Annotated in this window: 222 protein-coding genes, 1 pseudogene and 2 riboswitches (1 of these 225 running past the window's edge); of the genes and pseudogenes, 129 read left to right on the forward strand and 94 right to left on the reverse strand. The window is 75.1% G+C overall.

Annotated elements, in window-relative coordinates; genetic code table 11:
* Positions 1-404 (reverse strand): MmcQ/YjbR family DNA-binding protein (locus tag PHY01_RS01275; protein ID WP_246085612.1); only part of this gene is annotated, 404 nt, incomplete at its 3' end.
* Positions 405-442: 38 nt separating this feature from the next.
* Between PHY01_RS01275 and PHY01_RS01280 the strand changes: the two genes are divergently transcribed.
* Entirely contained in the window at positions 443-1,456 is a 1,014-nt protein-coding gene (locus PHY01_RS01280; RefSeq protein ID WP_141276329.1) for a ferrochelatase, read from the forward strand.
* Positions 1,457-1,579: 123 nt separating this feature from the next.
* Here PHY01_RS01280 and PHY01_RS01285 read toward each other — a convergent pair whose 3' ends face one another.
* Together PHY01_RS01285 and PHY01_RS01290 are read right to left on the reverse strand one after the other, a co-directional pair.
* Positions 1,580-2,185: an SRPBCC family protein gene (locus PHY01_RS01285; RefSeq protein WP_141276330.1), complete on the reverse strand. Its 606-nt coding sequence runs from the start codon at positions 2,183-2,185 to the stop codon at positions 1,580-1,582.
* Positions 2,182-2,520, reverse strand: coding sequence for an ArsR/SmtB family transcription factor (locus PHY01_RS01290; RefSeq protein ID WP_141276566.1), 339 nt, complete (start codon positions 2,518-2,520; stop codon positions 2,182-2,184). The genes PHY01_RS01285 and PHY01_RS01290 overlap by 4 nt, the downstream gene beginning before the upstream one ends.
* A gap of 102 nt (positions 2,521-2,622) precedes the next feature.
* Between PHY01_RS01290 and PHY01_RS01295 the strand changes: the two genes are divergently transcribed.
* Complete coding sequence (locus tag PHY01_RS01295) at positions 2,623-4,575, forward strand: SpoIIE family protein phosphatase (protein WP_141276331.1); 1,953 nt, start codon at positions 2,623-2,625, stop codon at positions 4,573-4,575.
* On the opposite strand, the gene PHY01_RS01300 is transcribed toward PHY01_RS01295, so the two are convergent.
* Entirely contained in the window at positions 4,556-5,512 is a 957-nt protein-coding gene (locus tag PHY01_RS01300; protein WP_246085613.1) for an AraC family transcriptional regulator, read from the reverse strand. The two genes, PHY01_RS01295 and PHY01_RS01300, sit on opposite strands and share 20 nt — an antisense overlap.
* 134 nt (positions 5,513-5,646) lie before the next feature.
* Between PHY01_RS01300 and PHY01_RS01305 the strand changes: the two genes are divergently transcribed.
* Positions 5,647-6,093 carry an anthrone oxygenase family protein gene (locus PHY01_RS01305; protein ID WP_246085614.1) on the forward strand — a complete coding sequence of 149 codons (447 nt, stop codon included), beginning with the start codon at positions 5,647-5,649 and terminating at the stop codon, positions 6,091-6,093.
* 4 nt (positions 6,094-6,097) lie between these two features.
* On the opposite strand, the gene tsaA is transcribed toward PHY01_RS01305, so the two are convergent.
* Positions 6,098-6,508, reverse strand: coding sequence for a tRNA (N6-threonylcarbamoyladenosine(37)-N6)-methyltransferase TrmO (gene tsaA / locus PHY01_RS01310; protein WP_141276334.1), 411 nt, complete (start codon positions 6,506-6,508; stop codon positions 6,098-6,100).
* A gap of 9 nt (positions 6,509-6,517) precedes the next feature.
* Positions 6,518-7,642, reverse strand: a complete 1,125-nt coding sequence (locus PHY01_RS01315; RefSeq protein WP_246085615.1) for a tyrosine-type recombinase/integrase — start codon at positions 7,640-7,642, stop codon at positions 6,518-6,520.
* 110 nt (positions 7,643-7,752) lie between these two features.
* Here PHY01_RS01315 and PHY01_RS01320 point away from each other — a divergent pair, with 110 nt between their 5' ends.
* Entirely contained in the window at positions 7,753-8,805 is a 1,053-nt protein-coding gene (locus PHY01_RS01320; RefSeq protein WP_141276336.1) for a coiled-coil domain-containing protein, read from the forward strand.
* 7 nt (positions 8,806-8,812) lie between these two features.
* On the opposite strand, the gene PHY01_RS01325 is transcribed toward PHY01_RS01320, so the two are convergent.
* The 3 genes from PHY01_RS01325 to PHY01_RS01335 are packed head-to-tail and all read right to left on the reverse strand — an operon-like array spanning position 8,813 to position 11,140.
* Complete coding sequence (locus PHY01_RS01325) at positions 8,813-9,601, reverse strand: GyrI-like domain-containing protein (RefSeq protein ID WP_141276337.1); 789 nt, start codon at positions 9,599-9,601, stop codon at positions 8,813-8,815.
* Between the two features lie 6 nt (positions 9,602-9,607).
* Positions 9,608-10,300: a DUF899 domain-containing protein gene (locus PHY01_RS01330; RefSeq protein ID WP_141276338.1), complete on the reverse strand. Its 693-nt coding sequence runs from the start codon at positions 10,298-10,300 to the stop codon at positions 9,608-9,610.
* Between the two features lie 42 nt (positions 10,301-10,342).
* A complete protein-coding gene (locus tag PHY01_RS01335) occupies positions 10,343-11,140 on the reverse strand; it encodes an Rv1486c family protein (RefSeq protein WP_141276339.1) in 798 nt (265 codons plus the stop codon).
* A gap of 141 nt (positions 11,141-11,281) precedes the next feature.
* Between PHY01_RS01335 and PHY01_RS01340 the strand changes: the two genes are divergently transcribed.
* Genes PHY01_RS01340 through PHY01_RS01350 form a run of 3 tightly spaced genes read left to right on the forward strand, consistent with a single transcriptional unit; the run spans position 11,282 to position 13,933 of the window.
* Positions 11,282-12,106, forward strand: coding sequence for a DUF3097 family protein (locus PHY01_RS01340; protein WP_141276340.1), 825 nt, complete (start codon positions 11,282-11,284; stop codon positions 12,104-12,106).
* Positions 12,107-12,140: 34 nt separating this feature from the next.
* Complete coding sequence (locus PHY01_RS01345; RefSeq protein ID WP_141276341.1) at positions 12,141-12,581, forward strand: NfeD family protein; 441 nt, start codon at positions 12,141-12,143, stop codon at positions 12,579-12,581.
* A 41-nt stretch (positions 12,582-12,622) separates the two neighbouring features.
* On the forward strand, positions 12,623-13,933 hold the full coding sequence (locus tag PHY01_RS01350; protein ID WP_141276342.1) for an SPFH domain-containing protein: 1,311 nt from the start codon (positions 12,623-12,625) through the stop codon (positions 13,931-13,933).
* A 78-nt stretch (positions 13,934-14,011) separates the two neighbouring features.
* Here PHY01_RS01350 and PHY01_RS01355 read toward each other — a convergent pair whose 3' ends face one another.
* The 6 genes from PHY01_RS01355 to PHY01_RS01380 all read right to left on the reverse strand — a co-directional run bounded on the left by PHY01_RS01355 (position 14,012) and on the right by PHY01_RS01380 (position 18,539).
* On the reverse strand, positions 14,012-14,758 hold the full coding sequence (locus PHY01_RS01355; protein ID WP_246085616.1) for an energy-coupling factor ABC transporter ATP-binding protein: 747 nt from the start codon (positions 14,756-14,758) through the stop codon (positions 14,012-14,014).
* Positions 14,755-15,519: a cobalt ECF transporter T component CbiQ gene (gene cbiQ, locus PHY01_RS01360; RefSeq protein WP_141276343.1), complete on the reverse strand. Its 765-nt coding sequence runs from the start codon at positions 15,517-15,519 to the stop codon at positions 14,755-14,757. The genes PHY01_RS01355 and cbiQ overlap by 4 nt, the downstream gene beginning before the upstream one ends.
* On the reverse strand, positions 15,520-15,867 hold the full coding sequence (locus PHY01_RS01365) for a PDGLE domain-containing protein (protein WP_141276344.1): 348 nt from the start codon (positions 15,865-15,867) through the stop codon (positions 15,520-15,522).
* Positions 15,864-16,559, reverse strand: coding sequence for an energy-coupling factor ABC transporter permease (locus PHY01_RS01370; protein WP_141276570.1), 696 nt, complete (start codon positions 16,557-16,559; stop codon positions 15,864-15,866). Before PHY01_RS01370 ends, PHY01_RS01365 begins: the two co-directional genes overlap by 4 nt.
* Positions 16,560-16,664: 105 nt before the next feature.
* The gene (locus PHY01_RS01375) at positions 16,665-17,024 is read right to left on the reverse strand and encodes a VOC family protein (RefSeq protein WP_141276345.1); all 360 of its coding nucleotides are present in this window, start codon (positions 17,022-17,024) and stop codon (positions 16,665-16,667) included.
* A 42-nt stretch (positions 17,025-17,066) separates the two neighbouring features.
* Positions 17,067-18,539 (reverse strand): NAD-dependent succinate-semialdehyde dehydrogenase, encoded by a 1,473-nt coding sequence (locus PHY01_RS01380; RefSeq protein WP_141276346.1) that lies wholly within the window; start codon positions 18,537-18,539, stop codon positions 17,067-17,069.
* A 127-nt stretch (positions 18,540-18,666) separates the two neighbouring features.
* On the opposite strand from PHY01_RS01380, the gene PHY01_RS01385 reads away from it, so the two are divergent.
* Genes PHY01_RS01385 through PHY01_RS01400 form a run of 4 tightly spaced genes read left to right on the forward strand, consistent with a single transcriptional unit; the run spans position 18,667 to position 21,772 of the window.
* Positions 18,667-19,845 (forward strand): acyl-CoA dehydrogenase family protein, encoded by a 1,179-nt coding sequence (locus tag PHY01_RS01385; protein ID WP_141276347.1) that lies wholly within the window; start codon positions 18,667-18,669, stop codon positions 19,843-19,845.
* On the forward strand, positions 19,845-20,834 hold the full coding sequence (locus PHY01_RS01390; protein WP_141276348.1) for an acyl-CoA dehydrogenase family protein: 990 nt from the start codon (positions 19,845-19,847) through the stop codon (positions 20,832-20,834). The genes PHY01_RS01385 and PHY01_RS01390 overlap by 1 nt, the downstream gene beginning before the upstream one ends.
* A gap of 39 nt (positions 20,835-20,873) precedes the next feature.
* A complete protein-coding gene (locus tag PHY01_RS26935) occupies positions 20,874-21,197 on the forward strand; it encodes an antitoxin VbhA family protein (RefSeq protein WP_141276349.1) in 324 nt (107 codons plus the stop codon).
* Positions 21,194-21,772, forward strand: coding sequence for a Fic/DOC family protein (locus PHY01_RS01400; RefSeq protein ID WP_141276350.1), 579 nt, complete (start codon positions 21,194-21,196; stop codon positions 21,770-21,772). The genes PHY01_RS26935 and PHY01_RS01400 overlap by 4 nt, the downstream gene beginning before the upstream one ends.
* Before the next feature lie 15 nt (positions 21,773-21,787).
* Here the strand turns inward: PHY01_RS01400 and PHY01_RS01405 are convergent, their stop codons facing one another.
* Together PHY01_RS01405 and PHY01_RS01410 are read right to left on the reverse strand one after the other, a co-directional pair.
* Entirely contained in the window at positions 21,788-22,246 is a 459-nt protein-coding gene (locus PHY01_RS01405) for a pyridoxamine 5'-phosphate oxidase family protein (protein WP_141276351.1), read from the reverse strand.
* Positions 22,247-22,265: 19 nt separating this feature from the next.
* Entirely contained in the window at positions 22,266-23,423 is a 1,158-nt protein-coding gene (locus PHY01_RS01410; RefSeq protein WP_141276352.1) for a cobalamin-independent methionine synthase II family protein, read from the reverse strand.
* Between the two features lie 133 nt (positions 23,424-23,556).
* Here PHY01_RS01410 and PHY01_RS01415 point away from each other — a divergent pair, with 133 nt between their 5' ends.
* Entirely contained in the window at positions 23,557-24,471 is a 915-nt protein-coding gene (locus tag PHY01_RS01415; protein WP_141276572.1) for an SGNH/GDSL hydrolase family protein, read from the forward strand.
* On the opposite strand, the gene PHY01_RS01420 is transcribed toward PHY01_RS01415, so the two are convergent.
* Complete coding sequence (locus PHY01_RS01420; protein WP_170183594.1) at positions 24,462-25,148, reverse strand: helix-turn-helix transcriptional regulator; 687 nt, start codon at positions 25,146-25,148, stop codon at positions 24,462-24,464. The two genes, PHY01_RS01415 and PHY01_RS01420, sit on opposite strands and share 10 nt — an antisense overlap.
* A gap of 61 nt (positions 25,149-25,209) precedes the next feature.
* On the opposite strand from PHY01_RS01420, the gene PHY01_RS01425 reads away from it, so the two are divergent.
* Positions 25,210-25,629: a DUF6855 family protein gene (locus tag PHY01_RS01425; RefSeq protein WP_141276354.1), complete on the forward strand. Its 420-nt coding sequence runs from the start codon at positions 25,210-25,212 to the stop codon at positions 25,627-25,629.
* A gap of 6 nt (positions 25,630-25,635) precedes the next feature.
* On the opposite strand, the gene PHY01_RS01430 is transcribed toward PHY01_RS01425, so the two are convergent.
* Together PHY01_RS01430 and PHY01_RS01435 are read right to left on the reverse strand one after the other, a co-directional pair.
* Entirely contained in the window at positions 25,636-27,213 is a 1,578-nt protein-coding gene (locus PHY01_RS01430) for a bifunctional 3'-5' exonuclease/DNA polymerase (RefSeq protein ID WP_141276355.1), read from the reverse strand.
* Between the two features lie 10 nt (positions 27,214-27,223).
* Positions 27,224-28,753, reverse strand: coding sequence for an FAD-dependent oxidoreductase (locus PHY01_RS01435; protein WP_141276356.1), 1,530 nt, complete (start codon positions 28,751-28,753; stop codon positions 27,224-27,226).
* A gap of 71 nt (positions 28,754-28,824) precedes the next feature.
* On the opposite strand from PHY01_RS01435, the gene PHY01_RS01440 reads away from it, so the two are divergent.
* A complete protein-coding gene (locus tag PHY01_RS01440; RefSeq protein ID WP_141276357.1) occupies positions 28,825-29,664 on the forward strand; it encodes an LLM class F420-dependent oxidoreductase in 840 nt (279 codons plus the stop codon).
* Positions 29,665-29,700: 36 nt separating this feature from the next.
* Here the strand turns inward: PHY01_RS01440 and PHY01_RS01445 are convergent, their stop codons facing one another.
* The gene (locus PHY01_RS01445; protein ID WP_246085617.1) at positions 29,701-31,176 is read right to left on the reverse strand and encodes an MFS transporter; all 1,476 of its coding nucleotides are present in this window, start codon (positions 31,174-31,176) and stop codon (positions 29,701-29,703) included.
* 63 nt (positions 31,177-31,239) lie between these two features.
* Here PHY01_RS01445 and PHY01_RS01450 point away from each other — a divergent pair, with 63 nt between their 5' ends.
* From PHY01_RS01450 to PHY01_RS01465, 4 genes are all read left to right on the forward strand, one after another.
* Positions 31,240-31,965 (forward strand): enoyl-CoA hydratase, encoded by a 726-nt coding sequence (locus PHY01_RS01450; RefSeq protein ID WP_141276358.1) that lies wholly within the window; start codon positions 31,240-31,242, stop codon positions 31,963-31,965.
* A 75-nt stretch (positions 31,966-32,040) separates the two neighbouring features.
* Positions 32,041-32,736: a L,D-transpeptidase gene (locus tag PHY01_RS27310; RefSeq protein ID WP_246085618.1), complete on the forward strand. Its 696-nt coding sequence runs from the start codon at positions 32,041-32,043 to the stop codon at positions 32,734-32,736.
* 32 nt (positions 32,737-32,768) lie between these two features.
* On the forward strand, positions 32,769-33,110 hold the full coding sequence (locus PHY01_RS01460) for a BlaI/MecI/CopY family transcriptional regulator (protein ID WP_141276359.1): 342 nt from the start codon (positions 32,769-32,771) through the stop codon (positions 33,108-33,110).
* Between the two features lie 25 nt (positions 33,111-33,135).
* Positions 33,136-34,026: a M56 family metallopeptidase gene (locus tag PHY01_RS01465; protein WP_141276578.1), complete on the forward strand. Its 891-nt coding sequence runs from the start codon at positions 33,136-33,138 to the stop codon at positions 34,024-34,026.
* A 3-nt stretch (positions 34,027-34,029) separates the two neighbouring features.
* On the opposite strand, the gene PHY01_RS01470 is transcribed toward PHY01_RS01465, so the two are convergent.
* Both PHY01_RS01470 and PHY01_RS01475 read right to left on the reverse strand, forming a co-directional pair.
* Complete coding sequence (locus PHY01_RS01470) at positions 34,030-35,091, reverse strand: fatty acid desaturase family protein (protein ID WP_141276360.1); 1,062 nt, start codon at positions 35,089-35,091, stop codon at positions 34,030-34,032.
* 78 nt (positions 35,092-35,169) lie between these two features.
* Positions 35,170-36,492 carry an MFS transporter gene (locus tag PHY01_RS01475; RefSeq protein ID WP_141276361.1) on the reverse strand — a complete coding sequence of 441 codons (1,323 nt, stop codon included), beginning with the start codon at positions 36,490-36,492 and terminating at the stop codon, positions 35,170-35,172.
* A gap of 99 nt (positions 36,493-36,591) precedes the next feature.
* Here PHY01_RS01475 and PHY01_RS01480 point away from each other — a divergent pair, with 99 nt between their 5' ends.
* Positions 36,592-37,977: an ATP-binding protein gene (locus PHY01_RS01480; protein ID WP_141276362.1), complete on the forward strand. Its 1,386-nt coding sequence runs from the start codon at positions 36,592-36,594 to the stop codon at positions 37,975-37,977.
* Between the two features lie 27 nt (positions 37,978-38,004).
* Here the strand turns inward: PHY01_RS01480 and PHY01_RS01485 are convergent, their stop codons facing one another.
* The 3 genes from PHY01_RS01485 to PHY01_RS01495 all read right to left on the reverse strand — a co-directional run bounded on the left by PHY01_RS01485 (position 38,005) and on the right by PHY01_RS01495 (position 41,838).
* Entirely contained in the window at positions 38,005-38,673 is a 669-nt protein-coding gene (locus tag PHY01_RS01485) for a pentapeptide repeat-containing protein (RefSeq protein WP_141276363.1), read from the reverse strand.
* Between the two features lie 119 nt (positions 38,674-38,792).
* On the reverse strand, positions 38,793-40,574 hold the full coding sequence (locus PHY01_RS01490; RefSeq protein WP_170183595.1) for an ABC transporter ATP-binding protein: 1,782 nt from the start codon (positions 40,572-40,574) through the stop codon (positions 38,793-38,795).
* Between the two features lie 10 nt (positions 40,575-40,584).
* A complete protein-coding gene (locus PHY01_RS01495) occupies positions 40,585-41,838 on the reverse strand; it encodes an NUDIX hydrolase (RefSeq protein ID WP_141276365.1) in 1,254 nt (417 codons plus the stop codon).
* Positions 41,839-41,915: 77 nt separating this feature from the next.
* Between PHY01_RS01495 and PHY01_RS01500 the strand changes: the two genes are divergently transcribed.
* From PHY01_RS01500 to mshC, 7 genes are all read left to right on the forward strand, one after another.
* The gene (locus PHY01_RS01500; RefSeq protein WP_141276366.1) at positions 41,916-42,806 is read left to right on the forward strand and encodes an alpha/beta fold hydrolase; all 891 of its coding nucleotides are present in this window, start codon (positions 41,916-41,918) and stop codon (positions 42,804-42,806) included.
* A gap of 9 nt (positions 42,807-42,815) precedes the next feature.
* Positions 42,816-44,762, forward strand: coding sequence for a vWA domain-containing protein (locus PHY01_RS01505; RefSeq protein WP_141276367.1), 1,947 nt, complete (start codon positions 42,816-42,818; stop codon positions 44,760-44,762).
* 107 nt (positions 44,763-44,869) lie between these two features.
* Positions 44,870-45,511 (forward strand): HEAT repeat domain-containing protein, encoded by a 642-nt coding sequence (locus PHY01_RS01510; protein ID WP_141276368.1) that lies wholly within the window; start codon positions 44,870-44,872, stop codon positions 45,509-45,511.
* Positions 45,505-46,503: a MerR family transcriptional regulator gene (locus PHY01_RS01515; RefSeq protein ID WP_141276369.1), complete on the forward strand. Its 999-nt coding sequence runs from the start codon at positions 45,505-45,507 to the stop codon at positions 46,501-46,503. Before PHY01_RS01510 ends, PHY01_RS01515 begins: the two co-directional genes overlap by 7 nt.
* Before the next feature lie 60 nt (positions 46,504-46,563).
* The gene (locus PHY01_RS01520; protein WP_141276370.1) at positions 46,564-46,989 is read left to right on the forward strand and encodes an SRPBCC domain-containing protein; all 426 of its coding nucleotides are present in this window, start codon (positions 46,564-46,566) and stop codon (positions 46,987-46,989) included.
* Between the two features lie 3 nt (positions 46,990-46,992).
* Positions 46,993-47,664, forward strand: a complete 672-nt coding sequence (locus PHY01_RS01525) for a GNAT family N-acetyltransferase (RefSeq protein WP_246085619.1) — start codon at positions 46,993-46,995, stop codon at positions 47,662-47,664.
* A gap of 21 nt (positions 47,665-47,685) precedes the next feature.
* The gene (gene mshC / locus PHY01_RS01530; RefSeq protein WP_141276371.1) at positions 47,686-48,924 is read left to right on the forward strand and encodes a cysteine--1-D-myo-inosityl 2-amino-2-deoxy-alpha-D-glucopyranoside ligase; all 1,239 of its coding nucleotides are present in this window, start codon (positions 47,686-47,688) and stop codon (positions 48,922-48,924) included.
* Between the two features lie 11 nt (positions 48,925-48,935).
* Here the strand turns inward: mshC and PHY01_RS26125 are convergent, their stop codons facing one another.
* The gene (locus tag PHY01_RS26125) at positions 48,936-49,097 is read right to left on the reverse strand and encodes a hypothetical protein (protein WP_170183596.1); all 162 of its coding nucleotides are present in this window, start codon (positions 49,095-49,097) and stop codon (positions 48,936-48,938) included.
* Between the two features lie 35 nt (positions 49,098-49,132).
* Here PHY01_RS26125 and PHY01_RS01535 point away from each other — a divergent pair, with 35 nt between their 5' ends.
* Both PHY01_RS01535 and PHY01_RS01540 read left to right on the forward strand, forming a co-directional pair.
* Positions 49,133-49,492 carry a DUF2237 family protein gene (locus tag PHY01_RS01535; RefSeq protein ID WP_141276581.1) on the forward strand — a complete coding sequence of 120 codons (360 nt, stop codon included), beginning with the start codon at positions 49,133-49,135 and terminating at the stop codon, positions 49,490-49,492.
* Entirely contained in the window at positions 49,489-49,878 is a 390-nt protein-coding gene (locus PHY01_RS01540) for a pilus assembly protein CpaE (RefSeq protein ID WP_141276372.1), read from the forward strand. The genes PHY01_RS01535 and PHY01_RS01540 overlap by 4 nt, the downstream gene beginning before the upstream one ends.
* A gap of 31 nt (positions 49,879-49,909) precedes the next feature.
* Here the strand turns inward: PHY01_RS01540 and PHY01_RS01545 are convergent, their stop codons facing one another.
* Together PHY01_RS01545 and PHY01_RS01550 are read right to left on the reverse strand one after the other, a co-directional pair.
* The gene (locus tag PHY01_RS01545) at positions 49,910-50,608 is read right to left on the reverse strand and encodes a class II aldolase/adducin family protein (RefSeq protein WP_218029966.1); all 699 of its coding nucleotides are present in this window, start codon (positions 50,606-50,608) and stop codon (positions 49,910-49,912) included.
* Positions 50,605-51,162, reverse strand: a complete 558-nt coding sequence (locus PHY01_RS01550) for a MarR family winged helix-turn-helix transcriptional regulator (RefSeq protein WP_141276373.1) — start codon at positions 51,160-51,162, stop codon at positions 50,605-50,607. Before PHY01_RS01550 ends, PHY01_RS01545 begins: the two co-directional genes overlap by 4 nt.
* A 239-nt stretch (positions 51,163-51,401) precedes the next feature.
* Between PHY01_RS01550 and PHY01_RS01555 the strand changes: the two genes are divergently transcribed.
* From PHY01_RS01555 to PHY01_RS01605, 11 genes are all read left to right on the forward strand, one after another.
* Positions 51,402-52,469, forward strand: coding sequence for a class III extradiol ring-cleavage dioxygenase family protein (locus PHY01_RS01555; protein WP_141276374.1), 1,068 nt, complete (start codon positions 51,402-51,404; stop codon positions 52,467-52,469).
* A gap of 47 nt (positions 52,470-52,516) precedes the next feature.
* Positions 52,517-53,884, forward strand: a complete 1,368-nt coding sequence (locus PHY01_RS01560) for an aromatic ring-hydroxylating oxygenase subunit alpha (RefSeq protein ID WP_141276375.1) — start codon at positions 52,517-52,519, stop codon at positions 53,882-53,884.
* On the forward strand, positions 53,881-54,408 hold the full coding sequence (locus tag PHY01_RS01565) for an aromatic-ring-hydroxylating dioxygenase subunit beta (RefSeq protein WP_141276376.1): 528 nt from the start codon (positions 53,881-53,883) through the stop codon (positions 54,406-54,408). The genes PHY01_RS01560 and PHY01_RS01565 overlap by 4 nt, the downstream gene beginning before the upstream one ends.
* On the forward strand, positions 54,405-54,635 hold the full coding sequence (locus tag PHY01_RS01570) for a hypothetical protein (RefSeq protein ID WP_141276377.1): 231 nt from the start codon (positions 54,405-54,407) through the stop codon (positions 54,633-54,635). Before PHY01_RS01565 ends, PHY01_RS01570 begins: the two co-directional genes overlap by 4 nt.
* A 171-nt stretch (positions 54,636-54,806) precedes the next feature.
* Positions 54,807-55,850 carry an ABC transporter substrate-binding protein gene (locus tag PHY01_RS01575; RefSeq protein WP_170183597.1) on the forward strand — a complete coding sequence of 348 codons (1,044 nt, stop codon included), beginning with the start codon at positions 54,807-54,809 and terminating at the stop codon, positions 55,848-55,850.
* Between the two features lie 30 nt (positions 55,851-55,880).
* Positions 55,881-56,750 (forward strand): ABC transporter ATP-binding protein, encoded by an 870-nt coding sequence (locus PHY01_RS01580; protein WP_141276379.1) that lies wholly within the window; start codon positions 55,881-55,883, stop codon positions 56,748-56,750.
* Positions 56,747-57,583: an ABC transporter permease gene (locus tag PHY01_RS01585; protein WP_141276380.1), complete on the forward strand. Its 837-nt coding sequence runs from the start codon at positions 56,747-56,749 to the stop codon at positions 57,581-57,583. The genes PHY01_RS01580 and PHY01_RS01585 overlap by 4 nt, the downstream gene beginning before the upstream one ends.
* A complete protein-coding gene (locus PHY01_RS01590; protein WP_141276381.1) occupies positions 57,562-58,845 on the forward strand; it encodes an MFS transporter in 1,284 nt (427 codons plus the stop codon). The genes PHY01_RS01585 and PHY01_RS01590 overlap by 22 nt, the downstream gene beginning before the upstream one ends.
* A 58-nt stretch (positions 58,846-58,903) precedes the next feature.
* Positions 58,904-59,692 carry an SDR family NAD(P)-dependent oxidoreductase gene (locus tag PHY01_RS01595; RefSeq protein ID WP_218029967.1) on the forward strand — a complete coding sequence of 263 codons (789 nt, stop codon included), beginning with the start codon at positions 58,904-58,906 and terminating at the stop codon, positions 59,690-59,692.
* Positions 59,693-59,747: 55 nt separating this feature from the next.
* A complete protein-coding gene (locus tag PHY01_RS01600; RefSeq protein ID WP_141276383.1) occupies positions 59,748-59,942 on the forward strand; it encodes a ferredoxin in 195 nt (64 codons plus the stop codon).
* A gap of 1 nt (position 59,943) precedes the next feature.
* On the forward strand, positions 59,944-61,155 hold the full coding sequence (locus PHY01_RS01605; RefSeq protein ID WP_141276384.1) for an NAD(P)/FAD-dependent oxidoreductase: 1,212 nt from the start codon (positions 59,944-59,946) through the stop codon (positions 61,153-61,155).
* A 17-nt stretch (positions 61,156-61,172) separates the two neighbouring features.
* On the opposite strand, the gene PHY01_RS26810 is transcribed toward PHY01_RS01605, so the two are convergent.
* Positions 61,173-62,303 carry an MFS transporter gene (locus PHY01_RS26810; protein WP_141276585.1) on the reverse strand — a complete coding sequence of 377 codons (1,131 nt, stop codon included), beginning with the start codon at positions 62,301-62,303 and terminating at the stop codon, positions 61,173-61,175.
* Positions 62,300-63,175 carry a PAC2 family protein gene (locus tag PHY01_RS26815; protein ID WP_141276385.1) on the reverse strand — a complete coding sequence of 292 codons (876 nt, stop codon included), beginning with the start codon at positions 63,173-63,175 and terminating at the stop codon, positions 62,300-62,302. The genes PHY01_RS26810 and PHY01_RS26815 overlap by 4 nt, the downstream gene beginning before the upstream one ends.
* A 182-nt stretch (positions 63,176-63,357) precedes the next feature.
* On the opposite strand from PHY01_RS26815, the gene metH reads away from it, so the two are divergent.
* From metH to hisG, 4 genes are all read left to right on the forward strand, one after another.
* Positions 63,358-66,975 carry a methionine synthase gene (gene metH / locus PHY01_RS01620; RefSeq protein ID WP_141276386.1) on the forward strand — a complete coding sequence of 1,206 codons (3,618 nt, stop codon included), beginning with the start codon at positions 63,358-63,360 and terminating at the stop codon, positions 66,973-66,975.
* Positions 66,972-67,658, forward strand: a complete 687-nt coding sequence (locus PHY01_RS01625; RefSeq protein ID WP_246085621.1) for an HAD family hydrolase — start codon at positions 66,972-66,974, stop codon at positions 67,656-67,658. The genes metH and PHY01_RS01625 overlap by 4 nt, the downstream gene beginning before the upstream one ends.
* A 188-nt stretch (positions 67,659-67,846) precedes the next feature.
* Entirely contained in the window at positions 67,847-68,110 is a 264-nt protein-coding gene (locus PHY01_RS01630; RefSeq protein ID WP_141276387.1) for a phosphoribosyl-ATP diphosphatase, read from the forward strand.
* Positions 68,111-68,135: 25 nt separating this feature from the next.
* Positions 68,136-69,020, forward strand: a complete 885-nt coding sequence (gene hisG / locus PHY01_RS01635) for an ATP phosphoribosyltransferase (RefSeq protein WP_141276388.1) — start codon at positions 68,136-68,138, stop codon at positions 69,018-69,020.
* 7 nt (positions 69,021-69,027) lie between these two features.
* On the opposite strand, the gene PHY01_RS01640 is transcribed toward hisG, so the two are convergent.
* Positions 69,028-69,822 carry a thioesterase family protein gene (locus tag PHY01_RS01640; protein ID WP_141276389.1) on the reverse strand — a complete coding sequence of 265 codons (795 nt, stop codon included), beginning with the start codon at positions 69,820-69,822 and terminating at the stop codon, positions 69,028-69,030.
* A 17-nt stretch (positions 69,823-69,839) separates the two neighbouring features.
* Positions 69,840-70,772: a RecB family exonuclease gene (locus PHY01_RS01645; RefSeq protein ID WP_141276390.1), complete on the reverse strand. Its 933-nt coding sequence runs from the start codon at positions 70,770-70,772 to the stop codon at positions 69,840-69,842.
* On the opposite strand from PHY01_RS01645, the gene PHY01_RS01650 reads away from it, so the two are divergent.
* From PHY01_RS01650 to arc, 3 genes are all read left to right on the forward strand, one after another.
* Positions 70,762-71,289 carry a hypothetical protein gene (locus PHY01_RS01650; protein WP_141276391.1) on the forward strand — a complete coding sequence of 176 codons (528 nt, stop codon included), beginning with the start codon at positions 70,762-70,764 and terminating at the stop codon, positions 71,287-71,289. The two genes, PHY01_RS01645 and PHY01_RS01650, sit on opposite strands and share 11 nt — an antisense overlap.
* Positions 71,290-71,333: 44 nt before the next feature.
* Entirely contained in the window at positions 71,334-72,185 is an 852-nt protein-coding gene (locus tag PHY01_RS01655; RefSeq protein ID WP_141276588.1) for a tRNA (adenine-N1)-methyltransferase, read from the forward strand.
* Positions 72,186-72,404: 219 nt separating this feature from the next.
* Positions 72,405-74,165 carry a proteasome ATPase gene (gene arc / locus PHY01_RS01660; RefSeq protein ID WP_141276392.1) on the forward strand — a complete coding sequence of 587 codons (1,761 nt, stop codon included), beginning with the start codon at positions 72,405-72,407 and terminating at the stop codon, positions 74,163-74,165.
* Here arc and PHY01_RS01665 read toward each other — a convergent pair.
* Entirely contained in the window at positions 74,098-74,643 is a 546-nt protein-coding gene (locus tag PHY01_RS01665; RefSeq protein WP_141276393.1) for a protein-tyrosine phosphatase family protein, read from the reverse strand. The genes arc and PHY01_RS01665 overlap by 68 nt on opposite strands.
* On the opposite strand from PHY01_RS01665, the gene PHY01_RS01670 reads away from it, so the two are divergent.
* Positions 74,642-75,040 (forward strand): YchJ family protein, encoded by a 399-nt coding sequence (locus PHY01_RS01670; protein WP_141276394.1) that lies wholly within the window; start codon positions 74,642-74,644, stop codon positions 75,038-75,040. The genes PHY01_RS01665 and PHY01_RS01670 overlap by 2 nt on opposite strands.
* On the opposite strand, the gene PHY01_RS01675 is transcribed toward PHY01_RS01670, so the two are convergent.
* Positions 75,037-76,653 carry an SLC13 family permease gene (locus PHY01_RS01675; protein WP_141276395.1) on the reverse strand — a complete coding sequence of 539 codons (1,617 nt, stop codon included), beginning with the start codon at positions 76,651-76,653 and terminating at the stop codon, positions 75,037-75,039. The two genes, PHY01_RS01670 and PHY01_RS01675, sit on opposite strands and share 4 nt — an antisense overlap.
* Positions 76,654-76,797: 144 nt before the next feature.
* On the opposite strand from PHY01_RS01675, the gene PHY01_RS01680 reads away from it, so the two are divergent.
* Positions 76,798-77,199, forward strand: coding sequence for a VOC family protein (locus tag PHY01_RS01680; protein ID WP_174824073.1), 402 nt, complete (start codon positions 76,798-76,800; stop codon positions 77,197-77,199).
* On the opposite strand, the gene PHY01_RS01685 is transcribed toward PHY01_RS01680, so the two are convergent.
* The 4 genes from PHY01_RS01685 to PHY01_RS01700 all read right to left on the reverse strand — a co-directional run bounded on the left by PHY01_RS01685 (position 77,136) and on the right by PHY01_RS01700 (position 81,989).
* Complete coding sequence (locus PHY01_RS01685) at positions 77,136-77,861, reverse strand: helix-turn-helix domain-containing protein (protein WP_141276396.1); 726 nt, start codon at positions 77,859-77,861, stop codon at positions 77,136-77,138. The two genes, PHY01_RS01680 and PHY01_RS01685, sit on opposite strands and share 64 nt — an antisense overlap.
* 94 nt (positions 77,862-77,955) lie before the next feature.
* A complete protein-coding gene (locus PHY01_RS01690; RefSeq protein WP_141276397.1) occupies positions 77,956-78,432 on the reverse strand; it encodes a hypothetical protein in 477 nt (158 codons plus the stop codon).
* Between the two features lie 100 nt (positions 78,433-78,532).
* Positions 78,533-81,298 carry an ATP-binding protein gene (locus PHY01_RS01695; protein WP_141276398.1) on the reverse strand — a complete coding sequence of 922 codons (2,766 nt, stop codon included), beginning with the start codon at positions 81,296-81,298 and terminating at the stop codon, positions 78,533-78,535.
* Between the two features lie 127 nt (positions 81,299-81,425).
* Positions 81,426-81,989, reverse strand: coding sequence for a YceI family protein (locus PHY01_RS01700; protein WP_141276399.1), 564 nt, complete (start codon positions 81,987-81,989; stop codon positions 81,426-81,428).
* A gap of 90 nt (positions 81,990-82,079) precedes the next feature.
* Here PHY01_RS01700 and PHY01_RS01705 point away from each other — a divergent pair, with 90 nt between their 5' ends.
* A complete protein-coding gene (locus PHY01_RS01705; protein ID WP_141276400.1) occupies positions 82,080-82,577 on the forward strand; it encodes a MarR family winged helix-turn-helix transcriptional regulator in 498 nt (165 codons plus the stop codon).
* 42 nt (positions 82,578-82,619) lie between these two features.
* On the opposite strand, the gene PHY01_RS01710 is transcribed toward PHY01_RS01705, so the two are convergent.
* On the reverse strand, positions 82,620-83,687 hold the full coding sequence (locus tag PHY01_RS01710) for an NAD(P)-dependent alcohol dehydrogenase (protein ID WP_141276401.1): 1,068 nt from the start codon (positions 83,685-83,687) through the stop codon (positions 82,620-82,622).
* 172 nt (positions 83,688-83,859) lie between these two features.
* Here PHY01_RS01710 and dop point away from each other — a divergent pair, with 172 nt between their 5' ends.
* From dop to prcA, 4 genes are all read left to right on the forward strand, one after another.
* Positions 83,860-85,347, forward strand: a complete 1,488-nt coding sequence (gene dop / locus PHY01_RS01715; protein WP_141276592.1) for a depupylase/deamidase Dop — start codon at positions 83,860-83,862, stop codon at positions 85,345-85,347.
* A gap of 85 nt (positions 85,348-85,432) precedes the next feature.
* Entirely contained in the window at positions 85,433-85,630 is a 198-nt protein-coding gene (locus PHY01_RS01720) for a ubiquitin-like protein Pup (RefSeq protein WP_141276402.1), read from the forward strand.
* Between the two features lie 74 nt (positions 85,631-85,704).
* Complete coding sequence (prcB, locus tag PHY01_RS01725) at positions 85,705-86,559, forward strand: proteasome subunit beta (RefSeq protein ID WP_141276403.1); 855 nt, start codon at positions 85,705-85,707, stop codon at positions 86,557-86,559.
* Between the two features lie 4 nt (positions 86,560-86,563).
* Positions 86,564-87,373 (forward strand): proteasome subunit alpha, encoded by an 810-nt coding sequence (prcA, locus tag PHY01_RS01730; protein WP_141276404.1) that lies wholly within the window; start codon positions 86,564-86,566, stop codon positions 87,371-87,373.
* A gap of 10 nt (positions 87,374-87,383) precedes the next feature.
* On the opposite strand, the gene PHY01_RS01735 is transcribed toward prcA, so the two are convergent.
* The 3 genes from PHY01_RS01735 to PHY01_RS01745 all read right to left on the reverse strand — a co-directional run bounded on the left by PHY01_RS01735 (position 87,384) and on the right by PHY01_RS01745 (position 90,942).
* Positions 87,384-88,082, reverse strand: a complete 699-nt coding sequence (locus PHY01_RS01735) for an RraA family protein (RefSeq protein WP_141276405.1) — start codon at positions 88,080-88,082, stop codon at positions 87,384-87,386.
* Entirely contained in the window at positions 88,079-89,332 is a 1,254-nt protein-coding gene (locus PHY01_RS01740; RefSeq protein WP_246085624.1) for an alpha/beta fold hydrolase, read from the reverse strand. The genes PHY01_RS01735 and PHY01_RS01740 overlap by 4 nt, the downstream gene beginning before the upstream one ends.
* A 77-nt stretch (positions 89,333-89,409) precedes the next feature.
* Positions 89,410-90,942: a bifunctional phosphatase PAP2/diacylglycerol kinase family protein gene (locus PHY01_RS01745; protein ID WP_246085625.1), complete on the reverse strand. Its 1,533-nt coding sequence runs from the start codon at positions 90,940-90,942 to the stop codon at positions 89,410-89,412.
* A gap of 115 nt (positions 90,943-91,057) precedes the next feature.
* Between PHY01_RS01745 and pafA the strand changes: the two genes are divergently transcribed.
* Positions 91,058-92,419: a Pup--protein ligase gene (pafA, locus tag PHY01_RS01750; protein ID WP_141276406.1), complete on the forward strand. Its 1,362-nt coding sequence runs from the start codon at positions 91,058-91,060 to the stop codon at positions 92,417-92,419.
* Between the two features lie 54 nt (positions 92,420-92,473).
* Here pafA and PHY01_RS01755 read toward each other — a convergent pair whose 3' ends face one another.
* Complete coding sequence (locus PHY01_RS01755) at positions 92,474-92,728, reverse strand: hypothetical protein (RefSeq protein ID WP_141276407.1); 255 nt, start codon at positions 92,726-92,728, stop codon at positions 92,474-92,476.
* 149 nt (positions 92,729-92,877) lie between these two features.
* Between PHY01_RS01755 and PHY01_RS01760 the strand changes: the two genes are divergently transcribed.
* From PHY01_RS01760 to tatC, 5 genes are all read left to right on the forward strand, one after another.
* Positions 92,878-93,858, forward strand: a complete 981-nt coding sequence (locus PHY01_RS01760; RefSeq protein WP_141276408.1) for a helix-turn-helix transcriptional regulator — start codon at positions 92,878-92,880, stop codon at positions 93,856-93,858.
* A gap of 13 nt (positions 93,859-93,871) precedes the next feature.
* Positions 93,872-94,846, forward strand: coding sequence for a helix-turn-helix transcriptional regulator (locus PHY01_RS01765; protein WP_141276409.1), 975 nt, complete (start codon positions 93,872-93,874; stop codon positions 94,844-94,846).
* A 2-nt stretch (positions 94,847-94,848) separates the two neighbouring features.
* On the forward strand, positions 94,849-95,022 hold the full coding sequence (locus PHY01_RS26135) for a hypothetical protein (protein WP_170183598.1): 174 nt from the start codon (positions 94,849-94,851) through the stop codon (positions 95,020-95,022).
* Positions 95,023-95,098: 76 nt separating this feature from the next.
* The gene (gene tatA, locus PHY01_RS01770) at positions 95,099-95,398 is read left to right on the forward strand and encodes a Sec-independent protein translocase subunit TatA (RefSeq protein WP_141276410.1); all 300 of its coding nucleotides are present in this window, start codon (positions 95,099-95,101) and stop codon (positions 95,396-95,398) included.
* Between the two features lie 66 nt (positions 95,399-95,464).
* A complete protein-coding gene (gene tatC / locus PHY01_RS01775; protein WP_141276597.1) occupies positions 95,465-96,454 on the forward strand; it encodes a twin-arginine translocase subunit TatC in 990 nt (329 codons plus the stop codon).
* Here tatC and PHY01_RS01780 read toward each other — a convergent pair.
* Together PHY01_RS01780 and PHY01_RS01785 are read right to left on the reverse strand one after the other, a co-directional pair.
* Positions 96,447-97,403, reverse strand: a complete 957-nt coding sequence (locus PHY01_RS01780; RefSeq protein WP_141276411.1) for a carbon-nitrogen hydrolase family protein — start codon at positions 97,401-97,403, stop codon at positions 96,447-96,449. The genes tatC and PHY01_RS01780 overlap by 8 nt on opposite strands.
* Positions 97,400-98,254, reverse strand: a complete 855-nt coding sequence (locus tag PHY01_RS01785) for a class I SAM-dependent methyltransferase (protein WP_141276599.1) — start codon at positions 98,252-98,254, stop codon at positions 97,400-97,402. Before PHY01_RS01785 ends, PHY01_RS01780 begins: the two co-directional genes overlap by 4 nt.
* A gap of 135 nt (positions 98,255-98,389) precedes the next feature.
* Here PHY01_RS01785 and PHY01_RS01790 point away from each other — a divergent pair, with 135 nt between their 5' ends.
* A complete protein-coding gene (locus tag PHY01_RS01790) occupies positions 98,390-101,566 on the forward strand; it encodes an ATP-binding protein (RefSeq protein WP_141276412.1) in 3,177 nt (1,058 codons plus the stop codon).
* Positions 101,567-101,773: 207 nt separating this feature from the next.
* Here PHY01_RS01790 and PHY01_RS28145 read toward each other — a convergent pair.
* Positions 101,774-102,070 (reverse strand): annotated as a pseudogene (locus PHY01_RS28145) (pyridoxamine 5'-phosphate oxidase family protein); the annotation flags it as partial.
* A 35-nt stretch (positions 102,071-102,105) separates the two neighbouring features.
* On the opposite strand from PHY01_RS28145, the gene PHY01_RS01800 reads away from it, so the two are divergent.
* From PHY01_RS01800 to PHY01_RS01815, 4 genes are all read left to right on the forward strand, one after another.
* Positions 102,106-104,907: a DEAD/DEAH box helicase gene (locus tag PHY01_RS01800; protein WP_141276413.1), complete on the forward strand. Its 2,802-nt coding sequence runs from the start codon at positions 102,106-102,108 to the stop codon at positions 104,905-104,907.
* Positions 104,908-104,997: 90 nt separating this feature from the next.
* Positions 104,998-105,846, forward strand: a complete 849-nt coding sequence (locus PHY01_RS01805) for a DUF4333 domain-containing protein (protein ID WP_141276414.1) — start codon at positions 104,998-105,000, stop codon at positions 105,844-105,846.
* A complete protein-coding gene (locus PHY01_RS01810) occupies positions 105,846-107,048 on the forward strand; it encodes a GNAT family N-acetyltransferase (RefSeq protein WP_141276415.1) in 1,203 nt (400 codons plus the stop codon). The genes PHY01_RS01805 and PHY01_RS01810 overlap by 1 nt, the downstream gene beginning before the upstream one ends.
* Positions 107,049-107,131: 83 nt before the next feature.
* Complete coding sequence (locus PHY01_RS01815; RefSeq protein ID WP_141276416.1) at positions 107,132-107,473, forward strand: hypothetical protein; 342 nt, start codon at positions 107,132-107,134, stop codon at positions 107,471-107,473.
* 7 nt (positions 107,474-107,480) lie between these two features.
* Here the strand turns inward: PHY01_RS01815 and PHY01_RS01820 are convergent, their stop codons facing one another.
* Complete coding sequence (locus PHY01_RS01820; RefSeq protein WP_141276417.1) at positions 107,481-108,041, reverse strand: RNA polymerase sigma factor; 561 nt, start codon at positions 108,039-108,041, stop codon at positions 107,481-107,483.
* Between the two features lie 156 nt (positions 108,042-108,197).
* Here PHY01_RS01820 and PHY01_RS01825 point away from each other — a divergent pair, with 156 nt between their 5' ends.
* From PHY01_RS01825 to PHY01_RS01835, 3 genes are read left to right on the forward strand one after another with little or no spacing between them, the layout of a single operon-like run.
* Positions 108,198-108,611 (forward strand): hypothetical protein, encoded by a 414-nt coding sequence (locus PHY01_RS01825; protein WP_141276418.1) that lies wholly within the window; start codon positions 108,198-108,200, stop codon positions 108,609-108,611.
* Positions 108,608-110,545 carry a dynamin family protein gene (locus tag PHY01_RS01830; protein ID WP_141276419.1) on the forward strand — a complete coding sequence of 646 codons (1,938 nt, stop codon included), beginning with the start codon at positions 108,608-108,610 and terminating at the stop codon, positions 110,543-110,545. Before PHY01_RS01825 ends, PHY01_RS01830 begins: the two co-directional genes overlap by 4 nt.
* Positions 110,542-112,419 (forward strand): dynamin family protein, encoded by a 1,878-nt coding sequence (locus PHY01_RS01835; protein ID WP_141276420.1) that lies wholly within the window; start codon positions 110,542-110,544, stop codon positions 112,417-112,419. Before PHY01_RS01830 ends, PHY01_RS01835 begins: the two co-directional genes overlap by 4 nt.
* Here the strand turns inward: PHY01_RS01835 and kilB are convergent, their stop codons facing one another.
* Genes kilB through PHY01_RS01850 form a run of 3 tightly spaced genes read right to left on the reverse strand, consistent with a single transcriptional unit; the run spans position 112,420 to position 116,241 of the window.
* Positions 112,420-112,887, reverse strand: coding sequence for a plasmid transfer protein KilB (gene kilB, locus PHY01_RS01840; RefSeq protein ID WP_141276421.1), 468 nt, complete (start codon positions 112,885-112,887; stop codon positions 112,420-112,422).
* 44 nt (positions 112,888-112,931) lie between these two features.
* The gene (locus PHY01_RS01845; protein ID WP_141276422.1) at positions 112,932-115,229 is read right to left on the reverse strand and encodes an Hsp70 family protein; all 2,298 of its coding nucleotides are present in this window, start codon (positions 115,227-115,229) and stop codon (positions 112,932-112,934) included.
* 37 nt (positions 115,230-115,266) lie between these two features.
* Positions 115,267-116,241: a 5'-3' exonuclease gene (locus PHY01_RS01850; protein ID WP_246085628.1), complete on the reverse strand. Its 975-nt coding sequence runs from the start codon at positions 116,239-116,241 to the stop codon at positions 115,267-115,269.
* Between the two features lie 30 nt (positions 116,242-116,271).
* Here PHY01_RS01850 and PHY01_RS01855 point away from each other — a divergent pair, with 30 nt between their 5' ends.
* Positions 116,272-117,393, forward strand: coding sequence for a M24 family metallopeptidase (locus tag PHY01_RS01855; protein ID WP_141276423.1), 1,122 nt, complete (start codon positions 116,272-116,274; stop codon positions 117,391-117,393).
* 7 nt (positions 117,394-117,400) lie between these two features.
* Here the strand turns inward: PHY01_RS01855 and PHY01_RS01860 are convergent, their stop codons facing one another.
* Positions 117,401-118,441, reverse strand: coding sequence for a GDSL-type esterase/lipase family protein (locus tag PHY01_RS01860; RefSeq protein ID WP_246085629.1), 1,041 nt, complete (start codon positions 118,439-118,441; stop codon positions 117,401-117,403).
* A gap of 241 nt (positions 118,442-118,682) precedes the next feature.
* Here PHY01_RS01860 and PHY01_RS01865 point away from each other — a divergent pair, with 241 nt between their 5' ends.
* The 6 genes from PHY01_RS01865 to PHY01_RS01890 all read left to right on the forward strand — a co-directional run bounded on the left by PHY01_RS01865 (position 118,683) and on the right by PHY01_RS01890 (position 124,386).
* Positions 118,683-118,871 (forward strand): PspC domain-containing protein, encoded by a 189-nt coding sequence (locus PHY01_RS01865; protein ID WP_141276425.1) that lies wholly within the window; start codon positions 118,683-118,685, stop codon positions 118,869-118,871.
* Positions 118,868-120,307 carry an amidohydrolase gene (locus PHY01_RS01870; protein ID WP_141276426.1) on the forward strand — a complete coding sequence of 480 codons (1,440 nt, stop codon included), beginning with the start codon at positions 118,868-118,870 and terminating at the stop codon, positions 120,305-120,307. The genes PHY01_RS01865 and PHY01_RS01870 overlap by 4 nt, the downstream gene beginning before the upstream one ends.
* A 157-nt stretch (positions 120,308-120,464) precedes the next feature.
* Positions 120,465-121,277, forward strand: coding sequence for a PIG-L deacetylase family protein (locus tag PHY01_RS01875; RefSeq protein ID WP_141276427.1), 813 nt, complete (start codon positions 120,465-120,467; stop codon positions 121,275-121,277).
* Positions 121,278-121,356: 79 nt separating this feature from the next.
* Positions 121,357-122,001 carry a dihydrofolate reductase family protein gene (locus tag PHY01_RS01880; RefSeq protein ID WP_141276428.1) on the forward strand — a complete coding sequence of 215 codons (645 nt, stop codon included), beginning with the start codon at positions 121,357-121,359 and terminating at the stop codon, positions 121,999-122,001.
* A gap of 53 nt (positions 122,002-122,054) precedes the next feature.
* Positions 122,055-123,647: an apolipoprotein N-acyltransferase gene (gene lnt, locus PHY01_RS01885; protein WP_141276429.1), complete on the forward strand. Its 1,593-nt coding sequence runs from the start codon at positions 122,055-122,057 to the stop codon at positions 123,645-123,647.
* Positions 123,640-124,386, forward strand: a complete 747-nt coding sequence (locus tag PHY01_RS01890; RefSeq protein ID WP_141276430.1) for a polyprenol monophosphomannose synthase — start codon at positions 123,640-123,642, stop codon at positions 124,384-124,386. Before lnt ends, PHY01_RS01890 begins: the two co-directional genes overlap by 8 nt.
* Before the next feature lie 12 nt (positions 124,387-124,398).
* Here PHY01_RS01890 and PHY01_RS01895 read toward each other — a convergent pair whose 3' ends face one another.
* From PHY01_RS01895 to ligD, 5 genes are all read right to left on the reverse strand, one after another.
* The gene (locus PHY01_RS01895) at positions 124,399-125,685 is read right to left on the reverse strand and encodes a cytochrome P450 (protein WP_141276431.1); all 1,287 of its coding nucleotides are present in this window, start codon (positions 125,683-125,685) and stop codon (positions 124,399-124,401) included.
* Between the two features lie 102 nt (positions 125,686-125,787).
* Positions 125,788-126,132 carry an RNA polymerase-binding protein RbpA gene (locus tag PHY01_RS01900; RefSeq protein ID WP_141276432.1) on the reverse strand — a complete coding sequence of 115 codons (345 nt, stop codon included), beginning with the start codon at positions 126,130-126,132 and terminating at the stop codon, positions 125,788-125,790.
* Positions 126,133-126,394: 262 nt separating this feature from the next.
* Positions 126,395-127,687 carry an MFS transporter gene (locus PHY01_RS01905; protein WP_141276433.1) on the reverse strand — a complete coding sequence of 431 codons (1,293 nt, stop codon included), beginning with the start codon at positions 127,685-127,687 and terminating at the stop codon, positions 126,395-126,397.
* Between the two features lie 46 nt (positions 127,688-127,733).
* Positions 127,734-128,516 carry a glycerophosphodiester phosphodiesterase family protein gene (locus PHY01_RS01910; RefSeq protein WP_141276434.1) on the reverse strand — a complete coding sequence of 261 codons (783 nt, stop codon included), beginning with the start codon at positions 128,514-128,516 and terminating at the stop codon, positions 127,734-127,736.
* A gap of 2 nt (positions 128,517-128,518) precedes the next feature.
* Positions 128,519-130,405 carry a non-homologous end-joining DNA ligase gene (gene ligD, locus PHY01_RS28055; RefSeq protein WP_218029969.1) on the reverse strand — a complete coding sequence of 629 codons (1,887 nt, stop codon included), beginning with the start codon at positions 130,403-130,405 and terminating at the stop codon, positions 128,519-128,521.
* Between the two features lie 85 nt (positions 130,406-130,490).
* Here ligD and PHY01_RS01920 point away from each other — a divergent pair, with 85 nt between their 5' ends.
* Positions 130,491-130,688: a (2Fe-2S)-binding protein gene (locus PHY01_RS01920; protein ID WP_141276435.1), complete on the forward strand. Its 198-nt coding sequence runs from the start codon at positions 130,491-130,493 to the stop codon at positions 130,686-130,688.
* Positions 130,689-130,787: 99 nt separating this feature from the next.
* The gene (gene bfr, locus PHY01_RS01925; protein ID WP_141276436.1) at positions 130,788-131,273 is read left to right on the forward strand and encodes a bacterioferritin; all 486 of its coding nucleotides are present in this window, start codon (positions 130,788-130,790) and stop codon (positions 131,271-131,273) included.
* A 4-nt stretch (positions 131,274-131,277) separates the two neighbouring features.
* On the opposite strand, the gene PHY01_RS26865 is transcribed toward bfr, so the two are convergent.
* Positions 131,278-132,765 carry a serine/threonine-protein kinase gene (locus PHY01_RS26865; protein WP_218029970.1) on the reverse strand — a complete coding sequence of 496 codons (1,488 nt, stop codon included), beginning with the start codon at positions 132,763-132,765 and terminating at the stop codon, positions 131,278-131,280.
* A 127-nt stretch (positions 132,766-132,892) separates the two neighbouring features.
* Between PHY01_RS26865 and PHY01_RS01935 the strand changes: the two genes are divergently transcribed.
* Positions 132,893-133,099 carry a DUF3072 domain-containing protein gene (locus PHY01_RS01935; RefSeq protein ID WP_141276437.1) on the forward strand — a complete coding sequence of 69 codons (207 nt, stop codon included), beginning with the start codon at positions 132,893-132,895 and terminating at the stop codon, positions 133,097-133,099.
* A 76-nt stretch (positions 133,100-133,175) separates the two neighbouring features.
* Here PHY01_RS01935 and PHY01_RS01940 read toward each other — a convergent pair whose 3' ends face one another.
* Positions 133,176-133,499 (reverse strand): hypothetical protein, encoded by a 324-nt coding sequence (locus PHY01_RS01940; RefSeq protein ID WP_141276438.1) that lies wholly within the window; start codon positions 133,497-133,499, stop codon positions 133,176-133,178.
* 157 nt (positions 133,500-133,656) lie between these two features.
* Between PHY01_RS01940 and PHY01_RS01945 the strand changes: the two genes are divergently transcribed.
* Positions 133,657-134,190 (forward strand): CGNR zinc finger domain-containing protein, encoded by a 534-nt coding sequence (locus PHY01_RS01945; RefSeq protein WP_141276439.1) that lies wholly within the window; start codon positions 133,657-133,659, stop codon positions 134,188-134,190.
* Positions 134,191-134,206: 16 nt separating this feature from the next.
* On the opposite strand, the gene PHY01_RS01950 is transcribed toward PHY01_RS01945, so the two are convergent.
* Positions 134,207-135,193, reverse strand: coding sequence for an LLM class flavin-dependent oxidoreductase (locus tag PHY01_RS01950; protein ID WP_141276440.1), 987 nt, complete (start codon positions 135,191-135,193; stop codon positions 134,207-134,209).
* A gap of 49 nt (positions 135,194-135,242) precedes the next feature.
* Positions 135,243-136,151 carry an SMP-30/gluconolactonase/LRE family protein gene (locus PHY01_RS01955; protein WP_141276441.1) on the reverse strand — a complete coding sequence of 303 codons (909 nt, stop codon included), beginning with the start codon at positions 136,149-136,151 and terminating at the stop codon, positions 135,243-135,245.
* A gap of 168 nt (positions 136,152-136,319) precedes the next feature.
* Here PHY01_RS01955 and PHY01_RS01960 point away from each other — a divergent pair, with 168 nt between their 5' ends.
* A complete protein-coding gene (locus PHY01_RS01960) occupies positions 136,320-136,958 on the forward strand; it encodes a TetR/AcrR family transcriptional regulator (RefSeq protein ID WP_246085630.1) in 639 nt (212 codons plus the stop codon).
* Here the strand turns inward: PHY01_RS01960 and mgrA are convergent.
* Together mgrA and PHY01_RS01970 are read right to left on the reverse strand one after the other, a co-directional pair.
* Complete coding sequence (gene mgrA / locus PHY01_RS01965; RefSeq protein ID WP_141276443.1) at positions 136,927-137,955, reverse strand: L-glyceraldehyde 3-phosphate reductase; 1,029 nt, start codon at positions 137,953-137,955, stop codon at positions 136,927-136,929. The genes PHY01_RS01960 and mgrA overlap by 32 nt on opposite strands.
* Complete coding sequence (locus PHY01_RS01970; RefSeq protein WP_218029971.1) at positions 137,952-138,728, reverse strand: helix-turn-helix transcriptional regulator; 777 nt, start codon at positions 138,726-138,728, stop codon at positions 137,952-137,954. Before PHY01_RS01970 ends, mgrA begins: the two co-directional genes overlap by 4 nt.
* A 49-nt stretch (positions 138,729-138,777) precedes the next feature.
* Here PHY01_RS01970 and PHY01_RS01975 point away from each other — a divergent pair, with 49 nt between their 5' ends.
* The gene (locus PHY01_RS01975) at positions 138,778-139,185 is read left to right on the forward strand and encodes a DUF2000 domain-containing protein (RefSeq protein WP_246085631.1); all 408 of its coding nucleotides are present in this window, start codon (positions 138,778-138,780) and stop codon (positions 139,183-139,185) included.
* 1 nt (position 139,186) lies between these two features.
* Here the strand turns inward: PHY01_RS01975 and PHY01_RS01980 are convergent, their stop codons facing one another.
* Entirely contained in the window at positions 139,187-139,798 is a 612-nt protein-coding gene (locus tag PHY01_RS01980; protein WP_141276446.1) for a DUF4232 domain-containing protein, read from the reverse strand.
* A 113-nt stretch (positions 139,799-139,911) separates the two neighbouring features.
* On the opposite strand from PHY01_RS01980, the gene PHY01_RS01985 reads away from it, so the two are divergent.
* From PHY01_RS01985 to PHY01_RS02005, 5 genes are all read left to right on the forward strand, one after another.
* Complete coding sequence (locus tag PHY01_RS01985; RefSeq protein ID WP_141276447.1) at positions 139,912-140,490, forward strand: PadR family transcriptional regulator; 579 nt, start codon at positions 139,912-139,914, stop codon at positions 140,488-140,490.
* Between the two features lie 167 nt (positions 140,491-140,657).
* On the forward strand, positions 140,658-141,113 hold the full coding sequence (locus PHY01_RS01990) for a nitroreductase/quinone reductase family protein (protein WP_141276448.1): 456 nt from the start codon (positions 140,658-140,660) through the stop codon (positions 141,111-141,113).
* Positions 141,110-143,377, forward strand: coding sequence for an excinuclease ABC subunit UvrA (locus PHY01_RS01995; RefSeq protein WP_141276449.1), 2,268 nt, complete (start codon positions 141,110-141,112; stop codon positions 143,375-143,377). The genes PHY01_RS01990 and PHY01_RS01995 overlap by 4 nt, the downstream gene beginning before the upstream one ends.
* Positions 143,374-145,953, forward strand: coding sequence for an SCO1167/SCO6262 family helicase (locus tag PHY01_RS02000; protein WP_141276450.1), 2,580 nt, complete (start codon positions 143,374-143,376; stop codon positions 145,951-145,953). The genes PHY01_RS01995 and PHY01_RS02000 overlap by 4 nt, the downstream gene beginning before the upstream one ends.
* 13 nt (positions 145,954-145,966) lie before the next feature.
* Complete coding sequence (locus PHY01_RS02005; protein ID WP_170183599.1) at positions 145,967-146,734, forward strand: SWIM zinc finger family protein; 768 nt, start codon at positions 145,967-145,969, stop codon at positions 146,732-146,734.
* Between the two features lie 65 nt (positions 146,735-146,799).
* Here PHY01_RS02005 and PHY01_RS02010 read toward each other — a convergent pair whose 3' ends face one another.
* From PHY01_RS02010 to PHY01_RS02020, 3 genes are read right to left on the reverse strand one after another with little or no spacing between them, the layout of a single operon-like run.
* The gene (locus PHY01_RS02010; RefSeq protein WP_141276452.1) at positions 146,800-147,885 is read right to left on the reverse strand and encodes a heparan-alpha-glucosaminide N-acetyltransferase domain-containing protein; all 1,086 of its coding nucleotides are present in this window, start codon (positions 147,883-147,885) and stop codon (positions 146,800-146,802) included.
* Positions 147,882-149,708, reverse strand: a complete 1,827-nt coding sequence (locus PHY01_RS02015) for a serine/threonine-protein kinase (RefSeq protein ID WP_141276453.1) — start codon at positions 149,706-149,708, stop codon at positions 147,882-147,884. Before PHY01_RS02015 ends, PHY01_RS02010 begins: the two co-directional genes overlap by 4 nt.
* Before the next feature lie 47 nt (positions 149,709-149,755).
* Positions 149,756-150,934, reverse strand: a complete 1,179-nt coding sequence (locus PHY01_RS02020; RefSeq protein ID WP_141276454.1) for an alpha-hydroxy-acid oxidizing protein — start codon at positions 150,932-150,934, stop codon at positions 149,756-149,758.
* Positions 150,935-150,988: 54 nt separating this feature from the next.
* On the opposite strand from PHY01_RS02020, the gene PHY01_RS02025 reads away from it, so the two are divergent.
* The gene (locus tag PHY01_RS02025; RefSeq protein WP_141276455.1) at positions 150,989-151,786 is read left to right on the forward strand and encodes a DUF427 domain-containing protein; all 798 of its coding nucleotides are present in this window, start codon (positions 150,989-150,991) and stop codon (positions 151,784-151,786) included.
* A gap of 159 nt (positions 151,787-151,945) precedes the next feature.
* Here the strand turns inward: PHY01_RS02025 and PHY01_RS02030 are convergent, their stop codons facing one another.
* Positions 151,946-152,401: a MarR family winged helix-turn-helix transcriptional regulator gene (locus PHY01_RS02030; RefSeq protein WP_141276456.1), complete on the reverse strand. Its 456-nt coding sequence runs from the start codon at positions 152,399-152,401 to the stop codon at positions 151,946-151,948.
* Between the two features lie 17 nt (positions 152,402-152,418).
* Positions 152,419-153,375, reverse strand: a complete 957-nt coding sequence (gene coaA, locus PHY01_RS02035) for a type I pantothenate kinase (RefSeq protein WP_141276457.1) — start codon at positions 153,373-153,375, stop codon at positions 152,419-152,421.
* 109 nt (positions 153,376-153,484) lie between these two features.
* On the opposite strand from coaA, the gene PHY01_RS02040 reads away from it, so the two are divergent.
* The 4 genes from PHY01_RS02040 (at position 153,485) to PHY01_RS02055 (ending at position 157,969) form a co-directional block, all read left to right on the forward strand.
* Positions 153,485-154,591, forward strand: a complete 1,107-nt coding sequence (locus PHY01_RS02040; RefSeq protein WP_141276458.1) for a DNA glycosylase AlkZ-like family protein — start codon at positions 153,485-153,487, stop codon at positions 154,589-154,591.
* 147 nt (positions 154,592-154,738) lie between these two features.
* Complete coding sequence (locus PHY01_RS02045; RefSeq protein WP_141276459.1) at positions 154,739-156,055, forward strand: hemolysin family protein; 1,317 nt, start codon at positions 154,739-154,741, stop codon at positions 156,053-156,055.
* Positions 156,048-157,109 carry a hemolysin family protein gene (locus PHY01_RS02050; RefSeq protein WP_141276460.1) on the forward strand — a complete coding sequence of 354 codons (1,062 nt, stop codon included), beginning with the start codon at positions 156,048-156,050 and terminating at the stop codon, positions 157,107-157,109. The genes PHY01_RS02045 and PHY01_RS02050 overlap by 8 nt, the downstream gene beginning before the upstream one ends.
* Entirely contained in the window at positions 157,106-157,969 is an 864-nt protein-coding gene (locus PHY01_RS02055) for a 3-methyladenine DNA glycosylase (protein WP_141276461.1), read from the forward strand. Before PHY01_RS02050 ends, PHY01_RS02055 begins: the two co-directional genes overlap by 4 nt.
* Here PHY01_RS02055 and PHY01_RS02060 read toward each other — a convergent pair.
* Complete coding sequence (locus tag PHY01_RS02060; RefSeq protein ID WP_170183600.1) at positions 157,938-158,903, reverse strand: hypothetical protein; 966 nt, start codon at positions 158,901-158,903, stop codon at positions 157,938-157,940. The two genes, PHY01_RS02055 and PHY01_RS02060, sit on opposite strands and share 32 nt — an antisense overlap.
* Before the next feature lie 178 nt (positions 158,904-159,081).
* The gene (gcvP, locus tag PHY01_RS02070; protein WP_141276464.1) at positions 159,082-161,931 is read right to left on the reverse strand and encodes an aminomethyl-transferring glycine dehydrogenase; all 2,850 of its coding nucleotides are present in this window, start codon (positions 161,929-161,931) and stop codon (positions 159,082-159,084) included.
* Positions 161,932-161,974: 43 nt separating this feature from the next.
* Positions 161,975-162,078: riboswitch (glycine riboswitch) on the reverse strand.
* 2 nt (positions 162,079-162,080) lie between these two features.
* Positions 162,081-162,178, reverse strand: a riboswitch (glycine riboswitch).
* Between the two features lie 104 nt (positions 162,179-162,282).
* Here gcvP and PHY01_RS02075 point away from each other — a divergent pair.
* The gene (locus PHY01_RS02075; protein ID WP_141276465.1) at positions 162,283-162,573 is read left to right on the forward strand and encodes a YiaA/YiaB family inner membrane protein; all 291 of its coding nucleotides are present in this window, start codon (positions 162,283-162,285) and stop codon (positions 162,571-162,573) included.
* Positions 162,574-162,597: 24 nt separating this feature from the next.
* Here the strand turns inward: PHY01_RS02075 and PHY01_RS02080 are convergent, their stop codons facing one another.
* From PHY01_RS02080 to clsA, 5 genes are all read right to left on the reverse strand, one after another.
* Complete coding sequence (locus PHY01_RS02080) at positions 162,598-163,179, reverse strand: MerR family transcriptional regulator (RefSeq protein ID WP_141276466.1); 582 nt, start codon at positions 163,177-163,179, stop codon at positions 162,598-162,600.
* 126 nt (positions 163,180-163,305) lie between these two features.
* The gene (locus PHY01_RS02085; RefSeq protein WP_141276467.1) at positions 163,306-163,779 is read right to left on the reverse strand and encodes a bifunctional nuclease family protein; all 474 of its coding nucleotides are present in this window, start codon (positions 163,777-163,779) and stop codon (positions 163,306-163,308) included.
* A gap of 145 nt (positions 163,780-163,924) precedes the next feature.
* Positions 163,925-164,374, reverse strand: coding sequence for a glycogen accumulation regulator GarA (gene garA, locus PHY01_RS02090; RefSeq protein ID WP_141276468.1), 450 nt, complete (start codon positions 164,372-164,374; stop codon positions 163,925-163,927).
* 78 nt (positions 164,375-164,452) lie between these two features.
* The gene (gene gcvH, locus PHY01_RS02095) at positions 164,453-164,830 is read right to left on the reverse strand and encodes a glycine cleavage system protein GcvH (protein WP_141276469.1); all 378 of its coding nucleotides are present in this window, start codon (positions 164,828-164,830) and stop codon (positions 164,453-164,455) included.
* A complete protein-coding gene (clsA, locus tag PHY01_RS02100; protein ID WP_141276470.1) occupies positions 164,827-165,429 on the reverse strand; it encodes a cardiolipin synthase ClsA in 603 nt (200 codons plus the stop codon). The genes gcvH and clsA overlap by 4 nt, the downstream gene beginning before the upstream one ends.
* Before the next feature lie 57 nt (positions 165,430-165,486).
* Between clsA and PHY01_RS02105 the strand changes: the two genes are divergently transcribed.
* The 5 genes from PHY01_RS02105 to PHY01_RS02125 all read left to right on the forward strand — a co-directional run bounded on the left by PHY01_RS02105 (position 165,487) and on the right by PHY01_RS02125 (position 170,725).
* Positions 165,487-165,993, forward strand: a complete 507-nt coding sequence (locus PHY01_RS02105) for an OsmC family protein (RefSeq protein ID WP_141276471.1) — start codon at positions 165,487-165,489, stop codon at positions 165,991-165,993.
* Complete coding sequence (locus PHY01_RS02110) at positions 165,990-167,534, forward strand: acetolactate synthase large subunit (RefSeq protein WP_141276472.1); 1,545 nt, start codon at positions 165,990-165,992, stop codon at positions 167,532-167,534. The genes PHY01_RS02105 and PHY01_RS02110 overlap by 4 nt, the downstream gene beginning before the upstream one ends.
* Positions 167,535-167,797: 263 nt before the next feature.
* Positions 167,798-168,754: an MEDS domain-containing protein gene (locus PHY01_RS02115; protein WP_170183601.1), complete on the forward strand. Its 957-nt coding sequence runs from the start codon at positions 167,798-167,800 to the stop codon at positions 168,752-168,754.
* Complete coding sequence (locus PHY01_RS02120; RefSeq protein WP_141276474.1) at positions 168,751-169,698, forward strand: anti-sigma factor RsbA family regulatory protein; 948 nt, start codon at positions 168,751-168,753, stop codon at positions 169,696-169,698. Before PHY01_RS02115 ends, PHY01_RS02120 begins: the two co-directional genes overlap by 4 nt.
* A gap of 196 nt (positions 169,699-169,894) precedes the next feature.
* Complete coding sequence (locus PHY01_RS02125) at positions 169,895-170,725, forward strand: AfsR/SARP family transcriptional regulator (RefSeq protein ID WP_141276475.1); 831 nt, start codon at positions 169,895-169,897, stop codon at positions 170,723-170,725.
* 12 nt (positions 170,726-170,737) lie between these two features.
* On the opposite strand, the gene PHY01_RS02130 is transcribed toward PHY01_RS02125, so the two are convergent.
* Positions 170,738-171,181 carry an ATP-binding protein gene (locus PHY01_RS02130; protein ID WP_307723931.1) on the reverse strand — a complete coding sequence of 148 codons (444 nt, stop codon included), beginning with the start codon at positions 171,179-171,181 and terminating at the stop codon, positions 170,738-170,740.
* Between the two features lie 101 nt (positions 171,182-171,282).
* Here PHY01_RS02130 and PHY01_RS02135 point away from each other — a divergent pair, with 101 nt between their 5' ends.
* Complete coding sequence (locus tag PHY01_RS02135; protein WP_141276476.1) at positions 171,283-171,486, forward strand: hypothetical protein; 204 nt, start codon at positions 171,283-171,285, stop codon at positions 171,484-171,486.
* Positions 171,483-171,782 (forward strand): DUF4235 domain-containing protein, encoded by a 300-nt coding sequence (locus PHY01_RS02140; RefSeq protein WP_141276477.1) that lies wholly within the window; start codon positions 171,483-171,485, stop codon positions 171,780-171,782. Before PHY01_RS02135 ends, PHY01_RS02140 begins: the two co-directional genes overlap by 4 nt.
* A 116-nt stretch (positions 171,783-171,898) precedes the next feature.
* Here the strand turns inward: PHY01_RS02140 and PHY01_RS02145 are convergent, their stop codons facing one another.
* Positions 171,899-172,678, reverse strand: coding sequence for an enoyl-CoA hydratase/isomerase family protein (locus tag PHY01_RS02145; RefSeq protein WP_174824074.1), 780 nt, complete (start codon positions 172,676-172,678; stop codon positions 171,899-171,901).
* Positions 172,675-173,682: a glucose-6-phosphate dehydrogenase (coenzyme-F420) gene (gene fgd / locus PHY01_RS02150; RefSeq protein ID WP_141276478.1), complete on the reverse strand. Its 1,008-nt coding sequence runs from the start codon at positions 173,680-173,682 to the stop codon at positions 172,675-172,677. The genes PHY01_RS02145 and fgd overlap by 4 nt, the downstream gene beginning before the upstream one ends.
* A 160-nt stretch (positions 173,683-173,842) precedes the next feature.
* On the opposite strand from fgd, the gene PHY01_RS02155 reads away from it, so the two are divergent.
* Genes PHY01_RS02155 through PHY01_RS02165 form a run of 3 tightly spaced genes read left to right on the forward strand, consistent with a single transcriptional unit; the run spans position 173,843 to position 178,224 of the window.
* Positions 173,843-174,544, forward strand: coding sequence for a gamma carbonic anhydrase family protein (locus tag PHY01_RS02155; protein WP_141276479.1), 702 nt, complete (start codon positions 173,843-173,845; stop codon positions 174,542-174,544).
* 54 nt (positions 174,545-174,598) lie between these two features.
* Positions 174,599-176,398 (forward strand): ABC transporter ATP-binding protein, encoded by a 1,800-nt coding sequence (locus tag PHY01_RS02160; protein WP_141276480.1) that lies wholly within the window; start codon positions 174,599-174,601, stop codon positions 176,396-176,398.
* Positions 176,395-178,224, forward strand: a complete 1,830-nt coding sequence (locus PHY01_RS02165) for an ABC transporter ATP-binding protein (RefSeq protein ID WP_141276481.1) — start codon at positions 176,395-176,397, stop codon at positions 178,222-178,224. Before PHY01_RS02160 ends, PHY01_RS02165 begins: the two co-directional genes overlap by 4 nt.
* Positions 178,225-178,246: 22 nt before the next feature.
* Here PHY01_RS02165 and PHY01_RS02170 read toward each other — a convergent pair whose 3' ends face one another.
* On the reverse strand, positions 178,247-178,990 hold the full coding sequence (locus PHY01_RS02170; RefSeq protein WP_141276482.1) for a GntR family transcriptional regulator: 744 nt from the start codon (positions 178,988-178,990) through the stop codon (positions 178,247-178,249).
* 98 nt (positions 178,991-179,088) lie between these two features.
* Between PHY01_RS02170 and iolC the strand changes: the two genes are divergently transcribed.
* The 12 genes from iolC (at position 179,089) to PHY01_RS02230 (ending at position 192,145) form a co-directional block, all read left to right on the forward strand.
* Complete coding sequence (gene iolC / locus PHY01_RS02175) at positions 179,089-180,075, forward strand: 5-dehydro-2-deoxygluconokinase (protein ID WP_218029972.1); 987 nt, start codon at positions 179,089-179,091, stop codon at positions 180,073-180,075.
* Positions 180,068-180,943: a Cgl0159 family (beta/alpha)8-fold protein gene (locus PHY01_RS02180; protein WP_141276483.1), complete on the forward strand. Its 876-nt coding sequence runs from the start codon at positions 180,068-180,070 to the stop codon at positions 180,941-180,943. Before iolC ends, PHY01_RS02180 begins: the two co-directional genes overlap by 8 nt.
* Positions 180,940-181,800, forward strand: coding sequence for a 5-deoxy-glucuronate isomerase (gene iolB / locus PHY01_RS02185; protein ID WP_141276484.1), 861 nt, complete (start codon positions 180,940-180,942; stop codon positions 181,798-181,800). Before PHY01_RS02180 ends, iolB begins: the two co-directional genes overlap by 4 nt.
* Positions 181,797-183,647 (forward strand): 3D-(3,5/4)-trihydroxycyclohexane-1,2-dione acylhydrolase (decyclizing), encoded by a 1,851-nt coding sequence (gene iolD, locus PHY01_RS02190; RefSeq protein ID WP_141276485.1) that lies wholly within the window; start codon positions 181,797-181,799, stop codon positions 183,645-183,647. The genes iolB and iolD overlap by 4 nt, the downstream gene beginning before the upstream one ends.
* Positions 183,644-185,140 carry a CoA-acylating methylmalonate-semialdehyde dehydrogenase gene (locus tag PHY01_RS02195; RefSeq protein ID WP_141276486.1) on the forward strand — a complete coding sequence of 499 codons (1,497 nt, stop codon included), beginning with the start codon at positions 183,644-183,646 and terminating at the stop codon, positions 185,138-185,140. The genes iolD and PHY01_RS02195 overlap by 4 nt, the downstream gene beginning before the upstream one ends.
* Before the next feature lie 35 nt (positions 185,141-185,175).
* Positions 185,176-186,156, forward strand: a complete 981-nt coding sequence (locus PHY01_RS02200) for a sugar ABC transporter substrate-binding protein (protein WP_141276487.1) — start codon at positions 185,176-185,178, stop codon at positions 186,154-186,156.
* Positions 186,157-186,211: 55 nt separating this feature from the next.
* On the forward strand, positions 186,212-187,264 hold the full coding sequence (locus PHY01_RS02205) for an ABC transporter permease (RefSeq protein WP_141276488.1): 1,053 nt from the start codon (positions 186,212-186,214) through the stop codon (positions 187,262-187,264).
* Positions 187,261-188,145 carry an ATP-binding cassette domain-containing protein gene (locus PHY01_RS02210; RefSeq protein WP_141276489.1) on the forward strand — a complete coding sequence of 295 codons (885 nt, stop codon included), beginning with the start codon at positions 187,261-187,263 and terminating at the stop codon, positions 188,143-188,145. Before PHY01_RS02205 ends, PHY01_RS02210 begins: the two co-directional genes overlap by 4 nt.
* Positions 188,146-188,162: 17 nt before the next feature.
* A complete protein-coding gene (locus PHY01_RS02215; protein WP_141276490.1) occupies positions 188,163-189,179 on the forward strand; it encodes a Gfo/Idh/MocA family oxidoreductase in 1,017 nt (338 codons plus the stop codon).
* Entirely contained in the window at positions 189,176-190,171 is a 996-nt protein-coding gene (locus tag PHY01_RS02220; RefSeq protein WP_246085633.1) for a Gfo/Idh/MocA family protein, read from the forward strand. Before PHY01_RS02215 ends, PHY01_RS02220 begins: the two co-directional genes overlap by 4 nt.
* The gene (locus tag PHY01_RS02225; RefSeq protein WP_141276491.1) at positions 190,168-191,025 is read left to right on the forward strand and encodes a sugar phosphate isomerase/epimerase family protein; all 858 of its coding nucleotides are present in this window, start codon (positions 190,168-190,170) and stop codon (positions 191,023-191,025) included. Before PHY01_RS02220 ends, PHY01_RS02225 begins: the two co-directional genes overlap by 4 nt.
* 115 nt (positions 191,026-191,140) lie before the next feature.
* Positions 191,141-192,145 (forward strand): Gfo/Idh/MocA family protein, encoded by a 1,005-nt coding sequence (locus tag PHY01_RS02230; RefSeq protein WP_141276492.1) that lies wholly within the window; start codon positions 191,141-191,143, stop codon positions 192,143-192,145.
* Here PHY01_RS02230 and PHY01_RS02235 read toward each other — a convergent pair.
* Positions 192,100-192,546, reverse strand: a complete 447-nt coding sequence (locus PHY01_RS02235; RefSeq protein ID WP_141276493.1) for a VOC family protein — start codon at positions 192,544-192,546, stop codon at positions 192,100-192,102. The genes PHY01_RS02230 and PHY01_RS02235 overlap by 46 nt on opposite strands.
* A 62-nt stretch (positions 192,547-192,608) precedes the next feature.
* On the opposite strand from PHY01_RS02235, the gene PHY01_RS02240 reads away from it, so the two are divergent.
* Positions 192,609-193,550 (forward strand): helix-turn-helix transcriptional regulator, encoded by a 942-nt coding sequence (locus PHY01_RS02240; RefSeq protein WP_141276494.1) that lies wholly within the window; start codon positions 192,609-192,611, stop codon positions 193,548-193,550.
* Here PHY01_RS02240 and PHY01_RS02245 read toward each other — a convergent pair.
* On the reverse strand, positions 193,541-194,539 hold the full coding sequence (locus PHY01_RS02245) for a LacI family DNA-binding transcriptional regulator (RefSeq protein ID WP_246085634.1): 999 nt from the start codon (positions 194,537-194,539) through the stop codon (positions 193,541-193,543). The two genes, PHY01_RS02240 and PHY01_RS02245, sit on opposite strands and share 10 nt — an antisense overlap.
* Before the next feature lie 60 nt (positions 194,540-194,599).
* Here PHY01_RS02245 and PHY01_RS02250 point away from each other — a divergent pair, with 60 nt between their 5' ends.
* The 3 genes from PHY01_RS02250 to PHY01_RS02260 are packed head-to-tail and all read left to right on the forward strand — an operon-like array spanning position 194,600 to position 197,468.
* Complete coding sequence (locus tag PHY01_RS02250) at positions 194,600-195,700, forward strand: phytanoyl-CoA dioxygenase family protein (RefSeq protein WP_141276496.1); 1,101 nt, start codon at positions 194,600-194,602, stop codon at positions 195,698-195,700.
* A complete protein-coding gene (locus PHY01_RS02255) occupies positions 195,700-196,461 on the forward strand; it encodes an SDR family oxidoreductase (protein ID WP_141276497.1) in 762 nt (253 codons plus the stop codon). Before PHY01_RS02250 ends, PHY01_RS02255 begins: the two co-directional genes overlap by 1 nt.
* 17 nt (positions 196,462-196,478) lie before the next feature.
* Entirely contained in the window at positions 196,479-197,468 is a 990-nt protein-coding gene (locus PHY01_RS02260) for a Gfo/Idh/MocA family protein (RefSeq protein ID WP_141276498.1), read from the forward strand.
* Positions 197,469-197,471: 3 nt separating this feature from the next.
* On the opposite strand, the gene PHY01_RS02265 is transcribed toward PHY01_RS02260, so the two are convergent.
* Positions 197,472-198,650, reverse strand: coding sequence for an acyl-CoA dehydrogenase family protein (locus tag PHY01_RS02265; protein ID WP_141276499.1), 1,179 nt, complete (start codon positions 198,648-198,650; stop codon positions 197,472-197,474).
* Between the two features lie 85 nt (positions 198,651-198,735).
* Between PHY01_RS02265 and PHY01_RS02270 the strand changes: the two genes are divergently transcribed.
* The 3 genes from PHY01_RS02270 (at position 198,736) to PHY01_RS02280 (ending at position 202,874) form a co-directional block, all read left to right on the forward strand.
* Positions 198,736-199,857, forward strand: coding sequence for an epoxide hydrolase family protein (locus PHY01_RS02270; protein WP_141276500.1), 1,122 nt, complete (start codon positions 198,736-198,738; stop codon positions 199,855-199,857).
* Positions 199,858-199,933: 76 nt separating this feature from the next.
* Positions 199,934-201,757: a DNA helicase RecQ gene (gene recQ, locus PHY01_RS02275; RefSeq protein ID WP_141276501.1), complete on the forward strand. Its 1,824-nt coding sequence runs from the start codon at positions 199,934-199,936 to the stop codon at positions 201,755-201,757.
* 280 nt (positions 201,758-202,037) lie between these two features.
* Positions 202,038-202,874 (forward strand): N-acetylmuramoyl-L-alanine amidase, encoded by an 837-nt coding sequence (locus PHY01_RS02280; protein ID WP_141276502.1) that lies wholly within the window; start codon positions 202,038-202,040, stop codon positions 202,872-202,874.
* Here the strand turns inward: PHY01_RS02280 and PHY01_RS02285 are convergent.
* On the reverse strand, positions 202,858-205,260 hold the full coding sequence (locus PHY01_RS02285; RefSeq protein ID WP_502266614.1) for a HelD family protein: 2,403 nt from the start codon (positions 205,258-205,260) through the stop codon (positions 202,858-202,860). The two genes, PHY01_RS02280 and PHY01_RS02285, sit on opposite strands and share 17 nt — an antisense overlap.
* A 110-nt stretch (positions 205,261-205,370) precedes the next feature.
* Here PHY01_RS02285 and PHY01_RS02290 point away from each other — a divergent pair, with 110 nt between their 5' ends.
* Positions 205,371-206,147 carry an RNA polymerase sigma factor SigF gene (locus tag PHY01_RS02290; protein WP_246085635.1) on the forward strand — a complete coding sequence of 259 codons (777 nt, stop codon included), beginning with the start codon at positions 205,371-205,373 and terminating at the stop codon, positions 206,145-206,147.
* Here the strand turns inward: PHY01_RS02290 and PHY01_RS02295 are convergent.
* Together PHY01_RS02295 and PHY01_RS02300 are read right to left on the reverse strand one after the other, a co-directional pair.
* Positions 206,131-206,625, reverse strand: a complete 495-nt coding sequence (locus PHY01_RS02295; RefSeq protein WP_141276504.1) for a DUF6328 family protein — start codon at positions 206,623-206,625, stop codon at positions 206,131-206,133. The two genes, PHY01_RS02290 and PHY01_RS02295, sit on opposite strands and share 17 nt — an antisense overlap.
* 9 nt (positions 206,626-206,634) lie before the next feature.
* Entirely contained in the window at positions 206,635-207,180 is a 546-nt protein-coding gene (locus PHY01_RS02300; protein ID WP_141276505.1) for a type 1 glutamine amidotransferase domain-containing protein, read from the reverse strand.
* A gap of 71 nt (positions 207,181-207,251) precedes the next feature.
* Here PHY01_RS02300 and PHY01_RS02305 point away from each other — a divergent pair, with 71 nt between their 5' ends.
* Positions 207,252-207,461: a hypervirulence associated TUDOR domain-containing protein gene (locus PHY01_RS02305; RefSeq protein ID WP_141276506.1), complete on the forward strand. Its 210-nt coding sequence runs from the start codon at positions 207,252-207,254 to the stop codon at positions 207,459-207,461.
* Here PHY01_RS02305 and PHY01_RS26950 read toward each other — a convergent pair.
* The 4 genes from PHY01_RS26950 to PHY01_RS02325 form a co-directional block, all read right to left on the reverse strand.
* A complete protein-coding gene (locus PHY01_RS26950; RefSeq protein WP_218029974.1) occupies positions 207,458-207,811 on the reverse strand; it encodes a TraR/DksA family transcriptional regulator in 354 nt (117 codons plus the stop codon). The genes PHY01_RS02305 and PHY01_RS26950 overlap by 4 nt on opposite strands.
* Positions 207,812-207,880: 69 nt before the next feature.
* Complete coding sequence (locus tag PHY01_RS02315; protein WP_141276507.1) at positions 207,881-210,256, reverse strand: glycoside hydrolase family 65 protein; 2,376 nt, start codon at positions 210,254-210,256, stop codon at positions 207,881-207,883.
* Positions 210,253-210,951 (reverse strand): beta-phosphoglucomutase family hydrolase, encoded by a 699-nt coding sequence (locus PHY01_RS02320; protein WP_141276508.1) that lies wholly within the window; start codon positions 210,949-210,951, stop codon positions 210,253-210,255. Before PHY01_RS02320 ends, PHY01_RS02315 begins: the two co-directional genes overlap by 4 nt.
* Positions 210,952-211,024: 73 nt before the next feature.
* Positions 211,025-212,815, reverse strand: a complete 1,791-nt coding sequence (locus tag PHY01_RS02325) for an ATP dependent DNA ligase (RefSeq protein ID WP_141276509.1) — start codon at positions 212,813-212,815, stop codon at positions 211,025-211,027.
* A gap of 69 nt (positions 212,816-212,884) precedes the next feature.
* On the opposite strand from PHY01_RS02325, the gene PHY01_RS02330 reads away from it, so the two are divergent.
* Complete coding sequence (locus PHY01_RS02330) at positions 212,885-215,446, forward strand: DEAD/DEAH box helicase (RefSeq protein ID WP_141276510.1); 2,562 nt, start codon at positions 212,885-212,887, stop codon at positions 215,444-215,446.
* A 126-nt stretch (positions 215,447-215,572) separates the two neighbouring features.
* Positions 215,573-215,962 (forward strand): hypothetical protein, encoded by a 390-nt coding sequence (locus tag PHY01_RS02335; RefSeq protein WP_141276511.1) that lies wholly within the window; start codon positions 215,573-215,575, stop codon positions 215,960-215,962.
* Between the two features lie 31 nt (positions 215,963-215,993).
* Here the strand turns inward: PHY01_RS02335 and PHY01_RS02340 are convergent, their stop codons facing one another.
* Together PHY01_RS02340 and PHY01_RS02345 are read right to left on the reverse strand one after the other, a co-directional pair.
* Positions 215,994-217,196: an acyl-CoA dehydrogenase family protein gene (locus PHY01_RS02340; protein ID WP_246085636.1), complete on the reverse strand. Its 1,203-nt coding sequence runs from the start codon at positions 217,194-217,196 to the stop codon at positions 215,994-215,996.
* 43 nt (positions 217,197-217,239) lie between these two features.
* Positions 217,240-217,914 carry a DUF742 domain-containing protein gene (locus PHY01_RS02345; RefSeq protein WP_141276513.1) on the reverse strand — a complete coding sequence of 225 codons (675 nt, stop codon included), beginning with the start codon at positions 217,912-217,914 and terminating at the stop codon, positions 217,240-217,242.
* A gap of 191 nt (positions 217,915-218,105) precedes the next feature.
* Between PHY01_RS02345 and PHY01_RS02350 the strand changes: the two genes are divergently transcribed.
* Positions 218,106-218,879: an LLM class F420-dependent oxidoreductase gene (locus PHY01_RS02350; RefSeq protein ID WP_141276514.1), complete on the forward strand. Its 774-nt coding sequence runs from the start codon at positions 218,106-218,108 to the stop codon at positions 218,877-218,879.
* 61 nt (positions 218,880-218,940) lie between these two features.
* Here the strand turns inward: PHY01_RS02350 and PHY01_RS02355 are convergent, their stop codons facing one another.
* Positions 218,941-220,128, reverse strand: a complete 1,188-nt coding sequence (locus PHY01_RS02355; RefSeq protein WP_141276515.1) for a calcium-binding protein — start codon at positions 220,126-220,128, stop codon at positions 218,941-218,943.
* A 111-nt stretch (positions 220,129-220,239) separates the two neighbouring features.
* On the opposite strand from PHY01_RS02355, the gene PHY01_RS02360 reads away from it, so the two are divergent.
* The 4 genes from PHY01_RS02360 (at position 220,240) to PHY01_RS28340 (ending at position 223,096) form a co-directional block, all read left to right on the forward strand.
* The gene (locus PHY01_RS02360) at positions 220,240-220,746 is read left to right on the forward strand and encodes an NUDIX hydrolase (protein WP_141276516.1); all 507 of its coding nucleotides are present in this window, start codon (positions 220,240-220,242) and stop codon (positions 220,744-220,746) included.
* On the forward strand, positions 220,743-221,669 hold the full coding sequence (locus PHY01_RS26830) for a hypothetical protein (RefSeq protein WP_174824075.1): 927 nt from the start codon (positions 220,743-220,745) through the stop codon (positions 221,667-221,669). The genes PHY01_RS02360 and PHY01_RS26830 overlap by 4 nt, the downstream gene beginning before the upstream one ends.
* A 228-nt stretch (positions 221,670-221,897) precedes the next feature.
* Entirely contained in the window at positions 221,898-222,647 is a 750-nt protein-coding gene (locus PHY01_RS28335) for an alcohol dehydrogenase catalytic domain-containing protein (RefSeq protein WP_246085637.1), read from the forward strand.
* Positions 222,614-223,096 carry a hypothetical protein gene (locus PHY01_RS28340; protein ID WP_246085638.1) on the forward strand — a complete coding sequence of 161 codons (483 nt, stop codon included), beginning with the start codon at positions 222,614-222,616 and terminating at the stop codon, positions 223,094-223,096. Before PHY01_RS28335 ends, PHY01_RS28340 begins: the two co-directional genes overlap by 34 nt.
* Positions 223,097-223,184: 88 nt before the next feature.
* On the opposite strand, the gene PHY01_RS02375 is transcribed toward PHY01_RS28340, so the two are convergent.
* On the reverse strand, positions 223,185-223,481 hold the end of the coding sequence (locus PHY01_RS02375) for a 2Fe-2S iron-sulfur cluster-binding protein (RefSeq protein WP_141276517.1). The gene runs 957 nt beyond the window's last position; 297 of the gene's 1,254 nt are visible here — the last part of the coding sequence; the start codon falls outside the window, past its right edge — the gene reads right to left on this strand; it ends in the stop codon at positions 223,185-223,187.

Consider the following 223,481-nt stretch of genomic DNA (forward strand, 5'->3'; position numbering starts at 1 on the left):
AGCCCCCGGCTCTCCAGCCACTGGCCGGCGCGGCGCTTCGACGCCTGCGCCAGCCAGGCGTCCTGGACGATCTCGGCGAGCTCGGCCCGGTCGAGCTCGCCGATCCGGCTGCCGCGCAGCAGCACCGACGGGTGGCCGTCGAAGTGGGGCGTGGTGAAGAACGGGGTGCCCGGGTCCTGCACCAGTGCCTGCTTGTCGGCCTCGGAGGCGACCCAGAACACGATGACGTCGGTGTGGCGCTCGCCGGTGTCGGGATCGACCGCGTCCGGTCGGGGGGTGCGGAAGAACACGAACGACTTCCCGCCCACCTGGTAGACGCGGTTGCCCGCCCCGCCGACCTCGACGGTGACGTGCGGCATCGACGCGGCGAGGTCGTGGACGTCCTGCACGGTGGCGCGGGGCACGCGAGGCAGTGTGCCGGGCCGGATGTCAGGATTCCAGGATGGTCGACGCGTTGCTGGTCCTGTCCTTCGGCGGCCCCGAGGGCCCCGACGAGGTCCGCCCGTTCCTGGAGAACGTCACGCGTGGGCGCGGCGTACCGCCCGAGCGGCTCGACGCCGTCGAGGAGCACTACCAGCACTTCGGCGGCGTCTCGCCGATCAACGCCCGCAACCGGGAGCTGATCGCCGCGATCCGCGAGCGGATCGACCTGCCGGTCTACTTCGGCAACCGCAACTGGCACCCGATGGTCGAGGACACCGTCGCGGAGATGGCCCGTGACGGCGTGCGCCGGGCCCTGGTGTTCGCGACCAGCGCCTACGGCGGGTACTCGGCGTGCCGCCAGTACCACGAGGACATCGCGCGGGCCCGCAAGGCGGTCGGCGACGGGGCGCCGCAGCTGGTCAAGCTGCGCCAATTCTTCGACCACCCGCTGTTCGTCGCGGCCAACGCCGACGCCGTGCGTGCCGCGGGCCTGCCCGCGGGGGCCCGGCTGGTGTTCACCGCGCACTCGGTGCCCGAGTCGGCCGACGCGACGGCGGGCCCGCCGGAGGAGGGGGGCCACCGCTACTCCCGCCAGGTCACCGAGGCGGCCCGGCTCGTCGCCGCCGACCTGGGCGTCACCGACCACGACGTGGTGTGGCAGTCCCGGTCGGGCCCGCCGCAGGTCCCGTGGCTCGGGCCCGACGTCGTCGACCACATCGAGGCCCTGCACGCGGCGGGCGTCCCGGCCGTCACGATCGCCCCGGTCGGGTTCGTCTCCGACCACGTCGAGGTGATCTGGGACCTCGACACCGAGGCCCGCGAGCGCGCCGAGGAGCTGGGCATGGGCTTCGCCCGCGCGTCCACGGCCGGGCCGGACCCGCGGTTCGCCGACATGGTCGTCGAGCTCGTCGACGAGCACCGCCACGGCCGGGCCGCCCGCGGGCTCGGCGAGGTGCCGCGCGCCGGGTGCGGCGTGGACGGCGCACTGTGCGCCCCCGCGTGCTGCGAGCCCCCGCGCCGCCCGGCCCGCTGACGCCCCGCCCGCTGACGCCCCGCCCGCTGACGCACCGCCTCCCTGACGCCCCCGCGCGCACGTACTGGCCCCGCCGCGCACCTCCGAAGGTGCGCGGCGGGGCGGAACGTGCGCGGGGCGCCGTCAGGTCGCCGGTGCGTAGAAGGCGATGGAGCGGTCGGCGGCCTCCCGCTGGGCGCGCGCGTCGAGCCCGCTCGCCACGGCCGCGGCGTACCAGCCCTCGCCGGACTCCGTGATGAACCGCCTGCCCTCCTCCGACGCGCCGAACGCCGCCTCGTCGATCCGGGCGGCCGGGTCGTCGAGGTGCCGGGCCAGGCCGAGCAGGCCCAGGTCCCAGCCGATGCCGGTGGCGCCCGGGCCGTAGGTGTCCCAGAAGTCCTCCGGGACGTCGCCCGCATGCTCGAGCTCCAGCCGCGTGCGGTCGGCGTCGACGGCGGAGAGGGTCACCGTGATCCGGCTGACGCCCCCGGCGAACTCCCAGGTGGCGACGAAGCGGTGCGGCGCCTCGCAGTGCTCCACGGTGCCGGAGGCGTTGCCCTCCAGCTGGTAGCGGCCGCCGACGCGCAGGTCGCCGGTGACCGGCAGGAACCAGCGGGCGAGCCGCTCGGCGGTGGTGCAGGCGTCCCACAGGTCCTCGATGCCGGTCGGGTAGGTGCGGGCGATCGTCGCGACGCGGGTCCGCTCGCCGTCGACGGTGCGGGTGCCGACGCTGCGGGACACCTCGGTCATGGGTCGTTCCTCTCTCGGTTCCGGCGCCCGCGGGCCACCTCGGTGGCCAGGGCGTCCAGGTGGGGGGTCCAGAAGTGCCGGAAGCCGTCGAGCCAGGCGTCGACCTCGCGCAGCGGGGCGTCACGCACGGCGTACAGGCGGCGGGTGCCCTCGGGGCGGACGGTGGCGAACCCGTTGTCCCGCAGCACCTTCAGGTGCTGGGACACCGCGGGCTGGGAGATCCCGAACTCCTCCCGGATCGTGGCCGTGAGGGCGCCCGAGGTCTGCTCCCCGGCGGCCAGCAGCTCCAGGATGCGCCGGCGCACCGGGTCACCGAGGACGTCGAAGGCGTGCACGACGCCACTATAGTGGTGGGAACTTATATAAGCCACAGGTTGGCTCATGGCGCCGTGCGGCAGGTCGGTATCCTCCGCCCAACCGAGTCCAGGAGCAGGCCGATGCCGGAGCGCGCCGTCGAGGATGTCCCCGGGTCCCCGGCATCCCCGGATCCGCACGTTCTGGCCGGTGCGCTGGAGGAGCTGCCGCACGGCGTGCTGGTCCACACCGGACCGGAGCACCTCGTCGTCGGGGCCAACCGGGCGGCCCGCACGTTCCTGGGCGACCGGCCGGGCATCCTCGGGCGGCCGCTCGCCGAGGTCTTCCCCGAGATCGCCGGCCAGAACCTGATGGGCCGGTTCGACCGCGTCTACGCCACGGGCGAGCCGTTCACGGGGCGGGAGTGGCGGATCGAGGTGGCCGGGCACGTCGACGGCGACGACCGCTTCGTCGATCTCGACGCCGTCGCGCTGCACGACCCGCCGGGTGTGGTGTCCGGGGTGGCGGTGCAGTTCCGCGACGTCACCGCGACCGTGCGGCACCGCCGGTCGCTGGAGGCCGACACCGCCGAGCTGCGCGAACGCTACGAGGCGGCCCAGGACGTGGTGCTCACGCTGCAGCGCAGCCTGCTGCCCGACGGCCTCCCGGTGCTGCCAGGCATGCGGATCGCCGCGCACTACCTGGTGGCGGGCGCCGAGCAGGCCGCGGGCGGCGACTGGTTCGAGGCCGTGGCGCTCGACGGCACCGCGGCGATCATGGTCGGTGACGTCGTCGGGCACGGGTCCGCGGCCGCGGCGGTGATGGCCCAGCTGCGCGCGGTCCTGGTGGAGTTCCTGCTCGACGGCGACGATCTCGACACCGTGCTCGCCCGCCTCGACGCCTTCGCCGGACGGGTCCGGGGCGCGCGCGGGGCGACCGTCTGCATCGTCCTGGTCGCACCCGACGGCGCCGTGCGCTACGTGTGCGCCGGGCACCCTCCGCCGCTGGTCGTCTCCATCGACGGGGCCGCGCGCTACCTGTCCGCCCCCGGCGGCGGCCCGCTCGGCGTGGCCGGGCCGGCCGCGACGGTCGGCACGGCCACCCTCGCGGCGGGCGACCTCGTCCTGTGCTACTCCGACGGACTGGTGGAACGCCCCTCGCAGGACCTCACCGTCGGGCTGACCGAGCTGGCCGAGGTGGCGTCGGCGGCGATGCGCCGCGGCCCGGCCTCGACGATGTCGGCGGACGCCACCGACCGCGTCGCCGAGCTCACGGTGGAGCGGATGACCCGCCACGGCTACCACGACGACGTCACGGTGCTGGCGCTGCGCCTGACCGGGCGGGTCGTGCCGGACTTCGTCGTGGAGATCCCCGCGGAGGCCGAGCGGCTCTCTGTGCTGCGCCGCGACCTGGAGGGCTGGCTCACCGAGCTCGGCGTCGGCGACGCCGACGTCGCCTCGATCGAGATCGCCGTCGGCGAGGCCGCCACCAACAGCGTGGAGCACGCCTACCCCGACGGGGGCGGCACCGTCCGCGTCGAGGGGCAGCTCGACGGTCAGGGCCGCGTCTGCATGACCGTCAGCGACCGCGGCACCTGGCGGCCCGCGCCGCCCGATCCCGGCCACCGCGGCCGTGGCCTGATGATGATGCGCGACTGCATGGACACCGTCGAGATCGACGACGCCGCCGACGGCACCGTGCTGCTGCTGGACCGCAGGCTGCGCCGGGAGCCGGTCGTCAGCCCGGCGACGGTCGTGGAGACCAGCGCGACGCCCCGGCCGTCGACGATGAGCGTGACGCGCACGGTCTCGCCCGAGCCGCGGATCGCGCTCGGCGGCCCGATCGACCTGAGCACCTCGGAGGACCTGCGCCGCGAGCTGTGGTCGGCGAGCCGGGGCGGGGCGCTGCCGCTCGTCGTCGACCTGGGGGCGGTGACGCACCTGGGCAGCGCCGGCATCCAGGTGCTCTACGACTTCGTCGAGGACATGACCGCCGACGGGCGGTCGCTGCGGTTCGTCGTGCCGCCGGGGTCGCCCGCCCGGCACGCGATCGTGCTGAGCGACCTCGACCGGATCGTCACGGTCGGCGAGTCGTGAGCGCCCCGCGCCGCACCGCGCCCGGCGTGGCGCCCACGACGCGGGCGAACGCCCGGCCGAACGCGGCCTCCGACCGGTAGCCCAGCCCGCCGGCCACCTCGGCCACCCCGGCGCCCGCGCGCAGGCGGTCGAGCGCGAGATGCATCCGCCGCCGCGTGAGGTAGGCCAGCACCGGCTCGCCCACCAGCGCGGTGAACCGCGCGGCGAAGGCGGAGCGGGACATCGGGACCTGCGCGGCGAGCGAGGCGACGGTCCAGGCGCGTGCCGGGTCGCGGTGGATCAGGGCGATCGCGCGCCCGATCCGCGGGTCGGCCAGCGCGCCGAGCCATCCGGTGCGCGCCGCCGGGTCGGTGTCGAGCCAGGAACGCACGACCTGGATGACCAGGACGTCGGCCAGCCGCGTGAGGACCGCCTCGCCGCCGGGCCGCAGCTCCCGGGCCTCGGCCGCGACGAGCCGCAGCGTCGCCTCGATCCACTCCGTGCGCGGGGACGCGTCGACGTGCAGCAACGGCGGCAGCAGGTCGAGCAGGTCGCGCGCGCCGGGGGTGTCGACCCGCACGGCCCCGCAGATCAGCGTGGTCGCCTCCCCGCCGGAGCCGTGGTGCAGCACCGCGTACCGGTCGGTGGCCATGGTGTGCGGCAGGTCCATCACCGACGGGGCGATGGTGTCCGGCCCGCTGCGGAGCCGGTGGCCCTCGCCGTGCGGCAGGAGCACGACGTCCCCGGCCCGCAGCGGCACCGGCGCGGCGCCGACGGTCTCCAGCCGGCACCCGCCCGCGGTGACGACGTGGATCCACAGGTGGTCGGGGATCGGCGGGATCGTCAGCCCCCACGGCGCGGTGAGCTCGGAGCGGCAGTAGAAGGTGCCCGACAGGCGCAGGTGGTGCAGCGCCTCGCCCAGCGGATCGGGCGGGGCGTCCGCCCAGGGGGTCTGCACGGCGCCATTCTGCCCCGCCGTCCGGGTGGGCCGGACGATCGAGCACACCATGGCGACGAACCGGCATGGATCGTCCCGTCCCGACGGGTCATCGTGGACGCACGGCAACCGGAGGAGGATCCGAGATGGTCACGGTGACATGGGCGACCGGCGTGAGCCTGTTGCAGGTGGTGGCCGCGACCGGGTGCGGGCTCGTCGCCGGACTGCTGTTCGTCTTCTCGGCCGGGGTCCTGACGGCGCTGGGCCGGCTGCCCGCCGACGACGGGGCCGTGGCGATGCGGGCGGTCAACGCCGCGGTGCTCAACCCGCTGTTCCTCGGGGTGTTCGTCGGGACGGCCGTGGTGTGCGCGGTGCTGGTCGTCGCGGTGGCGGTGGGCGGCGGCCCGGTCACCGCCGCGGTGGCGGGCGTGCTGTATCTGGTCGGCGTCCTCGGGGTGACCGTCGCGGTCAACGTCCCGCTCAACGAGGCCCTCGCGGCCGGGCGCGTCGGGTGGGCGGACTACCGCCGGCGGTGGGGCCGGTGGAACCACGTGCGCACCACCGCGGCGACGGTCGCGCTCGTCCTGCTCGTGGCCGCGTAGCGGTTCAGCGCTCGCGATCGCGGTCGAGCACGGCCTTGACGTCGATGACCGGGGTGCCGTCGAGAGCCTCCAGGTCGGCGACGCCGATCCGGGGGCCGTCGATCGAGCGGATGCGGACGCGGTGCAGCCCCACCGGGTTGGGCCGGTCCGGGGAGCGGGTGGAGAACACGCCGGTCGGCGGGCGGGCGGGGTCGTCGCGCGGGCGGGTGGTCTGCACCGTGCGGTCGGCCCGGTCGAGCCAGGTCAGCACGATGGCGTCGGCGCCGACGACCAGGTCGCGGGCGGCCGCGGCCACGTCGTCGTGCAGGACGATCCAGGCGTCCGGCGCCCCTTCGTGACCCTGCTTCGGGGCGTCGGCGCGCTCGGTCAGCGGTGACTCGACCCGCCCGACCGGGCGCAGCTCGTAGCGGTCCACGGCGTGAGGCTAGTGCGCGGTGGCCGCCGCCACGATGTCGGCGGCGCTGCTGTCGCGGGTGCGCAGCCCGCGGTCGTAGTGCTGGGTGGTGGCGATGGAGGCGTGCCCGACGTCGGCCTGCACGTGCTGGATCGGGGCCCCGTTCTCCAGCGCGATGGTGACGTAGGCGTGGCGCAGGGCGTGCGGGTGGACGCGGTCGGCCACCCCGTCGAGCTCCGGGCCCGCGGCGACGGCGATGCGGCGCAGCAGGGCCGCGAGGTCGTGGCGGGAGCAGCGGCCCCCCGCGCGGGTGGCGATCATCGGGGAGGTGTCGCCGCGGGTACGCCCGCGCGGCGCCGGCAGCGCGGCGCCGGTGTCGCGGTCGCGCTCGGCCAGGTACTCCGCGAGTGCCGCCCGGACCGCGCCGGGGAGGTAGACCTCGCGGTGCAGCCCGCCCTTGCCGCGCACGCGCAGCACCTCGTCGCCGCCGGTGCGGTAGAGGTCGCCGCGGTCGAGCCCGACCAGCTCGGAGATGCGCAGCCCGAGCGTCAGCAGGGAGACGAACGCGACCGCGCGCCGCGTGTACAGGCCCGCGGCGCGCGGGTCGCGGGAGTGGTGCAGGCGCGCCGCGCTCACCAGCAGGGCCCGGACCTGCGCGGCGGTGAGCCGGACGGTCGGTGACGCGTCGCGCGCGCCGGTGGACAGGCCGAGCCGGGAACGGTTGACCGCGGCCGGATTGGCCGGGATCACGCCGGTCTCGGCGAGGTGCGCGCAGAACGCCGACACGGTGGACAGCATCCGCTGCCGGGTGCGGCGCTGCGCCCCGGCCGCGTCGAGGGCGTGCAGCCAGGTCGTGACGTCGGCGGTGGTCGCGTCGCGTGGGTCGAGCCCGCGGCGGGCGCACCAGCGGAACCAGGCCAGGTCGTGCAGCGGCCCGCGCGCGGCGGGGGGCGGGCGGCGGTGCCCCGCGCCGGCCCGCGACGGGGGAGCGGGGTCGACCCAGGCGACGGGCAGGCCCAGCGCGTAGGCGTAGGTGCGCCGGGTGCCCGGGTTGGCGTACTGGCTCAGCCAGTCGAGCAGCTGGGCGCGCAGGCCGTCCGGGTCGGCGACGCCCGGCCAGTCGGCCGGCTGCTCCGGGGAGGCGGGGAGAGCCATGACCGCACGGTACTCCCTGCGAAACATCCGTTTCGCTGGTGGCAAGTTGTCTTCTTTGAACTGTAAACCGGTTGCGCAGTTTCTAACAGCCGAACTGGTAGCCTCCGGCGGTGATCGACGACGCCGCACGCTGCGGCTACAGCCGGTGCCGCGCCGCCCTGCCCGCTCCGGGACCGCAGGGCGGGCGCCGCCGCGCGTTCTGCCGCGACACGCGCTGGGAGGCCGGCCGGACCTGCGCCCAGATGGCCCGCGCCGAGCGCGAGGCGCTCGGGGCGCTGGGACTCGACTCCGGCGGCACCGCGTTCGCCCTCGACGCCGACCGGTTGCGCGAGCACGTCGACGCCGTCCGCGGCCCGGTCGACGCCCTGGCGGCGTCGCTGGACGCCGTCCTGCGTCGCCTCGACGAGGTGCAGCGCGACGCCCTGGAGGCGGTCGCGGCCGCGAACGGCCAGGTCGCGGAGGCGGAGCGGATGCGGGTGGCGGCGGAGCAGGCGCGCGAGGAGGCGCTCCTGAAGGCGCGGCGCGCCGACGCCTCGGCCGAGCGGGCGGGCCGGGAACGGGCGGAGGCGGGCGAGCGGGCCGACGCGGCCGCCCGTCAGGCGCTGGAGGCCACCGAGGCGCTGGGGGCCGCCCGCCAGGCCGCGGAGCGCGCGGTCGCCGACCGGGCCGCGGCGGAGGAGGCCGCCGCGGCGGCCGGGGAGCGCCGGGACGCCGCGGAGGACGCGGCCCGCGAGGCCCGCGCACGGGCCGACCGGCTGGCGGGCGAGGTGGAGGTCGCCCGGGAGCACGCGCGGCAGTGGCGGGAGGCGGGGGAGGCCGACCGGGCCGCCCGTGACACCGCGCTGGAGGGGCAGCGCGTCGCCGAGGCCGCGGCGGCGGCGGCACGCGAGGAGCAGCGCCGCGCGGCCGACGAGACCGCCGCCGCGCAGGCCGGGCACCGGGACGCGCAGCGGCGGGTCACCGAGCTGGCGCAGGCGGCGGCCGGGGACCGCGCGGCCCGCGAACGGGCCGAGCGCGAGCTGCTCACCGCCGTCGAGCGGGCGGAGGGCGAACGGGCCCTGCGCGAGCGGGCCGACGCCGAGCTGGAGCGGCTGCGGATCGAGCTCGCCGAGGTCCGCACGCGGCACGCCGTCGAGGTGCGGGGCCTGCTGACCGGGGACTGACCGGCACTCAGGGCGGCGGCCCGGCCAGGCGGAACGCGAGCTCGGTCTCCCACCGGTGCGGGTCGGGCTGTTCCCGGGGATCGGTGAGGAAGTGCTCGGTGCGGGCGGTCCAGTGCTCGGCGTCGCCGGCACGGGTCATGTCCCAGCCGTGGCCGCCGCGCGCCGCCCAGGCCAGCAGTCCGGCGGTCACCTCGAGCAGGCCGTCGGGATGGCCGCGGTGCAGCACGACGGCGTACCGGCCGGCCGGCAGCGCCCCGGCGACGATCCCGTCGGCGGCCAGGTGCAGGTCGTCGGTGGGGACGCACGCCTGCACCTCCATCGACCCGTCGGCGTGGAGCACGAGGTAGCGCAGGAACGGGGCGCCGCGCAGCTGCCCGCCCCCGGCCAGCAGGTGACCGATGACCTCCGGGATGCGGTCGGCGACGACGCCCATGGTGGTCAGGGTGCAGGTACGGCGGATCCCCAGGTAGGGGCGCTCGGCGAGGTCGACGATGCGGGGTTCCACGGATCTCCTGTGGTGGTCGGGGCGCCGCGACACGGCGACGAGGACGGTGGGGTCGGGCCCCCGGTTGTGCAGGGCGAGCAGCGCGAGGTGGTCGAGGCAGACGATCGCGCCCTCCGGGAGGCTGCGCGTCGCGCCGTCGCGGCACTGGAGGTCGAGGCGGCCCCGCTGCACGACGACGAGCGCGTCGGCCCACTCGTCGCCGTCGTAGGGCCGCGAGCCGCCCGGGTCGACGACGACGGTGCGCCGCCGGAAGGCCCGCGGCAGCGGCCCGGCCAGGAAGGGCAGGTCCACCTGTGCTCAGGCGCCGGGCCCGTACAGCGCGGCGACGTCGGGCGAGTCGAGCCACCGGCTGTAGGTGGGCGACTGCGGCCAGCCCCCGGGCGAGTCCTGCCACTCCTCCTGGCGGCCGTAGGGCAGCAGGTCGATCAGCGCGAAGGTGTGGCTGAGCTGCTCGGTGCCGCGGCCGTCGGTGTGCCAGGTACGGAACACGCGGTCGCCGTCGCGCAGGAAGACGTTGACGGCGAACCCGCCGCCCGCCGGTGCGCCGACGTCGGCTCCGAACGGGCTGTTCGCGGTGGAGTACCACTCCATCGTGTTGCCGACCCGCCGCCGGTAGGCCAATGCCTCGTCGATCGGGCCCTGGGTGACGACGACGAACCGCGCGTCGTAGTTGCGCAGCACGTCGAGCCGGGTGAACTGGGAGGTGAAGCCGGTGCAGCCCCCGCACTGCCACTCCTGCCCCGGCGACCACATGTGGTGGTAGACGATCAGCTGCGACGCCCCGTCGAAGACGTCGGCCAGGCGGACCGGACCGTCCGCGCCGTCGAGGGTGTAGTCGGGCAGCTCGACCATCGGCAGGCGGCGGCGCTGCGCGGCGATCGCGTCGAGCTCGCGGGTCGCGGCCTTCTCCCGGGCGCGCAGGGCGTCGAGCTCGCGGCGCCAGGTGTCGGGGTCGACGACCGGGGGCAGGGCTGTGCTGTCGGTGCTCATGCCGGGGAGACGACCGCCGGCCCCCGAACTCATCGGTGCCGCTTACACCAGCGGGCTGGCCGCCAGCACCCGGACGGCCTCGGCGACCGCGGCGCGGCGGGCGACGCGCACGGCGGTCTCGATCGGCCGCAACGCCTCCCGGCGCGCCTCGGCGGCCGACGCCGACAGCGCGCCGCCGGGTTCGTCGACCTGGGCGGCGGCCAGGATGGCCTCGACCTCGTCGGCGTGCTGCAGCACGCGCAGCGCCTGCCCGGGCATGCCGGCGGGCCACATCGACTCCGGCCGGGCCCGCAGCGCGGCGGCGATCTCCTCGCGCACCCCGGGGCGGTGCCGGGCCACGCCGAGGGAGGTCAGTACCGAGGCCGACTGCCGCACCTGCTCGCGCAGGTCGCGCTCGGCCTGGCCCAGCGCCACGTACTCGGCGGGCGGGCCGATCTCGGGGACGGGGTAGACGGTCCAGCGCACGACGTTCTCGGCGACCGAGGTGGGCACCACGCCCAGCCCGGCGTCGACGAACAGCACACCCTCGCCCGCTGACGTCGCCTCCCGGCTGAACGCGCCCGGGCCGGGCAGGCCGCGGACGTCGCCGGGCACGGGGAGGACCAGCCGCGCCGGGCCGCGCGGGGAGGCGCGGCGCAGCGTGGCGAGCAGGAAGGCGAGCGAGGACACGGGGGAGCCGGGGGCCGGCAGTGCGGTGGCCTGCGCGGTCTCCGCGTCGGCGGCCTGCACGTCGTGGGCGAGCGCCCACGGCGCCAGCGCGTCGAGGACGTCGTCGGGCGCCGCGGCGCCGGCCAGCCAGGCCGACGCCCAGACGGTGAAGGTCGCGGATGCACGGGGCACGGGCGTCAGGTTAGCGAGCACCCCATGGGGTCGCACGCCTGCCGCACGGGTGAGCGCGTGCACGCACCGTCACCGCAGGTGACCGTGTGGGTGCGTGTCGCAGCGTCCGCGGGTCCCGCGGCGCCGGTAGAACTGGCGTCCATGACGCGAAGCCACGACTACCGCGGGGTGTTCGGATCCGACGGCTCCCGCACCGTGGTGCGCCGCGCCGTGCCGGACGTCCCGGCCGAGCCCGGGCTGGTCGTCGAGACCCCCGACACCGGGATGGGCGCCGGGTTCTGCGGCGCGGTGGTGTCGGTGAACGTCCGGGAGGTGACGCTGGAGGACCGGCACGGGCGGCGCCGGGTGTTCCCGCTGCAGCCCGCGGCGTTCCTCGTCGAGGGCGTGACGTCCACGCTCGTCGTGCCACGGCGGGCCCCGGCCGGGCCGGTGCGCTCGGCGTCGGGCTCGGTGGCGGTGACGAACCACCGCGCGCGCACCGCCCGCGCCGCCCGGATCTGGGTGGAGGGCATCCACGACGCCGCGCTCGTGGAGACGGTGTGGGGCCACGACCTGCGCGTCGAGGGGGTGGTCGTGGAGCCGATGCACGGCATGGACGACCTCGCCGCCGCCGTCGCCGACTTCGCGCCGGGGCCGCAGCGCCGGCTCGGGATCCTGGTCGACCACCTCGTCACCGGGTCGAAGGAGACCCGCGCCGCGCACGCCGTCGCCGGGCCGCACGTGCTCGTCACCGGGCACCCCTACGTCGACGTGTGGGAGGCGGTGAAGCCGTCGGTGGTGGGCATCCGGGCCTGGCCCCGGGTGCCGCGCGGCACCGACTGGAAGACCGGGGTGTGCGACGCGCTGCGGTGGGGCGAGCCCGCCGACGGGGCCCGGCGCGTGCTCGGCTCGGTGCGCAGTTTCCGGGACCTGGAGACCCCGCTGATCGGTGCCGTGGAGCAACTCATCGATTTCGTGACGACCTGATCACGCACCGCCGGTTTCTGGCAGGATCGACGGCATGACCCCGGCTGTGATCTGGCTCATCGTGGGCCTCGCGCTGATCGCGGCCGAGGTGCTGTCCGGGGAGTTCGTCCTGCTCATGCTCGGCGGCGGCGCGCTGGCCGCGGCGGGGGTCACGTTCCTGGTCGGCGGCCCGGTCGCGGGCGTGATCGCCTTCGTGGTCGTGGCGCCGCTGCTGGTGTTCGCGGTGCGACCCGCGCTGCGGCGCAGGCTGGAGCACCAGATCGAGGACTCCCGGATGCACCACCGGGCGCTGGAGGGCCGCGAGGCCCTCGCCGTCTCCCGGATCGACGCCGGCGGCGGCCGCGTCAAGATCGGTGGCGACCTGTGGTCGGCCCGGCCGGTGCACGAGGACGACGTGATCGAGGAGGGCCGGTCCGTGCTGGTCGTCCAGATCACCGGCGCCACCGCCGTGGTGGTCGCCCAGGACCAGGACTGACCAGCACTAGCCGCCCCTGACGGGGCGAGAAGAGGGCGGACATGGATCCCCTGTTGATCGTCGGGCTGCTTTTCCTGGCCCTCGTCGTGGTGTCGATCGTCAAGGCGGTGCAGATCATCCCGCAGGCCACGGCCGCGGTGATCGAGCGCCTGGGCCGGTTCAAGGGCACGGCCGACCCCGGCCTGGTGTTCCTGGTGCCGTTCATCGACAAGGTGCGCGAGCGCATCGACCTGCGCGAGCAGGTCGTGTCGTTCCCGCCGCAGCCGGTGATCACCCAGGACAACCTGACCGTCAACATCGACACGGTCGTCTACTACACCGTCACCGACCCCAAGGCCGCGGTCTACGAGATCTCCGACTACATCCTGGGCGTCGAGCAGATCACCACCACGACGCTGCGCAACGTCGTCGGCGGCATGAGCCTGGAGGGCACGCTCACCTCCCGCGACGAGATCAACACGGTGCTGCGCGGCGAGCTCGACGACGCCACCGGCCGGTGGGGGATACGGGTCGGCCGCGTCGAGATCAAGGCGATCGACCCGCCCGCGTCCATCCAGGAGTCGATGGAGCGGCAGATGAAGGCCGACCGCGAGAAGCGGGCGATGATCCTCACCGCGGAGGGGCAGCGGGAGTCGGCGATCCGCAGCGCGGAGGGCCAGAAGCAGAGCCAGATCCTCACCGCGGAGGGCGCGAAGCAGGCCGCGATCCTGGAGGCCGAGGCGGAGCGGCAGTCGTCGATCCTGCGGGCGCAGGGTGAGCGGGCCGCGCGCTACCTGGAGGCCCAGGGCGAGGCGGCGGCGATCGAGAAGGTGTTCGCCGCGATCAAGGCCGGGCGCCCCACCCCGGAGCTGTTGGCCTACAAGTACCTCGAGACGCTGCCGGAGATGGCGCAGGGCGAGGCCAACAAGGTGTGGATGGTGCCCACCGACTTCGGCAAGGCACTGGAGGGCTTCACCCGGATGCTCGGCGCGCCCGGCGAGGACGGCGTCTTCCGGTTCACCCCCTCGGAGGTGGAGGAGGCGGCCATCGCCAGCCGCCCCCAGGACGAGGACGAGTCGATGGCGCACTGGTTCGACACCTCCACCGACCCGGAGATCGCGAAGGTCGTGGCCGACGCGGAGGCGGAGGCCCGCAAGGAGGTGCCCGCGCTCGGCGCCTCTCCCGCCGCCGCGCCGCAGCCGGCCCGGGCCGAGGCCGCCGCGATCCCGCCGCACCTGCCCCCGCCCGCCCGCATCACCGCCAACGGCGACGCGGAGCGGGAGAGCTCGGTGCCCACCCCGCCCCGCGGCGTCCCGAGGGTGGAGAAGGACGCCCCGGCCAAGCCCGGCTACCCCTCGCCGCCCCCGCAGTGACGTCGTCCGCACCCTGGCCAGGCGAGCCCCCCGCAGCGATGACGTACCGTTCGCGCGGCGGGACGAGCGGACGGCCGCTCAGGCCAGGGTGAACCCGTAGGGCAGCTCCAGGCGGTGGCGGCGGAGCAGGTCGGGGTCGGCGAGCAGCTCCCGGGTGGGCCCGTCGGCCACGACCTCCCCGTCGTCGAGCACCACGCTGCGCGGGCACAGCTGCAGGGCGTAGGGCAGGTCGTGGGTGACCATCAGCATCGTCACGTCCAGGTCCAGCAGTACCTCGGCCAGCTCGCGGCGGGCCGTCGGGTCCAGGTTGGACGACGGCTCGTCGAGGACCAGGATCTCCGGCTCGCAGGCCAGCACCGTGGCCAGCGCGACGCGGCGGCGCTGGCCGCCGGACAGGTGCAGCGGCGAGCGGTCGGCGTGCTCGGCCATCCCGACGCGCTCCAGTGCGGTGCGGACGCGGGCGGCCAGCGCGTCGCCGGTGACCCCGAAGTTGGCCGGCCCGAAGGCGACGTCCTCGGCGACGGTGGGCATGAACAGCTGGTCGTCGGGATCCTGGAACACCAGGCCGACCCGGCGGCGGATCTCGCGCAGGTTGCGCTTCTCCACCGGGAGCCCGCCGACGGCGACGGAGCCCGCCCCGGCGGTGAGGATGCCGTTGAGGTGCAGCACGAGCGTGGTCTTGCCCGCGCCGTTGGGCCCCAGCAGGGCGACGCGCTCCCCGCGCCCGATCCGCAGGTCGACCCCGTGCAGGGCCTGGTGCCCGTCGGGGTAGGCGAAGGCCAGGCCGGACACGGCGAGCGAGGTCGTCACGGTGGGGACGGTCACGCCGTCACCAGCCCGGTGACCGCCAGCGCGGCCGCGAGGGCGACGGGGGACAGGCCGACCAGCCAGTCGCGGCGCCGCGTGACGGCGTCGGACAGGCGTGGCATCTCCCCGGCCCAGCCGCGCGAGAGCATCGCGAGGTGGACCCGCTCGCCGCGCTCGTAGGACCGGACGAACAGGGCGCCGACACCCCGCGCGGTGGCCCCGACCTGCCAGAGGAAGCGGGGGTCGTGACCGCGGGCGATGCGGGCCAGGCGCATGCGGCGGGCCTCCCCGGCGATGACGTCGACGTAGCGGAGCATGAGCGTGGCGATCGTGACGACCAGCGACGGCGCCCGCAACCTCTGCAGCCCCAGCAGCAGGTCGCGCAGCGGCGTGGTCGCGGCCAGGGTGAGCGAGGTCAGCACGCCCAGGGTGCCCTTGACCAGGATGTTCCAGGCGGCGAGCAGCCCGGGCTCGGACAGGCTCACCCCCAGCCACTCGACGCTCGGCGCGCCCCCGGTGAACGGCAGCAGTACCGCGAGGACGACGAACGGGGCCTCGATCAGCGACCGTCGCGCGATCCAGCCCAGCGGTATCCGGGCGCACACCCACACCCCCGCCAGCACCAGCAGGTACCCGCCGAAGACCGCGAACGCCTCCCGCGGGGTGATCACCACGCACACCACGCCGAGGAACGCCGCGACGATCTTCACCTCGGCCGGCAGCCGGTGCACCGCCGAGGTGCCCGCCAGGTAGAGCGGGTGGGAGTGACCGGCGCCCATCTACTGCGGGTCGCGCCGGCGCAGCACCCAGAACAGGCCGCCCGCCACCGCGAGGGTGACCAGCACGCCGACCACCCCGGCGATGCCGACGGTGCCCTCGCCGCCACCGACCGCGTAGTCGGCGAACGGGCTGTCGGCCAGTGCGTGGTCCTCGGCGCTGTTGGCGATGCACGAGCCCGAGAGCGGCTCGCCCTCGTCGTCGAGCTGGCACCCGGTGAGGGTGACCGTGTCGAGCCCGTCGGGGTCGCCGCTGGCGAAGTAGGACAACCCGCCGGCCACCAGCAGGGCGACGACGAGGAAGCCGAGGAAGAACGTGGTGGCGCGCCGGTCGCGGGTGGGGCTGGTCATGACGGGGCTCCTTCGGTGCGGCGGCCGCGGACCTCGACCGGCGGCCGGGACCCGCGCAGCAGGTACACGAGATCGGGACGGGTGGCGGCGACCGCACCGATCGTCGCCGCGGTGATGACGCCCTCACCGACACCGATCAGGGTGTGCAGGCCGACCATCAGGGCGAAGACGGTGCCCAGCCCCACCTCGCCCGCCCCGCCGACGGCGTACTGGAGCACGAAGCCCAGCGACGCGACGACGACGTTGAGCAACGCGGCGACGAACGCGGTGACCAGCAGGCCCGCCCGGCTGCGGCGGGCGAACCGGCGCAGGACCAGGGCCACCCCGTAGGCGGTGAACACCCCGAGGAAGGCCATGTTGACGATGCTGGTGCCCAGCGCGGTCAGGCCGCCGTCGGCGAACAGCAGGGCCTGCACGACCAGCACGATCGCGATGCAGATCGAGCCGACCCACGGTCCGACGAGGATCGCCACGATGGCGCCGCCGAGCAGGTGCCCGGACGCGCCGGGCAGGATCGGGAAGTTGATCATCTGGACGGCGAAGACGAACGCGGTGACGAGCCCCGCCATCGGGGCCGTCCGGTCGTCGAGATCGCTGCGGGCCCGGCTCGCCGCGATCGCGAGCCCGATCGCGGCGATCACCCCGAACACCAGTGCCGTCTGCGGGCTGACCAGCCCGTCGCTCATGTGCATGGCGAGAGCCACGTGGCGCCTCCTCGCGAACCGGGCACCCGGCCGGGTGACCGGTCCAGGCTAGGCGCGTACTACCCGCAGTCGCAAAAGCAGTGCGACTAACGGTCAGGTTCCGTACTCGACCCGGAACGACCCGATGAGGGTCACCACGTTGCCGTCCGGGTCGGAGATCGGCGCCAGGGTCACGCCCCGGTTCACCTCCTGGATGTCCCCGGGCTCCAGCCCGGCCGCCCGCAGGCCGTCGAGATGGGCCGGGAGGTCGTCGACGGCCAGGTTCAGCAGACCGCTCCCCGCCCGTCCGGGATCGACCCAGACCTGCACCCAGCCGCCCTCGGTCAGGTGCCACTCGGCCAGCGGCGGCATGGGGGTGTTGTCCGGCCCCCGGCCGAAGAGCCGTTCGTACCAGGCGCGGGACCGGTCGATGTCGGAGACGGGCAGGACGGACAGGACGTGCGCGATGCTCATGGGTGGACAGACCGCCCGGGCACGCGAAACTGATCGGTCCGGTCAGCCGCTGTGGGCGATCGCGACGTACTTGGTCTCCAGGAACTCCTCGATGCCGACGGAGCCGCCCTCCCGGCCCAGCCCGGATTGCTTGATCCCGCCGAACGGGGCGGCCGGGTTGGACACGAGCCCGGTGTTGAGCCCGATCATGCCCGCCTCCAGCCGCTCGCTCACGCGGAGCGCGCGCGTCACGTTCTCCGTGAACAGGTAGCTGACCAGCCCGAACTCGGTGTCGTTGGCCGCGGCGACGGCCTCGTCCTCGTCGTCGAACACGGTGATCGCGGCGACCGGGCCGAAGATCTCCTCGCGCGCGAGGCGGGCCGTCAGGGGCACGTCGGTGAGGACCGTGGGCGGGTAGAAGTGGCCGGGGCCGTCGGCGGGGTCGGCCCCGATCCGCACCGCGGCGCCCTTGTCGAGGGCGTCGCGCACCAGCGTGGTGACCTTCTCGCGGCCCTTGGCGTTCACCAGCGGGCCGACCTGCACGCCGTCCTCGGTGCCGCGGCCGACGACCAGCGCACCCATCCGCTGCGCGAGCCGCGAGGCGAAGTCCTCGGCGACGGAGCGGTGCACGAGGAACCGGTTGGCCGCGGTGCAGGCCTCGCCCATATTGCGCATCTTGGCCGCCATCGCCCCCTCGACGGCCTTGTCCAGGTCGGCGTCGTCGAACACGATCAGCGGGGCGTTGCCGCCGAGCTCCATCGACGTCCGCAGCACCTTGTCCGCCGCCTGCTCCAGCAGCTTCTTGCCCACGGGCGTGGACCCGGTGAACGACAGCTTGCGCGCACGCCCGTCGCGGATCAGCGGCTCCATCACCGCACCGGCCTGCGAGGTCGTGACGACGTTGAGCACGCCGTCGGGCAGGCCGGCCTCGACGAGGATCGCGGCGAGGGCGTGCATCGACAGCGGCGTCAGCTCCGAGGGCTTGATCACCATCGCGCAGCCGGCCGCGATCGCCGGGCCGATCTTGCGGGTGCCCATGGCCATCGGGAAGTTCCACGGGGTGATCAGCAGGCAGACCCCGACCGGCTGCTTCATGACCAGGAACCGGCTGGTGCCCGCCGGTGCGACGGCGTACCCGCCGTCGATCCGGACGGCCTCCTCGGCGAACCAGCGGAAGAACTCCGCGGCGTAGGTGATCTCGCCCTTCGACTCGGCCAGCGGCTTGCCCATCTCCAGGGTCATCAGCAGCGCCAGGTCGTCGATGCGCTCCATGAGCAGCTCGTAGGCGCGGCGCAGGATCTCCCCGCGCTCGCGCGGCGCCATCGCGGCGAAACCGGCCTGCGCGGCGCACGCCGCCGACAGCGCCTCCATCCCGTCCTCGGGCCCCGCGTCGGCGACCTCGACCAGCGTCTTCCCGGTGGCCGGGTCGTCGACGGCGAGGGTGGCGCCGGACGCGGCGGGGCGCCAGGACCCGCCGATGAACAGGCCGGTGGGGACGGCGTCGAGCACCCGGGCTTCGTCGGTCGGAGTCGTCATGGTCGCGATGCTGCCACCCGGGCCCCGGCGACGCAGCCCCCGTGCCCGGGCCCGTACACCGGCGGTGGGGCCCGCACACGGGGCCGGACCCGCGCGCGGCGTGTGCGAGCGCGGCGGATGGCGCAGGATGGCGCGTGTGACGTCCACTCTGCGCCGGCTGCCGGCACTCGTCCCGCCCCCCACCGAGCTGCCGCCCCGCGCCGCCGCGCTGCGGGCCGAGGTCCGGGCGTTCCTGGCGGAGGAGCGGGCCGCGGGGGCCTGGACGCCGCGCGCCGACGTCTGGCTGTCGGGCTGGGACGAGCGGTTCACCCGGGAGCTGGGGCGGCGCGGCTGGCTGGGCATGACGATCCCGGTCGAGTACGGCGGGCACGGCCTCGGCGCGCTGGACCGCTACGTCGTCACCGAGGAGCTGCTCGCCGCGGGCGCGCCGGTGGCCGCGCACTGGGTGGCCGACCGGCAGATCGGGCCCACCCTCATGCGGTTCGGCACCGAGGAGCAGCGGCAGCGCTACCTGCCGCGGATCGCGGCGGGGGAGTGCTACTTCGGCATCGGCATGAGCGAGCCCGACGCCGGCTCCGACCTGGCCGCCGTCCGCACGAGGGCGGTGCAGGTCGACGGCGGCTGGGAGCTGACCGGCACGAAGGTCTGGACCTCCGGGGCGCACCACGCGCACGCGTTCTTCGCCCTCGCCCGGTCGGCGCCGAAGGACGAGGGCAACCGGCACGCGGGGCTGTCGCAGTTCATCGTCGACCTCGACTCGCCCGGCGTGCAGATCCGCCCGATCCCGCTGCTCACCGGCGCGCACCACTTCAACGAGGTCGTGTTCGAGCGGGTGTTCGTCCCCGACGCGCAGGTGCTGGGCGAGCTGGGAGCCGGGTGGGCGCAGGTCACCGGCGAGCTGGCGTTCGAGCGCAGCGGGCCGGAGCGGTTCCTCTCGACGTTCCCGCTGCTCGTCGCGATGCTCGGCGAGCTGGCGGCGACGCCGGGCGTCGAACGCGAGGTGGGGCGGATCGTGGCACGGCTGTGGACGCTGCGGCGGATGTCGCTGGCCGTGGCCGGGTCCCTGGAGTCCGGGGAGGCGCCCGAGCTGGCCGCCGCCGTCGTCAAGGACCTGGGCACGCGGTTCGAGAACGAGATCGTCGACGCGGCCCGCACGCTGGTGGACCTGCCGCCCGACCCGGGCGCCGAGCCCGGGTTCGCGCGGTTGCTCGCCGACGCCGTGCTGCACGCCCCCGGCTTCACGCTGCGGGGCGGGACCAACGAGGTGCTGCGCGGCATCGTCGCGCGCGGGATGGGGTTGCGCTGATGTCCGAGGTCCGGGAGCTCGCGGAGTCGGTGTTCGAGAAGTCCGCCACCGCGGGCACAGAGCTGGACACCGCCCTGTGGGCGGCGTTGGAGGAGACCGGGCTCGCCCGGCTGACCCTGCCCGAGGGCGCGGGGGGCAGCGGGGCGGCGTACGCCGACGCGGCGGAGGTGCTGCAGGCCGCGGGGGAGCACGCCGCGCGCGTCCCGCTCGTGGAGACCGACCTGCTGGCCGGCTGGCTGCTGCACGCCCACGGCCTCGCCGTCCCCGGCGGCCCGTTGACGGCCGTGGCCGCGGACCTCGGGTCGGACGGGACGCTGGCCAGGGTCCCGTGGGCGCGGGGCGCGGCCGGGATCGTCGTGCTGACCCCGGCGGAGGTGCTGCTCCTGCCCGCCGACGGCCTGGAGGTCGACGGCGGCACCAACCTCGCCGAGGAGCCCCGCGACACCGTCCGCGTCACCGCGGACCCCTCGGCCCGGGCCGACGCCGTTCCCGGCACCGGGGCGGAGTTCCGGCTGCGTGCGGCGCTCGGGCGCGCCCAGCTCCTGGCCGGGGCGGCCCGCGGCGCGCTGGAGCGGACGGTGCGCTACGCGGGGGAGCGGGTCCAGTTCGGCCGCCCCATCGGGCGGTTCCAGGCGGTGCAGCAGCAGCTCGCGCTGGCCGCCTCGGAGGTGGCCGCGTCCGGTGCGGCGGCCGCGGCGGCGGCGGCCACCGTCGACCGCGACGGGTTCGGCGCGCCGTCGGCCGCGTTCGCGGTGGCCGCGGCGAAGGCGCGGGCGGGCGAGGCGGCGGGCGAGGTGGCCCGGATCGCCCACCAGGTGCACGGGGCGATCGGGTTCACCCGCGAGCACGACCTGCGGCTGCTCACGACCCGGCTGTGGGCGTGGCGCGACGAGGACGGCTCCGACGCGCACTGGCAGGCCGAGCTGGGCGCCACGGTCCTCGCGGCCGGGCCGGAGGCGTTGTGGCCGATGGTCACCGGCTCCCCCTGAGCGGTGGGAAATGCGTACGCATCCGGGTACGCTCCGGCCATGCTGCTGCCCCAGGTGCTGTCGTTCCGCGAGTTCCGCGCCGGGTTGGCGGCCACGCTGAAGCGCGTGCAGGAGCCCGACGCGGAGCCGGTCTTCGTGGGGGCGCACCGCAGGCCCGAGGCCGTCGTCATGTCGGTGGCGCACTACCGGTGCCTGCGCGAGGCGGCGGAGCGCCGTGAGGCCGTCGACGAGGCGCTGGCGTCGGTCCGGTTGGAGGGGCTGGAGCCGAGTCCGGAGGGGCTCCGGATGTTCGGCGCGGTGGCCGCCGGCACGATGACCACCGACGAGATGCGGGAACAGATCCTCGCGCGCTACCGCCGGTGAGCTGGGACCCCTACCTGGACCTGGCCTCCGGCGTCCTGCACAACCGGCTGGGGATCACCGATCGTGCCGAGCTGGCCCGCGCGGAGGCGGAGCTGACCGGTTCGCGGCTCGTCGACCTCGAGTGCACCGAGCTGCCCGGCCACTACGACCTCGCCCATCTGCAGGCCGTCCACCGCCACCTCTTCGGCGACGTCTACGACTGGGCCGGCGAGCTGCGCACCGTCGCGATCGGCAAGGGCGTGCCGTTCTGCCCACCCGACGAGCTGCGCGCCCGCGCCGACCTGCTGTTCGCCCAGCTCGCCCGCGACGGCCACCTCCGCGGCCTCGACCGCGACACCTTCGTCGACGCCCTGGCCCGGCTGCTCGCCGGGATCAACGCCCTGCACCCGTTCCGGGAGGGCAACGGCCGCACGCAGCGCGCCTTCCTCGGGCAGCTCGCCCGGGCCGCGGGTCACCGCCTGCGGTGGGCCGGGATGGACCCGGTGGAGAACATCGAGGCGTCCCGGGCCGCCCATCTCGACGGCGACCGCGGCCGCCTGCGCGTCCTCCTCCACCGCGTCGTCGCCGTGGCATGACCCTCGATCATGCCGTCAGGCGGAGCCGACCTTGCGGAAGTCCCAGCTGGTGATCTTCTCCGGGACCAGCTTGAGCCACCCGTGGCGGCCGTCGTGGTACATGGTGCCGCCGGTGTAGCGGTCGGCGAAGGCCTGCTCGGGACCCTCCAGCTCGGGTACCGGTTCGCCGGTGCGCGGCACCTCGCCGACCACCTCGACCCGGCCGCGCAGCTCGACACCGCGCAGCTCCGCGTAGTCCTCCCCGGCGTCGACGACGGCGGCGATCCGCGGGTCGGCGGCCAGGTCGGCCCACCGCTGGCTGCGCGACAGCGACGTCAGCCACATCGCCCCGCCGTGCCAGACGAACCACAGCGGGGTGGCGTGCGGGCCGTGGGTGCCGTTGGTGGCCACCCGCACCGTGCGCTGCTCGGCGAGGAAGGCGTCGACCTCCTCCGCCGTCATCGCGATCTTCCGGGACCGGCGCTGTTCCTTCATGCCCGGAGTATGCCGCCCGTCAGGGCCACAGCCGCTCCGACGCCAGGCGCGCCCCGGCCGACAGCGCCCGGAACTTCTCCCACACCACGCTCGGGTGCACCTCGGGGGAGAAGCTCGCGCGGGAGGAGAAGCCGCAGTCGGCCCCGGCGATGACGTTCTCCCGCCCGACGATGCCGGCGTACTGCTCGATCTGGTCGGCGATCAGCTCCGGGTGCTCGACGTAGTTGGTCGCGTGCCCGAGCAGGCCCGGGATCAGCACGACGCCGTCGTCGAGCGGGATGTCGCGCCAGATCTTCCACTCGTGCTGGTGGCGCGGGTTGGCCACCTCGAACGAGTAGGCGCCCGCCGGGATCCGCAGCATCAGCGGGGCGACCTCGCGCAGGTCGATGTCGTGCACCCGGGGGCCGTGGTTGAGGCCGTAGCAGGTGTGCAGGCGGATCCGGTCCCGCGGGATGCCGCGCAGGGCGTGGGACAGGATCTCCACGTGCTGCTCGGCGTCGCGGCGTCGCTGTTCCGGCGTGGTCTCCGGGTTCTCCGAGAGGTACTCGATCAGCCAGGGGTCGTCGACCTGCAGCAGGAACCCGGCGTCGACGATGGCCAGGTACTCCTCGCGCAGCGCCTCGGCCACCGCCTCCAGGTACTCCCCGTGGGTGGGGTAGTGCTCGTTGCGGCCGAACCCGCTCGGGCTCGTCGAGGGCAGGAACGCCTCGGTGACGTCGTGCCCCTCCAGCGCCGCGCGCAGGTTCGCGATGTCGGTCGCCACCTGCTCCTGGCCGACGTAGGTGACCGGCCCGGTGCACACCATCGTCGTCATCGGTGAGACCTGCTCGGTGTACTTGCCCAGGTAGCCGGCGTAGTACTCGGGGAACGCGTCGATCTCCACCTGCCACGACGGCGGCATCAGCTTCTCCCCGGAGTCGGCGGCGAAGCCGGAGAGCCGGTCCTTGACGTAGGTCAGGAAGCTGACCTTGCCCATCTCCCCGTCGGTGACGACGTCGATGCCGGCCTCGACCTGCCGGTCGACGACCTCGGCGACGGCCGCGGCGACCCGCCCGGTGTAGCCGTCGGCGTCGTAGGGGCGGCCGTGTTCCTTCTCCCGCATGACCTCCAGCAGGTCACGGGGCCGGGCGAGGCTGCCGACGTGCGTGGTGAGGATCCGGTCGCTGCTGCGTCGCATGGTCCACGGACGCTAGGAGCCCGGCCGCGTGCCGGACAGGGGCCCGTTCCGCTGCGGCGAACGCTGCTCCGGACGGGTGCCGTCCGGGACGCGGCAGTAACCCGGGCCGCCGGTGATCGTTCCACCGGACGTGATGCGTCTGAGCCCCGTCCGGGTCGCCAAGTCCCTCGTCCCGGCCACGGTCCTGGCGCTCGGGGTCCTGCTGGCGACGCCCGCGGGGGCCGCGCCCGCGGAGAGCCCGTTCGCGACGCAGCCGCTGTTCGACTCCTACGTGGCGCTCGGCGACTCCTACGCCGCGGGCCCGCTGATCCCGCTGCAGACCGGCGTGCCGGCCGGCTGCCTGCGCTCCAACCGCAACTACCCGTCGCTGGTGGCGCAGACCGGCCGGGTCCCAGACTTCCGCGACGTGAGCTGCAGCGGCGGCACCACCGAGGACCTGTTCGCCCCCCAGACCACGCAGCTGGGCACCAACCCCCCGCAGCTCGACGCGCTGGGCCCGGACACCGCGGGCGTCACGCTGAGCATCGGCGGCAACGACATCGGCTTCGCCACGATCATCAACGAGTGCGCCACCCGCTCGCCGCGCGCCCCGCTCGGCGCGGCCTGCCGCGACTTCTACACCGCCGGGGACGGCAGCGACGAGCTCGCCGCCCGGATCGACGACACCGCCCCGAAGATCGCCGCCGCCCTGGCCGAGATCGCCGCCCGGTCCCCGGAGGCCGAGGTGTACCTCGTCGGCTACCCGGCGATCCTGCCCGACGAGGGCCCGGGCTGCTTCCCCGTCGTCCCGTTCAGCCCGGGCGACGTCGCCTACCTGCGCGACACGGAGAAGGCGCTCAACGCGATGCTCGCCGAGCAGGCGGACGAGGCCGGGGTGACCTACGTCGACACCTACGACCGGTTCATCGGTCACGACGTCTGCACGCTGCCGGGCACGAAGTGGATCGAGGGGCTGGTCCCGACCTCCCCCGCGGCGCCGGTGCACCCCAACGCGCTCGGCATGCTGTCGATGGCCCAGGACGTGCTCGCCGCGGCCGATCAGGGCTGACGGGCCGCGCACCACCGGGACCATGCCGTCGCCAGGTCGAAGCCGGGCGGCGGGGTGAACCGGTGGCGGGTCAGGCGGATGCCGCGGACGTCGTCCACGCACAGGGCGTCGGGCACCCCGTCGGCGCCGGCGACGACCAGGTGCCACGAACCGGCCTTGAGCACCAGACCCAGCGGGTCGACGGTGCGGACCGGCCGTTGCGGGAGGGCGATCTCCACCCGCCGGTGACCGCGGACGGCGGCGGCCAGGCGGCGCAGCTCGCCGTGCGGGACGCGGTGCCCCTCCCAGGGGTCGGGGTCGTGCAGGAACCACGTCGAGAGCTGCCCGACCTGCGCCGCGGGTGCCGGCGGGAGCGCCGTCAGCAGCTTGTGCCGGGCGGAGCGGGCGGCCGCCCCGAGCCCGAGGCGGTGAGCCAGCCGCGGCTGCCCGATCAGGAACAGCGACATCGCCTCCTCGTCGGTCAGCCCGGTCAGCTGCACGCGGAAGCCGTCGAGCAGCGTGATGCCGCCGCCCGCCCCGCGGGTGGTGTACACCGGGATCCCCGCCTCGCTCAGCGCCTCGACGTCGCGCAGGACCGTGCGCTGCGACACCTCCAGCACGGCGGCGAGCTCCCCGGCGGTCATGTGGCCGCGGTGCTGCAGCACCGTGAGCATCTCCAGGACCCGGGCCGCCCGCACGGGCACGACGATAGGGCGAACCTGACAGAAGATGTCATGTCCGCTCTGCCAGGGTCCGCGCATGACACCTGACGACGTCGACGGCACCGGCACCCCGGCCGACCCGTGGAAGCTGACCACCCCGCCCGGCACCAGCGCGTTCGAGGCCTACCGCGATCCCGACGCGGACCCGCCCGCGCTCGTCGTGCAGGTCGGCCGCACCCAGCTCCGCTACCACCTGGCCTGCATCGAGGACCTGCACGCCATGCTCGCCGCGCACGGCGACTGGATGCCCCTGGGCAACGCCGACGAGCAGAAGCCCGCCGTCGAGGGCACCGTGGAGTCCTGGGGCCGGGCGCCGGACAACCCGGTCGGCGGCTGGTACGGGATCAAGAAGGGGCTGCGCGGCCGGTTCGGCAGCTACCTCCCCCCGGTGCTCGAGGCGCTCGGGTTGGCCGAGGTCGAGCACGGGGCCCGCAACAACCGGATGCGGGCGCTCTGATCGCGCTCAGCGCTCGTCGTAGCTGCCCACGACCCGCGCGGTGAGCGGGAAGCGGACGGGGGTGTCGCCGAAGAGCCGCCGCCGGGCGGTGTCGGCGGCCGCGGCGACCGCCTCGACGACGGCCGGGGCCAGCTCCCGCGGGCAGTGCAGCACGACCTCGTCGTGCTGGAAGAACACCAGTTCGGCCGGCCCGTGAAGGAGCAGCAGCCGCAGCTCGGCGAGCAGCACCAGCGCCCACTCGGCGGCCGTGGCCTGCACGACGAAGTTGCGGGTGAACCGGCCACGGGCCCGGGCCCGGGCGGGTTCCTCGTCGCCGGGGCGGGCCGGTGGGCAGGTACGCCCCAGGTGCGAGCGGACGAGCCGGCCCGCCTCTCCGTCGCGGGCGGCGTCGTCGACGTAGGCCATCGCCCGGGGGTATCGCCGCCGCAGCGCCACCAGCAGCTCGCCCGCCGCCCCCGCACCCGCGCCGTACATCGCGGAGAGCAGGGCCAGCTTCGCCGTGGCGCGGTCGTCGCCGAAGTCGCGGGCGGCCAGTGCGGCGTAGAGGTCGTCGGTGCCGGGGGCGAGCGCGTGCTCCCCGGAGAGCGCGGCCAGCACGCGGGGTTCGAGCTGCGCGGCGTCGGCGACGACGAGGCGCCACCCGGGGTCGGCCCGCACCGCACCGCGCACCGCCTTCGGGATCTGCAGCGCACCGCCGCCGCGGGTGGCCCAGCGGCCCGACACCACCCCGCCGACGACGTACTCCGGGTGGAACCGCCCGTCGACGACCCAGGTCCGCAGCCACGCCCAGCCGTGCGCGGCGTGCAGCCGGGCCAGCTCCTTGTAGGCCAGCAGCGGGGGGACGGCGGGGTGTGCCACCCGGCGCAGCTCCCACGCCCGGGTCGTGGTCAGCTCGTGGCCGGCGCGGGCGAACGCGCGGAGCAGGTCGGCGGGGGAGTCGGGGTTGACCGGCCGCCCGAACGCGGTGTCGATCTCGGCGGCCAGCGCGGCCAGGCGCGGCGGGCGGCCACCGAGCACCGGCCGCGGGCCCAGCAGGTCGGTGAGCAGGGCGTCGTGGTGGGCCGCGCTCCACGGCAGCCCGTGGGCCGTCATCTCCTCGGCGACCAGGGCGCCCGCCGACTCGGCGGCCGCCAGCAACCGCAGCCCGGGACCGGCCGGCGCGCGGAGCTGCGCGGCGTGCACCGCGACGAGGTCGGCCAGCTCGTCGCGGGCGGGACCGGTGTCGAACAGGCCGGGCGGCCCGTCGTCGACCGGCGCCGGGTCGGGGCCGGGCACCCGCCCGGCGAGCCGGGCCGCCGCGGCGGCGAGGCCGTGCGGCTCACCGGAGCGCCCGGCCGCGCCGACCAGCAGCCCCTCCACCAGCTCGACGTCGTGCGCCCGCCCCACGCGCACCCCCGCGCCGAGCAGCCTGCGGTAGGTGCGGGCGCGGGCGAACACCCAGCGCGGGGCGTGGTCGCGCTCGAGCGCGGCCGCCGCGGCCAGGTCCGGGAGCGCCTCGACGCCGGCCAGCGGCGCGCCGTCGTCGGCGAGCCGCCGGATCCGGACCGGCCCGTCGCGGGGGCCGGGGTCGAGGGCGATCCTCATCCCGGGATCCTCACCGCCGGGCGAGCAGCCCCCGCTGCGGGATCCCGCGGATCTCCTCGGGACCGGCGCCGACCTCGTCGAGGATGTCGTTGGCCGCGAGCACCCCGGTGACCGACGCCCGCTCCATCAGCCCCGTGAGGAACGGCGAGTCGACGTGGTCGCCCGCGATCCGGATGCCCCGCGCGTCGCCGGTGACGCAGGGCCGGGTGCCCGCGCCGCCGGGCGGCCAGGTGGGGGCGGTGGCCTCCATGCGCTGCTGCAGGTGCACGACCTGCGCCGCGACCGTCTCCGGCCACAGCGCGCCGAGCTCCGCCCGCATCCGTGCGGTGGCGGTGTCGGCGTCGGGGGCGTCGCAGGCGTAGGAGTGCAGCTCGACGACCGACCCGCCGGTGCGCGCCGCCCACTCCGCCGACGGCCGCTCCAGGCGGGAGTAGATCGTGACGGAGTCGAGCGTGGCCTCGCGGCTCACGGCGTTGAAGGTGGCGCGCTCGGGCCGGACGTCGCGGTCGAGCCACAGCCGGGTGACCGCGAACGGCGGTGCCACCGCGATCGCCGCGGCCCTGCGGGCCAGCTTGGGCGCGGCGACCGACATGTCGGGCGACCCCGCGACGATGGCGCGCAGCGCGCCCGGGTCGGTGGCCAGCACGAGGTGGCGGGTGCGTAGCGACGGGGCGGCGTCGACCTCGACCTGCCACAGGTGGCGGTCGACCGGCGCGATCGCGCTGACGCGGCTGTTCACGAGCACCTGCGCGCCGCGGGCCTGCAGGTACTCCGCGAACGGGGCCCAGATGCAGGTGAGGTGGTCGGTGTCGGGGGAGTCGAAGGCGATGCCCTCGGGGTTGCCGAGGAAGTAGTAGTGGAACATCGCGATCAGCTCGGCGGCCGAGAGCGCGCCCGGGTCGGCGAAGAACGACCGGGCGAACGCCTCGAACAGCATCGCCTGCGCGCGGTCGGACATGCCCAGCGAGGTGAGGAACTCCGCGGCCGGCATCCGGTCGAAGCGGGCGGTGGTGCGGTCGCGGTCGTAGGCGAGCAGCTGGGCGGCCAGGCCCTGGTTCGACCCCAGCAGGTCGCGCAGGCCGAGGCTGGGCGAGCGGGCGAACAGCGCCAGCAGGTTCAGCGGCGGCGAGCCGGGCAGCGACGTGAGGTCCTCGTCGGGCCACTCGCGGGAGATCACGGGGTAGCCGCCGACGGGCTGGAGGAACGACAGCTGCGGGTCGATCCGGCGCAGCACCGCGCGCCAGGTGTAGTAGTGCCGGAAGAAGGCGTGGAACCCGTGCTCGACGACCTGCTCCGTGCCGTCGGGCAGGGTGTGCGGCCAGGCCCCGAGCCGCCCGCCCAGCGTGGGCGCGGCCTCGACCAGCGTGACGGCCACACCGCGCTCGGCGAGCACCACCGCGGCGCTGATGCCGGCGATCCCCCCGCCCACCACGACGGCCTCGGTGCCCTCCGGTGCCTGGTGGGGGCGGCGCGGGTCGGCGGGCACGAGCACCCGGGGACGCATGCGCAGGGGAGCGGCGCGGGAGAGCAGTTCGTTCACACCACCGACCCTATGCGCGACCCCCGACACCCGCCCGGAATGCCGCGGCGGCCCCCGGGGTTGCGGTGATCATGACGGTCGAACTCGGCAGGTACGGGATCTGGCGGCACGCGGGCGGGCTCACCCCCGACCTGGCACGCGACATCGAGGCGCTGGGCTACGGCGCGGTGTGGATCGGCGGGTCCCCGCCGGCCGACCTCGAGCTGGCGGAGTCGCTGCTCGACGCCACCGAGCGCGTCGCCGTCGGGACCAGCATCGTCAACATCTGGTCCTCGCCCGCCGCCGAGGTGGCCGCGTCCTACCACCGCATCGAGGCGAAGCACCCCGGCCGCTTCCTGCTCGGCGTCGGGGTCGGCCACCCCGAGGCCACCAGCGACTACACCCGGCCCTACGCCTCCCTCGTCGCCTACCTCGACGCGCTCGACGCCGACGGGGTGCCCGTCGAGGGCCGGGCGATCGCCGCTCTGGGACCGCGGATGCTGCGGCTCGCCGCCGACCGGACGGCCGGGGCCCTGCCGTACCTGACCACGCCCCGGCACACCCGCGAGTCCCGCGACCTCCTCGGGGAGGGCGTGCTGCTCGCGCCCGAGCACAAGGTGGTGATCGACACCGACCCGGCGCGGGCCCGCGCGGTCGGTCGCCCGTTCGTCCACAAGCCCTACCTGGGCCTGCGCAACTACACCTCCAACCTGCTGCGTCTGGGCTGGACCGAGGCCGATCTCGCCGACGGCGGCAGCGACGCCCTCATCGACGCCCTGGTCGCCCACGGCGATGCCGCCACGGTCGCCGCGCGGCTGGCCGAACACCTCGACGCGGGGGCCGACCACGTGTGCGCCCAGGTCCTCACCGAGGGCTACGCCGACCCGCTGCCCCCGATGCGCGCGCTCGCGGAGGCCCTGGGCCTGGGGTGAGATCGGGGCCTGGGGTGACACCGGGCCTGGGGTGACCTAACGGGCGGGGTGCACCTGCGGGGCGGTCACGCCGCAGTGCGTGCACTCCTCGATCAGCACGCGCTCGCCCGGTCCGGCCGTCTCCGGCTCGCGCCGGATCAGCGCGTACGCCACCGCCGACGCCACGACGAGCAGGCCGGCGCCGATCATGACGGCCGTGCGGAAGCCCGCGGAGAACGCGGCGGGGTCGGTGTAGTCGGCCCCGCTGATCCCGGCCAGCCCCGGGACCACAGCGACGGCCAGCAGGCCCGCCGCGCGGGCCACCGCGTTGTTCACCCCCGACGCCGAGCCCGCGTAGCGGTCGGGCGCGGCGTCCAGGACGGTGGCGGTCAGCGGGGCGACGGTGAGCGCGAGCCCCGCGCCGAACACCAGCACCGCGGGCAGGACGTGCAGCACCCAGTCGGCGTCGGCGCCGATGCGCAGCATCAGCAGCAGCCCGACGGCGCTCACCAGCGGTCCGACGGTGAGCGGGATCCGCGGCCCGATCCGCCCGGCCAGCGCACCGGCCCGGGACGAGAACACCAGCATGACCGCGGTGACCGGCAGCAGCGCGCTGCCCGCGACCAGCGGGGAGAACCCGGAGACCGTCTGGAGCTGCAGCACCAGCAGCATGAACACGGCCCCGAGCGCGCCGTAGATCAGCAGCGTGACGGCGTTGGCCGCGCTGAAGATCCGGTTCGCGAACAGCGCGGGCGGCACCAGTGGATGGCGGGAGCGCCGTTCCACGACCACGAACGCGGCCAGGGCGAGCAGCCCCGCCACGAGCCCGGCGAGCAGCGCCGGTGTCGGGCCGGTCTCCCCGAGGCCGGTCAGCGCGTAGGTCAGCGCCCCCAGCCCGACCACGGCCAGCACCGTGCCGGGGACGTCGAGGCCGGGCGCGGAGTCCGGATCGCGCGTCTCCGGGACGTGCCGCAACGCCACCACCACGATCAGCGCGGCCAGCGGCAGGTTGATCAGGAACACCGCGCGCCAGGTCCACTCGACGAGCCAGCCGCCCAGGAACGGCCCGACCGCCCCCGCGATCCCGCCCAGCCCCGACCACGCCCCGATCGCCGCGGCCCGGTCCGGGCCGTGGAACGACGCCGAGATCAGCGCCAGGCTGCCCGGCGTCAGCAGTGCCCCGCCGACGCCCTGCAGCGCCCGCGCGGCGATCAGCGTCTCCACGTTCGGCGCCAGCCCGCACAGCAGCGACGCCAGCGCGAACCAGACGACCCCGACCAGGAACACCCGCCGTCGCCCGTAGCGGTCGCCCAGGGACCCGCCGAGCAGGATCAGCGAGGCCAGGGTGAGGGTGTAGGCGTTGACGGTCCACTGCAGCGCGGTGAACCCGGCGTCGAACTCGGTGCCGATCGACTGCAGGGCCACGTTGACGACCGTGCCGTCGATCATCACCAGCCCGGAGCCCAGGACCGTGGTGATCAGCACCCAGCGGCCCGCCGTGGTGCCCATCCGCAGCTCGCCGGTCTCCGTCACACCACCGAGCGTACGACCGCGGCGGCCGAGGGGTCGTGGACGCCGACCCGTACCCTCCGGTCCGTGATCAACGTGTCGACCACGGACGCCGTGGGACTGCTCGAACTCGACCGGCCCGACCGCCGCAACGCCCTCGACGTCGCGCAGTGCCGGCGGATCGTCGAGGCCGTCACCGGTCTGGTCGACGGCGGGGTGCGGGCGATCGTCGTCACCGGTTCGGGCAGCAGCTTCTGCTCGGGTGCCGACTTCGGCGAGGTCTACACCGACGGCTTCCGCGACGCCCTGCACGCGGCGCTGCGGTCCGTCGCCGGGGCCCCCGTGCCGGTGGTCGCGGCCGTCAACGGGCCGGCGATCGGGGCCGGCACCCAGCTGGCGATCGCCTGCGACCTGCGGGTCGCCGCCCCCGGCGCGGTGTTCGGCGTGCCGACGGCCCGGATCGGGCTGGCCGTCGACCCGTGGACGGTGCGGCGACTCGCGCAGCTCAGCGGCGGTGGCACCGCCCGCGCGATCCTGGTCGGCTGCGACCGGATCGGCGTCGATCTCGCGCACGCGCGCGGGCTCGTCGACCGGTTGGGCGAGCGGGCCGACGCGCTGGCCTGGGCCACGGAGCTCGCGACGCTGGCCCCGCTCACCCTGCGCTACAACGCCCTGGCGCTGGACCGCGACGATCTCGCCGACGACGACCCGGCCCTGCTCGCGGCGTTCGAGGACTGCTGGAACAGCGACGACCGGCACGAGGGCCAGCAGGCGCGGCTGGCCGGGAGGAGCCCGATCTTCCACGGAAGGTGAGGGCTGCGACACTTGCCGTCACCACGGCGTCGTCAGGTCGTTGACCCGTGTAGTAGTCCGGAAGGGACCCGACTGGTGGCGACACACCCGCACGGCACGCGCCGCATCGCGCAGGGCGCCGTGTTCGCGGCGCTCGTGAGCACGGTGCTGGTCGGCGTCGGTCTCGGTGTCGGCACCGCCGACGAGGGGCCCGCGGCCGTACCGGCCGCCGCGTCCGCCGCCCCGGTGCCGCGGGCCGCGCCGAGCGCCCCGGCCACCCGCTCCGCCCCGCCGACGTCGCAGGCGGCCGCTCCGACCAGCTCCGCGGCGCCCGCGCCGACGACCGCACCGACGACGGCACCCACGACCTCGCCCGCGACCTCGCGCGCGGTGCCCCCGGCGGCCGTGCCGGCCCGGGTGGCGGCCGCCCCGGCGCTCGTGGCGGGCACCCCGTGCACGGTCACCGCCAAGGCCTGCGTCGATCTCGACGCCCGCACCGCGTGGCTGGTCGAGGACGGTGCGGTCCGCCGGGGGCCGGTGTCGGTGATGATCGGTGACGAGATCGACCCCACCCCCCGCGGCACGTTCCGGGTGGAGTGGAAGGCCGAGCAGTGGACCAGCCGCGAGTACCTCACGCAGATGCCGTACGCGGTGTTCTTCGCCGAGGGCGGCATCGCCTTCCACGAGGGTCCGCAGGACACCAACTCGGCGGGCTGCGTGAAGCTGACGAACGCCGACGCGCAGGCCTGGTTCGCCTACCTGCAGGTGGGCGACGAGGTGCAGATCCGTTAGGCGCGCACTTCTACCGGGGGTAGAATGGTGTCGTGCCCAGTCTCGGTGAACTCGAACGTGCGGTCATGGAGACGCTGTGGGCGGCCGCGGCGCCCCTCACGGCCCGCGGCGTCCAGGACGCCCTCGCCGCCCGCGACCTCGCCACCACCACCGTTCTCACCGTGCTCGGCCGCCTGGAGCGCAAGGGCCTGGTCACCCGCGAGCGCGAGGGGCGCGCCCACCGCTACCGGTCCGTCGCCAGCCGCGAGGACCACGTCGCCGAGCTGATGCGCGACGCGCTCGACGCCGCCCCCGACCCGGGGGCCGTGCTGGCCCGGTTCCTGGGCTCGATCCCCGCCGACGAGCGCGCCGCCCTGCGCGACCTGCTCGACTGAGGGGCCCTGCGACAATCCCCGCGTGATGGAGCTGACCGCGCTCGGGCTGCTGCTCCTGGGCGTCGTCCTGGCCGAGCCGGCCAGCCGGACGCTGGCCCGTGCGCGCTGGCCCGCGCGCGACCCGGTCGGGGCGCTGCTGGTGTGGCAGGCGGTCGGCCTGGCCGGCGGGCTGTCGCTGCTCGGCGCCGGGGTCGTGTACGGGCTGGCGCCGCTGGGCCCGACGCTGCCCGCCGCGCTGGCCGCCGTCGACGCCTCGGCGCCCGGCCGGCTCGGCGTCACCCACGTCGTGGCGCTGTCGCTGGCGCTGCTGCTCGCCCTGCGCCTGATCGGGGTGCTCGTCGCGGTCACGGTGCGCACCCAGCGGGCGCGGCGCCGGCACCGCGACCTGCTCGACGTCCTCGGCACGCCGTGGCCCGCCGCCCCCGGCGCCCGGGTGCTCGACCACCCGGTCCCGGTGGCCTACTGCCTGCCGGGGCTGCGGTCGCGGCTGGTGCTCTCGGCCGGCGTCCTCGACGCCCTCGAGCCGGCCGGGGTCCGCGCCGTGCTCGCCCACGAGCGCGCCCACCTGCGTGAGCGTCACGACCTCGTGGTGCTGCCGTTCGTCGCGTGGGGGGCGACGGCGCCGTTCGTGCAGGGCATGGTGTGCGCGCAGGTGGCGGTCGCCGCGCTGATCGAGATGCGGGCCGACGACGTCGCGGCATCCGGGGCGTGTTCCGGGGAGCTGGTGGGGGCGTTGCGCACGATGGGCGGCGCGGCCCCGGCGGCGGCGCTCAGCTCGTTCACCACGGCGCTGGACCGCAGGCTCGACCGCATCACCGACCCCCCGCCCCCGCTGCGGCGCCCGGTGCGGGTGCTGGTGCGCCTGGGCGCGCTCGCCCTGGTGGCGGTGCCGACGGCGCTGCTGCTGCTCAGCTGAGCGTCACCGCAGCGGCGCGGCCGCCACGCGCAGGGCGGTGAGCATCTCCGACCACGACCCGAGCAGCGTGGTCTCGTGGTACGGCACGCCGATCTCGGCGCAGAACTGCCGGACGACGACCCGGGCGCGGCGCTGGCGCGGCGTGGGCATCGACGGGAACAGGTGGTGCTCGATCTGGTGGTTCAGCCCGCCCATCGCGATGTGGAGCAGCCCGTCGGTGAACCGGCCCCCGCGGACGTTGCGCGAGGTCAGGACCTGCTTGCGCAGGAAGTCCATCCGCTCGGCCGGCATCAGCATGCCCTTGTGGTTCGGGGCGAAGATCGAGCCGAGGTAGACCCCGAACAGGCACTGGTGCACGGCGAGGAAGGCGACGGCGAGCCCGGGCGGCAGGACCACGAACAGCGCGGTGAGGTAGCCGCCGACGTGCCCGGCGATCAGGGCCAGCTCGGTGCGGCGCCACGGCATGCGGCCGCGGAGGAGGCCGTGGACGCTCGCCCGGCGCAGGTCGAGCCCGGCCAGGGTGATCGACGGCAGGAACAGCGCGTCCTGGTGGCGGACCAGGAGGCGGGCGATCCCCCGGCTGTCCCGGGCGTGCTCGGGGGTGAACACGATCGTGCCCGGTGCCACGTCGGGGTCGCGGCCGACGAGGTTGGGGTCGGCGTGGTGGCGGGTGTGCTTGCGCATCCACCAGCCGTAGGACATGCCGATGCCCAGGTTGCCGATCAGCCGCCCGGTGAGCTCGGCGGCGCGCCGGGTGCGGAACACCTGGCGGTGGGCCACGTCGTGGGCGAGCAGCGCCACCTGCCCGTAGACGACCGCGGCCACGGCCGCGACGAGCAGCTGCCACCAGGAGTCGCCGAGCACCACGAACGCCGCGACCGTCGCGGCGGCGACCGCGCCCAGCGTCACGGAGCGGCCCACGTAGTGGGCGGGCGCCGGGTCGAGCAGCCCGGCGGCGCCGATCCGGTGCGCGAGCCGGGCGAAGTCGCTCCCGGTGCGGGTCCCGACGGCGGTCGCCGCCTCGCGGCCCGGGAACGGCACCGGGCTCCGGCCGTCTGCACTCATGTGTCTCCCCGTCCCTCGTGCGGAATTCCACACCGCGGCACGACGGGAATCTCGGTCGCTCGGACGGCGAGGTCCAGGTTAGCCCGGAACGACCGGTTCCACCCGGTCCGGGCCGCCCGCGAGCAGCGCGAGTATGCCCAGCACGGGCAGCGCGCCGAGCAGGCAGAAGGCCGCGGGCACGCCGATGACGCTGCCCAGGCCACCGACCAGGGCCGCCCCGACGCCCGCGCCGGTCAGGAACACCAGCGTGGCGATCCCGAGCGCCACCCCCCGCTGGGCGCCGGGCACCGCCGCGCCGACCGAGGAGATCATCGCCGGCTGGCCGACGCCGAACGCGACCGTGACGAGCACGACGGCCAGCGCGAGCAGCCACGGTGACGCCAGCACCCCGCCCAGGGCCGCGACCAGCAGCGCGACCACGGCCGTCGGGCAGGCCAGGGCGATCGTCCGGCGGCCGCCGAGGCGGGCGAGCAGGCGGCGCGCGATCGGTGGCGAGAAGAACCCGACGACCGCCGCGGGCACCAGCAGCGTGCCCGTGGCCAGCGGGGTCCACCCCCAGGACGCGGCGGCCAGCGGCACGCCGAGCAGCAGGGCGAACCAGCTGGCGGGCACCGCGGCGGCGGCGAACGCGCTGCGCAGCACCGTCACGTTGGTGACGATCGAGCGGGGCAGGAAGCCGTCCGGGCGGCGGCGCACCCACCAGGCGACGGCGGGCACCCCGGTCACGAGCAGGACCGCACCGATCGACCCGGTGACGACACCGGCCGACGGCGACTGGATGAGCAGGACCAGCCCGGACGCGGCCAGCGCCACCAGCAGCGCACCGACCTTGTCGACGGGCTCGCCGCTGCCGCCCGCGGGGGCGCCGCGCCACAGTGCGGGGATCGCCAGCAACCCGGCGACCGGCAGTGCGACCGACCAGCGCCACCCGCCCAGTGCCACCAGCGCGCCGCCGAGCAGCGGGCCCAGCGCGCTGAGCGTCCCCGCGACCCCGGCCACCCGCCCGAGCGCCGCCCCCCGGGTCTCCCCGCTCCAGCGGGCGCTGATCAGCGCCGTCCCCAGCACCGCGACCGACGCGGCCCCGGCGCCCTGCAGGACCCGCGCCACCATCAGGACCGGGAAGTTCGGGGCGAGCGCCGCCCCGACCGCGCCGGCGCCCATCATCGCCACGCCGACGGTGAGCGGCAGCCGGATGCCGGCCATGTCGGCGAGGCGGCCGTGCAGCGGGGTCGCCACGGCCAGTGCGACGGTGTAGCCGCTGACGATCCAGGCCGCGGTGGCGGCGGTGATCCCCAGCTGCCCGGCGAGCTGCGGCAGCGCCACCGTCACCGCGGACGTCGAGGTGCCGGCGAGCCCGAACAGCAGGCCGAGCAGGACGGCGGTACGCCCGGGCGAATGCATGTCCTATGCCAACGATCGGGCGGCGGCGGAACATTCCCGGCCCGGGGCCCGTCCGTCGGTCCGCAGGCCGAGCCGGGCCCGCGGGCGTAGCGTGGAGAGGTGCCCCATGATCTCCCCCGCACCCTCGGCGCCCTGCGCGCCTCCGGTCACGAGCTGCGCGGCGTCAAGGACGAGATCCGCGCCAACCTCCTCGACGCCCTGCGCGCGGGCCGCGACCCGTGGCCCGGCATCGTCGGATTCGAGTCCACCGTGCTCCCGCAGCTGGAGCGGGCGCTGATCGCCGGGCACGACGTCGTGCTGCTCGGCGAGCGCGGGCAGGGCAAGACCCGCCTGCTGCGCTCGATCACGAACCTGCTCGACGAGTGGACGCCCGTCATCGCCGGCTCCGAGCTGGGCGAGCACCCCTACGACCCGATCACGCCCGCCTCCCGGCGCCGCGCAGACGAGCTCGGCGACGACCTGCCCGTCGACTGGCGCCACCGCGACGACCGCTACACCGAGAAGCTGGCCACGCCCGACACCGCGGTGGCCGACCTGATCGGCGACATCGACCCGGTCAAGGTGTCGGAGGGCCGCTCGCTGGGCGACCCGGAGACGATCCACTACGGGCTGGTCCCGCGGGCGCACCGCGGGATCGTCACGATCAACGAGCTGCCCGACCTGGCCGAGCGCATCCAGGTGTCGCTGCTCAACGTGATGGAGGAGCGCGACATCCAGGTGCGCGGCTACACGCTGCGCCTGCCGCTGGACATCCTGCTCGTGGCCAGTGCCAACCCCGAGGACTACACCAACCGCGGGCGGATCATCACCCCGCTCAAGGACCGGTTCGGCGCGGAGGTGCGCACGCACTACCCCCTCGAGCTCACCGACGAGATCACGCTGGTGGAGCAGGAGGCGCACCTGGTCGCCGACGTGCCGCGGCACCTGCTGGAGATCATCGCCCGGTTCACCAGGGCGCTGCGCGAGTCGAGCGCGGTCGACCAGGGATCAGGGGTGTCGGCGCGGTTCTCGGTGGCCGCCGCGGAGACCGTCGCGGCCGCCGCGCTGCGTCGCGCCGCGATCACCGGCGAGTCGCCCGCCGTCGCCCGGCCCGTCGACCTGGAGTCGGTGCCCACCGTGCTGCGCGGGAAGCTGGAGTTCGCCTCCGGCGAGGAGGGCCGCGAGATCGAGCACATGGAGCACCTGCTGCGCCGGGCCACCGCCGACACGGCCCGGGCCCGGTTGCGCGGCATCGACCTCAACCCGCTGGCCGAGGCCGTCGCCGCCGCGCCGGTGCGCACGGGGGAGCGGGTGTCGGCCGCCGAGGTCGTCGCCGCGCTGCCCCCGGTGGACGCGCTCACCGAGATCGCCAAGCGCCTCGACGCGGGTGGCACCGAGGACCCCGGCCGGATGGCCAGCGCCGCGGAGCTGGCGTGCGAGCTGCTGTTCCTCACCCGCCGCCTGGCCAAGGACACCGCCGACGACGACACCGTCAGCTACGGCTGACGAGATCGCCGACGGCGCCGCGCGAGGTCAGTCCGTCACCTCGATGCCCAGCACCCCGAGCAGCGCGGCCCCGAGCGGGACGAGCTGCTCGGGGCTGATCCGGGTACCGGCCAGCGACATCGCGCCGCGCACGTCGTCGAGCCGGGAGCCGTGCAGCCGGGTACCGGCCATGCGGGCCTCCTGGAACGACGCCTCGCGCAGGTCGCAGCCGAGGAACGCACAGCCCGAGGCGGTGAAGGAGTAGAGGTCGGCCGCGTGCAGCGAGGTGTTCTCGACCAGCAGGAACGTGCCCGTCGCCATCCGGAAGCCGGTGAGGTCGGCGCTGCTGTCGGTGATCCGCACGTCGTCCAGGCGCGCCCCGGCGAAGGACGCCCCGGTGAGCCGGCAGTCGGTGAAGGCGACCCGGCGCAGCACCGCGTCGTCGAGGACGGCCCCGGACAGGTCGCAGTGCTCGAAGCGGGTGTCGCGGGCCCGGAACCCGGTGAGCACCCGCCCGCTCAGATCGGCCCCGGTCCAGCGGCACTCGCGCAGGTCCAGGTCGGCGACGTGCGGTGGTACCTCGACCCCGGCGCCGGCGTCGAGCCCGTCCCACACGGCCCCGTCCTCGGCGAGCTCGGGCGCGGGATCCCAGCGCGACGGCGTGTCGGGCGGGTCCGGGAGCAGCTTGGTGGGTCGTGTGCGCCGGGCCCGAGCCATGCGCCGGACCCTACCCACCGCACGGAACGCCCCCAGGAGTCGCAGTGGGGTGGCTCCACTGCAACCCGGTTGGAGTGGAGCCACCCCACTGCGACTCACGGGGTGGCGGGTGGGCGGCGTCAGCCGGCGGCCTTCAGGCGGGGGCGCGGCGACGGCCGGGTCGCGGTCGCCTGGTAGCTCAGCAGCAGGTTCATGTCGCGGAACACCCCGGGCCGGGCGGCCAGCTCGGCGTGCGTCCCGGCGTCGACGACCCGGCCCCGGTCGATGACGTAGATGCGGTCGGCCCTGCGCAGCGTGGACAGCCGGTGCGCCACCACGATCACCGTGCGGCCCGCGGTGAGCCGCTCCAGGCCCTTCATCACCAGCGCCTCGCTGACGGCGTCGAGCCCGGAGGTCGGCTCGTCGAGGATGACGACCGGGGTGTCGCGGACCAGCGCCCGCGCGATCGCGATGCGCTGGCGCTGCCCGCCCGACAGCGAGCCGCCGCGCTCGTGCACCTCGGTGTCGTAGCCGTCGGGCAGCCGGTCGACGAACTCGTCGACGTAGGCCGCCTTCGCCGCCTCGACCAGCTGCTCGCGGGTGGCGTGGGGGGCACCGAAGGCGATGTTGTCCAGGATGGTGCCCGACATCAGCACCGCGTCCTGCGGCACGAGCGACACCTGGTCGCGGACGGAGTCCAGCGTCAGGTCCCGCACGTCGTGCCCGTCGAGGGTCACCGTGCCGGACTGCACGTCGTACAGGCGCGGGATCAGGCCGCCCACCGTCGACTTCCCGGCGCCGGTCGGCCCGGCGAGCGCGATCAGCTGCCCGGGCTGCGCGGTGAGGGTGACGTCGTGCAGGACCGGGCGGTCCGGGTCGTAGCCGAAGGTGACCCCGCGCAGGGCGACGTGGCCGCGCAGGTGGTGCAGCGGGCGGGCGTGCGGGGCGTCGCGCACGGCGGCCTCGACGGCGAGCACCTCCAGCACCCGGTCGGCGCCCGCCTGCCCTTTGCTGATCGTCGTCTGCAGCTTCGCGAGCTGCTTCACCGGCTGGTAGAGCTTCTCGTTGTAGGCCAGGAAGACCAGCAGCAGGCCCAGCTCCATCGACCCGTCGAGCACCCGCAGCGTGCCGACGAGCAGCACCACCGCCCGTCCGGTGTGCACGATGACGTCGACGGCGGCGGGCAGCCGCGCCGCGAAGTCGACGCGCTGCAGCCCGGCGGCGAGCCGCGCGTCGGAGAAGGACCGGAAGCGGCGCTCCGAGCGGCCCTCGCCGGAGTGGGACTTGACCAGCCGGATCGCCGAGAGCACCTCGGAGGCGTGCGAGGCGACGCGGCCCTCCTCCCTGCGCGCGGTGGCCGCCCAGCTCTTGATGATCCTCCGGTAGCGCACCAGCACCAGGTAGAGCGGCGGCACGACCAGCACCGAGAGCAGCGCGAAGAACGGGTCGATGAGCACCGAGATGACCAGGATGCCGACCAGCAGCGTCGCGTTGGGCAGCAGCACCGACAGCACCGCGACCAGCAGGCTCTGGATCGTGTTGACGTCGTTGGTGAGCCGGTTGCCCAGGTCGCCGACCCGCTGGGTCTGGTGGTAGTCCAGCGACAGCCGCTGCAGGTGCGCGAAGGTCGCCGTGCGCAGGTCGGCCAGCATCCGCTCCCCGACGCCCGCGAGCGCGCGCTCGGCGAGGTAGGTGGTCAGGGCGCCGAGGGCGGCGAGCCCGCACATCGCGGCGATGCACGCCCCCAGCAGGACGCCGCCGGACAGCGGCCCGAACGGCCGGTCCTGCAGCAGGTGGTCGACGACGATCTTGAGCGGCCACGGCAGGGCGAGGGCCAGTCCGGCGCCGGCGAGGACGAGCAGCCCGCCGACGGTGAGCTCGCGGCGGTGGGGGGCCAGGGTGGCGCGGAAGCGCCAGAGCACGGAGAACATCTCAGGCCGCCCGCCCCGCTCCGTGCTCGCGGGCGAAGGCCGCCACGACGGCCCGGTCGCGCCCGCGGGTGAGCAGGGCGGGCGCGTCGTCGAGCGGGACCCAGCGCACCTCGTCGATCTCGGCGGGGTCGGGCGGCGCCGCGGTCCCGACCGGGGTCATGTGCCAGAACCGGACGTGCTTGGCCCGGTTGTTGCGGTCGCGGTAGCGCACCGAGTGGATCTCCGCGCCCATCCGGCAGCGCAGCCCGGTCTCCTCGCGCACCTCGCGCAGCGCGCACTCCTGCACGGTCTCCCCCGGGGCGGTGGCGCCCTTCGGGATCGACCAGTCGCCGTGGCGCACCCGGTGCACGAGGAGGACCTCGGGCCCGGCCGGTCCGGGTCGCGCCACCAGCCCGCCCCCGGCCACCTTGGCCGGGCCGTCGTCGTCGGCGGGCAGCAGGTGGCCCAGCGCGGCCACCCCGGCCAGCGCCTTCTCGACCTGCCGGGTCACCCACACCCGCCGGGTGACGATCCGCGCCAGCTCCCGGCGGGTCGGGCAGGCGGGCAGCCGCTGCTTCAGCTCGTGGGCGGCGCAGACCCGCAGCGCCGCGGCCGCCGCCGTCCGCAGGGCGTCGGCGGCGGGCCAGAGCCCGATCACCGGGAACTCCAGCCGGGCCGCCACCTCGACGACGACGACCAGCTCGGCCGCCCGGCGGTGCAGCGACTCCAGGTCCTGCACCGGGGTCTCCTTCACCAGCTTGCGCCACCGGCGGTGCAGCATCGGCGGCAGCAGGACCGCGGCCGGCAGCCCGGGGTCGCCGACGGGCGCGGCGGCCCGCAGCGGGGCCGGCTCGCGCCCGGAGGCGAGGAAGGCCAGCGCCGCGCCGGTCTCGGGGTCCAGCGCCGCCGGGACGGCCGCGACCAGCGCGGCCCGCTCGGCGGCCGTCGCGCGGAGGATCTCCCGGGCCGGGCCGTCGCCACCGCACTCCAGCAGCAGCCGGGACTCCCCGTCCAGCGCGGCGATCCGCGCGAGCACGCCCGTCATCTCGTCGAGGCCGCCGCGCAGCGCGACCGTCCACTCCTTGTCCAGGACCGGGCGCAGCGACCGCAGGTCCGTGCGCAGCGCCACCAGCGCGTCGAGCGCCGCCGCCACCTCCGCGGCGCCGTCCTCCCGGGTGAGCACCCGCAGCCAGCCGACGACGGTGGCCGCGTCCCCGGCCAGCCGGGTGCGGGCGACGGAACCGATGCTGGGGGTGAGGGGCGGCGCACTGTCCATGACGACGAGGGTCCGGACGGGGGATGGCGTGTGCATGAACGGCCGGTGAGCGGCCTCTCATCCGGCACGATGGCGGGGTGACCGCACCGCTCGTCCCCGCCGGCGCCCGGGTCGGGTTCGTCGCGCACGCCGGGGGCCGGGTCCGCGTCCTGCGTGGCGGCGGGCCCGGCGGGGTCCCCGTCGTCCTGGTGCACGGCGGCGGCCCGGACAACGCGGCGATCTCGTGGTTCGAGGTGTTCGGCGAGCTGGCCCGGTCACGTCCGGTGCTCGCCCCGGACCTGCCGGGCTTCGGCCGCACCGACGGCGTGCCCGTCGACGGCTCGCCCGCCGCCATGGCCGATCTCGCGGTCGCCGTCGCCGGTGCCGGCCCGGCCGTCTGGATCGGGGTGTCGATGGGCGGCGACGTCGTGCTCAACGTGGCGCTGCGCCACCCCGGGGCGGTCGCCGGGCTCGTCGCGGTGGCACCGGGCGGGCTCGCCGCGTACGCCGGGAACCGGGTGCTGCACCCGCTGGCCTGGCTCGCCTGCCGGCTCCCCGACGCGGTGCTGCTGCCCGCGCTGCGGCTGGCGGGCCGGTTCACCGGCGCCGCGGTCCGCGCCATGGTGCACGACCCGGCGAGCGTGCCGCCGGCCGTCCGCGAGGAGATGGTGCGGGAGTCGCGGCGCGCACCCACGGGGTACCTGCGCTACAACCAGGCCACGGTCGGGCCGTGGCGGATGCGCAACGACCTGAGCGGGCGCGTCGGGCGGATCCGGGCCCCGGCGCTGTTCGTCCACGGCCGGCAGGACCGGCTCGTCGACCCGCGGGACTCGCTGCGGGCCGCCGCCGCGATGCCCGACGCCCGCGCCGTCCTGCTCGACGGGTGCGGCCACTGGGTGCAGATCGAGGCCCGCGACCGGTTCCTGGCCGAGCTCGGGCCCTTCCTGCGCCGGATCGACGACGAGCACGACCGGGGTGCGCGGACGTAGCGTGGAGGGGTGACACGACGACGCCCCGGTTACCGCTACGGCCGCTACGTCGACGGCCCCGACCCGCTGGCGCCGCCGTTCGACCTGCGCGCGGCGATGGACGAGATCGGCCGCGACGTCATGGAGGGCTCGTCCCCCCGGTCGGCGCTGCAGGAGCTGCTGCGGCGCGGCATGGAGAACCGCCGGGGCCTCGACGAGCTGACCCGTGAGCTCTACCAGCGGCGCAGCCGGCTGCAGCGGGAGAACCGGCTCGACGGCACGCTGCAGGAGGTCCGGGAGCTGCTGCAGCGCGCGCTGGACGCCGAGCGCGACTCGCTCGGCCGCCAGGACACCGACGACGCCCGGTTCCGGGAGATGCAGCTCGACGCCCTGCCCACCGACACCGGCGGCGCCGTCCGCGAGCTGAACGAGTACGACTGGCAGAGCTCCGACGCCCGGGAGGCCTACGAGGAGATCCGCGACCTGCTCGGCCGGGAGATGCTCGACCAGCGCTTCGCCGGGATGAAGCAGGCGATGCAGAACGCCACGCCGGAGGACGTCGAGCGCATCCGGCAGATGCTCGACGACCTCAACGCGCTGCTGGCCGAGCACGCCGCCGGGCAGGACACCACCGAGCGGTTCGCCGAGTTCATGGCCCGCCACGGCGAGCACTTCCCGGAGAACCCGCAGAACACCGAGGAGCTGGTCGACCTCCTGGCCCAGCGCGCCGCCGCCGCCCAGCGGATGCTCAACTCGATGACCGAGGCCCAGCGCCGGGAGCTCATGGAGCTGTCGCAGCAGGCGTTCGGCGACCCCCGGCTCGCGCAGGCGATGGCGCAGCTCGACGCCCAGCTGCAGGGCCTGCGCCCCGGCGAGGACTGGGACGGGCGGGGCCGGTTCCGCGGCGAGAACCCGATGGGCATGGGCGAGGCGACCCGCGCGATGGAGGAGCTCGGGCAGCTCGACGCGCTGGCCGAGCAGCTCTCCCAGAGCTACCCGGGCGCGCGGCTGGAGGACATCGACCTCGACGCGGTCGGGAGGCACCTGGGCGACCAGGCCCGCGTCGACGCCCGCGCGCTGGCCGACCTGGAACGCGAGCTGCAGCGGCAGGGGCTGTTCGAGCGCGCCGCGGACGGGTCGCTGCAGCTGTCCCCGAAGGCGCTGCGGCGGCTGGGGGAGTCGGCGCTGCGCGAAGTCGTCGACCGGATCGGGGCCCGGCGCGGCGAGCGTGACACCCACCGCTCCGGGGCGGCGGGGGAGGCCACCGGCGCCACGCGGCCGTGGGCGTTCGGCGACACCGAGGCGTGGAACGTGCCCCGCACCCTGCTCAACGCGCAGCTGCGGCGGGCGGGCGGCGATTCCCGGCAGCTCGACGTCACCGACGTGGAGATCATCGAGACCGAGCAGAAGACCCGCGCCTGCGTCGCGCTGTGCGTCGACACCTCGTGGTCGATGGTGCAGGACGGGCGCTGGGTGCCGATGAAGCGCACCGCGCTGGCCCTGCACCAGCTGATCTCCACCCGGTTCCGCGGCGACGACCTGAAGCTGATCACGTTCGGCCGGCACGCGCGGTCGGTCGAGCTGGGCGAGCTGGTCGGCCTCGACGGCGCCTACGAGCAGGGCACCAACTTGCACCACGCGCTGCTGCTCGCGGGTGCCCACCTGCGCCGCAACCCCGACGCCCAGCCGGTGGTGCTCGTCGTCACCGACGGGGAGCCCACCGCGCACCTGGAACCCGACGGGCACGCCGACTTCGACTACCCGACGAGCCCGGCGACGCTGCGCGCCACCATCGCGGAGGTCGACCGGCTCACCGGCCTGCGGGCGTCGTTCACCTTCTTCGTCCTCGGCGACGACCCGCGGCTGGCCGCGTTCATGGACGGGGTGGCGCGTCGGTGCGGCGGGCGGGTCGTCGCCCCCACCCTCGACGGCCTCGGCGCCGAGGTCGTGGCCGACTACCTTCGCACCCGCCGCTGACCCTCAGCGGTCGAGCGCGGCGAGCGGCGTGCGGAGCGCGCCGGCTCCTCCGGGGTTGACCCTGACACGGTGTCACGGTCTTCACTGGGGACGAGGAGGTGGTCCGGATGACCGTGTCGGGGCTGGTGGACGGGGACCCGTCGGTGCGGCTGCGGGCGGCGCTGGCGATCGGCACGAGTCCGGACGCGCGGCACGTCGCCGGGCTCGTGGAGCGCTGTGCGACCGAGCCCGACCTCTCGGTGCGCGAGATGCTGACGTGGGCGCTGCTGCGCCACCCGCAGGCGCTCACCGTCCCGCGGCTGGTCGAGGAGCTCCGCTCGGACCGCGCGCAGGCACGCAGCCAGGCGCTGCACACGCTGTCCAAGATCGGCGACCGGACGGCGTGGCCGGCGATCACCCGGCGGCTGCTCACCGACCCCGACGACGAGGTGGCGCGCAGCGCCTGGCGGGCGGCCGTCGTCCTCGTCCCCGACGACGGCCGGCCCGCGCTGGCCACCGTGCTGGCGACGCAGCTCGGGCGCGGCGGGCCGGAGGTGCGGCTCAGCTTGTCCCGGGCGCTGGTCGCGCTCGGCGGGACGGCGGATCCGGTGCTGCGGGCCGCGACGGCGGACCCTGACCCGCTCGTGCGGGCCCACGCGAACGCCACGCGGCGGCTGTGGCGCGATCCGGACGCCGGGTTCGCCTCCGCGGTCGAGCATGCCCGGCGTGTCGTCGCCCTCGGCGGGCGGGGGACGGCGGACGGGTGCTGATCGGGGAGGTGGCCCGCCGCTCCGGGGTCAGCGCGCGCATGCTGCGGCACTACGAGTCGCTGGGCCTGGTCCGGCCGACGGGGCGCAGCGCGTCCGGCTACCGGGAGTACTCGGGGGAGGACGTCCGGCGGCTCCTGCACGTCGAGAGCCTGCGGTCGCTCGGGCTGTCGCTGCGGGAGGTCGGGCGCGCGCTGGACGACCCCGCGTTCGCCCCAGCCGAGCTGGTCGACGACCTCGTCCGCCGCACCCGCGCCCGCATCGCGGACGAGACGGAGCTGCTCACCCGGCTGCGCGGCGTCGGCTCGGCGGGGCCGGCCGACTGGGCGGACGTGCTGCGGATCGTCGCGCTGTTGCGGTCGCTGGCCTCCGACAGCGCCGGGCGCCGCCAGCAGGCGGCCCTGTCCACCGCCGACGACGGAACGGTGCCCGTCGACGCGCTGGCCGACGCGGTGTTGGGCGAGGCGGACCCGCACGTCGCCGGGGCCCTGCGGTGGGCGCTGGCGCGGGCGGGCGGCGCCGCGGTCGCCCGGCTCGCCGACGGGCTCGGCTCGCCCGCGGCGGCGGTGCGCGAGCGGGCGGTGCGGTCACTGGTCGAGATCCCGGACGCGGCGGCGACCGCCGCGCTGCACGACGCCCTCGCCCACCCCGACGCCGCGGTGCGCCGGTGCGCGGCATCGGCGCTCGGGGCCCGCGGGTCGGTCGCCGCGATCCCCACGCTCGTCGGGATGGTCGTCGACGGCGCCGACGACGTCGATGCCGCCGACGCGCTGGGTGTGCTGGCGGCCGACCCCGCGGTGGCCGGGCAGGTCGCGGACGACCTCGTCGGGGCGCTCGACGGCGCCGGGCCGCCGGCCCGTCGACGGCTGGCCCAGGCCATGGCGGAGGTCCCCGGGCCGGTGACCCGACGGGCGCTGGCGGTGCTGGCGCGCGACGACGACCGGGCCGTGGCGCTCACCGCGGCCTACGTGCTGCGGGTGCACGACGGCCGGTGACGGGCCTGTCGCGCCGGGCTCGGCGGTACTACGGTCGGCCGCCGTAGCCGAGGAGGAGCCGTGCCCAGTTCGTACCGCGTGCACCGGGTGGTCGACGCCGACCCGCAGACCGTGTGGGACCTGCTGACCGACGCGCCCGCCTACCCGTCCTGGAACCCGGCGGTGGTGTCGCTGGGCGGCCGGATCGCGGTGGGGGAGAAGCTCGCGATGGTCTCGGTCGTCGCCCCGGACCGCACGTTCACCCTCACCGTCGACCGCCTCGACGCGCCGCGGACGATGGTCTGGTCCGGCGGGCTGCCGCTCGGCCTGTACCGCGGCGTCCGGACGTTCACGCTGGCCCCGCTGGACGGCGGCCGCACCGACTTCACGATGGCGGAGGTGTTCGGCGGCCCGCTCGCGCCGCTGGTCGGCCGGTTCGTGCCGGACATGACCGACTCCTTCGAGCAGTTCGGGGACGCCGTCGCCGCGGCCGCGGTGCGCGGCTGACCCGTGGCCGGGCGGATCACCTGGCGGCCGGCCACGGCCGGGGACCTCCCGATGCTGGGGCGCTGGCTCGCCGAGCCCACGGTCGCCCGGTGGTGGAACCACGAGACCTCGCCCGAGGCCGTCGAGCGCGACTTCGGGCCGACCCTGCGCGGCGAGGAGCCCGCGGAGGACCTCGTCGCCTCCCTCGACGGGCGGCCCTTCGGCCTGGCGCAGCGGTGCCGGATCGACGCCTACCCCGACGAGCACGCGGCGTTCGCGGCGGTCACCGAGGTGCCCGACGGTGCGGTGACGATCGACTACCTGGTCGCCGAGCCCGGCCGCGGCCTCGGCACGCCGATGATCCGGTCGCTGGTCGCCGACACCTGGCGGGCCCACCCGGACGCCCCGTGCGTGATCGTGGCGGTGGCCGCGGGCAACGTCGCGTCGTGGCGGGCGCTGGAGAAGGCCGGGTTCGTCCGCGTCGCGCAGGGTCACTTCACGCCGGACAACCCCGTCGACGACGGCCGGCACGTCGTCCACCGGATCGACCGGCCGCGGCGGTGCGCCCGCTGCCCGGCCGAGCGGGAGGGGGCCGACCCGGCGTGGTCGCGGGGGCCGGAGGGGTGGCTCTGCCCGGACTGCACCCGGCGCCACGTCCGCGACATCGAGGCGAAGCTCGCACCGGAGTGGTGGTGAGGCCCGCGTAGGTTGTCGGGTATGCACACCTGGGCCTCCGTCGACGTCCCGCTCGTGCCCGGCGAGGGCCCGCCCCTGCGCCTGTACGACACCTCCACCGGCCGTATCCGGCCCACCGCGCCCGGCCGCGAGGCGCTGATGTACGTCTGCGGCATCACGCCCTACGACGCCACCCACCTCGGTCACGCCGCCACGTATCTGGCGTTCGACCTGGTCAACCGGGTGTGGCGCGACCTCGGGCACGAGGTGCACTACGTGCAGAACGTCACCGACATCGACGATCCGCTGCTCGAGCGCGCCGCCCGCGACCAGGACGACTGGGTCGTGCTCGGGATGCGGGAGACGGCGCTGTTCCGCGAGGACATGGAGGCGCTGCGGGTCCTCCCGCCGCGGCACTACATCGGTGCGGTCGAGGCGATGGGGGAGATCTCCGAGCTGGTCGGCAAGCTGCTGGCCTCCGGAGCGGCCTACCGCGTCGACGACCCGCAGTTCCCCGACGTCTACTTCGACGCCGCCGTCACCGGGCGGTTCGGCTACGAGTCGAACTACGACGAGGAGACGATGCTGCGCTTCTCCGCCGAGCGCGGCGGCGACCCCGACCGGCCCGGCAAGCGCAGCCCGCTCGACCCGCTGCTGTGGCGCATGGCCCGCGACGGCGAGCCGCACTGGGAGTCCGACCTGGGGCCCGGGCGGCCGGGCTGGCACGTCGAGTGCACCGCGATCGCGCTCAACCGCCTCGGCCCGCAGATCGACCTCAACGGCGGCGGCTCCGACCTGATCTTCCCGCACCACGAGTGCGGCGCGGCCCACGCCGAGGCGTTCACCGGGGTGCACCCCTTCGCGCGGCACTACACGCACACCGGGATGATCGGCCTCGACGGCGAGAAGATGTCGAAGTCCCGCGGCAACCTGGTGTTCGTGTCCAAGCTGCGCTCGCAGGGCGTCGACCCGAACGCGATCCGGGCGGCGCTGCTGGCCGGGCACTACCGCACCGACCGCGCCTGGACCGGGGCCCTGCTCGAGGAGGCGGACGCCCGGCTGGCCCGGTGGCGCGAGGCGGTCGCGCTGCCGGCGGCACCGCCTGCCGACGACCTGGTGACTGCCCTGCGCACCCACCTCGCCGACGACCTCGACACCCCGCGGGCGCTGGCGGCCGTCGACGCGTGGGCCGCCGCGGCGCTGGAGCGCCGCGGCACCGACGGGGACGCCACGGCGCTGGCCCGTGACGCGATCGACGCGCTGCTGGGCATCCGCCTCTGAGGGCGGGTCGTTCAGTCCGGGGGCTCCGGCGTGTCGTCGTCGGGGTCGCCGGCGTCGTCGGGCCCGGACGGGTCGGCGGTGGTCTCCGCGGGCGAGCCGGGCACGGGGACGTCGAGATCGAGATCGGGTGCGTCGGGGTTGAGGGGGCCGTCGGGGTCGGGTTGGTGGGCCATACCGGGGGCGTACCCGTTCTGGTTGCATGTTCCACATGGCCCACAACGTGCTCGGCGGCGACCTGGTGGTCTGCGGCACCGACCCGATGACCGGCTTCTACCGCACCGGGTGCTGCGACACCGGCGGCGAGGACGCCGGGGTCCACACCGTGTGCGCGCAGGTCACCGCGGAGTTCCTGGAGTTCAGCGCCGCGGCGGGCAACGACCTGTCGACGCCGCGGCCGGAGTACGGCTTCCCCGGGCTGCGCCCGGGTGACCGCTGGTGCCTGTGCGCGTCGCGGTGGGCGGAGGCCAGGGAGGCGGGCGTCGCGCCGCCGGTCGTGCTGGAGGCCACCCACGCCCGCACGCTGGAGTGGATCGACCTGGCCGACCTGACGGCGCACGCGAGCACGTGATCACCCCGGAGCTCGCGCTGCGGCTGCGGGCGGCCGGGCTGGAGTGGTCGCCGGCGTCGGGCGACCGTTTCGTCCTCGCCGGCCGCGACATGGACGGCGAGGTGTTCGTCGTCAGCGAGCTGACGATCGAGGTGCACGACGGCCCGGGCGGGCGTGTCCTGCGCTTCAACGGCACCACCGAGTGGGCGTTGGACAGCGTCGACGTCGAGGCGGCGGTGTGGCTGCCCCACGAGGGCCAGCTCCGGGCGGCACTCGGGACGGCGTTCCGGTCGCTGGAGCCGGTCGGCGACGGCTGGGCCGTGGTCACCGCCGACGGGGCCCGCCACGTCGACGTCGACGCCGAGCGCGCCTACGCCCGCGCGGTGCTGTCGCTGCTCGGCCGCTGAGGCCCGGAGGGCGTCAGCGTGACCACGAGGGTCAGGGTGCGGACTCGGGGTCGGCCGCGGTGAGGTGCGCCCACATGCGCTCGGCGATCCCGCCGGACCACACGGCCCGGCGGGCGGCCTCGTCGTCGGGGATCACCGGGGCGCTGTCGGCGGCGCCGGCGCGGTGGACCTCCAGCTCGACCCGGGCGGCGTCCTCGAGGTACCAGCTCAGGACCACGGCGCGCTCGATCGAGGAGCCGACCACGACGGCCCCGTTGCCGCGCATGACGATGGCGGCGCCGTCACCGAGCTCGTCGGCGAGGGCGTCGGCGGCGGCGGTGTCGCGCAGCAGCTGCACGTCGTCCCACAGGGCCACCCGCGGCGCGAGGTAGCAGCCGAAGCCGTGCCGGGCGCGGGGCACCCGGCGCAGCGCCGACAACGCCATGACCTGCGGCGACTGGATCCGGCAGACCGCACCGACGTCGGCGCGGCGGGCATAGACGCTCTGGTGCAGGCGCACCTCGCCGAGCACGCCCGCGGGCAGCTGACCACGGACGGGCACCCGGGTGCACGGGACGCCCGCAGGGACGAGGCCCATCGGCACGGGTGGGCAGACCAGGAACGTGTCCGCGTCCAGGCGTACCGAGACGTGTCCGTAGGCGTGCACGAGGCCGGCCCGGGACAGGGAGCGGGCCGCGATCCGGACCGAGCGGGCCGCGGCGTCGACGCCGCCGCACTGCAGCGTGTTCACGCGTTCTGCGCGGACGTCGCGAGCCCGTCGCGTCCGCCCGCGCCCGCGGCGTCCTGGACGGAGCCGAGCAGCTTCTCCAGCAGGTGCACCAGGGTCTCCTTCTCGTCGGCGCTGAGTCCGCCGGTCAGCAGCTCGAGGTAGCGCCAGTGCCCCGGCAGGAACCCGGCGAGGAACTCGGTGCCCGCCTCGGTGATGGAGACGAGGAAGGAGCGCCGGTCGTCGGGGTTGACCGCGCAGTCGACCAGCCGGCGCCGCCGCAGGCCGTCGACCACGCTGGTCAGGTTGCCGGGGCGCACCGCGACCGCGTCGCCCAGCTCGGCCATCGTCAGTGCTCCGTCGGCCCGGTGCAGCACCGTGAGGACGTTGAACTGGCGCAGCGTGATGTCGTGCGGGGCGAGCTCGGCGGTGTGCGCCCGGTCGTAGACCGCGGTCGTGCGGTACAGCGTCAGGGTGAGCGCGAGGACTGTCGGATCGAGGTCGGTCCCGAACTCGCGGGTGGCGATCTCGACCTGTTCACCGATGCTCAGCGACGACCTGCGGGGGCCTCGGGTCATGGGCCTTCCTCACGTGAGCTCTTGTCCCGGAAACGGATGGGAGCGGCTCCGACCGGCGCCGCTGCGCCGCCGCAGGGCGTCGCGCAGGGCCGCTCGGATCGGTTCGGCCGCCGTCACATGATGGCAGGAGCGCGGCCTCCGGGAAAGTAGTCGCCATCGATAAAAGTCGTCTTGACTGATAGTTACCAACTATGAATACTTCTGCACCGGTGGCTGACGTCACACAGAGAGGTGGACCGGTGGCAGAGATTCTCGGGATCGGGTTGTCCCACTACCCGCCCTTCGGGGGCACGGACCAGGACATGGCGGGGATCCTGCGGTGGACGCTGCAGGACCCGGCGATCCCCGACAGCCAGCGCGACCCGGCGAACTGGCCGGCGCTCATGCAGCGCGAGTGGGGCCAGGACCAGGGCGCGTCCGCGGCGCCGGAGCACCGGGCGGCCCTCGTGGCGGGCTTCGAGCGGACCCGTGCCGCGCTCGACGACTTCCAGCCCGACGCGGTGCTGATCTGGGGCGACGACCAGTACGAGAACTTCCGCGAGGACATCATCCCGCCCTACGCGGTGCTCGCCTACGAGGACATGGAGGTCCGCCCGTGGGCGCAGGCGTCCGAGTCCTCGGACATGGTGGGCAAGCCCAACGCGTGGGGGGAGCCCGCGGACACGGTCTTCGCGGTGCGCGGCAGGCCCGACATCGCCAAGCATCTCGTGACAGGCCTGCTCGAGCAGGGCGTCGACGCGGCCTACGCCTACGAGAAGCTCCACCACCCCGGTCTGCCGCACGCGTTCCTCAACGCGGTCCTCTACCTCGACTACCACCGGGCGGGCTTCCCCTACCCGGTGATCCCGTTCCCGATCAACTGCTACGGCCGCCGCGTCGTGAGCTACCGCGGGTTCACCAGCAGGCTGGGCGAGACCAGGGAGCTGGACCCGCCGTCGCCGCAGCCCCGCCGGCTCATGGACGTGGGTGCCGCGGCGGCACGGATCCTGGCCGACTCGCCGTGGCGAATCGCGCTGGTGGCGTCCTCGAGCTGGTCGCACGCCTTCCTCTGCGACCCGACCTACCGGCTGCGCCCCGACACCGCGGCCGACCTGCGGCTCTACGACGCGCTGGTCAAGGGCGACCTCGACGAGTGGCGCGGCACGCCGCTGGAGTCCATCGAGGAGTCCGGCCAGCAGGAACTGCTCAACTGGTTCCCGCTGCTCGGCGCCATGGAGGCCCTCGGCAGGCCGACGCCGACGTGGAGCGACTTCACCCCGACCGACGTCTTCAACTCCAACAAGGTGTTCGTGACCTACGAACCGTAGGCGGCGTCCGACGCCGAGCCCGACCGACCCCCAGAGGAGTCCCGCCCATGACATCGCCGTCCCGGCCCGTCGCCGAGATCGACGCGGAGAACCTGGTGCTCCAGGGCCCCAAGACGTTCCGCGTCCACGGCAGCGTCTACACCGACGAGGCCGTCTTCCGGGAGGAGATGCAGCGCATCTACTCCTCGACCTGGGTCTTCGTCGCCCACGAGAGCCAGCTCCCGCACCCCGGGGACTACAAGACCTCGCACATCGGGCTCCAGCCGGTGATCGTGAGCCGCTCGGAGGACGGCGCGGTGCACGTGCTGTTCAACCGCTGCGTGCACAGGGCCGCCGTGGTCTGCCGCATGGACAAGGGGACCGCCAACTACTTCCGCTGCCCGTACCACGGCTGGGTGTACGGCAACGACGGCCGGCTCACCGGGATCTCCCAGCGGGGCGGCGGGTACGACGACGACTTCGACGCCCCGGAGGGGCTCAAGCGGGCCGCGCGCGTCGAGAGCTACCGGGGGCTGGTGTTCGCCTCGCTGAACCCCGACGTCCCACCGCTGACCGAGCACCTGGGCAACGCACGGCACTGGATCGACCGGCAGTTCGACCGCTCGCCGGAGGGCTCGATCGACCTGCGCTACGCGCCGCACGTCAGCCAGTACGAGGGCAACTGGAAGTTCCAGGCCGAGAACACGGTGGACGGCTACCACGGCGACCACGTGCACGAGTCCTTCTGGATGGTCCAGGAGCAGTTCGGCCGGGAGTCCGGGACGCACGGTGCCTACACCCAGAGCTCGGTCCGCGACATCAAGAAGATGCGCCGCCAGGGCCAGGTCATGGGCTTCGAGGGCGGTCACGGCCTGTGGAACACCCCGTTCGACCCCGCGGCGCTCGACGGTCTGCTCGCCGGCCCCCACGCCGACTACTACCAGACCCTGCTGGACCGTCACGGGCGCGACGAGCTGCTCGTGATGCTGTCCAACATCAACGTCTACGTCTTCCCCAACCTCGGGGTGCTGCACGGCCAGCTGCGCGTGATCCGGCCGATGACAGTGGAGCGGACCGAGGTCGCCCTGTACCCCTTCGCCCTGTCGGGGGCCCCGGACGCGCTCAACGAGGAGCGGCTCGCGGGCTACGAACGCTTCTTCGGGCCGAGCAGCTTCGGCTCGCCCGACGACGTGGAGATCTTCGCCCTCAACCAGGAGGGCCTGCAGGCCGGGGCCGTGGACTGGCTGATCCTCGAGCGCGGGATCAGCCGGGAGAAGGTGGTCGACGACGTCGACCGGACCAGTCACGTCACCGACGAGACGCCGCAGCGGCAGTTCTACCGGCGGTGGCTGCGGGCGATGGGTGCCTCCGCGGTGCCGGACACGGTGCCGGAGCCCCTGCGGGCGCAGGCCCGGGTGGCGGGGGCGCAGGCATGAGCGCCCCCACCGCCGGCGATCTCACCACCCTCGACGTCGCCGCCGCCGCCGCGTTCCTGCACCGCGAGGCCCGGCTGCTCGACGAGCGCAGGCTGGACGAGTGGCTGGGGCTCTTCGCCCCGGACGCGCTGTACTGGCTGCCGATCAACGCCGACGCCGAGCCGGGGACGCACCGCGACACCTCGCTCATCTTCGACGGCGACGTGCGCAGGCGGGAGCGCGTCTACCGGCTGCTGTCGACGCCGCTGCCCTCGCAGAACCCGCCGTCACGCACCCTGCACGCGGTGTCGAACGTCGAGGTCGAGCCGGCCGCGGACGGGGTCGTGCGGGTGTACTCCAACCAGCTCGTGGTCGAGGTGCGGACCGGTGACCACACCCAGCGCGGCCTGGGTACGCAGAACATCTTCGCCGGGCACTGCACCCACGACCTGGTGCGCCACGAGGGGGAGTGGCGGATCCGGATGAAGAAGCTGGTCCTGCTGACGCGCGACGCCGCCGTCCCCAACCTGACCTTCATGCTGTGAACGCCGACCAGACGGACACCTGGGTGGTCCGCAACGAGTTCGCCATGGTCGAGGTGGCGCTGGACCGGCAGGCGCACGACGCGCGGCTGCGCATCACCGACCGGCAGACCGGTCGGACCGTCCACCTCGACGCCCTCGAACTGGAGGCGCTGACCCGCATCGGGCACGGCGATCTCCGGTCGCTCCTCGATCCGTCCGGCCCGACGGCCGTGCTGCACGAGGACTGACCGCACGTCCGGCCGCCGCGGGGACCGGCCGAGCACCTGACCGCACCACCACCGGGCGAGCCCGGCGGCAGGAGCGGGCCCTCATCGCAACGAAGCCAAGGAGGCAGGAACATGGCCCGTCCGGGAACCACACCAGCGGGACGGCGCCCGCGCCGCAGCGCGGGTCACATCGTGCGCAGGACACTGGCGGCCGCGGCCGTCCTGCTGCTGGCCGCCGGGTGCGCCGGATCGGGAGGCGGTGCCGACGCCCCCACACCCGTCCGGGTCGGTGCGACGTTCGGCGGCAGCGACATCGCCTTCTTCCTGGCGCAAGAGCGCGGCTACTTCGCCGAGGCGGGACTCGACGTCGAGCTCGTCAAGTTCGCGTCGGCCTCGGACATGATCGCGCCGCTGGGCGCGGGCCAGATCGAGGTGGCGGGCGGCGCCCCGAGCGCGGGCCTGTTCAACGCGCTGTCCCGCGACGTCGGCCTGAAGATCGTCGCGGACAAGGGCACCAACGTGCCGGGCCAGGGCTACTTCTCCCTCCTGGTGCGCCGCGACCTCGTCGACAGCGGGCAGTACACCGGTCTCGGCGACCTCGCCGGGCGCAGGATCGGCTTCACCGGCGCGGGCAACACGACGCAGGCCCTGGTCGCCGCCGGGCTGGAGTCGGTGGGCCGGCAGTACGGCAACGCCGGGATCGGTGAGGAGTTCCTCGGCTTCGCCGAGCAGGTCACCGCGCTGCAAAACGGATCCATCGAGGCGGGCACGGTCATCGAGCCGTTCGCCTCACGCGCGGTCGCCGACGGCTCGGTCGTGGCCTACCCCGGTGACGAGTTCTACCCGAACCAGCAGGTGGCGGTCGTGATGTACGGCGAGAGCTTCATCGACGACGACCCCGACGCCGCGCGCCGGTTCATGATCGCCTACATGCGCGCGGCACGGGACTACAACGACGCGATCGTCGACGGCAGGCTGGCCGGCCCCGGGGCCGACGCGATCATCGCCACCCTGGTCGCGAACACCACGGTCAAGGACCCGGAGGTGCACCGCAACGCCGGGCCCGCCGGACTGCAGCCCGACGTCTCCCTGTCGCTGGAGAGCATGGAGCGCGACCTCGCGTTCTGGAAGTCGCAGAACCTGATCGAGGGCGAGATCTCGCTCGCCGACGCGGTCGACACCTCCTTCGTGGACGCGGCGGTCGGCGAGCTCGGCCCGTACGAGTCCCCGAACTGAGGCCCACCACCCACCGCGGGAAGGACCGACATGACCGATCGACCGACGGCCTCGCTCCAGGAGCCCCCGGCTCGGCACAGCACGGACCCCGATCCCCCCGTACCGCCGGGGCGGCGCACCAAGATCCGCTTCGACGCGGTGCGGAAGGAGTTCACGACCCGCAAGGGGTCCGTCACGGCGGTCGACGACGTCTCGCTCGACATCGCCGACGGCGAGTTCTTCATGATCGTCGGACCGAGCGGCTGCGGGAAGACCACGCTGCTGCGCATGATCGCCGGGCTCGAGGAGCCCACCGGCGGGAGGATCGACATCGCGGCCACCTCCACCGACCGGCCCGAGATGTCGATGATCTTCCAGGGCGACTCGCTCTTCCCGTGGATGACGGTCTGGGACAACGCGTCCTACGGCCTGCGCATGCGCAACGTGCCGAAGACCGAGATCCACGACGTCGTCGGGCACTACCTGGCCCGGACCGGCCTGAGCCGCTTCGCCGACTCCTATCCCCACCAGCTCTCCGGCGGCATGCGGCAGCGCGTCGGTATCGCGCGGGCGTTCGCGAACGACCCGGAGGTACTGCTCATGGACGAGCCCTTCTCGGCGCTCGACGAACAGAACAAGCTGCTGCTGCAGGGCGAGCTGCTGCGGATCTGGGAGGAGACGCGCAAGACCGTCCTGTTCATCACCCACAGCGTCGACGAGGCGGTGAGCCTGGGCGACCGGGTCATGGTGATGACCGCCCACCCGGGCCGCGAGAAGGCGACCCTCGACGTCCCCTTCAGCCGGCCCCGCGACATGTTGGCGCTGCGTACCGAGCCCACCTACGGAGAGCTGGTCTTCCACATCTGGGGCCTGTTGCGCGACGAGGTCAACCAGGCCCAGGCCGAGGAGATGCGACGATGACGACGACACCCGTGCGCGCCACGTCCGCCGCGGCCGAGCAGGACCGGTCCCCGCGCGGGCGGCTGTTCCGGTCGGAGAGCGCGACCGAGCGGTGGGTGAGCATCCTGTCGCCGATCGTGCTGCTGGTGCTGTGGGAGCTCGCCGCCCGGCTCGGCTGGGTCGACGACCGCTTCTTCCCGCCCCCGTCGGGGATCGCCTCGACGTTCTGGGAGATGACGCTGTCCGGTGAGCTCGTCGGCCACACGCTCACCAGCCTGCAGCGCGTCCTGCTCGGGTTCCTGCTGGGCGGAGTGCCGGCGATCCTGATCGGCCTCGCGATGGGCCTCTACCGGCCGGTCCGCGCGGCGGTCGAGCCGCTGATCTCGGCGACCTACCCGATCCCCAAGAGCGCACTGGTGCCGCTCGCGTTGCTGATCTTCGGCCTGGGCGAGATGTCGAAGATCGCGATCGTGGCGGTCGGCGTGTTCTTCCCGCTGGCGATCAACACCCTCGCCGGGGTGGCGGGCATCGACCGGATCTACCACGAGGTCGGCAAGACCTACGGCGCCACCGGGATGCGCAAGTTCACCACGATCGCGTTCCCCGGTGCGCTGCCGTTGATCCTCACCGGCATCCAGCTCGGGATCGGGATGGGCCTGGTCCTCATCGCGATCGCGGAGATGATCGGCGCCAGGGACGGGCTGGGCTACCTGATCTGGAACAGCTGGCAGGTCTTCGCGGTGGAGCGGATGTACGTCGGGCTGCTGGTCATCGGCCTGCTGGGGATCGTGCTGACGGCGATCCTGCGCGAGGTCGAGCGCATCGTCGTCCCGTGGCGGCGGCAGGCCCGGTGACGACCGGCCGGCGAGGCGGTGGCGCCTCGGCAGGGGCACAAGCAGGGGCGGGGACCGCCGTCGCGACCCCGCTGCTGAACCGCCCTGCCCCGCTGGCGACCTACCTGGCGCTGGTCATGGGCATCGGACCGCTGGTGCACTACGCGATCAGCGCGATGGGCCCGCTGGTGGTGGCGGACCTGGGCCTGACCGCGACGGAGTTCGGGCTGCTCTGGTTCGTCAGCTTCGGCGCGGCCGGGTTGTGCACGATCACCGGGGGCAAGCTCACCGACCGGTTCGGCGCCCGGATCCTGCTGTGCGGGGTGTTCGTCGTGGCGGGCGTGTCGCTGGTGACGGCGGGTCTGGCCGGGGCCTACGGCTGGCTGGTGCTCGCGCTGGCGCTGTCCGGCGTGGCCCAGTCCGTCTCCAACCCGGCGACGAACTCCGTGGTCGCGGGGGCGGTGCCCGCCCACCGGCGGGGCGTGGTGCTGGGCATCAAGCAGTCGGGCGTGCAGGCCAGCCAGTTCGCCGCCGGGCTGGCGCTGCCCTCCGCGGCGCTGCTGCTCGGGTGGCGGGCCGCGGTGCTCGCCTGCGCCGCGGTCGCCGTCGTCGGCCTGCTGGTCACCGTCGTCGGGCTCCCCCGCGAACCGGGCGCGGGCCGCCGCGACCGGGGCGTGCGCTCGTCGGTGCCGATCGAGGTCCGGTGGATGACCCTGTACGCGTTCGGGATGGGCGTCGTCACCCAGGCGACGAACGTCTACCTGCCCCTCTACGGCCACCAGGAGCTGGGGCTGTCGATCACCCAGGCCGGACTGGTCGCGGCCGTGCTCGGCGGGGTCGGGGTCGTCGCCCGGCTGTGCTGGGGCCGGCTGAGCGACCGGTTCACCGACGTCCGCCTCCCGTTGCTGGTGCTGGCGCTCCTGGCCGCCGCCGCGATGTCCGCGGTCCTGCTCGCCGCGCGCGCCGGGCAGTGGCTGCTGTGGACGGGCGCGGGGCTGTTCAGCATCAGTGCGCTGGCCGCCAACGTGATCATCATGGTGGCGATCGTCCGGTTCGTGCGTCGCGAGGAGGTCGGCCACGCCACCGGATGGGTGTCGCTGGGCCTCTACGCCGGGTTCACGGTCGGCCCCCTGGGTTTCGGGCTGCTCGTCGACGCCGCGGGCTTCATGGCCGCGTGGTCGGCGACCGCGGTAATCGGCCTGCTGCTCGCGGTGCTGATGGCCGCGCTGCGGACGCTGCGGCGGCGCCGCCCGGACGACGCTCCTGCGCCGCGGCCCGGCTGAGGTGCGTCCGCACGATCCGCCCCCGTCACCCCGTTCCCCGATGCACTGGAGGAGAACCGTGCACATCTCGCCCGATCGCTTCGCCGGACAGGTCGCGGTTGTCACCGGAGCCGCGCAGGGCATCGGCCGGGCCGTCGCGGTCCGGCTGGCCCGCGAGGGCGCGCGCCTGATGATCGGCGACGTGGCCGCCGAGCCGGCCGCCACGGTCGCCGAGCAGGTCGACGCCGCCGGCGGCGACGCCGACGTCGTCGTCGCCGACCTGTCCACCGCCGACGGCGCCCGCCTGCTCGTCGCCCGCGCGCTCGACCGGTACGGCCGGATCGACGTGCTCGTCAACAACGTCGGCGGAGCCATCCGGGTCGCCCCCTTCGACCGCTTCGCCGACGCCGAAATCGAGGCGGAGATCAACCGCTCGCTGTGGCCCACGCTGTGGTGCACGCGTGCGGTGCTGCCCACGATGCTGGAGCAGGCCGCGGGCTCGATCGTCAACGTCGGCTCGACCGCGCCGCGCGGGATCTTCCGGGCGCCCTACGCGGCGGCCAAGGGTGGTGTCTTCGCCCTGACGACGGCCCTGGCGCTCGAGGTGGCCGGGCAGGGCGTGCGGATCAACTGCGTCGCGCCCGGAGCGACCGACGTGCAGGACCGTGCGACGCCCCGCGACGTCCTCGCGGCAGGCGGCGAGGAGTGGGGTCCCCGGCTGCGCGAGTTCTTCGAGCACCAGATCCCCATGGGCCGCTGGGGCACGGTCGACGAACAGGCGGCCGCGATCACCTTTCTCGCCTCGGCCGAGGCCGGCTTCGTCACGGGCCAGGTCCTCACGGTCGGCGGCGGGATCACCGTCCCGTGACCGCGGGACGGACCGGCAGGGGACACGAACGAGCACGGACGAGGAGGACGGTGTGATGCGGGTCCAGGTCGAGATCGGCAGGTGCGAGGGCTACGCCAACTGCGTGGTGGCGGCGCCGGACGTGTTCTCCCTCGACGACGAGTACCTGGTCGTCGTCGACGCCCCGACGCCGGGGGAGGAGCAGCGCGCCGCCGTCGAGGAGGCCGTGCGCAGCTGCCCGGCGGCGGCCCTCGCGCTGCAGGACGACTGAGGTGGCGCGGGCGGGCCGGGTCGTCGTGGTCGGTGCGGGCCTGGCCGGGCTGCGCACGGCCGAGGAGCTGCGCGCCGCGGGCCACGACGGCCCGCTCACCCTCGTCGGGGCCGAGGAGCACCTGCCCTACGACCGGCCGCCACTGTCCAAGCAGGTGCTGACCGGGTCCTGGGAGCCCGAGCGGGTGGCGCTGCGCAGCGCCGATGCGCTCGCGGAGCTGAGTCTGGACCTGCGGCTCGGGACGCGGGCGACCGGGCTCGCCGACGACGCCGTGGTGCTCGGCGACGGCGAGCGGCTGCCCTTCGACCACCTCGTGGTGGCGACCGGGGTCGCGGCGCGCAGGCTGGCGCACCAGCCCCGGCACGAGCGGGTGCACGAGCTGCGGACACTGGAGGACTGCCTGCGGTTGCAGGCCGGGCTCGCGGCCTCCCGCTCGCTGCTGATCGTCGGTGGTGGGTTCGTCGGCGCCGAGGTGGCCGCGGCGGCCCGCGCGCAGGGCCTGGACGTGACCATCGTCGAGGCCCTGCCCGCCCCGTTCGGCCGGGTGCTCGGCACCGCGGTGGCGCAGCGGTGCGTGCGGTTGCACCGCGACCACGGCGTGCGGGTGCTGGCCGGGGCGCGCGTCGAGGAGCTGCGGGCGGGCGAGGACGGGGTGGTCCTGACCCTGGCCGACGGGTCGGTGCTGGAGGCCGACCGGATGCTGGTCGCCGTCGGCACCAGCGTGGACGCCGGATGGGCGGGCGGTACCGGCGGTGCTGGCCTGGCCTGCGACGACCACGGCCGGGTCGCCGGGCGCGACCGCGTGTACGCGGTGGGCGACGTGGCGGCATGGCACAGCCCGGCGACGGGGGACCGGGAACGCGTCGAGCACTGGACGAGCGCGACCGAGCAGGCCAGGGTCGCGGCCCGAGCCCTGCTCGGTCGACCGGTGGAGCCTGCGGCGGCGGACCTGCCGTACTTCTGGTCCGACCAGTACCGCACGAAGATCCAGATGGTGGGCCGGCCGCACCTCGCGGACACCACGCGCATCCACGACACCCCTGGCGGGGCGGCGCCGTCGGTGGCGGTGTACCTGCGCCGCGGCCGGCTGGTCGCAGCGGTGTCCTTCGCGGCCCCGCACCTGCTGGCGCGGCTGCGGCCGCTGGTCGCCGGGGCGGCGCCGGAGCCGGAGGTCCGCGCCCTCACCGACGCGCTGGGGCTGGTGCCGGCGTAGCCGACAGTCCGGTCCGGTCAGCGCGCCGCCCGGGCGGCCGGGGCGCGGGGGAGCACGGTGGGCACCGCCACCGCCAGGAGGGCGGCGGGCAGCAGGAACCCGGCCACGGGATCGGCGTGGTAGACCGGGGTGAACGCGACCGGCGCCAGCGCCGACCCCCCGAACCGGACGGCCTGCACCACCGACGTCGAGCCGCCGGGGTTGCCCCCCGGCGACCCCAGCACCATCGCGTTCACGCCCACGAGGACGAACTGGGAGGCCACGCCGCCCACGGTCCAGATCGCCGCGACCATCCACACGGCGGGCGCGAGCCCCACCCCGGCGACGACCAGCACGCCGAGGGCGGCGCCGAGCAGCACGCTGCGCCGGGCACCCATGCGGTCGACCACGCCGCCGACCAGGCGGGCCGTGAGCAGCCCGGCCACCCCGAGCCCGGTGAGCACCAGGCCACGGGTGCCCGCGCCGAGCCCGAACTCCTCCTCCAGCCGCAGCGCGACGAGGAAGTTCAGCCCGGCCAGGCAGCCCCACCCGACCGCCGCCACCACGCCGATGCGCAGCACCTCGGGCCGCCACGCGGTGCGCAGTGCGGGGCGTCCGCCGGCCGGCGCTCCACCCGGCGGGATGCCCGCCACCGCGAGCAGGCCGGCCACCAGCGCGACGCCCCAGAACGCGAGCCGCCAGTCGACCTCGGCGGCCAGCCCCCCGAGCAGCGGCGCGGAGGTCTGGCCCGCCGCCTGCAGCGAGCCGAACCAGCCCAGTACCCGCCCGAGCCGCTCCGGCGGCGCCGTCCCGGCGAGCGCGGCGAGCAGCAGGGGCGTGGTGAACGCGTTCGCGGCACCCTGCAGCGCCCTGGCCGGGAGGAACAGCGTCCAGGACGCGGCGAGCACGCACGCGACGGAGGCGAGGGCGTAGACCCCGTAGGCGAGGACGACCGTGCGCCGACGGCCCCAGCGCTCGCCCAGCGTGCCGGACACGAGCATGAGGGCCGCGAACGGCAGCAGGTACGCCGTCACCGACATCGAGGCGGTGGGCGCCGACACGGCGAAGCTACCGCCGAGCTCCGGCAGCATCGCGACGGTCAGGCCGCCGCCGAAGGGCCCCAGGAACGCGCCCGCGTGGAGGCCGGCCCTGGCCAGGCGTCCGGTCAGCCTGCCCCGCCCCCGCTGCCACGCCGGCGCAGGTACCGCTCGAAGTCGGCGGCGATCGCGTCGCCGTCGGCCTCGGGGAGCACGTCGGTGTCGGCCTCCTCGGCCTGCTCCTCGAGCTGGCGGACGTACTCGCGCACCTCGTCGTCGGCCTCGGCCATCTCCGAGACGGTGCGCTCCCACTCCTCGGCCTGCTCGGGCAGCCCGCCGAGCGGCACCTCGACGTCGAGGACCTCCTCGATCCGGTGCAGCAGCGCCACCGCCGCCTTCGGGACCCGGGCCTGCGACACGTAGTGCGGGACCGCGGCCCAGAACGACATCGCCGGGACGCCCGCCTCGACGCACGCGTTCTGGAAGACCCCGACGATGCCCGTGGCGCCCTGGTAGGTCGACTGCTCCACCTGCATCCGCTTGGCCGAGGCGACGTCGTAGGAGATGCCGCTGACCGTGGTGGGCCGGGTGTGCGGGATGTCGGTGAGCAGCGCCCCCAGCGTGATGACCTTGGTCACGCCCAGGCGCTCGACGTGGCCGAGCAGCTCCGAGCAGAACGAGCGCCAGCGCAGGTTCGGCTCGATGCCGCTGACGAGGACGACGTGGCGCTCGGTGCCGGGCAGCGTGGCCACCGACAGCCGGGTCGTCATCCACTCGATCTTGCGGGTGACGCCGTCGGTGTAGCGGACGTGCGGGCGCGTGACCTGGAAGTCGTAGTACTCCTCGGGGTCGATCGACGCCAGCGGGGTGGCGTCCCAGCTGAGCTCGAGATGCTCCAACGCCGTGCTCGCGGCCTCCCCCGCGTCGTTCCAGCCCTCGAACGCGGCGATCATCACCGGGTCGACGAGGCGGGGCAGGTCGGATGCCGGGTCGGGATCGGTCATCGGTCCAGCCTACGGCGGTGGGGCCGTTCCGTGCCGTTCCGGTCGGGGTCGGCGGGTCCGGGACCGGTACCATCTCGGACGCGGTCGAGAGGCGCTGCAACGGGTGGCTCGGCCATCCGCCACGCTCGACCCGCGTGCAGTTCGTTGTGAAGGGCGCCTCCCACGACCACGCGGGAGGCCCGATGTCGGCGAAGGATCTGCGCGAACTGCTCGATCAGCGCGTGGCGGTGCTCGACGGCGCCTGGGGCACGATGCTGCAGTCCGCCGGGCTCACCCCGGCCGACTACCGCGACGAGCGGCTCGTCGACCACACCCACGACGTCACCGGCGACCCGGACCTGCTCAACCTCACCTCGCCCGACGTCGTCCTCGACGTGCACCGCCGGTACCTGGCGGCGGGCGCGGACATCACCACCACCAACACCTTCACCGCCACGGGCATCGCCCAGGCCGACTACGGCCTGGAACACCTGGTCCGCGACATGAACGTGCGCGGCGCGCAGCTCGCCCGCCGGGCCGCCGACGAGGCCGCGGCCCGGGACGGCGTCGCGCGGTTCGTGGCCGGCTCGGTCGGGCCGCTCAACGTCACCCTGTCGCTCTCGCCGAAGGTCGAGGACCCCGCGTTCCGCCGGGTGTCGTTCGACCAGGTCCGCGACACCTACGCCGAGCAGATCGCCGCGCTCGCCGAGGGCGGCGTCGACCTGCTCATGTTCGAGACGATCTTCGACACCCTGAACGTGAAGGCGGCGGTGGCTGCGGCCCGCGAGGTCGCGCCGGAGATCCCGCTGTGGATCTCGGTGACGATCGTCGACCTGTCCGGGCGCACGCTGTCGGGCCAGACGGTGGAGGCGTTCTGGAACGCCGTGGCGCACGCGGACCCGCTGGTCGTGGGCGTCAACTGCTCGCTGGGGGCCGCCGAGATGCGCCCGCACGTGGCCGACCTCGCCCGCTTCGCCGGCACCTACGTCTCCAGCCACCCCAACGCCGGCCTGCCCAACGCCTTCGGCGGCTACGACGAGACGCCCGAGCAGACCGCCGCCCAGCTGCGCGAGTTCGCCGCCGACGGCCTGGTCAACATCGTCGGCGGCTGCTGCGGCACCACGCCCGAGCACATCGCCGCGATCGCCGACGCCGTGCGCGACCGCGCGCCCCGGCGGGTGCCCGGGATCGGGGCCGCCACCCGCTACAGCGGCCTGGAGCCGTTCGCGATCGGCCCCGACACCGGCTTCGTCATGATCGGTGAGCGCACCAACGTCACCGGGTCGGCGCGGTTCCGGCGCCTGATCGAGGCCGACGACTACCAGAGCGCCGTCGACGTCGCGCTGGAGCAGGTCCGCGGCGGGGCCAACCTCATCGACGTCAACATGGACGCCGACCTGCTCGACAGCGAGCAGGCGATGACGACCTTCCTCAACTACATCGGCACCGAGCCGGAGATCGCCCGCGTCCCGGTGATGGTGGACAGCTCGCGGTGGAGCGTGCTCGAGGCCGGGCTCAAGTGCGTCCAGGGCAAGGGCGTGGTCAACTCGATCAGCCTCAAGGAGGGCGAGGAGCCCTTCCTCGCCCAGGCCCGGCGCATCCGCGACTTCGGCGCCGGCGTGGTCGTCATGGCCTTCGACGAGCAGGGCCAGGCCGACAGCACCGAGCGCAAGGTCGCCATCTGCGAGCGCGCCTACGCGCTGCTCACGCAGACCGTCGGCTTCCCGGCCGAGGACATCATCTTCGACCCCAACGTGCTGGCGATCGCCACCGGCATCGAGGAGCACAACGGCTACGGCAAGGCGTTCCTCGACGCGCTCCCGCTGATCAAGCAGCGCTGCCCGGGGGTGCGCATCAGCGGCGGCATCTCCAACCTGTCGTTCTCCTTCCGCGGCAACGACGTCGTCCGCGAGGCCATCCACTCGGCGTTCCTGTTCCACGCGATCCCGCTCGGCCTCGACATGGGCATCGTCAACGCCGGCCAGCTCGCGGTGTACGAGGACATCCCCAAGGACCTGCTGGAGCTCGTCGAGGACGTCCTGTTCGACCGCCGCCCCGACGCCACCGACCGGCTGGTCACCCACGCGGAGACGGTCGGCGGGAAGGGCACCCGGCGCGTCATCGACCTGACCTGGCGCGAGGGCACCGTGGCCGAGCGGCTCTCGCACGCGCTCGTGCACGGCATCGTCGACTTCATCATCGACGACACCGAGGAGGCGCGGCTGACCGCGGCCCGGCCCCTCGACGTCATCGAGGGCCCGCTGATGGACGGCATGAAGATCGTCGGCGACCTGTTCGGCTCGGGGCGGATGTTCCTGCCGCAGGTGGTGAAGAGCGCGCGGGTGATGAAGCGCGCGGTGGCCCACCTGGAGCCCTACATGGACGCGGAGAAGGAGGCCCTGATCGCCTCGGGTGGGTCGCACCGCGGCAACGGCAAGGTCGTGATGGCCACCGTCAAGGGCGACGTGCACGACATCGGCAAGAACATCGTCGGCGTGGTGCTCGGCTGCAACAACTACGACGTGATCGACCTCGGGGTCATGGTGCCCGCCGCCAAGATCCTCGACACCGCGATCGCCGAGGGCGCCGACGTGATCGGCCTGTCCGGGCTCATCACCCCGTCGCTGGACGAGATGGTGTCGGTGGCCGCGGAGATGCAGCGGCGGGGGATGTCGCTGCCGCTGCTGATCGGCGGGGCCACCACCTCGCGCCAGCACACGGCCGTGCGCGTCGCGCCCGCCTACGACGCCACCACCGTGCATGTCCTGGACGCCTCGCGGGTCACCGGCGTCGTGTCGGCGCTGCTCGACCCCGACCGCGCGGACACCCTCGACACGGACAACCGGGCCGAGCAGGCCCGGCTGCGCACCGAGCACGAGGGGCGCCACGCCACCCCGCTGCTGACCGTCGAGCAGGCCAGGGCCAACGCCGAGCGGATCCCCTTCGACGACCTGCCGGTGCCCGCGTTCACCGGGATCCAGGAGGTCGAGCCCACCCTCACCGAGCTGCGCGAACTGATCGACTGGACGTTCTTCTTCCTCGCCTGGGAGCTCAAGGGGCGCTACCCGAAGATCCTGGAGAACCCCGTCGCCCAGGACCTGTTCGACGACGCCACCGAGATGCTCGACGAGATCGTCGCGGACGGCTCGCTGCGCGCCCGGGGCGTGTACGGCTTCTGGCCGGCACAGGCCGAGGGCGACGACCTGGTCGTCGACGGGGTGCGCCTGCCGATGCTGCGCCAGCAGACCCGCAAGCCCGACGGCCGCCCCAACCGCTGCCTCGCCGACTTCGTCGCCCCCCGCGACCACGGTGTCGACCACCTGGGCGGGTTCGCCGTCTCCATCCAGGGCGCCGAGGAGCTGTCGGCCCGCTACGAGTCCGAGCAGGACGACTACCGCTCCATCATGGTCAAGGCGCTGGCCGACCGGCTGGCCGAGGCGTTCGCCGAGTGGGTGCACCTGCGGGCCCGGCGCGAGTGGTTCGAGCCCGACGCGCAGCCCGAGCTCGCCGACCTGCACGCCGAGCGCTTCCGCGGCATCCGGCCCGCGTTCGGCTACCCGGCCAGCCCCGAGCACACCGAGAAGCGCGAGCTGTTCGACCTGCTCGGCGCCGAGAAGGTGGGGATGGCGCTGACCGAGTCGTTCGCGATGACCCCGGCGGCGAGCGTCAGCGGGGTGATCTTCGCGCACCCGCGGTCGCGCTACTTCACCGTCGGTCGGATCGGACGCGACCAGGTCGAGGACTACGCGCGGCGGCGCGGCATCCCGGTCGAGGAGGCCGAGCGGTGGCTGCGGCCCAACCTGGCCTACGACCCGCAGTGAGCACTACTCCGGCCGCCGTCCTGTGGGACATGGACGGCACCCTCGTCGACTCGGAGAAGGTCTGGACGGTCTCGCTGGCCGACACCGCTCGGGCGCTGGGTGGTGCGCTCAGCGCCGGGGCGCGGGAGGCGATCATCGGGTCGAACCTGCCGCGCACGCTCGGGATCATGTTCGACGACCTCGGGCTGCCCCCGGACGCCGACCGGATGGCCGAGGCCGAGCGGATGATCCTGCGCCGCACCGGCGAGCTGTTCCGCGCGGGTCTGGAGTGGCGTCCGGGTGCGCAGGCGGCCCTGCGGGCGGTGCGCGCCGCCGGGTGGCCCACCGCACTGGTCACCAACACCGGCCGAGAGCTCACCGAGCTGGCCCTCGACGGCATCGGCCGCGAGCACTTCACGGTGTCGGTGTGCGGTGACGAGGTCCCCCGCGGCAAGCCCGACCCCGACCCGTACCTGCGCGCCGCCGAGCTGCTCGGCGTCGACGCGGCCGACTGCCTGGCCGTCGAGGACTCCCCGACGGGTGCGCTGGCCGCCGAGCGCGCGGGCGCCGCGGTGCTCGTCGTGCCGTGCGAGATCCCGGTCCCGGACGGCCCCGGCCGGGTGCGGCGCGCCAGCCTGGTCGGCCTGACGCCCGAGGGGCTGCGGGCCGACTACGCCCGGGCCCGGGGCCGGGACGCGGCGTGAGCGCCTCCGGGCGGTCGTGAGACCGTTGGGCGGTGCGGGGTGGCCTCTCGTCGGCGCCGACCGCGCGCTCCACCGGCTCCTGACGCCCGCCCGGCGCAGGTGAGGCGCCGGAGGCAGCAGCCACCCGACGGCGACGAGGCAGGTCGCACAAGTCATATGACACTGGAACCCGTGAGAGGTGATGTGCGGTGAAGACCTTCGAGGAGCTCTACGCCGAGCTGACGGAGAAGGCCGCCACCCGGCCCGCGGGATCGGGCACGGTGGAGGCGCTCGACGCGGGCGTGCACGCACAGGGCAAGAAGGTGCTCGAGGAGGCGGGTGAGGTGTGGCTCGCCGCCGAGCACGAGGCCGACGACGCGCTGGCCGAGGAGATCTCCCAGCTGCTCTACCGCGTGCAGGTGCTGATGATCGGCCGCCGGATCACGCTCGAAGACGTCTACAAGTTCCTGTAAGGCCGAATTCCGTAAGGACGAGCTCATGCTTCGCGTCGCACTCCCGAACAAGGGCACCCTGGCCGAGCCCGCCGCCACGATGATGCGCGAGGCGGGCTACCGCCAGCGCTCCGACTCGCGTGACCTGTCGATGCAGGACGACGAGAACGGCATCGAGTTCTTCTACCTGCGGCCCAAGGACATCGCCACCTACGTGGGATCGGGCGACCTGCACCTGGGCGTCACCGGCGCCGACCTCATGGAGGAGTCCGGCAGCCAGGTCCAGACGGTGCTGGAGCTGGGGTTCGGGCAGTCCAAGTTCCGCTACGCGGCCCCCGTCGACGGCGACATCGGCAAGCTGGAGGACCTCGAGGGCAAGACGATCGCCACCTCCTACCCCCGGCTGGTCCGCTCGCACCTGGCCCGCAACCGGGTGCGCTCGGAGATCGTCAAGCTCGACGGCGCGGTGGAGATCTCGGTGCAGCTCGGTCTGGCCGACGCCATCGCCGACGTGGTGTCCTCGGGCCGCACCCTGCGCCAGCACAACCTGCAGGTCATCGGCGACGCGATCGCGCAGTCGGAGGCCACGCTGATCGAGCGCGAGCCGCGGCCCGACCGCGAGGAGTCCGTCGACGTCAAGGCGGAGAAGATCGTGTTCATCGAGCGGCTGCGCGGCGTCGTCTACGCCCGCCAGTACCTGATGCTCGACTACGACTGCCGCAACGAGCTGCTCGACCGCGCGAAGAAGATCAGCCCCGGGCTGCAGGCGCCCACCGTGTCGCCGCTCACCGAGGCCGGCTGGTCCGCGGTGCGGTCCATGGTCGTCAAGCGCGAGGTGAACCGGGTGATGGACCAGCTCGCCCAGCTCGGCGCCCGCGCCATCCTGGCCTCGGAGATCCGCTCCTGCCGCGCCATCGACGGCCGCGGCTGAGCGGCTCCTAGCGGGGCCGCACCGTCAGACCCTGGGTCGTGCGGCCCACGTGGCCGTGCTCGTCGAACAGCAGGCCGGTGGCGGTGCCCAGCCCGGACGGGCCGATCACCGCGCTCGCCCGCACCCCCACCCACTCACCGGCCGGGGCGCGGTGCACGTGCACGCTGAGCTCGGTGTTGACGTAGAGCCAGCGGCGGATGTCGAGCGGCGAGCCGATGCCGTTGGCGCTGTCGCCGACCACCGCCATGCGCTGCAGGGGGCTGGTCTCCTCGCCGGCCACGAGCGGGACCCGCGGGCGGCCCCACAGCTCACCCGGCCCCGGGACGTCCCAGCCGCCCGACACCCACCGCCACTCCACGGCGTCGATGTAGCCCGGCAGCCAACCCTCGGCGCGGTCGGGCCGCAGGTGGGCGCCGTCCGGCGGCGGCAGCGGCGGCTCGCCGCCCGAGGCGACCTCGGTGGTGTCGCCCTCGGCCAGGCGCCACGCCCGCGCCCGCAGCACCGCGCGGCCGCCCGCCGTCAGCTCGGCGCCGAGCAGCTCGATGCTGCGGCCCGGGCGCTCCATCTGCGCGCGCACCTCGACCTCGCCCGCCGGGATCCGGCCCAGCACCTCGACGGTGACGCGGGAGAGCTGCATCCCGGCCCGCGGGGCGCACCGCTCCAGGGCCCGCACCAGCAGCGCGGCCGGCGGCCCGCCGTGCTGGGCGTCGGCGAACCAGGGCCCGGTGGTGGAGAACGTGGCGTGGAAGCGTTCGCCGTCCGGCCCGTCGAGGGGGAGGTAGAACGGTTCGAGATCGGACACGCCGCGATCATGCCCGTTCAGTCGGCGTGGTCGGGCACCGGTTCCTCGTCGGCCCCGGTGGGCCAGCCCGGGTACGGCGGGGGAGTGCCGCCCCACGCCGGGCAGAGCGACCTGTGGCTGCACCAGTCGCACATCCGGCTCGGGCTGGCGCGGAAGTCGCCGGTGGCGCCCGCGGCGAGCACGGCCTCCCAGAGCGCCTCCAGGACGCGCTGGAAGCGGCGCAGCTCCTCCTCGTCGGGGGCGTAGGTGAGGCACTGGCCGTCGGCGAGGTAGATCAGGCGGAGCTGGGCGGGCACGACGCCGCGCAGCTGCAGCAGGGCCAGTGCGTAGAACTTCATCGGGAACAGCGCGCGTGCCTCGGCGACCGGGTGCGGCGCGGCCCCCGTCTTGTAGTCGACGATCCGCAGCGCCCCGCCGGGCCCGACGTCGAGCCGGTCGAGGTAGCCGCGCAGCGGCAGGCCGGACGCGAGCTCGGTCTCGACCAGCAGCTCGCGGCCCTCGGGTTCGAGCCCGCGCGGGTCCTCCAGCCGGAAGTACCCGTCGAGCAGTGCGCCCGCCGACGCCAGCCAGGCGGGCTCGGACCCCGCCTCCGGGGACCCGGGCACCGCCTCCGGGAACAGGGCCCCGGCCAGGGCCGGGTCGTCCTCGCGGAGCCGGGCCCAGGCCGGGGCGACGAGCGCGCGGGCGGCGGCGGGCACGCGCTGCGCCGCGGGGAGGTCGAACAACCGCTCCAGGACGGCGTGCACCAGCGTGCCGCGCACCTGGGCGAGCCCAGGCCGCTCGGGCAGCCGGTCGATCGCGCGGAAGCGGTAGAGCAGCGGGCACTGCCTGAAGTCGCCGGCCCGCGAGGGGGAGAGCGCGGGTCGGCCGGTCACGACGCGAGGGTAGGCGACCACCCCGACAGCTTCCGGGGGTCGCGGCCCCGTAGGTTGTGCCGCGATGAAGACCATCCGATCCGCCGTGGCCGCCGCAGCGCTGGCGGCGTTGCTCGCCGGGTGCTCGGCGGGCGGCCCCGACGCGCCCGCCCAGCCGTCGCCGGCGGCCCCGACGTCCGGTGCCGCGGCCCCGGGCACCCCGTCGGCCACGGCCGCGCCCGGCGCCGTCGGGCCGGAGGAGGCGGCCGTCGAGGCCGCCCTGCGCGCCTACCAGCAGGCCATCGCCACGCAGGACTGGCCGATCGCGTGCGCGCTCAACGCCCCGGAGACCAGCGCGCAGCTCGTGGCGGCCGTGCAGGCCGGCGGGGCCCAGGTCGGCACCTGCGAGGAGGCGCTCGCCGCCGTCTTCGGGCAGCCCGGCGCCGCGGAGGCGGCGGTCGAGGCGGCGGGCAGCACCTCCGTCGAGGACGTCACGGTCTCCGGTCTCAACGCCACGATCCGCTGGACCTCCACCCGTCAGGGCCGGGCCCGCTCCGACGGGGCCACGCTGCAGCTCATCGACGGCCAGTGGCGCCTGGCCGGCACCGCGTGACCGACCAGACCCTGCCCGCCGACCCCGCCGACGTCACCGCGCCGGTGCCCGCGGGCCCGGCCCGCGGCGGCCCGTTCCGCGCGGGCGACCGCGTGCAGCTCACCGACCCCAAGGGCCGCCACTACACCGTCACCCTCGAGGCGGGGGCCCAGTACCACACCCACCGCGGCGGCATCCGGCACGACGACCTCATCGGGCAGCCCGAGGGCAGCCTGGTCCTCTCGCCCGTCGGCACCCCCTATCTCGCGCTGCGCCACCGGCTCGCCGACTACGTCCTGTCCATGCCCCGCGGCGCCCAGGTCATCTACCCGAAGGACGCCGCCCAGATCCTCATGTGGGGCGACGTGTTCCCCGGAGCGCGGGTGCTGGAGGCGGGCGCGGGCTCCGGCGCGCTCACCTGCTCGCTGCTGCAGGCCGTCGGACCCACCGGACGGGTGGTGTCCTACGAGATCCGGGCCGACCACGCCGAGCACGCGGAGCGCAACGTCAGCCGTTTCTTCGGCGGGATCCCACCCCATTGGTCCTTGACCGTGGCCGACCTCGCCGCTCACGCCGACGTCGAGGACGGACAGGTCGACCGCGTCGTCCTGGACATGCTCGCCCCGTGGGAGCACCTGGGCACCGTGGCCGACGCGCTGGTCCCCGGCGGGGTGCTCGTCGGGTACGTCGCCACCACCACCCAGCTGTCGCGGCTCACCGAGGCGCTGCGCGAGCAGCAGTGCTGGACCGAGCCCGAGGCGTGGGAGACGCTGGTCAGGGCCTGGCACGTCGTCGGGCTCGCGGTCCGCCCCGAGCACCGGATGCAGGGCCACACCGCCTTCCTCGTGACGGCGCGTCGACTGGCCGACGGGGTCAGCCCCCCGCGGCCGCAACGCCGGCCCACCACCACCCGCTGACCGGCCGCGGCGCGCTGCGCCGCCCGGACGCACGTGCCGTCACCGACACGGGAGCTGCCCCCGCCGTCAAGGTGCCACCCCGGTGAGTGGTGGATCACCGATTCGCCGCACCGCGTGTGCCAGGGTGGCCAGGTATCGTATGGAAACGGAACACGGAGGGAGGATGCCGTGAACCCCTACGACGGAACCGGCAGACAGCACCCAGGTGGCCACGGGGACATGAGTCCCGACGAGGCCGCCGCCCAGATCCGCTTCCTCGAGGAAGAGGTCGCCCTACTCCGGCGCAAGCTCACCGAGTCGCCCCGCCAGGCCCGCGTTCTGGAGCAGCGTCTCGCCGAGTCGGCCAGCCGGCTCTCGCAGCTCTCCGCGCGCAACGAGAAGCTGACCGAGACCCTGAAGGAGGCCCGCGGGCAGCTCATCGCGCTGCGCGAGGAGGTCGACCGCCTGGCCCAGCCGCCCAGCGGCTACGGCGTGTTCCTCGCGCGCTTCCCCGACGAGACCGTCGACGTGTTCACCTCCGGCAGGCGGATGCGCGTCGCCGTGTCGCCCGCGGTCCCCACCGAGGACCTGCGCAGCGGCCAGACCGTGCGGCTCAACGAGGCGCTCACCGTCGTCGAGGCGGGCGACTACGAGCGCATCGGCGAGGTCTGCGGCCTGCGCGAGGTCCTCGCCGAGCCCACCGCCGACGGGCTCGCCGGTCGCGCGCTGGTCGTCGGGCACGCCGACGAGGAGCGCGTGGTGTGGCTCGCCGCCCCGCTGTTCGACGACTCCGTCCCCGACTTCGTGCACCTCAAGCCCGGCGACTCCCTCCTGGTCGACACCAAGGCCGGCTACGCCTACGAGCGCGTGCCCAAGGCCGAGGTGGAGGACCTCGTGCTGGAGGAGGTGCCCGACGTCGGCTACGAGGACATCGGCGGCCTGTTCCGGCAGATCGAGCAGATCCGCGACGCCGTGGAGCTGCCGTTCCTGCACGCCGAGCTGTTCACCGAGTACGAGCTGCGCCCGCCCAAGGGCGTGCTGCTCTACGGCCCTCCCGGCTGCGGCAAGACGCTCATCGCCAAGGCGGTGGCCAACTCGCTGGCCAAGAAGATCGCGGCCCAGCGCGGCGACGACCCGAACGAGGGCCGGGCGTTCTTCCTCAACATCAAGGGCCCCGAGCTGCTCAACAAGTTCGTCGGCGAGACCGAGCGGCACATCCGGCTGATCTTCCAGCGGGCGCGGGAGAAGGCGAGCGCCGGCACCCCGGTGATCGTGTTCTTCGACGAGATGGACTCCATCTTCCGCACCCGGGGGTCGGGCGTGTCCTCCGACGTCGAGACCACGATCGTGCCCCAGCTCCTCGCCGAGATCGACGGCGTCGAGGGCCTGGAGAACGTCATCGTGATCGGTGCCTCCAACCGCGAGGACATGATCGACCCGGCGATCCTGCGGCCGGGCCGGCTCGACGTCAAGATCAAGATCGAGCGCCCGGACGCCGAGGCGGCCCAGGACATCTTCTCCAAGTACCTCACCGACACCCTGCCGGTGCACGCCGACGACATCGCCGAGTTCGGCGGCAACCGCAAGGCCTGCATCGACGCGATGATCGAGCGGGTCGTCGAGCGGATGTACGACGAGACCGAGGAGAACCGGTTCCTGGAGGTCACCTACGCCAACGGTGACAAGGAGACCCTGTACTTCAAGGACTTCAACTCCGGCGCCATGATCCAGAACATCGTCGACCGGTCCAAGAAGTCGGCGATCAAGGCGGTGCTCGAGTCGGGCCAGCGCGGCCTGCGGGTGCAGCACCTCCTCGACGCCATCGTCGACGAGTTCGCCGAGAACGAGGACCTGCCCAACACCACCAACCCCGACGACTGGGCGCGGATCTCGGGCAAGAAGGGCGAGCGGATCGTCTACATCCGCACGCTGGTCACCGGCAAGAACGAGGCCAGCAGCCGGGCCATCGACACGGCGTCGAACACCGGCCAGTACCTGTAGGACCGTCCGACGACGGGGCCGGTCGCGACACGCGACCGGCCCCGTCGTCGTCCGGTCGGCGCGCGGCGAACCAGAGCACCCAGCGCCGCTGCCACGGGGTCTCGACGGCGCGCGGCCGGTAGTGCGCCCGGGTCCAGGCCACGGCGTCCTCGGCCGGATGCCCGGCCAGCACCGCCATGCAGGCGATCACCGTCCCGGTGCGCCCGGTGCCGCCGTCGCAGGCGATCTCCACGCGGCTGCCGTCGCGGGCCAGTCGATGGGCGTGCTCGATCGCCGCGGCCGCCGCGTCACGGTCGCGGGGGGTGCGGAAGTCGGGCCAGTCCAGCCACTGCGCGGGCCACCCGGGCTCCCACCCGCCGCGGCGCCGGTGCAGGTACAGGCCGAACTCCGGCGGGGGATCGGCCGGGGCGTCACGGCGGCCCCGCCCGCGCACGACCGTGCCGTCGGGGAGGACGACGTGGCCCTGCTGCGGGAGCATGCGGCGCATCCTGCCGCAGCCGGCGGGGGAGACTGCACGCGTGAGTACCTGTCCGTGCGGGCTGCCCGCCTCCTACGACGCCTGCTGCGGCCGCTACCACCGCGACGGGGGTGCGCCCACCGCCGAGGCGCTGATGCGCTCGCGCTACAGCGCGTTCGTCGTCGGCGACGCCGCCTACCTGCACGCCACCTGGGACCCCGACACCCGCCCGCGCCGCGTCACGGTCGACCCGGGCACCCGCTGGACGCGGCTGGAGGTGCTCGACCGCACCGGTGGCGGGCTGTTCGAGTCGGCCGGCACCGTCGGGTTCCGGGCCCACCACGACGGGGGAGTGGTGGCCGAGGACAGCCGGTTCCGCCGGGTGGCCGGGCGCTGGGTCTACGTCGGTCCCGCCTAGAACTGCAGGCCCAGCGCCCACCCGCCGAGCAGCCAGCTGAACAGGGTGATCAGCAGGACCCCGACGACGTTGAGCACCGCGCCACCGCGGGCCATCTGTCCGATCGTCACCGTGCCGCTGCCGAACACGATCGCGTTCGGCGGGGTGCCGACGGGCAGCATGAACGCGCAGGTCGCGGCGAGGGCGGCCGGGACGAGCAACGTCATCGAGTCGGCCCCGATGCCCAGCGCGACGCCGCCGAGCACCGGGATGAACGTCGCGGCGGTGGCGGTGTTGCTGGTGACCTCGGTGAGCAGCAGGACGATCGCGACGATCGCCATGACGAGCAGCACGATCGGCAGCACGCCGAGGCCCTCCACCTGCGCGCCGATCCAGGCGTCCAGCCCGCTGGCGGCCACCGCACCCGCCAGGCTGAGACCGCCGCCGAAGAGCAGCAGGACGCCCCAGGGCAGCCCCTTCTGGGCGTCGTCCCAGTTCAGCAGCATCTCGCCGCGTGCGTCGTCGGTGCGGCGGTTGCCCGGCAGCAGGAACAGCACGACGCCCGCCGCGATGGCGATGGCGGTGTCGTTCAGCTCGCCGAGCCAGGGCAGCGCCGCCTCGACCGGTTCGATCCGGGCGAGCAGCCCGGGGACGATCCACAGGAACGCCGCGCCGGCGAACACGGCGAGCACCCGCTTCTCGCCGGTGCTGATCGGGCCCAGCTCGCGGATCTGTCCGGCGATCATCTCCTTGCCGCCGGGGATCTCGTCGAGACCGCTGCGGAACAGCACCCGGGTGATGAGCAGCCAGGCGATCACCAGGAACACCACCACGAGCGGGACCCCGAGCTGCATCCACCCCAGGAAGGTGATGTCGCGGTCGAGCTGCTCGCTGACGTAGCCGGCGACGATGGCGTTGGGCGGGCTGCCCAGCAGCGTGCCGAGCCCGCCGATCGAGGCGGACCACGCGATCGCCAGGACCAGCCCGACGCCGAAGACCCGCACGGCCGGGTCGTCGACGGTGTCGCTGATCGCGGAGCCGCGGCGCACCTCCCCGGTGCCCCGGCTGCGCTCGACGACCAGCGAGAGCACGCTCAGCGCGATCGGCAGCATCATCAGCGTCGTCGCGGTGTTCGACACCCACATCGACAGGAACGCCGTCGAGATCATCATGCCGAGGACGATCCGGTGCGGCTGTGTCCCGACCCCCCGCAGCGTGAGCAGGGCGATGCGCCGGTGGAGATGCCACTTCTGCATCGCGATGGCGATGAGGAACCCGCCCAGGAACAGGAAGACGATCGGGTCGGCGTAGGGGGCGGTGGCGTCGCCCACGGACAGGATGCCGAAGGCGGGGAACGCGACGATCGGGACCAGCGCGGTGGCCGAGAGCGGCAGTGCCTCGGTCATCCACCAGACGGCCATCAGCACGCCGATCGCGGCGACCATCCGCCCCGTGGGCTCCAGCGCCGTCGCCGAGCCGAGCGCGAGCCAGGTCAGCCCCGCGGCGAGGAGGCCGAGCCCGCGGAAGGCCCACACCCGGCCGGGCGGGCGGGGGTCGCCGCCGGTCCCGGCGGGTCGTTCGCCGCCGGTGTCGGGCTGCGCGTCGGCGGATGCTGCGGGCTGCGTGCTCGCCATGGGGGCTCCTTCGACCACGGCCTCCGGTCCGGGGCGCACGGTACCCCGATCGTGACTGTTCGTCCGTTCGGAGCGGTTGGTCCGGTATGGAGGGTGTCCGATCCGTTCACGACCGTGGCCGCACGGCGCCCTAGCGTGGCGACCATGACGATCGACGCGAAGCTGGACGCCATCGGGCTGGTCGTGGCCGACATGGCGGCGACGTGCGCCTTCTACCGGACGCTGGGCGTCGCCGTTCCCGACGGCGCCGAGTCCGCGCCGCACGTCGAGGCGGTCCTGCCCGGCGGGCTGCGGCTGATGTTCGACACCGAGGAGGTCATCCGCTCGATGGACCCCCACTGGACCGCCCCGACCGGGGGAGGCCGCACGTCGCTGGCGTTCCGGCTGCCGGACCCGGCGGGTGTCGACGCCGCCTACGCGGCGCTGACGGCGGCCGGGTACCGCGGCGAGATGGAGCCGTTCGACGCGCCGTGGGGGCAGCGCTACGCCGTGGTGCTCGACCCCGACGGCACCGGCGCCGACCTGTTCGCGCCTGCGGCCAGCTGACCGGGCGCGACCCCGGCGAGTGCCCGGACCTCGCGGGACAGGTGCGGCTGGTCGGCGTACCCGGTGCGGGCGGCGACCTCGGCGGGTGCCACCCCGGCGTGGAGCAGGGCGGCGGCGCGGCGGAACCGCAGCACCCGCCGCAGCACCGACGGGCCGTAGCCGAACGCGTCCTGGCAGCGGCGGTGCAGGGTGCGGGTGGTGCAGCCCAGCGCGTCGGCCGTCGCCGCCACGCCGTCACCGGCGCCGATGCGGGCCGCGAGCTCGCGCACGGCCCGGTCCGGGCCGGGCCCGGGGAGCCCGGCGACGAGCCCGACGAGCAGCCGGCCCGGGCCGTCCGCGGCGGGCCGGGGCAGGAAGGGCACCAGTTCCGCCAGCGGTACGCGGGTGTCGCGCAGCGCCGCGGCGGGCACCCCCAGCAGGCCGGGCAGCGCGCCGGGGGCGAACCGCAGCCCGACCGCCGTGGACCCCGGCTCGTGGCGGGCCGGATGGGGTGCGGTGTCGGGCCCGGCGACGACGACCTGGCCGTCGGCCCAGACCAGGTCCATGCAGCCGTCGGGCAGCACGTCGGTGACCCGCGCGGGGCCGGGGTCGCTCACCACCGTCCATCCGCACTCGACGAGCCCGGCGAGCCGTGACGGCGCGGGGAACTCGCGGTAGGCCACGCCCGACGGTAGCGCGGCCCGGTGGGCGGGTGGGCCGCGCCGGGCTGCCGCGGCGGCGGGAGGTACCGGCGGGCCATCAGCAGCACCAGCACGCTCATTCCCGCACCCGGAACATCTCGACGTGGTCGGGGCCGGGGAGCAGGGCCACGTCCTCGCCGGGGAGCAGGGGCAGGGCGCCGACCCTGCGGCCGCCCTCCTCCAGGGACCGCAGCGAGGTGGCGAGGGTGATGACGACCTGTCGGCGCAGCTCGGGCTGCCACAGGGCGAGCTGCCGGACCGAGCCGGGATGGGCCGCCATCGCCGGGATGATCCGCTCGCGCGCGGCCCGTCCCGCCGCGGCCACCACCTGCTCGCTCAGCGGCCCGGTGAACGTGATGACCTGCGCGGCGGTGGGGACGGCGTCGGGCTCGGTCAGGCCGCAGTCCTGCTGCACCTCGTACGCCGACGGGTCGGCCGGGCGGTCGGGCGTCAGGTGCACGGTGAGGGTGACCGGGCCGCCGATCTGGTGCAGGACGAGGTCGGCGCCCGGGGCCGGGCCGGGCTCGCTGGAGCGGTGCAGGGTGGCGTACACGGATCCTCCGGTTCGATCGCGGTGAGGTGCGACGACCGTGCCGGGCGGGGGACACCGCCGGGATCCGCGGAACCCCTCGGTCGCGGTACGGAACCCGGCCTCAGGCGTCGGTGTGGCCGTGGCGGGCGGCCCAGGCCGCGGCCTCGGTGCGGTTGCCGACGCCGAGCTTGCCGAGCACGTGGGTCACGTGGGTCTCGACGGTCCGCTCGGAGAGCACGAGCTCCTCGGCGATCTGCCGGTTGGTCCGCCCGCCGGCCAGCCGGGCGAGGACCTCGCGCTCGCGGGCGGTCAGCGGCACCGCGGAGCGCCGCGCGTCGCGCAGCCGCGACAGCACGTCCTGCGCGGCCGCCAGCGCGGGCGGCATCCCGAGCCGGCGGGCGGTGTCGGCGGCGCGGCGCGCCAGCCCCCCGGCCCGTTCCGGGTCGCGGTCGGCGAGCAGGCGGGCCAGCGCGGTCTCCGACAGCACCCGGTAGGGCAGGGCGCCGATGCGGTCCTCCATCGCCACGGCGTCGACGAGGCGGCGCTCGGCCTCCGCGGTGCGCCCCAGCGCGGCCGCGACGATGCCCAGCGCGCGGGAGACCGACCCGTCGCAGCGCACCGACCCCGAGCCGCCCGCCACGTAGTGGGCGGCGAACGGCGTCGCCAGCTCCACGGCGCGGGCGGCGGTGTCGTGGTCGTCGAACCGCACGGCCAGCTCGGCGGTGCGCACGACCGTGGTGAGCCAGCGGCCGTCGCGGCGCAGCCCGTCGAGCGCCTGGCGGAGCAGGTCGAGGAAGCGGTGGGCGCGGTCGACGTCGCCCGCGTCGAGGAGGCGGACACCGAGGTCGGCCCAGAAGATGGGCAGGCGGGCGGCGCCGATCCGTTCCCCGCGGTGGGCCAGCTCCCGTACCCGGGTGTGGTCGCCCTGCAGGTGGCGCAGCTCGCTGCGGAAGGCGCCGTCGATCCCGATCGCGCTGCGGTCACCGGTGCGCGCCGCCGCGGCGAGCGCGCGGTCGGCCTGGTCCTCGGCCTCGGGGAACCGCCCGGCGAGCAGGTACCGCGCGGCCCGCAGCCGGTGCGCGTGCCAGGCCGCCAGCGGCCAGCCCAGCCGTTCGGCGAGCGCGTCGAGGTGCGCCAGTTCGGAGTCGACGACCTCGACGGCGCCGAGCTGGAACGCCGCATCCACCCGCCACAGCCGGCCCCACAGCTCGTTGTCGGCCGGCCCGCCGTCCAGCGCCACCATCCGGGCCGCGATGGCCAGCCGCTCGGTGACCCCCGCCGGTCCGCTGACGGCCTCCTGCCGGGCCCGCAGCGCGTCCGACAGCGCCGCGGGCGACCCGCTCTCCTCGGCCAGCCGCAGTGCCTCGGCGCTGTCGGCGTCGAGGTCGTCGTGCCCCAGGACCTCGGTGCGGGCCAGCGCGCGTTGGGCGAGCAGCCGCGCGCGGGCGGCCCGGTCGGCCGGGTCGACGGCCTGCAGGGCGATGTCGCACAGCTCGACCAGGTCGGCGTTGTGCGGCCCGCTGATCCCGCGGACGACCAGCGCGGCACGGACCAGCGCGGCGGGACCGGGGCGCAGTGCCGCCGCCTCCCGGCAGCGCCGGACCGCCTCCTCGGGGCGCCCCGCGGCGAAGTCGGCCTCGGCCGCCTCCAGCAGCACCGCCGCCCGGACGGCCGGCTCGCCGCCGGGCAGCGCGAGCGCGGCGTCGAGCAGCGTCACCGCCCGGTCGAAGGCCGTCGCGGCGAGCGCCCCGGCCGCGGAGGTGCGGCAGGCGCGTACCGCGGCCGCGCGCCCCGCGGCGTCGGTGGCGGCCCGCAGCCGGTGGGTGACGGCCTCGCCCGGCAGCTCCCCGGCCTCGACGGCGTCGGCCAGGCGGGCGTGCCACCGCAGCCGGCGCGCGGCGGGCAGCCGGGCGTAGACGGCCTCGCGCAGCAGCGCGTGCGCCGGGGCGAAGGACAGCGGTCCCTCGGCCGCGAGCAGCCCGGCGGCGACGCCGGTCTCCAGCCCGGCCAGTGCGGCGTCGCCCGGCTCGCCGGTCAGGACGGCCACGTGCTCGGGCGAGCAGCCGGTGCCGGCCACCGCGGCCACCTCGACGGCGAGCCGGGCGGCCGGGTCGAGCCTGGCCAGCCGGGCGGCGGTGCCGTCGGCGAGATCGTCGGGCACCCCGAGCGGCCACGACCCGTCCGCGGGGGCCGGGGTACCGGCACGTCCGGCGTCGAGCAGGGTGGTGAGCAGGGACCCGACCTGCAGCGGGTTGCCCGAGCCGGCCCGCGCCAGCACCGCGGCCCAGGACGGGTGGGCGTCGGCGGGCAGCAGCGCGGCGACGTCGTGGACGGTCCACGGGCGCAGCGTCACCGTGCGGGTGCCGCCGTGGCGGCGCAGCTCGGTGAGGGTGTCGCGCAGGGCCGGTCCCTGTTCGGTGGACCGGTAGGTGCCGACGACCACCAGACCGGGGCGGCCCACGGCCAGGCGCAGCAGGTGCAGGGTGGCCTCGTCGGCCCAGTGCAGGTCCTCCAGCACGACGACGAGCCCGGTGTCCGCCGTCGAGCGGACCAGGCCGTCGAGCACCGCCTCGAAGGCCAGCGTGCGCGCGGCCCTGGCCAGCGACGGGACGTCGGCGGGACGGGGGTCCTCGGCGTCGAGCGCGGCGCGCTCGGGCCGCCCGGCGAGCACCTGCAGCCACGGCCACAGGGGCGGCGCCCCCTCGTCGGGATCGGCCCGCCCGGCCAGCACCGGGCACCGGGCGCCCGCCACCAGCTCGGTGGCCAACCGGGTCTTGCCGATCCCCGGCTCGCCGCCGACCAGCAGCACCGCGGGACCGCCGCCGTCGAGCTCGGCACGCAGCTCGGCGAGCGGCTCGGCGCGGCCGACCAGTGGCCAGGGGGACATTCGGGGATTCTGGGGCACCGCGGCCCCCGCCGTCACGGGCCGGGACGCACCGCGGCCCCCGGCGCGGGGCGCCGGGGGCCGTCGGGGAGCGGTGGACTCAGGAGGTGCCCTGTCAGGAGGTGCCCTGTCAGGAGGTGCGCAGCACGCCCTGGATCTCCAGGGTGATCTGCACCTTCTCGCTGACGACGACGCCGCCGCCGTCGAGCGGCATGGCGATGTCGACGCCGAAGTCGCTGCGGTTGATGCTGGTGGTGGCGGTGAAGCCGGCGCGGGTGCCGCCGTAGGCGTCGGGGCCGAAGCCGCCGACCTCCACGGCCAGGGTGACGGGCCGGGTGACGCCCTTGACGGTCAGCTCGCCGTCGACGGCCAGGTCGTCGCCGTCCTGGCGCACGGCGGTGGAGGTGAAGCTCCACGTCGGGTGGTTCTCGACGTCGAAGAAGTCGGCGGAGCGGACGTGGCCGTCGCGCTGGGCGTTGGCGGTGTCGATCGAGGTGGCGTCGATCTCGACCTGGACACCCGATGCGGTGACGTCGTCGGCGGTGGTGATCGTGCCGGAGAATCCGGTGAACCGGCCGCGTACCTTGCTGACCATCATGTGGCGGACGGTGAAGGAGACCTCCGAGTGCACCGGGTCGATGTCCCAGGTGCCGGCGATGTAGCCGGGGATCTGCGTCTGTGCTGCCGTGGTCATCGAAGCCTCCGTGTTTTGTTGAACTCTCAGGTGTTGAGGGTGACGATAGTTGAAACGGGTTGAGAGCTCAACTATTCCGGGGAGGGTGTCGTGGAGGACACACGGTGGCTCAGCGACGAGGAGCAGCGCACCTGGCGCAGCTTCCTCACGGCCAGCCGGCTGCTGTGGGACCGCGTCGAGCGTCAGCTCCAGCAGGGTGCGGGGCTGCCGCACGCCTACTACGAGATCCTCGCGCGGCTGTCCGAGGCACCGGACCGGACGCTGCGGATGAGCCAGCTCGCCTCGACGTCGCTGTCCTCGCGCAGCCGGCTCTCGCACGCCGTCGCGCGCCTGGAGGAGGCCGGCTACGTGCAGCGCAGGCCGTGCCCGTCGGACCGGCGGGGGCAGCTCGCCTCGCTCACCGAGGCCGGGATGGAGCGGTTGCGGGAGGCGGCGCCCGGGCACGTCGAGGAGGTCCGCGAGCTGCTGTTCGACCGGCTCACCCCGGAGCAGCAGGCCGCGTTGCGCGAGATCAGCGACGTGCTGACCGCACACCTCTCGCCGCAGCCGCTGTGGCCCGCGGCGGTCGACTCGGCCGCGGACGAGTGACCGGCCCTCCCGCGGGGCGGGAGGGCCGGTCGTCCGTGCGGGTCAGGGGAAGGTGATCAGCGGCTTGACGATGCCGTCGGCCTTGGTCGTCATCATCTCGAACGCCTCGCCGATGCGGTCGAAGCCGAAGGTGTGCGTCGTCATCGGGGTGGGGTCGATGCGCCCGGACTCCAGCAGGCGCAGCAGCCGCTTCATCCGCTCGCTGCCGCCGGGGCACAGGCCGGTGTGGATGGCCTTGTCGTTCATGCCGAGCCCGAACGCGTCGAGCGGGAGCTGCAGCGGGGCCGGGTTCTCCCCGTGGTACCCGATGTTGGACACCCGCCCGCCGGCCTTGGTGACGCGCAGGCACGCCTCGAAGGTCTGCGGGAAGCCGAACGCCTCGATGGCCGCGTCGGTGCCCTCGCCGTTGGTCAGGTCCATGATCTGTTCGACCGGGTCGCCCGCGGTGAAGTCGACGATGTCGGTGGCGCCGAACCGCTTGGCCAGGGCCTGCCGTTCGGGCCGGGACTCGACGGCGATGATCCGCCCGGCGCCCATCAGGTGCGCGCCCATCGTGGCGCACAGCCCGACCGGCCCCTGCGCGAAGACCGCGACGGTCTCGCCGAACTGCAGGTAGGCGTGCTCGGCGCCCATGAACCCGGTGGTGAGCATGTCGCAGCAGTACGCGGCCTGCTCGTCGCTGATCGACTCCGGGATCGGGGTGAGGTTGGCCGCCGCGGCGGGCACCACGAAGTACTCGGCCATGTTGCCGTCCATCTGGACGGTGTACTTGTAGCCGCCCAGCGGGCCGCCGCACTGGCTGGTGAAGCCGCGCTGGCAGGCCGAACACCGGTAGCAGGGCGTCACCGCGCAGACGACGACCCGCTGGCCCTCCTCGAAGCCGGTGACGGCCGACCCGAGCTTGTGGATGACCCCGACCGACTCGTGGCCCAGCGTGCGCCCGTCGGGCACCGGCAGCGCGCCCTTGACGGTGTGGACGTCGGAGGTGCAGATCAGGGCCGCGGTCGTGTGGACGATCGCCTCCTCGGGTCCGGGGTCCGGGATCGGCTTCTCCACCACCTCGGTGGCACCGACAGTCTTGATCACGAACGACTTCATGGTCTCCGGCATCGAGAGCTGCCCCCTTCGGGCTCGGGTCCCCCGATCATGCAACGACGTGCATGTGATGCCGGTCTCATCGTGGAACATGATCGGCCGCCGCGCGCCGGTGGTTCGCGGCGCCCGCCGGATAGGCTCGCCGCATGAGTGCGTCGAAGGCCTGCCCGTGACGGCCCGCCGGATCATGGGCACCGAGATCGAGTACGGCATCTCCGTCCCCGGCGACCCCACCGCCAACCCCGTCATCACCTCCACGCAGGTGGTCCTGGCCTACGCCGCGGCGGCCGACATCCCGCGGTCGCGCCGCGCCCGGTGGGACTACGAGGTCGAGTCGCCGCTGCGCGACGCGCGCGGCTTCGACCTGTCCGCGCCCACGATGCACAACCCGGTCGACTCCGAGCTCGACGACCTCGGCGCGGCCAACGTCATCCTCACCAACGGGGCGCGGCTCTACGTCGACCACGCGCACCCCGAGTTCTCCACCCCCGAGGTCACGACCCCGCGCGACGTCGTGGTCTGGGACAAGGCGGGGGAGCGGGTGATGGAGGAGGCCGCCATGCGCGCCGCCACCGTGCCCGGGGCGCCGCGGATTCAGCTCTACAAGAACAACGTCGACGGCAAGGGCGCCAGCTACGGCTCCCACGAGAACTACCTGATGGCCCGCTCCACGACGTTCCCCGCGATCGTCTCCGGGCTCACGCCGTTCTTCGTGACCCGCCAGGTCGTCTGCGGGGCGGGGCGGGTGGGACGCGGGGCCTCCGGCGACGAGACCGGCTACCAGCTGGCCCAGCGCAGCGACTACATCGAGGTCGAGGTCGGGCTGGAGACCACGCTCAAGCGCGGCATCATCAACACCCGCGACGAGCCGCACGCCGACGCCGACAAGTACCGCCGCCTGCACGTCATCATCGGTGACGCGAACATGAGCGAGTACTCCACGCTGCTCAAGGTCGGCACCGCGGCGATCGTCCTGGACATGATCGAGAAGGGCGTGCGGTTCGACGAGCTGCGCCTGGCCGAGCCGGTCCGCTCGGTGCACCGGATCAGCCACGACCCGACGCTCAAGACCACCGTCGAGCTCGCCGACGGCCGGCGGATGACCGGGCTCGACGTGCAGCAGGCCTACTTCGAGAAGGCCCGCGCGCACCTCGGCGACAGCCCCGACGAGGCCACCGCGGAGGTCATGCAGATCTGGGGCGAGGTGCTCGACGACCTGGCCCGCGACCCGATGAGCACCGCCGACCGCCTGGACTGGACGGCCAAGCTGCGGCTGCTGGAGGGCTACCGCGAGCGCGACGGGCTCACCTGGGACGCCCCCCGGTTGCACCTGGTCGACCTGCAGTACACCGACGTGCGGATGGCCAAGGGCCTCTACAACCGGCTCGTCGCGCGCGGCTCGATCAAGCGGCTGGTGTCCGAGGACGACGTGACCGCCGCGATGACGGCGCCGCCGCACGACACCCGGGCCTACTTCCGCGGGCGCTGCCTGGAGCGCTACCCGGCCGAGGTCGCCGCGGCCTCGTGGGACTCGGTGATCTTCGACCTGGGCCGCGAGTCCCTGGTCCGCATCCCCACCCTGGAACCGCTGCGCGGCACCCGTTCGCACGTCGGCGAGCTGATCGACAACTCCCGCACGGCCGAGGAGCTGGTGGAGGCGCTCACCCGCGGCTGACCGGCATCGCGCCGGGCGGATCACGGACTTTCGTCGGTCCGCTGGGATAGGGTTTCACCAGCACGACCTATCGACGGGAGGCGTCATGTCGCAGGAGCAGACCAAGCGTCAGGGTGGCGGCGGCGGGGACGACGACGAGGGCGCCGACGCCGCGGCGGCCGGCCAGGAGCGGCGCGAGAAGCTCGGCGAGGACGTCGACACGATCCTCGACGAGATCGACGACGTCCTGGAGGAGAACGCCGAGGACTTCGTCCGCGCCTACGTCCAGAAGGGCGGCGAGTAGCCGGTCCCGGCTCTCCCGTCCACCCGTACGACCGCACGAGCAGTACCCGCACGAGGAGAGGCGCAGACCTGATCATGTCGTTCCCCGACCCGGGGCGTCGCGCCCCCGTCGGGCTGGACGCGTACCTCGCGCCCGGCCCGTCCTCCTTCACCGACTTCGTCACCGCCCACGCGCCGCACCTGCTCCCCTCCGCGGTGCCCGTCGGTGGTGCCGCGGGCGCGGCGCCCGCGGTGCCGCACGGCACCACCATCGTCGCGCTCGTGTTCTCCGGCGGCGTCGTCATCGCCGGCGACCGCCGCGCCACCCAGGGCAACGTGATCGCCCAGCGCGACATCGAGAAGGTCTTCGTCACCGACTCCCACTCCGCCGTCGGCATCGCCGGGTCGGCGGGCATCGCGCTGGAGATGGTGCGCCTGTTCACCGTCGAGCTGGAGCACTACGAGAAGATCGAGGGCACCACGCTGTCGCTGGACGGCAAGGCCAACAAGCTGGCCGCGATGGTGCGCGCCAACCTCGGCGCGGCGATGCAGGGGTTCGTGGTCGTGCCGCTGTTCGCCGGGTACGACATCGACGCCCCCGACCCGTCGACGGCCGGCCGGATCGTCACCTACGACGCCACCGGCGGCCGCTACGACGAGCTGCTCGGCTACCACGCCGTCGGGTCGGGATCGGTGTTCGCGAAGTCGGCGCTCAAGAAGCGCCACCGCGTGGACGCCGACCTGCCCACCACCGTGCGTACCGCGATCGAGGCGCTCTACGACGCCGCCGACGACGACTCCGCCACCGGTGGGCCCGACCTCACCCGCAAGCTCTACCCGATCGTCGTGTCGATCACCGGTCCGGAGGGCGCGATCCGCCGCCCGGAGACCGAGATCGCCGAGGTCGTCGCCCAGGTCGTCGCCGGCCGCACCGAGAACCCCGGAGGCTGACCCCATGACGATGCCGTTCTACTCGTCGGTCGACCAGCTGCTGCGCGACCGCTCCGAGCTCGCCCGCAAGGGCATCGCCCGCGGCCGCAGCGTCGTGGTCCTCACCTTCACCGACGGCGTGCTGTTCGTGGCGGAGAACCGGTCCACCGCACTGCACAAGGTCTCCGAGATCTACGACCGCATCGGCTTCGCCGCGGTCGGGCGCTACAACGAGTTCGAGACGCTGCGCAACGCCGGGGTCCGGATGGCGGACGTCCGCGGCTACACCTACGACCGCCGCGACGTCACCGGGCGGATGCTGGCCAACACCTACGCCCAGGTGCTGGGCACCTCGTTCGTCGAGCAGCAGAAGCCCTACGAGGTGGAGCTGTGCCTGGCCGAGGTCGGGGCCACCGCCGAGACCGACCAGCTCTACCGCATCACCTACGACGGCTCCATCACCGACGAGCCGCAGTTCGTCGTCATGGGCGGCACCACCGAGCCGATCAGCGCGAAGCTCAAGGAGACCTACCGGCCAGGGCTCCCGCTCACCGAGGCCATCGCGCACGCCGTCGAGGCACTGCAGGCCAGCAGCTCCACGGCCGGCAACGGCACCGCCCAGCCCGCGGTGCTCGGCGTCCGCGCGCTGGAGGTGGCGGTGCTCGACCGCGGCCGGCCGCGCCGGTCGTTCCGGCGGATCACCGGCTCGGCCCTGCGCGAGCTGCTGCCCGAGGCCAACCGCGCCGTCGACGCCCCCGAAGGTTCCGGTGACGTGGGCGGCGACGCGAGCCCGGTCGTCCCGGAGAACGACGTGCCGGAGGGCGGCCCGTCCTGACGAGCGCCCGTCAGGGCGCGGGTGGTTCCGCGCCCCGGCGGGCGATCAGGGCCTCGACCCCGGTGGCCTCGGCGAGCGTGGCCCCCGCCGCCACCGCGGCGAGCCAGTCGGCCTCCCGCCGCGCCACCGCGCGGGTCAGCTCCAGCACGGCCCGCAGCTCCCCGCGCGGCACGACCACGAGCCCGCTGGCGTCACCGCGCACCACGTCGCCGGGGTGCACGGCCACGCCGCCGCACTGCACGGCCACGTTGATCGCGCCGGGGCCCTGGTTGGACCCGGTGGCCGGGTGCGTCCCGCGGGCGAAGGTCGGCAGGCCCAGCTCGTCGAGGCCCTCGACGTCGCGCACCGCCCCGTCGACGACCAGGCCGGTGCAGCCGCGGTCGCGGATCGTGCGGCCCACGATGTCGCCGATGACGGCGGCGTCCTCGCGGCCCCCGCCGTCGATGACGAGGACGTCGCCGTCGCCGACCAGGTCGGGTGCCTTGAGCACGAACAGGATGTCGCCGGGCTTCGTCCAGACCGTCACCGCGGGCCCGCAGAACTCCGGGCCGCCCGCGACGCGGCGCAGCGGCGGCCCGACGACCCCGACCGGGCCGCCGCAGTCGGCGATCTGCGTGGTGGAGAACGCGCGCAGCGCGGCGACGTCGGCCGGGTCCGGCCGCTCCACCGACTCCTGCACGGTCCACTGCCGGGCGTGCGACCTGCTCATCGCTCTCCCTCGCCGCTCACGACGCGCTCGAGTACGGCGGCGGCGAACTGCGGCGCCGCCTCCAGCGGGACGAAGTGGCCGACGCCGTCGAGGTGCCGGAGCTCGGCGGCGGAGAAGAAGTCGTCCAGGCGGTCGGACCACTCGTGCGGGAACAGCGGGTCGTGCTCGGGCCACAGGACCGTCGTCGGCACGGCCAGGCGGTCGCCGGGGTCCGGCGCCCGCTCGACGACCGAGCGCGCGACCATCCCGGCGCCCGCCCGGTACCAGTTGACCGACGCCGTGAACGCCCCCGGCCGGCCGTAGCCGGCCGCGAGCCGGTCGAGCTCGGCGGGATCGGGGGAGTGGTCGGGGCCCGACCAGTGCGACCAGATGTGCTGCAGGTAGGCGCGGACGGCGACCGGGTCGCCGTCGAGCAGCTGCTCGACGAGCGGGAGCTGGTGGAAGGCCTGGTACCAGAACTCCCGCTGCGCGTCGGGCGACAGCACGCGTGTGCCCGCGCCCGGCGTCGGAGGGGAAATCACCAGCGAGCGGACGAGGTCGGGCCGGGTCGCGGCGAGCTCCTGCGCCACCCGCGATCCCACGTCGTAACCGGCGACGACGACGGGGCCGGTCCCCAGCTCCTCGATCAGCCCGGCGACGCTGCGGGCCTGGCCGCCCGCGGCGTAGGCGGCGGGTTCGGCGCCGGCCGGGCGCCCGGTGTCGCCGAACCCGCGCAGGTCGGGCACCACGACCCGGCAGGACCCGGCCAGCCGGCCCACGACGTCGCGGAAGTCGTGGCGGTCGCCGGGCCAGCCGTGCAGCAGGACGACGGTCCCCCCGGGCCCGGGGTGGTCGTCGTAGGCCAGCCGGAACCCCTCAACGGGCGCGGCGAGCGTCCCGCCGCCGGCCGCCGGCGGGTAGTTGCGCAGCTCGACCCCGTTGCCGTCGGGATCGCGCAGGTAGATCCCGGTGCCCTGACCGCGGGCGCCGAACAGGCTCCGCGGTGCGGCGACGCCGTGCTCCGCGGCGAGCGCGTCGAGGTCGGCGTCCACGACCAGCGCCATGTGCTCGACGTTGGTGCCGGTGCGCTCGCCCGCCTGCACGTCGACGATCGTCGTGGCGCTGACCCGCAGCGACGCGAACGGCACCTCCCCGGCCCGCCATCGCTCCAGCCGCAGCGGCTCCAGCCCGAGCACGTCGACGTACCAGGCGATCAGCCGTTCGGGATCGGGGGAGACGAGCACGAGATGATCGAGTCCGGTGACGCGCATGCCCTCGTTCTACCGGTCCGCCGCCCCCGGCGGCACCTCCGCGTTCGGGGCGTTCGGGCAGCGCGCCCGCGGAGACCCTAGGGAAGGAACGGGCGGTCGCGCCCGGTCCAGTTCTCCTCGCGGCGGCGGTAGACCTCGATCGGCTCCTTGGCCACCCGGAACGTGTAGTGGCCCGCCTCCTCGACCACCTCGCCGTCGGTGGCGAGCATGCCCGGCACCGCCAGCTCGACGTCGAACTCGGGGACCTCGCGCTGCCCGTAGACGCGGCTGTGGCCCAGTGCGCCGAGCAGCAGGGACGCGACGGCCCGCAGCCGGGAGAAGCGGACGTCGGCCCGCAGCCAGCGGACGTCGAGCAGGCCGGAGTCGAGCGTGGGCCGCCACGCCGGGACCATGCCGCGCGGGTGGTAGGGCCCGTTGCCGACGAACAGGAACCACACCGTCGTCCAGCGCCCCTCGATGCGGACGGCCACCGGCTCGGCCCGGCTCAGCACCACGACGAGTGCCGCCGCGAACGCGGGCCACTTGCCCCACCGCGGCTGCCACTGCTCGCGCAGCCGCACCAGGTCGGGGTAGGAGCCCAGGCTCGCGGTGTTGAGGAAGTAGCGGACGCGGACCACGGCGTCGGACTCCGGGCCGGGGTGCACCTCCACCAGGGCCAGGTCGACGGCCACGGCCTCGCCCGCGGTGGTGGCGTCGACGGCCTCCTGCAGGTCGTAGACGCCGACGTCGCGGGCGAAGTGGTTGAGCGTGCCGGTCGGGACCACCACCAGCGGCAGCCTGCGCCGCCCCGCGACGGCCGCCGCGGCCGCGACGGTGCCGTCGCCGCCCGCGACGCCGATGGCCAGCGCACGGTCGCCCACGGCCTCCACGGCCTCCACGGCCTCGTCGAGCTGCTCGTCGAGGTCGCGGTCGGGTGCCGCGCGGACGACCACGGCGCGTGGGAAGGCGGTCTCCAGGTCGTCGGCCGGGTCGTGCTCGGGATCGCCCGAGCGCTGGTTGGACACCATCACCAGGCCCTCGCCGTCGTGCAGGACCGGCACGGTGTCGAGCGGGCGGGCGCGGGCCTCGTCGGTGAGCCGCACCGGCCACCAGCGCCGCGACAGCCAGGCGAGCCCGGTGCCCAGTGCGGCGCCCGCGACGACGTCGGAGGCCCAGTGCACGCCGACGTGCACCCGCGAGTAGGCGACGGTCGCGGCCAGCGGCGCCACGGCCAGCCCGAGCCGCGGGCTCTCCATCGCCACCGCGGTGGCGAACGCCGCCGCCGAGGCCGCGTGCCCCGACGGGAACGACGACGACGTCGGCGGGTCGGCGAGCTTCTGGTAGGCGGGCAGCTCGGAGGCGGCCGGACGCCGGCGCGGCAGCAGCGGCTTGAGCACCGCGTTCGCCGACGTGCTGGCGGCGGCGATCGCGAAGACCCCGCGCAGTGCGGCCTTGCGGCTCGACCCCCGCCGCGCGGCGAGGACCGCGGCGATCCCGAGCCACAGGACGCTGTGGTTCGCCGCCGTCGACAGCGTCTTCAACGCCCCGTCCGCCGCGCTCGGCGGGATCTCCGACACCGCCCGGGAGATCGCCCGGTCCACGTCGCTGACACCCTTCGCCCGCCTGATCACCCCCCGACCCTACGGGCGCCGCGGCCCGCGCACGGGACGGGTGACGGGTCGCCGCTCCCGGAAACCGTCCGTCACATCCGTCACGGATCGGGGTTCGTCCGCCTACGCTGTGGGGATGCAGCGGCGGATCTACGGTGTGGAGACCGAGTTCGGGGTCACCTGCACCTTCCACGGCCAGCGGCGTCTCTCCCCGGACGAGGTGGCGCGGTACCTCTTCCGCCGCGTCGTCTCCTGGGGGCGCTCGTCGAACGTCTTCCTGCGCAACGGCGCGCGGCTCTACCTCGATGTCGGCTCGCACCCCGAGTACGCCACGGCCGAGTGCGACTCGTTGGCCCAGCTCGTCAGCCACGACAAGGCGGGGGAGCGGATACTGGAGGACCTCCTCGTCGACGCCGAGCGCCGGCTGATCGACGAGGGCATCGGCGGTGACATCTACCTGTTCAAGAACAACACCGACTCGGCGGGCAACTCCTACGGCTGCCACGAGAACTACCTCGTCGCTCGGGCCGGTGAGTTCAGCCGCATCGCCGACGTGCTGCTGCCCTTCCTCGTCACCCGCCAGCTGATCTGCGGCGCGGGCAAGGTGCTGCAGACCCCGCGCGGGGCCGTGTACTGCCTGAGCCAGCGCGCCGAGCACATCTGGGAGGGCGTCTCGAGCGCCACCACGCGCTCGCGCCCGATCATCAACACCCGCGACGAGCCGCACGCCGACGCCGAGCGGTACCGGCGCCTGCACGTCATCGTGGGCGACTCCAACATGTCCGAGACCACCACGATGCTCAAGGTCGGCTCGGCCACGCTGGTGCTGGAGATGATCGAGGCGGGCGTCCAGTTCCGGGACTTCACCCTCGACAACCCGATCCGCGCCATCCGCGAGATCAGCCACGACCTCACCGGGCGGCGCACCGTCCGGCTCGCCGGGGGCCGTGAGGCCAGCGCGCTGCACATCCAGCGCGAGTACCACGCCCGCGCCGTCGAGCACCTGGCCTCCCGCGGCAGCGAGGACCCGTCGATGACGCGCGTGGTCGAGCTGTGGGGCCGCACCCTCGACGCCGTGGAGGGCCAGAACCTGTCGCTGATCGACCGGGAGATCGACTGGGCCATCAAGCACCGGCTCGTCGAGCGCTACCGGCTGCGCCACGACCTCGACATGGCCAGCGCGCGGGTCGCCCAGCTCGACCTCGCCTACCACGACATCCGGCGCGGCCGCGGGCTGTTCGACCTGCTGCAGCGCAAGGGGATGGTCGAGCGCGTCACCGACGACGGGGAGATCGAGGCGGCCAAGGACACGCCCCCGCAGACCACCCGGGCCAAGCTCCGCGGCGACTTCATCGCCGCCGCCCAGGCCGCGGGCCGCGACTTCACCGTCGACTGGGTGCACCTCAAGCTCAACGACCAGGCCCAGCGCACCGTGCTGTGCAAGGACCCGTTCCGCTCGGTCGACGAGCGGGTCGACCGGCTGATCGCGTCGCTGTAGCCGGCCGCCGCTCCCCGGCCGGGCCGCGGGTCGGGCCGGGGGGCAGGCGGGGGATCAGGCCGGGGGGTCCCCGAGCATCCGCTGGCGGATCTCGCTGAGGGTGTCCTGCACGTGGGGCGAGGCGACGGTCTCGTCGTTGCGCCCGGGCTCGATGCCGAACGCGCGCAGCAGGGCGGCCGCCGGGACGGCCGGGTCGCCCGCCTCGCCGAGGACCGGGTGCAGGCCGTGGTCGGACAGGTGGCCGAACACGAGGTTCACCACCGTCCACGGGTTGAACGTCTCGGTGCCGACCGGCTCCGCACTGCTCATGGGGTCCCCTTCGTCGCGGTTCCCGGCGAGCTTTCGCTGCCGTGCCGCCGGGGTCAAGCCGCCCGGCGGCCGGTGTCGCAGGATGAGACACCGGGCCGGATGCCCCGGTCGGCCACGGGGCGGTGACCTGCGGTCGTACGATGCGGGTCGTGTCCTCCTCGCGGGCCGAGCGGCTGGTCAACCTCGTGCTCTGCCTGCTGTCCACGCGCCAGTTCCTCACCGCGGAGCGGATCAGGTCGATCGTCCCGGGCTACGCCGACGCACCCGGTGACGACGCGTTCTTCCGGATGTTCGAGCGCGACAAGGCCGAGCTGCGCGAGCTGGGGGTGCCGCTGGAGACCGGGCGGCGCTCCGGGTTCGACACCGCCGACGGCTACCGCATCGCCCGCCAGGACTACGAGCTGGGCGAGATCGACCTCGAACCCGACGAGGCCGCCGCCGTCGCGCTGGCCGCGCGGCTGTGGGACTCCCCGCAGCTCGCCGGGGCCGCCCGCGGCGCGCTGGTGAAGCTGCGGGCCGCCGGGGTGGAGGTCGACGAGGACTCGGGCCGGATCCAGCCGCGGGTCCGCGCGGGCGACCCGGCGTTCGCCCCGCTGCTCGCCGCCGTGCAGGCCGGGCGGGCGGTCACCTTCGACCACCGCCGCGGCGGGCCGGGCGGGGAGGTGGTGCGCCGCCACGTCGAGCCGTGGGGCGTGGTGTCCTGGCGGGGCCGCTGGTACCTGGTGGGCCACGACCGCGACCGCGACGACCGCCGCTCGTTCCGGGTGTCCCGGATCGTGGGGCCGGTCACCGCGACCGGGCCGGCCGGGGCCGTCCGGGTGCCCGAGGGCGTCGACCTGGCCGCGGCGGTCCGGCGCGGCACCGACCTGCCGCCCGTCACCGGGGTGGCGCGGGTCTGGGCGGCCGCCGGCCGCGCGCAGGGGCTGCGCCGGATGGCCCGCGTGCTCGGCCCGCGCACCCGCGGCGGGCGCGCCGGCGACGAGCTGGAGATCGACCTGCGCGACCCGGCGACGGTGGCGCGCTGGCTGGCCGGGCACGGCCCCGACGTGGCGGTGCTCGACCCGCCGGAGCTGGCCGCGCGGGTCAGGGCCGCCTGGGCCGCCGCGGCCGACCCGGTGGGGGCCACGTGAGCGGGGGAGTGCGGTGAGCACCGGCGGCGTCACCGAACGCCTGCCCCGGCTGCTGTCGCTGGTGCCCTACCTGCTGGCCCGACCGGGGGTGCTGGTCGCCGAGGTCGCCGCGGACTTCGGGGTGACCGAACGGCAGTTGCGCCGCGACCTGGAGCTGCTGTGGATGTGCGGGCTCCCCGGGTACGGCCCCGGTGACCTCGTCGACCTGTCGTTCGCGGGCGACACCGTCAGCGTCATCGAGGACGCGGGGATGCGCCGCCCGCTGCGGCTCACCACCGCCGAGGCCACCGCGCTGCTGGTCGCGCTGCGGACGCTGGGGGAGCAGCCGGGCGTCGTCGACACCGGCGCCGTCCGGCGCGCCACCGCGAAGATCGAGCGGGCCGTCGGCGACGCCGGGCTCGCGGGCGTGGCCGTCGACCTGTCCCGTGCGGAGGAGGCCGTCTCGGCCGCCGTGCGCCGGGCGTTGGAGGACGGGCGGGCGCTGCGGATCGTCTACTACACCGCCGGGCGTGACGCGGTCTCGCAGCGGGTGGTCGACCCGATGCGGCTGCTGATCGTCGAGGGGCGCGGCTACCTGGAGGCCTGGTGCCGCCGCGCCGGGGGTGTCCGGCTGTTCCGGCTCGACCGCGTCGAGGACGTGGCGGTGCTCGACGAACCCGCCGAACCGCCCCCCGACGCCGAGCCCGCCGACGTCTCCGACGGGGCGTTCCGGGCCCGCCCCGAGCATCCCGCCGCGGTGCTGCTGCTCGAACCGGACGCCCTGTGGGTCTCGGAGTACTACCCGGTCGAGCAGGCGCAGGAGGTCGAGGGCGGACGGTTGCGGGTCGTGCTGCGCTACGCCGACCCCGCCTGGCTGGTGCGGATGGTGCTGGGGTTGGGTGGTGGCGCGCGGGTGCTGGATCCCCCGGAGCTGGCCGAGGCCGTCGCCCGGCGGGCCCGTGCCGCGCTCGCCGCCGCCGACGATCCCGCCGGGGACACGAGGAGCTGACCATGGTGCTGCCGCTGGTGATCGCCGGGATCGGGGTGCTGCTGCTGATCGTCGTACTGGTCGCGGTGCTGCCGCGGCTCCCGCGCCTGACGCGGGCCGCCGCCGAGCTGCGCGACGGGCTGGCCCGGGGACGGTCCGCGCTCCCGGCCGTGCGCCGGCGCGGTCACACAACGTAACTGCTACCGCCACGGAGTGTCCCGGGACGGGTGCGTAGACTGCGAGGCGCACTGCTCACGACGGAAGGACGACGCCATGCCGAGCCTCGGCGGCTGGGAATTCGTGATCCTGATCGGCGTACTGGTGCTGGTCTTCGGCGCCAAGCGACTGCCGGACATGGCCCGCTCGATCGGGCAGTCCGCGCGCGTGTTCAAGGGCGAGATGAAGGGCATGAAGAGCGACGGCAAGGACGACGCCGACGCCGACGTCCCGCCGCCGGCCGCGCCCCCCGCGGCGCCCGCCCCGCTCCCGCCCGCGGCCGAGACCCCGGCCGCACCCCCCGCGCAGCAGCCCACCCCCGCCACCGGGCAGGGCCACTCCTCCACCCCCCAGTAGCCTGCGGCGGTGGCCAGGTTCAGTCTCCGTCGGGCGGGGCGCAGGTCCAAGCGCGCCGACGGCAAGATGCCGCTCGTCGAGCACCTCTATGAGCTCCGCAACCGGCTGACCATCGCGCTCATCGCGATCGCGGTCACCACGGTGTTCGGGTACATCTGGTACGGGGTCTCCTTCTTCGGCTTCCCCAGCCTCGGTGACCTGCTCACCGACCCCTACTGCTCGATCCCCGCGGGGCAGCGGGCGGAGTTCACCACCGACGGGTCGTGCACCCTGCTGGCGACCGGCCCGTTCGACCAGTTCAACCTGCGTCTGCGGGTCGGCATCACGGCGGGCTTCGTGCTGGCCTGCCCGGTGTGGCTCTACCAGCTGTGGGGCTTCATCACCCCGGGCCTGTACAACAAGGAGCGCCGCTACGCGCTCACGTTCGTCTCCGTCGCGGCGGTCCTGTTCGTCGCCGGCGCGGTGCTCGCCTACTTCGTGGTCTCCGAGGGACTGGCGTTCCTGCTCGCCATCGGTGACGGCGTGCAGACCACCGCCCTGTCGGGTGCGCAGTACTTCGACTTCGTCATCGCCCTGCTGCTGATCTTCGGCGTGAGCTTCGAGATCCCGTTGCTGGTCGTCATGCTCAACATCGCGGGCGTCATCACCTACGAGCAGCTCCGCTCGTCGCGCCGGGGCCTGATCTTCGGCCTGTTCGTGTTCGCCGCGATCGCCACCCCCGGCCAGGACCCGGTCTCGATGATCGCCCTGGCGCTGGGCCTGGTGATCCTGTTCGAGGTCGCCATCCAGGTGGCCCGCTTCAACGACCGGCGCCGGGCCAAGCGGCGCGCGGCCGAGGGCTGGGACGACTGGGACCCCGACGCCCCGTCACCGATCGACACCACTCCCAGCCCCATCGACACCAGCCCGAGCGCCATCGACCCCACGCCGGCCGTCGATCCCTCGCCCGCGCGGGTCGTCGGCACCGCGGCCGCCCCGGCCGGTGGCACCACGCCCGCCCCGGCCGAGGGCACCCCGGCCGGCGGCGTGCCGGCCCGCCTGGACGACGTCACCTGACGGTCGGCCCGGCCCCCGTCCCCGGGGCCGGGCCCCGGAAGGTCGCGGGGCCCCGGGCCGCCGTGTCGACGGTGAGCGAGAAGACGTCGTGGCGGGCGTAGTGCCCGACGGGGTCGAACTGCCGCCGTGCGTTCCGGGCCTCGGTGACGTCGATGTCGGCGTAGAGGATCCCCTCCTCGCCGTGCAGCGGCCCGGCCAGCACGGTGCCGTCCGGGCCGACGATGGCGGTGCCCCCGCGCGAGAGGTGGTCCTCCGCGCCGCCGTAGAGCTCGTCGCGCCCGGGCAGCCACGACGGCACGTCGCAGCCGCGCAGGTAGGAGTTGGTGCCCACGACGAACACCCGGCCCTCCTTCGCGATGTGGCGCAGGGTCGCGAGCCAGCAGTCGCTGGTGTCCCAGGTGGGGGCCAGGTGCACGTCCAGGCCCCGGGCGTAGAGCGCCGCCCGCGCGAGCGGCATGTAGTTCTCCCAGCAGATCAGGCCGCCGAGCCTGCCGAACGCCGTGTCGAGCACGGTGAGCGTCGACCCGTCACCGTGCCCCCACACCGTGCGCTCCCCGCCGGTGGCCACCAGCTTGCGGTGCGTGCCGGCCGGTGCGCCGTCGGGGGAGAAGTAGAGCAGCGTGTTGTAGAGCGTCCCGCCGCTGCGCTCGGTGACCCCGACCGTCACCCAGGCCTGCGCCGCCCGGGCCGCCTCCCCGATCCGGTCGGTCGCCGCCGAGGGCACCTCCACGGCCTCCCGGGCCAGCGCCTCGTAGTACGGGCCGTCCGACCACGCCGGCGTGCGCCAGACCCAGTCCGGGTAGGCCGGCACGAACGACTCCGGGAAGGCCACCAGCCCGGCCCCCTCCGCGGCGGCCTTCGCGGTGAGCTCGACGACCTTCTCCACCGTGGCGTCGCGGTCGAGGAAGACCGGGGTGGCCTGCACGGCGGCCACCCGGACCCGGCTCACTTCGTCCCCCACCCGACGACGAGCTCGCACGGGCCCGCGAAGCCGTCCGGGGTCTCGAACCGCGCGAGCTCGCGGTGGATCTCCTCCCAGGCCTCGTCGCGCTCCTGCGGGGTGAGCCCGGCCAGCATCTGGTGCAGCGCGCCGAAGGACTCGCGCTCGAACCGGACGCAGTCCGCCGCACGGGGCATGCGCACCGGCGCCACCACGGTCTGCGCCGCGACGTCGCGGAACCCGGCGTCGCGCAGGGCGTCCTCCAGGACGCCGGGCCCGCCCAGGCTGAACGGTCCGGGCTGTCCGGCGGCGGGCGCCGGGAGCCCCGCACGCCTGCGGATGATCGACACCGGGACGGAGAAGAAGCCGTTGCGGTCCGCGGTCGAGTAGACGACGGCGGCGACCCGGCCCCCGGGCCGCAGCGCGCGGTACTGCCCGGCCAGCGCCCGCGCCCGGTCCGGGAAGTAGATCAGCCCGAGCCGCGAGACCACCGCGTCGAACCCGGCGGGTTCCACGTCGAGCTGCTCACCGTCGAGCTCCCGGGTGGCGACGTTCGCGAGGCCCTCCGCCGTGGCGGACGCCGCGGCGTGCCGCAGGATCGCGGGGGAGATGTCGGTGGCCAGGACGTGGCCGGTGGGCCCGACCCGCCGGGCCGCGGCCAGCGTCTGGCCGCCAGCGCCCGCCGCGACGTCGAGCACGCGGGCGCCGGTGCCGACGCCCGCCGCGTCCAGCATCAGCCCGGTCGCGCCGCCCAGCCATTCCTCCAGGGTGGGGCCCCAGGCGTGCCACGCGGCGGCGGCGTCCTCCCACTGGGTGCGGGTGGTGTCCTTGTAGCGGTCGGCGTCGAAGGTGACGGTCATGGTGTGCTCCTCGGGGTGGTCGGGCGGTCCGTACGCCCTCCTGGCGCCAGGACGGGCCGCCCGGCCGCCAGATCCCGGCACGCGGTTCCGCTCGATCGCCCCGGCGGTCCGCGTGACCGGGCACAATCCGCGGCCATGACGTTCGTCGGCCGCGCCCGCGCGCTCACGCGGCTGCTCGCCGCCGTCGACGAGGCCTCGACCGGTCGCGCGCGCCTCGTGCTGGTCTCCGGGGAGTCCGGGATCGGCAAGTCCACGCTGGTGGGGGAGGTGGCGGCCCGCGCAGGCCTGCTGACCGGATGGGGCACCTGCGCCGACGCCGAGCGCACGCCCGCGTTCTGGCCGTGGACGACGGCCCTGCGCGCCCTGCTCGCCGCCGTGGCGCCCGCCGACGCCGACGCCCTGACCGGCCCCGACCGGGCCGAGCTGGCCCGGCTGCTCCCCGAGCTGGCCGGTACGACCCCCGTCGACGACGGCCCGCCCGACACCGACGCGGCCCGGCTGCGGCTGTTCGACGCGGTGGCCCGGCTCCTGGAACGGGTCGCCCGGCACCGGGTGACCCTGGTGGTGCTCGACGACCTGCAGTGGGCCGACACCTCGTCGCTGGAGCTGCTGGGCTTCGTCACCCGCGCCTACCGGCCGGTCCCGCTGCTGGTGGTGGGGGCCTACCGGGACGACGAGCTGGGTGACGCCGCCGCCCGCCTGCTGGCCGGGATCGGCGCCCAGGGCGAGTCCGTCCGGCTGCACGGGCTGGCCCCCGAGGAGGTGCACGCCCTGGTCACGGCCGTGCTGGACGCGCCGACGGCGCAGCGCTGGGCGGCGGAGGTGCACCGGCGAACCGACGGGCACCCGTTCTTCGCCCGCCAGCTCGTGGAGCTGCTCGCCGACCCGGCCCGGCCGGGTGAAACGGTCCCGGGTGCGGTCCGGGACCTGGTGCAGCGCCGCGTGGCGCGGCTGACCCCGCCCGGCCGGGCACTGGTGGAGGCGGCCGCGGTGGCCGGCAACGACCTGCTCCCCGACGTCCTCGGGGACGTGTGCGGTCTCGATCCCCCGACCGTCGCCGCCCTGCTCGACGAGGGCGTGCACGCCGGGGTGCTGGCCAGGACCGCCGACCGGACCCGGGTCGCGCACGACCTGTTCCGCGAGGTCGTCGCCGCCGGGTTGGACCCGGCGCGGCGCCTGGCGCTGCACCACCGCATCGCCGACGCGCTGGAGCGGCGCCTGGCCCGCGGCGCCGCCGTGCTGGCCGCCGACCTCGCCCGGCACAGCGCGGCGGCGGTGCCCCTGGACGGCGCCGGGCGCGCCGTCCGCTGGGCGCGGGCCGCGGCGGACGCCGAGCGCGCCCGCCTGGCGTTCGGCGAGGCGGGCGCGCACCTGGCCAGGGTCCGCCGGGCCGTGGAGGACACCGGGGACCCCGACGGGGCCACCGTCCTGGTCGAGCTGCTCGTCGAGGAGGCCGACGCCCGCGCCCGCAGCGGCGACCCGGCGGCGGCCCGTGCGCTCCTCGACGACGCGGGTGGCCGCGCCACCGCACGGGGCGACGGCGAGCTGCTCGGCCGGGTCGCGCTGGGGCTGCAACGGCTCGGCGCGCGGTTCGCGATGCCCCGCGACACCGTGGTCGGGGCGCTCGAGACCGCCCTGGCCGCGCTGGACGGGACCGGCACCGGCCTGGAGGTGCAGCTCACCGCCTGCCTGGCCCGGGAGCTGCACCACTCGGTGCCCGCGCAGCGGCCGCGGGCGACACCGCTGTCGGAGCGGGCGATCGCGCTCGCGCGGGAGCTCGACGACCCCGAGACCCTCGTCGCCTGCCTGCTGGCCCGCCACGACGTGCTGTGGTCCCCGGGCCGCGCCGCGGAGCGGGTCGGGCTGGCCCGCGAGATCGCCGAGGTGGCCGCCCGGACCGGTGACGCCGAACGGCACGCCGAGGGCCTGCTGCTCACCGCCAACGCGCTGCTGGAGGTCGGGTCCCCGGCGTTCCGGGTGGCACTCGAGGACTACCTGCGCGTCACGGACCGGTTCGGCCAGCCCCGTCACGACTACCTCGCCCTGACCCGCCGCGCGGCGCTCGCCGTCGTCGACGGCCGGCTCGACGAGGCCGAGGACCTGATCGCCCGGGCGAGCGCCCTGGGGGACCGGATCGGCGAGCCCGACACCGGGAACGTCCGGATGTCGCAGCTGCTCGGTCTGGTCCGCGCGCGCGGTGTGCCCGACCAGCTGCGCAGCACCGCCGCCGAGGCGGTCCGCTGGTGGGTCGGCGTCCCGTCCCACGCGCACGCGGTCGCCGCCGGACTGCTCGCCCTCGCCGGCGGCGCCGACGACCTCGACGCCGCCCGGCGGGCGCTGGACACCGTCCTGGCGCTGGGCACCTGGCGCGAGGACCGCTCCTACCTCTGGTCGGTGTTCGTCGGCGGGATGGCCACGGCCGCGGTCCGCCTCGACGACCGGACGGTGTGCGCCGAGCTGCTGGCCGAGCTGGAGACGATGACCGACGCCTGCGGGGTGAACGGGGCCGTGGTCTGCTTCGTGGGCAGCAACGCGCACTGGGCGGGGGTGCTGGCCGCGGCGCTGGGCCGGACGGACGAGGCGCGGCGGCGGCTCGAGCAGGCACTGGCGGTGCACCGACGCCTCGGCGCACGGGTGTGGGAGGCCGAGACCTCCGTCGAGCTGGCCGCGTGCGGCGCCGGGCCCGCGCACGCCAGGCACGCCGCCGAGCTCGCCGCCGAGCTGGGGCTCTCCGGCATCGGGGTGCGGGCGGCGGCCTCGGCCGCCGTGGCGGGGCACGCCGCCGACGCCGAGCTGCGCCGCGACGGCGAGCTGTGGCTGGTGCGCCACCACGCCGCCTCCGCGCACCTGCGCGATCTCAAGGGCCTGGGCGACCTCGCGACGCTGTTGGCCCGCCGCGGCACCGACGTGCACGTGCTGGAGCTGGCGGGCGCGGCGGGCCACGACCGGGACTCCGGCACCCTGCTCGACGCGGCCGCCCGCCAGGCCTACCGGCGCCGCCTCGCCGACCTCGACGAGGACCTCGACCGCGCCCGGGCCGACCACGACCGGGGACGCGAGGAGCGGCTCGACGCCCAGCGCGTCGAGCTCCTGGCCGAGCTGCGTCGCGCGGCCGGGTTGGGCGGCCGGTCGCGGGCGCTCGGCACGAGCACGACCGAACGGGCCCGCAAGGCGGTGACCGCCCGGCTCCGGGACGCGATCGGGCGCATCACGGCGGTGCAGCCGGCGCTGGGCGCGCACCTCGACCGCTCGGTGGTGACCGGGACCACGTGCCGCTACGAGCCCGTCGAGCACCTGACCTGGCGCCTGTGACGGCGCCCGCGGGCGCCACGCCGCGCGCCAGCTCCGCAGCAGGTCGGCGCGGCCCTGGAGCAGCACCGCGGCCGGCTGCACCCGCAGCAGCCACGGCTCGAGCCGCAGCGCGCCGAACGTCGGTGACGCGGGACCGTCGCGCCACGACGGGATGATCGCCGGGTCGTAGCCCACCGGCTCCGGCCCGGTGCGGAACGTCTCCCACAGCCAGGCGCGGGTGGGCCCGTCGGTGAGCAGCTCGGCGTGGCAGTACGCGTTGGCGGTGTCGTGGCCGGGCTCCCAGTAGGTGAGCGCGACCTGCGGGTTCGCGGCGAGGTGGGTGCGCTTGCGGCCGGTGGGGTCGGTGGCGACCCAGCCGACCAGCCGCTCGCCGTCCCACTGCCAGATCGGGTGCAGGATGCGGGTCCACGGCCTGCCCTGCGGGTCGACGGTGGCCGCGGTGGCCCAGACGATGCGGTGGGCCATCGCGACGAAGTCGGGGGCGATCTCGGTGAGCGTCGTCATGGCCGGGAGGGTGCCAGGACGCACCGACGGTGCGGATGTGTCAGTGTGGTCCGGTGGCCAGCAGCACGCCTGCTCCCGCGGAGGCCTACGCCGCCGCCCGGAGCCGGGCCGCACGTCCGAACCTGACGGAGTTCGTCTCGGGTCTCCCCTTCGAGCTGGACGGTTTCCAGCGCAGCGCCTGCTCGGCGCTCGAGGACGGGCACGGCGTGCTCGTCTGCGCGCCGACCGGCGCGGGGAAGACCGTCGTGGGCGAGTTCGCCGTCCATCTCGCGCTCGCCCGCGGGCAGAAGTGCTTCTACACGACGCCGATCAAGGCGTTGAGCAACCAGAAGTACGCCGATCTCGTCGCCCGGCACGGGGCGGACGCGGTCGGGCTGCTCACCGGCGACACGGTGATCAACGGCGACGCGCAGGTGGTCGTCATGACCACCGAGGTGCTGCGCAACATGATCTACGCGGGGTCGCGGCAGCTGGAGCACCTGGGCTACGTCGTCATGGACGAGGTGCACTACCTGGCCGACCGCTTCCGCGGCGCGGTGTGGGAGGAGGTCATCCTCCAGCTCCCCGAGCACGTGGCGCTGGTGAGCCTGTCGGCCACCGTCAGCAATGCCGAGGAGTTCGGCGACTGGCTGGTGACCGTCCGCGGCGACACCACCGTCGTCGTCGACGAGCACCGGCCGGTGCCGCTGTGGCAGCACATGATGGTGGGCGGCCGGCTGGTCGACCTGTTCGCGGGCGAGGACGAGGGCGGCGAGCTGCAGGTCGACCCCGACCTCGTCCGGCACACCCGCGAGCTGGAGCGCCAGAGCGCGGTGTGGGACCGCGGGCGCGGGCGGTCCCCGCGCGGCGGCAACGGTGGCGGGAACGGCGGCGGCAACGGTGGTGGCCGGTCGCAGACGCGGTTCCGCCCGCCGTCGCGGACCACCGTCATCGACCGCCTCGACCGCGACGGCCTGCTCCCGGCGATCACCTTCGTGTTCAGCCGGGCCGGGTGCGACGCCGCCGTCGGCCAGTGCCTCCGGTCCGGGTTGCGGCTGACCACCGAGGACGACGTCGCGGAGATCCGGCGGATCGTGGAGGAGCACACCTCCGAGCTGCCCCAGGCCGACCTGGCCGTCCTCGGCTACTGGGAGTGGCGCGAGGCGCTGGAGCGGGGCATCGCCGCACACCACGCCGGGATGCTGCCGGCGTTCAAGGAGACGGTCGAGGAGCTGTTCGTCCGCGGGCTGGTGCGCGCGGTGTTCGCCACCGAGACCCTCGCGCTGGGCATCAACATGCCCGCGCGCACCGTCGTGCTGGAGCGGCTGGTCAAGTACAACGGCGAGAGCCACGCCGAGCTGACACCCGGGGAGTACACGCAGCTCACCGGGCGCGCCGGGCGGCGCGGGATCGACGTCGAGGGGCACGCCGTCGTCGTCTGGCAGCCGGGCGTCGACCCGGTGCAGGTCGCCGGCCTGGCCTCGACCCGCACCTACCCCCTGCGCAGCTCGTTCCGGCCCGGCTACAACATGGCCGTCAACCTGGTGGCCCGCCTCGGCACCGAGGCGGCGCGCGACCTGCTGGAGCAGTCACTGGGCCAGTTCCAGGCCGACCGGTCGGTGGTCGGGATCTCCCGGCGGATCGACCGCAACGTCGAGGCGCTCGCCGGGTACGAGGAGTCGATGCGCTGCCACCTCGGCGACTTCGCCGAGTACGCCCGGCTGCGGCGACAGGTCTCCGAGCGGGAGAAGTCGCTGTCGCGCCGCGATGTCGCGGAGAGCCGCGAGGCCTCCGCCGCGTCGCTGCGCGCGCTCAAGGCCGGCGACGTCATCGCCGTGCCCGCGGGGCGCCGGGCCGGGCTGGCCGTCGTCCTGGACCCGGGCGTCGACTCCGACGGCGACCCGCGGCCGCTGGTGCTCAGCGAGGACCGCTGGGCGGGGCGGCTGTCGGCCGCCGACTTCCCGGTGCCCGTCGAGGCGCTGGGCCGGATGCGGCTGCCCCGGCGGGTCGACCACCGGGCTCCCCGGGTCCGCCGCGACCTGGCATCGACGCTGCGCGGCACCGGGATCGTCGCGCCCGGCGCCGGGCGCCGCCGCCACCGGGGCGACGCCGTCGACGACCCGGAGCTGACGACGCTGCGCCGCGCCCTGCGCGCCCACCCCTGCCACGGCTGCGACGACCGGGAGGCCCACGCCCGCTGGGCGGAGCGGGCGTCCCGGCTCGAACGCGAGACCGAGCAGCTGCGGCAGAAGCGGGCGGCCACCACCCACTCGCTGGCCCGCGCGTTCGACCGCATCCGCGCGCTGCTCGGCGAGCGCGGGTACCTCGACGGCGAGGAGGTCACCGCGGACGGGGCCCGGCTGTCGCGGCTGTGGGGCGAGTCCGACCTGCTCGCCGCCGAGTGCCTGCGCCACGGCGCCTGGGACGGGCTCGAACCCGCCGAGCTGGCCGCCGTCGTCTCGGCGCTGGTGTACGAGACGCGCCGCGACAACGGGCCGGTGCCCCGCGTGCCGACCGGGCCGATCAGCGAGGCCCTCACGCGGACCGTCCGGATCTGGGCCGAGCTCGACGCCGACGAACGGCGCCACCGCGTCGACCGCACCCGCGAGCCCGATCTCGGGTTCGCGTGGCCGATGCACCGGTGGGCGCGCGGGGAGTCGCTCGCCGCGGTGCTCACCGCGGCCGAGCAGAACGGCTCCGAGCTGTCGGCGGGCGACTTCGTGCGCTGGTGCCGCCAGGTCCTCGACCTGCTCGACCAGATCGCCGGCGTCGCGGGCCGCTCCGGTGGGGTCGGCCGGGTGGCGGTGCAGGCCGGGCAGGCCGTGCGCCGGGGCGTGGTGGCCGTCGGAGCCACCTGATCGGGCGTTCCGCTGCGGCGGCCCGGCCGCCTGTGCTTTGATCCCGGCTGGGCCCGGACGCGACCGGACCCGACGGACGAGAGGTCGGCGATGACGACGCCCGAGGGCTCCCCGCACGGCAACCCGGCCGACGGGACGGACGCCCCCGCCTGGGGCCGGCCGCCCGCGGGGGGCTGGGGCGACCCGTCCCGCGACGCGGGCGCCGAGACCCGCTCCTGGGGCGGCGGCGCGCCGCCGTCCGACGACGAACGGACCCGCGCCGATCTCCCGCGGGAGGACCCGGACGACACCCGCCTGGAGCAGCCGGGGGTGTGGGGCCCGCCGGGCGGGGCCCGTCCCGAGGAGCCGCGACCGGCCTGGGCCCAGCAGCCGCCACCCGGCGGGGGATGGAACGCGCCGTCCCCGCAGCAGTACCCCGGGCAGCCGTACCCCGGGCAGCACCCGAATCAGCCCTATCCCGGCCAGCCCTATCCCGGCCAGCCCTATCCCGGACAGCCCTATCCCGGCCGGCAGTACCCGGGCGCGGGCCCGCAGTGGGCGGGCGGGCCGCCGGGGCAGCAGTGGGGCCCGGGGTACCCGCCGCTGCCCGACGCCGCCCGGGCCCCGCAGCGCTCGCGCACCCCGCTGCTCGTCGGGGCCGTGGTGGTGGCGCTGCTGGCCGTCGGTGCGATCCTGGCCTTCGTGGCGCCGGGGTTCCTGAACACCACCGTGTTCGACCAGGCCGCGCTGCAGAGCGGGGTGCAGCGGGTGCTCGTCGAGGACTACGGCTACCCGACAGTCGGCGAGGTCACCTGCGGCGACCCGTCGCAGGGCCCGATCCGGGTCACCGAGGGCGCCTCGTTCACCTGCAGCACCACCATCGACGGCGCCCCGGCCGTCGTCCCCGTGACGATCACCAGCGGTGGCGGCGACTACGAGGTGAGCAGGCCGGACGCCTGATGGCGACGGTCGAGGTCCTCGGCCCCGACGAGCTGCGCGACGCCCACGCGCTGTTCGCCGCCACGATCCACCAGGACGCGGTGCCCGACGCCGACTGGGAGTCCGTCGCCGGCAGCTACAGCCCGGGCCGCACGCTCGGCGTCCGCGAGGCCGGGGGGCCGGCGGCGCTGATCGGCACGGCCACCTCGTTCCCGACGCGCACGGCGGTGCCCGGCGGTGCCGCGCTCGACACCGCCGCCGTCACGCGGGTGGGGGTGCGGCCCGACCGCACCCGGCGCGGCGTGCTGACCGCGATGATGCGCGCGGTGCTCGACGACGCGGGGGCCCGGGGCGAGCCGCTGGCGTCGCTGCGGGCCAGCGAGGCACGGATCTACGGCCGGTTCGGCTACGGCGTCGCCAGCCGTGGGCGCAGTGTCACGGTGCGCGCGCGGGGGGCCGGGTGGCGCAGCACCCCGCGCGGCGAGGTGCGGCTCGTCGTCGGCACCGGGATCGAGCCGGCGGTGACGACCGTGCACGACGCGCTCGCGCTGGGGCGTCCCGGTGGGATCCTCCGGCCCGGTCCGTGGTGGTGGCGCATGGTCGGGCGGCGGGTCGAGAATCACGAGCACCTCGTCGCGGCGGTGCACACCGGGCCGCACGGCGACGACGGGTTCGCGCTCGCCACGGTGGCCGACGACGGCCGGTTCGCCCACCGGACCCTGCAGGTCTCCGACCTGCACGCGGCCGGCCCCGACGCCACGGCCGCGCTGTGGGCGTTCCTCACCGGGATCGACCTGGTCGACCGGGTGGAGGGTTGGCTGCGCCCGGTGGACGAGCCGTTGGAGCTGCTGCTGGCCGACCCCCGGGACTGCACCGTGACCGGCGTCGAGGACGAGACCTGGCTGCGGCTGGTCGACGTGCCCACCGCGCTCGCGGCCCGCGGCTGGGGCGACGGGCCGCCGGTGCTGCTGGGTGTGCACGACCGCCTGCTCCCCGCCAACGACGGCGTCTACCGGATCGACGGGGGCGGCGCCGCCCGCGTGGACGCCGACCCCGAGCTCGAGTGCGACGTCGACGGGCTCGCCATGGCCTACCTCGGCGACCGCGCACCGTCGCTGCTGGCGGCGACCGGGTGGTGGCGGGTGCACGACGCGGGCGCCCCCGCCCGGGCCGACGCCCTGTTCGCCACCGACCGCCTCCCGTGGTGCGGCACGTACTTCTGAGAAATCTCCCGGGACCGCTGTAACCCGGGGCGGCCCGGCGGCGTCGGTACCGGTGAGACCACCCACCGACCCAGGAGCCCGCGATGTCCGAGTGCACCGATCCCGGCACCCATCCCGAGCCCGGCAGCGAGTACCTCGACGTCGACGGCGACGGCCACGCCGAGACCACGCTGATCGACACCGACGGCGACGGGTACCTCGACACCGTGCTCGTCGACGTCAACGGTGACGGCCTCACCGACATCGGCGGCGTCGACACCGACGCCGACGGCAGCATCGACCTGGTCGCCGTCGACACCGACCACGACGGGATCGCCGACGTGGCGTTCCTCGACACCGATCACGACGGCCGGGCCGACCAGGTGGTCCGGGCCGGCGACGGCCCGTTCCCGGGCGGCTCGTCGGACCCCGAGCGGGCGTCCTGACGTGCGCTCAGCGTCCCAGCTGGTCCTTGAGCGCGGTGCGGGCCCGGTGGATCCACACCTTCACGCTGTTGAGCGGGGCCCCCATCAGCTCCGCGACCTGCGCGTAGGACATCCCGCCGACCCACAGCAGCAGTGCCTCCCGGTGCTTCTCCGGGAGCGTCTCCAGCGCGGCCTGCACCGACATGGTCTCGACCAGCACGTCGGCGAACAGCGTGGCGGAGGCGTCGCGGGGCCGGTCCTCGAGATCGTCGACGTTGGTCTCGGCCCGCCGGTTGCGGGAGCGGATGACGCTCAGCGCGGCGTTGCGGGCGATCGTGAACACCCAGGCGCCGAAGGGGCAGCGCCCCTCGAAGCGGTGCAGGTTGCGCCAGACCGCGATCTGGCACTCCTGCAGGGCGTCGGCGGCGTCGGTGCGGTTGCCGGTGAGCCGCAGGCACAGCGCGTGCGCCTGGCGCTCGGCCGAGCGCCACAGCGCCCGGAACGCCTGCTGGTCGCCCGCCTGGGCGGCCGCCACGAGCGCGGCCTCGTCACCGGCATCGTCCGGTTCGGGGAAGGGGCCGGTGGCCATGGTCCTCCTGCGGCTCGGGGCGCTCGGATCATGGTTCGCGGCGCGACCGTGAATCGTTAGCCATCATGGCCCTGTCGGCTCCGCCCGCACAGACCGCACCACCACCAGATCCACGACACGACCCGGAAGATCCCGACGAACGGAACGGAGAGTGCGATGACCGACGACATGGTGTCCCGTGACGCGCTGCGCGAGCTGTTGTTCGACGGCGTCGCGCCGCCCGCCGGGGCCGACGCGATGTTCGACCAGACCTTCGCGGCCCAGGGGCCCTACGGGGCCGAGCTGCTGCCGCCCGACGGCCTGTTCGACCTGCCCGCCGACGACCCGGCCGACGACGCGGCCTTCGACGACGCGGCCTTCGACGAGGCGGCTCTCGGCGACCCGACTCTCGGCGACCCGACCCTCGACGACCTGCCCCTCGACGACCCCGGCCTGGACGATGGCGGCGCGGCTCCCGACACCGCGGTCGGGGACGAGCCCGGACCCGACCACGGCGCGGGCGACCCGGGGCACGGCGACCCGCACGACGGCACCGGCGCCGACCCGCTCGACCCGGGCACCGGCTGGTGACCACGGCCGACCCGCTCGCCGCCCTGCGCGAGCTGTGCCAGGGCACCGCGGCCCGGTCCCGCGACCCGCGGCTGCGCTCCGAGCTGGAGGCCGTCGGGGCGCAGCTGGACCGGCCGCTGCAGCTGGCCGTGGCGGGTGCGGTCAGCGCGGGCAAGTCGACGTTGATCAACGCGATGCTGCGGCGCTCGGTCGCCCCCGCCGACGCGGGGGAGTGCACGCGGCTGGTCACCTGGTACGAGTACGGCGAGCGCGACGGCGTGGTGCTCGTCGAGTGTGTCGACGGGACGGTGCGCCGCACCGCGCTGCGGGACGGCCGGATGCCCGCCGACCTCGGGGTCGACCCGGCCGAGGTGCTGCGGCTGCGGGTGCAGCTGCGGGACCCGGCGCTGCGCACCGTCACGATCATCGACACCCCCGGCGTCAACACCGTGTCCGCGGAGAACGAGGACGCCACCCGCAGGCTGCTGTTCGGCGACGCCGCCGCCGAGCACGCGCAGGCGCTGCTCTACGTCCTGCGTTTCGTGCAGCGCTTCGACGCCGACACCCTCGAGGAGTTCCGGGCGCTCTCGGCCGCGTGCGGGATGACCGCGGTCAACACCGCGGCCGTGCTGACCCAGATCGACCGCCGCGGCGACGGCGACGGCGACCCCTGGCCCACCGCGCGCCGGCTCGTCGCGAAGGCCGCGGCCGATCTCGGCGGCCGCGTGCTCGACGTCGCCCCGGTGATCGGGCTGCTCGCCGAGACCGCCCGTGCGGGCGCGCTCGGTACGGCCGAGATCGACGCGCTGCGCGAGCTGGCGGCCCTGCCCGCCGACGAGCTCGACGACCTGCTGCTCGATCTCGACGAGTTCACGACCGAGGCCTACGGGCCCGTCGAGCTGCCGATGCGGGCCGTCCTCGTCGCCCGGCTGCACCGCTACGGCATCCGCGAGGCCGTCGCCCGGCTGCGCAAGCGCCCGGGGACCGGGCCCGCGGAGCTGCACCGCTGGCTCGCCGGCTGCTCCGGCTACGGCGCCGACGTCTCCGCCGACAGCGGCACCGTGGTGTGGGAGGCCGACGCGGGCGGCCCCGACCTGCCCCGCACCCTGGCCGACGTGCTCGACCGCTTCGCCCGCCACGCCGGGCGGCTCAAGGCGTTCGCCGCCGTCGGCCGGATCCGCGCGCTGACCCGGCGCGAGTTCGACCCCCGCGACACCGGGCTGGTCGCGGAGCTGCGCGAGGCCGTCGACGAGAACCGCCCGGTCGTCGCGGGGCTGCGCGGCCTGCGGATCCTCGCCGCGTGTGCCGCCGTGGGCCGCGGGCAGCTGCGCCTGGACGAGGACATGACCGCCGAGCTGATGCGCCTGGCCCGCTACGACGACCCCGCCACCGGCCTGGGTCTGCCCCTGACCTGCACCGCCGCCGACGTCGTCGCCGCGGCGGGGGAGGCGTCGCGACGCTGGCGCCGGGTCGTCGCGCTGGCCGGGCCGACGGTCGGCGGGCAGCGCGCCCGCGACGTGCTCGGCGCGCTGGAGGACATCGCGGCCGCCGCCTACGCCACGACCGGTGCCACGACCGGCGGCGCGCCGCTCGTCGCCGCCGGCCCCGCGCCCGGCCCCGCCCGTGACCCGGGGCCGCCCGCCGCGCCGGACCCGACCTCGGCCGGGATCCACACGATCGTCCGGCCGGGCTGGAGCGGCCTGGACGCCGCCCTGCTCGACCGGCTCGCCCGCTCCCCGGCGCTGGGTGACGGCGAGCGCGCCGCGGTCACGCGCCTGCAGCGTGCGTCGGGCCCGGCCGACGCGCTGGGCGGTCACGCGCCCGCGGAGCTGGCCGCGCGCTTCCGGGTGCTGCTGCACCGGCCGCTGCCGGTGGCCGAACGGCGTGGCGTGCAGGCGGTGTGTGCGGTGTTCGAGAAGCTGACCTGGGAGACGAAGGACGGAGTGGCCACATGAGCGGGGTCGTCGCGAACGTGCTGCGCCTGGCCAACGAGGTGCACGGGCTGGCCAAGGCCGCCGCCCGCGAGGACCTGTACGGCCCGCTGGCCGAGCAGGCCGGGCGCTGGAAGGACGCCACCACCACGGTGGTGCTCGCGGGGGCGCAGAAGCGCGGCAAGAGCCGGCTGCTCAACTGCCTGGTCGGGCACCCCGACCTGCTCCCCGTCGACGCCGACATCGCCACCCACACCCAGGTCGCGGTCGTCCGCGGTCCGGAGCTGACCGTGACCGTGACCCGCACCGACGGCAGCCGCACCGAGGTCGACCCGGCCGAGCTGCCCGCCTACGCCTCGGTGCTGGGCGACCCGGCCGTGCTCCGCGAGGTCACCGGCCTGGAGGTGACGATCGACGAGCCGCTGCTCGACGGGCTGCGCCTGGTCGACACCCCCGGCGTCGACAGCCTCACCCTGGGCCACCGGCACGCGACGATGGGCGCACTGGCCCGTGCCGACGCCCTGCTGTTCGCGGTCAGCGCCCAGGACCAGCCGATCCTGCGCCACGAGCTGGAGTTCCTCGCCGAGGCGGCCGACCGCATCCTGTCCGTGGCGTTCGTGCTGACCAAGGTCGAGGACTCGACGTCGTGGCGAGAGCTGCTGCGGGAGAACCGGGAGCGGCTCACCCGCTTCTGCGGCCCGGACGGCCCCGGCGTGGCCCCGGAGGTCGCCGAACGGTTGCTGGCGGCCCCGTGGCTGCCGGTCAGCGCGAAGCTGGGCGAGGCGGCACTGGCGCTGCAGGCCGCGGGCAACGCCGAGCGCGCCGCCGCCCGCCTCGAGCGCAGCGGGCTGCCCGGGCTGCGCCGCCACGTCGCCCGCTGCACCGAGCGCCGCGAGCTGATGCGGGCCGGCGGGGTGCTCGGGCTCGCCGTCTCCGGGATCCGGGCGCTGTCCGAACCCGAGCAGGACCGCGCCGCGAGCACCGCCGACGACGGCCTCGCCGAGCGCCAGGCGAGCGTCGACGAGGAGATCGCCGCGCTCGCCGCACTCAAGCGGGAGCGCCGGCGGCGCAGCATCGACCACCAGCTGATCGGCCGCCGGGTCGTCAACCGGGCCCGGGCGCGGCTGGAGGCCTACCGGCGCAACTACGAGCGCGAGCTCGCCGAGCTGACCAAGCCCGCCGACGTCACCCGGTACGCCGCGACGCTCCCGGAGAGCATCGAGCGCACCCTGGGCGCGGCGTGGCAGGAGATCGCCGCCGACACCGAGCGCACCGTCGCCGACGCCCTGCCGCGCTACCTCGCCGAGATGGGCGTCGACCCCGGCGAGCTCGACCGGGTCGTCATGGAGGCCCCGGTCCGCGGGCCCGGCGAGCTGCGGGCGGAGGGGGCGGGCGGCAAGTTCGACGTGATCGGGGAGGGGCTGCCCGCGCTGATGATGGCCAGCAGCGTCGGGTTCCTCTCGTCGCACGCGTTCGTCGGACTCGCGTTCGGGCTGTCGTTCCTCGCCCCGGTCGCGCTCGGCGGCCTGCTCGCCGGCACCCTGCTGGCCCACCGCCGCCGCCTCGCCGAGGCCACCCGCAACCGGACGGCCCTGACCAAGGCGCTGACCGACGCGTTCGCCGTGGCGACCAACGAGATGTCCGTGGCCGTCGAGCAGGCGGTCGCGGCCTGGCGCGGGGGCGCGGAGCAGGCCGTCGACGCCGCGTTCGCCGTCCGTCAGCAGGAGCTCGACGGCCGCCGCCGTGAGCTGGCCGCGCTCGCCGCGCAGGACGCCGCCGTCCGCAAGCGCGCCGCCGCGGCGGCCCAGGAGCGGCTGGACACCCTCACCGAGGCCGACCGGCGGGCCCGCGAGCTGGCCAAGGAGCTGGCCAAGGAGCTGGCCGGGTCGCCCGCCTGATCAGCCGTGCCCGACGACGCGGCGGGCCGCGTCGACGAACGCGGCCCGCGCCGCCGTGAACGCGGCCTCCCGCTCCTGCAACCCCGGCAGGTCCTCCGCGGCCCGCAGCACCCCGAGCTGCGCGGACAGCACGTCCGCGCAGCGGCGCAGCTCCTCGTCGTCGCAGAGCAGCAGCAGGCGGACCAGTGCGGCCTCGGCCGCGGCGCCGAGCCGGTCGGCCTCGGTCATCGCGGCCCGCCACTCGTCGTCACGGACGTCGCGGCGGAACCAGGCGGTGACCACCGCCCGCCTCACTTCGGTGACCGCGGCGGCGTACCCGGCGCACGCGGCGAGGCGGTCCTGCCGCAGCCGTTCCCGACGGGCCGCGGCCTCGGTGTGCAGGGCCGTGCGCCGCTGGAACAGGTAGGTGCTGAACGAGCCGAGCAGCGTGCCGGCGACCGCGATCAGGCTCACGAACACGGCGTCCACCGGCCCGATCCTGGCCGGGGCCCGCCGCCCGCACAACGGGCCGGTCAGCCGACGACGCGGACCAGGCGGCCGGGGTCGGAACAGGAGTCGCCGGGGGCGGCGGCGGGGACGTGGCGGGCGAGCAGGACCCCGCCCGCCCGACCGACCGGCTCCAGCCAGCCGCGGCCGGCGGCGAGCGGGCGCAGCCCCGCCGGGCCCGCCGCCACGAGCTGTGAGCCGCCCGCGCCGTCGGAGGCGCCGACGAGCAGCGTGTCGCCGTCGGCCCGGACCCGCGGGGCCTCGTCCGGCCGGGCGCCCGCCGGTGAGCCCAGCAGCGCGGGCAGGCGGCCCAGCTCGCGCAGGGCGCCCCCGTGCAGGGCGTGGACGACCAGCCCGCGCCCGGGGGACAGCCGGTCGACCGCCACGCCGTACGCCTGCCGCCCGGCCACGGCCCAGCGCGCGTCGCCCCCGGGCGGGCGGGGCAGGACCGGCCTGCGGTCGGCACCGCGGGGGTCGGCGCGGTGTTCCAGGCCCGCGGTGCCGGCGGCGAGCCAGCGCCCGCCCGCGGCCAGGAGCTGGCGCAGGCCGGTCTCCTCCGCCACCGTGGTGACGTCACCGGCCGGGCCCGCCACGAACACCGTCTGCCGCCCGCCGCGCCCGACCACCACGGCCAGCGAGCGGCCGTCACCCAGCGGCGCGGGCGGCGCGCTCACCCCGCCCGCGACGGCGTCGAGCAGGCGCCGGGAACCGTCGACGTAGCCGAACACCGCCGGGCCGAGCGGCACGACCGGCCCCGGCGTGCCCGGACGCAGCGGGATCATCTGGACGGCGAGGGTTCCCGACTCCTGCGCCGGGCCGGTCATCCGCGTGTCCGGGGAGCGCAGCACCGCCCACGCGGTGCCCGCGGACGCGGCCAGGAACGGGCGGTACGGCGTGGGGATGGGTGTCGAGGTGCCGACGGACAGGTCGGCTCCCAGGGTGTGGCAGTGCAGGGCGCCGTCGCGACGCTCGGCCACGACGATCCCGCCCTCGGCCACCGCCCACGCGACGAGCCGCCCGAAGCGGATCTTGCTGTCGGGCGTCCCGGTGACCGGGTCGATCCGGGAGATCCGGTGCCGCCCCGCCGTCCCGTCGGGCGCCGACCACACGTAGAGCCGCCCGCCGACGACCCGCGCGTCGAGCACCTCCTCGGCGAGCGGGACCAGCTCCTCGCCCGCCCGGGGCACCGGCCCCAGCCGCGTCGGGGGCGCGGGGAGGCCGGGGGAGGTCGTCCGGGCGGGGGGCACCGTGGGCGGCGCGGGGACGGGGACGGGGACGGCGGCGGGCGTGGGCCGGCCGCCGGCGAGCAGCGCCGCGCCGAGCGCCACGGCGCCCTTCGGGTCGGGCGAGGTGCGCAGCCGCGGGCCGTACTGCTCGCGCAGCACCCGCTCCACCAGCGGGGTGCGCGCCGCCCCGCCGGTGAGCAGCACGACGTCGACGTCGGTGCCCGCGGTGGTCTCGGCCAGCACCCGGGCGCTGCGGCGCACGTCGTCGCCGATCAGGTCGTCGAGCTCGGCGCGGGTGATGTGGACGTCGGCGTCCGCGCCCGCGACGTACTGGCTGGCCGTCTCGAACGTCGAGAGCGCCTCCTTGGCCAGACGGGCCTCGGTGAGCAGGTCGGACTCCGCGGCCAGGCGCGCCGGGTCGGTCGTCAGTTCCTGCCACCAGCGGGGCGCGGCGTGCGCGAGCTGCGCGCCGAAGTGCCGGAACACGAGCTGGTCGAACACCTCGCCGCCCAGGTCGGGGTCACCGCCCGGGCGGCCGACGACCCGGAACCCGGCCCCGTCCGGCGCGAGGACCGTGGCGTCGAAGGTGACCCCGCCCAGGTCGTAGACCGCGACGGAGCCGCTCACCCCGTGCTGCACCGCGGCGGCGACCGGTTCGGCCACCAGCTCGGTCTCCACCCGGGGCAGCACCCGTGCCGCGACCTCGCGCAGCTCGGCGAGCCGGTCGGCGGACCACCCGGCGGGGTGGGTGAGCACGAGCCGGGACGGGTCGGCGTCGTCGTGGCGGCGGCGGCCCTCCTGCACGAACAGCGCCAGCAGCGCGGCCAGCGCGTCGACGGCGCTGACCGGGCGCCCGCCCAGCAGCATCGGCGCCCGGCCGACGTAGCGGCGCGGGTTGCGCTCGGCCCGGTCCGGCAGCCGGCCGACCGCGCGCTGCGCGTAGCTGCCGGCGACCAGCCGGGCGTCCTCGGTGAGCAGCACGGTCGTCGGCACCCGGGACTCCCCGCCGACCTCCAGCAGCTCCACCGCCCCGTCGACGTACACCGCGCCCGCGGCGAAGCTCGTGCCGAGGTCGACACCCAGCGCCCAGCCCGTCACGGTCGTGCCCTTCCCGTCCTGCCCATCGGGTACCGGATCAGCGCGCCAGCGCCGCGCGGAGACGGTCGACGGACCCGCCGATGCCCCACCGCTGCGCGAGCGCGTCGAGCCGCTCGGGGTCGGCGGGCTCGGTGGGCAGGGCGTCGGGGCGGTCCAGGTGCACGTCGGCGTCGACGGCCACGCGGACCACCGGCTCGACGACCGCCAGGTACGGGGCCGCGGCGGCCAGCTTGGAGCGCACCGTGGCGCTGATCCGGGCGTCGGTGCGGTCCTCGATCGCGGCCCGCAGCTCGGCCCAGGAGCCGAAGCGCCCGACCAGGGTGGCCGCGGTCTTCGCCCCGACCCCGGGGACGCCGGGCAGCCCGTCGGACGGGTCGCCCCGCAGCATCGCCATCTCGGCGTAGGCCTCGCCCGCCCGCCCGACCGGCACCCCGTACTTCGCCGCCACCTCGGCGGGGCCGAGCAGCTCGGCCTTGGCCAGCCCGCGCCCCACGTAGAGCAGCCGCACGGCCGGGTCGTCGTCGCCGACGATCTGCATCAGGTCGCGGTCACCGCTGACGGCGAGCACGTGGTCGCTGCGTTCGGTGGCCGCCAGCGTGCCGATGACGTCGTCGGCCTCGTAGCCCTCCGCGCCGCCGGTGGCGATCCCGGCCGCGGCCAGGACCTCCAGGATCACCGGGACCTGCGGGGCGAGGGTGTCGGGCACCTCCTCGGGCACCCCGGCCGGCGCGGTGTCGGGCTCACCGGGGACCCGGTGGGCCTTGTAGGTCGGCAGCGCGTCGACGCGGAACGCGGGGCGCCAGTCCAGGTCCAGGCAGGCCACCAGGCGGGTCGGCCGGTGCTCGGTGACCAGACGCGACACCATGTCGGTGAACCCCCGCACGGCGTTGACCGGGGTGCCGTCGGGGGCCGTGATCGACTCGGGCACGCCGTAGAAGGCCCGGAAGTACAGGCTCGCCGCATCGAGCAGCATCAGTGACGGGACACGGCCGGCTCCCAGGGGCTCGCTCATGGGTGCAGCTTGCCGGATACCCTCCCGGTCATGACAACGGCCGCGTTCGCCGACCGCATCCGCCGCGCCGGGCTCGTCGCCGCCGACCACGGTGCCGACGTCCTGCTGATCACCCCGGGCACCGACCTGCGCTACCTGCTGGGCATGACCGGGGAGTCCCACGAGCGGCTGACCTGCCTGGTCCTGCCCGCCCACGGCCACCTCGCGCCGCCCGCGCTGGTCGTCCCGCGGCTGGAGGCGCCGGGCCTCGCCGGGCTGGGCCTCGACGAGCTCGGGGTCGAGATCGTCACCTGGACCGACGCCGAGGACCCCTACCTGCTGGTCAGCGACCTCGCCGGGGGCCCGACGCGGATGGCGGTGGCCGACGAGATGCCCGCCCGGCACGTGTTCGGGCTGCGCGAGGTGTTCCCCGAGGTCGGCCAGGTGCTGGCCGGGCCGGTCCTGCGCGAGCTGCGGATGCGCAAGGACGCCGTCGAGGTCGCCGAGCTGCGCGCCGCCGGGGCCGCGATCGACCGCGTGCACGCCCGCATGGGCGAGTTCCTGCAGGTCGGGCGCACCGAGGCGGAGGTGGGTGAGCTGATCACCGCCGCCATCCTCGCCGAGGGGCACACCGAGGCCGCGTTCGTCGTCGTCGGGTCGGGCCCGCACGGCGCCAGCCCCCACCACGACGTCTCCGGCCGCACGATCGAGCGCGGCGACGTGGTCGTCGTCGACATCGGCGGGCCGCTGCCCAGCGGCTACAACTCCGACAGCACCCGCACCTACGCCGTGGGCGCCGAGCCGTCGGCCGACATCCGCGAGGCCTACGCGGTGCTGCAGGCCGCGCAGGAGGCCTCGGTCGCGGCGGTGCGCCCGGGTGTCACCGCCGAGTCCGTGGACGCCGCCGCCCGCGAGCCGATCACCGCCGCAGGGCTGGGGCAGCGCTTCGTGCACCGCACCGGCCACGGCATCGGCCTCGACGTGCACGAGGAGCCCTACATCGTCGGCGGCAACACGCTGACCCTGGAGCCGGGCATGGCCTTCAGCGTGGAGCCCGGGGTGTACCTCGACGGGGAGTGGGGCGCGCGCATCGAGGACATCGTGGTGGTCACCGAGGACGGCTGCGAGCGCCTCAACACCCGCCCCCGCGACCTGGTGGTCCTCTCCGGCTGACCGGCGCTCACGCCGGCGAGGCGGCGGCCGCCCCGGACTCGGCGCGCACCCGCCCGTCCGAGCCGGCCACGCAGGCGGCCGACGGCGCACCGGACCGGACGAACTCCCCGAGGCAGCGCCCCATCTCCGCGTGCGCCACCGCGGTGGGGTGGAACGACTCCTGCGCCAGGTGGTACCCCGCCGCGTCGAGCCCGCCGTGGACGAACGCCTCCGGGTCCACCGTGATCCGCCGCTGCCACTCCTCCGAGCGCGGGCTGCGGCTGCACGCCTCGAACCCCTCGGTGGCCCGGGCCATGTCGACGAACCGCACCCCGGTGCGCTCGGCGACCCCGCGCAGCGCGTCGGACAGCGCCGGGAACACCACCGTGCGGCCCCACTCGGCGTCGGCCCGGCTGTAGGGACAGCCCCGCGCGCCCTGCAGCGGCACCATCGCCCCGGTCACCGGGGAGGCGTAGGAGGCGAGCACGAGGTCGTACCCGTCGTCGGCGTACCCGGCCTCGCGCATCGCGGCCCGCACGTCGCGCACCACCGCCTCCACCCGCGGCGCCACCGCCGCCATCCGCTCGGGGACGCCGGGACCGAGGGTGTCGCGGCACGGCGGCACGGACGGGTCGAGGTAGGCGCGGATGCACGCGATCCCGGTGCCGGTGAGCGCGGGCTCGTCGTTGGCCCCCACCTGGAGCAGCACCGTCGTGACCCGGTACTCCCGCGCCACCTCGGCGAGCCGCGCGGCCTGCGAGCCCTCCGTGTAGTGGCTGCCCGGGCCGAACCCGACGTCGGCGGCCTCCGCCCCGGAGCAGGCCAGGTTCACCGACTCCTCGGCCAGGGCCGTGCGGTGCACGTAGGCGTGGGCGGAGCGGTGGCACCAGTTGCCGCCCTCGCCGCGGGTGCCGGGCACGTAGTCGCCCGCACCCTCCCCGGACGCGGCGCTGTCGCCGAGCGCGACGACGGCGGTGGGCCGCTCGGCGGCGCCCGCCGGCGGCACGCCGAGCACCGGGATCAGGAGCACGGCGAGCAGCGGGACCAGCAGGCGACGGGAACGGATCACGGGTCCGACGCTAGGGTCCGGTCCGGGCGCTGACCAGGGCGTCCGCCGATGCCTGTGGACAACCCCCGTAGGGAGCAGCCGTGCTCACGATCTGCGACGGGTTGTCCACCGGTTCCGCCGACCGGGGTTGACACCGGGGAACCCCGGGGTGTCCTCCGGGCGTTCACCTGATGTCGACGGACCGCACACCGCGGATCGTGGACGACGGCGACGAGATCCGTCGCGACGAAAGGAGCCCTTCGTGGCATCGACCCTGACCCGCCCGCGCCACGGGAAGGTCATCGCCGGCGTGTGCGCCGGCCTGGCGGACCGGTTCGGGCTGAGCCCGTTCCTCGTCCGGCTGGCCTTCCTGCTGTCCTGCATCCTGCCCGGGCCGCAGTTCATCGCCTACATCGTCCTGTGGGTGCTGATGCCCAAGCGTTCCGTGTGACGCTGCTGGTCGGCGCCCGGGTCCTCGACCCGGGCGCACCGGCCGGCCCGGCCGCCGTCGAGATCGTCGACGGCGTGGTCACCCGGGTCGGCCCGGCGCCCGCGGAGGCGCCCACCGGCCCGGACGTGCGGCATCTCCACGGTGCCGTGCTCACCCCGGCCTTCGTCGACGCCCACGTGCACGCCACCGCCACCGGCCTGCTCGTCGACGGTCTGGACCTGAGTGGCTGCCCCTCACCGCGGGCTCTGCTCGACGCCGTGGGGGCCCGGGCCGCCGCCCGGCCCGGCGCGCTGATCTGGGGCCACGGCTGGCAGGAGCAGGCCTGGGACGGCCCGCCGCCGTCCCGCGCCGAGCTCGACCGCGCCGCCGGGGGAGCGCCGGTCTACCTCAGCCGCGTCGACGTCCACTCCGCGCTGGTCGGCGGAGGGCTCGCGGCACCGGGCACCCCCGACGGCCCGGTCACCTCCGACGCGCACCACCACGCCCGCCGCGTCGCGCTGGCGGCCGTCGACGGCCCGGCCCGCGACGCCGCCCAGCGCGCCTTCCTCGCCACCGCCGCCGCCCGCGGCATCGGTGTCGTGCACGAGTGCGCGGGCCCCGACATCTCGTCCCGCGACGACCTCGCCGCCCTGCTGGCCGCCGACGGGCCGGACGTGGTCGGCTACTGGGGCGAGGCGGTCACCACCGCCGCGGACGCCCGCGACCTGCTCGCCGCCACCGGTGCCCACGGCCTGGCGGGCGACCTGTTCGTCGACGGCTCGATCGGCTCCCGCACCGCCGCGCTGACCAGCCCCTACACCGACGCGCCCGGCTCCTGCGGCACCCGCTACCTCGACACCGGTGCGGTCGCCGCCCACCTCGCCGCCTGCACCGCCGCCGGGATCCAGGCGGGCTTCCACGTGATCGGTGACGCCGCCGCGGCCGCCCTGGCCGACGCGCTGCAGCAGGCGGGCCGGGGCGGGGTGCGGCACCGCGTCGAGCACCTGGAGATGGTCGACGCCGCGCAGATCGCCGTGCTCGCCGCGCACGGTGTCGTCGCGAGCGTCCAGCCGCTGTTCGACGCCTGCTGGGGCGGCGAGGAGGGCATGTACGCCGAGCGGCTCGGCCCGCGGTCCCGCGCGATGAACCCGTTCGCCGCCCTGCACGCCGCCGGGGTGCAGCTGGCGCTGGGCTCGGACAGCCCCGTCACCCCGCTCGGCCCGTGGGAGGCGGTGCGCGCCGCCGTCGACCACCGCACCCCCGGATCCGGGCTCACGACCGCACAGGCGCTGGCCGCGCACACCGTCGGCGGGCACCGGGCCGCGGGCGACCGCTCCCCGACGGCCGGGCGGATCGTGCCGGGCGCCCCGGCCTCCTACGCCCTGTGGGACGGCGAGGGCGGCACCTGCCTGCGCACCGTGCAGCGCGGGCGGACGCTGCACGACACCCTCGCGTGACGCCTCCCACGCCGCTGTGCCATCATTCGCGCGTGATCGACCGGACCGGGCCCGCGCTGCGTGGGTGCTGTCCGGGGTGCTGTCGCTGTAGCTGACGCCCCCGGCCCCCGTCCGCACGCCCGCGTTCCCGCGCGGCCCGCACGTCTGCGATCACCTCATGAACGAGCCCGACCTCCGCGGCCACACCGTCCTGGTCCTGCACGCCCACCCCGACGACGAGTCGATCTTCTCCGGGCTGACGCTGCGGCGCCTGGCCGACGCGGGCGCCCGCACCGTCCTCGTGCTGGCCACGGCGGGGGAGCTGGGCGGCTCCCGCGTCCCGCTGCGCCCCGGCGAGACGGTGCCCGAGCGGCGGGTGACCGAGCTGGAGACCGCGGCCGGGCTGCTCGGCGTCTCCCGGTTGGTGCTGCTGGGCGGGCGCGACTCCGGCCTGCCCGGCGGCCCCGGCCTGGCCCACCCCCGGGCGCTGGCCGCCGCCGACCCGCTGGTGCTGGCCCGCCACGTCGCCGAGCTCGCCGACGCCGAGGGCGCCGCCACGATCGTCCACGACGACGAGCACGGCATCTACGGCCATCCCGACCACAACGCGGCGTTCCGCGTCGGGGCGCTGGCCGCGGAGCTGACCGGGGCCACCGCCTACCGCACCACCGTCGACCGCGAGCACCTGCACACCGCCGCCCGCGACGGGCACCTCGTGCACGGCGCCGCCCGCGCCGTGCACGACGTCGGCGGGGCCGGGCCGTTCGGGCGCTCCACCGTCGAGATCGCGCTGGCGATCAGCGGCACCGCCGCGCACCTCGCCGTCAAGCGCGCGGCGATCGTCGCGCACGAGAGCCAGCTCGGCCCCGACGACGTCCCGGACGCCACGTTCGCGGCCGCCTACGGCTACGAGTGGTACCTGCGCAGCGGTCCCGAGGGCGTCCTGGACCGGCTCGGCAACGCCCACCTGCTCGCCACCCCGCGGGGATAGCGCCGGGCCCCGCCGATGAGTTCGGGACCGCCCGGTGGTCCACCGCTGTGGACCACCCGAACCCCGGAAGGACGAACCCGTGCCGCAGCTGCTCCGAGTGCAGAACTTCCTCCTGTCCACCGACGGCTACGGTGCCGGCGAGGGGCAGAGCCTGGAACGCCCCTTCGGCCACGCGGATCCGGCGACCATGGCGTCGTGGGCCGGGGCCACGGCGAGCTGGCCGAACCGGACCGAACCCGGCGGCAGCCGCGGCCTGGACGACTACCTGGTCCGGGACTTCCACCGCAACATCGGCGCCGAGATCATGGGGCGCAACAAGTTCGGCCCGCAGCGCGGCCCGTGGGCCGACCACGAGTGGCGGGGCTGGTGGGGGGACAACCCGCCGTTCCACACCCCGGTGTTCGTCATGACCCACCACCCGCGCCCGTCGTTCACCCTCTCCGACACCACCTTCCACTTCGTCGGGGGCGAGCCCGCCGACGTGCTGGCGCAGGCCCGCGAGGCCGCGGACGGCCGGGACGTCCGGCTGGGGGGCGGCGCGAACGTCGTCCGGCAGTTCCTCGACGCCGACCTCGTCGACACCCTGCACGTCGCCGTCTCGCCGGTCACGCTGGGCGCCGGGTCCCGGTTGTGGTCGTCGCCCGACGAGCTGCTCGACCGCTTCCACCGGGACGTCGTACCGAGCCCCAGCGGTGTCGTGCACCACCTGTTCTGGCGACGGTGAGCCCGACCGGCCGCGATCACAGCGGCCACACGGGCCGCACGTAGGCTCCCCGGGTGGCCGCACCCACGACCGATCCCACGGAGCAGGCCGGCTCTCCCGCCTCCGCCGGGTGGACCGCACCCCTCGCCCGCCTGGCCGCCGCCGCCGGGGGCGGGTACCTGCTGTACCTGAGCTTCCCGCCCGGCACGCTGTGGTGGCTCGCGCTGCCGGCGTTCGCGCTGCTCGGCGCGGTGCTGCGCGGTCGCGGGGCGCGCGCCGGGCTGGGCTACGGGTTCGTGTTCTCCATGGCGTTCCTGACGCCGCTGCTGGTGTGGGTCAGCTCGCTGGTGCAGTGGCTGCCGTGGATCGCGCTGTCGGTGTTCGAGTCGCTGTTCGTGGCCGTCGCCTGTGCCGGGATGTCGGTGGTGTCCCGGCTGCCCGCGTGGCCGCTGTGGGCCGCGGCGGTGTGGGGGATCGGGGAGTCGGTGCGCTCGCGGGTGCCGTGGGGCGGCATGCCGTGGGGGCGCGTCGGCTTCGGCCAGCCCGACGGCGTGTTCCTTCCGGTGGCGGCGATCGGCGGGGTGCCGCTGCTGTCGTTCGTCACGGTGCTCGCCGGGCTCGCGCTGGGCGAGCTGGTCCGCAGGCTCGTCACGCGTGAGCGATCGGTGCGCGGACCCGCGGTGCTGGCCGCGGCCGCCCTGGTGAGCGGCCCGCTCGCCGGTCTGGTGCCGGCGTTCGGCGGCGGGCCCGACCGCGTCGTCACCGTCGCCGCGGTCCAGGGCAACGTGCCCCGGCTGGGCCTGGACTTCAACGCCCAGCGCCGCGCGGTGCTCGACAACCACGTGCGCGTCACCGAGGAGCTCGCCGCCGACGTCGCCGCGGGCCGCGCGCCACGGCCCGACGTCGTGGTGTGGCCGGAGAACTCCTCGGACATCGACCCCCTGCAGGACCCCGACGCCGCCGCGCAGATCGACCGCGCGGCCACCGCGATCGGCGTGCCGATCCTGCTCGGCACGATCCTGCGCAACCCGCCGGAGCTGGCCAACGGCGACGGGCCGACGTCGAGCAACGCCGCCGTGGTGTGGGAGCCCGGCGCCGGGGTCGTGGCGCGCAGCGACAAGCGCCGCATCCAGCCCTTCGGCGAGTACATGCCCTGGCGCGACTTCTTCCGCCTGTTCTCGCCCTACGTCGACCGGGCCAGCAACTTCCTGCCCGGGCCGGGGGAGGGGGCACTCGACGTCAACGGGGTGCGCGTGGGCATCGCGATCTGCTGGGAGATCGCCTTCGACGACCTGCTCGCCGACAGCGTCGCCGCGGGCGCGGAGATGATCGCGGTGCCGAGCAACAACGCCACGTTCGGGTTCAGCGACATGACCTACCAGCAGCTGGCGATGTCGCGGATCCGGGCGGTGGAGTTCGACCGGTCGGCGGTCGTCGTCACCACCTCGGGGGTCAGCGCGACGGTCACCCCGGACGGCTCCGTGACCGCCCGCACGCAGCAGTTCACCCCCGACGTCCTGGTCGATCGGACGACGCTGCGCAGCACCGTTACCCTGGCCAGCCGGTTGCGGTCGGGCCCCGAGTGGGTCGTGGTCGCCCTGGGGCTGGGAGCCGTCGCCGTGGCGGCCGTGGCACGCCGCAGGGCGGGAGGGAAGTCGGATGTCTGAGGCCCCGGGGCCCGTGCTGGTGGTGATCCCGACCTACGACGAGCGCGAGAACATCGGGCCGATCGTCGCGCGGCTGCACGCCGCGGTGCCCACCGCCGACGTGCTGATCGTCGACGACAACAGCCCCGACGGCACCGGTGAGCTCGCCGACGGGATGGCCGCCGCCGACCCGCGGATCAGCGTCCTGCACCGCACGGCCAAGGACGGTCTCGGGGCGGCCTACCTCGCCGGGTTCGCCCACGCGCTGCGCGGGCCGCACCAGGTCGTCGTCGAGATGGACGCCGACGGCTCCCACGCCCCGGAGGAGCTGCCCCGCCTGCTCGACGCCGTGCGCGACGCCGACCTCGTCCTCGGCTCGCGGTACGTGCCCGGCGGCGCGGTCCGCAACTGGCCCGCGCACCGCGAGTGGCTCTCCCGCGGCGGCAACCTCTACTCGCGCCTGGCCCTCGGCGTCCCGATCCGCGACATCACCGGCGGCTACCGCGCGTTCCGCAGGCAGGTGCTCGAGGAGCTCGACCTCGGCGAGGTCGCCTCGCAGGGCTACTGCTTCCAGGTCGACGTCGCCTACCGCGCCGTGCTCGCCGGGTTCCGGGTGCGCGAGGTGCCGATCACGTTCGTCGAGCGCGAGCGGGGGGCGTCGAAGATGAGCCGGTCGATCGTCACCGAGGCCCTGTGGATGGTCACCCGCTGGGGGGTCGACCGGGTGCTGCGCCGCGGCCGCGCCCCGGTGGGCGCCTGAGGCCGGGCCCGGTCAGAGGGCGTAGGCCTGGCGCTTGACGCCGTTCACGAAGTCCGACAGCAGCCGGTCCGGCTCGCCCACCGCCCGGATCGTCGGCGCCCGGGTGAGCAGCTCGGTGAGCAGGATCGTCGACTCGGTGCGGGCCAGCGCCGCGCCCAGGCAGTGGTGCGGGCCGGGGCCGCCGAAGCCCAGGTGCGGGTTGGGGGAGCGGGTGATGTCGAACCGGTCCGGCTCGGTGAAGACGGCCTCGTCGCGGTTGGCCGAGGTGTAGAACAGCAGCAGCTTGTCGCCCGCGCGGACCGGGGTGCCGCCGAGCTCGCCGTCGGCGGTGGCGGTGCGGCGGAACTGCAGCACCGGGCTGGCGTGGCGCACCACCTCCTCGACGGCGCCGCCGATCCGGCCTCCGACGTCGGCGAGCAGGTGCTCGCGTTGCCCGGGATGGGCGGTGAGCAGCACCAGCGCGTGCGTGATCGTGGCGCGGGTGGTCTCGCTGCCCGCCAGCACCAGCAGGATGAACAGCGTGGCGACCTCGCGCGGGGTGAGCCGCTCGCCGTCGACGTCGGCGTGCACCAGCGTGGAGATCAGGTCGTCGCGGGGCTCGCGCAACCGGTCGCGGCCGGTACGGCGCACCAGCCGGTGCAGCTGCTCCCCGGCGCGGGCGAGGCGGGCACTGACGGGGACGACGTGCCGCACGCCGGGCGCGCCGTGGCGCAGCAGGTAGCCGCGCTCGATCCCGTTGTACTCCGGGTCGCCCGAACCCACGAGGACGTTGCCCTGGCGGGTCACGAGGTCGTGGTGGGAGTCGTCGAGCCCGAGCATCGCGCAGATGACGGCCACCGGCAGGCGCTGGGCGACCCGCGCCACGAAGTCCCCGGACCGCTCTACCAGCACGTCGTCGACGATGCGGGTCGCGCGGGCGCGGATGTCGGCCTCCAGCCGCGCCAGCATCCGGGGCGAGAACGCCCGGGCGACGACCTTGCGCAGCCGCGCGTGCTCCGGCCCGTCCTTGTTGATCATCGAGTCGAGGTAGCGGACCAGCCACGGCGGGATGTCGTAGAGCGAGGCCGCCGTCGGGGCGTTGCCGAACAGCCGCGCGTCGCGGCTCGCCGCCACCACGTCGGCGTGCCGCACGACGGCGTGGAAGCCGTCCCGGTTCGGGGCGAACGGCGCGCGGTTGCGGAACGGGACCCACGGCAGGCCGTGGGGCCTGCGGCGCAGCTCGGCGAACACCGCGGCGCGTTCGGCGTCGGGGCGGGCCCAGAACGCGAGGTGGCCGGGGGAGTCCTGGTCGCTGTCCATCGTCGCGGCATCGTGGCGCGCCCCGGCCGCCGGCACAAGTGCCCGGACGCGACGGAGCCGGGCCACCCGTGGGCGGCCCGGCTCCGTGCAGACCCGGCAGGGTCAGGCGATCTCGCGGCGGCGCTCGGCCAGCAGCTCGAGGCGCTCGTTGAGCAGCACCTCGAGGTCGGCGACGGAGCGGCGCTCGAGCAGCATGTCCCAGTGGGTGCGCGGCGGCTTGGTCTTCTTCTGCTCCGGCTCCGAACCGTCCACCAGCTTGGAGATGCTGCCGTGCAGGCGGCACTCCCAGGTGTGCGGGGCTTCGGCGTCGTGCGAGAAGGGCACCTCGAAGTCGTGCCCGCGCGGGCACGCGTAGCGCATCGACTGCCGCGGCGCGAGGTCGTGGTTGCGGTCGGTCTCGTAGCTGACAGCCCCGAGCCGGCTGCCACGGAGCACGCGGTCGGCCATGCGTCTTCCTCCCAATCCTGACCGAAGGAGGCTCCCTCGGTCGTCACCACCGGGTGTAACGTCTGCGTCGCAGCCGCTTGTTCCCGTTGCGGGACGACAACGACCGGTGTCGATGTCACATGACCGACACCCGCTGTTCGCCGCCCCGATCCGACAGTGTGGCCCATCCGGCCCGATCGCACACGCGACTGTGACGTGTCAGCCAACTGTGACTTATGTCACCAGGCGAGCGAGCGGTGTTCACCGGATCGTCCGATCCGCGTTACACGGCCGGCCTGCGCACCGGCAGCAGGGCGAGCAGCCCGATCGCGAGCACCAGCAGGATGCCCACGATCCCGGCCCGCTCGGAGGCGAACAGGTAGGTGAACAGCCCGACGAGCGTGGGCGCCAGGAACGAGGCGGCCCGCCCGGTGGTGGCGTAGAGCCCGAACAGCTCGCCCTCCCGGCCCGGCGGGGCCAGCCGCGCCAGGAACGTCCGCGACGACGACTGCGCGGGCCCGACGAACAGGCACAGCGCCAGCCCGAACACCCAGAACATCGCCGGCCCCGACACCACCAGCAGCACCACCCCGACGGCCAGCATCCCGACCAGCGACCCGACGATCACCGCCTTGGGCCCGATCCGGTCGTCGACGAACCCGGCGGCCAGCGCCCCGGCCGCGGCGACGACGTTGGCCGCCACCCCGAAGATCAGGACGTCGTCCTCGGCGATGCCGTACACGGTCACCGCGAGGACGGCGCCGAAGGTGAACACCGCGGCCAGCCCGTCGCGGAACAGCGCGCTCGCGCCGAGGAAGTACAGCGTGTGCGGGCTGTCGCGGTAGAGGGCGCGCAGGTCGGCGAACAGTGCGCGGTAGGAGGCCAGGATGCCCAGCCGCGCCGCCGCCGACGCGGGCACCTCGGGGACCAGCAGCAGCAGCGGGATCGCGAACACCAGGAACCAGGCCGCGGCCACCAGCGCCACCAGCCGGATGTGGAAGCCGTTCTCGGTGGGGACGTCGAGCACCCCACCGCCGCCGGCGATGAACCCGACGTAGACGACCAGCAGCAGCACGATGCCGCCCAGGTAGCCCATCGCCCAGCCGAACCCGGACACCCGGCCCACCGTCTCCGGCGTCGACACCTGCGAGAGCACCGCGTTGTACGACACCGACGCGAGCTCGAAGAAGATCGACCCGAGCCCGAGCAGCACCAGTCCGAGCGCGAGGAACGTGTAGTCGTCCTCCACCAGGAACAGGCCCGCCATCGTGGCGATCGTCAGCGCCGTCCAGATCGCGACGGCCCGCTTCCGTCGGCCCGCGGCGTCGGCCCGGCGCGCGATCACCGGCGCCATCAGCGCGATGAGCAGCCCGGACGCGCCGATCGAGTAGCCCAGCCAACTGTTCGCGCTCACCTCACCCGGCAGGTCCGCCCCGACCGAGTCGGTGAGGTAGACGGAGAAGACGAACGTGAGGATCACCGCGTTGTACGCGGCGGACCCCCAGTCCCACAGCCCCCAGGCGAGCACCTGGCCGCGCGTCACGGTCGAGGCGGGCACGGCCGCGTCGGTACTCACGGGCGGAGGGTAGCGGGCGGAACCGGCCACCGGCGGGGTGTCGCCGTCAGGCCCAGGCGTCGCGACCCTGCAGGACCGTCCGCAGCAGGTCGGGACGGTCGCTGAGGATGCCGTCGACGCCCATGTCCAGCAGCTCCGTCATCTCCGCCGGGTCGTCGACGGTCCACACGTGCACCTCGCGGCCCGCGGCGTGGGCGGTGCGGACCAGCTGCTCGTCGACGACGGTGAGCGGGCCGAAGCGGCGCGGGAGTTGGGCGAGCTGCCCGGTGAACGGCAGGGCGGGCAGCGCCGAGAGCGGCGGGGGCAGGGCGTCGAGCCAGGCCCGGGTGCGCAGGCCGAGCGCGGCGGTCTGCCCCATCGAGGTGCACAGCCGCGGGCCGGCGGCGCGACGGGCCCGGTGCAGCCAGCGCTCGTCGTAGGCACCCAGGCAGACCCGCGGCCAGGCGTCGAGGCGCTCCAGGACCGCGAGCGTCACGTCGACGGCCGCCGCCGACTTCAGCTCGATCGTGGCGCGCACCTCGGGCAGCGCGGTCAGCACGTCCGCCAGCAGCGGGACCGGCTCGGACCCGCCCACCCGGACCCCGGCCAGCGCCCCGGAGTGCAGCAGCGCGATGCGCCCGGAGCCGTCGGTGGTGCGGTCCAGCGTCGGGTCGTGGTGGACGACCGCGACGCCGTCGGCACTGGCGTGCACGTCGAACTCCAGGTAGGAGAACCCCTCGTCGACGGCGCGGGTGAAGCCCGCCATCGTGTTCTCGTGCCCGCCGCCGGTGTGCCAGCCGCGGTGGGCGTAGGCGCGGGGGTACGGCCCGTCGAGGTAGGGATGACCCACGGTCAGGAGCGTAGCCGCGGCAGCCGGGGCCCCTCGACGAGCACCGGCGCCATCAGGTCGCCGTGCTCGGCGATCCGCGCGGGCAGGTCGTCGAGGGTGAAGGTCAGGTCCTCGGTGCGGCGGCAGGCGCGCACCTCGTCCCAGGTGACGGGGGTGGCCACGGTCGGGCGGGCCCGGCCCCGCAGCGAGTAGCTGCCGATCGTGGTCTTGTGCGGGTTGTTCTGGCTCCAGTCGACGAAGATCCGCCCCCGCCTGCGGGCCTTGGCCATGACGGCGGTGACGCGCTTGGGGTCGTCGGCGGCGAGCTCCTCGGCGAGCGCCTTCGCGAACTCCGAGGTCTGCTCGGCGCGCGACACCGTGACCGGCAGATAGAGCTGCATCCCCTTGCCGCCGCTGGTGCGCGGGTAGGCGACCAGGCCGTCGTCGGCGAGGCGTTCGGCGATGCGCAGCGCGACCCGCGCGCAGTCGACGACCGTGGTGCCCTCGCCGGGATCGAGGTCGAACACCACCAGGTCGGGGGTCTGCCGCCCGTCACGGGGGCCCAGACGCCACTGCGGCACGTGCAGCTCCAGCGCGGCGAGGTTGGCCGCCCAGGCCAGGCCCTGCTCGTCGTCGATGACGGGGAAGTCGGCGCTCTCGGACCGGCCGCCCGGCGTGCCGACGCGCGCGGTGCGGATCCACGACGGCGCGTGCCGCGACACGTCCTTCTCGAAGAACGAGCCGCGTTCCACCCCGTCGGGCCAGCGGACCATCGTGACCGGCCGGTCGCGCAGGTGCGGCAGCATCACCTCCGCGACGGCCAGGTAGTGCTCCAGGACCTGCGCCTTGGTGGTGCCGGTGAGCGGGTAGAGCACCTTGTCGGGGTTGGTCAGCCGGGCCTTCCCGACGGGCGCGCGCCGCGCCGGTGGCCTCCCCGGCGCCGTGGCGACCTCGACCCAGCTCCCGCTCGGCCCCGGGGTGTACACGGAGTCGCCGTGCTTCGCGATCACCGAGGGCAGCCCCTGCGCCGCGACGGCGGTGAGCACCTCGGCGCCCGCGCCGGGGAACACCGGGGCGGGCCGCCAGTGCGGCCCGGCCAGCGGCAGGGCCTCGAGCAGCGCGCGGCGCTCCCGGAACGGCAGCGCCGCGGTGTCGCGCCCGTCGAGGTGGAGCAGGTCGCCGATCCACAGGTCGGCGGTGTCGGGGGCCAGCTCGCCGTCGAACAGGGCGCGGGTGGCCGACAGCGACGGGCCGAGACCGCGCAGGTGGGGCAGCGTCGGGGTGAGGTCCTCGCCCTCGGCGTCGACGACGCTCGCGCGGCCCCCGTCGACCCGGACGATCACCCGGCGCCCGCCGAAGCCGACCTGCAGCCACCACCGGTCGCCGTCGGGGAGCGGGCCGGGTGTCGGCTCCATCGGGCGGGCGTCGCGGGGGAGGGGGTCCTGGCCGGGGGGAGTGGGGTCCGAGCGGCGCAGCAGCCAGTCGTTCTCCCCCCGCCCGGTGCGGATGAAGACGTGCCGGCCCCGCGCGCGCTCGCCGTGGAACACCACCGCGACCTCGCGGGGATGCCACTTCTCGGTCTCGTAGGTGCCGGTGTCCCAGACCGTCATCGTGCCGGCGCCGTACTCGCCCGCCGGGATCTCACCGTGGAAGTCCAGGTACTCCATCGGGTGGTCCTCGGTGCGGACGGCCAGGCGCACCGTCTCGTCGTCGGCGGGCAGGCCCTTGGGCACCGCCCAGGAGACGAGCACGCCGTCGCGCTCCAGCCGGACGTCCCAGTGCAGCCGGCGCGCGTGGTGCTCCTGGATGACGAACCGCGTGCCCGGGCCCTCGACCTGCGGATCGGTCTCGGGCACCGGCTCGGGCGTGCGCGCGGCGTCGCGCTTGCGGCGGTACTCGTCCAGCGGCACCCGCACAGACTATTGCGCGCGTCACCGCCCGGATGCGAACATAGGCTCGCCTAAACAAAGGGGTGCCTGCGTCAAGGGAGTGGCTGTGTACGTGTGCATGTGCTTCGCCGTGTGCGACCGGACCATCCGCTCGTGCATCGCCCGCGGGGCGCGCACGGTCGAGGAGGTCGGCGAGGCCACCGAGGCCGGCACCGGCTGCGGCGGCTGCCAGGGCCACATCGACACGCTGCTCACAGCCACCCTCGCGCCGGCACTGCTGGACGACCTGCCCGCCACCGGCTGAGGTAGCGCTTACCGCCGTTCAGGCGATCCTGGCTCGTTCGTGGCCGTGACCGGCCGTTAGGTTCTGCGTCGACCGACACTTCGACGCGAGGACATCCCCATGCGTGGCGACCCCGAGATCATCGAGCTGCTCAACGCGCAGCTGACCAGCGAGCTCACGGCGATCAACCAGTACTTCCTGCACGCCAAGATGCAGCAGAACTGGGGCCTGACCAAGCTCGCGGCCTATACGCGCGACGAGTCGATCGACGAGATGAAGCACGCGGAGAAGATCACCGACCGCATCCTGTTCCTGGAGGGCCTGCCCAACTACCAGCGGCTGGGCACCCTGAAGATCGGGCAGACGGTCAAGGAGCAGCTCGAGGCCGACCTCGCGATCGAGCTCGCCGTGGTCGAGCGGCTGCGCCCGGGCGTCATCATGTGCCGGGCCAAGGGCGACGCCACCTCGGCCGCGCTGCTCGAGGAGATCCTCGCCGACGAGGAGCACCACATCGACTACATCGAGACCAACCTCGAGCTGATCGGCAAGCTCGGCGAGCAGCTGTACCTGGCCCAGCTCGTCGACCAGCCCCCGAACCCGGGCTGATCGCTCAGTCCTGGCAGCCGGCCGCCACCGCACCCGCCTCCTGGTACCGCGGGGGGAGCTCGATCTCCTGCACCAGGGTGGCGGCCAGCGCCAGGTTGCGGGTGGCGTCGGTGAACCGGTCGACGCCCTGCCCGTAGGCCTCCACGGTGAGCGGGTCGGCGGCCTCCACGATCGCCTGCCCCTCCACCAGCGACGCCCGCGCCGCGGTGAACTCGTCGACGACCAGCCCGAACCCCGCGGCGACCTCCGGGGTCGGGGCGTCGGCCTGCAGGACCCGGTAGTCGGCCAGCGCGGCGTCCACGACGTTGACCGTGCGCCCGACCGATGCGAGGTACTCCTGGCGGGCCACCGCCGGATCGCCGGTGACCGACGGGGTCGTGGCCGACTCGCTCAGGCTCACCAGCAGGTCCCCGCTGGTGCAGAGGCGGTCGACGTAGCGGGCCTCCGGGCTGTCCGGGTCGACGTCGGACACGACAGCGGGCGTCGGGGGCGTCGGGGGCGGGGTCGTCGTGACCGGCCCCCGGCCCGAACCCGCGGTGACCGCGAGGGCGGTGGCCCCGGCCAGCAGCACCACCCCCAGCGCGGCACCCGCGGTCAGTACGGCCCGCCGGCGTCCGGGGCGCGCCGGGACGGGCTGTGCCGAGACGGGCGGGGCCGGGACGGGCGGGGCCGGGACGGGCGGTGGGGTGGCGGCACCGCGCAACCACATCGCCACCTGCGGTGCCGTCGGGCGCCGCGCGGGGTCCTTGACCAGGCAGCGGCGGGCGACGTCGGCCGCTCCCGCGGGCATGCCCCGCAGGTCCGGCTCGGCCTCCAGGACCCGGTACAGCACCGCCGCCGACGTCCCGGCCGCGAACGGGCCCCGTCCCGTGGCGGCGAAGCACAGCGTCGCGCCCATCGAGAACACGTCGCCCGGCGGGCCCGGCGGGCCGCTGCCCGCCACCTGCTCGGGGGACATGTACTCGGGCGTGCCGATCATCTGGCCGGTGCCGGTCAGCGGGGTCGCGCCCGAGGTGTGCGCGATGCCGAAGTCGATGACCTTCGCGCCGTCGGCGGCCAGCAGCACGTTGGCGGGCTTGAGGTCGCGGTGCACGAGCCCGGCGGCGTGGATCGCGCTGAGCGCCTCGGCCAGGCCGAGCGTCAGGCGGTGCAGCGACGGCTCGTCGAGCGGCCCGTGCGACGCGACGACCTCGCGCAGGGACGGCCCGTCGACGAACTGCGTGGCGAGCCACGGCGGCTCGCCGTCGGGGTCGGCATCCAGCACCCGGGCGGTGAACATCCCGGCGACCGCCGTGGCGGCCGCGACCTCGCGGCGGAACCGGTGCCGGAACCCGGTGTCGCCCGCCAGGTCGTCGCGGATGACCTTGACCGCGGCCTGGCGGCCCTCCGGGGTGCGGCCCAGGTACACCCGGCCCATCCCGCCCTCGCCGAGGCGGCCGAGCAGGCGGTACCGCCCGACGCTGTCCGGGTCACCGGCCTGGAGGGGGTCCACGTGATCACCCTACTGAGCCGTCCGGCCCTGTCCGCCGTACGACTACGCACGGACGGACGGAACTGTCATAACACGCGGACCACGGCCCCGAGGTGCGGGAGTGGGGGTTCGAAGATACGTTCGAGCGATGACCGACAAGAACGATGTCCCGGCCACCGCGGAGAAGGATCCCGACGACTGGACGACCGGTGACGAGCCCATGACGGGTGCGCAGAAGTCCTACCTCCAGACGCTGGCCCAGGAGGCCGGCGAGGAGCTCCCGGCGGAGTTGTCCAAGGCGGACGCGTCCAAGGCGATCGACGAGCTCCAGGAGTGCACCGGCCGGGGTCAGTGACCCCGGCCATCGATCCGATAATCGAGGTTATGACAGTTCGAGCGTCGGGAGGCCCCGCTCCCGGGTCCCGGACCGCTCAGTCGTAGTCGCGCCAGATCTCCGACACCCCGGCGGCCGGTACGGCGCCGGGGTCGGTGCGGCCCTCCAGGGTCACCATGACCGTGCCCGAGGGCATCTCCAGCACCACGCGCCGGTTGTTGGGCACGTCGGCCCGCAGGACGCCCCGGGGCATGACGACGCCCTGGTCGTCCAGTGCGGTGATCAGCACGTGGCTCGCACCCCAGGTCGAGCCGAAGGTGACCCAGGAACGCTTCACGACGGCCGACGAGCGGCCGGCCTCGACCATGGCCGTGGCCCGGAACGAGCCGTCGGGATGCGGGGCGATGGGGATTCCGAACATCCCGACATGCTCGCAGGTCCGACGGGTGTGCCGTTCTGCAGCGTCCGCCATCTCCCGCACGGGCAGCGCTGGTAGGTGACCAGGCCCTCGGACGTCAGATGGCGGGAGGCGGTGGACCACAGGTGCGTCATGCCGACCAGCCTGCTGTAATGCCCTTGTGCACATCAACCCTTACGGGCGTGACCCGGTCCTGCTGGCGGCGGACCTGGTGAACGACCCGCCGGGCTCCCCCGCCGCGCTGCGGGCGCGCTGCCTCGACGCGGGGCTGGTCGTCGAGCACCCGGTGGGCGACGACGACCTCGCCGCGGTGCGCGCGTTCCTCGACGACTGGACCGGGGTCGTCGACGCCCCGGACCCGGCCACCCGCGCCGCCCGGCTCAACGTGTTGCTCGCGTCCTCGGCGGCCTACCCACGGCTGACCGACCACGTCGGCACCGGCTGGCACCTCCACTACCGCGACGACGACATGCCGCTCGCCGGGGTCGTCCGCGCGCTGGTCGGCGTGGGCACGGCGCTGCACCTGACCGGCCGCGGGATGGACCGGCTCGGGCGCTGCGCCGCACAGCGGTGCGCGCGCGTGTTCGCCGACGTCTCCCGCACCGGCCGCCGCCGCTACTGCTCCCCCGCCTGTGCCAACCGCGACGCGGTGCGCCGCCACCGGGCCGGCGCGCCGCCGACGGCCGGCGGCTGACCCCGACCGGCCCGGGTCAGCCCACCGCCTCCCGGAACCGTTCGAGCTCGCGGTGGGTGTCGGGCCCGCAGGGCTGGAACACGATCTCGGTCACCCCGCTGCCGGCGAGCTCCTCGATCCGGCCGCGGACCTCGTCGGCGGTGCCGCTGATCGTCGCCTCGCGCAGCATGGCGTGCCCGCCGGCGTCCCAGGCCGCGCGGTCCGCCTCGTTGATGGTGACGCAGTGCCCGGAGTGCACGGTGAGGTGCCTGCGGTCGGCCGGGGCGCGCTCGACGACCTCGAGCCACTGCTCTCCCCCGGGCAGGCCGCGCACGGCGTCGGGCCCGCCGAACTCGTAGGCGCCGTGGTAGGCCAGTGCCCACCCCGGTCCGCCCGCGGCGCGGACGCGCTCGGAGTCCGGGTCCTCCCCCTCGTCGAGCACGGTGCCCCAGGCGAGGTAGGGCACCCAGGAGTACTCCCGGAGGAAGTCCGGCAGCTGCAGGGTCACGTACAGCCCGTCCCCGAGCTCGGTGGCGACCTTGTGCCCCTTGGGTCCGAGGGCGCCGATGAGGATCGGGACGTCGACGGGCCGGGCGGGCGCGTGGCCGTCGGGGTGCAGCATCTGCATCTGCGCCCCCTCCCACTCGATCACCTCGCCGCGCAGCAGCGCCCGGAACGCCCGGATGTAGGAGTCCATGTAGGCCCAGGTGACGGCCCGGTAGCCCATCGCCCGGCGCCCGGTGAACCCCGTCCCGAACGACACGGCGGTGCGGCCCGGGGCGAGCGCGGCGAGCGTGGCCGTCGCGGCGGCGTTGACCATGGGATGGCGCAGGCTGGGCACCAGGACACCCGGCCCGATCCCGATCCGGTCCGTGCGCTCGGCGGCCAGCGCGAGGGTCATCCACACGTCCGGGCTCTGCTGCGGGGTGTCGTAGACCCACGCCCGCGCGTAGCCCAGGCGCTCGGCGAGGGCGATGTCGTCGGGGGTGCTCAGCGCGGTGGGGAAGGCGCAGGAGACGTCCATGTCGATCCTCCGGTTCTCGGCTGCGGTTCTCGGGAGCGGCGGGTCGGGGTCAGGGACGTCCGGCGTGCGGGACGTCGACGCGGGTCGCCAGCAGCCGCGCCTCCCGGACCGGGCGGCGCTCGTGCTCGGCGAACGAGGGCGCCGTGCAGAGGAACAGGGTGCGGCCGTCGTCGCCGCCGAGCATGCAGGCGTACACGCCGGTGCCGGTCGGGATCTCCTCGACGACCTCGCCGCCCTCCCGGACCCGCAGGACCCGGCCGTGCAGGGCGTCGGCGACCCAGATCGCGCCCTCGGCGTCGGCGCAGATGCCGTCCGGGGCCACCGCGAGCTGACCGACGGCCTCCCCGACGTCGGTGGTGGCCGGGGCGTCGCCGAAGCGCGCCCACTCCCGCCGGCCGGACAGCCCGCCGTCCGGGGCGATGTCGAAGGCGGTCAGCCGCGCCGCGAAGGTCTCCGCGACGACGAGCACTCCCCCCGGGAGGATGACCATGCCGTTGGGGAACGCCAGGCCGCCGGCGGCCTCGGTGACGGTGCCGTCCGGGGCGACACGGGTCAGCGTGGTGGTGCGCATCGGCGCCCCGCCCATCAGGTCGAACCCGAAGTTGCCGACGTAGGCGCCGCCGTGCTCGTCCACGACCATGTCGTTGAGCACCGCGGGGACCGCCGCGGACAGGTCGGCGTGGTCGGTGAGCCCGCCGTCGGCGTCGCGGACGAGGATGCGGTGGTCGCGCATCGACACGATCAGCGCCCGGCCGTCGGGCAGGAACCCGAGCCCGGAGGGCTGGGCCGGCACCTCGGCCATCACCTCCGCCCGACCCCGGCCGTCGGTGGCCACGACCCGCTCGGTGTAGAAGTCCGAGACCCACAGCCGACCGTCGTGCCACCGGGGGCACTCCAGATAGGAGTAGCCCTCCAGTACGACCGTCAGCTCCCTGCTGCCCGTACCGCTCCGGCCCATGGTGGCTCTGCCCTCCGTCGGGGTGGCCCCGGACGGACGTGTCCCGGACGACCACCTTGTCGTGTGCAGTGACTGAGCGCATAGTTACCGCACCGGCAGACCGTGTCAACCGGGACGGTCGGGACGAGAGGGAGCGGGATGGGGCCAGCACGGCGTCGCGGGGTGGCGGTGGACGAGCCCGAGCACGCGGGCTTCTGGGACGGGTCGGCCTCCCGGGTCGCCCTGCTCGGCTCGGCGGTGCTCTGCTTCGCCCGCACCGGCTTCCACGCCACGACGACCCGCGACATCACCGCGGCGGTCGGGCTCAGCCCGGGGGCGCTCTACGTGCACTTCCCGTCGAAGGAGGCGGTGCTGTTCGAGATCGCCCGCACCGGGCACCAGCGGTCGCTCGACGCGCTGCGGGCCGAGCCCGACACCGGCGACAGCCGCGCGCACCTGCACCGGCTCGTGGTCGCGCTGGTCACCTGGCACGCGCGGCACCACACCGTCGCCCGGGTCTGCCAGTACGAGCTCGCCGCCCTGGAGCCGGAGCACCTCGCCGTCGTGCGGGAGCTGCGCCAGGAGTTCACCGGAGTGCTGCGCGCGGCGGTGCAGCGGGGCGTCGCGGACGGGCTGTTCGACGTGCCCGACGTCAACCGGGCCGTCCGCGCGGTGCTGTCGCTCGGGATCGACCTGGTCCGGTGGTACCGGCTCGACGGGGCCGACCCACCCGAGACGATCGGCGAGGCCTACGCCGATCTCGCGCTGCGGATGCTCGGCTCCCCGCCGGACGCGGTCAGCCCGCGCTGCTCGCCGCCCACAGGTTGATGCCGCCCTCCACGGCGTGCTCGTCGATCCGCGCGAGCTCCTCGGCGTCGAAGTCGAGGCGGTCGAGCGCGCCGAGGTTGTCGTCGAGCTGGGCGACGCTGCTCGCGCCGATGAGCACGGACGTGACGCGCTCGTCGCGCAGGGCCCAGGCCAGCGCCATCTGCGCGAGGCTCTGCCCGCGGGCCGCGGCCAGCTCGTTCAGCGCACGCACGTGGTGCAGGGTCTGCTCGGTGAGCAGGTCCGGGGACAGCGACTTGTCCTGCGCGGCACGGGAGCCCGCAGGGACACCGTCGAGGTACTTGCCGGTCAGCATCCCCTGCGCCAGCGGGGAGAACGCGATGCAGCCGACGCCCTCGTCGCCCAGCACGTCGAGCAGGTCCTCCTCGATCCAGCGGTTGAGCATCGAGTACGAGGGCTGGTGGATCAGCAGCGGCGTGCCCAGGTCGCGCAGGATCGCCGCCGCCTCCCGGGTCCGCTCCCCCGAGTACGACGAGATGCCCGCGTAGAGCGCCCGGCCCGAGCGCACCGCGGTGTCGAGCGCGCCCATCGTCTCCTCGAGCGGGGTGTCCGGGTCGAACCGGTGGCTGTAGAAGATGTCGACGTAGTCGACGCCCATGCGGGCGAGCGACTGGTCCAGGCTGGCCAGCAGGTACTTGCGCGAGCCGCCGCCCTGGCCGTACGGGCCGGGCCACATGTCGTAGCCGGCCTTCGTCGACAGGATCAGCTCGTCGCGGTACGCGCGCAGGTCCTGGGCGAAGATCGAGCCGAAGTTGGACTCGGCGCTGCCGTAGGGCGGGCCGTAGTTGTTGGCCAGGTCGATGTGGGTGACGCCGCGGTCGAAGGCCCGGCGCAGGATGGCGCGCTGCGTGTCCAGCGGCACGTCGTCACCGAAGTTGTGCCACAGGCCCAGGGAGATCGCGGGCAGCAGGAGGCCGCTGCGCCCGGTCCGGCGGAACGTGGCGGTGTCGTAGCGGGCGGGATCGGGGAGGTAGGTCACCGCACCATCCTGCCGCGCCCGCGGGCGAACCGGCCCGGAGTGGTGCCGACCAGCCGCGTGAAGTGCCGGTGCAGGTGGGCCTGGTCGTGGAAGCCGACGGCGGTGGCGACGCCGGCGATCGGCTCGCCGTCGAGCAGCAGGCGGCGGGCGCGCTCCACGCGGCGACCGGTGAGGTAGCGGTGCGGCGGCAGGCCGTAGGCGGCGCTGAAGCGGCGCACGAGATGGGCCGGGTCGGCGTGCAGCACGCGGCCGGCCTCGCGGAGCGTGAGGCCGTCGGCCAGGTGGGCGTCGAGCAGGTCACGCAGGTCCCTGGCCAGGCCGCCGGGCTCCGGGCCGGGTGGCGCGCCCCGCAGGTGCAGCCGGATGCGGTCGCCGATGAGCGCGAGCCTGCTCTCCGCCTCCAGCCGGTCGCCCAGCGCACCGTGCAGCTGGTCGACCCGCGTGCGCAGCAGGGCGTCGGGCAGGCTCGGCGCGGCCACGGCGGCCCCGGCCAGCGACGCGTCGAGCACCGCGGTGTCGACGTAGAGCACGCGCTTGCGGAAGCCCCCGTCGACGGCCGACCGCCCGGTGTGGGCGATGTGCGGCGGCAGCAACGTCACCGTCGGCCGGGTGGCGCCGTGCTCGTGGCGGTCGAGGTCGTAGCGGATCGCGCCCTCGTCGACGACCAGCAGCGTCCATGTGTCGTGGGCGTGCTCGGGGTAGGCGTGGTCGGTGAAGCGGGCGTGGACCACCTCGGTGATGCCCGGGACGCCGGGCGCCCACGCGCGCAGCACGTCAGGAACGTACAAGAGCGGCGGGCGTGTCCGGCGGCACTCTCGGGCCGTGCACTTCGACACCAAGATCGCCGTCCTGCTCCGCGACGACCTGGCCGGCTGGCAGCGGCTCAACGTCACCGCGTTCCTCGCGAGCGGGATCGCCGCGAACCCGGACGTGCTCGGCGAGCCCTACGCCGACGCCGACGGCACCGGTTACCTGCCGATGTTCCGCCAGCCCGTGCTCGTGTTCGCCGGCGACCGCGACGTGCTCGCCGCCGCACACGGACGGGCCGTGGCGCGCGGCATGCCGACGGCGGTGTTCACGGCCGACCTGTTCGCGACCGGGCACGACGAGGCGAACCGGGCCGCGGTCGCCGCGGTGGCGCGGGAGAAGCTCGACCTCGTCGGCATCGCGGTGCACGGACCGCGCAACGCCGTCGACAAGGTGCTGCGCGGGGCCGTGCTGCACACCTGACTCAGCGGGCGGCGAGGGTCCGGACGCCCAGCTGACCGCCCGGCGGCGTGCCCGCGCAGCCGGTGCCGGCGACCCGGACGAACAGCGACGCCGTGTCTCCCGGCGGGTACACGCGCAGGCCCGTCGTCGGGGTCGGCACGCAGACGGCCGGGTCGTAGTTCGCGACGTCCACCATCCGCAGCGCCGCCCCCGCCGACCCGCCGACGCCGAGCCGCACCGGTCCCCCGCGCTCGCCGTCCATCGCGGCGGCCGGGCCGACCTGTCGCCCGTCGTCACCGGTCACGTAGGAGACGCCCGGGAAGCCGGTGAGCTCGCAGGTGCGGGTGCCGGTGTTGGTCAGCACGAGCGTGGCGAACCGGGAGCCGGCGCCCGCGTCGCCGTCGGCGAGCGACCCGGTCAGCTCGGCGGTGGTGCAGCGGTCGACCCCCTCGTTCGTCACCGGCGGGGCGCCCGTCGACGGGGCGGTCGTGGGTGCGGCGGGGACGGGCGGGGCGGAGGTGGGCGACGGGCCGGTCACCGGACCGTCGGGTGTGGTGCCGGCCGGTCCCGCGCACCCGCCGAGCAGGGCCAGGACGGCGAGTGCGGTCGCCGTCAGGTGCCGTGTGCTGGTCATGAGATCCCCCGATCCCTCGTCTCCCGGAACACCAGGAGAGACGTCCAGGCGCCGCTACCGGTTGCGTCGTGCAACGACCTCGGCCGGGTGGCTCCCCCGTTACGCTGGTGGCCATGTCGGCCACCCGCCTGCTCGTCCTGGGCATCGTGCGTGGCTACGGGCGCGCACACGGCTACCGCATCGGCACCGACCTGCAGTCCTGGGACGCGGAGAACTGGGCCAACGCCAAGTGGGGCTCGATCTACCACGCGCTGCGCGCGCTGACCGACGCCGGGATGCTGCTCGACCACCACGACGTCGCGGGGCGCACCGACTACGAGATCACCGAGAAGGGCGAGACCGAGTACCTGCGGCTGCTGCGCGAGGCCGTACGCCGCCCGCACACCCGGCCCGACCAGCTCGGGGCGGCGCTGGCGATGCTCCCCTCGCTCACCCGGGACGAGGCGGTGCGGCTGCTGCGTGAGCGACTCGCCGCCCTGGAGGAGATCCGCGACAAGGCGCGCGCCCAGCTCGACGGCTGGGCCGACGCCCCGCACTGGTCGGAGCTCTACGGGCTGTGGGAGCACACCGCGTCGGGCGGGGTCGCGTGGACCACGGGCCTGATCGCCCGCCTCGAGACCGGCGCCTACGCGATGGCGGGAGAGCCCGGCTCCCCCGGCCGTCCCGGGAGCTGGCCCGCACTCGCGGAGTGACCCCCGCCGGTCCGGGGCGATTCAAGTTTGCATAAGCGCCCGGCGCTCGGGCACACTCGGCGGTCGCGGGTTCAAGTTTGAACATCGGAGGTTGCGCCGCCCCCGCGAGGCGTCCGACGGCGAGCGGCGGCCGTCGAGGAGTCGCGACACGAGTGGGAGACGAACCGATGACCGATCCGCGCACCGTCGGGCCGCCCGCCTGGCTCAAGGAGATGAACGAGGGGCTGATGGCGCAACAGCGGGCCGGCACGCTGGGCTTCGACCTGCCGGTGCTCACCGTGCCCGGGCGCCGCTCCGGGACCCCGCGGCACACCCCGCTGACCGTCCTGGAGCGCGACGGCGCCCGGTACGTGCTCGGCGGGTTCCCTGCGGCGGACTGGATCCGCAACGTCCGGGCCGCGGACGGGCTCGGCACCCTGCGCACCGGCGGGGTCGACGAGCCGGTGCGGCTGGTCGAGCTGCCCGCCGCCGAGGCGGTGCCGGTCCTGCGGGAGTGGCCCGCGCTCACCCCCGACGGCGTGCAGATGATGCGCGAGGCCGGGGTCGTCGACGACGTCACGCCCGATGCGCTCGCCGAAGCGGCCGGGATCTGTCCGGTGTTCCGCATAGAAAGGGCTCCATGACCGAGTTCATCACCGTCACCGGTGCGCGGGAGAACAACCTGCGCGACGTGTCCGTCCGCATCCCCAAGCGCGCGATCACCGCGTTCGTCGGGGTGTCCGGGTCGGGCAAGTCCTCGCTGGTGTTCGACACCATCGCCGCCGAGGCCCAGCGCCAGCTCAACGAGACGTTCTCCGCGTTCGTCCGCGGGTTCCTGCCCAGGCTCGGCCAGCCCGACGCCGACCTGATCGAGAACCTGTCCACCGCGATCGTCGTCGACCAGAAGCGCCTGGGCGGCGGGTCGCGCTCCACGCTGGGCACGGTCACCGACATCAACCCGCTGCTGCGGCTGCTGTTCTCCCGCCGCAGCGTCCCGCACGTGGGTCCGGGCTACCGGTTCTCGTTCAACGAGCAGGGCATGTGCCCGGGCTGCAACGGGATCGGCCGGCGGGTGCAGCTCGACCACTCCGTCATGTTCGACATGTCCCGCTCCCTCAACGGGGGCGGCATCCTGCACCGCGACTTCGCCGTCGACAGCTGGTACTGGCACGTCTGGGCCCAGTCCGGGAAGTTCGACAACGACAAGCCCTTCGAGCGGTACACCGACGCCGAGTGGCAGCTGCTGTTGTGGGGCTCGGACGAGAAGGTCGAGCTGGCGATGGCGGGGAAGAAGGCCGTCAAGATGGAGTTCGAGGGGGTCGAGGCGAAGTTCAACCGGCTCTACGTCAACGCCGCCGAGGAGGGCGCGTCGGACCGCAAGAAGGAGGTCCTCGCGCGGTACACGACCTCGGTGCGCTGCGCCGACTGCGGCGGCACCCGGCTGGCCGAGGAGCCCCGCACGGCGACGGTCGGCGGTGTCACGCTGCCGCAGGTGTGCGCGCTGGACCTGGCCTCGCTGCACGCCTGGCTGCCCACCGTCCGCGACCGCGACGTCGCCCCGATCGTCGACGAGGCGACCGCCCGGGTCGGTGCGCTGGTCGACATGGGGCTGGCCTACCTCACGCTCGACCGGGAGACCTCCACGCTGTCCGGCGGGGAGTCGCAGCGGATCAAGATGGTGCGCCACCTCGGGTCGTCGCTGGTCGACGTCATGTACGTCTTCGACGAGCCGACGATCGGGCTGCACCCGCGCGACGTCGGCCGGATGAACGCGCTGCTGCACCGGCTGCGCGACAAGGGCAACACCGTGCTCGTCGTCGAGCACGACACGGACGTGATCACCCAGGCCGACCACGTCGTGGAGCTGGGGCCGCGGGCCGGCACCGCGGGTGGCACGGTCGTCTACGAGGGCGACGTCGCGGGCCTGGCGGGATCGGGCACGCTCACCGGCGAGTTCCTGCACCGCCCGGTGCGGGCCAAGGAGTCACCGCGCCGGCCCACCGGCACCCTGGCGCTGCGCGACGCCACGGCGAACAACCTGCGCGGGTTCGACCTCGACGTCCCGCTCGGCGTGCTCGTCGCGCTCACCGGTGTGGCGGGCTCGGGCAAGTCGACGCTGGTGCGCGAGGTGCTGGTCCCCCAGCACCCCGAGGCGGTCGTGGTCGACCAGAGCGCGGTGGCCACCTCGATCCGCTCCACGCCCGCCACCTGGACCGGCGTGATGGACGCGATCCGCAAGCTCTACGCGAAGGAGACCGGCGTCAGGCCCGCGCTGTTCTCGTTCAACTCCGCGGGCGCCTGCCCCACCTGCAACGGCCTCGGCGCCGTCTACTCCGATCTCGCCTACCTCGACGGCGTGCGCTCCACCTGCACCGACTGCGGCGGGCGCCGCTACACCGAGCAGGTGCTCGCGCTGACGGTGCGCGGGAAGTCGATCTCCGACGCGCTCGACATGACCGCGGCCGACGCCGTCGGGTTCTTCACCGGGCGCGACATCCGGCCCCGGCTGCAGGCCCTCGTCGACGTCGGGCTGGGCTACCTCACGCTCGGGCAGCCGCTCTCCACGCTGTCGGGCGGGGAGTGCCAGCGGCTCAAGCTGGCGAGCAGGCTGCACGAGGAGGGCACCTTGTTCGTCCTCGACGAGCCCACCACCGGGCTCCACATGTCCGACTGCGGGCACCTGCTGACCCTGCTCGACCGGCTCGTCGACGGGGGCAGCTCGGTGATCGTCGTCGAGCACAACCTCGACGTGATCGCGCACGCCGACTGGGTGATCGACCTGGGCCCCGACGGCGGCGACGGCGGCGGGTCGGTGGTGTTCGAGGGCCCGCCCGCGGAGCTGGTGCACGCACCCGGGTCGTTCACCGGGGAGCACCTGGCCCGCCACGTCGGGGCCGGGGTCCGGTGACCGCCGCCGTCTTCGTCCCGGCCGACCCCCCGCGTACCGGGTCGGTGCTGTTCCTCGGCCCGGGTGACGCGGTGCGGACGCGGTCCGTCGGCGAGGCGCTCCCGGAGCTGCTCGACGCCGGGGACGCCGCGGCGCCGTCGGTGCGGTTCTGGGCCGCGGTGGCCCGCGCGGCCCTCGGCCTGGTGGCCCGCGGGCTGCTGCTGCCCGGGGTCTCCCCCGCCGGATGGGACGCCTGGCGGGTGGGCCCGCTCGACGCTGCGGACGCCGGGACGCTGCGCGGGCTGGCCGCCGCGATGCCCGCGGCGGCCCGCTCCGCCCCCCGTCGCGGCGACCTGCTGCCGGCGGCCGCACCGCTGGTGCGGGCGTTCGCCGACGCCGTCGCCGACACGCTCCCCCGCGGCGGCGACGGCCCCTTCGCCGCCGCGGCACCGGTGGCCGTGCCGGGATGGCGGGAGTGGGCCGCGGAGGTGGCCGCGGGCGTCGACGCCGGGGTGCGGGTGTCGCTGCGCCTGGACGGTGACCCCCGCGCGCGGCTGCGCGTGGTCGTCCAGGTGCACGCCCTGGACGACCCCACCCGTGTGGCCGACCTCGCCGACGTGTGGAGCGGCGCGGCCACCGGCTTCGGCCCGGGCGCCCGCGTCGACGCGCTGCGCGCCGTCCGCAGGGCAGCGCGGTTCTGGGCGCCGCTGGAGCAGCTGCTGACCCGGCCCGTGCCCGACGAGGCGGAGCTGGTCGATGCCGACCTCGCCGACCTGCTGGACACCGGGACCGCTGCGCTCGCCGCCGCCGGGATCCCCGTGCACCACCCGCGCGAACTGACCACCCCGGAGTCCCGGCTGGTGGCGGGCGGGACCGGCCCGGCCCGGCTCGGGGAGGAGGCGTTCCGCCTGGACTGGGAGGTCGCCCTCGGCGGCACCGCGCTGACCGCGGCGGAGCGCGACGAGCTGGCCCGCAGCCACCGGCCGCTGGTGCGGCTGCGCGGCGGCTGGGTGGTCGTCGACGCCGCCACGCGCCGACGGGCGCGGGAGCGGGCGGACGCGCACGTCCCGGCAGTCGCCGCGCTGGGCGCCGTCCTCACCGGGGAGATCGACGTCGACGGCACGCGGGTGGCCGTCCGTGGCACCGGGTGGCTCGCCGACCTGCGCGCACGCCTCACCGCTCCGCCCGAACCCGAGCGCGCCCCCGACGGCCTCACCGCCACCCTGCGCGACTACCAGCTGCGCGGCGCGGCCTGGCTGCACCGGATGACCTCGCTCGGGCTGGGCGCGTGCCTCGCCGACGACATGGGCCTGGGCAAGACCGTCACGCTCGTCGCGCTGCACCTGCGGCGGGTCCCGCTCGGTGCCGGACCCACGCTCGTCGTCTGCCCGGCATCGCTGGTGGGCAACTGGGAGCGCGAGATCGCCCGGTTCGCCCCCGGTGTCACCGTCGCGCGCTACCACGGGCCGGACCGGACGCTGGGCGCCGCCGACGTCGTCGTCACCACCTACGCGACGATGCGCCTGGACGCCGCCGCCCTGGCCGCCCACCGGTGGGGACTCGTCGTCGCCGACGAGGCGCAGCACGTCAAGAACGCGGGCTCCGGCACGGCGCGGGCACTGCGCACCATCGGCTCCCACGCGCGGGTCGCACTCACCGGCACCCCCGTGGAGAACGACCTCGACGAGCTCTGGGCGATCCTCGACTGGGCCACCCCGGGCCTGCTCGGCACCCGCGCCGGGTTCCGCCGCCGCTGGGCCGACCCGATCGCCGACGGCGACGCCGCCGCCGCGGCGCGGTTCGCCCGCCTGATCGGGCCGTTCCTGCTGCGGCGCCGCAAGTCCGACCCCGGCATCGTGCCCGAGCTGCCGCCCAGGACCGAGACCGACCACCCGGTCGCGCTCACCCCGGAGCAGGCCGGGCTCTACCAGGCCGTGGTCACCGAGACCATGGCCCGGATCGCGTCCGCCGACGGCATGGCGCGGCGGGGGCTCGTGCTCGGGATGCTCACCGCGCTCAAGCAGGTCTGCAACCACCCGGCGCAGTACGCGCGCGAGCCCGACCCGGTGCTCGCCGGCCGCTCCGGGAAGCTGGAGCTGCTCGACGAGCTGCTGGACACGATCCTCGCCGAGGGCGGCGCAGTGCTGGTGTTCACCCAGTACGTGGCGATGGCGCGGCTGCTGGACCGCCATCTCACCGCCCGCGGCGTCGGGCACGCGCTCCTGCACGGCGGCACCCCGATGGCCCGGCGCGACGCGCTCGTCGCGGCGTTCCAGCGCGGCGAGACGCCGGTCTTCCTGCTCTCCCTGCGGGCCGCGGGGACCGGGTTGAACCTCACCCGGGCCGATCACGTCGTGCACCTCGACCGGTGGTGGAACCCCGCGGTCGAGGACCAGGCCACCGACCGCGCGTACCGGATCGGGCAGACCCGGCCGGTGCAGGTGCACCGCCTGGTCGCCGAGGGCACGCTGGAGGAGCGCATCGCCGACCTGCTGAACTCCAAGCGCGCGCTGGCCGACGCCGTCCTGTCCGGGGGCGAGGCGGCGCTGTCCGAGCTCACCGACGCCGAGCTGGCCGATCTGGTGGGGCTGCGATGACCGACGAGCGACCGTGGTGACGCCCGCACGAGGATTCCCCGCGTTCGGCGCACGGCCCGGTCGGCGGGGACGGTCGTGGTGGGCCCGTGCGTTCGTCGCGGCGCTGGAGGACGCCGCCCTCGACGCCGGGGTGCTGCGCCGCGGCCGCCGCTTCGCCGGGAGCGGCCGGCTGGGCCCGGTCACGATCGCCCCCGGCCGGGTCTCCGCCGTCGCCGACGACCCCGACGACGGGCTCGTCGAGACCATCGTGCGGATCGCGGAGCTCGACGACGCCGACTGGGACCGGGTGCTCGGACGGCTCGCCGCCGAGGCCGGGCACCTCGCGGCCCTGCTCGACGGCGAGATACCGCGCGCGTTCGTGACGGCCGCCGACGCCGCCGGGGTGGCGCTGCTACCCGGCGTCGGAGACCTGGAGTCCGAGTGCGACTGCCCGGACGTGGGCGACCCCTGCACCCACTCGGCGGCCCTGTGCTACCAGACGTCGTGGCTGCTCGACGCCGACCCGCTCGTCCTCCTGCTGCTGCGTGGCCGGTCCGCGGACGAGCTCCTCGGCGCGCCGGTCACCGTCGACCCGCCCGCGGACGACCCGCTCGAACGGCCGGTACCCGCCGCGGAGGCCCGGGCCGCACCGGTCCCGCCGCTGCCGGTGACCCCGGCGCCGCGGCCGACGACGCCGATCGCACTGCCGGACCCGCCCGGGATGCCGCCCGACGCGCTCACCCGGCTCGCCGCGCGGGCGGCCGCCCGCGCCGCGGCCCTGCTGGCCGCCGTCGACCCGTGACATCGCGCGCCGTCGCCCCTGGCCGCGTGCCCCTCGCGCCCACGTCGTGCGTGGGCGCGGGGCCGTCAGGTGCGCAGCGGCGAGCCGCCGGGACGGGCGGCGACCCGGCGCAGGGCCCGGCCGGGGGCAGAGACGGCCGTCTCCAGCGGTCCGCGCACCCCGCACAGCCGCAGCACGACCCCCGTCACGACGGCCGCGGCGAGGTGTACCAGCAGCGTCGGCAGCCCGTCGGTGGGCTGCGCCGCGAGCCACAGCACGTGCCCGGTGTAGAGCGTCAGCGGCACCGCCCCGACCGCGGCGGGCAGCCACAGCACCGCCCGGGGCAGCAGCAGCGCCAGCCCGATGACGGCGAGCGCGGTGCCGGTGGTGTGGGCGAGGTCGAACGGCGTGGCCGAGTGCGGGGTGTCGACGGCGAGCCACCACCAGGTCGTCGGCGGGGTGGAGCCGTACTGGCGGCCGGTCACCTCCGGCACGTTGCCCGTGGCCCGCAGCACCGCCGACGACACGGACGCCGCCACGGCGAGCGCGGCCCCGCCCGCCGCCAGCGCGCCCGCGACGCGGGGCGTGCGCAGGTCCAGGCGCCCGACGGCCATCCCCGCCAGCAGGTACGCCGTCCAGGGCAGCACCGGGTAGTAGCCGGTCAAGGTCAGGGTGAGGAACAACTGTCCGGGGTCGGCGAGCGACCCGAGGTCGGCCTGCGGACCCGGGCCGTCCGGCAGGCCCGCGCGCAGCAGGTGGCTCAGCACCGGCCCGGCGACGACCATCACCGCCGCTCCCGCCGCCAGCGCGGGCGCCCGCAGGCGCAGCAGCGGGACCGCCACGGCGAACAGCAGCCCGTAGTAGGCCAGTATGACCGCGACCGGCGGGTCGAGACCGGCCAGCGCCAGCCCGAGCAGCCCGACCAGCGCACCGCGCACGACCAGCCCGGCCCCCGCCGCCGCGTGCGCCCGACCGTCGGCGAGCCCGCGCGTCGACAGCGCGATCCCGACGCCCGCGAGCACCGCGAACAGCGCCGACGAGCGGCCGTCGGCGAGCAGCCCGGTCATCGACGGCGCACCGTCGTCGTCGACCAGCGGCAGCGTGTGGGTGGCGAACATCCCGGCGAGGGCCACCGCGCGCGCGGCGTCGACCCCGAGCAGGCGCTCCGTCACCGCCGCGTCGTCACCTGCGTGACCGGCCCGTCCGGTGCCGCACCCGTGCGCCGCAGCCAGTCCTCCAGTGCCTGCCGGGCCGCACCCAGGGGCGGGCGCTGGGCCGGGTCGTTGTGCATCGCGGCGTGCAGCAGCGCGGTGTGGGCGCTGCGCGGGGGCAGCTGGGTGAGCGGGGCGCCCGCGGCGGCCGCACGCAGCCCGGACACCGCGTCGGCGTGGGTGCCCCGGGGCGGGTGCCCGGACAGGGCGTAGGAGATGGTGGCGGCGAGCTGCCACGAGTCGGACTGCGGCGTGGCCCGCTGGCCGCCCGCCACCTCGGGGGCGAGGAAGTCGGGGGTGCCGAGCACGAACCCGGCCACCGTCAGCGTGGCGTCCCCGGTACGGCGGGCGATCCCGAAGTCGATCAGGTGCGCGTACCCCGCGGCGTCGACGATCACGTTGCCCGGCTTGACGTCGCGGTGCATCACGCCGCGGGAGTGCGCGTCGTCGAGCGCCCCGGCGACCGAGGCCCAGGCCCGCGCGGCCGCGATGTCGTCGAGCACGCCGCGGGTGCGGACCAGCTCGCCGAGCGGGGTGCCCTCGACGTGCTCCATGACGATGACCATGCCGTCGAGCTCGGCCAGGCCGGGGTCGCTGCGGGCGGAGACGAGGTCGAACACCCGCACGCAGTTGGGGTGCCGGACGGACCGCAGCGCAGTGAACTCGCGCCGGATCCGCTCCTCGGTCTCGACGTCGGGGGCGTGCGCGGCCTTGAGCGCGACCTCGTGTCCGAGCTGCGCGTCGTGGGCGAGCCAGACCTTGCCGAACCCGCCCGCGCCGAGCCGGCGGATCATCCGGAAGCGCGGCCCGCCGCCGCCCCCGCCGCCGAGCAGCGGGCCGGGCGCGACGAGCGTGGGCGTCGGGCCCACACCCGCCCGCGGCGGGGCGACCAGCGGCTCCGGCGGCCGGGCGGCGAACCGCTCGGCGAGCTTCGACCGCTCGGCCCCGACGTCCTCGGGGCGGGTCGGGGCCACCGGGCGGCTGCGGATGGGGGCGCTGCGGACAGGGGCCCGGGACTCCGGGTCGGAGCCGCGCGGCGGGCCGGCCGGGCGGCGTGCCGCCGCGGGCTCCAGCGACCGGCGCACCCGCTCCCTCGACGGCCGCCCGGCCAGCAGCACCACGAACAGCCCGACGAACGCCCCGCCCACGGCACCGATCCACAGGTGCCCCGAGGAACCGGCCGGCGTCGCCGCGGTGAGCAGCGGCAGCGCCAGCGCGGGGAGCCAGAACAGGTGGACCGGCCAGGTGGGACCCCGGCGCAGCGCGATCCGGGCCTGGCCCCACACGAAGGCGGCCACGATCAGCGGCAGCACCGCGAGCACGCCGATCGCGAGCGCGAACGCCGCCGGGTCGGCCGGGTCGAAGGCCTGACGCACGGTGGTGCCGCCCAGGTAGTCGCCCTGGGAGTCGAAGACCAGGTCGGCGAAGGGCACCGGGATGGGCTCGGCGAGCGCGGCGACGTCGGACTCCCGCAGGCCGGTGACCTGCCGGCCCGCCGCGGCGGCGCGGACGACGTCACCGGTGGCGGTGAAGGCCAGCCACGGCAGCAGCCCCGCGGACACGACGCCGATGACGGTGAGCCCGGCCGCCGTGCCGGGGCCGTAGCGCGAGCCGATGCCCTTGCGCCAGATCGCGACCAGCAGCGCCCCGGCCGCGGGCAGCAGGCCGACCAGGACCCCGAGCGCGGTGATGGCCCAGGCCCAGCCGCCGACCACCACGTCGGTGTTCAGCATCGCCCGCAGGCCCGAGATCAGGCCGGCGACCAGCGCGCTGACCGCGTCCACGCCGCCCTCCAGGATTCTCGCCGCCTCGTCCGCCGTCCACTATCGCATCACCGTGCCGGGAGGACTCCCAGCGCGTCCTTCGCCGCCCGCAGCGACGCCAGGTCGGCGAAACCGGCGAGCGCGAGGGTGAGGTCCAGCTCGGCCAGGACGCTGCGCAGCACGTGCCGGACGCCGTCCTCGCCGCCGAGGGCGAGCCCGTAGGCCAGCGGTCGGCCCAGCAGCACCGCGTCCGCACCGAGGGCCAACGCGACGGCGGCGTCGGCGCCGGTGCGGATGCCGGAGTCGAACAGCACCGGCGCCCGCCCGCCCACCGCACCGACGATCCCGGGCAGCGCGTCCAGCGCCCCGATCGCGCGGTCGACCTGCCGCCCGCCGTGGTTGGACACCACGATCCCGTCCATGCCCGCGTCGAGCGCGTGCAGCGCGTCGTCGACGTGCTGGACGCCCTTGAGCACGATCGGACCGTCCCAGTGCTCGCGCAGCAGGTCGAGCCGGTCCCACTGGAGCGCGGTGCCGGTGAACATCGGCACCCACCGCCCGACCGCGGCCATCAGGTCCTCCTCCGGCGGGGCCGCGAGACCGGCCCGGAACGCGGGGTCGGAGAACGGGATCGCGGTGCCCACGCCGCGCAGGAACGGCAGGTACGCGCCGTCGAGGTCGGCCGGGCGCCAGCCCAGCGTCCAGGTGTCGAGGGTGACGACCAGGGTCGTGTACCCCGCCGCGCGGGCGCGGTGCAGCAGGCTGACCGTCACCGCGTCCTCGGTGGGCCAGTAGAGCTGGTACCAGCGGGGCCCGCCCGCGGAGGCCTCGGCGACCTCCTCGGTGGTGTACGACGACGCCGTCGACAGCACCATCGGCACGCCCAGCGCCGCCGCGGCGCGGGCCACGGCCAGCTCGCCGTCGGGGTGCAGGATCGACATGACGCCGATCGGCGCGGTGAGCAGCGGCGCCGGCATCGCGGTGCCCAGCACGGTGGTGGACCAGTCGCGGACGGTGGTGTCGCGCAGCATCCGCGGCACGAACCCGTGGCGGTCGAACGCGGCGCGGTTGGCGCGCATCGTCGCGCCCTGCCCGGCGCCGCCCGCGACGTAACCGAAGGGCCCGTCGGTGAGCACGGCCCGGGCCGCGGCCTCGAGCTGCGCCGGGTCGGTGGGGAAGCGGGGCACCTCGTCGCCGAGCCCCCGCAGGTAGATCTCGGCGGCGTAGGCGGAGAACGGGACCGTCATACCTGCAACCTAGCGGCCGGAATGCGCCGCCGCGGTGCGGGCGTTGGCCCGGACATGGGCCTCACCCGCACCACCGGACCGCTGTCCCCACACGCGCCCCGGACCGTCAACTACGCGATCGACGGTCCGGCGCACAAGCTGCTCATGCACCCGTTCCCGCGCCGCGTGCGCGCCGAGTTCGGCGGGCGGACCGTCCTGGACACCGTCCGCGGCGTCCTGCTGCACGAGACGGCCCTGCTCCCCCGCCTCTACGTGCCGGAGGAGGACCTCGACGCCTCGGCGTTCGAGCCGAGCGCGCTCACCACGCACTGCCCGTTCAAGGGCGACGCGACCTACCGGACGCTGCGGGTGGGCGACCGGCACGTCCCCGACGCGCTGTGGGCCTACCCCGACCCGCTGCCCGCCGCGCCGTGGCTGCAGGGGTACGCCTCGCTCTACTGGGAGGCCGCCGACGCCTGGTTCGACGAGGACGAGCAGGTGTTCGGCCACCTCACCGACCCCTACACGCGCGTCGACGTCCGCCCGACGAGCCGCCACGTGCAGGTCTTCGCCGGCGACGAGCTGGTGGCCGAGTCGCACTCCCCGCTTCGGCTGGACGAGACCGGCCTGCCGACCCGCTGGTATCTCGCGCCCGGCGACGTCCGCGCCGCGCTCGAGCCGAGCGACACGAGCACGTACTGCCCGTACAAGGGCCGGGCGGGCTACCGGGACCTGCGCCTGGCCGACGGCCGGGTGCTCGCCGACGCGGCCTGGACCTACCCGGACCCGCTGCCGGAGTCCGCGCGCGTCGCCGGGCGGTTCTGCCTGCTGCACGACGACCTGCACACCCTGGTCGACGGCGAGCGCATCTGACCCGTGACGGACCCCGCGGCCACCACCCCGCGAGTCCCCGGTTCTCCGTCCGCGAGTCCCCGGTTCTCCGTCCGCGAGTCCCCCGGTCGCCGCCCCCCGCGCCGGGGGACGGGGTCCGCGACGCGGGCCGACCCGGGCCGCCACCCCCGCAGCGCCGGTTCACTCGTCGTCGACGAGCAGGGCCTCCAGGGCGGGCAGGGCGGCGGCCAGGGCGCGGCGCTGCGAGTCGTCGAGGCGGGTGAGGCGGCGGGCGACCAGGGCCGTGCGGTGCGTGCGCACCTCGCCCAGCCGGGTGGCCCCCAGCTCGGACAGCGTGATCAGGACGCCGCGCGCGTCCTGCGGGTCGGGGCGGCGCACGACCAGCCCCTGCTCGTCGAGCGCGGAGAGCACGCGGCTCATCGTCGGCGCCGTGACGGCCTCGCGCCGGGCCAGGTCCGAGAGCCGCAGCGGACCGCACTGCTCCACCGTGACCAGCGCGGAGAGCTGCAGCGGCGGGATCGACTCGCGCCCGTCGATGCGGATGCGCCGGTGCAACCGGCCGACGGCCAGCCGCAGCTGTGCGGCGAGCTCGGTCAGCTCGACATCGTCGTCGATCCGGTCGGAACGGGCGTTCATGTGCGTATCGTGCCAGGTCAGACCTTGCGCAGTCGCACCCCGGTGACGCTGTGGTCGGCTCCCTTGCGCAGCACCAGACTGGCCCGGCCGCGGGTGGGCAGGATGTTGCGCTCCAGGTTGGGCCCGTTGATCTCCGCCCAGATCGACTCCGCCCGCGCGACGGCCTCGGGCTCGGTGAGCTCGGCGTAGCGGCGGAAGTAGGACTCCGGGTCGCGGAACGCGGTCTCCCGCAGCCGCAGGAAGCGGTCGACGTACCAGGTCCGGATGTCCTCGGTGGCGGCGTCGACGTAGACGGAGAAGTCGATGAAGTCGCTGACGGCCAGCGCCGTGCGCCCCGGCAGGCTCGACGCGGGCTGCAGCACGTTGAGGCCCTCCAGCAGCAGGATGTCGGGCCGGTGCACGGTGAGCCGCTGCCCGTCGACGATGTCGTAGACCAGGTGGGAGTACACCGGGGCGGTCACCTCCGCGCGCCCCGCCTTCACCTCGGTGACGAACCGCAGCAGGGCGCGCCGGTCGTAGCTCTCGGGGAAGCCCTTGCGACCCATCAGGTCGCGACGGGCCAGCTCGGCGTTGGGGTGCAGGAACCCGTCGGTCGTGACGAGCTCGACCCGCGGGTGCTGCGGCCAGCGCGCGAGCAGCAGCTTGAGCAGGCGCGCGGTGGTGGACTTGCCGACCGACACCGACCCCGCCACCCCGATGACGAACGGCGTCCGCGCGTTCTGCGCGCCCAGGAAGGTGCGGTAGGCGCGGTAGAGGCGCCCGCCCTCCTGCACGTGCAGCGTCAGCAGCCGCGACAGCGGCAGGTACACCTCGCGGACCTCGTCGAGATCGACCTCGTCGCCGAGGCTCCGGACCCGCTCCAGCTCCGCCGCGGTGAGCGGCAGCGGGGTCGACTCCCCCAGCTTCGCCCACGCCGCGCGGTCGAAGTCGACGAACGGCGAGGACGCCTCGCGTGCGAGGCTGCGACCGGTCATGGGCGGCTGCCGTTCATGAGGCGTCAACCTAGATCGCGCGGGGCCCGGCGGCAGTCGGGGGTGACGTGGCTCATCGGAGGGTGTCGGGGGTCACCGGCATCATGCCCCCATGCCGACCTCCGCGATCGAGCTGACCCGGGAGCAGGTGCTCGCCCACCGGCTGCACGCACACGGCCTCGTCCGCAGGGCGGGCACCCCCGCCGAGGTCGAGCTCCTCGACCTCGGCGTGCAGAACTCGCCCCCCGGGTCGCTGCCGGCGGCCCTGTCCGCGCGGCTGGCGGCCCCGCTCGACCCCGCCGCCGACACGGAGGGCGACCCCGCGTCCACCCAGGTCTGGTCCCACCGCGGTGCCCCCCACCTGCACCGCACCGCCGACCTCCCGGCCCTCGCGGCGGCCCTGTGGCCCCGCGACGACGCCGACGCGGCCGCCCGGCTCGGCTGGCAGCGCGCCCGGCTCGCCGAGGTCGGCGGGGCCGCACGCTCGGCGTTCCGCACCGTGGCCGACGCGGTGCGCGCGGTCCTCACCGGGGCGATGACGAAGGGCGAGCTCAGCGCCGCGGTCACCGCCGCCGTGCCGGCCGAGCTCTCCCCGTACTGCAGCCCCTGCGGGGTCCACCACGTCGGGGAGCAGCTGCTGCGCGTCGCGGGGCTGGCGGGCGGGGTGCGGCTGCGCGGGTCGCGCCCGCTGCTGCTGGAGCCCATCCCGGGGTGGCCGGGGCCGCCTGCCGACGACGCCGCGGGCACCGCCGCGCTCCAGCGCACCTACCTGCGGTTCTTCGCGCCGTCCACCGGGGCCGAGATCGCCGGCTTCCTCGGCACGTCGCGCGCCGCCGCGGAGCCCGACCGGCCGGAGGATCTCGTCCCCGTCCGGATCGGCAGGCGCACCGCGGTGGCGCCGGCGGACGTCGTCGACGCGCTGCGGGCCGCCGAGCCGGAGCCGGTCGTGCGGCTGCTGCCGCCGTCGGACCCGTGGCTGCAGAGCCGCGACCGGGAGCTGCTGGTGCCCGACGCGTCGCTGCGGAAGGCGATCTGGCGGCCGATCGGGTCGCCGGGGGTGGTGTTGTCCGGCGTCGACGTGGTGGGGGTGTGGCGCACCCGGCAGCAGCGGCGCGCCCTGCGGATCGAGGTCGACTGGGCCGGCCCGCGGTGCGACGTCGGGCCCGAGGCGGGGCGGCTGGCCGTCGTCCGCGGCGCCGCGGACGTCGACGTGGTGTGACCGGGCACGCCGTCTGCCCCGGGCCCCGCCGGGGTACCTTGCGGGACTGGTAGCGACCGAGCACCGAGGAGCACCGTCCGTGCGCACCGCCCGTCCCGGGGAACCGGGCCACCGCTCCCGGCGTCCGCGCGCCGCGGACCCGAGCCCATGACGGTCCTGCCGTCCGTCCTGGGGCTGCTCGGCGTCGTCGTGCTCACCTTCGGCACGTTCGTGGCCGTCGCCTCGGAGTTCTCCCTCACCGCGCTGGAACGCAGCCAGGTCGACGCCCACGTCGCCGAGGCGGGCGACGCCCGCGCCCGCACGGTGCAGCAGGCCCACCGCAACCTGTCGTTCCAGCTGTCCGCCAGCCAGCTGCTCATCACCATCACCACGCTGGTCACCGGCTACATCGCCGAGCCCGCGATCGCGTCGCTGTTCCGCCCCGCCCTCGACGCGGCGGGCCTGCCCGAGGGCGTCGCGGCCGCCACCGCCACGGTGCTGTCGCTGCTGGTCGCCACCACGCTGTCGATGGTGTTCGGCGAGCTGGTGCCCAAGAACCTCGCCATCGCCAACCCGCTGCGCACCGCGCGCAACGTCGTGTGGCTGCAGAACGGGTTCGCGCGGACGTTCGGGTGGCTGATCGGCGCGCTCAACAGCGCGGCCAACGCGATCGTCCGCCGGCTGGGGGTGGAGCCGGCCGAGGAGCTGCGCTCGGCGCGGTCGCCGCGTGAGCTGTCGTCACTGGTGCGGTCCAGCGCGCAGAGCGGCACCATCGACCCCGGCACCGCCACCCTGCTCGACCGGTCGCTGCGCTTCACCGACCGGGTCGCGGAGGACCTGATGACGCCGCGGGTCCGGGTGGCCTCCCTCGACGCGGACGACACGCTCGACGACATGCTGGCCCTCGCCCGCCGCACCGGCTTCTCCCGCTTCCCGGTGCACGACGGCGACCCGGACACCGTGCTGGGCGTCGTGCACGTCAAGCAGGCCTTCGGCGGGCCCGGCCGCGACACCCCGCTGCGCGAGCTGGTCCAGGAGGTCCCGACCGTCCCCGGCTCGCTCGACGGCGACGCGCTGCTGACCGCCCTGCGCGGCTCCGGCCTGCAGATGGCCGTCGTCGTCGACGAGTACGGCGGCGTCGCCGGCATCGTCACGCTGGAGGACCTGATCGAGGAGATCGTCGGCGACGTCCACGACGAGCACGACGGCGCCGAGCGGGCCCGCGTGCAGGGCCTCGGTGACGGCGGGTGGCTGGTGTCGGGACTGCTGCGCGCCGACGAGGTGGCCGAGGCCACCGGCTTCGACATGCCCGACGGGCCCTACGAGACCCTGGCCGGGCTGGTGCTGGCCCGCCTCGGGCGGCTGCCCGACGTCGGTGACGACCTGGTCGTCGACGGCAGGCGCCTCACCGTGACCCGCCGCGACCGCAACCGGGTCGCGGAGCTGCGGATGCACCCGGCCCGCCAGGAGGCCCACCATGGCTAGCGACGTCCTCGCGCTGGTGTTCGCCGTGCTGCTGCTGGCCGGCAACGCGTTCTTCGTCGGTGCCGAGTTCGCGCTGGTCTCGGCCCGGCGCGACCGGCTGGAGGCGATGGCAGGCTCCGGCCAGGCCGCCGCGGCGGTGGTGCTGCGCGCCCACGCCGACCTCTCCCGGATGCTGGCGGCGTCGCAGCTGGGCATCACGATCTGCTCGCTGCTGCTGGGCCGCCTCGGCGAGCCCGCGGTGGCGCACCTCATCGAGGCCCCGCTCGCGCTCGTCGGGGTGCCGGAGGCGGTGCTGCACCCGCTGGCGTTCGCGATCTCGCTGGCGGTGTTCGTCGTCGCCCACATGGTCCTGGGCGAGATGGTCCCGAAGAACATCGCGATCGCCGGGCCGGAGGCCGCGGCGATCCTGCTCGTGCCCCCGTTCCTGGTGTTCACCACCGCCGCCCGTCCGCTGATCGCCTTCTTCAACTTCCTGGCCAACGGCGTGCTGCGCCTGGTCGGGGTGGAGCCGCGCGACGAGTTGGAGGCCGCGTTCACCTCCGGCGAGCTGGCCGACCTGATCACCGAGTCGCGCCGCGAGGGCCTGCTCGACGACGAGGAGACCAGCCGGCTCACCCGCACGCTGCGCTCCGCGCAGGCCACCGTCTCCGACGTGGTCATCGACGTCGACGACCTCGTGACGCTCCCCCCGCACCCGGTCGTCGGCGACGTCGCCCGCGCGGTCGCCGACACCGGCTACTCCCGCTTCCCGCTGCGCGCCCGCGACGGCCGGCTCACCGGGTACCTGCACGTCAAGGACATCCTGGACCTCGCCGACGACGAGCAGGCCGCGGTGCCCCCGGCGCGGGTGCGCGCGCTGCCCGAGGTGCCGACCGGGGCCCGCCTCGACGAGGCGCTCGCCGTGCTGCGCCGCCACCGGGCCCACCTCGGACGCGCGGTCGGCCCGGACGGCACCACCGCGGGCCTCGTCACGATGGAGGACCTCATCGAGCGCTACGTCGGCAGCGTCCGCGACGCCACGCACGCCCACGTCGACCAGGTCCGCCCACCGTGAGGGTGTTCGACGAGCCCACCTGGCGCGCGCTGGCGGCGGCCCACCGCGCGCGGGTGTCGGCCTGGACCGGCCCGCACCGGGAGCGGCGCCGCCGCGGCGAGGCGCACCCCGTCATGGACTTCCTGTTCACCTACTACTCGCTGCGCCCCGCGCGGCTCGAGCAGTGGGACCCGGGGTTCGGCGTGGCCCTGCGCGGCGGCGAGGAGCGCCCCGGCTACGTCCGCGACGCCGACGCCGTGCGACTGGACCCCGCCGCCCTGCCCGCACGGCTGACCGGGACCGCGGAGTTCGTCCGCGCACTGCTCGAGGCCACCGCCTCCCGCGCCCCGCGGCTGGGCTGCTTCGGGCTGCACGAGTGGGCGATGGTCTACCGCACCGACGCCCCCCGCCACGGTGCGGTGCCGCTGCGGCTGGGCGCCGCGGGCACCGACGCCGTCGTCGAGTCGCTGCCGGTGCACTGCACCCACCACGACGCCTACCGGTTCTTCACCGCCGCGGCCGCACCCCGCAACGCGGTGACCCCGACCCGCGACGCCCAGGTGGCGCACGAGCAGCCCGGCTGCCTGCACGCCACCATGGACCTCTACAAGTGGGCCTACAAGCTCTCCCCCGCCACCCCGTCGGACCTGCTGGCCGACTGCTTCGCCCTCGCGGTCGACGTCCGTGGGCTCGACATGCGCGCGAGCCCCTACGACCTGGCCGACCTCGGCTACCCGCCCGTCCGCATCGAGACCGCGGCCGGCCGCGCCGAGTACGCCCGCGCGCAGGCGGCGTTCGCCGAACGCGCCGCTCCCCTGCGCCGCCGCCTGGTCGAGGTGTGCGACCAGCTCATCCCCGCGCCCACACCTCACCGGTCCTGACCCACCGCTGCGGCTCCCCCGCCGCCCGCAGCCGGCCCGTGAGCCACCACGTGCGGTCCGGGTCCCAGCCCGCGAGGACGGTGTGCGTCCCGTCGCCCACCGGGAGCGCGACGCCCGCGGCCTGCAGGTAGCCCCGCACCGTCAGGTGCACCGCGTCGTGGTCGCGCGCGACGGCCGCCCAGTCCGGGATCGACCACCGCCCGTCGACGCCGGTGGCCCGCCACCAGTCGTGGCGCCGGGACCGGGTGACCTCCAGCGGGTGGGCCCGTACCAGGTCCACCCAGTCGGCGGCCCCGGTGATCTCCAGGACGCGCCCCTGCGCCGAGACCGGTCGGCAGGTCTCCGTCGACCGGCCGGGCGAGTCCTCGACCAGGCTCAGCCCGGCGGGGTCCGCGCGGATCGTGGACGGCAACGTCGACGGGGCCGGGGTCGACCACCAGTGGCCGCTGAAGGGCGCGCGGACGTCGGACGGGCGCGTGGCCGCTCGCTCCTCGTCGTCGAGCGTGTCCCGGCGCCACCGGTCGAGCTCCCCGGCCGCCGCCTCGGGTGCGACGTCCCCGTCCCCGTCGACGAGCCACTGGCCGGCCGGCTCGCACGGCTCCGACCACCACCGCGGTGGAGACACGGCCACCCGGGCGGCGAGCGGGGCCATGACGCGGCGGACCGCGGGTCGGGTCAGCAGGTGGTCGATCTCGTCCGGTTCCTGCCAGTACCGGGCGAGGTCGACGGCGTGGGCCAGTGCGGCCGGCAGCACCCGACCGTCGAGCGGCGCCCGCAGCACCGCGTCGACGGCGGTACCGAGCTCGTCGAGCAGGGCCTGCTCCCCCACCGGCCTGCCGGTCCGGACGGCCCAGCACGCCGGGCCGGTCCGCTCCTCGACCAGCCCCCACAGCATCCGTCGGGTCCGCGGCCCGTCCTCCACGCCGTCCGTCACCGGCGTCACGGTAGGCGCCGCGGGCCGTTCGGGCTGGGTCGTTCCGTCAATGACAGATCGACGATCCGTTGCGTCAATGTTTCATTGACACATGAGGGAGACGTATCAGTCGCCGTGGCGACCGCTCCCCTCCAGGGTGGGCGGGTGCGGTCCGGAGGGGGACGCACCCGCCCATGCCTCAGGAGTAGGCCTCCACCGGAGGGCAGGAGCAGACCAGGTTGCGGTCGCCGTGCGCGCCGTCGATCCGCCGCACCGGCGGCCAGACCTTGCGGTCGTGCACCCCCGGCGTCACCCCGGTCGGGTAGGCCGCCAGCTCGCGCGGGTACGGGTGGTCCCACTTGTCGGCGATGCAGGCCGCGGTGTGCGGTGCGCCGCGCAGCGGGTTGTCGTCGACCGGCCACTCCCCCGCCGCGACCCGGTCGATCTCACCCTTGATCGAGATCATGGCGTCGACGAACCGGTCGATCTCGGCCAGGTCCTCGCTCTCGGTGGGCTCCACCATCAGCGTGCCGGCCACCGGGAACGACATCGTGGGCGCGTGCAGGCCGTGGTCGGCGAGTCGCTTGGCCACGTCGTCGACGGTGACACCGGTGTCCTTGGTGATCTGCCGCAGGTCGAGGATGCACTCGTGGGCCACCTGGCCGTCGGTGCCCGCGTAGAGCACCGGGTAGTGCTCCCCCAGCCGGGCGGCGACGTAGTTGGCGGCCGCGACCGCGGTGAGGGTGGCGCGGCGCAGCCCGTCGAGCCCCATCAGGCGGACGTAGGCCCAGGAGATCGGCAGGACGCCGGGGCTGCCGTGCGGCGCGGCCGACACCGGGCCCACGATCCCGCGGCCCGGCAGGAACGGGGCCAGGTGCTCGGCCACGGCCACCGGCCCGACACCGGGGCCGCCGCCGCCGTGCGGGATGCAGAACGTCTTGTGCAGGTTGAGGTGGCTGACGTCGCCGCCGAACGCACCGGGCCGCGCGACGCCGACCAGCGCGTTGAGGTTCGCGCCGTCGACGTAGACCTGCCCGCCCGCCTCGTGCACCGCGTCGCCGACCTCGCGCACCTGCGCCTCGTAGACGCCGTGCGTGGACGGGTAGGTGATCATCAGCGCGGCCAGGGAGTCCCGGTTCGCGTCGATCTTGGCGTGCAGGTCGGAGAGGTCGACGTCGCCGGTGGGTGCGGTGGCCACCACGACCACCCGCATCCCGGCCATGACGGCGGACGCGGCGTTCGTCCCGTGCGCGGACGCCGGGATCAGGCAGACGTCGCGGTGGTCGTCACCGCGGGAACGGTGGTAGGCCGCGATCGCCAGCAGGCCGGCGAACTCCCCCTGGCTGCCCGCGTTGGGCTGCAGCGACACCGCCGCGTAGCCGGTGAGCTCGGCGAGCCAGCGCTCCAGGTCGGCGATCAGCTCGCGGGTGCCCTCGGCGTCGGCGGCCGGGGCGAACGGGTGCAGGTCGGCGAACCCGGGCCAGGTGATCGGCTCCATCTCCGCGGTGGCGTTGAGCTTCATCGTGCAGGAGCCCAGCGGGATCATCGTGCGGTCCAGCGCGAGATCGGCGTCGGCCAGGCGCCGCAGCCAGCGCATCAGCGAGGTCTCGCTGCGGTGCTCGTGGAACACCGGGTGCGTCAGGTAGTCGCTCGTCCGGGCCAGGCCGGTGGGCAGCGCGTCGTCGGTCGCGGCGTCCAGGTCCTCGACCGACCCGGTGACGCCGAACGCGCCCCACACCGTCTCCAGGTGCGCGCGGGTGGTCAGCTCGGAACAGGCGACGGCGAGGGTGTCGGCGTCGACGCGGCGCAGCGCGATCCCGGCGTCGTGGGCCGCGGTGGCGATCTCGTCGGCGCGGCCGGGCACCCGCACGGTGACGGTGTCGAAGAACGCGCCGTGGACCGGCTCCACCCCACCGGCACGCAGCCCGGCGGCCAGCACCGCGGTCATCCGGTGGGTGCGCCGCGCGATCGTGCGCAGGCCGTCGGGGCCGTGGTACACGGCGTAGCAGGCGGCGACGACGGCGAGCAGCACCTGCGCGGTGCAGATGTTGGAGGTGGCCTTCTCCCGGCGGATGTGCTGTTCGCGGGTCTGCAGGGCCAGGCGCAGCGCGGGGTTGCCGTCGGCGTCGCGGCTCATCCCTACCAGGCGCCCGGGCAGCTGGCGGGCGAGCTTCTGGCCCACCGAGAGGAACGCGGCGTGCGGGCCGCCGTAGGCCATCGGCACGCCGAACCGCTGGGTGGTGCCGACGACCGCGTCGGCCCCCAGCTCACCGGGCGGGGTGAGCAGGGTGAGCGCGAGCAGGTCGGCGGCCACGGCGACCAGCGCACCCTGCTCATGCGCCCGCGCGATGAGCGCGGACGGGTCGCGAACCGCCCCGGAGGCGCCCGGGTAGGACAGCAGGACGCCGAAGAACTCGCCGTCGGGCAGGTCGTCGGCGATCACCAGCTCGATGCCCAGCGGCTCGGCCCGGGTGCGCAGCACGTCGATCGTCTGCGGCAGCGTGTCGGCGTCGACGACGAACCGGTTGCTCGCGGCCTTGCCGGCCCGGCGCAGCAGCGTCATCGCCTCGGCGGCCGCGGTGGCCTCGTCGAGCAGGGACGCGCCGGCGACCGGGAGCCCGGTCAGGTCGGCGACGGCGGTCTGGAACGTCAGCAGCGCCTCGAGGCGGCCCTGGCTGATCTCCGGCTGGTAGGGCGTGTACGCGGTGTACCAGGCGGGGTTCTCCAGCACGTGGCGCCGGATCACCGGCGGCGTCACGGTGCCGGAGTAGCCGAGCCCGATCATCGGGACCGTCACGGTGTTGCGGGCGGCGAGCGCGCGCAGCTCGGCCAGCACCTCGGTCTCCGAGGCGGCCGGGGGAAGCGTCGACGGGACGTCCGGCCCGTCGAGGATGGTGTCGGGCACCGCCCGGTCGGCCAGCTCGTCGAGCGAGGAGACGCCGACGGCGGCCAGCATGGCGTCCAGCTCCGCGGCCCGGGGCCCGATGTGCCGGTCGGCGAAGGGGACGCCCTGCTCCAGTGCGGAGAGCGGGATGCGAGCGGTTGTCAACGTGACCTCCGGGGTGACGCGGGCAGGACCGTGCTGCCCTCCCCCTCTGTCACCACCCGAAGGCACCTGAGAGATTCACCCGCACCCGCAGGCTTTCCCCGTCGGCGGACGCCGCCCCGTCGCCGGGCCCACGTCGCTTTCCAGAGGCGTCCGCCCGCGCGGTCCCTGATGCCTGAGAGGTTCCGGGGAGGAGTTGCTCCTTCGGCGCCCGGCCTGACCTCGGCCGGGTCTCTTCCGCGCGGCCGTCGACCGCGCCGTCACCCTACCCCGGGCAGGCCCGTCCCGGTTCGTGACCGCGGGCCGGTAGAGCTACGGACGCGACGGAGGTCACCCCGCGGCCACACTTCCGCCATGACCTCGACGCCCACGCCCGTCCCGCCCACCACCGCCGCGTTCCACGTCCAGGCGGTCCTGTCGTTCGCGATCTCGCTCGCCGCGGTCGGCCTCGCCGTGATCTACCTGCCCGCCGACGGCTGGGTGCGCGCCTTCCTCGGGCTCGGCATCCTCTACGTGACGACCTCGGCGTTCACCCTGGCCAAGACGGTCCGCGACCGCCAGGAGGTGAGCACCGTCGTCACCCGCGTCGACCAGGCCCGGATGGACAAGCTGCTCGCCGAGCACGACCCGTACGCCGTGCGCTGAGCGCTGTGGGTCAGGAGCGGTGGGTCAGGAGATCGCGCGGCGGGCGCGGCGGCGGGACAGCTCGTCCTCGGGCGTCTCGTCGACGCTGCCGCCGTCGGCCCGCTCGACCGGGAAGTCCTTGATCGAGCCGCTGATCTCGCGCATCGCGCCGGAGACGGCGATGCCGAAGACGCCCTGCCCGCCCTGCAACAGGTCGACGACCTCCTCGGGGGAGCTGCACTCGTAGACGGTGGTGCCGTCGGAGAACAGCGTGATGCCGGCCAGGTCGCGGATGCCGCGACGGCGCAGGTGCTCCACGGCCACGCGGATGTTCTGCAACGACACCCCGGCGTCGAGCAGCCGCTTGACGACCTTGAGGACCAGCACGTCCTTGAACGAGTACAGCCGCTGCGAGCCGGACCCGGCGGCGCCCCGGATCGACGGCATGACCAGGCCGGTGCGGGCCCAGTAGTCGAGCTGGCGGTAGGTGATGCCGACGACCTGGCACGCGGTGGGACCGCGGAAGCCGACGAGCTGGTCGGGCATCCCGTCGAGCCCGGCGCCCAGGAGCGGATCGGGGAACAGCTCACCCTGCTCGGGCGCACCCGACTGCGGGTTGTCGTCCACCGAACTCCCTCCCGCAGAGGCCCCGGGACCGGGGCCGATGTCGGAGCTGACGGTAAGCGCGTCGACGCTCCTGGTCAACGCGGCGCGCCGGGTGCCGTCACCCGATGCCGGGCGCGTCGCGACCGCTCACGGCTGGGCGCCGCGGAAGTCCTCCGGGGAGATGGAGTCGAGGAACTCGCGGAACTTCTCGACCTCGTCCTCCTGCTCGTCGGGGATGATGAGGCCCGCCTCGGCGAGCACGCTCTCCTCGGCGTGGATCGGGACGCCGATCCGCAGGGCCAGCGCCACCGAGTCGCTCGGCCGGGCGGACACCGTGACGCCGCCGTCGAAGATCAGCTCGGCGTAGAAGGTGCCCTCCTGCAGGTCGGTGATCCGGACCTGCTCCAGGCGCCTGCCGAGGGAGGAGATCACGTCCTTGAGGAGGTCGTGGGTCAACGGCCGGGCCGGTTTGACGCCCTGCTGCTCCAACGCGATCGCGGTGGCCTCCACCGAGCCGATCCAGATCGGCAGGTAGCGGTCACCGCTGGTCTCCCGCAACAGGAGGATGGGCTGGTTCGCGGGGAGTTCGACTCGGACTCCCACGACGCGCATCTCGCTCATGCGCTCTCCTCCTCCTGGGTCGTGCTCCGGTGCCGAGGCGGCGGGATCCCGGGATCGGGCCGCCTCGTGTCCGACGGTGTCGACGCTACACGGGCGGCCCCGCCCGCGCCCGACTCCGGACGGGCGGCAGGTCGCGTCGCGCGCGTCACTCCCCGCCGGACTCGCGCGGTCCGGTGAGGAACACGAGCCGGAACTTCCCGATCTGCACCTCGTCACCGTTGGCCAGCACCGCGGTGTCGACCGGCTCGCGGTTGACGTAGGTGCCGTTGAGGCTGCCGACGTCGACCACGACGAACTCGCCCGCGTCGCGGCGGAACTCCGCGTGCCGGCGGGAGACCGTGACGTCGTCGAGGAAGATGTCGCTGTCGGGGTGCCGGCCCGCGCTCGTCGAGACGCGGTCGAGCAGGAACCGGGAGCCGGCGTTCGGGCCGCGCTTGACCACCAGCAGGGCGGCCCCGGCGGGCAGCGCGTCGACACCGGAGATCGGCTGGTCCTGGGCCGGGGGCTCGGCATCGGCGAGGAAGTCGGCCCGGAAGACCGACGTCATCTCGGGAGCGCGCTCCGGCGGTACGCCTGGCCCGTCGTTCGTGGTCACCTCGGGGTCTCCTCCTGCGGTGGTGGGGCGGTGCGATGGTGAGAAGGAACCTACCGTGCCGCGCGGGGGCGGCCGGGGTCAGGCGCCCGTCAGCTCGGCGTAGGCGCCGGGGTCGAGCAGCGCGCCCGGATCCCCGTCGGTGACCCGCAGCTCGATCATCCAGCCGGCCTCGTACGGCCCGGAGTTGACCAGCTCGGGGCTCTCGGCGAGCGACTCGTTGACGGCGGTGACCTCGCCGGTGAGCGGCGAGTAGATGTCGGACACCGACTTGGTCGACTCGACCTCGCCGATGGACGCGCCGGCCGTCACCGCGGCGCCGACGTCGGGCAGCTGGACGAAGACGACGTCGCCGAGCTGGTTCTGGGCGTGGTCGGTGATACCGATGCGGACGACGCCGTCGCCCAGGTCCCGCACCCACTCGTGCGCCTCGGTGTACCGGAGATCGTCGGGAATCACGCGGGGAGCCTAGTGGTACGCAGCGCGAGCACGAACTGGGCCAGGTACAGCGCGCCCGACCACAGGTACAGCGCGGTGCCCCAGGCGGCGAACGCGAGCCCGAGCGGCAGGGCCACCGCGGCGGTGACGCCGTCGGCCTGCCCGAGCAGCAGCAGCGGGAAGGCGTAGAGCAGCAGGAACGTGGCCGCCTTGCCGAGGTAGGTGACGACGAACGGCCCGTAGCCGTACCGGCGCAGCACCAGCACGCAGCAGGCGAGCACCAGGTCGCGGCCCACCAGCAGCGCGACGAACCACCACGGCACGATCCCGCGGGCGCCCAGCGCCAGTAGGGCGGCGAGGATGTAGAGCCGGTCCACCGCCGGGTCGAGCAGCGCCCCGAGCCGCGAGTACTGGCCGAGCAGCCGGGCCAGCTTCCCGTCGAGCCAGTCGGTGAAGCCGCCGACGGCCAGCACCAGCACCGCCCAGCCGTCGCCCCAGCCGGGGGTGCCGTCCGCGCCCGGGGAGAGCAGCAGCCACACGAACAGCGGAACCCCGGCCAGGCGCAGCAGGCTGAGCAGGTTGGGGACGGTCAGGACGCGGTCCTGGGGCGGGGCGGCCACGCCCGCAGGGTAGGCCGGGGCGTGCGAGGTGGCGAACCGTTGTGCACGATGTGGCTCATGGACACCGCCGCCCTGAAGGCCATGCAGGCACCGCTCAAGGCCCAGTACACCGAGGACCCCGGCACCGCGCTGGTCACATTGAAGGCCGAGGGCGAGCTCGACGGCTCCGGGATCGCGTGCAAGGTGCGCACCGCGACCGCGCTGTCCGAGGCCGGCCTGCACCCCGCCACCGGGGGTGACGGCACGCAGCTCTGCTCGGGCGACATGCTGCTCGAGGCGCTCGTCGCGTGCGCCGGGGTCACGCTGCGCGCCGTCGCCACCGCGCTCGACCTGCAGGTGTCGGGCACCGTGCACGCCGAGGGCGACCTCGACTTCCGCGGCACGCTCGGCGTCGCCAAGGACGCCCCGGTCGGCTTCCGCGACATCCGCCTGAGCTTCGCCCTCGACACCACCGCCGACGCCGACCAGATCGCCACCCTGATGAAGCTCACCGAGCGCTACTGCGTGGTGCTGCAGACCATCGTGTCGTCGCCGAACACGGACGTGACGGTCACGACCGCGTGAACGGTGCCGGCTCGCTGCTGCGCACCCTCACCGGCGCCGGCGTCGACGTCTGCTTCGCCAACCCCGGCACCTCGGAGATGCACTTCGTGGCCGCGCTCGACGGCGTGCCGGGGATGCGGGCCGTGCTGGCCCTGTTCGAGGGCGGCGCCACCGGTGCCGCCGACGGCTACGCCCGCATGACCGGCCGCCCGGCCGCGGTGCTGCTGCACCTGGGCCCGGGCCTGGGCAACGGGCTGGCCAACCTGCACAACGCCCGCCGGGCCGGCACCCCGGTGGTCGCGGTGGTGGGCGACCACGCCACCACCCACGCCCCGCTCGACGCGCCCCTGCAGTCCGACATCGGCGCGATCGCGGGCGCCGTGTCGGGCTGGGTGCGGTACAGCGCCTCGGCCGCCGAGGTGGGTGCCGACGCCGCCGACGCGGTGGCGGCGGCCCACCGCGGGCAGGTCGCCACCCTCGTGCTGCCGGCCGACGTCAGCTGGGGCGACGGGGGGCGGGTCGCGCCGCCTGCCCCGGTCGCGCCCCGGCCCGTCGCCGACGCCGGGGCGCTGCGGGCCGCCGCCGACGCGCTGTCCTCGGGGGAGCCCGCGGTCCTGCTGATCGGCGGGGACGCGCTGCGCGCCGACGGGCTCGCCGCGGCCGACCGGGTCGCCGCGGCCACCGGCGCCCGGCTGCTCGCCGAGACCTTCCCGGCCCGGCTCGAGCGCGGCGCCGGCGTCGCCCCGGTCTCCCGGCTCGCCTACCTCGGCGACGCCGCGCGCCACCAGATCGGCGCGGCGCGGCACGTCGTGCTGGTCGGCACCCGCTCCCCCGTCACGTTCTTCGGCTACCCGGGCCGCGACGGCGACCTGGTGCCCGACGGCTGCACCGTGCACCCCGTCGTCGACGGGGCGGGCGCGGCGGCCGCCGCGCTGGAGGAGCTGGCCGACCTGCTCGCCCCCGGACGCGCGGCCCGGGTCGCGCCGGCCGCGCGCCCGGAACCGCCGACCGGCGCGTTGACGCCCGCCTCGGCCGCCGCCGTCGTCGGGGCGCTGCTGCCGGAGCACGCGATCGTCGTCGACGAGGCGATCACCTCGGGGGCGGGCCTGCCCGCCGCCACCGCGGGCGCCCCGCGCCACGACTGGCTCACCCTCACCGGCGGCGCGATCGGCTACGGGCTCCCCGCGGCGACCGGGGCGGCCGTGGCGTGCCCGGACCGCCCGGTGTGGTGCCTGCAGGCCGACGGCAGCGCGATGTACACGATCTCGGCGCTGTGGACGCACGCCCGCGAGGGCCTCGACGTCACCACCGTGATCTACCACAACCGCGCCTACGCGATCCTGCGCGCGGAGCTGGAACAGGTCGGTGCCGCGGGCGGGCCGGCCTCCGAGGCACTGTTCGGGCTGGACCGCCCGGAGCTCGACTTCACCGCGCTGGCCCGCGGCATGGGGGTCCCGGCGGAGCGCGCCACCACGGCCGACGAGCTGGCCGGGGCGCTGCGCCGGGCGTCGGCCGAGCCGGGGCCGCACCTGATCGAGGCCATGCTGCCCGCCCCCGGCTGAGCCGTCGCACACGCCCCTGCTCCGAACGGCCCTGCCCAGGTCGGGGGGTGGCCGAACCCGGCGCACCACGCCTGCCGCTCGTCGCGGATCGTGGGCCGGTCACCGCTCGGTGACCGGCCCACCCCGTCGGGCGACCCCGGTCCCCGACGTACAGTGGTGACGTCGTGACGCTGCGGCGTGGCACCGCGCCGTGTCACGACCCTGCGCCATGTGGCCACCAGCCCACCACCCCATCACCGCACGTTCGGATGCCAGGGGGACCGATGACCGTGCTCCAGGATGCGACGCCCGTGTCGCACGCCTGCACGATCCCGGTCAGCGACGAGCAGCTGTGGGAGATGACGGCCACCTACCTGGCCGAGGGCATGGCCGCGGGCGAACGGGTGCTCTACTTCGACGACGGGCGCGCCGGTTCCCTGCTGCAGCGCCTCGACGACGACCGCGTCCCCTACCGCTCCGCGATGCGCAGCGGCCAGTTCGGCATCGTGCCGTCGACGGTCACCCGCGCGCTGATCACCGGCAGCCCGGGCGAGCTCATCGCGGCGCTCGACGCCGTCGTCACCGAGACCCTGGAGCAGGGCTACGGGTCGGTCCGGGTCATGGGGGACGGCAGCTACGGCCTGGAGCACGACGGCGGCGCGACGATGATCGACTACGAGTCCCGGCTCGACACGGTGCTCGGGCCGCGGCCGGGCCGGATGCTGTGCGCGTTCGACCGCGGCCGCTACCCCGAGGACGTCCTGCAGCGGCTGCGCGCGGTGCACCGCCACGAGATCGTCGCCCCGGCGATCTACGACGACAGCCTCCTGCGGCTCACCGCGCCCGCGCCGTCCACGGTGCGGGTGGCGGGCGAGATCGACCACAGCAACCGGCCCCGCATCCGGCGGGTGCTCGACGCCGCGCTCGACGAGGCGCTGCGCTCGCACTCGTCGTCGGCGGAGATCACCCTGGACCTGGCCTCGCTGCGCTTCCTGGACGTGGCCGGTGCGGTGAGCCTGGTGCACGCCGCCGAGGAGTTCCCCAGCACCCACCGGCTCGTGCTCACCGGGGTCCGCTCGGGCGTGCTGCGCCTGCTGGACCGGTGCGGCGCGCCGTTCGCCGACCAGCTGCGGATCGAGCCCCGGCTCCCGCCGCCCGACGACGACCTCCACGGCGACGACCCCGACGACGGCGACCCCCACGGCGACGACCCCGACGACGCCACCACGGACGAGCCGTGAGGATCACCGGGACGCCGCCGGGTGACGCTCCCCGCCTGCAGCACGCGGCCGGGTTCCACTCCTCCCCCGACCACCTGGTCGGCCAGCTCCTGCCGCTGGCGCGGGCGGCACTCGGGCGGGGTGAGGCGGTCGCGCTGGCGCTGGCCCCCGACACCGAGACCGCGCTGCGCGACGCGCTGGGCACCGCCGACGGCCTGCACCCGCTGGGGCCGCCCGCCGAGGCCGGGTCGGGGCAGACCGTCGCCGTCGCCCGCGCCCGCGAGCTGCGCGAACTCACCCGCACGGCGGGTCCGGTCTCCGTCCTGGGCGAGCACCGGTCCGATCTGGACGGACCCGACGGCAGTTTCTGGACCGAGTTCGACGCCGCCGTCAACGTGGCGCTGGCCGAGCTGCCGGTCCGCATGACGTGCTTCTTCCCCGAGATGCCGCTGCACCTGTGCGTGCTCGACGGCGCCCGCGACAACCACCCGCAGCTGCTCGTCGACGGGGAGGTGCGCCCCAACCCGCGGCACCGGGCCCCCCGCGACGTGCTCGCCGCGTACCCGGTCGCCCCGCCGGTGCTGCTGGGCGTCCCCGATCTCACCGTCGCGTTCCAGTCGTGGGAGCTGCAGGAGGTGCGCAGGGCGGTACGCGACATCGCGGGCGCGGCGGGGTTCACCGACGACCGCGTCGAGGATGTCGTGCTGGCGGTCAACGAGGTCGCGACCAACGCCGTCGAGCACGGCGGGCCGCACGCCGAGCTGCACGTCTGGGCCACCGGCGGCGGGCTGGTCTGCGAGGTCCACGACACCGGGGCGTTGGCCGACCCGTTGCCGGGAATGGCCTCCCCGCACCCGTCGGAGCCGCGCGGGCGCGGGCTGTGGATCTCCCGTCAGGTCTGTGACCTGCTGCACGTCTGGTCCGACGACCGCGGCACCCACGTGCGGGTACGCGCCGCACCGTAGGTTATCGTGGAGACGATCGTCACCCGTCCGGCCGCAGCTCGCGGCGGGAACTGTGACGAAGCAGCCCCTTGGCAAGTGGGTGTCGGCGGAGAACACTTCTCTGCGGACTCGGCGCCAGACGGCTGCAGACGGGTCATCATCGGCACCACCACAGACCGGGACAGTCATGCCTGAGGATCAGCGACGATCTCGCACGATGCCGGCCGGAACGAGTGCGCCCCACCGGGTCACCGTCCTCGGCTCCTTCACCCTCCACGCGCACCGCGGCGCCGTCGCCCTCGGGGTCGACGCCCGCCGGCTGGTCGCCTACCTGGCGGTGCACCCGCGGCCGCAGCGGCGCGACGCGCTGGCCGTCGACCTGTGGCCGGGCGTCCCGGTCGCCTCCGCCCTGCGCCTGCTCGACGACGCCGTGCTGGCCGTCGACGTGCCGGGCCTGCTCGTCACCGACGACGACGGCGCGCTGGCGCTGTCCCCCGACGTCGAGGTCGACCTCGCCGCGGCGATGCTGCTGCTGCGCACGCTGCCGGAGGTCGCGGCCACGGAGGACCCCGACCTGGCGCTGCTCTCGGCCGACATCCTGCCGGGTTGGACGGCCGCCTGGCTCGTCGTCGAGCGGGAGCGGTTCCGCCAGCTCCGGCTGCACGCCACCGAGGAGCGCAGCCTGCGGCTCACCGCCGCGGGCCGGTACGACGAGGCCGTCGCGCTGGCCCAGGGGGCCGTGCGGTCGGCTCCCAGCCGCGAGTCGGCCCGCCGCGCGCTGATCGAGGCGCATCTCGCGCAGGGCAACATCTCCGCCGCCGTGGCCGAGTACGACGAGTACCAGGAGCTGCTGCGCTCCAGCGTCGGCGCGGCGCCGGCGTTCTCGCTCGACGCGCTGCTGCCGCCCACCCCGTCCTGGCCGGTCATGCGGGCCCGTTCGGTGATGCCCCGCTCCGCGGTGCAGCTGCCGGGCCTGCGCTCGGTGCGGGCCTCGGGCACCACCCGCCGGCTGGTCGCGGGCGGCTCGGTACCCGGCGCGTTCCGCTGACGGTCCCCGGCATCACGCCGGGAACGGGATCTCGAAGCACACCTCGGTACCGCCGGGGGAACACTGCACCCGCACCCGCCGGGCGAGCCGCTCGATCATGAGCAGACCCCGCCCGCGGAACCCGGGCGACTCCGGCTCGGGCCGCCACGCGCCCCGGTCGGCCACCCGCACCAGCACCGCGGGCGGCCGTCCGTCACGCAGTTCCATCTCCACCTCGACCGTGCCGTCGGCGTCGTCGCCGTAGGCGTGCTCCACGCCGTTGGCGACGGCCTCGCCGACCGCGAGCTGCAGGTCGATCGTCACGTCCTCGGGCACGCCGGTCTGCCGCGCCCACCGCCCGATGTCGCCCCGGATCCGGCCGAGCTCCACGGCGTGGGCGCGGTGGCGCAACCGCAGGCGTGGCGCGCCGTCACACCTGCCGGGGGGCCGACGGCACCCGGGACGACCGTCCTTCACGGGCCCCGGTTGCCCCGTCGCCGGTACCGACAAACCCGGCGCGGCACGGCGGCGGCGGACGTCACAGGTGTGATGCGGGCCCTGGGAGGGTATTCGCCGGCATGCACGGACCAGAGGACGACGTCCCCGCCGACCCGGCTCTCGCCAACGCCCGCGAGACCGGGGGCACCGACCACGAGGACACCGACACCGGTGACGCCACCAGCACCACCGGCGTCGACCGCACCGACGAGTTCGTCGGCCGGGTCGCCGGCGACGACGCCGGATACGCCGGGGAGACCGGTGCCGAACGGAGGGCCCGATGAGCCGCGGGGACGGCAACGAACTCAGCCCGCTCGGCAAGATCGCCTACAAACCCTTCGGGCTCGTCTTCGGCGTGCTCGGCGGGATGGTGGCGAGCTGGGTGTTCGGGCAGGTGTGGAAGCGGGTGTCCGACGAGGACGGCACCCCGCAGCCGCTCTCGGACGACTACAGCACCCGTGAGGTACTGCTCGCCGCGGCCATCCAGGGTGCGGTGTTCGGCCTGATCAAGACCGCGGTGGACCGGTACGGGATGAAGGGCGTCCGCCGTTTCCTGGACTCCCCCCGCCCCCGCGCCTGACCGCCTGGACCCGCGCGCTCGCGCGCATCCCGTCGCCCACGCCCGCGCTGCCCCGCGGGCGTGGGCGACGACGTGTGCGCGTCGGCCACCGCGGCCGACGGGCCGGAGCGGCCCGGTCAGTGGAAGGACGGCGGCCGCTTCGCGGTGAACGCGGCCAGCCCCTCGTCGCCCTCGGGACCCGCGGCGCACGCCGCGATCGACTCGGCCTCGGCGTCGAGCTGGGCGGCGAGCGGGACGTCGGGTGACGAGGCGAGCAGCCGCTTGATCCGGCCGAGCGCGGCCGTCGGCCCGTGGGCGAGACGGTGCGCGGTGTGCTCGGCCTCGGCCCGCACCTCCCCGTCGTCGACGACCGTGGCCAGGATCCCGAGGTCCAACGCGGCCCGGGCGTCGAGGATGCGGTCGGTGAGCAGGATGTGGCGGGCCCGCCCGGCCCCGACGATGCGCGGCAGCGTCCAGGTCATCCCGCCGTCCGGGGAGAACCCGATGCCGGGGTAGGCCGGGCGCAGCTTCGTGCCGTGCCCGCCGACGGCGAGGTCGGCGGCGCACACGATGCTCATGCCCGCCCCGGCCGCCCAGCCGGGAACCGCCGCGACGACCGGGACCGGGCAGTCGACGACCGCGCGCAGGAACCCGTGGAACGCCGTCGCCAGCCCGCCGACGAACGCGCCCCGGTCCTGCGCGGCGGCGAAGGAGCGGACGTCACCGCCGGTACAGAAGCTGGCGGGGTGGGAGGGCGACGACTCGGAGACGAGCAGCACCGCGCCCACCGACGCCGGGTCGAGGGTGGTCAGCGCGTCGGCGAGCAGCGGCAGGGCGTCGCCGTCGAGGGTGCCGTGGCGGCCCTTCGCCACGCGAGCGCGCAGTACCCGCCCGTCCTGCTCCAGCGCGTCGCTCACGCCAGCTCGCGCAGCGCAGGCAGGACGTCCTGGGAGAACTGGGTGAGGAAGCGTTCCTGGTCGTGGCCCGGGCCGTGGAAGACCAGGTGGTTCAGGCCCGCGTCGACGTAGGGCCGGATCCCGGCGAGCGCCTCCTCCGGCGTGGACGCCACGATCCAGCGCTTCGCGACCTGCTCGATCGGCAGCTCGTCGGCCAGGCGCTCCATCTCCACCGAGGAGTCGACGCTGTGCTTCTGCTCCGGGGTGAGCGACAGCGGCGCCCAGAACCGGCAGTTCTCCAGCGCCTGGTCCTTGTCCCGGTCGTAGGACATCTTGATCTCGATCATGCGGTCGACCGAGCCCGCGGCCTTCTCCCCCGCCTGCTCGCCCTCGGCGACGGCCGGCAGCAGCTTCTCGGTGTAGAGCTCCATGCCCTTGCCGGAGGTGCAGATGAAGCCGTCACCCGCGCGCCCGGCGTACTTCGCCATCTGGGGGCCGCCCGCGGCGATGTAGACCGGCACCGGCGTCTCGGGGCGGTCGTAGATCGTGGCGTCGACGGTGCGGTAGTAGTCGCCCTCGAACGACACCGGCCCGTCCGCCGTCCACAGCTCGCGCATCAGCCGCACGGCCTCGCGCAGCCGGGCGTAGCGCTCCTTGAACTCGGGCCACTCGCGCCCGGACACGGCGATCTCGTTGAGCGCCTCCCCCGTGCCGACGCCCAGCATCACCCGGCCCGGGTACAGCAGGCCCAACGTCGCGAACGTCTGCGCGAGCACGGCCGGGTTGTAGCGGAAGGTCGGGGTGAGCACGGAGGTGCCGAGCCGGATGCGCGAGGTGCGCTCCCCCACCGCCGCCAGCCAGCTCAGCGCGAACGGGGCGTGGCCGCCCTCGTGCCGCCAGGGCAGGAAGTGGTCGGACACGGCCGCGCTGTCCAGGCCGACCTCCTCGGCCCGCACCGCGTACTCCACGAGCTCGCGGGGCGCGAACTGCTCCGCCGACGCCTTGTAGCCGATCCGCAACGCCACGTCCGTGCCTCTCCTGCCGGTGAACGATGTCCGGGCACAGCCTGCTACACCCCGCTCCGCCGCGCTCGGGCACGGTCGGCTCGCCCGGACAGCGGTACCACGCCTGTGCCCGCAGCCGATAGGCCTGTCGCGACCGGTCGCCGGGCGAAGGCAGGTGGAGATGACGACGCAGGAGCCACCACGGCGGACGACACCGGTGTACGCCCCTCCGGTGCCCGACGTCGGCCCCGACGCGCTGTTCGTGCGGCACCGCCACCGGAGCCCACGGGTGCACGCGTCGGCCTACATCGCCCCGACGGCGGTGCTGTGCGGCGACGTCACCGTCGGACCGCACAGCCGGGTCCTGTTCGGTGCGGTGATCACCGCGGAGGGCGGGCCGGTCGAGATCGGCGCGCACTGCATCGTCATGGAGAACGCCGTGGTGCGCGGCGTCCCGCGGCACCCGGCCCGGCTCGGCGACCACGTCCTGGTCGGGCCGCACGCCGCGCTGACGGGCTGCGTGGTGGAGGGCGACACCCGGATCGCCACCGGCGCCGTGGTGTTCAACGGGGCCCGCATCGGCGTCGGGGCGGAGCTGGAGTTCCACTCCGTCGTGCACGTCGGCACGGTCGTCCCGGCGGGGATGGCGGTGCCCATGGGCTGGTTCGCCGGCGGCGACCCGGCCGAGCTCGTCGCACCCGGCGAGTGGGAGCGCATCCGCGACCGCATCGGCCCGCTGGACTACCCCGGCACGGTGTTCGGGATCGGCGGGACCGACAACCCGATGCCCGACATCGCCCGCCGCTACGCCCGCAGCCTCGCCCTGCACCACCAGGACCGGATCCTCCCGGCCGCGCGGCACGAGCGCCTGCCCGGGAGCTGACCGGCGGAACTCGGGTGCGGTGGGCGCGGCGGGCTCCTACCGTCTGTCCACGCCATGAGCGACGCCACACCGCCCGGGCCCGCGGACGGCACCCTGTCCGCGCTGCGCCGGCTCCTGCCCTACGTCCGTCCCCACCGCGTGCCGCTGGTCGGGGGCGGCCTCGCCGCGCTCGCGGCCACCCTGGCGGGCCTCGCCGTCCCGCTGGTCACCCGCGAGATCGTCGACGGGCCCATCGCCCGCGGCGACCTCGGCGTGCTGCCCTGGCTGGTGCTCGGGGTGCTCGGTCTCGGCCTCGCCGAGGCCGCGCTGATCACGCTGCGCCGCGCGCTGGTGGCCCGGCCGAGCAACCAGGTCGAGTCCGACATGCGGGCCGACCTGTTCGCCCACCTGCAGCGGCTGCCGGTGGCCTTCCACGACCGCTGGGCCTCGGGGCAGCTGCTCTCCCGGGCCACCGCCGACCTCACCACGATCCGCTGGTTCGTCGCGTTCTCCGGGACCTTCCTGGTCGTCAACGCGGTGACGGTGGTCGTCGGCATCGGGGTGCTGGTGTGGCTCTCGCCGTGGCTGGGGCTGGTCGTCGCCGTCACCGCCGTGCCGCTGACCGTGCTGACGCTGCTGCTGGAGCGCCGGTACTCGGTGGTGGCCCGGCGCGCGCAGGACCAGCAGGGCGACCTCGCGACCGTCGTCGAGGAGTCGGCGCTGGGCATCCGCGTGCTGAAGTCACTGGGTCGCGGACGGCGCCTGACCGAGCACTTCGTCGCGCGGTCGCGCGGCCTGCGCGGCACCGAGCTGGCGAAGCTGCGGCTGGTCGCCGCGCTGTGGTTCGTGCTGGTCATGCTCCCGGAGACGGCGGTCGCGACGATCCTCGGGCTCGGCGCGTACGGGGTCGCCACCGGGTCGCTGACGCTCGGGACGCTCGTCGCGGCCGTCACGGTGATGACCTACCTGTACTGGCCGATCGCCACGCTGGGCTGGCTGCTGGCCGAGGCGAGCAACGCCGCCACGGCCACCACCCGGTACTGGGAGGTGCGCGACGTGCGGCCCGCGGTCACCGACCCGGACGTCGCCGTGGCGCTGCCCGAACCGGTGCGCGGCGCGCTCGAGCTGCGCGGGGTGTCCTTCCGGTACCCCGGCGCCGCGCGCGACGTGCTGCACGGCGTCGACCTCGTGGTACGCCCGGGCGAGACGATGGCGCTGGTCGGGGCCACCGGGTCGGGCAAGACGACGCTGACCGCGCTGGTCCCCCGGCTCCAGGACGTCACCGCGGGTGCGGTGACCGTCGACGGGCTCGACGTCCGCGACCTGGCGCTGTCGGACCTGCGGCGCACCGTCGCGACGGCGTTCGAGGACCCGGTGCTGATCTCGGCGAGCGTGCGCGAGAACGTGGCGCTGGGCGCGCCCACCCGCCCCGACGCCGCCCCGAACGACGAGGACGTGTGGGAGGCGCTGCGGATCTCGCGGGCCGACGGGTTCGTCGCCGCGCTGCCGTGGGGGCTCGACACCCGGATCGGCGAGCAGGGCATGTCCCTGTCCGGCGGGCAGCGCCAGCGCCTGGCGCTGGCGCGGGCGGTGTTCGGGCGACCGCCGGTACTGGTCCTGGACGACCCGCTCTCGGCGCTGGACGTGCACACCGAGGCCGAGGTGGAGGCGGCGCTGCGCCAGGTGCTCACCGGCGTCACCGCGCTGGTCGTGGCGCACCGGTCGTCGACGGTCCAGCTGGCCGACCGGGTGGCGCTGCTGTCCGGCGGCCGGATCACCGCCGTCGGCGTGCACGGCGAGCTGATGGCCACGCACCCGGAGTACCGGGCGCTGCTGGCCAGCCTGGACGTCGAGCGGGACGGGGTGCCGACGTGAGCACCGACACCGACGACTGGCGCGGCGTCGCCACCGACGACGACGAGGACCTCACGCCCGCCGCGGGCCTGCGGCTGCAGCGGCGGGCCCGGTCGCTGGTCGTCGACCTGGTGCGCCCGCACCGGCGCGCGGTGTCGCTGGCCGTGCTGCTGCTCGTGCTCGACAACGCCGTGATGCTGGCCGGTCCGCTGCTGGTGGCGCTGGCGATCGACACCGGTGTCCCCGCCGCACTCGACGGCCGCCCCGCGCCGCTGGCCTGGACGATCGCCGGGTACGCGGCCTGCGGGCTGGCCGGTGCCGGGCTGCGGGCGGCGTTCCTGGTGCTGTCCGGGCGCGTCGGGCAGGACCTGCTGCTGGAGCTGCGGCGGCGGGTGTTCGCCCACGGTCAGCGGCTGTCGCTGGACTTCCACGAGTCCTACACCTCCGGGCGGCTGATCTCGCGGCTCACCTCCGACCTCGACTCGCTCGGCGACCTGCTCGAACAGGGTCTCGACGGCCTACTGGGCGCGGCGCTGTCGCTCGTCGGCATCTCGGTGCTGCTGGTGGTGCTCGACGCGCCGCTCGCGCTGATCGTGTTCGCCGGCTTCGTGCCGCTGATGGTGCTCACGCGCTGGTTCCAGCGCAGCTCCCGGGCCAGCTACCGGCGGACGCGGACGACCGTGGCGCGGCTCATCGTGCACTTCGTCGAGTCGATGAACGGCATCCGCGCCGTGCAGGCGTTCCGCCGCGAGCGGCGCAGCGAGGCGATCATGGACGAGCTCGGGACGGCCTTCCGCGACGCGAACGTGGAGGCCTTCCGCACCGTCGCCTGGTACGTCGGGCTGACCCGGGCGGTGGGCAACCTGACCCTGGCCACGGTGCTGCTGGTCGGTGGCCTGCGGGTCGTCGACGGGACGCTGGCGCTGGGCGCGCTCACGGCCTTCCTGCTCTACCTGCGCCGCTTCTACGACCCGCTCGACGACCTGGCGCAGTTCTTCAACGCCTACCAGTCGGCGGCCGCAGCGCTGGAGAAGATCTCCTCGGTGCTCGACACCCCGCCCGGGGTGGCGGAGCCGCGGCGGCCGGTGGCGCTGCCCGCACCGGTGCGCGGGGAGCTGGAGTTCGACCGGGTGCGCTTCGCCTACCGGCGCGCACCCGACCGGCTCGTGCTGCCGGAGCTCTCGCTGCGCGTGCCGGCGGGGCAGACGGTCGCGCTCGTCGGGGCGACGGGGGCGGGCAAGAGCTCGCTGGCCAAGCTCGCGGCCCGCTTCCACGACCCCACCGCGGGCACGGTGCGCCTGGACGGCGTCGACCTGCGCGACGTCGCCGACGCCGACCTGCGCGACGCACTGGTGATGATCACCCAGGAGTCGTTCCTGTTCTCCGGGTCGGTGGCCGACAACATCGCGATGGGCCGGCCCTCGGCGGGCCGCGACGAGGTCGTGGCGGCGGCGGGGGCGGTGGGGGCGCGCGGGTTCGTCGAGGCGCTGCCCGACGGGTTCGACACCGACGTGCGCAAGCGCGGCGGGCGGCTCTCGGCCGGGCAGCGCCAGCTCGTGTCGCTGGCGCGGGTGGTGCTCGCCGACCCGGCGGTGGTGCTGCTCGACGAGGCCACGTCCTCGCTGGACGTGCCATCGGAGCGGGCCGTGCAGGACGCGCTCGCGACGGTGCTGGCCGGGCGCACCGCGCTGATCATCGCCCACCGCCTCTCGACGGTGCTGATCGCCGACCGGGTGCTGGTGATGGCCGACGGCGTGATCGTGCAGGACGGTCCGCCGCGGGAGCTGGTCGAGGGCGACGGCGAGTTCGCCGCGCTGCACGCGGCGTGGCGGGCCTCGCTCGCGTGAGCGGCGGGGCCGGGCGCGGGCGTCAGCTGGTGAGCGTCAGCTCGAAGCTGTACCGGCTGGCGCGGTAGACGTGCGAGCCGTACTCCACGGCCCGGCCCGCCTCGTCCCACGCGGTGCGGACCATCGTGAGCATCGGGGCGCCGCGGGAGTCGCCGAGCTGGCGGGCCTCGGTCGCGGAGGCCGCCTTCGCCCCGACGGTCTGGCTCGCCATCCGCGGCACGTGCCCGGCCGCGCGCAGCAGCTCGTAGAGCCCCCGCTCGGCGAGGTCGGCCTCGGTCAGCGGCAGCAGGTCCAGCGGCACGGCGTTGTGCATGATCGCCAGCGGCTCGCCGCCGGAGAAGCGCAGCCGCTCGATCCAGGTGATGTCGAGCCCACCGGGCACCCCGAGGGCCTCGGCGACGTGGTCGGGGGCGCGCCGCACCTCCAGCAGCAGCACCTCGGTGCGGGGCGACTGGCCGTCCTTGGCGAGGTCGTCGTAGAGGCTGGTCAGCTCGACGGGCCTGCGCACCTTGGGGTGCACGATCTGGGTCCCGATGCCCCGGCGGCGCACCAGCATGCCGCGCTCGACGAGGTAGGCGATGGCCCGGCGCATGGTGGGCCGCGACACACCCAGCCGCTCGGCGAGCTCCACCTCGTTCTCCAGGCGGCTGCCCACCGGCAGCTCGCCGTCCTCGATCAGCTGCTGCAGACGCGTCGCCACCTGGAAGTACAGCGGGACGGGGCTGGTCCGGTCCAGCGGGACCTCCGGGACCGTGCGATCCGGCATGCTGACCACCTTTGTTAGAACAAAGTGTTGACCTGATCTTTCGACGAGAGTACACCTGACCCGGCGCGAGCAGCCACGACCAGCGACGAGGGAGCCGGATGCCAGGCCAGGACACGACCACCGCGGCGCCGGAGGTGCTGACGATGGGGCGCATCGGCGTCGACGTCTACCCGCTGCAGACCGGGGTCTCGCTGCGCGAGGTGACGACGTTCGGCAAGTACCTCGGTGGCAGCGCCACGAACGTCGCGGTGGCCGCGGCCCGGCACGGCCGGCGCAGCGCGGTGATCACCCGCACCGGCGACGACCCGTTCGGCGCCTTCCTGCACGACGCCCTGCGCGGCTTCGGCGTCGACGACCGGCACGTCACGGCGGTCCCCGGCCTGCCCACTCCGGTGGTGTTCTGCGAGATCTTCCCGCCCGACGACTTCCCGCTGTACTTCTACGGCCGCGACCCCGCGCCCGACCTGATGATCCGCGCCGACGAGCTCGACCTCGACGCCGTGCGCACCGCGGAGGTGTTCTGGGTGACCGTCACCGGCCTGTCGCGCGAGCCCAGCCGGGAGGCGACGCTCGCCGCCCTGCGGGCGCGCGGCCGCGACGGGATCACGGTGCTGGACCTCGACTACCGCCCGATCTTCTGGGAGTCCCGCGAGGAGGCCCGGCGCCGGGTGCGCGAGGCACTCCCCCACGTCGACGTCGCCGTCGGCAACCTCGACGAGTGCGACACCGCGGTCGGCGAGCGCGATCCGCACGCCGCGGCGGCGGCTCTGCACGACGCGGGCGTCGGGCTGGCCGTGGTGAAGCAGGGCCCGGCAGGCGTGCTCGCCTCCGTGACGACGGGTCCGACCGGCACCCGCACGGTCGAGGTACCACCGGTGCCGGTCGAGGTCGTCAACGGCCTCGGCGCGGGCGACGCGTTCGGCGGCGCCCTGTGCCACGCGCTGCTGTCCGGGTGGGAGCTGGAGCGCGCGATGCGGTTCTGCAACGCCGCGGGCTCGATCGTCGCGGGCCGGCTGGCGTGCGCGGACGCGATGCCGACCTCCGCCGAGGTCGAGGAGATGCTGAAGGAGACCGTCGGTGCGTGACGAGGTCCTGCGCACGCTGGTCGAGACGCGCGTGCACCGCCCCGGCGCGATCGCCGAGGCCGCCGCGGCCCGGGTGCGCCCGGCGTCGCTGCTCGGCGAGCACGGCCGGCTCATGATGATCGCCGCCGACCACCCCGCCCGCGGCGCCCTGCGCGCCGGGAACCGCGCCATGGCGATGGGCGACCGCGCCGACCTGCTCGACCGGCTGGTGCTGGCCCTGTCGCGCCCGGGCGTCAACGGGGTGTTGGGCACCCCGGACGTGCTGGAGGACCTGCTGCTGCTCGGCGCGCTGGACGGGAAGGTCGTCGTCGGGTCGATGAACCGCGGCGGGCTGGCCGGCACCGTGTTCGAGATCGACGACCGGTTCACCGCCTACGACGCCGCCGGGATCGCCGCGAGCGGGTACGAGGGCGGCAAGATGCTCACCCGCATCGACGCCGAGGACCCCGCCACCGTCGTCACGCTGGAGGCGTGCGCGCGGGCCGTCTCCGACCTGGCCGGGCACGGGCTCATGGCGATGGTCGAGCCGTTCGTCTCCCACCGCGTCGACGGCCGGGTGCGCAACGAGCTCACCGCCGACGCCATGGCCAGGGCGATGACCGTCGCCGCCGGGCTGGGCCGGACCTCGGCGCACACCTGGCTGAAGGTGCCGATCGTCGAGGAGATGGAGCGGGCGATGGCCGCGACGACCCTGCCCGCGGTGATCCTCGGCGGTGAGGTGAGCGCCGACCCGGACCGCGCGTTCGCCGACTGGAGCAAGGCGCTCGCCCTGCCCACGGTGCAGGGCCTGGTGATCGGCCGGTCGCTGCTCTACCCGGCCGACGACGACGTCGCCGCCGCCGTCGACACCGCGGTGGGTCTGCTGTGAGCGTGATCCGGGCCGGGGAGAGCGCCGAGGGCGCGTTCTCGCTGGTCGTGACCCCGGCGAGCGCCGGGTGGGAGTACAGCTCGCTGCGGGTGCTCGCCCTCGACCCCGGCGGGAGCGCCACCTTCGACACCGGCGAGGACGAGACGATCGTCCTGCCGCTGTCGGGGAGCTGCGTCGTGGAGTGCGACGGGGAGCGCTTCGAGCTGGTCGGCCGCGACGACGTGTTCAGCCGCGTCACCGACTTCGCCTACGCCCCGCGCGACGCGCAGGTGACGGTGACCAGCGCGGGCGGGGGCCGGTTCGCCCTGCCCGCCGCCCGCGCGAAGCGCCGCCTCGCGGCCCGCTACGGGCCCGCCGAGGGCGTGTCGGTGGAGCTGCGCGGGGCCGGGCAGGCGAGCCGGCAGGTCAACAACTTCTGCATGCCCGGCACGTTCGACGCCGACGCGCTGATCGCCGTCGAGGTGCTGACGCCGGGCGCCAACTGGTCGTCGTTCCCGCCCCACAAGCACGACGAGGAGCGCGAGGGCGAGTCGGTGCTGGAGGAGATCTACTACTTCGAGGTGGCGAACGGGGGTCCCGGCTACCAGCGCGTGTCCACCTCGGGCCCCGGCCGCGAGATCGACGTCTGCGCCGAGGTGCGCAGCGGCGACACCGTCCTCATCCCGCACGGCTGGCACGGTCCGTCCATGGCCACCCCCGGCTACGACCTGTACTACCTCAACGTCATGGCGGGCCCCGGCGACGAGCGGGCCTGGCGCATCTGCGACCACCCCGACCACGCCTGGGTCCGCGGCACCTGGGACGCCCAGGAGATCGACCCCCGGCTCCCCCTGACCACCACGCAGGAGAAGGCATGAGGCTCACCGTCGCCCAGGCCGTCGTGCGGTTCCTGGCGAACCAGTACTCCGAGCGCGACGGGGTCGAGCAGCGGCTCGTCCCGGGGTGCTTCGGGATCTTCGGCCACGGCAACGTCGCCGGGATCGGGCAGGCGCTGCTGGAGTACGCCGACGAGCTGCCCTACCACCTGGCCCGCAACGAGCAGGGCATGGTGCACGCCGCCGTCGGGTTCTCCCGGATGCGCGACCGCACCCAGCTCATGGCGTGCACGGCCAGCATCGGCCCCGGCTCGACGAACATGCTCACCGGCGCCGCGCTGGCCACCACCAACCGGATCCCGGTGCTGCTGCTGCCCTCGGACGTGTTCGCCACCCGCGTCGCGAGCCCCGTGCTGCAAGAGCTCGAACGCCCCGACGGCTACGACGTGTCCGTCAACGACGCCTTCCGGCCGCTGTCGGTGTTCTTCGACCGCGTGTGGCGCCCCGAGCAGCTCCCCGCGGCGCTGCTCGGCGCGATGCGGGCGCTGACCGACCCGGCCCAGACCGGCGCGGCGACGATCGCGCTCCCCCAGGACGTACAGGCCGAGGCGCACGACTGGCCCGACGAGCTGTTCGCGAAGCGCGTCTGGCACCTGGCCCGCCCGGTGCCCGAGCCCGCCGCGCTCGCCCGCGCCGCCGCGGTCATCCGCTCCGCACGGCGACCGCTGCTCGTCGCGGGCGGGGGCGTGCACTACTCGCAGGCCTCCGACGCGCTCGCCCGCTTCGCCGAGGCCACCGGCATCCCGGTCGCCGACACCCAGGCCGGCAAGGGCGCGCTGCTGCACGACCACCCGCAGGCCGTGGGCGGCGTCGGGTCCACCGGGTCCCCCGTCGCCAACGGGCTCGCCCGCACCGCCGACGTCGTGATCGGCGTCGGCACCCGGTGGTCGGACTTCACCACCGCCTCGCGCAGCGCGTTCCAGGACCCGGGCGTCCGGTTCGTCAACGTCAACGTCGCCTCCCTCGACGCCGCCAAGCACACCGGGGAAATGCTGCTGGCCGACGCGCGGGAGGGGCTCGACGCGCTCACCGGTGCGCTCGCCGGGCGGCGCTGGGACACCACGTGGGACGCGGGCCCCTGGAACGCCGAGGTCGACCGCGCGTTCCACCTCGGGCACTCCCCGCTCCCGGCGCAGACCGAGGTGCTCGGCGCCCTCAACGAGGGGATCGACGCCCGCGACGTCGTCGTGCAGGCGGCCGGGTCCATGCCCGGTGACCTGCAGATGCTCTGGCGCGCGCGGGACCGCAAGGGCTACCACGTCGAGTACGCCTACTCCTGCATGGGCTACGAGATCGCCGGCGCGTTGGGCGTGAAGATGGCCGCTCCCGAGCGCGAGGTCTGGGCCCTGGTCGGCGACGGCTCCTACCTGATGATGGCGAGCGAGATCGTCACCGCGGTGTCGGAGGGCATCAAGCTCAACCTGGTGATCGTCCAGAACCACGGGTTCGCCTCGATCGGCGCGCTGTCGGAGTCGCTGGGCTCGCAGCGCTTCGGCACCGCCTACCGCTACCGCGGCGGCTCCGGCCGCCTCGACGGCGACGTCCTGCCCGTCGACCTCGCCGCCAACGCCGAGAGCCTCGGCGCCGACGTGATCCGCGTCCGCACGATCGCGGAGTTCCGCGACGCGGTCAAGCAGAGCCGGGCGTCGACCCGCACCACCGCGATCCACGTCGAGACCGACCCGCTCGCCCCGGTGCCCGACCCCGACAGCTGGTGGGACGTCCCGGTCGCCGAGGTCTCGGAGCTCGACAGCACCCGCCACGCCCGCACGACCTACGAGGCGCGCAAGCGCGACCAGCGCCCCCTGATCGGAAGGAACGACCCGTGAGAACCATCAGCCACTGGATCGGCGGCAAGCCGGCCACCGGCACGTCCACCCGGACGAGCCCGGTCTGGAACCCCGCCACCGGCGCGCAGCAGGCCGAGGTGCTGCTGGCGGGAACGGTGGACGTCGACGCCGCCGTGCAGAGTGCGAAGGCCGCGTTCGAGACCTGGGGCCAGTCGTCGCTGTCGCAGCGGGTGAAGGTGCTCTTCGCGTTCCGCGAGCTGGTGAACGCCCGGATGGACGACCTCGCCGAGATCATCTCCGACGAGCACGGCAAGGTGCTCTCCGACGCCCGCGGCGAGGTGCAGCGCGGCCTGGAGGTCGTCGAGTTCGCCTGCGGCATCCCCTCGCTGCTCAAGGGCGAGTACTCCGACCAGGTCTCCGGCGGGGTCGACCTGTTCTCCTTCCGCCAGCCCCTCGGCGTCTGCGCCGGGATCACGCCGTTCAACTTCCCGGCCATGGTGCCGATGTGGATGTACCCGGTCGCGATCGCGACCGGCAACACCTTCGTCCTCAAGCCCAGCGAGCGCGACCCCGGCGCGTCGATGCTGGCGGCCGAGCTGCTGGCCGAGGCCGGGCTGCCCGACGGCGTGTTCAACGTCGTGCACGGCGACAAGGAGTCCGTCGACGCCCTGCTCGACCACCCGGACGTGGCCGCGGTGTCCTTCGTCGGCTCGACGCCGATCGCGAAGTACATCCACGAGCGCGGCACCGCCGCCGGCAAGCGCGTGCAGGCACTCGGCGGGGCGAAGAACCACGCGATCGTCCTGCCCGACGCCGCGCTCGACTACGCCTCCGACCACCTCGTCGCCGCCGCGTTCGGCTCGGCGGGCGAGCGCTGCATGGCGATCTCCGCGGCCGTCGCGGTCGGCGGCGCCGCCGACGAGCTGGTCGAGGCGGTCAGCGCGAAGGCCCGGGCCACCCGGGTCGGCCCCGGCCGCGACGCCGCGTCCGAGATGGGCCCGGTCATCACCGCCGCCGCGCGCGACCGGATCGTCGACCTCATCGGCACCGGGGAGGCCCAGGGCGCCACCCTCGCCGTCGACGGGCGCGGGCTCACCGTGCCCGGCCACGAGGACGGCTTCTTCGTCGGCCCGACCGTCATCGACCGCGTGACGACGCAGATGGACGTCTACACGCAGGAGATCTTCGGCCCGGTGCTCTCGGTGGTGCGGGCCGACACGGTCGACGAGGCGATCGCGATCGTCAACGCCAACCCCTACGGCAACGGCACCGCCATCTTCACCGGCTCCGGCGAGGCCGCGCGACGGTTCCAGCGCGGCGTGGACGTCGGGATGATCGGCATCAACGTGCCCATCCCGGTGCCGATGGCCTACTACTCCTTCGGCGGCTGGAAGGACTCGCTGTTCGGGCAGTCCCACATCCACGGCCCGGAGGGCATCGCGTTCTACACCCGGGCCAAGGTCGTGACCGCGCGCTGGCCGCGGGTCGAGGCGTCGTCCGGCTCGTCCTTCCACTTCCCGACCGCGACCTGACCCCCCGAAGTCCCCTCAACAGAAGGAACACACCGATGAATCTCCGCAAGGGCGTCGTCGTGGCCGCCTCGGCCGCGCTGCTCCTCGCCGCCGGTTGCAGCGGCACCGGCCAGGCACCACCCGCCGCGAGCGCGGGCGGGGGCGCCGGCAGCTACGGCTACAACTTCACCGTCGTCACCCACGGCGCCGCGGGCGACACGTTCTGGGACGTGGTGAAGAAGGGCGCCGAGCAGGCCGGCACCGACGAGGGCGTCACGGTGACCTACCGCGACAGCAACGGTGACCCGGCCCGGCAGTCGCAGCTCATCGACGCCGCCGTGAACGAGGGCGTCGACGGCCTGGTGGTCTCCATGGCCAACCCGGACGCCCTGCGCGGCTCCATCGAGGCCGCCGTGGCCGCGGGCATCCCGGTGATCACCATCAACTCCGGGCAGGACTCCTCCCGCGAGTTCGGCGCGCTCGCCCACGTCGGCCAGGACGAGACGATCGCCGGGCGCGGGGCCGGCGAGCAGATGGCCGCCGCCGGGGTGAACAAGGCGCTGTGCGTGATCCAGGAGGCCGGCAACATCGGCCTCGAGCAGCGGTGCGCGGGCTTCGCCGAGGGCCTCGGCGGATCGGTGGAGAACCTCCAGGTCGAGAACAGCAACCCGACCAGCGCCCAGGCCACCATCCGGGCCAAGCTGCAGTCCGACCCGTCGATCAACGGCGTCCTCACGCTCGGCCCGGTCATCGGCGGCGTCGCGATCACCGCGGTCCAGGAGTCCGGCTCCTCGGCACAGCTCGCGACGTTCGACCTCAACGGCGACGTCACCCAGGCCATCGCCGACGGCGACATGCTCTTCGCCGTCGACCAGCAGCAGTACACGCAGGGCTACCTGCCCATCGTCATGCTGACGCTCTACAAGTCCAACCTCAACACCATCGGTGGCGGGCAGCCGGTCCTGACCGGTCCGGGCTACGTCACGCAGGAGAACGCCGCGCAGGTCCAGGACCTGGCCACCCAGGGAACCCGCTAGCAGGACAGGTGGCGGGGCCCGCACGGGCCCCGCCCCTGGAACCGGGAGCACAACCATGACCACGACCCTGTCCCCACCCACCCCCGAGGCCGACGAACGGGTGGCCCGGGTCGGGCTGCTCCGGCGGCTCGTCCTGCGCCCCGAGATCGGTTCGCTGATCGGCGCGGTGATCCTGTTCGTGCTGTTCGCCGTGTCGTCGACGCAGTTCTACTCGCTCGCCGGCATCTCCAACTGGCTCGACCCGGCCTCGCTGTTCGGCATCATGGCCGTCGCCGTGGCCATGCTGATGATCGGCGGCCACTTCGACCTGTCCGCCGGGGTCCTGACCGGCACCGCCGGCCTCGCCACCGCCGTCATGACCACCCAGTGGGGCCTCAACATCTGGGCCGCGCTGCTGGTGTCGCTGGTGCTGTGCCTGGGCATCGGCTTCGTCAACGGCTACCTGGTGACGCGCACCGGGCTGCCCAGCTTCATCATCACCCTCGCCACGTTCCTCATGCTGCAGGGCCTCAACCTCGCCGTCACCAAGCTGATCACCGGCACGGTGTCGGTGGGCGGTATGGCGCAGGTCCCCTTCTACGACACCGTGCGGCCGCTGTTCGCGAGCCGGATCAACGTCTTCGGGGTCGATTTCAAGATCCAGATCCTGTGGTGGGTGCTGGTCGTGGCGATCGGCGCGTGGGTGCTGGCGAAGACCCGCTTCGGCAACTGGACCTTCGCCGTCGGCGGCGACCCCGTCGCCAGCCGCAACATCGGCGTCCCGGCGGCCCGCACCACCATCACCCTGTTCATGGCCGTCGGCGCCTGCGCCTGGCTGGTCGGCACGCTCAAGCTGATGGAACAGACCTCGGTGCAGACCAACCAGGGCTTCGGGGAGGAGCTGATCTACATCGTCGCCGCGGTCATCGGCGGCTGTCTGCTGACCGGCGGCTACGGGTCGGTGATCGGCGCCGCGATCGGCGCGCTGATCTTCGGCATGACCAGTCAGGGCATCGTGTACGCGGGCCTGGACAGCGACTGGTTCAAGTTCTTCCTGGGCGCGATGCTGCTGCTCGCGGTGCTCGCGAACCAGTATGTCCGCCGCTACGCGGAACGGAGCGGGAAATGACGACGGCCACCGCAGCGCCGCTGCTGGAGATCCGCGGAGTGTCCAAGGTGTTCGGCAGCGTCATCGCGCTGCAGGACATCTCCACCACGGTCGGCGCCGCCGCCGTCACCTGCGTGCTGGGCGACAACGGCGCCGGCAAGTCGACCCTGATCAAGATCTTCGCCGGGGTGCACCGGCACGACGGCGGCGACTTCCTCCTCGAGGGCGAGCAGGTATCGTTCTCCTCGCCCCGCGAGGCGCTCGACGCCGGGATCGCCACCGTCTACCAGGACCTCGCGGTCGTGAAGCTGATGCCGGTGTGGCGCAACTTCTTCCTCGGGTCCGAGATGCGCAAGGGCCGGGGCCCGATCGCCCGGCTGGACACCGACGCGATGCGCAAGATCGCCAAGGCGGAGCTGCTCGCCATGGGGATCGACCTGCGCGACATCGACCAGCCGATCGGCACGCTGTCCGGCGGGGAGCGGCAGTGCGTCGCGATCGCCCGGGCGGTGTACTTCGGCGCCAAGGTGCTCATCCTCGACGAGCCGACCGCGGCGCTGGGCGTCAAGCAGGCCGGGGTGGTGCTGAAGTACGTCATCCAGGCCCGTGAGCGCGGGCTGGGCGTCATCTTCATCACCCACAACCCGCACCACGCCTACCCGGTGGGCGACCGGTTCATGCTGCTCAAGCGGGGCCGCAGCCTCGGCGACTTCGCCAAGAGCGAGATCACCCGCGAGGAGCTGACCGGCCTGATGGCCGGCGGCGCCGAGCTGGAGGCGCTGAGCCACGAGCTGCAGCAGGGCGGCGGGGCGGCGGCCGAGGCCGCCCAGCAGATCGAGGCCGAGGCACACGACCTGGCCATCCCGTCCGGGGTCGCCGCCGGCACCCCGCCGAAGGCCTGACCGGAGAGAGGAACGCAGTGACCATCACCGTCGGCGTCATCGGCGTGGGCGCGATCGGGCAGGACCACGTCCACCGGTTGTCCCACGTCCTGTCGGGGGCGCGCGTCGGCGCGGTCACCGACGTCGACCTCGACCGGGCCCGGGTGGTCGCCGACGGCCTCGCGGGCCCGGTGCTCCACCGCAGCGGCGCCGAGCTCATCGCCGACGACCGGGTGGACGCCGTCGTGGTGACCTCCTGGGGGCCCACCCACGAGGAGTACGTGCTGGCCTGCGTCGCCGCCGGCAAGCAGGTGTTCTGCGAGAAGCCGCTGGCCACGACACGCGAGGCCGCCGAGCGGATCGTCGAGGCCGAGACGGCGACGGGGCGGCGGCTGGTGATGGTCGGGTTCATGCGCCGCTTCGACGCGCAGTACCGGGCGATGAAGGAGGTCGTCACCGGCGGGGAGATCGGGCTGCCGCTGCTGATGCACGCGGCGCACCGCAACCCGTCGGTGCCGGACTTCTTCACCAGCGACATGATCGTCACCGACACCGCGGTGCACGACATCGACGTGGCGCGGTGGCTGTTCGACGAGGAGATCGCCGCGGTCACGGTGCTGCGGCCGCGGACCTCGCGCAAGGCCAAGGCGGGGTTCGACGACCCGCTGCTGGTGCTGCTGGAGACCGAGGGCGGCGTGCTCGTCGACGTCGAGGCCTCGGTCAACGCCGGGTTCGGCTACGACATCCGGGGCGAGGTGGTCGGCGAGGACGGCACCGTCGAGCTGTCGGAGTCGGCGGGCACGGTCGTCAAGCGCGCCGGGACGCACGCGGGCCGGGTGCCCGCACACTGGCGCGAGCGGTTCGGCCCGGCGTTCGACGCCGAGCTGCAGGCCTGGGTCGACGCGGTCGCCGCGGGCGGCACCACGGGCCCGTCCGCGTGGGACGGGTACGCGGCCACCGTCGTCTGCGAGACCGGGCTGGCCGCCCTGCGCTCCGGCGCACGCGAACCCGTCGTGCTCCCCGACCGGCCGGACCTCTACAAGGGACCCGCGTGAGCCGGGTCGGGGTCGGGCTGGCGGGGCTGGGCCGGATGGGGCGGATCCACGCCGCCGCGCTGGCCGGGCGCTGCTCGGTCGCGCGGCTGGCGTGCGTGTACGACCCGGTCCCGGCGGCCGCGCAGGCCGCCGGAGCCGAATTCGACGTGCCGTGGACGACGTCGTACGACGAGCTGCTCGACCGCGTCGGCGCCGTCGCGATCGCCTCCCCCACCGGCACCCACGCCCCGCTGACGGCGCAGGCCGCCGCAGCGGGCCGGCACGTGTTCTGCGAGAAGCCGATCTCGCTGGACCGCATGACGACGCTGGACACGCTGGCGGCCGTGGAGTCGGCCGGGATCGTGTTCCAGGTCGGCTTCCACCGCCGCAGCGACCCCGACTGGGCCGCCGCGGCGGCCCGGATCCACGCGGGCGAGCTGGGTGAGGTCACGCTGTTCCGCACCTCGCTGCGCGACATGACCCCACCGGACCCGGCGTTCCTGTCCGGTTCCGGCGGCTTCTTCCTCGACGTCGTGGTGCACGACCTCGACGTCGCCCGCTGGCTGGTCGGGGAGGTCGTCGAGGTGCACGCGCACGGTGCCGCGGCCGACCCGGCGTTCGCCGCGCTGGGCGACATCGACACCGCCGTCACGGTGCTGCGCTTCGCGAACGGCGCGCTCGGGGTGATCGACAACAGCCGCAGCGCCCGCTACGGCTACGAGTGCTCCACGGAGGTCATGGGCACCCTCGCCACGGCCCGGATCGACGCCCCGCACGTGCGCGGCGTCGAGTGGCGCACCCCCGGGCTCGCCTCGCGCGACCTCGCCCGCGACTTCGAGGAGCGCTACCCCTGGGCCTACGCCGCGGAGCTGGACGCGTTCGCGCGCGCCGTCCGCGACGGCACCCCGCCCCCCGTCACCGGTCGCGACGCGCTCGCCGCGTTCGACCTCGCCCTGGCCGCCGACGAGTCCTGGCGGACCGGGCGGCCGGTGTCCCTGAAGGAGAACGCATGAAGATCGCCGGAGCGCCCATCTCGTGGGGCGTCTGCGAGGTCCCCGGCTGGGGCTTCCAGCTCCCGCCGTCCCGGGTGCTGGCCGAGATGCGCGAGGTGGGGCTGGTCGCCACCGAGTTCGGGCCCGAGGGCTTCCTGCCCGAGGACCCGCGCCCCCTGCTCGACCGGTACGGCCTGCAGGCCGTCGGCGGGTTCACCCCGCTGCTGCTGCACGTGCCCGAGCACGACCCGGTACCCGAGGTGGAGAAGCTGCTGGCCACCTACGCCGCCACCGGTTCGGACACCCTCGTGCTCTCGGCGGTCAGCGGGCTCGACGGCTACGACACCCGTCCCGCGCTCGACCACGACGGCTGGCGGACCCTGCTCGCCAACCTCGACCGCCTCGCCGGGGTCGCCGCCGCCCACGACGTCCGCGCGGTGCTGCACCCGCACGTCGGGACGATGGTGGAGAACACCGACGACGTGCAGCGCGTGCTCGACGGCTCGACCGTCGCGCTGTGCCTGGACACCGGGCACCTGCTCATCGGCGGCACCGACCCGGTCGCGCTGACCCGCCAGGCACCCGAGCGGATCGCGCACACCCACGTCAAGGACGTCGACCTCGGGCTCGCGAAGCAGGTGCAGGGCGGGCGGCTCACCTACACGGAGGCCGTGCGCGAGGGCATGTACCGCCCGGTCGGGCACGGCGACGTCGACTTCGCCGCGATCGTGGGGCACCTGCGCGACCACGGGTACACCGGCTGGTACGTCCTGGAGCAGGACACGATCCTGGTCGAGGAACCGGCGGAGGACGGCCCGCCCGCCGACGTGCGCACGAGCGTCGACGCGCTGCGTGCGATCCTCGCGCGCTCGTGACGACCTCGACCGGCCCGGGCCGGGACGGGCGGCCCACGCCGCCGGTGAGATCGACACCATCGGGGTCGACCGGCCGCCGGACCCCCACCACGTCGATCTCACCCGGGGAGTCCTCGTGAGCGAACCCCTGCGCATCGGCGTCCTCGGGGCCGCCCGAATCACCCCGGGCGCGCTCGTCGAGCCCGCGAAGGAGACCGGCGACCGGCTCGTCGCCGTGGCCGCGCGCGACCCCCGGCGGGCCGCGGCCTTCGCCGCGGAGCACGGCGTCGAGCGGGTCCTGGGGTTCTACGCCGACGTGCTCGCCGACCCCGGGATCGAGATCGTCTACAACCCGCTGGCCAACGCGCTGCACGGCCCGTGGAACCTGGCCGCCGTCGCGGCCGGGAAGCACGTGCTCAGCGAGAAGCCGTTCGCGAGCAACGCCGCGGAGGCCCGGGCGGTGCGCGACGCCGCCGCGGCCGCGGGCGTCGTCGTCCTGGAGGCGTTCCACCACCTCCACCACCCCGTGCTGCGCCGGCTCCGGGAGCTCGTCGCGTCCGGGGAGCTGGGCGCGCTGCGCCGCGTCGAGTCCCGCTTCACCATGCCCGCCCCGCCCGACGACGACCCGCGCTGGCGGCTCGACCTCGCCGGTGGCGCCCTGATGGACCTCGGCTGCTACCCGCTGCGGTGCCTGCGCGCGTTCGCGGAGTGGGCGGGCGGGGAGCCGGCCGTCTCCTCGGCCACCGCGCAGGAACGGGCCGGGCGGCCGGGCGTCGACGAGCGGGTCACCGCGGAGCTGCGCTACCCGTCCGGCGCGACCGGGCAGGCGCACTGCGACATGGCCGCGGACGACTGGTCGATCACCTGCCGGGTGACCGGCGAGCACGGGGAGGCGACCGCGATGAACGTCGTCCTGCCCCAGCGCGACGACCGGGTCGTCGTGCGCGGCCCCTCCGGGGAGCGCACCGAGCACCTGGGCACCCGCTCGACCTACCTGTACCAGCTGGAGGCCGTGCGGGCGCACCTGCGCGACGGTGCGCCGTTCCCGGCCGGGGCCGACGACGCCGTCGCGACCGCGGAGCTGACCGACGCGGTCTACTCCGCGGCCGGGCTGCCGGCGCGCCCCAGCATCTCCAGGTAGTGCACGTTGGTCATCACCCCCAGCAGGTTGCCGAAGGGGTCGACGACCGAGGCGGTGACGAAGCCGTCCCCACGCACCTGGATCGGCAGGTACTCCGTCGCGCCGAGCCCGAGCAGGCGGGCCACCGTGCCCTCCAGGTCGTCGACGGCCCAGTGCATGATCGCTCCGGGCATGATCGCTCCCGCCGGCCCGTCCGCCACCGGCGGGCGGTAGGCGCTGCTGATGATCCCGAACTCGGCCTCCAGGTCGCCGATCCGGAACTCGACGTAGGCGGGCCGCCCGTCCGGGCCGGAGCGCTCGAAGTAGTGCGGCACCCCGAACACCTCGGTGTACCAGCGGGCGGCCTGCGCGACGTCGTCGGCGAAGAAGTTGAGGGTGGCGAATCCGCGGAACGTGGTCATGGGGCCGATCCTGCCGCCGAAAGCGCTCACCCTATGAGCACTTTCCCTGGCAGACTTCCCGCATGCGCGCGGACCGGCTCGTCGCCGTCCTGCTGCTCCTGCAGGCCCGCGGCCGGGTGACGGCCGCGGAGGTCGCGGCCGAGCTGGAGGTCTCCGTCGCCACGGCCCGGCGCGACCTGGAGGCGCTGTCGTCCGCGGGGATCCCGGTCTACCCGCAGGCCGGGCGCGGCGGGGGCTGGTCGCTGCTGGGCGGGGCCCGCACCGACCTGACCGGCCTCACCGCCCCGGAGGCGCGGGCCCTGTTCCTGCTGCTCGGCCCGGCCGCGGCGGACGCGCCGCAGGCCCGCTCGGCCCTGCGCAAGCTCACCCGCGCGCTGCCCGAGGTGTTCCGCGCCGAGGCGGCGGCCGCCGCAGGCTCCGTCGTCGTCGACCCCACCGGCTGGGGCGGGCTCGACGGGGAGCGGCCGCCGCTGGTCGAGCTGCTGCTGGGGGCGGTGGTGGACCGCCGCAGGGTCCGGCTGCGCTACGCCGGGCGCACCCGCGCGCCGACGCAACGGCTCATCGACCCGTGGGGCCTGGTCGACAAGGACGGCACCTGGTACCTGATCGCGGGCACCGCGGCCGGGCAGCGCACGTTCCGGATCGACCGGGTCCTCGACGCCGAGGTCACCGACCTGGTCGCGCAGCGCCCTGAGGGTTTCACGCCGGCCGGGGCCTGGGAGCGGGTCGTCGACGAGGTGGAGGCGCGGCGCGGGCGGCTCACCGCTACGGTGCTGATCGAGACCCGGTTCGTCCCGGTGCTGCGCAGCCAGTTCGGCCGGCACTGCGACCCCGGCCCACCCGGTGCCGACGGCCGGTCGCGGGTGCGTGTCGGCGCCCCGACCGCGCTCGACGTCGCCCGGACCCTCGCCGGCTGGGGATCCGTGGTGGAGGTGCTCGACCCGCCGGAGGTCCGCGCCGAGCTCGCCCGGATCGGCACCGAGCTGGCCGGGCGCTACGCCTGAACCGGACCGGTCGTGCCGCGCACCACCAGCCGCGGCCGCAGCACCCGCTCCACGACGTCGGTGCGCCCGCCGTCGAGCCGCTCCAGCACGGCGTCGACGGCCATCCGCGCCTGCTCCGGCGCGTCCTGGCTGACGGTGGTGAGCCGCACGTGCGCGAGCCGGGACAGCTCGGCGTCGTCGTAGCCGACCACCGACACGTCACCGGGCACGCGGACCCCCGCGCGGAGGAACACGTCGAGCAGGCCCAGGGCGCTGCGGTCGTTGGCCGCGACCACCGCGGTCGGCAGGCCGGCGTCCAGCAGCGCCCTGGCCGACCGGGCACCGGCCTCCTCGCTGTCGCCGCCGGGCGCGATCCGCGGCTCCAGCCCGTGTGCGGCCATCGCCACGGTGAAGCCCTCCCGGCGCTCGGGCGCCATCTCCGACCGCCCGCCGTCGACGTGGACGATCGCGCGGTGGCCGAGCCCGACCAGGTGGTCGACGGCCTGGCCGATCCCGTCGGCGTCGGCGACGCGGACCACGTCGAACCCGTCCGGGGGGAGCCGCCGCCCGATCACCACGGTCGGGACCCGCGCCCCCAGCGCCGACAGCCCGGCGGGCGACAGGCCGGGGGCGAGCAGGAGCACGGCCTCGCAGCGCAGGTCGAGCAGGGTGTCGACGACGCGCTGCTCATCGTGGGTGCGGGTGATGCCGCTCAGGGCCACGGTGTAGCCGCGGGCGTCGGCGGCGAGCTGCACCTCCTCGGCCAACTCCGTGCGGAAGGCGTCGCGCAGGAGCACCGGGACACCCAGGACGTGTGTGCGCCGCCGCGCCAGCAGGCTCGCGCTGCGGTCGGCGCGGTAGCCGAGCCGGGCCGCGGCCTCCAGCACGCGCTCGCGGGTCTCCGCGCTCGGGCCCGCCACGCCGCGCAGCACCAGCGACACCGACGCCGTCGACACCCCGACGGCCGCGGCGACGTCCTCCAGCCGCGGCCTCTTGACAGCTCCGGTCACGTCGCGGATCGTACACAGCATTCGTTAAAGCGCTTTAAAACCGCGAAGGAGCGTGGGCCCGTGGCCGTGCCCGTCCTCGACGACCTCGTCGCGGTCCTCGCCGACCGCACCGACCCGCGCGCCTTCCCGCACGCCGACACCGTCGAGCAGGAGGTGCTGGTCTACTCCGCCGACGGGGTCCGCGCCGCGCCGCCGTCGGAGCTCGTCCGCGCGCTCGCCGACGGCCCCGGCGTGGTCGTCGTGCGGGGCGCGCTGGACCGGGCGGTCGTCGACCGGGTCACCGCCGAGTTCGACGCGATGATCGCCGAGCAGTACGCCGCCGGGCAGGCGGTCGGCGACCACTTCGCCGCTGTGGACACGAACGGCCGCGGCACCAACGACCGGGTCTGGAACGCCCTGGAGAAGCTCGCCGTACGGGCGCCCGCGGCGTTCGTCGACTACTACGCCTCCGACGTGCTCGCCCGGGTCGCCCTGGCCTGGCTGGGTCCGGGCTACCAGGTGACCTCGCAGGTCAACGTCGTGCACCCGGGCGGGGCGGCCCAGGTCGGGCACCGCGACTACCACCTGGGCTTCCTGCCCCCGACCGAGATCGTGCGCTACCCGGCGCACGTGCACCGGCTGTCCCCCGTGCTCACGCTGCAGGGGGCGGTGGCGCACGCCGACATGCCCGTCGAGTCGGGTCCCACGCTGTACCTGCCGCACTCGCAGAAGTACGCCGACGGCTACCTCGCCACGGCGCTGCCGGAGTTCGCCGCGCACTTCGCACGCCATCACGTGCAGCTGCCGCTCGCCGTCGGCGACGCCGCGTTCTTCAACCCCGCGGTGATCCACGGCGCGGGCCACAACCGCAGCGCCGACGTCCGGCGCACCGCCAACCTGCTGCAGATCAGCTCGGCGTTCGGCCGGGCGATGGAGTCGGTCGACCGGGCCCGCGTGTGCCGGGCGGTCTACCCGTACCTGACGCCGGACACCGACCACGCCGTGTCGGCCGCCGCGGAGGGCTACGCCTTCCCCACCAACCTCGACCGCGACCCGCCGGTCGACGGCCTCGCCCCGCCCACCCAGGCCGACCTGGTGCGCCGCGCGGTGGCGCAGGGCTGGACCGCCGCGGCGTTCGACGCCGCCCTCACCGATCACGCGCGACGCCGGGAGAGCCACTGATGGGACTGCTGGACGGGACGGTGCTGCTGGTCAGCGGCGGCACGCAGGGGGTCGGGGCCGCCGTGGCCCGCGCCGCCGTGCGGGAGGGCGCGCAGGTGACGATCAGCGGCCGCCGCGTCGACGCCGGGGAGAAGGCGGCGGCCGACGCCGGCGCCCGGTTCGTGGCCGCCGACGTGGCCGACCCGGCACAGGCGCTCGCCTCCGTCGCGGCGGTGGTCACCGCGCACGGCCGGATCGACGCGCTGGTCAACGCGGCGGGGCTCACCGACCGCGGCACGCTGCTCGACACCACCCCGGAGCTGTTCGACCGGCACGTCGCGGTCAACCTGCGGGGGCCGTTCTTCACGATGCAGGCCGCCGTCGCCGACATGGTGGGCCGGGGCGCGCCCGGGTCGGTCGTCAACGTCATCTCGTCCTCCGAGCTGGGCGGGCAGCCCTACCTGGCCCCCTACGTCGCCGCCAAGGCGGGGCTCGCGGGGCTCACCCGCAACGCCGCCCACGCGCACCGGTTCGACCGGGTGCGGATCAACGGCCTCGACATCGGCTGGACCGACACCCCCGGCGAGGACGCCACGCAGCGCCGGTTTCACGACGCCGACGACACCTGGCGCGCCGCGGCGGCCGCCCGGCTGCCGATGCGCAGGCTCGGGCAGGCCGACGAGATCGCCGACTTCGTGGTGTTCCTGCTGTCGCCGCGCAGCGGCGTCGTCACCGGCTCCGTCATCGACTGGGACCAGAACGTCCTGGGAGGACTGGACTGATGAGACTGGGATCTGGCATGAGGTTGGGACTGATCGGGCTCGGGCGCATCGGCGCCTTCCACGCCCGCACGCTGGCCGCGCTGGACGCGGTCGACTCGCTCGTCGTCACCGACGCGGTGCCCGCCGTCACGGCGGCGGTGGCCGCGGAGGTCGGCGCGGAGGCCGCCGACTCCCCGGAGAAGCTGATCGCCGCGGGCGTCGACGGCGTGCTGATCGCGGCCGCCACCGACGCCCACCCGGTGCTGCTGCGCGCCGCCGTCGCCGCCGGGCTGCCGGTGTTCTGCGAGAAGCCGCTGGCCGCCGGGCTGGCCGACGCCCGCGCCACGGCCGCGTCCGTTCGGGGCGCCCGGGTGCAGATCGGCTACCCCCGCCGTTTCGACGCCGCGTTCCTCGCGGTGCGCGGGGCCGTCGCGGCCGGGGAGCTGGGGCGCGTGCACACCGTCCGGTCCACCACGCTCGACCCGGCGCCGCCGCCGCGCGCCTACCTCGCCGGGTCCGGCGGGCTGTTCCGGGACTGCACCGTGCACGACCTCGACGCCGTCCGCTGGGTCACCGGGCAGGAGATCGTCGAGGTCTACGCCACCGGCTCCGACCGCGGCGACCCGATGTTCGGCGAGCTGGGTGACGTCGACGCCGCGGCGCTCGTCCTGACGATGGCCGACGGGTCGCTCGGGCTGGTCTCGAACAGCCGCTACAACGGCCGCGGCTACGACGTGCGCCTGGAGGTGCACGGCGCGGCCGACAGCGCCGCCGCCGGGCTCGACGACGGCCTGCCGGTCCGCCCGCTGGGCCCCGGGGCACTCACCGTCGCCGGGCCGGCGCACACGTTCTTCATGGACCGCCTCGCGTCGGCGTTCCGGGCCGAGCTGGCCGCGTTCACCGAGGTGGTGGCCGGGACCCGGGAGTCGCCCTGCACCGTCGACGACGCGCTGGCCGTGGCCGTCGCGGCGGAGGCGGCCACGATCTCGCTGCGGGAGCACCGCCCGGTGCGGACCGACGAGGTGTGAGCCTCAGACGAAGGCGGACTGCCCGGTGATCGCCCGGCCCACCACGAGGGTGTTGATCTGCCTGGTGCCCTCGAAGGAGTACAGCGCCTCGGCGTCGGCGAAGAACTTGCCGACGCCGTAGTCCAGCACCACCCCGTTGCCGCCGACGACCTCGCGCGCGGCGGCGACGGTCTCCCGCATCCGTGACGTGCAGAACTCCTTGGCCAGCGCGGCGTGCTCGTCGCGGGCCTCCCCCGCCTCCTGCATCTCGGCCAGGCGCACGGCCATGCCGAGGGAGGCGGTGATGTTGCCGAGCATCCGCACGAGCAGGTCCTGCACGAGCTGGAACCCGGCGATCGGGCGGCCGAACTGCTCGCGCTCCTGCGCGTAGGCCAGCGCCAGCTCGTAGGCCGCCATCATCGTGCCGGTGGAGCCCCAGGCCACGCCGCCGCGGGTGCGGCGCAGCACCTTGTTGGTGTCGGCGAAGGAGTGCGCCTCCTGCAGGCGGTCGGCCTCGGGCACGCGGCAGCCGCTGAGCACGATGTCGGCGTTCTGCACGGTGCGCAGGGCGATCTTGTTCTCCATCTTCGTGGTGGTCATGCCGGGGTTGTCCTGCTCCACCACGAAGCCCTTGACCGAGTCGTCCGCGACGTCCCGGGCCCAGATCACGACCAGGTCGGCGAACGTGCCGTTGCCGATCCAGCGCTTCTCGCCGTCGATCACCCACTCGTCGCCCTCGCGGCGGGCGGTGGTCTCCAGGCCGCGCGCGACGTCGGACCCGCCGTGCGGCTCGGTCAGCCCGAACGCGCCGATCTTCTCCATCCGCCCCATCGCGGGCAGCCAGCGCTCGCGCTGCTCGGGCGAGCCGCACAGGTCGATGCTGCCCATCGCGAGGCCGTTGTGGATGCCGAAGAAGCTGTTCAGCGACGGGTCGGTGTGCGCGATCTCCATCGACACGAACCCGATGAGCTGCCGGCGCGCGGCCGGGCCGTCGAGGCCGTCGTAGGGCAGGGACGCGATGTTCAGCCCCGCGAACCCGGGGATGAGGTGGTGCGGGAACTCGGCCTTCGTCCAGTGCTCCAGGGCGACGGGCGCGACCTCCTCCGCCAGGAACTCGCGCACCCGGGCGACGATCTCGCGCTCGTCGTCGGTGAGGGCGTCGGCGAAGCGGAAGAAGTCACCGGTGAGCGGTTCGGCGGTCATCGCATCAGGGTGGCACCGGCGGCGTCCGCGCGCCCGGCCGGATTGCGGCCAGGAAGTGGCCGCAGTGGACCCTACCGTGGTCCCCATGGAGATCACGCCGTTCCGTATCGACGTTCCGCAGGCCGAGCTGGACGACCTCGCCCGGCGCCTCGACCACACCCGCTGGCCCGACGAGAAGCCCGGCACGGGCCGGACGTTCGGCGCCCCGCTCGACGACGTGCGCGCGCTGACCGGGCACTGGCGCGACGGGTACGACTGGCGGGCCCAGGAGGCGCGGCTCAACGCGTTCCCGCAGTTCACCACGGAGATCGACGGCGACACCGTGCACTTCCTGCACGTGCGCTCGGCCGAGCCCGGCGCGCTCCCGCTCGTGCTCACCCACGGCTGGCCCGGCTCGGTCGTCGAGTTCCTCGACGTCATCGGCCCGCTGACCGACCCGGTCGCCCACGGCGGCGACGCGGCCGACGCCTTCCACGTCGTGGTGCCGACCATCCCAGGCTTCGGGTTCGGCGGACCCGTCTCCGGGCGCACCGCGGAGTCCGTCGCGCCGCTGTGGGCCGAGCTGATGCGCCGGCTCGGCCACGACCGCTACGCCGCGCACGGCGGCGACTTCGGCGCGGTGATCTCCCGCGAGCTCGGGGTCGTCGACCCGCAGCACTGCGCGGCCCTGCACCTCACGCAGATCATGTCGGCGACGGTGACCGCCGAGACCGCCGACATGTCCGACCCGACCGAGCGCCGTGCGGTCGAGCAGGGGTACCGCTACACCTACGAGCTCGGCGGCTACGCGCAGATCCAGGGCACCCGCCCGCAGACGCTCGCGTTCGGGCTGTCCGACTCCCCCGTCGGCCTGCTCGCCTGGATCGCCGACGCGTTCCTCGAGTGGAGCGCCCCCGACGCGGTCCTCGACCGCGACCTGCTGCTCACCAACGTGATGATCTACTGGCTCAACGGCACCGCGGCGTCGGCAGCACGCTACTACCGGGAGGGCGCCGCGAGCTGGGGATCCTCCGACACCCCGTCGACGGTGCCCACGGCCGTCGCGGTGCTCCCCCACGACATCGGCTCCCCGGTCCGCCGGATCGCCGAGCGGACCACCACGATCACCCGCTGGACCGAGCTGGCCGACGGCGGGCACTTCGGGGCGCTGGAGCAGCCCGCCGCGATCGTCGACGACCTGCGCGCGGCACTGCGCCCGCACCGGTGACGCCCGCCCCGGTCGTCCGCTGGCCGGCGGCGGTGTTCGGCCGCGACGACGCGGCGGGCCTCGTAGGATCGGCCGGGTGAGCCTCCCCGACACCGCGCCGGCACCCCTGGACGTCCTGCGCCGGGTCTTCGGCTACGACGCGTTCCGGGGCCCGCAGCAGGAGGTGATCGAGCACGTCTGCGCCGGGGGCGACGCGCTGGTGCTCATGCCCACCGGTGGGGGCAAGTCGCTGTGCTACCAGGTCCCGGCGCTGGTCCGGCCGGGCACGGGGGTCGTGGTCTCCCCGCTGATCGCCCTCATGCAGGACCAGGTCGACGCCCTGCGGGCCCTGGGCGTGCGGGCCGGGTTCCTCAACTCCACCCAGAACCCCGACGAGCGCCGCGACACCGAGCGCGCCTACCTCGACGGCGAGCTCGACCTGCTCTACCTCGCCCCCGAGCGGCTGCGGGTGCCCTCCACCCTGTCGCTGCTCGGGCGCGGCCGGATCGCGCTGTTCGCCATCGACGAGGCGCACTGCGTCGCGCAGTGGGGCCACGACTTCCGGCCCGACTACCTCGCCCTGTCCGACCTGCACGAGCGCTGGCCCGAGGTCCCGCGCATCGCGCTGACCGCCACCGCCACCGAGGCCACCCGCGCCGAGATCGCGCAGCGGCTCGACCTGACCGGCGCCAAGCAGGTCGTCGCGAGCTTCGACCGGCCCAACATCCAGTACCGGATCGCGCCCAAGAACGAGCCCCGCAAGCAGTTGCTGGACCTGCTGCGCACCGAGCACCCCGGCGACGCCGGCATCGTCTACTGCCTGTCGCGCAAGTCGGTGGAGCAGACCGCGGAGTTCCTCGTCGGGCAGGGGATCCCGGCGCTGCCCTACCACGCGGGGCTCGACGCGGGCGTCCGCGCGCGGCACCAGTCGCGCTTCCTGCGGGAGGAGGGCGTCGTCATGTGCGCGACGATCGCGTTCGGCATGGGCATCGACAAGCCCGACGTGCGGTTCGTCGCCCACCTCGACCTGCCCAAGTCCGTGGAGGGCTACTACCAGGAGACCGGTCGCGCGGGCCGCGACGGGCTGCCGTCCACCGCGTGGCTCGCCTACGGCCTGGCCGACGTCGTGCAGCAGCGCAAGATGATCGACGAGTCCGAGGGCGACCGGGCGCACCGGCACCGCCTCGCCCAGCACCTGGACGCGATGCTGGCGCTGTGCGAGACGGTGCAGTGCCGCCGGGTGCGGCTGCTGGACTACTTCGGGCAGGCGAGCGAGCCGTGCGGCAACTGCGACACCTGCCTGTCCCCGCCCGAGTCCTGGGACGGCACCGTGCCCGCCCAGAAGATCCTCTCCGCGGTGTGGCGGCTGAAGAAGGAGCGCAACCAGTCTTTCGGGGCCGGGCATCTGATCGACATCGTCACGGGCAAGCGCACCGCGAAGATCGAGCAGTTCGCCCACGACGAGCTCTCGGTGTTCGGGGTCGGCGCCGACCTGTCGGAGCCGGAGTGGCGCGCGGTCGTCCGGCAGCTGCTCGCCCAAGGGCTGCTCGCCGTCCAGGGCGCGTACCAGACCTTCGCCCTCACCGACGCCAGCGCGGAGGTGCTGCGCGGCGACCGCGAGGTGCCGATGCGGCGCGACCCGGTGAAGGCCACCCGCACCCGGTCCCGGTCCCCCCGCGGCGACGCCCCCGCCCTCGCCCCGGAGCTGGCCCCGGTCTTCGAGCGGCTGCGGGCCTGGCGGGGGGCCACGGCCAAGGAGCAGGGCGTGCCCGCGTACGTGATCTTCCACAACGCGGTGCTGGAGGAGATCGCCACCCGCCGCCCCGACTCCCTGGCCGCGCTGGGCGCGATCAGCGGGATCGGGGAGAACAAGCTGGCCAAGTACGGCCAGGGCGTCCTCGACGCGCTCGCCGACGCCTGACCGCGGTCGCGCAGACCCGGCCCGGGACGGGCTGCACCGTGCGGCGGACGACCTCGTCGGTGCAGGTGTGCCGTGATCGGGAACATCCGCACCGCACGGCCCCCGACAGGGCGGTCACGTGCGGTTCGCGGCGATCATCGCCCGTGGTCGTGACCCTGCGCGAGTCGCGGCCGCCGGGGGTGACGGCGCCCGCCTCGTCGCGATCCCGTATCCGTCGCGGCGGTCCGACGCGCGGGTCGGGTTCCGGTGGGGCCGGCCGCGGGGCTGCCATGCTCGGGGCATGAGGGTGGGGCGGCTGGTCGGGGTGGTGGTCGCGGCGGTGGTGCTGGCGGGGTGCGGGGGCGCGGCGGTCCCGGCCCCGGCCGCGTCGTCCGCGTCCCCGGTCTCGCCCGCGTCCCCGGTCCCGCCCGAATCCCCGACCCCGCCCGCGTCCCCGACACCGGCCCCGGCCCCGGTCGCCACCCCCGCGCCGGACCCGCCCGTCGTCGTCCTCGACCCCGGGCACAACGGCGGCAACGGCGCGAACCCGGCGGAGATCAACCGCCCGGTGCCCGACGGTCGCGGCGGCACCAAGGCCTGCAACACCACCGGCACCGAGACCGACGCCGGGTACCCCGAGCACGCCTTCACCTGGGACGTCGCGCAGCGGGTGCGGCGCGCGCTGGAGGCCGCCGGGGTGCGCGTGGTCCTCACCCGTCCCGACGACGCCGGCGTGGGCCCCTGCGTCGACGAGCGCGGCCGGGCGGGCGAGGCCGCCGACGCCGACGCGGTGGTCTCCGTCCACGCCGACGGCTCCGCCGCGGCGGACCGCGGCTTCCACGTCGCCCTGTCCGACCCGCCGCTCGCCCCCGCGCAGGGCGGAGCGGCCAGGGAGCTGGCCCTCGCCGTCCGTGACGCGATGCGCACCGCGGGCTTCCCCGACTCCGACTACATCGGGGACCAGGCCCTGTCCCCGCGCGGCGACCTCGCGGGCCTCAACCACGCCACCCGCCCGACCGTGCTCGTCGAGTGCGCCAACATGCGCAACCCGGGCGAGGCCGCGCTGGTGTCGAGCGAGGCGGACCGGCAGCGCTACGCGGAGGCGATCGCGGCCGGGATCCTCACGTTCCTGCGGTGAGCCGGTGCAGCATCGGGGGCAACGCCCGCGCGTGCACCACCGCCAGGCGCTGCGTGGCGCGGGTCAGGGCGACGTAGAGGTCGTTGGCCCCGCGCGGGGACTCGTCGAGGATCTCGGCGGGCTCCACGAGCACCACGGCGTCGAACTCCAGCCCCTTGGCCGAGGCGACCGGCAGCACCACGACCGGCGACTCCAGGTCGACGCTCGGGTCGGCCGGGCCGTCGGGGGTGTCCGGGCCCGCCTCCGGTTCTGCCGCGCCGAGCAGGCGCAGCCGCAGGTCCCGGACCCGCGCGGCCGGGGCGAGCACGACGGTGCGCCCGTCGGGCACCGCGCCCGACTCCTCCGCCAGCACCTTGGCCACGACGTCGTCGAGGGCGTCGCCGGCGACGGACACCGCCCGGGGTGGCACGCCGGTGCTGCGGACCGAGCGCGGCGCGGCGAGCCCCGGCTCGATGACGGCCAGCACGTCGTCGGCGACGTCGGCGATCTCCGACGGCGTGCGGTAGTTGACGGTGAGCTGCTCCAGGCGCCAGCGGTTCGCCACGTAGGGCGAGAGCACCTGCGCCCACGAGGAGGCACCGGCCAGGTCGCCGGTCTGGGCGATGTCGCCGACCAGCGTCATCGACCGGCTCGGGCAGCGCCGCATCACCAGCCGCCACGCCATCGCCGAGAGCTCCTGCGCCTCGTCGACGATGACGTGGCCGTAGGTCCACTCCCGGTCGGCCGCGGCCCGCTCGGCGGTGGAGTCGTAGCGGCGCACGGCCTGGCGCTCGGCCAGCCGGTCGGCGTCGACGACGTCGCCCGCGCGCAGCAGCTCGTCGTCGAGGTCCTCCTCCAGGTCGAGGACGTCGAGGACGCCCTGGGCGTAGAGGACCTCCTCGCGCAGCGCCGCCGCCTCGCGGGCGGCCTGCTCGGCGCCGTCGTCGCCGAGCAGCTCGGCGGCCTCGTCGAGCAGCGGGACGTCGGCCGGGGACCAGCGCAGCCCGGGCGGCACGTCGTCGGCGGGGACGGGACGCTCCAGGCGCGCGCGGTCGGCCGCGGGCAGGCGCCGCGCCACCGAGCCCAGCCGCCGGGCGTCGGAGAACAGGTCGGTGAGCAGCTGCTCGGCCGAGAGCGTGGGCCACAGCTCGTCGAGCGCGCGGGTGAGCTCGCGGCTCTCGGTGAGCTCCTCGCGGATGTCGGCGAGGTCGCCCGCGTCGAGGAAGCGCGAGGAGTTCAGCCCCGCGCCGCCCAGCCCACGGGCGGCCTGCTGCGCGAGCAGGTTCACCGCCTCCTTGTGGAAGATCCGCTTGGCCTCGTTGTGCGGCTTGCGGGAGCGGCGGGCCCGGGTGCGCGCGGAGTTCGCGAGGTCCCGGTCGAGCCGGATCCGCTGCCCCTCCACGTCGAGCTCGACGGGACGGCGCGGCACCTGCTGGCGGTCGCGCACGGCCGCGGCGATGACGGCGGCCATGTCGGCCCGCCCCTTCACCTCCGCGGTCTCGGCGGGCTCGGGACGGCGGGCGTCGAGGTTCGGGAACAGCTGCCCGACGGTGCCGAGCACGACGCTGGTCTCCCCCAGCGACGGCAGCACCTGCCCGATGTAGCGCAGGAACGTCGGGTTGGGGCCGACGACGAGCACGCCGCGCCGGGCCAGGCGGTCGCGGTGGGTGTAGAGCAGGTAGGCCGCGCGGTGCAGCGCGACGGCGGTCTTCCCGGTGCCCGGCCCGCCCTGCACCACCAGCACGCCCGAGGGCTTGGACCGGATGACGGCGTCCTGCTCGGACTGGATGGTGGCGACGATGTCGCCCATCCGCCCGGTGCGCCGCGCCCCCACCGCGGCGAGCAGCGCCGCCTCGCTGGTGAGCCCCGACGAGCGGGTGCCGGCGTCGGCGGCGTCGAGGTCGAGCACCTCGTCGTCGATGGCCAGGACCTCGCGGCGGCGGGTGCGCAGGTGCCGGCGCCGGCGCATGCCCTCCGGCGACGCCGCCGTGGCGGTGTAGAAGGGCTGCGCGGCGGGCGCGCGCCAGTCCATCAGCAGCGGCTCGTAGTCGTGGTCCTCGTCGAGCAGGCCCAGCCGGCCGATGTAGCGCCGCTCCCCCGGCGAGCCGTCGGGTTCGTCGGCGGCGTCGAGGCGGCCGAACGCCAGCCCGTGCTCGGCGGCCCGCAGCGCCGCGAGCCGGTCGGTGTACATCGCGGCGGCCGCGTCGCGCTCGGTGAGCGCCTGCGGGGTGCCGACGGTCTCCTCGTGCAGGGCGTCGTGCAGCCGCTGCGCCGTCTCCGCGCGCCGGGCGTCGAGCCTGCCGTAGAGCATGGCGACGTAGCGGCGCTCGTGCTCGATGCCGTCGTCGGGGCGCTCACCCGCGTTGTCCTCGACGCCGGGCGACCCGGGGGACGTGCTGTTCGACACCGGCGGATCACCTTCACGGGCTCGAGAAACGGCGACTGTCCAAGCTACCAGCGCGGCTGCGGCGACCGCCGCGGGCGTTTCCGCCGCCCGGCCCACGGGTATGCCGTGTGGTGCCCGCACCCGAGGCCTCCCGCGACTCCGAGTACGCCCACCTCGAGCCCCTCTTCGCCGAGCTGGCCGCCCTTCCCGCCGACCATCCCGACCGCGCCGAGGTGCGGTCGCGCCTGGTCACCGGCCACCTCCCGGTCGTCCGGCACATCGCCCGCCGGTTCTCCGGCCGGGGCGAGCCGGCCGACGACCTGGAGCAGGCCGGCACGATCGGGCTGCTCGGAGCCGTCGACCGCTTCGACCCCGCGCACGGCAGCGACTTCCTGTCCTACGCCGTGCCCACGATCACCGGGGAGATCCGCAGGCACTTCCGCGACCGCACCTGGGCGATGCGGGTGCCCCGGCGGCTCAAGGACCTGCAGTCGACGATCTCGGGTGCGGTCGGGCCGCTGTCGCAGGAGCTGGGCCGGGCGCCGCGCCCCAGCGAGATCGCCGCGCGCCTGGGCCTGTCCGTCGACGAGGTGCTGGAGGGTCTCGACGCCCAGCAGGCCTACCGCAACACCTCGCTCGACGAGCTGGTCGCGGGCGGGGAGACCCCGCTGGCCGACACGCTGGGTTCCGCCGACGCCGCGCTGGAGAACGTGGAGTACCGGGAGACCCTCGCGCCCCTGCTCGACGAGCTGGCGCCGCGCGAGCGGACCATCCTGGTGCTGCGCTTCTTCGGCAACATGACGCAGACCCAGATCGCCGACCGGGTCGGGGTGTCGCAGATGCACGTGTCGCGGCTGCTCGCGCAGACCCTGCGGCAGCTGCGGGAGAAGCTCAACGCGGCGGGCTGAGCCCAGCGTCACCGCCGTCACCGCGCAGGGGCCGGGGCAGCACGAACCACAGCCCCACCAGCACGATCCCCACCCCGACGGCCGCGGGCACCGCGAACCACCGCCCGACAGCGACGTCGAGGACCAGGAGCACCGCTCCGGTGAGGGTGAGCGCGAGCGTCGCCAGTCCGGTGACGAACAGGCGCTGCCCGAAGCGCACCGTCTCGGCCTTGACGCCGTGCCCGAACGTCACCCGGTGCGCCGCGGCGGGCCCGACCAGCAGGCCCGCCGTCAGCACCGAGAGCAGCAGCGTCACCACGTAGGTCCAGCGCTGCATCTCGTCGATCCGGCCGAACCGCTCGGTGAACGACAGCGTCAGCAGGAACGCGAACAGGATCTGCACCCCGGTCTGGGCGACGCGCAGCTCCTGCAGCAGTTCGAGCATGTTGCGGTCGGCCCGCTGCAGCGGGCCCTCGCCACGATCGTCCGGCCGGACCATCGCCGCAGGTCAGCCTCGTTCGACCGCGTCCACGACGGCCGCGCAGAACGCGTCGAGGTCGTCGGGGTTGCGGCTGGTGATCAGGTTCCCGTCCACCGCCACCTCCTCGTCGACGACGGTCGCGCCCGCGTTGCGCAGGTCGGTCCAGACGCTGGGGAACGAGGTGAGCGTGCGGCCCTGCACGACACCCGCGTCGATCAGCGTCCACGGGGCGTGACAGATCGCGGCGACGGGCTTGCCTGCGGTCACGAACGCCTGCACCAGGTACCGGGCGTCGTCGTCGACGCGGAGCTTGTCGCCGTTGACGGTGCCACCGGGCATGAGCAGCGCGTCGTAGTCGTCGACGGAGACGGCCCCCACGACCCGGTCGACCGCGAAGGTCTCCGCCGGCTCGATGTCGCCGTTCATCGCCTGGATCTTGCCCTCGGCGATCGACACCAGGTCGACCGTCGCGCCGTGGGCCAGCACCGCGTCGCGCGGGGCCGTCAGCTCCACCTGCTCGACGCCGTCGGTGGCGAGCATCGCGATCCGCTTGCCGTTGAGCCTGTCCGTCATGTGCTGCCTCTCGTCGGTCCTCGGGTGGACGAGCGGTGGTTACCCGGTCCGCGGCGGGGTACTCGCGCACCATGAGCGAGTTCGAGAAGGGCGACCACGTCACCTGGCGGACCCACGGCACGACCACCGAGGGCACCGTCGAGGAGAAGATCACCGACGACACCGAGGCCGCCGGACGCACCGTGCGCGCCTCCGAGGACGACCCGCAGTACCGGGTGCGCAGCGACAAGAGCGGCAAGGACGCCGTGCACAAGCCCGACGCCCTGGAGAAGGACGACTAGCCCACGACCGCGGTGTCGGCGTGCTCGCGGCACGTCGCCACCTCGGGACGGGCCTCGAGACGCTCGTCGTCGATCGCCGTGCCGCACACCGCGCAGGTGCCGTAGGTGCCGTTCTCGACGCGTTCCAGCGCCTCCTGCACCGACCGGCGCTGGTCGGCGACGGTGTCGACGAGCATCTCGGAGTCCATCGCCTCGGCGGTCTCGGAGCCGTAGTCACCGGGGTGCTGGCCCAGGGCGCCCTCCTCGGTGCCGCCGGAGGCCTCGGCGCGGGTGCGCTCGGCGAAGCGGGCGCGCTCGTCGAGGCTCTCCAGCTCGGTGGTGAGCAGCGTGCGGGCGGTGTCGAGGTCCACGGGGGTCCTTCCGGGTGGGGAGACATGAACACGGGTGCATACCCCGATGTCCCCCGCCCGAACCGCCCGTCAGCCGCCGGGGTGCCGGGCCCGGGGCGCCCGGCCGAACGGCTGCTCCACCGGGTCCACGCGCTGCGGGTCGGGGTTGACCCGCAGCACCGGGTCCTCGGCCAGCGCGAGCGCCTCGCCGTGGTGGGTCAGGCGCATCGGGGGGCCGCTGACCAGCTGGTACTGGGTGCCGTCCGGGGTGACCTCGATACGCAGCTGGCGCCCCTGCCAGCGCAGGCCGAACGAGATCCGCGACAGCGCGGGGGGCAGCCGGGGCGCGAACCGCAGGCCGGTGGAGTCGCACTGCATCCCGCCGAAGCCCTGGACGACCGCGATCCAGGTGCCCGCCATCGACGCGATGTGCACGCCGTGGTCGGAGTTGCCCGCGAGGTCGTTCAGGTCGACCAGCGCCGACTCCGCGAGGTAGTCGAAGGCCAGGTCCAGGTGCCCGCAGCGGGCCGCCATCACCGCCTGCGTGCACGCCGAGAGCGACGAGTCGCGCACCGTGATCGCTTCGTAGTAGGCGAAGTTGCGCTCCACCTGGTCCGGGGTGAACGCGTCGGGCCGCAGCTGCATGGCCAGCACCAGGTCGGCCTGCTTGGAGACCTGCTTCCGGTACAGGTCGAAGTAAGGGACGTTGAGCAGCAGCGGGTACATGTCGGGCTTGGTGTTCTCGAAGTCCCACACCTGGTGGTCGGTGAAGCCCTCCGACTGCGGGTGCACGCCGAGGCTCTCGTCGTAGGGGATCCGCATCGACGTCGCCGCGTCGCGCCAGCTCGCCATCTCCTCGGCGTCGACGCCGAGCTTGGCCGCCGCACGGGAGTGCCGGGCCGCGGTGTCGGCGGCGACGCGCAGGTTCAGCTGCGCCATGAGGTTGGTGTAGACGTTGTTGTCGACGATCGCGGTGTACTCGTCCGGGCCGGTGACCCCGTCGATGCGGAACTCCCCCGCCGAGTCGTGGTGGCCCAGCGAGCGCCACAGCCGCGCGGTCTCCACCAGCAGCTCGAGCCCGACCTCCTTCTCGAACTCGATGTCGCCGGTGGCCGCGACGTGGCGGCGCACGGCGTCGGCGATGTCGGCGTTGATGTGGAACGCCGCGGTGCCCGCCGGCCAGTAGCCCGAGCACTCGTGGCCGCGGATGGTGCGCCACGGGAAGGCCGCGCCCTTGAGCCCCAGCTGCTCGGCGCGCTCCTTGGCCAGCGGCAGGATCGACTGCCGCCAGCGCAGCGCGTCGGCGGCGGCCTCGGGGGCGACGTGGCTGAGCAGCTGCAGGCAGAACGTCTCGGTGTCCCAGAACGTGTGCCCGTCGTAGCCGGGGCCGGTGAGCCCCTTGGCCCCGATGGCCCGGCGCTCGGCGCGCGCCCCGGCCTGCAGCACGTGGAAGATCGCGACGCGGACGGCCTGCTGCAGCTCCGCGTCGCCGTCGATCTCGATGTCGGCGGTGAGCCAGAAGTCGTCGAGGTAGGCGCGCTGCTCGTCGACCAGCCCGGACCAGCCGGTGTAGCGGGCCGCGGCCAGCGCGGCCCGGACCTGGTCGTGCACGGCCGAGAGCGAGCGCCGCGAGGACCAGCCGTAGGCCAGGTACTTCACGACGGTCAGCCGACGGCCGGGCTCCAGCCGCGAGATGATCGTGGTGCGGGCGATGTCGGGGGTGGCCTCGGAGGAGATCTGCAGGCCGTCGGGCCCGTGCACCTCGTGGTCCATCGCCGCGGCCACCCGCAGCCCCGACGCGCGGGTCTGGTGCACCAGCGTGGCGCTGGTCTCGCCGTGCCGGTGCTGCTCGGCCACCAGCGGGTCGGTCATCGCGGCCTCGACGCGCGGGTCGTCGTCGTCGCGGGCGGGCAGGGCCTCGTTGGCGACCAGCTCGGACTGGACGACCAGCAGCGCCGAGCCCGGATCGATCGGCCCGGCGAGCACCTCGACCTCGTAGCGGATGGCGGCAATCGCCCGCTGGGTGAGCGACACCAGCCGCTCGGTGCGCAGCCGCACCACCCGACCGGCCGGGGACTCCCACTCGACCTCGCGGGTCAACGTGCCCGCCTGCAGGTCCAGCACCCGCTCGTGGCGGTGCACGCGGCCGTAGCGCAGGTCCAGCGGCTCGTCCTCCACCAGCAGCCGGATCAGCTTGCCGTTGGTGACGTTGATGATCGTCTGGCCGGACTCGGGGTAGCCGTAGCCGCCCTCGGCGTACGGGAGCGGGCGCTTCTCGTAGAACGAGTTCAGGTAGGTGCCCGGGGTGTCGTGCGGCTCGCCCTCATCGAGGTTGCCGCGCAGGCCGATGTGGCCGTTGGACAGCGCGAAGACCGACTCGGCCTGGCCGAGTGCCGCCAGGTCGAGGTTCGGCTCGCGCACCACCCACGGCTCGACGGTGAACGCCCGCCCGGGATCGGGACTCACAGCAGCTCCTCCAGGTCCTCGACGACCACCTCGGCCCCCTCGGCGCGGAGCTTGTCGGCGTGGTCGAGGCGGTCGACCCCCACCACGAACCCGAACCCGCCCGCCTTCCCGGCCGCCACCCCGGCGATGGCGTCCTCGAACACGGCGGCGTGGGCCTTGTCGACGCCCAGGTCGGCGGCCGCGGCGAGGAACGTGTCGGGGGCCGGCTTGCCGGGCAGCCCCCGCTCCCTGGCCGTCACGCCGTCGACGCGGTGGTCGATGTACTGCGCGAGGTCGGCGACGCGCAGCACCTGCTCGGCGTTGGCGCTCGACGACACGACAGCGGTGGCCAGGCCCGCGTCGCGGACGGCGCGCAGGTAGCGGACCGAGCCCGGGTACACCTCCACCCCGACGGAGACGATCTTCTCCTGCACCAGCTCGTTCTTGATCGTCGAGAGCCGCACGAGCTCGTCGTGGTCGAGCTCGATGCCGCGCGAGCGCAGGAACGAGTCGGTGCCGTCGAGCCGCGGCTTGCCGTCGACGTAGGGGCCGTAGTCGGCGGTGACGTCGAACGGGCGGTAGCCCTCGCCGTCGCGCTCGCGCAGATAGTCGTCGAACATCTGCTTCCAGGCGGCGGCGTGGACGCTCGCGGTGTCGGTGAGTACGCCGTCGAGGTCGAAGAGGCACGCGCGCGTGCCGTCGGGGAGGCCCAGCATGGGGCGAACCGTACCCACTGCATCGATCACGGCCGAGCGGTGCCCGCCCGGAGTTCACCCGGCGTCGACCCGGTCACGGGCCGGGGCCGGCGAACCGCAGCCGGGCGGTCTCCCCCGCCGCGGTGACCGCGACCTCGCACCCGGCGTCGTCGCGGCGGGCGGCGACGGACAGCAGGCCCCCCTCCCGCCGCGGTTCGATGCCCTTCTGCACGGCCTCCCGGACCACCGTCAGCACCGCCATCGTCGGCACCGGGACCGGGGCGACCTCGTCGTCGAGGTCGATCTCGACCCGCAGCCGCGGCCCGAACCGGGCCTGCTCGATCTGCAGGTAGGCCCGCACCGACTCCATCTCGCGCGCCACCGTGCTCTCCGGCGGGCCGTCGGCGGTACGGGACAGGTCGGCGAAGCCGAACAGCAACTCCCGGGCCCGGAACGGGTCGGTGCGGATCAGGGCGGCGATGGTGTTGAGGGAGTTGTAGACGAAGTGCTGCTCCAGACGGCGGACCTCCGGAGCGGCCGGCTCCCCCGCCGGGACGGCGGCGGGGGCGGCCTGCACCGGGGACGCGTCGACCGTCACACCGGGCCCGGAGGCCGCGGCACCGGATGCGGACGTCCCGTCCGGGGAGCCGGACGCGGTCCGCCCGGCGGTGGGGACGGCGGCCGCCGTCCCGGATCCCGGAGCGCCGGGACCGGCACCCGTGGCGCCGGCGGACGGCCGGGCCGCGGCGGGTGCGGGCGGGCCGCCGGGCTCGGCAGCGGTGCCGGGCTCGGGAGCGGTGCCGGGCTCGGGCGGGGGGCCGGGCTCGGGCGGGCCGGCGGGGGCGGGCGGGGTGCTGGGGACGGGCGGGGTGCTGGGGGCGGGCGGGACCGCCCACTGCGAGTCGTCGAGGTCGTCGAGCCGGGCCAGCCCGCGCCAGAGCGGCAGCCGCATCCGCGTGCCGCCGACCCAGCCGGTGAACTCGACGAGGCCCACCAGGTCGGGCAGCACCCACACCGCGTGCCGGGCGGCGTCCTCGGGCAGTGCGGTGGTGAACGGCGACTCGTCCCGGGCGCCGCCACGCAGGTCGGCGTCGAGGCGGCGGCGCTCCTCGACCCCGATGCCGACGCGCCCGACGTAGCGCAGCCGGTCGCCGTCGGGCGCGCCGAGCAGCAGGGTGCCGATCGCGTCGGGGCGGTGCGGGTCGGTCGGCGTCCACCCCCCGATGACGACCTGGCGCGTGCGCTGCACCGGCACGCGCAGCCAGAACTTGGACCGGCCGCCGGGCCGGTAGCGGGCACCGAGGTGCCGGGCGTGGAAGGCGTCGATGCCCTCGGCCGCGGCGATCCGCATGATCGACCCCAGCTCGGTGGCCGGGAACAGGGCCGTCGTCCACACCGGGGCGCCGTCGAGCCCGAGGCCCTCCAGCAGCGCGCGACGCTCGCGGTAGGGCAGGCCGGTGGTGTCGTGGCCGTCGAAGAAGAGCAGGTCGGCGACCTGCAGGTCGACCGGGACGGCCGCGATGTCGTGCTCGCTGGGCTTGTAACGGGAGTGCCGGCGCTTGAGCAGCCGGGGCCGGGCGGCGTGCTCCTCGCCGCGAGCGACGATCGTGCCGTCGAGCACCATCCCGCCCGGCGGGCAGCGGGCCAGCAGCGGGGCCGAGAACTCGGGATAGGCGTGGGTCATGGAGTTGTCGGCGCCGGACAACAGCCGCACCCGGCCCGCGCGACCCGGACCCGGCGGGTGGACGTAGGCGACGCAGCGGTGGCCGGTCCACGCCACCTCGACACGCCAGTCCGGCCCGGTCGGCGGGTCGCCCGAGGTCACCGCGGGCATCATCGGCGGGACGAGGCGGGGCACGCCGTCGTCGGATGCGGCCCCCGTCACGGGCGTCACCGTATCCGCCCACCCCCACCTCCGGCACCGCCGCGGCGCACAGGGGACGATCGGGGCACCATGACGCTCACCGACCGCCTCCCGCCCGGCTCCGCCGACTCCCCCGTCGATCCCGACGCCCTCGTCGAGGCGTTCACCGACTGGGCCTTCGAGGAGCAGGGCCTGTCGCTGTACCCGGCGCAGGAGGAGGCACTGCTGGAGCTGGTCACCGGCAGCAACGTGATCCTCTCGACGCCCACCGGGTCCGGGAAGTCGCTGGTGGCGATCGGGGCGCACGCCGCGGCGCTGGCGCGCGGGCAGCGCACGTTCTACACGGCCCCGATCAAGGCGCTGGTCAGCGAGAAGTTCTTCGCCCTGATCGACGTGTTCGGCCCCGACAAGGTCGGCATGCTCACCGGGGACGCCGCGGTCAACGAGCAGGCGCCGATCATCTGCTGCACCGCGGAGATCCTGGCCAACATCGCGCTGCGGTCCGGCCGCGACGCCGACGTCGGCTCGGTCGTGATGGACGAGTTCCACTTCTACGCCGACCCCGACCGCGGCTGGGCCTGGCAGGTGCCGCTGATCGAGCTGCCGCAGGCGCAGTTCCTGCTGATGAGCGCGACGCTGGGCGACGTCTCGTTCTTCGAGGAGGACCTGACGCGGCGCACCGGCCGGCCCACCGCCGTCATCACCTCCGTCGAGCGGCCGGTGCCGCTGCTCTACCAGTACGTCTACACCCCGGTGCACGAGACGATCACCGAGCTGATCACGACCAGCCAGGCGCCGGTGTACGTCGTGCACTTCACCCAGCAGTCGGCGATCGAGCGGGCGCAGTCGCTGATGAGCGTCAACGTCACGTCGAAGGAGGACAAGGCGGCCATCGCCGCCCTGATCGGGAACTTCCGGTTCACCTCCGGGTTCGGCAAGACGCTGTCGCGGCTGGTGCGCCACGGGATCGGCGTGCACCACGCGGGCATGCTCCCCCGCTACCGGCGGCTGGTGGAGACCCTCGCGCAGGCCGGGCTGCTGCGGGTCATCTGCGGCACCGACACCCTCGGCGTCGGGATCAACGTGCCGATCCGCACGGTGCTGTTCACCGCCCTGGCCAAGTACGACGGCACCCGCACCCGACCGCTCAAGGCACGCGAGTTCCACCAGATCGCCGGACGGGCGGGCCGGGCGGGCTACGACACCGTCGGCACCGTGGTGTCGCAGGCGCCGGACCACGAGGTGGAGAACGCCCGGCGGGTCGCGAAGGCCGGTGACGACGCGAAGAAGCTCAAGCGGGTGGTGCGCACCCAGCCGCCGGAGGGTTTCGTCGGCTGGTCGCAGGTGAGCTTCGAGAAGCTGCAGACCGCCCAACCCGAGGCGCTGACCAGCCACTTCCAGGTCACGCACGCCATGTTGCTCAACGTCATCTCCCGGCCGGGCGACGCGTTCGCGGCCATGCGGCACCTGCTGGAGGACAACCACGAGCCGCGGCCCCGCCAGCGCCGCCACATCCTGCGGGCGATCGCCATCTACCGGGCGCTGCGGGCCTCCGGTGTGGTGGAGGAGCTCCCCGAGCCGGACGCGGAGGGCCGGCGGGTGCGGGTGGTCGGCGACCTGCAGCTCGACTTCGCCCTCAACCAGCCGCTGTCGCCGTTCGCACTGGCGTCGCTGGAGCTGCTGGACCGGGAGTCCCCCGGCTACGCGATGGACGTGCTCTCGGTCGTCGAGGCCACCCTCGACGACCCCCGCCAGGTCCTCTACGCCCAGCAGAGCAAGGCCAAGGGCGAGGCCGTCGCCGCGATGAAGGCCGAGGGCATCGAGTACGAGGAGCGGATGGCGCTGCTCGAGGACGTCACCTGGCCCAAGCCGCTCGACGAGCTGCTGAACGCCGCGCTGGAGACCTACCGCCGCGGGGCACCGTGGGTCGAGGACGCCCGGCTGTCGCCCAAGTCGGTGGCCCGCGACATGTTCGAGCGCTCGATGACCTTCGTGGAGTACGTCTCGCACTACCAGCTCGCGCGGTCGGAGGGCCTGGTGCTGCGCTACCTGGCCGACACCTACCGGGCGCTGCGCCAGACCGTGCCCGACCAGGCCCGCACCGAGGAGCTGACCGACGTCATCGAGTGGCTCGGCGAGCTGGTGCGCCAGGTCGACTCCTCGCTGCTCGACGAGTGGGAGGCGCTCGCGGCCGGTGCCGGCACCGGCGACGAGATCGTGCCCCCCTCGCTCGACACCGGGCCCGCGGGCGTCACCCGCAACGTGCGCGCGTTCCGGGTGCTGGTGCGCAACGCGATGTTCCGCCGCGTCGAGCTGGCCGCGTTCCGGCGCTGGGACCTGCTCGGCGAGCTCGACGGCGCCGCGGGCTGGGACGCCGCGGCCTGGCGCGAGGCGCTGCTGCCCTACTTCGAGCTCCACGGCGACACCATGACCGCGATCGGCACCGGCCCCGACGCCCGCGGGCCCCAGCTCATCACGATCACCGCCGAGCCCGAGCGCTGGCTGGTGCGCCAGGTCCTCGACGACCCCGACGGCGACCACGACTGGGCGATCACCGCCGAGGTCGACCTCGCCGCGTCCGACGAGGAGGGCGCGCCGGTCGTGTGGGTCACCGGGGTGGAGCCGCTGGGCGGGTTCTCCCCCGCCCCCTGACCGGCCGTCCGGCGCCGCACGCCGCGGCATCCCGTCCCGGCTCGACCGACCGACGGGTCCTCCTCCGCCCGCAGCGAGGGTCGTCGAAAGATTGACCGGAGGAAGGCGTCAATGTATCAATGACCAATGAAGTACGAGGAGGCCCAGCGCTGGCTCGAACGCGCCGACCCGTCGATCGCGAAGCAGCGCGAGTCGATCACCCAGCAGCTCGACGGCCTGAAGGAACGGGCGAACACCGGCGTGCTCACCCACGACGGGGCCGCGGCCTGGTACGCCCTGGTGCAGGAGATGCGCCGGCTCGCGGACTACTACGAGCGTGACCTCATCCGCAAGCTCCGCTCCGACGGGCTGACCTGGCAGCAGACCGCCGACGCCGTGCAGGCCCAGCTGTCGAGCCGGCAGGCCGCCCAGGGCAAATGGAAGCGGCTGATCGACCCGGGACGGCGCACCACCACCGGCGACATGCAGCGCGGCGGGCGGCGCAAGCAGACCCCGACCCCACCCGCCGCGACCTGACTCCCCCGTCCGCACGTGGTGGCGCCGACGGCTACCCGAGCGGGCTGCGCGGCAGCAGGCGGTCGGCGATGATCTTGCGCTGAATCTCGCTGGTGCCCTCGAAGATCGTGGTGAGGCGGGCGTCGCGCCAGTGCCGCTCCACCTGGTGCTCGGTGGTGTAGCCGTTGCCGCCGTGCAGCTGGATGCCGTCGCCGGTGACCTCGGCGGCCATCTCGGTGGCCATCAGCTTCACCATCGCGGCCTCCCGCTCGCACGGCTGCCCGAGGTCGATCAGGTGGGCGACGTGCTGGTAGAACGCCCGGGCCTGCTCGACGCGCGCGGCCATGTCGGCGAGGGTGAAGCGGACGGCCTGGAAGTCGCCGATCGGGTGCTCGAACTGCTCGCGGTCCTGCAGGTAGCCGATGCAGTCCTCGACCGCCGCCCGCGCCAGCCCCACGGCCCGGGCCGCGGTGTGCACCCGGGCGATGTTGAGCCACTTCTGGGCGTCGGCGAACCCGGCCGTCCCGATCTGGTTGCCCACCGGCACCCGGAAGCCGTCGAACTCCAGGTCCCAGGTGACGAAGCCGTGGTAGCCGATCTTGTCGATGGGGCGGCCGGTGATGCCGTCGGGGAAGGTGTCGCGCTCCTTCTCCACCAGCAGCGTGGCCAGCCCGGCCGAGCGCTTCTCGTCGGGCCCGGGATCGGCGGTGCGCACCAGCACCTGGATGAAGTCGGCGGCCTTCGCGTTGCCGGTCCAGCGCTTGCGCCCGGTGACGACGAACTCGTCGCCGTCGCGGACGGCGCGGGTGGCGACGCCCGCCAGGTCGGAGCCCGCGTCCGGCTCGGACAGCGCGATGGCCCCGATCCACTCCCCCTTGGCGCTGCGCCGCAACAGCTCCGCGCGCCGCGCCGGGTCGGCCACGTCGGTGCCGGCGCCCTGCGCGCGGGCGATGATGCTGCCGACGCTCATCCACGCCCTGGCCAGCTCCTCGGCCACCATGCAGTACTCGAACGCGCCCAGGCCCATGCCGCCGTGCTCGCGGTCGACGGTGATGCCGAACCAACCCTCCCCCGCCATCTCCTCGAGCAGCGACCGGGGGATCTCGCCCTTCACCGGGTCCAGCTCGTCGGCGACGGGGAGCACCCGCTCCGCGGCGAACGTGCGGGCCCGCGCCTGCAGCGCCTCGCGCTCGGGGGTGTGGTACGGCGGGGAGACGACGGGGACGGGGGGCGGCATCGGATCGTCGGTGGTCACCCGCATGTTCTGCCACACCGCGGGGCGCTCCGCGACAGCAGGCTCAGAGCCTGCGCAGGCCCGCGAGCACCCGCTCCATGAGCGCGAGGTCCGGGCCGCCCGCGTCGGCGGTGCGGTGGACCCGCACCGCCCCGGCGGCGAGCATGTCGCCCAGCAGGACCTGCACCACCCCGAGCGGCACCTCCAGCAGCGCGGCGACCTCGGCCACGGAGCGGGGCCCGCGGCACAGCGCGCGGATGCGGGTGTGGTCCACCGGCTCGCCGGCGTGGCCGGGGCCGGTCGCGGTGACCAGCGCCTCCACGGCGAAGCTCACCCCCGCCCGGGTGCGACCACCGGTCAGGACGTAGGGCCGCACGATCGCGTACGGCGACGGCTCGGCCGGCGCCTCCACCACCGGCGGGGGCGCGGGTGCCGGGGCGGGCACCGGGACCGGTGCCGGGGCGGGCGCGCGCAGCCGCTCGACCCGCTCCTCCTCGGCGCGCAGCCGTTCGCGACGCCGCCGGGAGGACCCGCCGAAGCGCGCACCGGTGAGGCCGACCGACCCGTCGTCGGGCACGGCCGGGGCCGTGTCACCGGGTGCCGCGTCGACGGGAACCGGGTCGGCGGGAACCGGGTCGACGGGTGCCGGGCGCCGCCCGCGGCGCGCACGCGACGCCCCGGCGAACCGGGCACCGGTCAGCCCGACCTCGGGACCGGGGTCGTCGGCGGGGTCAGCCATGGGCGGCACGATGGACGGGCCGCGTTTCGGATGTGTTGCGCCGCCGTTCCACGGCCGTGACGACGTGACGCGCCGCGCCGATCCACCCGATCCGGTGAGGCCCGCGGCCCGGCCCGGTCACCGACGGTGCCGCCCGACCCCGGCCGCTCGCCGGCCGGGCGGGCGGGCGGGTCCGGTGCCAGGATCGGAGCATGACCCACCCCATCCGGATCGGAGTCCAGCTCCAGCCCCAGCACGCCGACTACGCCCAGATCCGCCGGGCCGTCGCCGAGGCCGAGGACGCGGGCGTCGACATCGTGTTCAACTGGGACCACTTCTTCCCCCTCTACGGCGAGCCCGACGGCAAGCACTTCGAATGCTGGACGATGCTCGGCGCCTGGGCCGAGGCCACCAGCCGGGTCGAGATCGGCGCGCTGGTCACCTGCAACAGCTACCGCAACCCCGAGCTGCTCGCCGACATGGCGCGCACCGTCGACCACATCTCCGACGGCCGGCTCATCCTGGGCATCGGGGCGGGCTGGTTCGAGCGCGACTACGACGAGTACGGCTACGAGTTCGGCACCGCGGGCTCCCGGCTGGCCGACCTCGCGCAGGCGCTGCCCCGCATCCGCGACCGCTGGGCGCGGCTCAACCCGGCGCCGACCCGGCAGATCCCGATCCTGATCGGCGGCGGCGGGGAGCGCAAGACGCTGCGCTACACCGCCGAGCACGCCCAGATCTGGCACAGCTTCGGCGACGTCGACGTGCTCACCCGCAAGAACGCCGTCCTCGACGGCCACTGCGCCGACGTGGGCCGCGCGCCCGCGGAGATCGAGCGCTCGATCGGCGTCCAGAAGGCGCCCGGTGACGTCGCCGACGCCCTCGTCGCCGCCGGGGCGACCCTGTTCACCGTCGGGGTCGGCGGGCCGGACTACGACCTCGGGCTGCTCAAGGAGTGGATCGCCTGGCGCGACGACCGCGGCTGAGCGACGCGGCGGGGCGGGCGCGGTCCGGCCGCACCCGCCCTGACGGATCGGGCTCGGCCGATCACCCCTCGACGATCACCTCGCAGCCGAGGAACGTGTCCACGCCGACCGTGCCGACGCAGGTGTCGAACCCGTCGCCGCCGTCGAGGTGGTCGACGCCCGCGCCGCCCTCGAGCCGGTCGTCGCCCGCCTCGCCGAAGATCCCGCCGGTGAGCGAGCCGGCCGGGTAGCCGTCGACGGGGGACGCCAGTCCGGTGAAGAGCTGTACCCGGTCGTCGTCGCCGTCGCCGCCGCGCAGGACGTCGTTCCCGGCACCACCGCGGATCTCGTCCTCGCCGGCGCCGCCGTCGATCACGTCGGCACCGTCGCCGCCGGAGAGCCCGAGCGGCGTGACGATGGTGAAACCGCCGTCGGAGGCGGGGCCGGTGGCCGCCGTCGCGGCCTCCGGGTCACCGGTCTCGGCCCGATCACCACCGCCGGGCGGCATGTAGTCGGCCCGGGTGCGGTCCGGCCCCGCGCTGCCGGTCAGGACGTCGGCGCCGTCGCCGCCCTGGACGTCGGAGACCAGTGTGGCGGTGACGCGGTCGTCGTCGGGGCCACCGCGCAGCGTGCCTGCACCCACCAGTACGTCCGCACCCGCGTCACCGTCCAGGGTGCCGTTCCCGGTGAGGCTGTCGGGCCCCGCGCCGCCGTTCAGCGTGCCGTTGCTGGTGATGGTGTCGGGCCCGTCGCCGCCGTCCACGGTCGACTGCGACTCGCCGCCGTCGAGGACGTCGGCACCGGGCCCGCCGGAGAGGATCCCGCCGGAGATGATCGTCAGTCGGTCGTCGCCGTCCTCCCCGTACAGGCGGTCACCACCACCGAACCCGCTGTTCAGGACGTCGTCGCCCAAACCGCCGTAGAGCGTGTCGGTGCCGTCGTCGCCGAAGAGCCGGTCGGCGCCGTCGCCGCCGTGGATGGTGTCGTCGCCGTCCAGGCCGCAGGCGCGATCGTCGCCGGCCAGCGCGTTGATCGTATTGTTCGCCCGCGCCCCGCCCAGTCCCGAACGGGTGCCGGAGAGGACGTCGGGGCCCGCGGTACCGGTGACGGTGCTGCCGAACAACGGCTGGGCCACGGTGGTGGACCGGCCGTCGCAGCTGGTCAGGCTGTTGGCGCTCTGGGCGTGCGCGGTGCCGACGGTGCCGAGGGCGGTCGCGAGGGTCAGGGCGGAGGTCACCGCGCCGACCCGGAGTACTCGGGTGAGGTTCATGCCGCTCACCCTCGACGCAGGCGGTCACCCGGTCGAGGGATGTACGCGGTTCGTCCGCGGTCGGTGTGCACCCGGTAAGCACTGCGTCCGCCGCGCTGAGACGATGGGGCGGTGGCCGTACTGAGCGCGGGACTGCTCCTCTACCGGGCCGCCCCCGACGGGGTCGAGGTGCTGCTCGGGCATATGGGCGGGCCGTACTGGGCCCGCAAGGACGACGGCGCCTGGTCCATCCCCAAGGGCGAGCACGAGGCCGACGAGGACGCGCGCGCCGCGGCGGAACGGGAGTTCACCGAGGAGCTGGGGCACCGCCCGCCGGCGGGTGACTCGCAGGAGCTCGGGACGGTGTCCCAGCGCGGCGGGCGAAAGCAGATCACGGTGTTCGCCCGCCCGGGCGATTTCGACCCCGCGCACATCCAGCCGGGGACGTTCGACCTGGAGTGGCCGCCGCGGTCGGGCACCGTGCAGGCGTTCCCGGAGATCGACCGGGTCGCCTGGTTCGACCTCGACACCGCCCGCCGGAAGCTGGTGGCCGCGCAGGTCGAGTTCGTCGACCGTCTCGACTCCCTGCTGGCCGCGTCCGGTTCGGCACCCCGCGGCCGGGGTACCGCCACCCCATGACCCCTTCCCCCTGGAGCGGCCTGCTGCGCGGGGTCGCGGCCGGCGCCGCCGGCACCACCGCGCTGAACGCCGTCACCACCCTCGACGTGGCCGTGCGCGGGCGGCCCACCTCCGACGCCCCCGAGCAGGTCGTGGCCGCGCTGGCCGACCGTGCGGGCGTCGAGGTGACCGAGCGGCGCCTCGCCGCGCTCGCGCCGCTCGCGGGCGCGGCCACCGGCGTCGGTGTGGGGGCGGCCGCCGGCGCCCTGCGCGCGGCCGGGCTGCGCCTGCCGACGGCCGTGGGCGGCCCGCTGCTCGGGCTCGCCGCGATGGTGGCGAGCGACGGCCCGATCGCGCTGCTGGGCGTCTCCGACCCGCGGCGCTGGACCGCGCAGGACTGGGTGACCGACGCCGTCCCGCACCTGGTGTACGGCATGACGACGCACGCCGCGCTGGTGGCCGCGCTGCCCGACCCGGGGCCACCGCCCCGGGCGGCCACGCTGCTGCGGGCCGCGGCGCTGGGGGCGGCCTCGGGGTCGCGCAGCACCGCGGGCGCGGCGGCCGTGGCGTTCACCTCCTCGCGGGCCGACCGGGGCGTGGCCGGGCGGGCCGGCGGGCGCGGTGCCGGGGTGCTCGCCGGGGTGCTGTCGGCGGGCGAGGCCGTGGCGGACAAGCTGCCGTCGACGCCGAGCCGGACCGCACCGCCCGGCCTGCTGCCCCGGGCCGCGCTCGGGGCGGGCTCGGCCGCCGCGGTCGCCCGCCGCGACGGGGACGACGCCACGCTCGCCGGGGTGGTCGGCCTCGGCGCGGCGCTGGGCGCGGCGGTGCTCGGGGTCCGGACCCGCGCCGCCGCGGCGCGCCGGTTCGGTTCCGACCTGCCCGGCGCGGTGGCCGAGGACGTGCTCGCCGCCCTGCTCGGATGGCTGGGCGCCCGGCGCCGCTGACCGGGCCGCCACCGACGTCGCGCCCGGCCGGACCGGCGTCCTCACCGGTTGCCCCGTTCCGCCGGTGCCGCGTGGGCCGATCGGCGCTTTCGGGCCCCGCGGCACGCCCCTAGGGTCGGCAACGCCGCCCCCGACCCGCCCCCGAACAGCGGCCCGGACATCGCCCCCGTACCCGGGGGGCGAGGCACCGCGACCGCGGTGCACCGCACAGCCCACGGGGAGGCACGCATGTCCGACAACCGGGTCGTCGTCTACAAGGGTCCCGGCCAGGTCGCCGTCGAGGAGATCGAGTACCCGCGCCTGGAGCTGCCGGCCGACGTCGTCAAGGGACTGTCCATCAAGCAGGAGGCGCCGCACGGGGCCGTCCTGCGCATCGTCACGACCAACATCTGCGGCTCCGATCAGCACATGGTGCGCGGCCGCACGACCGCACCGGTCGGCCAGACCCTCGGCCACGAGATCACCGGTGAGGTGGTGGAGACCGGCGACGACGTGCTGTTCGTCAAGCGCGGCGACATCTGCTCGGTGCCGTTCAACATCGCCTGTGGCCGTTGCCGCATGTGCGACGAGGGCAAGACCGGCGTCTGCCTCCACGTCAACCCGGCCCGGCCGGGTGCCGCCTACGGCTACGTCGACATGGGCGGCTGGGTCGGCGGCCAGGCCGAGTACGTCATGGTGCCCTACGCCGACTTCAACCTGCTGAAGTTCCCCGACCGCGACCAGGCGCTGGAGAAGATCCTCGACCTGACCATGCTGTCGGACATCTTCCCGACCGGGTACCACGGCGCGTTCACCGCAGGAGTCACGACCGGGTCGACGGTGTACGTCGCGGGCGCCGGGCCGGTGGGGCTGGCCGCCGCTCACTCCGCGCAGCTGCTGGGCGCCTCGGCCGTGCTGGTCGGGGACATGATCCCGGAACGGCTGGAGCAGGCCCGCAGCTTCGGGTGCGAGCCCAGGACGCCGGGCTGGGCGAGCTGATCGAGCAGGTGCTCGGCGAGCCCGAGGTGGACGCCGCCGTGGACGCGGTGGGCTTCGAGGCGCGGGGGCACGGGGCGGACGCGGGGGAGGCTCCCGCGACGGTGCTCAACGACGTCATGACGATCACGCGCGTCGGGGCCTCCCTGGGCATCCCGGGCCTGTACGTGACCGGTGACCCGGGCGGCATCGACGAGAACGCCAAGATCGGTCAGCTCGGCGTGCGGATCGGGCTGGGCTGGGCGAAGTCGCACACGTTCACGACGGGCCAGTGCCCGGTGAAGCGGTACAACCGCAAGCTCATGAACGCGATCCTGTCCGGCCGGGCGCAGATCGCGAAGGCCGTCAACGCCACCACGATCAGCCTGGACGACGCCCCCCGGGGCTACCGGGACTTCGACGGCGGCGCGGCCCGCAAGTTCGTGATCGACCCGCACGGCATGGTCGCCTGACCGGGGTGTGCGCGGAGCGGGCGCCCGGGCGCCCCTCCGCGGGCACGGGTCCGGGATGCCCGGGCCCTCGTCCCGCCGGGGCGCCCGGTCACCCGCGCCGCAGCCTGCGCAGCGCGCCCCGGATCGCGTCCCGGACCGCGCGCAGGGCGAGGCGCACCCCGCCGACCGGCGCCGCCGTCGGTGCCGTGCCGGTCCGGGCGCTCTCGTCCACCGCGGCGGCGAACTGCTCGAACAGCCGCCTGCTGACGTCCCCGGCGAGCGCGCGGCCGAACTGGGCGATGCGGCCGGACAGGAACAGGTCGGCCTCGGCCCGCAGGACGGTGCCGCCGCCGGGGTCGGGCTCGGCGTGCAGCCGGATGTCGGCGCTGGTGGCGCTGCCCCCGGT

This window comes from Pseudonocardia hydrocarbonoxydans, assembly GCF_006539565.1.
Lineage (GTDB): Bacteria > Actinomycetota > Actinomycetes > Mycobacteriales > Pseudonocardiaceae > Pseudonocardia > Pseudonocardia hydrocarbonoxydans.

Excerpts from the sequence above, each read along its gene's own strand:
- PHY01_RS02255 (WP_141276497.1), top strand. The coding sequence starts at position 195,700 with ATGGGACTGCTGGACGGGACGGTGCTGCTGGTCAGCGGCGGCACGCAG.
- PHY01_RS02260 (WP_141276498.1), top strand. The coding sequence starts at position 196,479 with ATGAGGTTGGGACTGATCGGGCTCGGGCGCATCGGCGCCTTCCACGCC.
- PHY01_RS02170 (WP_141276482.1), bottom strand. The coding sequence starts at position 178,990 with ATGCCGGATCGCACGGTCCCGGAGGTCCCGCTGGACCGGACCAGCCCC.
- PHY01_RS26125 (WP_170183596.1), bottom strand. The coding sequence starts at position 49,097 with ATGGCCCACCAACCCGACCCCGACGGCCCCCTCAACCCCGACGCACCC.
- PHY01_RS01465 (WP_141276578.1), top strand. The coding sequence starts at position 33,136 with ATGGAGCTGACCGCGCTCGGGCTGCTGCTCCTGGGCGTCGTCCTGGCC.
- PHY01_RS01375 (WP_141276345.1), bottom strand. The coding sequence starts at position 17,024 with ATGAGCATCGCGCACGTCCTGTCCGTCCTGCCCGTCTCCGACATCGAC.
- PHY01_RS01280 (WP_141276329.1), top strand. The coding sequence starts at position 443 with ATGGTCGACGCGTTGCTGGTCCTGTCCTTCGGCGGCCCCGAGGGCCCC.
- PHY01_RS26935 (WP_141276349.1), top strand. The coding sequence starts at position 20,874 with ATGCTGCTGCCCCAGGTGCTGTCGTTCCGCGAGTTCCGCGCCGGGTTG.
- PHY01_RS02345 (WP_141276513.1), bottom strand. The coding sequence starts at position 217,914 with ATGGCTGACCCCGCCGACGACCCCGGTCCCGAGGTCGGGCTGACCGGT.
- PHY01_RS01680 (WP_174824073.1), top strand. The coding sequence starts at position 76,798 with ATGACGATCGACGCGAAGCTGGACGCCATCGGGCTGGTCGTGGCCGAC.
- PHY01_RS01695 (WP_141276398.1), bottom strand. The coding sequence starts at position 81,298 with ATGTCCCCCTGGCCACTGGTCGGCCGCGCCGAGCCGCTCGCCGAGCTG.
- PHY01_RS01535 (WP_141276581.1), top strand. The coding sequence starts at position 49,133 with ATGGCCCACAACGTGCTCGGCGGCGACCTGGTGGTCTGCGGCACCGAC.
- PHY01_RS01405 (WP_141276351.1), bottom strand. The coding sequence starts at position 22,246 with ATGAAGGAACAGCGCCGGTCCCGGAAGATCGCGATGACGGCGGAGGAG.
- PHY01_RS01875 (WP_141276427.1), top strand. The coding sequence starts at position 120,465 with ATGAACGAGCCCGACCTCCGCGGCCACACCGTCCTGGTCCTGCACGCC.
- PHY01_RS26815 (WP_141276385.1), bottom strand. The coding sequence starts at position 63,175 with ATGACCGATCCCGACCCGGCATCCGACCTGCCCCGCCTCGTCGACCCG.
- PHY01_RS01890 (WP_141276430.1), top strand. The coding sequence starts at position 123,640 with ATGTCTGAGGCCCCGGGGCCCGTGCTGGTGGTGATCCCGACCTACGAC.
- dop (WP_141276592.1), top strand. The coding sequence starts at position 83,860 with ATGGGCACCGAGATCGAGTACGGCATCTCCGTCCCCGGCGACCCCACC.
- PHY01_RS02305 (WP_141276506.1), top strand. The coding sequence starts at position 207,252 with ATGAGCGAGTTCGAGAAGGGCGACCACGTCACCTGGCGGACCCACGGC.
- mshC (WP_141276371.1), top strand. The coding sequence starts at position 47,686 with ATGCACACCTGGGCCTCCGTCGACGTCCCGCTCGTGCCCGGCGAGGGC.
- prcB (WP_141276403.1), top strand. The coding sequence starts at position 85,705 with ATGTCGTTCCCCGACCCGGGGCGTCGCGCCCCCGTCGGGCTGGACGCG.
- PHY01_RS01475 (WP_141276361.1), bottom strand. The coding sequence starts at position 36,492 with ATGCATTCGCCCGGGCGTACCGCCGTCCTGCTCGGCCTGCTGTTCGGG.
- PHY01_RS01805 (WP_141276414.1), top strand. The coding sequence starts at position 104,998 with ATGACGACGCCCGAGGGCTCCCCGCACGGCAACCCGGCCGACGGGACG.
- PHY01_RS01385 (WP_141276347.1), top strand. The coding sequence starts at position 18,667 with ATGGCGCGTGTGACGTCCACTCTGCGCCGGCTGCCGGCACTCGTCCCG.
- PHY01_RS01340 (WP_141276340.1), top strand. The coding sequence starts at position 11,282 with ATGACGCGAAGCCACGACTACCGCGGGGTGTTCGGATCCGACGGCTCC.
- PHY01_RS01330 (WP_141276338.1), bottom strand. The coding sequence starts at position 10,300 with ATGAGCACCGACAGCACAGCCCTGCCCCCGGTCGTCGACCCCGACACC.
- PHY01_RS01370 (WP_141276570.1), bottom strand. The coding sequence starts at position 16,559 with ATGCACATGAGCGACGGGCTGGTCAGCCCGCAGACGGCACTGGTGTTC.
- PHY01_RS01710 (WP_141276401.1), bottom strand. The coding sequence starts at position 83,687 with ATGCCGGAGACCATGAAGTCGTTCGTGATCAAGACTGTCGGTGCCACC.
- PHY01_RS02020 (WP_141276454.1), bottom strand. The coding sequence starts at position 150,934 with ATGACGGTCCCGTTCTCCGCCTACGCCGCCGAGATCTACCTGCGGGGG.
- arc (WP_141276392.1), top strand. The coding sequence starts at position 72,405 with ATGAGTCCCGACGAGGCCGCCGCCCAGATCCGCTTCCTCGAGGAAGAG.
- PHY01_RS02280 (WP_141276502.1), top strand. The coding sequence starts at position 202,038 with ATGAGGGTGGGGCGGCTGGTCGGGGTGGTGGTCGCGGCGGTGGTGCTG.
- PHY01_RS01585 (WP_141276380.1), top strand. The coding sequence starts at position 56,747 with ATGACGACGACACCCGTGCGCGCCACGTCCGCCGCGGCCGAGCAGGAC.
- PHY01_RS01935 (WP_141276437.1), top strand. The coding sequence starts at position 132,893 with ATGACCGACAAGAACGATGTCCCGGCCACCGCGGAGAAGGATCCCGAC.
- PHY01_RS01800 (WP_141276413.1), top strand. The coding sequence starts at position 102,106 with ATGTGTCAGTGTGGTCCGGTGGCCAGCAGCACGCCTGCTCCCGCGGAG.
- PHY01_RS01675 (WP_141276395.1), bottom strand. The coding sequence starts at position 76,653 with ATGGCGAGCACGCAGCCCGCAGCATCCGCCGACGCGCAGCCCGACACC.
- PHY01_RS02335 (WP_141276511.1), top strand. The coding sequence starts at position 215,573 with ATGAAGTACGAGGAGGCCCAGCGCTGGCTCGAACGCGCCGACCCGTCG.
- PHY01_RS01835 (WP_141276420.1), top strand. The coding sequence starts at position 110,542 with ATGAGCGGGGTCGTCGCGAACGTGCTGCGCCTGGCCAACGAGGTGCAC.
- PHY01_RS01855 (WP_141276423.1), top strand. The coding sequence starts at position 116,272 with ATGACAACGGCCGCGTTCGCCGACCGCATCCGCCGCGCCGGGCTCGTC.
- PHY01_RS01995 (WP_141276449.1), top strand. The coding sequence starts at position 141,110 with ATGACCGAGTTCATCACCGTCACCGGTGCGCGGGAGAACAACCTGCGC.
- PHY01_RS28335 (WP_246085637.1), top strand. The coding sequence starts at position 221,898 with ATGTCCGACAACCGGGTCGTCGTCTACAAGGGTCCCGGCCAGGTCGCC.
- PHY01_RS01735 (WP_141276405.1), bottom strand. The coding sequence starts at position 88,082 with ATGAGCAGGTCGCACGCCCGGCAGTGGACCGTGCAGGAGTCGGTGGAG.
- PHY01_RS02135 (WP_141276476.1), top strand. The coding sequence starts at position 171,283 with ATGCACGGACCAGAGGACGACGTCCCCGCCGACCCGGCTCTCGCCAAC.
- PHY01_RS02155 (WP_141276479.1), top strand. The coding sequence starts at position 173,843 with ATGACGACGCAGGAGCCACCACGGCGGACGACACCGGTGTACGCCCCT.
- PHY01_RS01850 (WP_246085628.1), bottom strand. The coding sequence starts at position 116,241 with ATGAGCGAGCCCCTGGGAGCCGGCCGTGTCCCGTCACTGATGCTGCTC.
- bfr (WP_141276436.1), top strand. The coding sequence starts at position 130,788 with ATGCGTGGCGACCCCGAGATCATCGAGCTGCTCAACGCGCAGCTGACC.
- PHY01_RS02295 (WP_141276504.1), bottom strand. The coding sequence starts at position 206,625 with ATGGTCCGGCCGGACGATCGTGGCGAGGGCCCGCTGCAGCGGGCCGAC.
- iolD (WP_141276485.1), top strand. The coding sequence starts at position 181,797 with ATGAGGCTCACCGTCGCCCAGGCCGTCGTGCGGTTCCTGGCGAACCAG.
- PHY01_RS01985 (WP_141276447.1), top strand. The coding sequence starts at position 139,912 with ATGTCGGCCACCCGCCTGCTCGTCCTGGGCATCGTGCGTGGCTACGGG.
- PHY01_RS01285 (WP_141276330.1), bottom strand. The coding sequence starts at position 2,185 with ATGACCGAGGTGTCCCGCAGCGTCGGCACCCGCACCGTCGACGGCGAG.
- PHY01_RS01440 (WP_141276357.1), top strand. The coding sequence starts at position 28,825 with ATGACGGTCGAACTCGGCAGGTACGGGATCTGGCGGCACGCGGGCGGG.
- tatC (WP_141276597.1), top strand. The coding sequence starts at position 95,465 with ATGCCGCTCGTCGAGCACCTCTATGAGCTCCGCAACCGGCTGACCATC.
- PHY01_RS02160 (WP_141276480.1), top strand. The coding sequence starts at position 174,599 with ATGAGCGACGCCACACCGCCCGGGCCCGCGGACGGCACCCTGTCCGCG.
- PHY01_RS01980 (WP_141276446.1), bottom strand. The coding sequence starts at position 139,798 with ATGACCAGCACACGGCACCTGACGGCGACCGCACTCGCCGTCCTGGCC.
- PHY01_RS01365 (WP_141276344.1), bottom strand. The coding sequence starts at position 15,867 with ATGACCAGCCCCACCCGCGACCGGCGCGCCACCACGTTCTTCCTCGGC.
- PHY01_RS02235 (WP_141276493.1), bottom strand. The coding sequence starts at position 192,546 with ATGACCACGTTCCGCGGATTCGCCACCCTCAACTTCTTCGCCGACGAC.
- PHY01_RS01670 (WP_141276394.1), top strand. The coding sequence starts at position 74,642 with ATGCGGCGCATCCTGCCGCAGCCGGCGGGGGAGACTGCACGCGTGAGT.
- PHY01_RS02105 (WP_141276471.1), top strand. The coding sequence starts at position 165,487 with ATGGACACCGCCGCCCTGAAGGCCATGCAGGCACCGCTCAAGGCCCAG.
- PHY01_RS01495 (WP_141276365.1), bottom strand. The coding sequence starts at position 41,838 with ATGGACAGTGCGCCGCCCCTCACCCCCAGCATCGGTTCCGTCGCCCGC.
- PHY01_RS02050 (WP_141276460.1), top strand. The coding sequence starts at position 156,048 with ATGGCTAGCGACGTCCTCGCGCTGGTGTTCGCCGTGCTGCTGCTGGCC.
- PHY01_RS02320 (WP_141276508.1), bottom strand. The coding sequence starts at position 210,951 with ATGCTGGGCCTCCCCGACGGCACGCGCGCGTGCCTCTTCGACCTCGAC.
- PHY01_RS01700 (WP_141276399.1), bottom strand. The coding sequence starts at position 81,989 with ATGACCACGGCAGCACAGACGCAGATCCCCGGCTACATCGCCGGCACC.
- pafA (WP_141276406.1), top strand. The coding sequence starts at position 91,058 with ATGCAGCGGCGGATCTACGGTGTGGAGACCGAGTTCGGGGTCACCTGC.
- PHY01_RS02125 (WP_141276475.1), top strand. The coding sequence starts at position 169,895 with ATGCCGGCCGGAACGAGTGCGCCCCACCGGGTCACCGTCCTCGGCTCC.
- PHY01_RS02075 (WP_141276465.1), top strand. The coding sequence starts at position 162,283 with ATGACCTCGACGCCCACGCCCGTCCCGCCCACCACCGCCGCGTTCCAC.
- PHY01_RS01580 (WP_141276379.1), top strand. The coding sequence starts at position 55,881 with ATGACCGATCGACCGACGGCCTCGCTCCAGGAGCCCCCGGCTCGGCAC.
- metH (WP_141276386.1), top strand. The coding sequence starts at position 63,358 with ATGTCGGCGAAGGATCTGCGCGAACTGCTCGATCAGCGCGTGGCGGTG.
- PHY01_RS02200 (WP_141276487.1), top strand. The coding sequence starts at position 185,176 with ATGAATCTCCGCAAGGGCGTCGTCGTGGCCGCCTCGGCCGCGCTGCTC.
- PHY01_RS02045 (WP_141276459.1), top strand. The coding sequence starts at position 154,739 with ATGACGGTCCTGCCGTCCGTCCTGGGGCTGCTCGGCGTCGTCGTGCTC.
- PHY01_RS01990 (WP_141276448.1), top strand. The coding sequence starts at position 140,658 with ATGACCGATCCGCGCACCGTCGGGCCGCCCGCCTGGCTCAAGGAGATG.
- PHY01_RS01380 (WP_141276346.1), bottom strand. The coding sequence starts at position 18,539 with ATGACGACTCCGACCGACGAAGCCCGGGTGCTCGACGCCGTCCCCACC.
- PHY01_RS01825 (WP_141276418.1), top strand. The coding sequence starts at position 108,198 with ATGACCGACGACATGGTGTCCCGTGACGCGCTGCGCGAGCTGTTGTTC.
- PHY01_RS02115 (WP_170183601.1), top strand. The coding sequence starts at position 167,798 with ATGACCGTGCTCCAGGATGCGACGCCCGTGTCGCACGCCTGCACGATC.
- PHY01_RS01565 (WP_141276376.1), top strand. The coding sequence starts at position 53,881 with ATGAGCGCCCCCACCGCCGGCGATCTCACCACCCTCGACGTCGCCGCC.
- PHY01_RS01820 (WP_141276417.1), bottom strand. The coding sequence starts at position 108,041 with ATGGCCACCGGCCCCTTCCCCGAACCGGACGATGCCGGTGACGAGGCC.
- cbiQ (WP_141276343.1), bottom strand. The coding sequence starts at position 15,519 with ATGGGCGCCGGTCACTCCCACCCGCTCTACCTGGCGGGCACCTCGGCG.
- PHY01_RS26135 (WP_170183598.1), top strand. The coding sequence starts at position 94,849 with ATGGTGCTGCCGCTGGTGATCGCCGGGATCGGGGTGCTGCTGCTGATC.
- PHY01_RS01510 (WP_141276368.1), top strand. The coding sequence starts at position 44,870 with ATGACCGTGTCGGGGCTGGTGGACGGGGACCCGTCGGTGCGGCTGCGG.
- PHY01_RS01295 (WP_141276331.1), top strand. The coding sequence starts at position 2,623 with ATGCCGGAGCGCGCCGTCGAGGATGTCCCCGGGTCCCCGGCATCCCCG.
- PHY01_RS02355 (WP_141276515.1), bottom strand. The coding sequence starts at position 220,128 with ATGAACCTCACCCGAGTACTCCGGGTCGGCGCGGTGACCTCCGCCCTG.
- PHY01_RS01815 (WP_141276416.1), top strand. The coding sequence starts at position 107,132 with ATGTCCGAGTGCACCGATCCCGGCACCCATCCCGAGCCCGGCAGCGAG.
- PHY01_RS01785 (WP_141276599.1), bottom strand. The coding sequence starts at position 98,254 with ATGACCGTCACCTTCGACGCCGACCGCTACAAGGACACCACCCGCACC.
- PHY01_RS02300 (WP_141276505.1), bottom strand. The coding sequence starts at position 207,180 with ATGACGGACAGGCTCAACGGCAAGCGGATCGCGATGCTCGCCACCGAC.
- PHY01_RS01955 (WP_141276441.1), bottom strand. The coding sequence starts at position 136,151 with ATGGGCCGGAGCGGTACGGGCAGCAGGGAGCTGACGGTCGTACTGGAG.
- PHY01_RS01470 (WP_141276360.1), bottom strand. The coding sequence starts at position 35,091 with ATGAGTGCAGACGGCCGGAGCCCGGTGCCGTTCCCGGGCCGCGAGGCG.
- PHY01_RS01940 (WP_141276438.1), bottom strand. The coding sequence starts at position 133,499 with ATGTTCGGAATCCCCATCGCCCCGCATCCCGACGGCTCGTTCCGGGCC.
- PHY01_RS01600 (WP_141276383.1), top strand. The coding sequence starts at position 59,748 with ATGCGGGTCCAGGTCGAGATCGGCAGGTGCGAGGGCTACGCCAACTGC.
- prcA (WP_141276404.1), top strand. The coding sequence starts at position 86,564 with ATGACGATGCCGTTCTACTCGTCGGTCGACCAGCTGCTGCGCGACCGC.
- PHY01_RS01410 (WP_141276352.1), bottom strand. The coding sequence starts at position 23,423 with ATGCGACGCAGCAGCGACCGGATCCTCACCACGCACGTCGGCAGCCTC.
- PHY01_RS02040 (WP_141276458.1), top strand. The coding sequence starts at position 153,485 with ATGCCGACCTCCGCGATCGAGCTGACCCGGGAGCAGGTGCTCGCCCAC.
- PHY01_RS02265 (WP_141276499.1), bottom strand. The coding sequence starts at position 198,650 with ATGACCGCCGAACCGCTCACCGGTGACTTCTTCCGCTTCGCCGACGCC.
- PHY01_RS01950 (WP_141276440.1), bottom strand. The coding sequence starts at position 135,193 with ATGGACGTCTCCTGCGCCTTCCCCACCGCGCTGAGCACCCCCGACGAC.
- PHY01_RS01645 (WP_141276390.1), bottom strand. The coding sequence starts at position 70,772 with ATGGTCTTCATCGCGGCACAACCTACGGGGCCGCGACCCCCGGAAGCT.
- PHY01_RS01755 (WP_141276407.1), bottom strand. The coding sequence starts at position 92,728 with ATGAGCAGTGCGGAGCCGGTCGGCACCGAGACGTTCAACCCGTGGACG.
- PHY01_RS02085 (WP_141276467.1), bottom strand. The coding sequence starts at position 163,779 with ATGAGCGAGATGCGCGTCGTGGGAGTCCGAGTCGAACTCCCCGCGAAC.
- PHY01_RS01345 (WP_141276341.1), top strand. The coding sequence starts at position 12,141 with ATGACCCCGGCTGTGATCTGGCTCATCGTGGGCCTCGCGCTGATCGCG.
- PHY01_RS02350 (WP_141276514.1), top strand. The coding sequence starts at position 218,106 with ATGACCCACCCCATCCGGATCGGAGTCCAGCTCCAGCCCCAGCACGCC.
- PHY01_RS02240 (WP_141276494.1), top strand. The coding sequence starts at position 192,609 with ATGCGCGCGGACCGGCTCGTCGCCGTCCTGCTGCTCCTGCAGGCCCGC.
- PHY01_RS01425 (WP_141276354.1), top strand. The coding sequence starts at position 25,210 with ATGACACCTGACGACGTCGACGGCACCGGCACCCCGGCCGACCCGTGG.
- PHY01_RS01390 (WP_141276348.1), top strand. The coding sequence starts at position 19,845 with ATGTCCGAGGTCCGGGAGCTCGCGGAGTCGGTGTTCGAGAAGTCCGCC.
- PHY01_RS01350 (WP_141276342.1), top strand. The coding sequence starts at position 12,623 with ATGGATCCCCTGTTGATCGTCGGGCTGCTTTTCCTGGCCCTCGTCGTG.
- PHY01_RS02205 (WP_141276488.1), top strand. The coding sequence starts at position 186,212 with ATGACCACGACCCTGTCCCCACCCACCCCCGAGGCCGACGAACGGGTG.
- PHY01_RS01720 (WP_141276402.1), top strand. The coding sequence starts at position 85,433 with ATGTCGCAGGAGCAGACCAAGCGTCAGGGTGGCGGCGGCGGGGACGAC.
- PHY01_RS02140 (WP_141276477.1), top strand. The coding sequence starts at position 171,483 with ATGAGCCGCGGGGACGGCAACGAACTCAGCCCGCTCGGCAAGATCGCC.
- tatA (WP_141276410.1), top strand. The coding sequence starts at position 95,099 with ATGCCGAGCCTCGGCGGCTGGGAATTCGTGATCCTGATCGGCGTACTG.
- iolC (WP_218029972.1), top strand. The coding sequence starts at position 179,089 with ATGCCAGGCCAGGACACGACCACCGCGGCGCCGGAGGTGCTGACGATG.
- PHY01_RS01650 (WP_141276391.1), top strand. The coding sequence starts at position 70,762 with ATGAAGACCATCCGATCCGCCGTGGCCGCCGCAGCGCTGGCGGCGTTG.
- PHY01_RS26830 (WP_174824075.1), top strand. The coding sequence starts at position 220,743 with ATGACCCCTTCCCCCTGGAGCGGCCTGCTGCGCGGGGTCGCGGCCGGC.
- PHY01_RS01665 (WP_141276393.1), bottom strand. The coding sequence starts at position 74,643 with ATGCTCCCGCAGCAGGGCCACGTCGTCCTCCCCGACGGCACGGTCGTG.
- PHY01_RS02270 (WP_141276500.1), top strand. The coding sequence starts at position 198,736 with ATGGAGATCACGCCGTTCCGTATCGACGTTCCGCAGGCCGAGCTGGAC.
- PHY01_RS01810 (WP_141276415.1), top strand. The coding sequence starts at position 105,846 with ATGGCGACGGTCGAGGTCCTCGGCCCCGACGAGCTGCGCGACGCCCAC.
- PHY01_RS01560 (WP_141276375.1), top strand. The coding sequence starts at position 52,517 with ATGACATCGCCGTCCCGGCCCGTCGCCGAGATCGACGCGGAGAACCTG.
- PHY01_RS01485 (WP_141276363.1), bottom strand. The coding sequence starts at position 38,673 with ATGGCTCGGGCCCGGCGCACACGACCCACCAAGCTGCTCCCGGACCCG.
- coaA (WP_141276457.1), bottom strand. The coding sequence starts at position 153,375 with ATGACCGGTCGCAGCCTCGCACGCGAGGCGTCCTCGCCGTTCGTCGAC.
- PHY01_RS01895 (WP_141276431.1), bottom strand. The coding sequence starts at position 125,685 with ATGGACAGCGACCAGGACTCCCCCGGCCACCTCGCGTTCTGGGCCCGC.
- PHY01_RS01790 (WP_141276412.1), top strand. The coding sequence starts at position 98,390 with ATGACGTTCGTCGGCCGCGCCCGCGCGCTCACGCGGCTGCTCGCCGCC.
- PHY01_RS01740 (WP_246085624.1), bottom strand. The coding sequence starts at position 89,332 with ATGCGCGTCACCGGACTCGATCATCTCGTGCTCGTCTCCCCCGATCCC.
- PHY01_RS02225 (WP_141276491.1), top strand. The coding sequence starts at position 190,168 with ATGAAGATCGCCGGAGCGCCCATCTCGTGGGGCGTCTGCGAGGTCCCC.
- PHY01_RS02030 (WP_141276456.1), bottom strand. The coding sequence starts at position 152,401 with ATGAACGCCCGTTCCGACCGGATCGACGACGATGTCGAGCTGACCGAG.
- PHY01_RS01550 (WP_141276373.1), bottom strand. The coding sequence starts at position 51,162 with ATGACCCGAGGCCCCCGCAGGTCGTCGCTGAGCATCGGTGAACAGGTC.
- PHY01_RS02025 (WP_141276455.1), top strand. The coding sequence starts at position 150,989 with ATGGGCCTCACCCGCACCACCGGACCGCTGTCCCCACACGCGCCCCGG.
- PHY01_RS01430 (WP_141276355.1), bottom strand. The coding sequence starts at position 27,213 with ATGAGGATCGCCCTCGACCCCGGCCCCCGCGACGGGCCGGTCCGGATC.
- PHY01_RS01900 (WP_141276432.1), bottom strand. The coding sequence starts at position 126,132 with ATGGCCGACCGCGTGCTCCGTGGCAGCCGGCTCGGGGCTGTCAGCTAC.
- PHY01_RS02330 (WP_141276510.1), top strand. The coding sequence starts at position 212,885 with ATGACGCTCACCGACCGCCTCCCGCCCGGCTCCGCCGACTCCCCCGTC.
- PHY01_RS02210 (WP_141276489.1), top strand. The coding sequence starts at position 187,261 with ATGACGACGGCCACCGCAGCGCCGCTGCTGGAGATCCGCGGAGTGTCC.
- PHY01_RS01315 (WP_246085615.1), bottom strand. The coding sequence starts at position 7,642 with ATGGCTCTCCCCGCCTCCCCGGAGCAGCCGGCCGACTGGCCGGGCGTC.
- hisG (WP_141276388.1), top strand. The coding sequence starts at position 68,136 with ATGCTTCGCGTCGCACTCCCGAACAAGGGCACCCTGGCCGAGCCCGCC.
- PHY01_RS01415 (WP_141276572.1), top strand. The coding sequence starts at position 23,557 with ATGCGTCTGAGCCCCGTCCGGGTCGCCAAGTCCCTCGTCCCGGCCACG.